Annotated in this window: 183 protein-coding genes, 1 tRNA gene, 1 other RNA gene and 1 pseudogene (2 of these 186 only partly in view); 94 read left to right on the top strand and 92 right to left on the bottom strand. The window is 69.9% G+C overall.

What is annotated here, in order from left to right; all coding sequences use genetic code 11:
• Positions 1-1,654, bottom strand: partial view of a HAMP domain-containing sensor histidine kinase gene (locus tag K8612_RS04235; RefSeq protein WP_223742338.1) — the 5' portion only. It extends 176 nt beyond the left edge of the window; 1,654 of the gene's 1,830 nt are visible here — the first part of the coding sequence; the start codon lies at positions 1,652-1,654; its stop codon lies beyond the left edge, outside the window.
• 116 nt (positions 1,655-1,770) lie between these two features.
• Between K8612_RS04235 and K8612_RS39140 the strand changes: the two genes are divergently transcribed.
• Positions 1,771-3,090 carry a YXWGXW repeat-containing protein gene (locus K8612_RS39140; protein WP_306799603.1) on the top strand — a complete coding sequence of 440 codons (1,320 nt, stop codon included), beginning with the start codon at positions 1,771-1,773 and terminating at the stop codon, positions 3,088-3,090.
• Positions 3,091-3,115: 25 nt separating this feature from the next.
• On the opposite strand, the gene K8612_RS04220 is transcribed toward K8612_RS39140, so the two are convergent.
• Positions 3,116-4,144: a lipoate--protein ligase gene (locus tag K8612_RS04220; RefSeq protein ID WP_223742340.1), complete on the bottom strand. Its 1,029-nt coding sequence runs from the start codon at positions 4,142-4,144 to the stop codon at positions 3,116-3,118.
• A gap of 160 nt (positions 4,145-4,304) precedes the next feature.
• On the opposite strand from K8612_RS04220, the gene K8612_RS04215 reads away from it, so the two are divergent.
• Positions 4,305-5,057 (top strand): pyridoxal-phosphate dependent enzyme, encoded by a 753-nt coding sequence (locus K8612_RS04215; RefSeq protein WP_223761339.1) that lies wholly within the window; start codon positions 4,305-4,307, stop codon positions 5,055-5,057.
• Between the two features lie 14 nt (positions 5,058-5,071).
• On the opposite strand, the gene K8612_RS04210 is transcribed toward K8612_RS04215, so the two are convergent.
• Entirely contained in the window at positions 5,072-5,857 is a 786-nt protein-coding gene (locus tag K8612_RS04210; protein WP_223761338.1) for a hypothetical protein, read from the bottom strand.
• Between the two features lie 215 nt (positions 5,858-6,072).
• Between K8612_RS04210 and K8612_RS04205 the strand changes: the two genes are divergently transcribed.
• Both K8612_RS04205 and K8612_RS04200 read left to right on the top strand, forming a co-directional pair.
• The gene (locus K8612_RS04205) at positions 6,073-7,002 is read left to right on the top strand and encodes a triacylglycerol lipase (protein ID WP_223742343.1); all 930 of its coding nucleotides are present in this window, start codon (positions 6,073-6,075) and stop codon (positions 7,000-7,002) included.
• Positions 7,003-7,024: 22 nt separating this feature from the next.
• Positions 7,025-8,089, top strand: a complete 1,065-nt coding sequence (locus K8612_RS04200) for a lipase secretion chaperone (RefSeq protein ID WP_223761337.1) — start codon at positions 7,025-7,027, stop codon at positions 8,087-8,089.
• Positions 8,090-8,095: 6 nt separating this feature from the next.
• On the opposite strand, the gene nadE is transcribed toward K8612_RS04200, so the two are convergent.
• The 8 genes from nadE to K8612_RS04160 all read right to left on the bottom strand — a co-directional run bounded on the left by nadE (position 8,096) and on the right by K8612_RS04160 (position 16,638).
• Positions 8,096-9,091: an NAD(+) synthase gene (gene nadE / locus K8612_RS04195; protein ID WP_223742439.1), complete on the bottom strand. Its 996-nt coding sequence runs from the start codon at positions 9,089-9,091 to the stop codon at positions 8,096-8,098.
• A gap of 2 nt (positions 9,092-9,093) precedes the next feature.
• Entirely contained in the window at positions 9,094-10,686 is a 1,593-nt protein-coding gene (locus K8612_RS04190; protein ID WP_223761336.1) for a class I adenylate-forming enzyme family protein, read from the bottom strand.
• Complete coding sequence (asnB, locus tag K8612_RS04185; protein ID WP_223761335.1) at positions 10,683-12,653, bottom strand: asparagine synthase (glutamine-hydrolyzing); 1,971 nt, start codon at positions 12,651-12,653, stop codon at positions 10,683-10,685. The genes K8612_RS04190 and asnB overlap by 4 nt, the downstream gene beginning before the upstream one ends.
• Before the next feature lie 7 nt (positions 12,654-12,660).
• Entirely contained in the window at positions 12,661-12,909 is a 249-nt protein-coding gene (locus K8612_RS04180) for an acyl carrier protein (protein ID WP_223742347.1), read from the bottom strand.
• 110 nt (positions 12,910-13,019) lie between these two features.
• Positions 13,020-13,616 carry an acyltransferase gene (locus tag K8612_RS04175; protein ID WP_223761334.1) on the bottom strand — a complete coding sequence of 199 codons (597 nt, stop codon included), beginning with the start codon at positions 13,614-13,616 and terminating at the stop codon, positions 13,020-13,022.
• Complete coding sequence (locus K8612_RS04170) at positions 13,613-14,155, bottom strand: DapH/DapD/GlmU-related protein (RefSeq protein ID WP_223742349.1); 543 nt, start codon at positions 14,153-14,155, stop codon at positions 13,613-13,615. Before K8612_RS04170 ends, K8612_RS04175 begins: the two co-directional genes overlap by 4 nt.
• A 3-nt stretch (positions 14,156-14,158) precedes the next feature.
• On the bottom strand, positions 14,159-15,013 hold the full coding sequence (locus tag K8612_RS04165) for a hypothetical protein (protein WP_223761333.1): 855 nt from the start codon (positions 15,011-15,013) through the stop codon (positions 14,159-14,161).
• Positions 15,014-15,147: 134 nt separating this feature from the next.
• Positions 15,148-16,638: a mechanosensitive ion channel family protein gene (locus K8612_RS04160; protein WP_223761332.1), complete on the bottom strand. Its 1,491-nt coding sequence runs from the start codon at positions 16,636-16,638 to the stop codon at positions 15,148-15,150.
• An 83-nt stretch (positions 16,639-16,721) separates the two neighbouring features.
• Here K8612_RS04160 and holB point away from each other — a divergent pair, with 83 nt between their 5' ends.
• From holB to K8612_RS04135, 5 genes are all read left to right on the top strand, one after another.
• Positions 16,722-17,756, top strand: a complete 1,035-nt coding sequence (gene holB / locus K8612_RS04155; protein WP_223742352.1) for a DNA polymerase III subunit delta' — start codon at positions 16,722-16,724, stop codon at positions 17,754-17,756.
• An 8-nt stretch (positions 17,757-17,764) separates the two neighbouring features.
• A complete protein-coding gene (gene holA, locus K8612_RS04150; protein ID WP_255671380.1) occupies positions 17,765-19,069 on the top strand; it encodes a DNA polymerase III subunit delta in 1,305 nt (434 codons plus the stop codon).
• 25 nt (positions 19,070-19,094) lie between these two features.
• Positions 19,095-19,544 carry a hypothetical protein gene (locus tag K8612_RS04145; protein ID WP_014398053.1) on the top strand — a complete coding sequence of 150 codons (450 nt, stop codon included), beginning with the start codon at positions 19,095-19,097 and terminating at the stop codon, positions 19,542-19,544.
• A 336-nt stretch (positions 19,545-19,880) separates the two neighbouring features.
• Positions 19,881-21,770, top strand: coding sequence for a M4 family metallopeptidase (locus tag K8612_RS04140; protein WP_223761330.1), 1,890 nt, complete (start codon positions 19,881-19,883; stop codon positions 21,768-21,770).
• A gap of 145 nt (positions 21,771-21,915) precedes the next feature.
• Positions 21,916-22,803, top strand: coding sequence for a patatin-like phospholipase family protein (locus K8612_RS04135; protein WP_223761329.1), 888 nt, complete (start codon positions 21,916-21,918; stop codon positions 22,801-22,803).
• A gap of 11 nt (positions 22,804-22,814) precedes the next feature.
• Here K8612_RS04135 and K8612_RS04130 read toward each other — a convergent pair whose 3' ends face one another.
• Positions 22,815-23,609, bottom strand: a complete 795-nt coding sequence (locus K8612_RS04130; RefSeq protein ID WP_223761328.1) for an NRDE family protein — start codon at positions 23,607-23,609, stop codon at positions 22,815-22,817.
• A 109-nt stretch (positions 23,610-23,718) separates the two neighbouring features.
• Here K8612_RS04130 and metG point away from each other — a divergent pair, with 109 nt between their 5' ends.
• The 3 genes from metG (at position 23,719) to K8612_RS04115 (ending at position 27,764) form a co-directional block, all read left to right on the top strand.
• Complete coding sequence (gene metG / locus K8612_RS04125) at positions 23,719-25,845, top strand: methionine--tRNA ligase (protein ID WP_223761327.1); 2,127 nt, start codon at positions 23,719-23,721, stop codon at positions 25,843-25,845.
• Between the two features lie 171 nt (positions 25,846-26,016).
• The gene (locus K8612_RS04120) at positions 26,017-26,991 is read left to right on the top strand and encodes a HEAT repeat domain-containing protein (protein WP_223742358.1); all 975 of its coding nucleotides are present in this window, start codon (positions 26,017-26,019) and stop codon (positions 26,989-26,991) included.
• Positions 26,988-27,764 carry a TatD family hydrolase gene (locus K8612_RS04115; RefSeq protein WP_223742359.1) on the top strand — a complete coding sequence of 259 codons (777 nt, stop codon included), beginning with the start codon at positions 26,988-26,990 and terminating at the stop codon, positions 27,762-27,764. The genes K8612_RS04120 and K8612_RS04115 overlap by 4 nt, the downstream gene beginning before the upstream one ends.
• On the opposite strand, the gene K8612_RS04110 is transcribed toward K8612_RS04115, so the two are convergent.
• The 5 genes from K8612_RS04110 to K8612_RS04090 form a co-directional block, all read right to left on the bottom strand.
• Positions 27,751-29,721, bottom strand: coding sequence for an HD domain-containing phosphohydrolase (locus K8612_RS04110; RefSeq protein ID WP_223742360.1), 1,971 nt, complete (start codon positions 29,719-29,721; stop codon positions 27,751-27,753). The genes K8612_RS04115 and K8612_RS04110 overlap by 14 nt on opposite strands.
• Positions 29,722-29,726: 5 nt before the next feature.
• A complete protein-coding gene (locus K8612_RS04105) occupies positions 29,727-31,226 on the bottom strand; it encodes an HD domain-containing protein (protein ID WP_223761326.1) in 1,500 nt (499 codons plus the stop codon).
• Between the two features lie 60 nt (positions 31,227-31,286).
• Positions 31,287-32,426 carry a methyltransferase domain-containing protein gene (locus K8612_RS04100; RefSeq protein WP_223761470.1) on the bottom strand — a complete coding sequence of 380 codons (1,140 nt, stop codon included), beginning with the start codon at positions 32,424-32,426 and terminating at the stop codon, positions 31,287-31,289.
• A gap of 127 nt (positions 32,427-32,553) precedes the next feature.
• On the bottom strand, positions 32,554-32,928 hold the full coding sequence (locus tag K8612_RS04095; protein WP_223761325.1) for a hypothetical protein: 375 nt from the start codon (positions 32,926-32,928) through the stop codon (positions 32,554-32,556).
• 48 nt (positions 32,929-32,976) lie between these two features.
• On the bottom strand, positions 32,977-34,572 hold the full coding sequence (locus tag K8612_RS04090; protein WP_223761324.1) for an NAD(P)/FAD-dependent oxidoreductase: 1,596 nt from the start codon (positions 34,570-34,572) through the stop codon (positions 32,977-32,979).
• A 333-nt stretch (positions 34,573-34,905) separates the two neighbouring features.
• Here K8612_RS04090 and K8612_RS04085 point away from each other — a divergent pair, with 333 nt between their 5' ends.
• Positions 34,906-35,115, top strand: coding sequence for a hypothetical protein (locus K8612_RS04085; RefSeq protein ID WP_223742364.1), 210 nt, complete (start codon positions 34,906-34,908; stop codon positions 35,113-35,115).
• A gap of 196 nt (positions 35,116-35,311) precedes the next feature.
• On the opposite strand, the gene K8612_RS04080 is transcribed toward K8612_RS04085, so the two are convergent.
• Positions 35,312-35,956, bottom strand: coding sequence for a diacylglycerol kinase family protein (locus tag K8612_RS04080; protein WP_223742365.1), 645 nt, complete (start codon positions 35,954-35,956; stop codon positions 35,312-35,314).
• A gap of 80 nt (positions 35,957-36,036) precedes the next feature.
• Between K8612_RS04080 and K8612_RS04075 the strand changes: the two genes are divergently transcribed.
• The 6 genes from K8612_RS04075 to K8612_RS04050 all read left to right on the top strand — a co-directional run bounded on the left by K8612_RS04075 (position 36,037) and on the right by K8612_RS04050 (position 42,723).
• Positions 36,037-38,916 (top strand): N-acetylmuramoyl-L-alanine amidase, encoded by a 2,880-nt coding sequence (locus tag K8612_RS04075; protein ID WP_223761323.1) that lies wholly within the window; start codon positions 36,037-36,039, stop codon positions 38,914-38,916.
• A 97-nt stretch (positions 38,917-39,013) separates the two neighbouring features.
• Positions 39,014-40,027 carry a type I glyceraldehyde-3-phosphate dehydrogenase gene (gene gap, locus K8612_RS04070; protein ID WP_223742367.1) on the top strand — a complete coding sequence of 338 codons (1,014 nt, stop codon included), beginning with the start codon at positions 39,014-39,016 and terminating at the stop codon, positions 40,025-40,027.
• A 51-nt stretch (positions 40,028-40,078) separates the two neighbouring features.
• Complete coding sequence (gene pgk / locus K8612_RS04065) at positions 40,079-41,272, top strand: phosphoglycerate kinase (protein ID WP_223742368.1); 1,194 nt, start codon at positions 40,079-40,081, stop codon at positions 41,270-41,272.
• Positions 41,273-41,308: 36 nt separating this feature from the next.
• A complete protein-coding gene (gene tpiA, locus K8612_RS04060; RefSeq protein ID WP_223761322.1) occupies positions 41,309-42,070 on the top strand; it encodes a triose-phosphate isomerase in 762 nt (253 codons plus the stop codon).
• Between the two features lie 84 nt (positions 42,071-42,154).
• Positions 42,155-42,556 carry a preprotein translocase subunit SecG gene (gene secG / locus K8612_RS04055; RefSeq protein ID WP_223742369.1) on the top strand — a complete coding sequence of 134 codons (402 nt, stop codon included), beginning with the start codon at positions 42,155-42,157 and terminating at the stop codon, positions 42,554-42,556.
• A gap of 85 nt (positions 42,557-42,641) precedes the next feature.
• A tRNA-Leu gene (locus K8612_RS04050) sits at positions 42,642-42,723 on the top strand.
• A 110-nt stretch (positions 42,724-42,833) separates the two neighbouring features.
• On the opposite strand, the gene K8612_RS04045 is transcribed toward K8612_RS04050, so the two are convergent.
• Entirely contained in the window at positions 42,834-43,154 is a 321-nt protein-coding gene (locus tag K8612_RS04045) for a hypothetical protein (RefSeq protein WP_223761321.1), read from the bottom strand.
• A gap of 568 nt (positions 43,155-43,722) precedes the next feature.
• Here K8612_RS04045 and K8612_RS04040 point away from each other — a divergent pair.
• The 8 genes from K8612_RS04040 to K8612_RS04005 all read left to right on the top strand — a co-directional run bounded on the left by K8612_RS04040 (position 43,723) and on the right by K8612_RS04005 (position 55,888).
• Positions 43,723-45,720 carry a class I SAM-dependent DNA methyltransferase gene (locus K8612_RS04040; RefSeq protein WP_223761320.1) on the top strand — a complete coding sequence of 666 codons (1,998 nt, stop codon included), beginning with the start codon at positions 43,723-43,725 and terminating at the stop codon, positions 45,718-45,720.
• Positions 45,721-45,761: 41 nt separating this feature from the next.
• Complete coding sequence (locus K8612_RS04035; RefSeq protein ID WP_223761319.1) at positions 45,762-46,976, top strand: restriction endonuclease subunit S; 1,215 nt, start codon at positions 45,762-45,764, stop codon at positions 46,974-46,976.
• On the top strand, positions 46,973-48,199 hold the full coding sequence (locus K8612_RS04030) for an AAA family ATPase (protein ID WP_223761318.1): 1,227 nt from the start codon (positions 46,973-46,975) through the stop codon (positions 48,197-48,199). The genes K8612_RS04035 and K8612_RS04030 overlap by 4 nt, the downstream gene beginning before the upstream one ends.
• On the top strand, positions 48,186-48,869 hold the full coding sequence (locus K8612_RS04025; protein WP_223761317.1) for an HNH endonuclease: 684 nt from the start codon (positions 48,186-48,188) through the stop codon (positions 48,867-48,869). The genes K8612_RS04030 and K8612_RS04025 overlap by 14 nt, the downstream gene beginning before the upstream one ends.
• Positions 48,866-49,906, top strand: coding sequence for a virulence RhuM family protein (locus tag K8612_RS04020; protein ID WP_223761316.1), 1,041 nt, complete (start codon positions 48,866-48,868; stop codon positions 49,904-49,906). The genes K8612_RS04025 and K8612_RS04020 overlap by 4 nt, the downstream gene beginning before the upstream one ends.
• A complete protein-coding gene (locus tag K8612_RS04015; RefSeq protein ID WP_223761315.1) occupies positions 49,903-53,457 on the top strand; it encodes a type I restriction endonuclease in 3,555 nt (1,184 codons plus the stop codon). The genes K8612_RS04020 and K8612_RS04015 overlap by 4 nt, the downstream gene beginning before the upstream one ends.
• A gap of 481 nt (positions 53,458-53,938) precedes the next feature.
• Positions 53,939-55,162 carry a Tox-REase-5 domain-containing protein gene (locus K8612_RS39135; RefSeq protein WP_306799602.1) on the top strand — a complete coding sequence of 408 codons (1,224 nt, stop codon included), beginning with the start codon at positions 53,939-53,941 and terminating at the stop codon, positions 55,160-55,162.
• Between the two features lie 12 nt (positions 55,163-55,174).
• Positions 55,175-55,888 (top strand): immunity 52 family protein, encoded by a 714-nt coding sequence (locus K8612_RS04005; protein WP_223761313.1) that lies wholly within the window; start codon positions 55,175-55,177, stop codon positions 55,886-55,888.
• A gap of 53 nt (positions 55,889-55,941) precedes the next feature.
• Here K8612_RS04005 and K8612_RS04000 read toward each other — a convergent pair whose 3' ends face one another.
• Positions 55,942-59,868 (bottom strand): Dyp-type peroxidase, encoded by a 3,927-nt coding sequence (locus tag K8612_RS04000; RefSeq protein ID WP_223761312.1) that lies wholly within the window; start codon positions 59,866-59,868, stop codon positions 55,942-55,944.
• Positions 59,869-60,275: 407 nt separating this feature from the next.
• Between K8612_RS04000 and K8612_RS03995 the strand changes: the two genes are divergently transcribed.
• Both K8612_RS03995 and K8612_RS03990 read left to right on the top strand, forming a co-directional pair.
• Positions 60,276-60,818, top strand: a complete 543-nt coding sequence (locus tag K8612_RS03995) for a DUF2378 family protein (protein ID WP_223742379.1) — start codon at positions 60,276-60,278, stop codon at positions 60,816-60,818.
• A 189-nt stretch (positions 60,819-61,007) separates the two neighbouring features.
• Complete coding sequence (locus tag K8612_RS03990; RefSeq protein WP_223761311.1) at positions 61,008-61,550, top strand: DUF2378 family protein; 543 nt, start codon at positions 61,008-61,010, stop codon at positions 61,548-61,550.
• 82 nt (positions 61,551-61,632) lie between these two features.
• Here the strand turns inward: K8612_RS03990 and K8612_RS03985 are convergent, their stop codons facing one another.
• Both K8612_RS03985 and K8612_RS03980 read right to left on the bottom strand, forming a co-directional pair.
• Positions 61,633-62,328 (bottom strand): pirin family protein, encoded by a 696-nt coding sequence (locus tag K8612_RS03985; protein WP_223761310.1) that lies wholly within the window; start codon positions 62,326-62,328, stop codon positions 61,633-61,635.
• 108 nt (positions 62,329-62,436) lie between these two features.
• Positions 62,437-63,342: a LysR family transcriptional regulator gene (locus tag K8612_RS03980; RefSeq protein ID WP_223742382.1), complete on the bottom strand. Its 906-nt coding sequence runs from the start codon at positions 63,340-63,342 to the stop codon at positions 62,437-62,439.
• 151 nt (positions 63,343-63,493) lie between these two features.
• On the opposite strand from K8612_RS03980, the gene K8612_RS03975 reads away from it, so the two are divergent.
• On the top strand, positions 63,494-64,042 hold the full coding sequence (locus K8612_RS03975; protein WP_223742383.1) for a YceI family protein: 549 nt from the start codon (positions 63,494-63,496) through the stop codon (positions 64,040-64,042).
• 14 nt (positions 64,043-64,056) lie between these two features.
• Here the strand turns inward: K8612_RS03975 and K8612_RS03970 are convergent, their stop codons facing one another.
• The 6 genes from K8612_RS03970 to K8612_RS03945 form a co-directional block, all read right to left on the bottom strand.
• Complete coding sequence (locus K8612_RS03970; protein ID WP_223761309.1) at positions 64,057-64,986, bottom strand: DUF4382 domain-containing protein; 930 nt, start codon at positions 64,984-64,986, stop codon at positions 64,057-64,059.
• Positions 64,987-65,060: 74 nt separating this feature from the next.
• Positions 65,061-65,555 (bottom strand): hypothetical protein, encoded by a 495-nt coding sequence (locus tag K8612_RS03965; protein WP_223742385.1) that lies wholly within the window; start codon positions 65,553-65,555, stop codon positions 65,061-65,063.
• Positions 65,556-65,703: 148 nt separating this feature from the next.
• Complete coding sequence (locus K8612_RS03960) at positions 65,704-66,432, bottom strand: carboxypeptidase-like regulatory domain-containing protein (RefSeq protein WP_223742386.1); 729 nt, start codon at positions 66,430-66,432, stop codon at positions 65,704-65,706.
• Positions 66,432-68,078: a caspase family protein gene (locus K8612_RS03955; RefSeq protein WP_223742387.1), complete on the bottom strand. Its 1,647-nt coding sequence runs from the start codon at positions 68,076-68,078 to the stop codon at positions 66,432-66,434. The genes K8612_RS03960 and K8612_RS03955 overlap by 1 nt, the downstream gene beginning before the upstream one ends.
• Complete coding sequence (locus K8612_RS03950; RefSeq protein WP_223742388.1) at positions 68,075-68,857, bottom strand: hypothetical protein; 783 nt, start codon at positions 68,855-68,857, stop codon at positions 68,075-68,077. The genes K8612_RS03955 and K8612_RS03950 overlap by 4 nt, the downstream gene beginning before the upstream one ends.
• Positions 68,858-68,861: 4 nt before the next feature.
• On the bottom strand, positions 68,862-69,437 hold the full coding sequence (locus K8612_RS03945) for an RNA polymerase sigma factor (RefSeq protein WP_223742389.1): 576 nt from the start codon (positions 69,435-69,437) through the stop codon (positions 68,862-68,864).
• 106 nt (positions 69,438-69,543) lie between these two features.
• Between K8612_RS03945 and K8612_RS03940 the strand changes: the two genes are divergently transcribed.
• Positions 69,544-69,807 carry a hypothetical protein gene (locus tag K8612_RS03940; protein ID WP_223742390.1) on the top strand — a complete coding sequence of 88 codons (264 nt, stop codon included), beginning with the start codon at positions 69,544-69,546 and terminating at the stop codon, positions 69,805-69,807.
• Positions 69,808-69,825: 18 nt separating this feature from the next.
• On the opposite strand, the gene K8612_RS03935 is transcribed toward K8612_RS03940, so the two are convergent.
• The 3 genes from K8612_RS03935 to K8612_RS03925 form a co-directional block, all read right to left on the bottom strand.
• Positions 69,826-70,251 (bottom strand): OsmC family protein, encoded by a 426-nt coding sequence (locus tag K8612_RS03935; RefSeq protein ID WP_223742391.1) that lies wholly within the window; start codon positions 70,249-70,251, stop codon positions 69,826-69,828.
• Between the two features lie 195 nt (positions 70,252-70,446).
• Complete coding sequence (locus K8612_RS03930; protein ID WP_223761308.1) at positions 70,447-72,234, bottom strand: sigma 54-interacting transcriptional regulator; 1,788 nt, start codon at positions 72,232-72,234, stop codon at positions 70,447-70,449.
• Positions 72,235-72,262: 28 nt separating this feature from the next.
• A complete protein-coding gene (locus tag K8612_RS03925; RefSeq protein ID WP_223761307.1) occupies positions 72,263-72,586 on the bottom strand; it encodes a hypothetical protein in 324 nt (107 codons plus the stop codon).
• Positions 72,587-72,965: 379 nt separating this feature from the next.
• Between K8612_RS03925 and K8612_RS03920 the strand changes: the two genes are divergently transcribed.
• The 7 genes from K8612_RS03920 (at position 72,966) to K8612_RS03890 (ending at position 85,075) form a co-directional block, all read left to right on the top strand.
• Complete coding sequence (locus tag K8612_RS03920) at positions 72,966-73,622, top strand: VWA domain-containing protein (RefSeq protein ID WP_223761306.1); 657 nt, start codon at positions 72,966-72,968, stop codon at positions 73,620-73,622.
• On the top strand, positions 73,622-74,317 hold the full coding sequence (locus K8612_RS03915; protein ID WP_373692076.1) for a PP2C family serine/threonine-protein phosphatase: 696 nt from the start codon (positions 73,622-73,624) through the stop codon (positions 74,315-74,317). Before K8612_RS03920 ends, K8612_RS03915 begins: the two co-directional genes overlap by 1 nt.
• Entirely contained in the window at positions 74,314-75,642 is a 1,329-nt protein-coding gene (locus K8612_RS03910) for a lipopolysaccharide kinase InaA family protein (protein WP_223761304.1), read from the top strand. Before K8612_RS03915 ends, K8612_RS03910 begins: the two co-directional genes overlap by 4 nt.
• Positions 75,639-78,953 carry a DEAD/DEAH box helicase gene (locus tag K8612_RS03905; protein ID WP_223761303.1) on the top strand — a complete coding sequence of 1,105 codons (3,315 nt, stop codon included), beginning with the start codon at positions 75,639-75,641 and terminating at the stop codon, positions 78,951-78,953. The genes K8612_RS03910 and K8612_RS03905 overlap by 4 nt, the downstream gene beginning before the upstream one ends.
• On the top strand, positions 78,937-80,421 hold the full coding sequence (locus tag K8612_RS03900; protein WP_223761302.1) for a hypothetical protein: 1,485 nt from the start codon (positions 78,937-78,939) through the stop codon (positions 80,419-80,421). Before K8612_RS03905 ends, K8612_RS03900 begins: the two co-directional genes overlap by 17 nt.
• Positions 80,422-80,435: 14 nt before the next feature.
• The gene (locus K8612_RS03895) at positions 80,436-83,054 is read left to right on the top strand and encodes a hypothetical protein (protein WP_223761301.1); all 2,619 of its coding nucleotides are present in this window, start codon (positions 80,436-80,438) and stop codon (positions 83,052-83,054) included.
• Between the two features lie 164 nt (positions 83,055-83,218).
• Positions 83,219-85,075, top strand: coding sequence for a hypothetical protein (locus tag K8612_RS03890; RefSeq protein ID WP_223761300.1), 1,857 nt, complete (start codon positions 83,219-83,221; stop codon positions 85,073-85,075).
• A 55-nt stretch (positions 85,076-85,130) separates the two neighbouring features.
• Here the strand turns inward: K8612_RS03890 and K8612_RS03885 are convergent, their stop codons facing one another.
• The 10 genes from K8612_RS03885 to K8612_RS03840 form a co-directional block, all read right to left on the bottom strand.
• Positions 85,131-85,724 (bottom strand): class I SAM-dependent methyltransferase, encoded by a 594-nt coding sequence (locus K8612_RS03885; protein WP_223761299.1) that lies wholly within the window; start codon positions 85,722-85,724, stop codon positions 85,131-85,133.
• A gap of 535 nt (positions 85,725-86,259) precedes the next feature.
• Positions 86,260-86,565 (bottom strand): hypothetical protein, encoded by a 306-nt coding sequence (locus tag K8612_RS03880; protein WP_373692075.1) that lies wholly within the window; start codon positions 86,563-86,565, stop codon positions 86,260-86,262.
• Positions 86,566-86,662: 97 nt separating this feature from the next.
• Complete coding sequence (locus tag K8612_RS03875) at positions 86,663-87,463, bottom strand: SRPBCC family protein (RefSeq protein WP_223761298.1); 801 nt, start codon at positions 87,461-87,463, stop codon at positions 86,663-86,665.
• A 131-nt stretch (positions 87,464-87,594) separates the two neighbouring features.
• Complete coding sequence (locus K8612_RS03870) at positions 87,595-88,833, bottom strand: FAD-dependent oxidoreductase (RefSeq protein WP_223761297.1); 1,239 nt, start codon at positions 88,831-88,833, stop codon at positions 87,595-87,597.
• 100 nt (positions 88,834-88,933) lie between these two features.
• Positions 88,934-89,686: a DUF5953 family protein gene (locus K8612_RS03865; protein WP_223761296.1), complete on the bottom strand. Its 753-nt coding sequence runs from the start codon at positions 89,684-89,686 to the stop codon at positions 88,934-88,936.
• Positions 89,683-90,600: a DUF6310 domain-containing protein gene (locus K8612_RS03860; protein WP_223761469.1), complete on the bottom strand. Its 918-nt coding sequence runs from the start codon at positions 90,598-90,600 to the stop codon at positions 89,683-89,685. Before K8612_RS03860 ends, K8612_RS03865 begins: the two co-directional genes overlap by 4 nt.
• Before the next feature lie 32 nt (positions 90,601-90,632).
• Positions 90,633-91,271 (bottom strand): hemolysin III family protein, encoded by a 639-nt coding sequence (locus K8612_RS03855; RefSeq protein ID WP_223761295.1) that lies wholly within the window; start codon positions 91,269-91,271, stop codon positions 90,633-90,635.
• Positions 91,272-91,380: 109 nt separating this feature from the next.
• Positions 91,381-91,539: a hypothetical protein gene (locus K8612_RS03850; protein ID WP_223742396.1), complete on the bottom strand. Its 159-nt coding sequence runs from the start codon at positions 91,537-91,539 to the stop codon at positions 91,381-91,383.
• A gap of 9 nt (positions 91,540-91,548) precedes the next feature.
• Positions 91,549-91,767: a hypothetical protein gene (locus tag K8612_RS03845; RefSeq protein WP_223761294.1), complete on the bottom strand. Its 219-nt coding sequence runs from the start codon at positions 91,765-91,767 to the stop codon at positions 91,549-91,551.
• Between the two features lie 31 nt (positions 91,768-91,798).
• Positions 91,799-93,976: a methyl-accepting chemotaxis protein gene (locus tag K8612_RS03840; RefSeq protein WP_223761293.1), complete on the bottom strand. Its 2,178-nt coding sequence runs from the start codon at positions 93,974-93,976 to the stop codon at positions 91,799-91,801.
• Positions 93,977-94,525: 549 nt separating this feature from the next.
• Here K8612_RS03840 and mprF point away from each other — a divergent pair.
• The 3 genes from mprF (at position 94,526) to K8612_RS03825 (ending at position 100,285) form a co-directional block, all read left to right on the top strand.
• Positions 94,526-97,069: a bifunctional lysylphosphatidylglycerol flippase/synthetase MprF gene (gene mprF, locus K8612_RS03835; RefSeq protein WP_223761292.1), complete on the top strand. Its 2,544-nt coding sequence runs from the start codon at positions 94,526-94,528 to the stop codon at positions 97,067-97,069.
• Positions 97,066-98,583 carry an AcvB/VirJ family lysyl-phosphatidylglycerol hydrolase gene (locus K8612_RS03830; RefSeq protein ID WP_223761291.1) on the top strand — a complete coding sequence of 506 codons (1,518 nt, stop codon included), beginning with the start codon at positions 97,066-97,068 and terminating at the stop codon, positions 98,581-98,583. Before mprF ends, K8612_RS03830 begins: the two co-directional genes overlap by 4 nt.
• Before the next feature lie 136 nt (positions 98,584-98,719).
• On the top strand, positions 98,720-100,285 hold the full coding sequence (locus tag K8612_RS03825; RefSeq protein WP_223761290.1) for a carboxylesterase/lipase family protein: 1,566 nt from the start codon (positions 98,720-98,722) through the stop codon (positions 100,283-100,285).
• Positions 100,286-100,356: 71 nt separating this feature from the next.
• On the opposite strand, the gene K8612_RS03820 is transcribed toward K8612_RS03825, so the two are convergent.
• The 14 genes from K8612_RS03820 to K8612_RS03755 all read right to left on the bottom strand — a co-directional run bounded on the left by K8612_RS03820 (position 100,357) and on the right by K8612_RS03755 (position 116,628).
• The gene (locus tag K8612_RS03820) at positions 100,357-100,749 is read right to left on the bottom strand and encodes a hypothetical protein (protein ID WP_223761289.1); all 393 of its coding nucleotides are present in this window, start codon (positions 100,747-100,749) and stop codon (positions 100,357-100,359) included.
• A 76-nt stretch (positions 100,750-100,825) separates the two neighbouring features.
• A complete protein-coding gene (locus tag K8612_RS03815; protein WP_223761288.1) occupies positions 100,826-101,851 on the bottom strand; it encodes a hypothetical protein in 1,026 nt (341 codons plus the stop codon).
• A 109-nt stretch (positions 101,852-101,960) separates the two neighbouring features.
• The gene (locus K8612_RS03810) at positions 101,961-102,314 is read right to left on the bottom strand and encodes a two-component system response regulator (protein WP_223761287.1); all 354 of its coding nucleotides are present in this window, start codon (positions 102,312-102,314) and stop codon (positions 101,961-101,963) included.
• A gap of 101 nt (positions 102,315-102,415) precedes the next feature.
• Entirely contained in the window at positions 102,416-103,639 is a 1,224-nt protein-coding gene (locus K8612_RS03805; protein WP_223742405.1) for a glutathione-independent formaldehyde dehydrogenase, read from the bottom strand.
• 135 nt (positions 103,640-103,774) lie between these two features.
• Positions 103,775-105,157 (bottom strand): MATE family efflux transporter, encoded by a 1,383-nt coding sequence (locus K8612_RS03800; RefSeq protein ID WP_223742406.1) that lies wholly within the window; start codon positions 105,155-105,157, stop codon positions 103,775-103,777.
• Between the two features lie 120 nt (positions 105,158-105,277).
• On the bottom strand, positions 105,278-105,634 hold the full coding sequence (locus K8612_RS03795; protein ID WP_223742407.1) for a response regulator transcription factor: 357 nt from the start codon (positions 105,632-105,634) through the stop codon (positions 105,278-105,280).
• Complete coding sequence (locus K8612_RS39485; protein ID WP_223761286.1) at positions 105,631-107,256, bottom strand: ATPase domain-containing protein; 1,626 nt, start codon at positions 107,254-107,256, stop codon at positions 105,631-105,633. Before K8612_RS39485 ends, K8612_RS03795 begins: the two co-directional genes overlap by 4 nt.
• Positions 107,257-107,278: 22 nt before the next feature.
• Entirely contained in the window at positions 107,279-108,403 is a 1,125-nt protein-coding gene (locus tag K8612_RS03785) for a hybrid sensor histidine kinase/response regulator (RefSeq protein ID WP_223742409.1), read from the bottom strand.
• Positions 108,404-108,648: 245 nt separating this feature from the next.
• Positions 108,649-110,541 (bottom strand): RICIN domain-containing protein, encoded by a 1,893-nt coding sequence (locus tag K8612_RS03780; RefSeq protein ID WP_223742410.1) that lies wholly within the window; start codon positions 110,539-110,541, stop codon positions 108,649-108,651.
• Positions 110,542-110,593: 52 nt separating this feature from the next.
• Positions 110,594-112,825 carry an FUSC family protein gene (locus K8612_RS03775; protein ID WP_223742411.1) on the bottom strand — a complete coding sequence of 744 codons (2,232 nt, stop codon included), beginning with the start codon at positions 112,823-112,825 and terminating at the stop codon, positions 110,594-110,596.
• A gap of 82 nt (positions 112,826-112,907) precedes the next feature.
• Positions 112,908-113,525 (bottom strand): ATP-grasp domain-containing protein, encoded by a 618-nt coding sequence (locus K8612_RS03770; protein WP_223761285.1) that lies wholly within the window; start codon positions 113,523-113,525, stop codon positions 112,908-112,910.
• Positions 113,522-113,779, bottom strand: coding sequence for a hypothetical protein (locus tag K8612_RS03765; RefSeq protein WP_223742413.1), 258 nt, complete (start codon positions 113,777-113,779; stop codon positions 113,522-113,524). The genes K8612_RS03770 and K8612_RS03765 overlap by 4 nt, the downstream gene beginning before the upstream one ends.
• 177 nt (positions 113,780-113,956) lie before the next feature.
• The gene (locus K8612_RS03760; protein WP_223761284.1) at positions 113,957-116,008 is read right to left on the bottom strand and encodes a M20/M25/M40 family metallo-hydrolase; all 2,052 of its coding nucleotides are present in this window, start codon (positions 116,006-116,008) and stop codon (positions 113,957-113,959) included.
• Positions 116,009-116,304: 296 nt separating this feature from the next.
• A complete protein-coding gene (locus tag K8612_RS03755) occupies positions 116,305-116,628 on the bottom strand; it encodes a hypothetical protein (protein ID WP_223742415.1) in 324 nt (107 codons plus the stop codon).
• 219 nt (positions 116,629-116,847) lie between these two features.
• Between K8612_RS03755 and K8612_RS03750 the strand changes: the two genes are divergently transcribed.
• Positions 116,848-117,249 (top strand): VOC family protein, encoded by a 402-nt coding sequence (locus tag K8612_RS03750; protein ID WP_223742416.1) that lies wholly within the window; start codon positions 116,848-116,850, stop codon positions 117,247-117,249.
• An 80-nt stretch (positions 117,250-117,329) separates the two neighbouring features.
• On the opposite strand, the gene K8612_RS03745 is transcribed toward K8612_RS03750, so the two are convergent.
• Both K8612_RS03745 and K8612_RS03740 read right to left on the bottom strand, forming a co-directional pair.
• Positions 117,330-120,893 (bottom strand): fibronectin type III domain-containing protein, encoded by a 3,564-nt coding sequence (locus K8612_RS03745; RefSeq protein WP_223761283.1) that lies wholly within the window; start codon positions 120,891-120,893, stop codon positions 117,330-117,332.
• Between the two features lie 220 nt (positions 120,894-121,113).
• A complete protein-coding gene (locus K8612_RS03740; RefSeq protein WP_223761468.1) occupies positions 121,114-122,559 on the bottom strand; it encodes a glycosyltransferase family 39 protein in 1,446 nt (481 codons plus the stop codon).
• 155 nt (positions 122,560-122,714) lie between these two features.
• On the opposite strand from K8612_RS03740, the gene tesB reads away from it, so the two are divergent.
• Positions 122,715-123,584 carry an acyl-CoA thioesterase II gene (tesB, locus tag K8612_RS03735; RefSeq protein ID WP_223761282.1) on the top strand — a complete coding sequence of 290 codons (870 nt, stop codon included), beginning with the start codon at positions 122,715-122,717 and terminating at the stop codon, positions 123,582-123,584.
• A gap of 7 nt (positions 123,585-123,591) precedes the next feature.
• Here tesB and K8612_RS03730 read toward each other — a convergent pair whose 3' ends face one another.
• Together K8612_RS03730 and K8612_RS03725 are read right to left on the bottom strand one after the other, a co-directional pair.
• Complete coding sequence (locus K8612_RS03730) at positions 123,592-124,158, bottom strand: hypothetical protein (protein ID WP_223742419.1); 567 nt, start codon at positions 124,156-124,158, stop codon at positions 123,592-123,594.
• Positions 124,159-124,238: 80 nt separating this feature from the next.
• Positions 124,239-125,468, bottom strand: a complete 1,230-nt coding sequence (locus K8612_RS03725) for a heparin lyase I family protein (RefSeq protein ID WP_223761281.1) — start codon at positions 125,466-125,468, stop codon at positions 124,239-124,241.
• A gap of 619 nt (positions 125,469-126,087) precedes the next feature.
• Between K8612_RS03725 and K8612_RS03720 the strand changes: the two genes are divergently transcribed.
• On the top strand, positions 126,088-127,881 hold the full coding sequence (locus tag K8612_RS03720; protein WP_223761280.1) for a sigma 54-interacting transcriptional regulator: 1,794 nt from the start codon (positions 126,088-126,090) through the stop codon (positions 127,879-127,881).
• Positions 127,882-127,911: 30 nt separating this feature from the next.
• Here the strand turns inward: K8612_RS03720 and K8612_RS03715 are convergent, their stop codons facing one another.
• Positions 127,912-129,291, bottom strand: a complete 1,380-nt coding sequence (locus K8612_RS03715; RefSeq protein WP_223761279.1) for a hypothetical protein — start codon at positions 129,289-129,291, stop codon at positions 127,912-127,914.
• 440 nt (positions 129,292-129,731) lie between these two features.
• On the opposite strand from K8612_RS03715, the gene K8612_RS03710 reads away from it, so the two are divergent.
• Positions 129,732-130,448 (top strand): class I SAM-dependent methyltransferase, encoded by a 717-nt coding sequence (locus K8612_RS03710; protein WP_223761278.1) that lies wholly within the window; start codon positions 129,732-129,734, stop codon positions 130,446-130,448.
• An 11-nt stretch (positions 130,449-130,459) separates the two neighbouring features.
• Positions 130,460-131,293: a ThiF family adenylyltransferase gene (locus K8612_RS03705; RefSeq protein ID WP_223761277.1), complete on the top strand. Its 834-nt coding sequence runs from the start codon at positions 130,460-130,462 to the stop codon at positions 131,291-131,293.
• Positions 131,294-131,370: 77 nt separating this feature from the next.
• Here the strand turns inward: K8612_RS03705 and K8612_RS03700 are convergent, their stop codons facing one another.
• Both K8612_RS03700 and K8612_RS03695 read right to left on the bottom strand, forming a co-directional pair.
• A complete protein-coding gene (locus tag K8612_RS03700) occupies positions 131,371-131,823 on the bottom strand; it encodes a DofA protein (RefSeq protein ID WP_223742424.1) in 453 nt (150 codons plus the stop codon).
• A gap of 370 nt (positions 131,824-132,193) precedes the next feature.
• Positions 132,194-134,764, bottom strand: a complete 2,571-nt coding sequence (locus K8612_RS03695) for an acylase (protein ID WP_223761276.1) — start codon at positions 134,762-134,764, stop codon at positions 132,194-132,196.
• Between the two features lie 140 nt (positions 134,765-134,904).
• On the opposite strand from K8612_RS03695, the gene K8612_RS03690 reads away from it, so the two are divergent.
• The 12 genes from K8612_RS03690 to K8612_RS03635 all read left to right on the top strand — a co-directional run bounded on the left by K8612_RS03690 (position 134,905) and on the right by K8612_RS03635 (position 153,734).
• A complete protein-coding gene (locus K8612_RS03690; protein WP_223742426.1) occupies positions 134,905-135,558 on the top strand; it encodes a phosphatidylcholine/phosphatidylserine synthase in 654 nt (217 codons plus the stop codon).
• Between the two features lie 206 nt (positions 135,559-135,764).
• The gene (locus tag K8612_RS03685; protein WP_223761275.1) at positions 135,765-138,719 is read left to right on the top strand and encodes a choice-of-anchor D domain-containing protein; all 2,955 of its coding nucleotides are present in this window, start codon (positions 135,765-135,767) and stop codon (positions 138,717-138,719) included.
• Between the two features lie 205 nt (positions 138,720-138,924).
• Positions 138,925-139,233 (top strand): hypothetical protein, encoded by a 309-nt coding sequence (locus K8612_RS03680; protein WP_223761274.1) that lies wholly within the window; start codon positions 138,925-138,927, stop codon positions 139,231-139,233.
• A 102-nt stretch (positions 139,234-139,335) separates the two neighbouring features.
• A complete protein-coding gene (locus K8612_RS03675) occupies positions 139,336-142,137 on the top strand; it encodes a protein kinase (protein ID WP_223761273.1) in 2,802 nt (933 codons plus the stop codon).
• 20 nt (positions 142,138-142,157) lie between these two features.
• Complete coding sequence (locus K8612_RS03670; RefSeq protein ID WP_223761272.1) at positions 142,158-144,308, top strand: serine/threonine-protein kinase; 2,151 nt, start codon at positions 142,158-142,160, stop codon at positions 144,306-144,308.
• 157 nt (positions 144,309-144,465) lie between these two features.
• Positions 144,466-144,990: a MerR family transcriptional regulator gene (locus K8612_RS03665; RefSeq protein ID WP_223742431.1), complete on the top strand. Its 525-nt coding sequence runs from the start codon at positions 144,466-144,468 to the stop codon at positions 144,988-144,990.
• Between the two features lie 57 nt (positions 144,991-145,047).
• Positions 145,048-145,539, top strand: coding sequence for a sigma factor-like helix-turn-helix DNA-binding protein (locus tag K8612_RS03660; protein WP_014397952.1), 492 nt, complete (start codon positions 145,048-145,050; stop codon positions 145,537-145,539).
• 107 nt (positions 145,540-145,646) lie between these two features.
• The gene (purH, locus tag K8612_RS03655; RefSeq protein WP_223761271.1) at positions 145,647-147,191 is read left to right on the top strand and encodes a bifunctional phosphoribosylaminoimidazolecarboxamide formyltransferase/IMP cyclohydrolase; all 1,545 of its coding nucleotides are present in this window, start codon (positions 145,647-145,649) and stop codon (positions 147,189-147,191) included.
• 4 nt (positions 147,192-147,195) lie between these two features.
• A complete protein-coding gene (locus K8612_RS03650; protein ID WP_223761270.1) occupies positions 147,196-150,249 on the top strand; it encodes a zinc-ribbon domain-containing protein in 3,054 nt (1,017 codons plus the stop codon).
• A gap of 1 nt (position 150,250) precedes the next feature.
• Complete coding sequence (purD, locus tag K8612_RS03645; RefSeq protein WP_223742434.1) at positions 150,251-151,510, top strand: phosphoribosylamine--glycine ligase; 1,260 nt, start codon at positions 150,251-150,253, stop codon at positions 151,508-151,510.
• Complete coding sequence (locus K8612_RS03640) at positions 151,507-152,619, top strand: LptF/LptG family permease (protein ID WP_223742435.1); 1,113 nt, start codon at positions 151,507-151,509, stop codon at positions 152,617-152,619. The genes purD and K8612_RS03640 overlap by 4 nt, the downstream gene beginning before the upstream one ends.
• A complete protein-coding gene (locus K8612_RS03635) occupies positions 152,616-153,734 on the top strand; it encodes an LptF/LptG family permease (RefSeq protein ID WP_223742436.1) in 1,119 nt (372 codons plus the stop codon). The genes K8612_RS03640 and K8612_RS03635 overlap by 4 nt, the downstream gene beginning before the upstream one ends.
• A 427-nt stretch (positions 153,735-154,161) precedes the next feature.
• On the opposite strand, the gene K8612_RS03630 is transcribed toward K8612_RS03635, so the two are convergent.
• Complete coding sequence (locus K8612_RS03630) at positions 154,162-155,337, bottom strand: acetate/propionate family kinase (protein WP_223761269.1); 1,176 nt, start codon at positions 155,335-155,337, stop codon at positions 154,162-154,164.
• Positions 155,334-157,694, bottom strand: a complete 2,361-nt coding sequence (locus tag K8612_RS03625; RefSeq protein ID WP_223761268.1) for a phosphoketolase — start codon at positions 157,692-157,694, stop codon at positions 155,334-155,336. The genes K8612_RS03630 and K8612_RS03625 overlap by 4 nt, the downstream gene beginning before the upstream one ends.
• A 230-nt stretch (positions 157,695-157,924) precedes the next feature.
• On the opposite strand from K8612_RS03625, the gene K8612_RS03620 reads away from it, so the two are divergent.
• Positions 157,925-159,394 (top strand): ELWxxDGT repeat protein, encoded by a 1,470-nt coding sequence (locus K8612_RS03620; RefSeq protein WP_223761267.1) that lies wholly within the window; start codon positions 157,925-157,927, stop codon positions 159,392-159,394.
• A gap of 66 nt (positions 159,395-159,460) precedes the next feature.
• Here the strand turns inward: K8612_RS03620 and K8612_RS03615 are convergent, their stop codons facing one another.
• Complete coding sequence (locus tag K8612_RS03615; protein ID WP_223761266.1) at positions 159,461-160,930, bottom strand: MDR family MFS transporter; 1,470 nt, start codon at positions 160,928-160,930, stop codon at positions 159,461-159,463.
• 180 nt (positions 160,931-161,110) lie between these two features.
• Here K8612_RS03615 and K8612_RS03610 point away from each other — a divergent pair, with 180 nt between their 5' ends.
• Complete coding sequence (locus K8612_RS03610) at positions 161,111-162,382, top strand: O-antigen ligase (RefSeq protein ID WP_223761265.1); 1,272 nt, start codon at positions 161,111-161,113, stop codon at positions 162,380-162,382.
• A 27-nt stretch (positions 162,383-162,409) separates the two neighbouring features.
• A complete protein-coding gene (locus tag K8612_RS03605; protein WP_223761264.1) occupies positions 162,410-163,276 on the top strand; it encodes a GNAT family N-acetyltransferase in 867 nt (288 codons plus the stop codon).
• Positions 163,277-163,473: 197 nt separating this feature from the next.
• Here K8612_RS03605 and K8612_RS03600 read toward each other — a convergent pair whose 3' ends face one another.
• Complete coding sequence (locus tag K8612_RS03600) at positions 163,474-164,382, bottom strand: LysR substrate-binding domain-containing protein (protein ID WP_223761263.1); 909 nt, start codon at positions 164,380-164,382, stop codon at positions 163,474-163,476.
• A 122-nt stretch (positions 164,383-164,504) separates the two neighbouring features.
• On the opposite strand from K8612_RS03600, the gene K8612_RS03595 reads away from it, so the two are divergent.
• Positions 164,505-165,689: an MFS transporter gene (locus K8612_RS03595; RefSeq protein WP_223745046.1), complete on the top strand. Its 1,185-nt coding sequence runs from the start codon at positions 164,505-164,507 to the stop codon at positions 165,687-165,689.
• Between the two features lie 11 nt (positions 165,690-165,700).
• Here K8612_RS03595 and K8612_RS03590 read toward each other — a convergent pair whose 3' ends face one another.
• The 3 genes from K8612_RS03590 to K8612_RS03580 all read right to left on the bottom strand — a co-directional run bounded on the left by K8612_RS03590 (position 165,701) and on the right by K8612_RS03580 (position 170,533).
• On the bottom strand, positions 165,701-167,947 hold the full coding sequence (locus K8612_RS03590; protein WP_223761262.1) for a patatin-like phospholipase family protein: 2,247 nt from the start codon (positions 167,945-167,947) through the stop codon (positions 165,701-165,703).
• A gap of 355 nt (positions 167,948-168,302) precedes the next feature.
• Positions 168,303-169,424 carry a ParA family protein gene (locus K8612_RS03585; protein ID WP_223761261.1) on the bottom strand — a complete coding sequence of 374 codons (1,122 nt, stop codon included), beginning with the start codon at positions 169,422-169,424 and terminating at the stop codon, positions 168,303-168,305.
• 59 nt (positions 169,425-169,483) lie between these two features.
• Positions 169,484-170,533 (bottom strand): glycosyltransferase family 1 protein, encoded by a 1,050-nt coding sequence (locus tag K8612_RS03580; RefSeq protein WP_223761467.1) that lies wholly within the window; start codon positions 170,531-170,533, stop codon positions 169,484-169,486.
• Between the two features lie 92 nt (positions 170,534-170,625).
• On the opposite strand from K8612_RS03580, the gene K8612_RS03575 reads away from it, so the two are divergent.
• From K8612_RS03575 to K8612_RS39480, 3 genes and pseudogenes are all read left to right on the top strand, one after another.
• Positions 170,626-171,756, top strand: coding sequence for a glycosyltransferase (locus K8612_RS03575; protein WP_223761260.1), 1,131 nt, complete (start codon positions 170,626-170,628; stop codon positions 171,754-171,756).
• A gap of 218 nt (positions 171,757-171,974) precedes the next feature.
• A complete protein-coding gene (locus tag K8612_RS03570) occupies positions 171,975-173,369 on the top strand; it encodes an undecaprenyl-phosphate glucose phosphotransferase (protein WP_223742292.1) in 1,395 nt (464 codons plus the stop codon).
• A 99-nt stretch (positions 173,370-173,468) separates the two neighbouring features.
• Positions 173,469-173,837 (top strand): annotated as a pseudogene (locus K8612_RS39480) (hypothetical protein); the annotation flags it as partial.
• 47 nt (positions 173,838-173,884) lie between these two features.
• On the opposite strand, the gene K8612_RS38740 reads toward K8612_RS39480, so the two are convergent.
• A complete protein-coding gene (locus tag K8612_RS38740) occupies positions 173,885-174,013 on the bottom strand; it encodes a hypothetical protein (RefSeq protein WP_255652086.1) in 129 nt (42 codons plus the stop codon).
• 1,558 nt (positions 174,014-175,571) lie between these two features.
• On the opposite strand from K8612_RS38740, the gene K8612_RS03560 reads away from it, so the two are divergent.
• Entirely contained in the window at positions 175,572-177,722 is a 2,151-nt protein-coding gene (locus K8612_RS03560; protein WP_223761477.1) for a hypothetical protein, read from the top strand.
• An 83-nt stretch (positions 177,723-177,805) separates the two neighbouring features.
• Here K8612_RS03560 and K8612_RS03555 read toward each other — a convergent pair whose 3' ends face one another.
• Positions 177,806-180,610 (bottom strand): vitamin B12-dependent ribonucleotide reductase, encoded by a 2,805-nt coding sequence (locus tag K8612_RS03555; protein ID WP_223761259.1) that lies wholly within the window; start codon positions 180,608-180,610, stop codon positions 177,806-177,808.
• A gap of 581 nt (positions 180,611-181,191) precedes the next feature.
• Between K8612_RS03555 and K8612_RS03550 the strand changes: the two genes are divergently transcribed.
• The gene (locus tag K8612_RS03550) at positions 181,192-181,527 is read left to right on the top strand and encodes a ferredoxin (RefSeq protein WP_120530529.1); all 336 of its coding nucleotides are present in this window, start codon (positions 181,192-181,194) and stop codon (positions 181,525-181,527) included.
• 54 nt (positions 181,528-181,581) lie between these two features.
• Here the strand turns inward: K8612_RS03550 and K8612_RS03545 are convergent, their stop codons facing one another.
• Complete coding sequence (locus K8612_RS03545; RefSeq protein WP_223742290.1) at positions 181,582-182,298, bottom strand: Bax inhibitor-1/YccA family protein; 717 nt, start codon at positions 182,296-182,298, stop codon at positions 181,582-181,584.
• 74 nt (positions 182,299-182,372) lie between these two features.
• Positions 182,373-183,830, bottom strand: coding sequence for a hypothetical protein (locus tag K8612_RS03540; RefSeq protein WP_255671369.1), 1,458 nt, complete (start codon positions 183,828-183,830; stop codon positions 182,373-182,375).
• Between the two features lie 179 nt (positions 183,831-184,009).
• Between K8612_RS03540 and K8612_RS03535 the strand changes: the two genes are divergently transcribed.
• From K8612_RS03535 to K8612_RS03510, 6 genes are all read left to right on the top strand, one after another.
• A complete protein-coding gene (locus K8612_RS03535) occupies positions 184,010-184,450 on the top strand; it encodes a hypothetical protein (protein ID WP_223761257.1) in 441 nt (146 codons plus the stop codon).
• 288 nt (positions 184,451-184,738) lie between these two features.
• On the top strand, positions 184,739-185,230 hold the full coding sequence (locus tag K8612_RS03530; protein WP_223761256.1) for a hypothetical protein: 492 nt from the start codon (positions 184,739-184,741) through the stop codon (positions 185,228-185,230).
• A 29-nt stretch (positions 185,231-185,259) separates the two neighbouring features.
• Positions 185,260-185,643, top strand: a complete 384-nt coding sequence (locus tag K8612_RS03525) for a hypothetical protein (RefSeq protein ID WP_223761255.1) — start codon at positions 185,260-185,262, stop codon at positions 185,641-185,643.
• Between the two features lie 18 nt (positions 185,644-185,661).
• Positions 185,662-186,261, top strand: coding sequence for a hypothetical protein (locus tag K8612_RS03520; RefSeq protein WP_223761254.1), 600 nt, complete (start codon positions 185,662-185,664; stop codon positions 186,259-186,261).
• A 21-nt stretch (positions 186,262-186,282) separates the two neighbouring features.
• Positions 186,283-188,025, top strand: a complete 1,743-nt coding sequence (locus tag K8612_RS03515; RefSeq protein ID WP_223761253.1) for a hypothetical protein — start codon at positions 186,283-186,285, stop codon at positions 188,023-188,025.
• A 72-nt stretch (positions 188,026-188,097) separates the two neighbouring features.
• Positions 188,098-188,646: an isochorismatase family protein gene (locus tag K8612_RS03510; protein ID WP_206792756.1), complete on the top strand. Its 549-nt coding sequence runs from the start codon at positions 188,098-188,100 to the stop codon at positions 188,644-188,646.
• Positions 188,647-188,672: 26 nt separating this feature from the next.
• On the opposite strand, the gene K8612_RS03505 is transcribed toward K8612_RS03510, so the two are convergent.
• From K8612_RS03505 to K8612_RS03480, 6 genes are all read right to left on the bottom strand, one after another.
• Positions 188,673-189,545: a metal ABC transporter permease gene (locus K8612_RS03505; RefSeq protein WP_223742284.1), complete on the bottom strand. Its 873-nt coding sequence runs from the start codon at positions 189,543-189,545 to the stop codon at positions 188,673-188,675.
• Positions 189,526-190,344: a metal ABC transporter ATP-binding protein gene (locus K8612_RS03500; protein WP_223742283.1), complete on the bottom strand. Its 819-nt coding sequence runs from the start codon at positions 190,342-190,344 to the stop codon at positions 189,526-189,528. The genes K8612_RS03505 and K8612_RS03500 overlap by 20 nt, the downstream gene beginning before the upstream one ends.
• The gene (locus tag K8612_RS03495; RefSeq protein WP_223761252.1) at positions 190,331-191,191 is read right to left on the bottom strand and encodes a hypothetical protein; all 861 of its coding nucleotides are present in this window, start codon (positions 191,189-191,191) and stop codon (positions 190,331-190,333) included. The genes K8612_RS03500 and K8612_RS03495 overlap by 14 nt, the downstream gene beginning before the upstream one ends.
• A 4-nt stretch (positions 191,192-191,195) precedes the next feature.
• A complete protein-coding gene (locus tag K8612_RS03490) occupies positions 191,196-192,119 on the bottom strand; it encodes a metal ABC transporter solute-binding protein, Zn/Mn family (protein WP_223761251.1) in 924 nt (307 codons plus the stop codon).
• 22 nt (positions 192,120-192,141) lie between these two features.
• A complete protein-coding gene (locus tag K8612_RS03485) occupies positions 192,142-193,479 on the bottom strand; it encodes a zinc-regulated TonB-dependent outer membrane receptor (protein ID WP_223761250.1) in 1,338 nt (445 codons plus the stop codon).
• Positions 193,480-193,582: 103 nt separating this feature from the next.
• Positions 193,583-194,002 (bottom strand): hypothetical protein, encoded by a 420-nt coding sequence (locus K8612_RS03480; RefSeq protein WP_223761249.1) that lies wholly within the window; start codon positions 194,000-194,002, stop codon positions 193,583-193,585.
• 327 nt (positions 194,003-194,329) lie between these two features.
• Between K8612_RS03480 and folE the strand changes: the two genes are divergently transcribed.
• The 5 genes from folE to K8612_RS03455 all read left to right on the top strand — a co-directional run bounded on the left by folE (position 194,330) and on the right by K8612_RS03455 (position 200,046).
• Positions 194,330-194,899 (top strand): GTP cyclohydrolase I, encoded by a 570-nt coding sequence (folE, locus tag K8612_RS03475; RefSeq protein WP_255652079.1) that lies wholly within the window; start codon positions 194,330-194,332, stop codon positions 194,897-194,899.
• Positions 194,896-196,323, top strand: coding sequence for an FAD-binding oxidoreductase (locus K8612_RS03470; RefSeq protein ID WP_223761247.1), 1,428 nt, complete (start codon positions 194,896-194,898; stop codon positions 196,321-196,323). The genes folE and K8612_RS03470 overlap by 4 nt, the downstream gene beginning before the upstream one ends.
• Before the next feature lie 230 nt (positions 196,324-196,553).
• Entirely contained in the window at positions 196,554-197,294 is a 741-nt protein-coding gene (locus K8612_RS03465) for an RNA polymerase sigma factor RpoD/SigA (protein ID WP_223742276.1), read from the top strand.
• Positions 197,295-197,440: 146 nt separating this feature from the next.
• Positions 197,441-198,181 carry a tetratricopeptide repeat protein gene (locus K8612_RS03460; protein WP_223761246.1) on the top strand — a complete coding sequence of 247 codons (741 nt, stop codon included), beginning with the start codon at positions 197,441-197,443 and terminating at the stop codon, positions 198,179-198,181.
• On the top strand, positions 198,178-200,046 hold the full coding sequence (locus tag K8612_RS03455; RefSeq protein ID WP_223761245.1) for an AMP-dependent synthetase/ligase: 1,869 nt from the start codon (positions 198,178-198,180) through the stop codon (positions 200,044-200,046). The genes K8612_RS03460 and K8612_RS03455 overlap by 4 nt, the downstream gene beginning before the upstream one ends.
• 131 nt (positions 200,047-200,177) lie before the next feature.
• Here K8612_RS03455 and K8612_RS03450 read toward each other — a convergent pair whose 3' ends face one another.
• Entirely contained in the window at positions 200,178-200,414 is a 237-nt protein-coding gene (locus K8612_RS03450; RefSeq protein ID WP_223742273.1) for a twin-arginine translocase TatA/TatE family subunit, read from the bottom strand.
• Between the two features lie 78 nt (positions 200,415-200,492).
• Positions 200,493-201,542 (bottom strand): sensor histidine kinase KdpD, encoded by a 1,050-nt coding sequence (locus K8612_RS03445; protein WP_223742302.1) that lies wholly within the window; start codon positions 201,540-201,542, stop codon positions 200,493-200,495.
• Between the two features lie 207 nt (positions 201,543-201,749).
• Here K8612_RS03445 and K8612_RS03440 point away from each other — a divergent pair, with 207 nt between their 5' ends.
• The 9 genes from K8612_RS03440 (at position 201,750) to K8612_RS03400 (ending at position 208,765) form a co-directional block, all read left to right on the top strand.
• The gene (locus K8612_RS03440; RefSeq protein ID WP_223742272.1) at positions 201,750-202,124 is read left to right on the top strand and encodes a response regulator; all 375 of its coding nucleotides are present in this window, start codon (positions 201,750-201,752) and stop codon (positions 202,122-202,124) included.
• Between the two features lie 96 nt (positions 202,125-202,220).
• Positions 202,221-202,550 carry an SCP2 sterol-binding domain-containing protein gene (locus tag K8612_RS03435; protein WP_223742271.1) on the top strand — a complete coding sequence of 110 codons (330 nt, stop codon included), beginning with the start codon at positions 202,221-202,223 and terminating at the stop codon, positions 202,548-202,550.
• Between the two features lie 93 nt (positions 202,551-202,643).
• Positions 202,644-203,822: a CaiB/BaiF CoA-transferase family protein gene (locus K8612_RS03430; protein ID WP_223761244.1), complete on the top strand. Its 1,179-nt coding sequence runs from the start codon at positions 202,644-202,646 to the stop codon at positions 203,820-203,822.
• 148 nt (positions 203,823-203,970) lie between these two features.
• The gene (locus K8612_RS03425) at positions 203,971-204,267 is read left to right on the top strand and encodes a hypothetical protein (protein WP_223761243.1); all 297 of its coding nucleotides are present in this window, start codon (positions 203,971-203,973) and stop codon (positions 204,265-204,267) included.
• Positions 204,264-205,223, top strand: a complete 960-nt coding sequence (locus K8612_RS03420) for a ferritin-like domain-containing protein (RefSeq protein ID WP_223742268.1) — start codon at positions 204,264-204,266, stop codon at positions 205,221-205,223. Before K8612_RS03425 ends, K8612_RS03420 begins: the two co-directional genes overlap by 4 nt.
• On the top strand, positions 205,223-205,588 hold the full coding sequence (locus K8612_RS03415; RefSeq protein WP_223742301.1) for a holo-ACP synthase: 366 nt from the start codon (positions 205,223-205,225) through the stop codon (positions 205,586-205,588). The genes K8612_RS03420 and K8612_RS03415 overlap by 1 nt, the downstream gene beginning before the upstream one ends.
• A gap of 39 nt (positions 205,589-205,627) precedes the next feature.
• Entirely contained in the window at positions 205,628-206,074 is a 447-nt protein-coding gene (locus K8612_RS03410) for an acyl-CoA thioesterase (protein ID WP_223761242.1), read from the top strand.
• Complete coding sequence (locus K8612_RS03405) at positions 206,071-206,988, top strand: alpha/beta fold hydrolase (RefSeq protein ID WP_223761241.1); 918 nt, start codon at positions 206,071-206,073, stop codon at positions 206,986-206,988. Before K8612_RS03410 ends, K8612_RS03405 begins: the two co-directional genes overlap by 4 nt.
• 25 nt (positions 206,989-207,013) lie before the next feature.
• Positions 207,014-208,765, top strand: coding sequence for an AMP-binding protein (locus K8612_RS03400; RefSeq protein ID WP_223761240.1), 1,752 nt, complete (start codon positions 207,014-207,016; stop codon positions 208,763-208,765).
• Positions 208,766-208,774: 9 nt separating this feature from the next.
• On the opposite strand, the gene K8612_RS03395 is transcribed toward K8612_RS03400, so the two are convergent.
• Genes K8612_RS03395 through K8612_RS03380 form a run of 4 tightly spaced genes read right to left on the bottom strand, consistent with a single transcriptional unit; the run spans position 208,775 to position 214,782 of the window.
• Positions 208,775-209,878, bottom strand: coding sequence for a hypothetical protein (locus K8612_RS03395; protein ID WP_223761239.1), 1,104 nt, complete (start codon positions 209,876-209,878; stop codon positions 208,775-208,777).
• Between the two features lie 52 nt (positions 209,879-209,930).
• On the bottom strand, positions 209,931-210,494 hold the full coding sequence (locus tag K8612_RS03390; protein ID WP_223742263.1) for a MarR family winged helix-turn-helix transcriptional regulator: 564 nt from the start codon (positions 210,492-210,494) through the stop codon (positions 209,931-209,933).
• On the bottom strand, positions 210,494-213,643 hold the full coding sequence (locus tag K8612_RS03385; protein WP_223761238.1) for an efflux RND transporter permease subunit: 3,150 nt from the start codon (positions 213,641-213,643) through the stop codon (positions 210,494-210,496). Before K8612_RS03385 ends, K8612_RS03390 begins: the two co-directional genes overlap by 1 nt.
• A 38-nt stretch (positions 213,644-213,681) precedes the next feature.
• Positions 213,682-214,782: an efflux RND transporter periplasmic adaptor subunit gene (locus tag K8612_RS03380; RefSeq protein WP_223742261.1), complete on the bottom strand. Its 1,101-nt coding sequence runs from the start codon at positions 214,780-214,782 to the stop codon at positions 213,682-213,684.
• A 332-nt stretch (positions 214,783-215,114) separates the two neighbouring features.
• On the opposite strand from K8612_RS03380, the gene K8612_RS03375 reads away from it, so the two are divergent.
• On the top strand, positions 215,115-216,254 hold the full coding sequence (locus K8612_RS03375; RefSeq protein ID WP_223742260.1) for an acyl-CoA dehydrogenase family protein: 1,140 nt from the start codon (positions 215,115-215,117) through the stop codon (positions 216,252-216,254).
• Here K8612_RS03375 and K8612_RS03370 read toward each other — a convergent pair whose 3' ends face one another.
• Positions 216,255-216,542: a hypothetical protein gene (locus tag K8612_RS03370; RefSeq protein WP_223761237.1), complete on the bottom strand. Its 288-nt coding sequence runs from the start codon at positions 216,540-216,542 to the stop codon at positions 216,255-216,257.
• 51 nt (positions 216,543-216,593) lie between these two features.
• The gene (locus tag K8612_RS03365) at positions 216,594-217,001 is read right to left on the bottom strand and encodes a hypothetical protein (protein WP_223742258.1); all 408 of its coding nucleotides are present in this window, start codon (positions 216,999-217,001) and stop codon (positions 216,594-216,596) included.
• A gap of 81 nt (positions 217,002-217,082) precedes the next feature.
• On the opposite strand from K8612_RS03365, the gene K8612_RS03360 reads away from it, so the two are divergent.
• Together K8612_RS03360 and K8612_RS03355 are read left to right on the top strand one after the other, a co-directional pair.
• Positions 217,083-217,724 (top strand): RlmE family RNA methyltransferase, encoded by a 642-nt coding sequence (locus K8612_RS03360; RefSeq protein ID WP_223761236.1) that lies wholly within the window; start codon positions 217,083-217,085, stop codon positions 217,722-217,724.
• Between the two features lie 51 nt (positions 217,725-217,775).
• On the top strand, positions 217,776-223,841 hold the full coding sequence (locus K8612_RS03355; RefSeq protein ID WP_223761235.1) for an MG2 domain-containing protein: 6,066 nt from the start codon (positions 217,776-217,778) through the stop codon (positions 223,839-223,841).
• Between the two features lie 48 nt (positions 223,842-223,889).
• Here the strand turns inward: K8612_RS03355 and K8612_RS03350 are convergent, their stop codons facing one another.
• On the bottom strand, positions 223,890-225,053 hold the full coding sequence (locus K8612_RS03350) for an EndoU domain-containing protein (protein WP_223761234.1): 1,164 nt from the start codon (positions 225,051-225,053) through the stop codon (positions 223,890-223,892).
• A gap of 86 nt (positions 225,054-225,139) precedes the next feature.
• Between K8612_RS03350 and K8612_RS03345 the strand changes: the two genes are divergently transcribed.
• Positions 225,140-225,964 carry an SDR family oxidoreductase gene (locus K8612_RS03345; protein ID WP_223761233.1) on the top strand — a complete coding sequence of 275 codons (825 nt, stop codon included), beginning with the start codon at positions 225,140-225,142 and terminating at the stop codon, positions 225,962-225,964.
• Positions 225,965-225,990: 26 nt separating this feature from the next.
• On the opposite strand, the gene tyrS is transcribed toward K8612_RS03345, so the two are convergent.
• The 3 genes from tyrS to ssrS form a co-directional block, all read right to left on the bottom strand.
• Positions 225,991-227,253, bottom strand: coding sequence for a tyrosine--tRNA ligase (gene tyrS, locus K8612_RS03340; protein WP_223742253.1), 1,263 nt, complete (start codon positions 227,251-227,253; stop codon positions 225,991-225,993).
• Between the two features lie 116 nt (positions 227,254-227,369).
• Positions 227,370-227,999, bottom strand: coding sequence for a 5-formyltetrahydrofolate cyclo-ligase (locus K8612_RS03335; protein ID WP_223742252.1), 630 nt, complete (start codon positions 227,997-227,999; stop codon positions 227,370-227,372).
• A gap of 19 nt (positions 228,000-228,018) precedes the next feature.
• Positions 228,019-228,211, bottom strand: a non-coding RNA gene (ssrS, locus tag K8612_RS03330) — 6S RNA.
• A gap of 159 nt (positions 228,212-228,370) precedes the next feature.
• Here ssrS and K8612_RS03325 point away from each other — a divergent pair.
• The 3 genes from K8612_RS03325 to K8612_RS03315 all read left to right on the top strand — a co-directional run bounded on the left by K8612_RS03325 (position 228,371) and on the right by K8612_RS03315 (position 230,640).
• On the top strand, positions 228,371-229,366 hold the full coding sequence (locus K8612_RS03325; RefSeq protein ID WP_223761232.1) for a hypothetical protein: 996 nt from the start codon (positions 228,371-228,373) through the stop codon (positions 229,364-229,366).
• A gap of 77 nt (positions 229,367-229,443) precedes the next feature.
• Positions 229,444-230,355, top strand: coding sequence for a serine/threonine-protein kinase (locus K8612_RS03320; RefSeq protein WP_255671364.1), 912 nt, complete (start codon positions 229,444-229,446; stop codon positions 230,353-230,355).
• A 108-nt stretch (positions 230,356-230,463) separates the two neighbouring features.
• Positions 230,464-230,640 carry a hypothetical protein gene (locus tag K8612_RS03315; RefSeq protein WP_223742249.1) on the top strand — a complete coding sequence of 59 codons (177 nt, stop codon included), beginning with the start codon at positions 230,464-230,466 and terminating at the stop codon, positions 230,638-230,640.
• 22 nt (positions 230,641-230,662) lie between these two features.
• Here the strand turns inward: K8612_RS03315 and K8612_RS03310 are convergent, their stop codons facing one another.
• Positions 230,663-230,686: the end of a cysteine desulfurase family protein gene (locus tag K8612_RS03310; protein ID WP_223761231.1), read on the bottom strand. It continues 1,122 nt past the right edge of the window; 24 of the gene's 1,146 nt are visible here — the last part of the coding sequence; the start codon falls outside the window, past its right edge — the gene reads right to left on this strand; its stop codon occupies positions 230,663-230,665.

Below are 230,686 nucleotides of genomic sequence, written 5' to 3'. Positions count from 1 at the left end.
GCTCCCATTCCTCCGGGGGAATGCCCACCCCGTTGTCGCTGAAGAGCACCGTGGCCCCGAAGCCCGGCTGCGGATAGGCGCGCACGGTGAGGACCACCGGGCTGCGCTGGTTGTAGAGGCAGGCGTTGCGGCCCAGGTTGGCGAAGAGCATCCGCACGAGCGACGCGTCCGCGTCCAGCTCCACGTCCCCCACGTCCGAGCGCAGCTCCACCGGCACGGTGACCGCGTCCATCAGGTCGTCGCGCAGGTTGCCCACCGCCTCCTCCAGCCGCATGCGCGCGGGCTTCAGCGCCCAGCGCCCCTTGTCGATGCGGTTGAAGGACAGGATGTTCTCCACCAGGAAGTGCAGCCCCTCCGCCGCGCGCACGATGCGGGTGGGGTAGTCCCCCGCCTCCGGGCTCTTGCCCAGCCGGCGCTCCAGCGTCTCGCCCAGCAGGCGGATGGACGCGAGCGGCGTGCGCAGCTCGTGGGACACGGTGGAGACGAAGTCGCTCTTGAGCTCCACGAAGCGGTACTTGCGCTGCTGGGCCACCACCGCCAGCGCCGCGATGGCCGACGCGAGCGCGCCGCACGCCGCGACGAGCAGTGTCTTCAGGCCGTACCGCGCCTCGATGTCCGCCTCCGCCGCGGCCCAGCCGGGCGTGGCCACCTCCAGCCCCGGGTGCTTCAGGGGCCGCGCCACGCCGCCGGGCCCCAGCCGCACCTGACCATCCCGGGGGATGAGGTTGCGCCCGCGCAGCTCCTGCGTCAGCTCCGACAGCAGCGCGCCCATGTCCACCGCCAGCCCGTGCACCTGCTCGGCCGCGGGCTCCACGTACCACTGCTCGGCCAGCAGGGTGGGGCCGTCCAGCGGCTCCGGCAGCACCAGCGCGCCCGCGCCGGCCTCCTGCACGCGCGCCACGAAGGCGTCGGACGGCTCCGACAGGGCGCGGCTCAGCGCCACGATGCGCGCCTGGAGGAAGTTGAAGTCCGGCTGCGTGAGCTGGGACCGGGCGCGCAGCAGGTTGCGCTGCAGGCCCGCGTCCCGCGCCATGCCGCCCAGCTCCTCCGGGAGGCCCTCGCGCACCAGCGCCCGGATGAGGGGCTGCGTGTCCTCGCCGCGTTGCAGGTACTCCACCATCAGCAGGGTGAAGGGCAGCTCCTGATCCGGCGGCAGCGGGTGCGCCGCGTGGTAGCGCAGCAGGGACTCCACCGCCGCGTCCTTGCGCGCCTCGCTGCCGGAGGCCAGGGCGGCCTGCGCCGCGCGCAGCCGGGCCAGCCGGTCCTGGTAGGGCGAGGGGGCCTGTCCGTCGTCCAGCGCGTGCGCCAGCATCGTGTAGTTGGCCTGCGCCGGCACGTCCGCGCCCTCGCGGGGCCAGTCCACGCGCGGCAGGAACTGGTGGTTGCGGAAGAGCAGGTAGTAGCCCTCGGCGGGCAGCAGCGGGTCACCCACGGCCGCGTTGAGGTTCGGCAGGTGGGTCTTCATCCTCTGCGCGAGCGCGGTGCGCAGTGACTCGGCCGCGAGCTGCTCCAGGGCGATGCGCCGCGAGCGCACCTGGGCGCGCGCGTCCTCACGCTCCTGGGTGAAGATGCGCTGGAGGCTCACCAGCCCCCATCCGAGGGCCAGCAGTCCACAACCCAGGGCGAGCAATGTGGGGAGGAGTCGGCGCAGCATTCGCGTCCCGCGGGACTGTAGCAGTGTCGACAGGTTTGCGGGCCTGGAGCCTCCAGGGTGAATAAAGTGGGGGCAGCCCGCGTCCCCTCGGGTGTCTGGAGATCGGAGACGGAGTCATGGGTTCTCGATGGTGGATGGGTTTGATTGTCGGCCTGGCGTCCCAGGGGGCGTTCGCGCAGACCTCGCCGGTCGCCGCGGATGACTGGGGCGATGATGACGGGTACGCCCAGCAGGCCAACGTGGAGGATTCCGGGCCCATCGCGCCCTCTCCGCCTCCCGACCTGCCCGCCGAGTCACCGACTCCCCGGCCCTATGCCGGCGCCATCTGGACGTCCGGGCACTGGTACTGGGACGGCGACAACTGGCAGTTCAAGTCCGGCGGCTGGGTGGAGCGCATGCCCGGCTACCAGTACATCAACGGCTACTGGGCGCAGGACGGCGACGTCTGGCGCTGGGTGTCCGGCGGCTGGGCCCCGGAGGGCTCCACCGAGGTGGAGATCCCCATCGAGGTCGCCAGCGAGGACGTGAGGGCCACCCAGGCGCCTCCGGCCCTGCGCGTGGAGACGCCGCCCCCCGCGCCGGCCGTGGGCTACACGTGGGCGCCGGGCTACTGGTACTGGGGCGCCAACGGCTACGAGTGGGTCTCCGGCACGTGGATGGAGCCGCCGCGTCCGGGCCTGGTGTTCGTGTCTCCGCACTGGGTGCGCCGCGGCCCGTCCTGGGTGTTCGTGGGTGGCGGCTGGGGCTGGAACGGCTCGGTGCGGGTCGTCGTCCCGGTCTACCGCCACGCGCACATCTCGTTCTCCTTCGGCCGTCCAAACCCGTTCCTGCGCACGTGGTACCGCTACCCGGGCGTGTCGTGGCGCTACTACGGCTACGGGTACGACCGCTACCGCCCGGGCCGCTACCACTACTCGCGTCCGGGGCCGTACCGGTACGGGCCGCGCGTGCATGACGCGTCGCCGGCCGGTCCTCGCTACGGCTCGTCGTACGGCCGGGGTGACAGCCGTCCCGGGCCCTACCGTCCGCAGGGCGGCGGCGTCCACTCGTCGAACAACGGCAACGGTGGCAACAGCGGCGGCTGGGGCGGCACGCGCAATCCGCCTCCCGGTGGGAACGGCACGCGCGGTGGCTCTCACGAGTCCAGCGGCGGCTGGGGTGGCGGCTCCAGCCCCGGTCGCCCGTCGCAGGGTGGCGGGGGACGCTCCTCGTCCGGCAACGGCGGCGGTTGGGGTGGCGGCTCCGTTCGCGTCCAGCAGACCGGCGGTGGGTCCTCCAGCAGCCACGGCGGCGGTTGGGGCGGCGGCAGCTCCGGCCGTGGCGGCGGGTCCCCCTCGCGCGGCTCCAGCGGCGGCGGTGGGTCTCACGGCTCCGGCCACGGTGGCGGCAATGGCGGCGGCTGGGGCGGTGGCCACGGCGGTGGTGGCCATCGCTGAGTGAAGCGACGGCGGAGGGGCCGGGTCAGACCTCGACCTGGCCCATCAGCCACGTCTCCAGCTCCGCCAGCTCGCGCTCCTGCGAGGGGTGGCGGGCGCGGACCTCGGAGACGGCCTGCCGCATGCCGTCGCGGCTGTGCGGCTTGCCGGTGAGCGCCGCCTGCAGGTCCTGCACGAGGTCCGGGTAGAGCGCATCCGAGAAGACCTGCGCGCGGGTGACGTGTCCGTTCTCCGCGTCGACGTGGACCTCGAAGAAGCCCCACGACAGGTACTCCACCATCTGGTGGCTGAAGCGGGGCGCGTTGCCGAAGCGCCAGTCCCACGACGCGTAGTGCTCGAAGGTGCGCTTGAGCGAAGGCTGGCCCTCCAGGAACGAGGGCTCCAGCAGCTCCGGCTCCGCGGTGGCCCCGTGGAAGTCGCAGAAGGCTCCAATCATCGCCTTCACCAGCGACTCATGGGAGGCCTCCGGCTGGAGGTCGCGGATGTTCATCACCCGCGAGCGCACGGACGCGCTGCCCTTGGACTCCAGCTTCTTCGGGTGCGGCGTGAGGTAGTTGGCCAGCCGCGATAGGTTGGCGTGGATGAGGAAGGTGCCGTGGTGGAAGGCGCGGTCCTTCGTCTCGCGGTACGCGCTGCCGCTGATCTTCCGGGGGCCGTCCTCCAGCGGAATCACCAGGTCGTTGCGCCCGGACGCCTGCGCCGTCACGCCCAGCCGCGACAGGGCGTCCAGCAGGATGCTGACGTTCGCCGTCTTGTTGTAGCCCTCCTTCGCGGACAGGAACGTGAAGCAGGTGTTGCCCAGGTCGTGGAACACCGCGCCGCCGCCGCTGGTGCGCCGCGCGAGGAAGACCTTGTCCTCCTCCATGCGCGTGAGGTTGCACTCGGACCACGGGTTCTGGTTCCGGCCGATGACGACCGTGTTGTCGTTGCGCCAGAGGAAGAGCGTCTGGGTGGAGGGGTCCAGCTCGCGGAAGATCCAGTCCTCGGTCGCGAGGTTGAACCAGGGGTTGTACGTCTCCGACAGCAGGATGCGGACGCGAGGAGCTTGAGACATGGGCGGGGAGCATAACCGCCCGCCACGTGGTTGCAGGGACTTGCGCCGTCCCCCGCAGGACATCCGCCCCGTCCCGGGGGCAATGGCCGCGGGGCACCCCCTCCGGAAGACTCAGGCGCATGTCGGGCGCGGAATGCGGTCGTGCGCCAGAGGGGCGGCCATGCGTGGAGTGTTTTCCCTGTCGCGTCCGCGTGCGGGCGGGCCGGTGGTGCTGTGGGGCGGGGCGCAGCCCTCCGGCAGCCTCAAGTACCTCACCTTCGCGCGCTACCTGGCCGCGATGCCGCCGGGCTCGCGCGGGCTGGTGGAGCTGTCCGGCGCGTCGAGCGCGCTGGCGCTGGACGTCCTGGGCCGCGAGCGGGGGCTGCCCACGGTGGCCCTGACGGACGCGGCGGGCGCGACGTACCTGCGCGCCCACGGCTTCCAGGGGCAGGTGCGCCAGGTGGACTCGATGGCGGACATGTTCCACCAGGCCCAGGCCCTGGAGCGCGAGGGCTGGAGCTGGCCCCGGCAGCTCACCAACCGGGCCATGGTGGCGTGCGTGGAGGCCTGGGCGACGGGCCTGCGCGCGCAGGTGCGCGAGCGCTTCCCCACGGTGCGGCACGTGGTGTGCGGCTTCGGCACGGGCGCGACGCTCGTGGGCCTGACGCGCGTCTTCATGGCCGGCGGCTTCACCGTCACCGGCCTGCAGCCCGCGCCCGGCAAGCCGGTGCCCGGCTGGCGCACGTGGGCGGCCCAGAACCTGGGAGCGGAGGACCTCTTCCACGAACACCAGCCGCGCATGCTCCTCTCCACGGCCGCCCCCGCGCCGGATGCCTTCAGCGCGCTCCTGGACTGGGCGCGCCGGCAGCCGCATCCCGAGCGGGTGCTCGTCATCGCGCACAACGCCCGGGAGCAGGACACCGCCCGGGCCTGAGTCGCCCGCCGTGCCTACCGGTGCACCGCCTGGAGCCGGGCCCGCACTGCGGCCACCGCGTCGCGCGGGTACGCGGGCACGTGGGACAGCTCTCGCTCGGCGAGCCGCAGGAGCGTGCGCGCGAGCCCCGGCGTGTCGCCCTCCAGGGCCCGCGCCAGCTCCCCGCCGGTCTCCGGATACACGCGCTCCACGCGCCGCAGCGGATCCAACCCGTCCAGCAGCGAAGCCTCGGGGGCGGGGACGTGGCGCGCGAGCAGCAGGCAGAACAGGCGCACCGCTTCGTGGAGCCGCGCGCACCCGCTGAGCCCTTCGCCGCGCGCGTGGCGCCCCACGCCCACCAGCACCTGCGTGAGCCACTGGCCGAACAGCCACGCGTCGTCCGGGGCCGTGCGCTGGAGCTCCACCGCCGTGTCCCGCGCGCGCGCGTCCATGCGCTCCGTCACGCCGCCCTTGTCCAGCAGCACGCGGTAGCGGTTGACGCGCGCGAACGACAGCTCCTCCAGGTCGAACACCGCGAACTCCAGCAGGTGCCCGTCGCGGTACACGACCTTGAGCCCGTGCGCCGTCTCGCGGAACGCCAGCGCCACGTCCTCCGCGCGGGGCAGCCAGCCGCGCTCCTGTCTCAATGTTTCAGCGTGTCCCGGCCACGCGATGACGAAGAAGTCGTGGTCGCTGAAGGCATCCGGCGCGTAGTCGCGCGCCGCCATCGAGCCCAGCGCCACCAGCCCCCGGGCACGACCGTCCGCGTCAATGCTGTGCGTCAATTCCGTGGTGAAGGCCTGATAGGCGGCGGTGTCCAAGTGCGTTCTTCTCTGGATGGGCCCGCATGCTGCCGTTTCGACGCGGAGCGTTGGAGTGATTGATGCGTTGCGTTGAATTGAAGGGGGCTGACCCGGAGCTGACACGCTTTCCAGTGAATTCTGAGGTTGGCTTGATTTTTATCAGTGTCTCGCCTTATGGGCTGATTCGCGGGTCAATCCCTTCGATGATCCGCCCTCCCCAATCAGGAGCCTGTATGCGAAACGCCGTCCGGACCCTCGTTCTGACTGTCGCGGTTCTTGCCCTCTGGGCGCAGCCCGCGCGCGCCGCGGATACGTACACGCAGACGAAGTACCCCATCGTGCTGGCGCACGGCATGGCGGGTTTCGATTCGCTGTTCGGGGTGCTCGACTACTTCTATGGCATCGAGTCGACGCTGAAGTCGGGCGGCGCGAGGGTCTACGTCACGCACGTTCCGCAGTTCAACACGAGCGAGGCGCGCGGCGAGGCGCTGCTGGCGCAGGTGCAGGACGTGCTCGCGCGTTCGGGCGCGGCGAAGGTGAACCTGATTGGCCACAGCCACGGCGGCCTGGACGTGCGCTACGTGGCGGCGGTGCGGCCGGACCTGGTGGCGTCCGTGACGACGGTGGGCTCGCCGCACAAGGGCGCGGACCTGGCGGACTACCTGCGCAACAACCTCAAGAACGGCTCGTTCACGGAGGGCGTGCTGGCCTACTTCGCCAACAGCCTGGGCACGGTGCTGGGCCTGCTGTCCGGCCACACGCAGCCGCAGGACGCGATTGGCGCGCTGGCGGCGCTGAGCAAGGCGGGCGGCGCCGCGTTCACCGCGAAGTTCCCCGCGGGCGTCCCCACCACGTCCTGCGGCAGCGGCGCGGCGACGGGCACCCAGGGCCAGCGCTACTACTCCTGGTCCGGCACGGACCCCTTCACCAACATCCTGGACGCGTCTGACTACGCGCTGAAGCTGTCGTCCTTCTTCTACAGCGAGTCCAACGACGGCCTCGTGGGCCGCTGCAGCTCGCACTTCGGCACGGTCATCCGCGACAACTACGACATGAACCACCTGGACGAGGTGAACCAGGTCCTGGGCCTCACCGCGTTCTTCACCGACCCGAAGTCCGTGTTCCGCACCCAGGCGAACCGCCTGAAGTCCGCGGGCCTGTAGTCCGCCGCAGGGAGCGCCCGCCATGAAGAGCCGCGCCGTCATTCTCGTGGTCGCGCTGTGCGCCCTCCTGGGTGCCGGCGTCTTCTCGTGGTGGAAGGTCCGGGCGGAGGATGCGCCCGGGCCCGCTGTCCCGCCGCCCGCGGCGCCCGTCGCGCAGGGGCTGCCGCGCGCGGCGTCTCCCGCCGTTTCCGGTGCCGCCGCGACGGCGAGCCCGGCTCCGTCGCGGGACGCGCCGCTGCCGCCGCTGCCCGGCTCGCTCCAGGACACGGAGGAGGACGGCGCGGTGGTGGTGGATGCGTCCGGGCACCTGGTGCCGAACGCGGACCTGCGCCGCTTCTTCAACTACTACCTGTCCGCCACGGGCGAGGAGCCCGCGTCGCTCATCCGCGAGCGCATCCTCACGGCCCTGCGGGCGAAGAAGCTGCCCGCCGCCGCCATGGACGAAGCGGTGCAGGTGCTGGACGACTACCTGGCCTACCTGGAGGCGGCGCGGGGGCTGGGGGCGAAGGGCTCCGCGGCCATGCCGGACGCGGCGGAGCGCCTGGAGGCCCTGCGCAAGCTGCGCCGGGAGCACCTGGGCCCGGGCGTGGCGGACGGCCTCTTCGGACACGAGGAGGCGGTGGACGCCGTCGCCGTGGAGCGGCTGAAGCTGATGAAGGACGCGTCGCTGACGAAGGAGGAGCGCGAGCAGCGCATGGCGGCCCTGGAGGAGCGGTTGCCCCCGGACGTGCGCGCCAGCCGCGAGGAGGCGGTGCGCCCGCTGCGGCAGCAGGCCGTGGAGCAAGAGCTGCTGGCGGCGGGAGCGACGGCGGAGGACCTGCACCAGCACCGGCTGTCCACCGTGGGGCCGGAGGCCACCGGGCGGCTGGAGGCGCTGGACGCGGAGCGCGCGCAGTGGAAGCAGCGGCTGGCGGACTTCCGCGCGAAGCGCGCGGCGCTGGGCCAGAGCGAACCGGACCCGGCCCGGCGTCAGGCCGCGGTGCAGCGGCTGCTGTTCGACTCGTTCACCCCGGAGGAGCGCCTCCGGGTGGAGGCCGCGGACACCATCGACGCGGCCTCCGGTTCCCCTGGCTCCGGCGGCGGGTGAGGCGCTTCAGGCGATCTTGAAGGGCTTCAGCTCGCTGACCTCTTCGAGCAGCAGCGGCTGCGCGTGGAGGTACGCGGTGGTGCGGCGCTTCTGGTCGATGTCGTCGTAGACGCGCTGGATCTGCTGCGGCGTGAGGCCCATCTCCGGCGCGACCTCTTCCGGCGCGACGCCGTGGTTCTTCGCCCAGAGGATGAGGTCCAACTGCGAGTAGTGCACGGAGAAGTAGAAGTCCTCCTGGGACTGCTCCAGGCTGAAGGTGTCCGTGGTGGGCTCGCGGTTGAGGATGCCGTCGATGACGCCCAGGTGCCGCGCGAGCTTGTAGGTCTGCGTCTTGTAGAGGCTGGCGATGGGCTTCACGTCCGCGGAGCCGTCGCCCAGCTTCACGAAGAAGCCCTGATCATACTCCAGGCGGTTGGGCGTGCCGGACGCGGCGAAGTTCAGCCGGTCCGCGTGGAAGTACTCCATCATCTTGCGCACGCGCTGCTTGAAGTTGGTGGCGGCGACAATCTGCACGTAGGCCTGGGGCGTGAGGCGGAAGCGCTGCTCCTGCCCGTCCACCTGCACCACCACGTAGAAGACGTTGAGGGCGTCCGTGTTGAGCCGGTCGCCGTGCATGACGATCTTCCACTTCATGTCCGGCTGGAACGCGGGGAACACGGAGCGCACCGCAGCGTCGCGCTGCGAGTAGCACCCGGCGGCCTCCAGCACGGGCGCGATGTCGTGCAGCGTGTACTGGATGCCCAGCTTCTCGCAGAGCTCGCGGCCCAGCTTGGAGGACAGGCCGCTGGAGTCGCGCTCCGGCAAGAGCAGGCCGAAGACGCGGTCCGGCCCCAGCGCGCGCACCGCCAGCGCCGCGACGCACGCGGAGTCGATGCCGCCGGAGACGGCGACCACCAGGCCGCGCTTGCGCAGCTTCTTGAGGACGGCCTCCTTGAGCCCGTCGGACAGCGACGCGGCCTTGGCCTCCCAGTCCAGTTCCAGCACCTGCTTGGAGAACTTCATCGTCACGGCGACCTCGGTTCAGGAGAAGAGAGTGAAGACAGCACGCGCGTGCGCAGGTCGGCCTTGAGCACCTTGCCGGTGGGCCCGCGGGGGAGCGCGTCGATGAACAGCACGTGGCGTGGCACCTTGTGGGCCGGGAGCGCCTCGCGGCAGAAGCGGCGCAGGTCGTCCTCTTGTGGGCTGGCGCCGGGCTGGAGCACCACGGCGGCGCACGCGGCCTCGCCGCCCAGGTCGTCCGGCACGCCCACCACGGCGACCTCCAGCACGGCCGGGTGGCGCGCGAGGACGTGCTCCATCTCCGCGGGACTCACCCGGTGGCCGCCGACCTTGAGGATCTCCTTCGCGCGGCCGACGAGGAAGAAGAAGCCGTCCGCGTCGCGCCACGCGAGGTCGCCGGTCCACAGCCAGCCGTCGTGGAGGATGGCGGCCGTGTCGTCAGGCGCGTTGAGATAGCCCGGCGTGACGTTGGCGCCCTTCGCCACGAGCTGGCCCACCTCGCCGTCGGGCAGGGGCGAGCCGTCGTCCGCGACCACGGCCAGCGTGACGCCGGGGATGCCCTGGCCGATGGAGCCCGCCTTGTCGGTGGCGCGCGAGGGCGGCAGGTAGGAGAGCCGCGCGGTGGCCTCCGTCTGGCCGTACATGACGAACAGCTCCGCCGGGTGGAAGGCCTCGCGCGTCCAGCGCACGGTGTCCGGGGACATGCCGCCGCCGGCCTGGGTGAGGTAGCGCAGCTTCAGGTTCGCGAGCGAGTCCGGGGCGGCCTGACGGCGCAGCAGCTCGAAGGTGAGGGGCACGCCCGCGAAGCCGGTGCAGGACTCGGTGGCCATGGCCTCCAGCACCACCCGTGGGTACATGAAGCGCGGATCCAGGAACACGGAGCCGCCCGCGAGCAGGTGCGTCTGGAGCACGCTCTTCCCGTAGCAGTAGTGCAGGGGAAGGATGAGCATGGCGCGGTCGCGGGGCGTGAGGCCCAGGTACTCCACGATGGAGCGCGTGTTCGCCGCGATGTTGGCGAACGTCTGCACGACGCCGCGGGGCGTGCCCGTGCTGCCGGACGTGTAGACGATGGAAGCGGGCGCATCCGGAGGCAGCGAGGGCAGGGCGGCCAGCGGCTCCGGGCGCACGTCCGGATCCACCGCGCCGTCCTCCTGAAGCCACGTGCACGAAGCGGGCTTCAGCAGCCCGAGCATGCGCTCCGGAGGACGGGAGCCGTGCACGACGAAGAAGTGGGTGAGCTGCGAGCGTCCCGTCCAGCGCCGCGCGTCCTGCCCGAAGATGACCGCGAGGCGGGCACCCGTCTGCGTGAGGATGCTGGCCAGGGAGTCCGCGCCCGTCTCACGGTCCAGCTCCACTGCGCAGGCACCCAGGGCCTGCACCGCGAGGCTCGCGACGGCGGCAGCGCAGCCCAGGGGCAGGGCGATGAGGACCCGAGCCCCGGGCTCCACACCTGCGGCGCGCAACTGTCCCGCGAGCGCGAGCATCCGCGCTTCCAACTGGGCGTAGGTGAGCCGCGCCCACGGCGAGTCCACCGCCGGAGCTTCCGGCGTCGCGGCCGCGTGGCCACGAACCCATGAAGGGGCGGTATCCGCGCTCACGCGGCCTCCAACCGCACGGCATCCACGTCCGCCTGGGGCACGGGCTTCGGCTTCAGGAAGTGGTGGGCCAGCAGTTGCGTGGACGCCACGGCGAACAGGGCCATGGTGTCCGCTTCGCTCTCCGCCGAGTTCGGCGCCCGCAGCTTCGCGACCAGCCGCTCCACCTTGCGCGCGTCGAACACGCCCGTCGCCGACACCGCCTCCGGGGCCAGCAGCTCGCGCGCCCAGGCGGGCGCATCCGGGCCCACCAGCGCCCCCGCGATGGGCGCGCGGTACGGGAACTTGCTGCGCTCCAGGATGGACGCCGGCACCCGGCCCTTCGCGAAGCGCTTGAGCAGGTGCTTCTCGTCCAGCCCCCGCAGCCGCAGCCGCTCCGGCACCCGCGCGGCGAACTCCATCACGCCCGTGTCCAGGAACGGGAAGCGCCCCTCCACCGCGTTGCCCAGCAGCATGCGGTCGCCCTGCGCGGACAGGAGGTAGCCCGACAGCAACGTGCGCGCCTCCAGGTACTGGGCCCGCGCCAGGGGCCGCCACTTCGCCACCGCGTCCGGCACCGTCGCGAGCACCGACGCCACCGGATCCTCGTCCGCCACCTTCGCGGCGAACTCCGGCGCGAGGAAGCGGAGGATGCGCCCGCTGTTGCCCCACCGCACCAGGTGCGAGAACCCCAGCGCGTCCGGCGTCTCCAGCCCCGTGCCGAAGAACTCGCGCAGCAGCTCCACGCTCTGCTGGCTCACCGACAGCGTCGGGTACAAACGGCGCAGGAGCAGCGGCCGGTACTTCGAGCCCGGCTGGCGCGCCCAGAACTGGCGCACCTTCGTCTCCTTGAAGAGGTCGTAGCCGAGGAACATCTCGTCCGACCCTTCACCCGTCAGCACCACCTTGATGCCCTGGTCGCGCACCCACCCGGACAGCCGCAGGAACGGCGCGGGCGCGGAGCGCATCATCGCCTGCTCCGCGTGGAAGATGACGCCCGGCACCAGCGCGCCAATGTCCCCGTCGCGCATCTCCACCACGCGGTGCTCGGTGTGCAGTTGCTCCGCCACCGTCGCCTGGTGCGTGCGCTCGTCGAACCGCGCGTGCGCGAAGCCCACGGAGAAGGTCCGCAGCGTCCCGCCCAACTGCTCCTGCGCCAGCGCGCACAGCAGGCTGGAGTCCAACCCGCCCGACAGATACGCCGCCACCGGCACGTCCGCGCGCAGCCGCAGGCGCACCGCCCGGTCCAGCACCGCGCCCAGCTCCTCCAGCAGCCGGGGCGCCTCCGCCGCGTCCGGCGTCACGCCGAAGTCCAGGTCCCAGTAGCGCTGGAGCGTCAGCGCCCCGTCGCGCCACTTCGCCACGTGCGCGGGCGGCAGCAGCGACACGCCCTCGAAGGACGTGCGCGGCGCCACCGGCGCCCAGAGCTGGAACGTCTGCTTGAGCCCCCGCGCGTCCAGCGCCGGCGTCACCAGGCCTCCGGCGAAGAGCGCCTTCGCCTCCGACGCGAACGCCAGGTGCCCTTGAGGGAGTTGCGCGTAGAACAGCGGGCAGATGCCCACGCGGTCGCGCGACATCCACAGCGTGCGGTCGCGCGGGTCCCACAGCGCGAAGGCCCACTGGCCCTCGAAGCGGCGCACGCAGTCGATGCCCCACGTGAGGAACGCCGCGAGGATGACCTCCGTGTCCGAGCGCGTGCGGAAGGCATACGCCCCCGACAACTGCTCGCGCAGCTCCACGTGGTTGAAGATCTCGCCGTTGAAGACGACGGTGAGGCCGGTGGCCTCGTCGCGCATGGGCTGGTGGCCGGAGGCCAGGTCGACGATGGACAGCCGCGCGTGCCCCAGCGCGGCGCCATCCAGGAGCAGGGCCCGCTGCGCGTCCGGCCCCCGGTGCTTGATGCTGGCGGTCATGCGGCGCAGGCGGTCGGCGTGCTGCGCCGTGCCCGAAGCGTCACCCGCCGGGAAGGTGAACCCCGCGATGCCGCACATGGGCGTCTCAGCTCGCCTTCGCCAGCGACTGCTTGCGGTCCACGAAGGCCACCACGCGCGACAGCGAGTCCAGGTTCTCCGGCACCAGCTCCTTGTCGTCCAGCTTGAGGTGGAACTCCGTCTCGATGAAGGCCACCAGCTCCATCATGCCCGTGGAGTCGATGAGGCCCTTGCGCAGGAACGAGTCGTCGTCCGCGAAGTCGTCCACGAAGAAGGTGTCGACGATGAAGGTGCGAAGCGTGTCACGCGTGCTCATGGGGTGGGTCCTGTCGTTGAGGCGAAGCGGTGGGGTGTGGAAGGGGATGCGGAAAAGAACGCGCCCGGCGCGTTTTGCTGAGCGCCGGGCGAAGCGCGTCAGGCCGCCCGTCAGGTGCCCGTGGCGTCGCGCGCCACCAGGTCCAGGCTCATGCTGCGCGCCGGGTTGCCCATGGCGAGCGAATCCGGAGGAACGTCCTGCGAAACGATGCTGCCGGCGGACACCACCGACCGCGCACCGATGCGCACGCCGGGGAGCAGGATGGCGCCGTGGGCCACCCAGACGTCGTCCTCGATGATGATGGGCGCGATGCGCTGGCCGTCCCGGTCACTCACGCGCACGTACGACGCGAACATGCACCGGTCGCCAATCTGCACCGACTCCCAGGCCTCCACGGACACGCCGTAGTTGAACTGGGTCTCCGAGCCCACCAGCAGCCGCGCGTGCTCGTAGCAGACCACCGACGTGGGCAGCATGCCGCCCAGGAACGTCAGCTTGTCGCCCAGCTCCGCGTGGCCGTCGTTGCGCGCGGCCACCGGGCCATACGCCGCCACGTCCCGGCCCATGCGGAAGCCGCGGAACAGCCAGCGCGCCCGCGCCACGGCCACCACGCGCTCGGCGCGCGGGAACACCTCCGTGCGCACCATCTGGAGGCCCGCGCGCGCCATCTGGAGCGTCTCGTCGCGGGAGGGGAGGGCGGGCTTCATCGCGTCACCTCGCGCCGCAGCACGCGGGCCGGAGAGCCGCCCACCGTCACGCCCGGGGGAATCCGGCGGGAGATGACCGTGCCGGAGGCCACGCTCGCGCCCTTCTGCAGGTGCGCGCCCGGCAGCAGGATGGAGCGGCTGCCCACCGTGACGCCCTCCTCCACCACCAGCGGCACCGACTGCGGCCGCTCGTGCCGGTTGCCCCGCACCGGGTGGTACATGTTGTCCATCAGCTTGCACCACATGCCCAGACGGCTGCGCGCGCCCAGCGTCACGCATGACTGCGCTTCGATGGAGCTGCCTCCCTCGATGGTCACGTCGTCTTCAATCACGATGCGTCCCCCCCGCTGCGCGTGCAGCTCGATGGGCGCCATCCGCGCGTCGAACACCACGCGGTCCCCCACCTGGATTTCACCCTCGCCATGAATCCAGACGCGCCCCCAGACGGTGGGGGTGGCGCCCACGGCTTCACAGCGGCGCAGCTTCAAGCGCGCCACGGTCGGCCCCAGGCCGAGCATCATCATCAACGGGACGCGCATGGCTCAGGGCCCGGCCTTCGCGGAGGCCGGGGACTCCGGCAGGGCCGCCAGGAACGTGACGAGCGCGGAGGCCACGCGCGCCTGCCCCTGCGCGTTGAGGTGCCCCCCGTCATCCGACCAGGCCGGCACCATCGCCGGATACGCGCGGCCGTTGACCTCGTACGTCTCACGGGTGCCGTCCGCCTGCGTCGACTCCAGCGCCGCCAGGTCGAACAGCGGCTCCTTGCCGCCGTAGGTCTGCCGCATCAGCGCGTTGAACGCCTCGCGCGACACGTTCTCCCCCACGCCGAACACGGGACGCCCCCGCAGCTCGTTGAACCACGCCTTCGCCCCGCGCTGCACCGTCGTCAGCGGCGCGGTGACGTGCACGAAGGTGACGCCCGGGTGGCGCGACTTCAGCCCCGCGAGCGTGGCGCGGTACTTCTCGAACAGCGACTTCGCGTCCGTGCTGGAGGTGAAGTCGATGTAGCAGAACTTCATCAGCGCCACGTCCACCTGCTTCGCGACGCCGCCGTCCAGGAGCTGCTCGAAGTGCGCGAGCTTCGTCTCCGGCCGCTCGTTCTGGCCCACGAACGCGTGCGCCAGCGTGCCCTGGGGAATCGTGGCGTTCGCGTCCTTCACCTCCACGATGGCCGGCGCCTTCGCGTCCGGCAGGCCGCGCACGCCGTCCAGGATGTTCCCGCCCACCGACTGGTGGCCGAAGAAGACCCGGCGGTGCGCCAGCCGCTCCAGGCCCGCGGCCGTCGTGTCTGGCTTCACCGGGGCCGAAGCCGCCGCGCTCTGGGGCAGGCCCATCCACAGCGCGCCGGGAAGGAGCAGCGCGCCCAATCGCGCGGGAAAGCCACGAATGTCTTGCATGTGTGAACCTTTAGACCTTTCAGGCTCCAAGCGTCAAAGGCCCTGGCGTCACGGCCGGATGCATGCCTCCCAGGCCGCCACGCTCTGCGTGAAAGCGGGTCGTGATTGCCCCGGACTCAGGTGAGGGAAAGCCGCTATTCGTGTGTGAGGCCGAAGAGCGCCCGCAGCCTTCCGAGGATGCGGCCCGCCTCGGGCGAGTGGTCCGGTCCGCCGCCCGAGGCCTGGGCCACGGCGCGCAGTTGGGTGCGGCGCTGGGCGAGGAGCGCGGAGAGCTGGCGGGCGAGGCCCGGATAGTCGGAGAACAGGCGCGCGAAGGTGGGCCGGTCCAGCTCCATCAGCACGGAGTCCTGGAGCGCCACCACCGTGGCGGCGCGGGGCTCGCCGGTGAGCAGGGACATCTCCCCGATGTACTGCCCCGGCCCCAGCCGCGTGATTTCGGACTGGAGCGTGCCGGCGCGCACGCTGACCTCGCCGGAGGCCACGACGTAGAAGGTCCCGCCCTCCTCGCCCTCCTGGATGATGCGCTCGTTGCGGCCGAAGCGGCGCACCACCACCTCGCAGCGCAGGCGCTCCAGCTCCTCCGGGCCCAGCGGCGCGAAGAGGTCCACCTGGCGCAGCAGGTCGCGCACGGTGTCGTCCGCCAGCTCGCGGCGGCGGTGCTTCGTCTCGCGGCGCAGCGTCACGGTGCGCTGCGCGTGGGGCAGCTCCAGGCCCTCGCGGCGCAGCCGGTACCACAGCCGCGTGTGCAGCTCCTCCCGCACGCCGTCCGACAGCGCGAAGTCGTTGAGGAACACGCGCACCATGTACTGCGCGTTGGAGTCCGTGAAGGCCACCGTGCGCGCGATGGGCGGCGGCTGCACCAGCACCTGGGGGATCTCCCGCGCCACGTCCAGGAGCGCCTGCTTCACCTGGTTGGGCGGCGCGTCCAGCGACACGCCCACCTGCATCTCGATGCCCACGGGCTCGCGGTGCTGGGTGAAGTTCTTCACGTGCTCCTTGCCCACCATGCTGTTGGGAAGGGTGATGACCTCGCGCCGGAAGTTGGCGATGCGGATGGAGCGCCACCCGATGTGCACCACCCGCCCGGTGTGCTCGCCGATGCGGATGAAGTCGCCCACCTCGAAGGGCCGGTCCAACTGCAGGGACAGGCCCGCGAAGAGGTTGCCCAGCGTCTCCTGGAGCGCCAGACCGATGACCACCGTCAGCACCGCGGTGGACGCGACCAGGCCCGCCAGGTCCAGGTTGAGCTGGCTCTGGAGGATGGGGACCGTGGCGAGCGCGTACAGCGTGAAGTCGATGACGTCGCGGAGGATCTTCGGCGTCGACACCGGCGAGCGCATCCTCGCCAGCTTCAGCGCGAACGCCACCGCGGCCCGGATGACGCCGTAGGCGAACGTGAGCATCCAGCCCACGTTCACGAACTTGCGCAGGCCCTCCGGCGTGGACGCCTCCGGCAGCAGGCGCGACACCAGCCGCAGCACCAGGAAGGCGAGCAGCATCCGCACCGCGCCGCGCAGGTCGTCGCGCAGGTCCGGGTCGCGGGTGGTCCGCTGGATGCCCAGAAGGAGCACCGTCAGGATGGAGCCCGCCAGCAGGGGGAGGTGGCCTTCGAGGAAGTTCAACACGCCGGACGAATCAGACCGGCGGCACGCGCACGGGTCAAGGTGGCGGTTGACGGGTGGGCCCCGAGCGGGGATACACGCCCCCCATGACGCTTGCCTCGGTGCAGGGACAGCCCCGCGCGATGGACGCGCTCCAATCCGCCCTGCGGTCCGGCTCGGTGCATCACGCCTACCTGTTCGCCGGGCCTGAAGGGGTGGGCAAGGAGCTGGCCGCGGTGGGGCTCGCCCAGGCCCTCACGTGCCCGGAGGCCCCGGAGGTGGGCTGCGGCAGGTGCGCGAGCTGCGTGCGCCTCGCCAAGGGGCTGCACCCGGACGTCACCTGGGTGATGCCGGACGACGAGCGCGTGTCGCGCGGGCTCGCGGGCCGCTCCGACTTCACCGGCACGCCCAGCCGCGAGCTGCGCGTGGAGCAGGTAAGGCAGCTCCAGGAGCGCCTGGCGCTGCGCGGCCTGGAGTCCAAGCGCAAGGTGGCCATCCTGGTCAGCGCGGAGCAGATGAACGTCCAGGCGCAGAACGCGTTCCTCAAGACGCTGGAGGAGCCGCCCGCGGAGACCACGCTCATCCTGGTGGCGAGCGCCATGGACCGCCTGCTGCCCACCATCCGCAGCCGGTGCAGCAAGGTGTACTTCGGTCCGCTGCCGGTGGACCTGGTCGCACGGCACGTGCAGCAGGAGCGCAAGCTGGACGCGGACACCGCCGCCCTGGCCGCGGTGATGTCCGGGGGCAGCCTGGGCCGCGCGCTCGCGCTGGACGTGGACGCGCTGAAGGAGCGCAAGGACGTCCTCACCGCCTTTGAGGGCCTGCGAGGCGATGACATCCCGGCCCTCCTGCGCTTCGCGGAGGCGCACGGCGGCTCGCGCGAGGACGCGGACACGGCGCTGGAGCTGCTCATCCTGTGGACGCGGGACGTGTCGCTCGCGAAGGCCGGGGCGCTGGAGGCGCTGGCGAACCGCGACCTGACGGCGCTGGCGCAAGAAGCGGCGAAGCGCACGTCGGAGGCCGCGCTGCACCGGCGGCATTCGCTGCTGGAGTCAGCGCGCACGGCCATCGGTTCGCGCAACGGCGCGCCCCGGTTGCAGTTGGAGCGGCTGCTCATCGAACTGTGCGTGGAGGGCCGGTGAGCGCGGACATGGACGAGGTGCTGGCGGAGGTGAAGGGCGGCAAGGTGTGGCCGCTGTACCTCCTGTGGGGCGAGGAGTTCCTGGTCAGGAAGGGCGCCGACGAGCTGGTGAAGACGCTGGTGCCGGACGCCGCCATGGGGCTGAACCTCGCGGTGCTGGACGCGGCCTCCCCGCGCGAGGTGGCGCAGGAGCTGGCCACGCTGCCGCTGTTCCCCGGGCGCAAGGTGGTGCTGGTGCGCGACCCGGAGTTCCTCGCGCCCAAGAAGGGCAAGGGCGACGCGCTGGCCAAGGCGCGCGACGCGTGGAAGGCGGGCAAGCGCAAGGAGGGCGCCCGGCGGCTGCTGGCGCTCGCGGGCCGCGCGGGCTGGGGCGTGGACCAGTTGGACCCCCGCGTGCCCGGCGCGCCCACGGTGGAGCAGTGGAAGGAAGAGCTCAACGTGGACCTGGCGGAGGCGGACCTCGCCTTCCTCCAGGAGGCGGCGGCCTTCTGCCGCGACGAGCGCATCAGCGCCCCGGAAGGGGACGCGTCCGCGCTCCTGGAGCTGCTCCAGAAGGGCGTGCCGCCGGGGCACGCGCTGGTGCTCGCGGCCACGGACGTGGACTCGCGCAGCCCGCTGCTCAAGTTCGCGCAGGACAAGGGCCGGCTCTTCGAGCGCAAGGTGGCCGCGCGCCACAAGGACCTGGACCTCAGTGAAATCTCCAGGGAGTTCCTCGCCCCCTTCAGGAAGAAGCTGGGGCCCGGCGCGCTGGAGGGCCTGAAGGAGCGCATCGGCGGCAACATCCGGCTGCTCCAGTCGGAGCTGGAGAAGCTGGCCGTCTACGCGGAGGGGCCCACCATCGAAGCGCAGCACGTGGCGCTGCTGGTGCACCACGCGCGCGAGGAGGAGTTCTTCGAGCTGACGGAGGCGCTGCAGAAGCGCGAGCTGCGCGACGCGCTCTCCTACGCCGAGGACGCGATGGGACAGGGCACGCACGCGCTGCAGCTCCTGGGCGCGGTGGCGTCCATCGTCCGCTCGCTGTTGGAGAACCACGCCTGGCTGGAGAAGTACGCGGGCGGCCAGCCACCGCGCACCGGCCGCGACGTGGAGGCGCGCATCCTCCCCAAGCTGGAGGCCGAGCTGAAGGCCTCCAAGCGCAAGACGCCCAACGCGTGGGCGCTCGCGTTCGGCATGCAGGCCGCTGCCCGCTACGAGCGCCGCGAGCTGCTCAACGCCCTGGTGGCGTGCGCGGACGCGGACCTGGCCCTGAAGTCCTCCGCCAGCGGGAAGCTCGTCATCGAGCGGCTGTTGTGGACGGTGTGCACCCGCGCCTGAAGGGGCCCGGGCTGAAGGAGCCGCCATGGCGGACAAGCGACGCTTCGACCTCTTCGCGGACCTGCTCGTCACGCGCTTCCCCCAGGCCCTGCGCGTCTATGACATCGCCGGCGGCATGGGGAAATTGAACGAGTCCCTCACCCAGCGCGGGCGCACCGTCACCACCTTCGACCTGCGCCACAAGCACCTGCCCGTGAAGTACGCGCAGCGGCTCTTCACGCTGGAGGAGCCCTGCGAGGCGGAGCTCGTCGTGGGCATGCACCCGGACGGCGCCACGCGGATCATCATCGAGTACGCCGCACGCCACGGGCTGGGCTTCGCCGTCGTCCCGTGCTGCTCCGACAACGGGATGCCCTACAAGCCGTGGATGCGGCACCTGGCCGACGTGGCCCGCGACGCCGGCTTCACCACGGTGGAAGAGGCCGCGCTCCCCATGGACGGACGCGCGCGGGTGCTGCTCGGCGTGTGGCGCTGACGCACACCGCGCGAATTCGCGGCGTTGCTTTGCGTAGCAAGAAAAAGCCGTCAGCCTGGGATTGTCCGAATAGAGGACGCACCCCGCGTGCGCTGTCATGGTTCAGGACAGCCGCCCGCTCGCCCCTGAATCCCGAGCAAGTCCGGGGGGTTGCGCCGGGGGTGTAACGAATGCTTCCACATTACAGAAGATTTACTGGGCGCGGATGTGCCAGCCGTTTTTCAGTGCCTTCCCGTACTCCGAAGCATTTCGCGGACTTAATGAGTTGGCCTGAAGAATGCTGAAGGGAGCGCTGCCCGGCGACCACCCCCTTTGCGCCGGGCAGGAGGCAGTACCTTGGTTCGCACCCGTTTCGTTTCAGCCCTGCTGGCGTTTCCCCTGATGGCTTGTGGTGTCGGGGACACGGACGCCAACACGCAGAATGAGCAGCAGAAGCCGGACGACGTCGCCGAAGTGCAGAACGCGCTGAGCGTCATCCCGGGCGCGCAGATTGTCGGCACCAACGCGGATGGGACGCCGCACACCATCCAGGGCCGCCTGGGCCAGGCGGACCGCCCGCTGACGGGCTTCGCGGCCGCGGACGTGCACACGGCCATCGCCGGGTCGCTGCCTTCCATCGCGTCGCTGTTCCGCCTGAACGCGAACGACCTGCAGGTCCGCCGCATCAGCGTGGACGACCAGGGCGTCTCGCACATCCGCTACGCGCAGACGATGAACGGTCTGCCGGTGGTGGGCGAGGAGCTGGTGGTGCACGTGGACCGCTCGGGCGCCATCTTCGGCGCGAACGGCTCCGCCCGCGCCGGTGGCACGGTGTCCGCGCGTCCGCTGGTCGCCGCGGAGGCGGCCCAGACGGCGGCGCTGCGCGACACGAAGGGCACGGGCCTGGCCGCGGAGGGCGCGCGCCTGGTGTACGTGAAGTCCGAGCAGGACGGCCGGCTGCGCCTGGCCTACGAGGTGAAGGTCACCGGTGAGACGGCCCAGATGCCGCTGCGCGACCGCGTCTACGTGGACGCGCTCAACGGCGCCACGCTGCTGCGCGTTCCGGAGATCCACACCGCGCTCAACCGCAAGCTCTACAGCGCGAACAACGGCACCACCACCCCGGGCACGCTCAAGCGCAGCGAGGGCCAGGCGGCCATCGGTGACTCCCATGTCGACATGAACTACGACATGCTGGGCTACACCTACGACTGCTACAAGACGAACTTCAACCGCGACTCGCTGAACAACGCGGGCCAGACGCTGATCAGCACGGTTCACTACAGCAAGAACTACGTGAACGCCTACTGGGACGGCACCCAGATGGTGTACGGCGACGGCGACGGCGTGAACTCCATCGAGCTGGGCAAGGACGCGGACGTCACCGTCCACGAGCTGACCCACGCGGTGACGGAGAACGAGTCCAACCTCACGTACTCCGGCCAGTCCGGCGGCCTCAACGAGGCCATGTCCGACACCTTCGGCGCCATCTGCGAGAGCTGGAAGTCCGGCACGTGGAGCACCGGGGCGGACATCTGGAAGGTGGGCGAGGACGTGTGGACCCCCGCCACGGCCGGTGACGCGCTCCGCTACATGGACGACCCGGCGAAGGACGGCGCGTCCATCGACTGGGCGCCGAACTACAGCGGCCAGGACGTGCACTACACCTCCGGCGTCCCGAACCTGGCGTTCGCGCTGCTCGCCAAGGGCGGCACGCACCCGCGCGGCCGCAGCTCCATCGTCGTGACGGGCATCGGCGTCCAGAAGGCGGCGCAGATCTGGTACTACGCCAACGCCAACCTCTACACGGCCAGCACCACCTACGAGCAGGCGAAGACGTGGACCATCCAGGCCGCCGCGGCCCTGGGCTACGACGCCGCCACGCAGGCTTCCGTGAAGGCGGCCTGGGAAGCGGTGGGCGTGGGCGTCCCCATCACCTGCACCGCGCTGACCAACGGCGTGGCGAAGACGGGCCTGTCCGGCGCCTCCGGCTCGCAGAACTACTACTGCATCGACCTGCCGGCCTCCAAGGCGTCCACGTACGTCATGAGCGGCGGCACGGGCGACGCGGACATGTACATCAAGTTCGGCTCCGCCCCGACGACGACCTCGTACGACTGCCGTCCGTACCTGTCCGGCAACAACGAGACGTGCAGCGCGGCGGCGAAGACCGCGTCGGGCAAGATGTACATCATGCTGCGCGGCTACTCGGCGTACAGCAGCGTGTCCCTCAAGGCCACGTACTAGTCCCTCGCGCGGGTCCGGCGTGAGTCCACGCCGGGCCTCGTGAAGGTCACCTTCCGCCTCCGGGGCTCCTGTCCCGGGGGCGGTCGTGTTTTGGGGGAGTGGCGCCACGGGGTAGGGTGGCCCGACTTCGCGAGCAGGAGGACGCATGCGGCGCTTGGGCCTGGTGTGGCTGACGGTGGTGGTGGCTTCGGGAGCCCTGTCGTGTCACCGGGACACGCGCGCCTCGCGCACCTGCGTGGTGCTGTCGGTGGGAGGCACCAAGGGGCTCGCGCACGTGGGCGCGCTGGATGCGCTGGTGGCCCGGGGCGTGCCCATCGACTGCGTGGTGGGCAACAGCATGGGCGCGGTGGTGGGCGGCCTCTACGCGTCCGCGCCCGGCGCCAACCTGCGCCAGCGCTACCACTCCTTCTTCACCGCCTATGAAGACGAGACGCGCAAGGCCGCCGCGAAGCGCGGCGCGGTGGGCGCGGCGGTGGGCCTGTTCGCGGTGCTGGTGTCGGGCGGTGCGCTGGGACCGGCGGTGGCGGCGGGCGCGCTGGGCGCGGCGGGGGGCGCGGCGACGGTGCCTCCCTTGAGCCATGAGCGCTTCACCCAGGTGCTGGATTCCTTCTACGCGGGCGCGCGCGTGGAGGAGCTCCCCGTGCCCTTCGCCACCTTCCACCAGGAGCCCTTCGCGGGCGGCATCCGGCTGGTGACCGTCACGCGCGGCCCGCTGGCGGAGGCCGTCGCCGCGAGCGCCGCCAACCCGCTCCTGTTCAAGGACGCGACGCTGGAGCGCATCGACCCGGGCGCGGACCGCGTGTCCGCGACGCCCGTCCATGACGCGTGTCAGTTGTTCCCGGGCGCGCGGCTCATCGCCATCAACGTCACCGGCGAGCCGGCCTTCTACCGCCCGGACCTGGGCTGCGACGTGCGGGAGGTCCGCGTGGACGTGGCCATGCCCCCGGTGGAGGCCTTCACCGGACGCGGGCCTGCCTTCGAAGCGACCTACGACGCGGGCCGCGACGCGGTGATGCGGGCGCGGCTGGACTGAGAACCAGCCGCTCAGGGCGCCGTGAGCAGCCCCGTCACGTCCCGCCACCCGCCCTGGCAGGGCGCGCTGTCCGTGGCCAGGTAGTGCCCCACGTGGCCGGGCCCCAGCGCGACGATGGCGGACGAGCGCGTCCCGTAGCCCTCCGTGTGGATGCACAGCGCCTGGAGCTGCTGGAGGAGGTCCGCGGGCAGGTCGTTCTCCGCGAGCGGCCCCGTCGCGGCTTCGCGGGGCGGCAGGGCATGGTCGGCCAGGGCCGCCTGGAGCCCCGTCACCAGCTCCGGCCACGGGCCCTTCGCCGCGCCCTCCGCCAGGGCATGCGCCCGCCGGACCTTGGGGAGGGCCAGGTTGTCCAGGCTGTCATTGGGGAGCACGTGCACGCCGTCCGGGACGTCCTCGTGCAGCAGGTGCTCGTGGCCCGGGCGCGCGTAGGCCACCCGCAGGGTGCTCGCGTCCCCGTAGAGCAGGTTGAAGGGCAGGAACTCCGGGGCGGGCAGGGTGCCGAGGTAGCGCTCGATGGTGTCCACCGACCCGGCCTGGAGGGCGCGCAGCACCACCTCGCCCCGGGAGCGGGGGGCCAGGCCCAGGCTCCGGGCGCCGCGCTGGTTCGTCAGGGCGACGATGACTCCCTCGTGGGTGACCCCCATCCACGTGCCGCCCCGCTCCACGTCCTGGCCGCCCACCACGCGGGGGGACTCGGAGAGGACCCTGGGCCCGTGGGCCGGACGCGCGTAGAGCTCATCCCGGTTGGCGGCGAGGACCAGCGGCCACTCGGGATGGGCGTTACGGAGGATGAGGACGGTGCACATGGCGTCCGCTCGATAACATCCCCCTTCGCGCCATGCAGCGTCCGGCCTGCATGTTGGCGATGACCTCGTTTCCCCGAGCGGCTATGGTCCGCCGCCCTCAGGAGAGTCCATGGCGGAGAGAATCCTCGTCACCAGCGCCCTTCCGTACGCGAACGGCGCCGTCCACCTCGGCCACGCCGTCGAGTACATCCAGACGGACATCTACGTCCGCTTCCTGCGCTCGTGCGGCCAGGACGTCGTCTATTTCTGCGCGGACGACACGCACGGCACGCCCATCGAAATCAACGCCGCGAAGCAGGGCATCCCGCCGGAGCAGTTCGTCGCGCGCTTCCACGACGAGCACCAGCGCGACTTCCGCGACTTCGACATCCGCTTCGACTACTTCCACTCCACCAACTCGCCGGAGAACCGCCACTACGCGGAGCTCATCTACGGGCGCTTGAAGGACGCGGGCGACATCGACCGCCGCGACATCGAGCAGACCTACTGCGAGAAGGACAAGCGCTTCCTGCCGGACCGCTTCATCCGGGGCACCTGTCCCAACTGCCGGTCCACGGATCAGTACGGCGACGCCTGCGAGAAGTGCGGCAAGACGTACAACCCCACGGACCTCATCGATCCGAAGTGCGCGCTGTGTGGCACTCCGCCGGTGCGCCGCAACTCCGTGCACCTGTTCTTCAAGCTGTCGCGGCACGCGGACTTCCTCCAGGAAGTGCTCAAGCGCCCCGGCTTCATCCACCCGGGCCTGGCCGCCCAGCTCCAGGGCTTCTTCGAGAAGGGCCTGGCGGACTGGGACATCAGCCGCGACGGGCCGTACTTCGGCTTCGCGATCCCGGGTGAGACGGACAAGTTCTTCTACGTCTGGCTGGACGCGCCCATCGGGTACATCGCCACGACGGAGAAGTGGGCCAAGGAGTCGGGCCGCGCTCCGGACGCGCTCGCGTACTGGGGCAAGGACGCGCCCACGCGCATCATCCACTTCATCGGCAAGGACATCGTCTACTTCCACGCGCTGTTCTGGCCCGCGGTGCTGAACGTCGCGGGGTTCCACATCCCCAACGAGATCAAGGTGCACGGGCACCTGACCGTGAACGGGGAGAAGATGAGCAAGAGCCGCGGCACCATGGTGGCCGCGCGCGACTACCTGGACCTGCTGGACCCCAGCTACCTGCGCTACTTCTACGCGGCCAACCTGGGCGCGGGCGTGGAGGACCTGGACCTCAACCTGAAGGACTTCCGCCTGCGGGTGAACGGCGAGCTCGTCAACAACGTGGGCAACCTGGCCAACCGCGCGCTGTCGCTCCTGGCCGGGCCGCTGGAGAAGAAGCTCGCGCCGGGCCGCGCGGAAGGGGCGGGGCGCAAGCTGGTGGAGGACGCGCTGGCGCGCGTGCCGGAGGTGCGCGAGGCGTTCGAGAAGCTGGAGTACCGCAACGCCATCCGGATCATCACGGAGATCGCCTCCACGGCGAACGCGTTCCTGCAGACGGCGGCGCCGTGGGCGCTGGTGAAGAAGGACGCGGAGGCCGCGCGCGCGGACCTGTCGGACGCGGCGGACGTGGCGTACCTGCTGGGCGCGCTCCTGGCGCCGGTGACGCCGCGCGTGTCGGAGAAGCTGTTCGCGCAGTTGGGGGCGGAGCCGCTGACGTTCCAGGCGCTCGCCACCGCGAAGTACCCGCTGCTCGACCGCACCCGTCCGCTGGGCACGCCGGAGCCGCTGCTGCCCCGGCTGGAGGAGGAGCGCGTCAACGCCATCATCAAGGTCCCCGCGGGGACGCCGGCCGCCGAGCCCGCGAAGGCAGGCGGCAAGGACAAGAAGACGGAGAAGAAGCCCGTGGAAGTGAAGACTCCCGAAGCGGCGCCCACCCCGCAGGCGTCCCCTGGCGCGGGGCCGGCGGAAGGCGCGCCCGCGGCCGACATCGAGTACGCGGACTTCGCCAAGGTGGTGCTGAAGGCGGGGCGCATCGTGGCCGCGGAGAAGGTGATGGGCGCGGACAAGCTGCTCAAGCTGGACGTGGACCTGGGCGAGGGCACGCCGCGCACCATCGTGTCCGGCATCGCGGAGGCGTACGCGCCGGAGGCGGTGGCGGGCCGGCGCGTGGTGGTGGTGGCGAACCTGAAGCCGCGCAAGCTCAAGGGCATCGAGTCGCGCGGCATGCTGCTGACGGCGGGCTCGGGCGGCAAGGACCTGTCCCTGCTGGATCCGGGCGACGTGCCGCCCGGCGCCGACGTGAAGTAGCGCGGGCGGTCGCTTCCGGTGCGGGTCGGAGCAGGGGAGGGCGTCGTCCAGAAGGCCCTCCCGCCCTGAATCCACGCGCCGCGGAGGTGGTTTCAGCTTCGGGTGGAGCGGCAGGAACTCCAAGGACGTACCGGGCATGGGAAGGCCCGGGCGCCAGAGAGGTGACGAGACGTGGCGGACTGGCGTGCCGAGCGGGACCGCGCCCTGTTGACCCTGGAGCGCGAGAAGCGGCCGGCGAGCCGGGCCGAGGCGGCGGACCTGTTGTTCCAACTGGCGTCGGAGGAGCCCGCGCACGCGGCGGAGTTCACGGACGTGCTCGTGCGGCTGCTCGCGGACGCGCAGCCGGAGGTGCGCCGCTCGGGCGTGAGCCTGGCGTCCGTCATCCTGCCGCCGGAGCAGCTCCCGGACATGCTCCTGCCGCGCTTGCGCGACGAGGACACCCGCGTGCGGCTGGAGGCCACCGGACGGCTCGCGGACCTGGCGCTGCCGCACGCGCGCGGCGCCCTGGCCGGCATGCTGGAGGACCCCACGCCCGAGGTCCGCTTCGAGGCCGCGCGAGGCATCGCCGCCCTCAAGCACCCCGCCGGCCTGGACGTACTCGTGGCCGCGCTGGACGTGGACACGCTGCGCTTCCGGGCGCTGGGCGCGCTGGCGGAGCTGGAGGACCCGCGGGCGCTGCCGGCGGTGAAGCGCCTCTTCGGCAAGTGGCTGCTGCCCGCGTTCGACAAGACGCAGGCCGCGGGCGTGCTGCTGAAGCTGGGCGACCCGGAGGGCGCGGACTGGCTGATGCAGCGCACGCGCAAGAAGTGGAGCGCGGACCGGGCGCTCGCGGTGGAGCTGTGCGGGGAGCTGAAGGTCCCGGGCGCGCTGGAGCGGTTGAAGGACATCCTCGCGGACGCGAAGGACCCGTGCCGTGGCGCCGCCGCGCGCGGGCTGGGCCGGCTGGGGGATGCGCGGGCGCTGCCCTGGCTGCTCGCGGTGCTGGAGGACCGGAGCGCGCCGGAGGATGACCGGCTGGACGCGGCGGACGGCGTGTGGCGCCTGGGCGTGGCGGAGGGCGTGGAGCGCCTGCGCGCCGCCGTGCCCACCTTCGCCTCGGAAGAGGCGCGGACGGAGCTGGAAGAGCTGTTTCAGGAGAAGCCATGAGACTGGTTGATGCGCACTGCCACCTGGAGCCGAAGGACTACGCGGACGTGGCGCCGGTGCTGGAGCGCGCCCGCGCCGCGGGGCTGGTGCACGCGGTGCTGGTGGGGCAGTTCCACGGCCCCGGTGACTGGGGCCACGCGCTGGAGGTCGCCGCCCGGCACCCGGACTTCCTGTCGCCCACGCTGGGCATCCACCCGCACGAGGCCGCCCGCGCCACCGAAGCGGACTTCGAGATGCTGGAGCGCACCTGCGCCCGCCCGGAGCTGCGCGCCGTGGGCGAGGCCGGGCTGGACTACTACTACGACCACTCGCCGCGCGAGGTTCAAGCCACCGTCTTCCGGCGCCAGTGCGCGCTCGCGAAGCGCCTGGCCAAGCCGCTGGTGGTGCACGTGCGCGACGCGCATGACGACTGCGACGCGGCCCTGGCGGCCGAGGACGTCACGAGCGGCGTCATCCACTGCTTCACCGGCGACACGGCCGCGGCCCGCAAGTACCTGGACCGGGGCTTCTTCCTGTCGCTGTCCGGCGTCGTCACCTACAAGAAGACGGAGGCCCTCCAGGACGCCGTGCGCTTCGCGCCGCTGGAGCGCCTGATGGTGGAGACGGACAGCCCCTACCTCGCGCCGGTGCCCCACCGCGGCCGCAAGAACGAGCCCGCGCACGTGCTGGAGACGGCGAAGAAGGTCGCGGAGCTGAAGGGCGTGTCGCTGGAGGAGGTGGCCCGCGTCACCACGGCGAACGCGGCCCGCCTCTTCAACCTCACGCTGGGGTGAGCGCGTTGGCCAGGGCCTCCAGGTCCTGGTCCAACTGCGGCATGTCCAGGAGCAGCGCGTCCGGGTCGTAGACGAAGTCCGCCTGCTTCAGCTTCAGCAGGGCCTGCAGCGCGGGTTCCCCCGCGTGGCCGCCGAACGCCGCGTGCACCACGCGGCCGCGCTCCAGGTGCAGCGAGCCCTCCAGCGTGTGGCTGCGCAACTGGAGCTTCCCGCTCTTCTTGCCGCCGCCCAGCGTGCGGAGCAGCTCCTTCGGGGGCAGTTCGTCGAAGCTGCCGCGCACCACCCGGCCCGGGCCGTTGTGCTGCACGCGGTCCTGGAAGAGGGTCAGCACCGTGCGCGCCACCTCCGCCTTGTCGCTGGGGGAGAGCACCGCCGTCGCGCCCGCCATGAGCAGCCGCTCGCGCGCCTGCGCATCCGGTTCGCCCACCACGGCGATGGGCAGGCCCGCGCTCTCCGGCGTGGAGCGCACGGCCTCCAGCAGGTCCATCACCTCCTGCTGGCCCAGGCGCAGGCTCACCACCAGCACGTCGCAGTCCTGCCGCGACAGGCCGTCCAGCGCGCCGTCCAGCGTGGACAGCGCGTGCGCCACCAGCTCCTGCTTGAGCACCGCCTCCAGCAGCTCGCCGCGCGTGGCCTCGTCCGGCTCCGCGATGAGCACCTGGCGGCCCTCGCTGGCCAGCCGGTGCACCAGCAGCGCGCCGCTCTGCAACTGCCCGACGATGTCCGCGACCACCGGATCGTAGAGCACGCCCGCGTGCTTCTTCAGGTGCTCCAGCGCCTGCTGCTTGGTGAAGACGCGGCCGTGCGCGTTGCCCGGGTTCTTGGTCAGCTCCAGGAAGCTGTCCACCGCCGCCAGGATGCGCGCGCCCAGGGTGATGTCCTCGCCCTTGGCGCCCTGGGGCGTGCCGGAGCCGTCCCAGGCCTCGTACAACTGCGCCAGGATGGTGTTCACCTGCGCGGGCAGGTGCACCGTCTCGAAGAGCTTCGTGGGCGCGCGGCAGCACGCCTTCGCCTGGGCCTTCCACTCCGGGTTGGCCGCGTTGCTCGCCAGCGAGAAGTGCCGCTCCGCGGGCTTGCCCAGGTCGTGCAGGTACGCCGCGATGGACAGCGCCGCCAGCTCCTTGTGCGGCATGCCCATGCGCTGGCCGACGATGCCCGCCTGCCGCGCGAGCTGCGCGGAGTGGCCCCGGTGCCGGGGCCGGTCCTGCTCCAGCAGGCCCACCATCAGGCTCAGCGTCTCCACGTAGTCCGTGTCGCTGATGAGCCCGCGCGGGCCGCCCGGCTCGCGACGCTGCGTGGAGACGCGCGCCACGTTGGTGCCGCTGCCTCCGCGCTGCAGCCGCATCCGCGCGTCCGTCTCCAGCCGCATGCTCAGGCTGGTGGCGCTGCTGCGTCCGGCGGAGCTCCCGCCGCGCCCGGGCTCCGCGCCCACGTGCGTGTTGGAGGGCGTGTCCGGACGGCGGGGGCCGTTGTTCGCGGAGGGGCCCTCCAGCAGCGTGGAGAACGCCGTGGGGTCGCCGTAGTAGTGCTTGCGGATGGCCGCGGAGATGGCGCTGCGCAGGCCGATGTACGCGTAGACCTCCGACATGCCGGTGACGAGGGCGATCTCGTCCAGCAGCGACTTGTTCTGCGGCTCGGCGGCCACCACCGAGAGCAGCTTGCGCTCCGGATCCACGGCCAGCGGGAGCACGTTCTGCGCCTCCGCCAGCCGCACCGGCAGCTTGTCCAACACCTTCGTGTCGATGCGGACCTTGGCCAGCTTGTCCGCGGTGACGAAGCGGGTCTGGAACTCGTTGGCCAGGAGCCGCAGCAGCGCGGCCTCCTGGAGCAGGCCCAGCTCCACCAGACAGTCCCCCAGCTTGTGGCCGGTGATCTTCTGGTGCTCCAGACCCTGCTCCACGGCCCCCGGCGTCACGAGGCCGGCCTCAATCAACCGCTCTCCCAGCCGCTTCGCCATGGACTTCAGCCCTCCGAGGAGCCACCACCCTCACCACCGGACTTCGGGGCCGGCGCCAGCGCGCTGAACGGCTTGAAGGTCAGCTCGCCGGGCAGGCTCTTGGGGTCGCGCGGCGGACGCTCCTCGCGGGGCGGACGGGCGGGGCGCTCCTCGCGGGGACCCCGGTCCTCGCGCGGCGGACGCTCGGCGCGAGGCTCGCGCGGAGGCCGAGGCGGACGCTCCGGACGGGCCTCCTGGGCCACGGGGGCCGCGGCGCCCTCGCCAGCCTGGGACGGCGGGCCCTTGTCGGCGCGCGCCTTGCGCTTCTCCTCGCGGTGCTTGCGCCGGCCACCCTCCACCGGAGCCCGGCCGCGGCCGGTGGGCACGAAGCCCTTCCAGAGCGAGCGCTCATACGCGCGCAGGTGGTCCGTCCAGCGCTCGTTCGGATCGCGCTGCATGGCCTCCACCCACGAGGAGATGCGCGCGTCGAGCGAGCTGAGCGTGTCGACGATCTGCGCCTCCAGCGTCACCGGCGCCTTCGCGCCGGGCGCGCCGGACGGCCCCGTCTGGGAGATCGCCAGGTGCGTCAGGTGCTGCTCCAGGAGCGGCGGGAAGCCGGGGATGCCCACGGTCTTCTCGCGGATCTTCTGCGCGGCCAGCACCGCGTGGCCCACCAGCCGGCCCTCGTCGGAGGTGTCGAAGCCCTTGTCGGACGCCCCGTCGCCGCCCTTCATCACGTCGTGCAGGAACGCGCCGGCCAGCAGCAGGTCGCGGTCTGCCATGGGGTAGTGGTCCGACACGCGCAGCGTCAGGCGCATCACCGACAGGACGTGCTCGGCCAGCCCGCCGCGCCACGCGTGATGCACGCCCTTGGCCGCAGGAGCCACCGGCAGCGCCGCGGACACCTGCGCGTCGTCCAGGAACGCCAGCAGCAACTGCTTCACGTAGGGGTCGTTGACGCGCTCGGTGATGAGCTCGCGGATCTGCCCCACCGCGCGCGGGCCACCGCCGCCCTCGTGGCGCTCGGGCTTGCCCTCGGCCTGCTTCGCTTCGCCGGACTTCGCTTCGCCAGACTTCGCTTCGCTGGCCTTGGCCTCGGACTTCGCTTCGCTGGTCTTGGCCTCGGACTTCGTCTCGGCGGGAGGGGCGGGGGGCGGCTCGAACTCCTTGGGGTCGAGCGGCTCCGGATCCAGCCGCTCCACGGCCTCCACGACGACCTGGGTGCGGCCGTGGAAGACGATGACGCTGCCCTGCACGAGGACGTAGTCACCGTTCTGGAACACGGGCTCGAGCGCGTCCACCTTGTCGAACACGCGCGCGTCCACCGTGCCGCTCTTGTCGGCCAGGGACAGCGACAGGAACACCTTGCCGCTGCGCGCGTTCACCTTCTCCTTCTTGGTGACGCGGAAGACGGTGTTGACCTGGTCCTTCTCGCGCAGGTCCGCCGCGTACACCTTGCGGACGGTCTCGACGGAAGCCTCCGGGGTGGAAGAGGTCGCGGCCTGGGACTCGTTTTCGGTAGTCATCGCGGCGCGGACACTAACACCGAGGAGGCCCGTCCAGGGCGAAACAACACGCCCCCCGCTTCAGCTCACCTCGAGCGCCACCGCCTCCAGGTACTCGGCCCCAGGGGAGCCGACCGGCGCGGGGTGGTCTGGCGGCAGTCCCATCCGTACCAGCCGGAATGCGATGCGCGCCTCCTGCTCGCAGGCCGTGGCCACGCACTCCGTGAACGAGCCCAGCGCCAGCGGTGGGTGATAACCGACCACGAGCAGCCGTCCGCCATGGCGGGTGCGCCGCAGGGCCAGCCGCACCTGTTCGATGAAGTCCTCCTCGGATGCCACCCCCAGCGTGTCGAGCAGCACCAGGTCGAAGGTGTCCTTGAGGGCCCGGAGCACGGCCAGCGGCTCGCCCTGTTCCACCGTCACCCGGCCGAGCAGCCCGTTGGCCTCCGCGTTCTCCCGCGCCAGGTCCGCCGCGTCCGCGTTGCCGTCGAACGCCAGTATCTGCTTCGCCCCGTGGCGCCCCGCGTGGACGAAGAGCCCGCCCACGTTGCAGGCCACGTCCAGGACGCGGTCCCCGTTGCCGGTGCGTCCCAGGAAGCGGCGCAGCTCGCGGTGGTCGTACGCGTACCCCGTGCCCCGGCCGTAGGTGAGGTCCACGGTGAAGCGCGCGCCCATCTCCAGCAGGCGGCACCAGCGCGGCGGCGTGCCGTACATCACGTGCGGGCGCTGCGCGGGCAGGCCCAGCGCCTTCCGGCGGAGCGTGTCGTTGCGCAGGAGCACGGAGGCCGCCCCCGTCACCTCTCCCAGCGTGCGGGTGATCTCCTCCTGCCGCGCGTCCATGGAGCGGGTGAGCGTCTGGACGACGAAGTGCTGATCATACCGGTCCACGATGAGGCCCGGCAGCCCGTCCCCGTCGTCGTTGACGATGCGGCAGAAGCGCGGGTCGTCCACCAGCCGGGCGCGGCGCTCGAAGGCGTGGCGCACGCGGCGGGGGATGAGCCCCTCCACGGACTCGTCCGGCAGGCCCAGGCGGCGCACGGCGTACGAGGCCTGGAGGTCCACGTCCGCGACGCCCAGGACCCGTCCGTCCTCGTCCTTGAGCTGCATGGGCGTGCCGGGCTCGGGCTCGCCCTCCATGGAGACGATGTCCTCGCGGCGCAGCCAGGGGGCGCCATGGCGAAGCTTGCGGGCGGCTTCTCGGGACAGGTAGGTGCTGAGCAAGGTGCGGTCCTCCTCCAGCGCGATGGCGGGCACCCCGCGGGGTGCCTTCCACCAAACATGGGCCGTGTGGGGCCTGCTGGCGGCGAGGGCCGTGCCGCTGCCCCGGAGGGCAGGGGAGGGAGCGTCGTCAGAGGACGGGCGGAGGCCGCTTGTAGGCCTTGAAGGTCACCCGGGTGAGCAAGCCGCTGACCACCAGGGCCAGCGCGATGCCCATCATCCGGATGTTCCAGTTCGTGCCGGTGAAGAGCAGCACCAGCGCGAGCAAGCCCGCCACCACCGCGCCCGCCACCGTGAGCGTCTGGGCGCGTCTGGCCGTATCCCGGGCATGGGGCTTCTTCGCCCGGGCCAGGACGGGCAGCGAGGACGCCTTGCGCCACTTCTCCGCGCCGTCCTCGCGCACCTCGTCGTCCGGGTCCACCAGGCCCTGCACGTAGGCGCGCTCGATGTCGCCCAGCGTGGGGAACATCAGCTCACCATCCGGAGTGCGCACGCGGTACGCCATGGGTTCTCCTCCCTCCCGGCCCACCCTGCCCGGAAGGGGGCGGGGACCTCAAGCCAGCTCCGTCGCAATCTGCTCAGCGGCGCGCAGTCCATCAATGGCGGAGGACACGATCCCGCCCGCGTAGCCGCAGCCCTCGCCCACGGGGTACAGGCCGCGCATGGACACGGACTGCAGGTCGTCACCCCGGGTGATGCGCACCGGCGAGGACGTCCGGCTCTCGATGCCGATGAGCTTCCCTTCGTCGCTGATGAAGCCCTTCATCTTCCGGTCGAACGTGCGCAGCGCCGCCTTGAGCGACTGCGTCAGCCGCTCCGGGAAGAGCTTGTTCAGGTCCGTGTGCGCCAGGCCCGGGCGGTAGCTGGTGTCACCCGGATCCTTCTTCACGCGGCCGGCCAGGTAGTCCGGAATCGTCTGCGCGGGCGCGAAGAAGCGGCCTCCGCCCAGCTTGTAGGCCTCGCCCTCCCAGTAGCGCTGGAACTCCAGGCCCGCGAGCGGCCCGTGGAAGCCCTCGCGCGCGAAGTCCGCGACGGACACGGACACGACGATGCCCGCGTTGGCGAACTTCGCGTTGCGCCGCGAGTTGCTCATGCCGTTGGTGCACTGCAGCCCCTCTTCCGTGGGCGTGGGCACCACGATGCCGCCGGGGCACATGCAGAACGAGTAGACGCCGCGCACCTCGCCGTCCACGTCCAGGTTCTCCGCCAGCTTGTAGTCCGCGGGCGGCAGCTTGGAGTGCTTCGCCGCGGCGCCGTACTGGATGCCGTTGATGAGCGACTGCGGGTGCTCCGCGCGGAAGCCCAGCGCGAAGGGCTTGGCCTCCACGCTCACCCGGCCGTCGGCGGCGAAGCGCTCGTACAGCTCGCGCGCGGAGTTGCCCGGCGCCAGGATGACGCGGTCGCTCTCCAGCGTGCGCCCGTCCGCCATCTTCACGCCCGCCACGCGGCCGTCGCGGTAGAGCAGGTCGTCCACGCGCTGCTCGAAGTGCACCTGGCAGCCGCCCGCGATGAGCTCGTCGCGCAGCTTCGCCACCGCGCCGGGCAGCAGGTCCGAGCCGATGTGCGGCTTGCCCTCGATGAGGATGTGATCCGGCGCGCCGTACTTCGCGAAGGCCTCAATCACCTTGCGCACCATGGGGTGGTTGATGCGCGTGGACAGCTTGCCGTCCGTGTACGCGCCCGCGCCGCCCTCGCCGAAGTTCATGTTGCTCTCGCGGTCGAGCGACCCGTCGCGCATGAGCTTCGCCACGTCCTTGCGGCGCGTCACCACCTCCTTGCCGCGCTCCAGCAGGATGCTGCGCACGCCGCGCTCCAGCAGGCCCAGCGCGCAGAACAACCCGGCGGGTCCGGTGCCGATGATGAGCGGCAGCTTCTCCGGCTCCTTCACGCGCGGCGGCAGCTCCGGCGGGGGCGGGGCCTCGCTCACGTCCGGCGGCAGCCGCGGCGCCTTGCGGCCCGGGGCCAGCTCCACCTCCAGCGTGTAGATGTAACGCGGGCTGCCCTTCTTGCGCGCATCCAGCACGGAGCGCACCACCCGCACGGAGGCGAGGTCGCTCCGGGTGACCCCCAGCTTCTCCGCGGCGCGCTGGCCGAGCAGCTCCTCCGGCTCGTCCAGCCACAGCCCGATGTTGTTCACCCGGTACGCCATTGTGTTCTGACTCCTCGGTGGGGGGCGCGTATGTGCTCCACCCCCCGGAGGGAATGCAAGCACTTGAAAACACGGGACGGCCCTTTGGGGCGACCTGGGGTGGGTGCGTACCCGGTGATGCACCCGGAACCGCGTTCCAGGCGGAGCGGACGTCCGGGTGCGTAACCCCCTTCGCACTCTCCACGTTCCGTGCCGTGCACTTCCAGGCTTCAACCCCCGAGGACTGCTGGGGAATCCGTTCGGAAGAGAACGGCTGGCACGGAGGTTGAAGACCGGATTCCCACGTAGACGCGGCGCCTGGAGACGTGGGCGCCGATTCCGGAGGCAATTCCCGTGAGCACCGACCAAAAGGGCACCCGCATCCTCGCGCGCACGTTCTTCAACCAACTGCGCGCAAGCGGTTACACGCCGCACCAGGTCATCGGCATCGCCACGGAGCTCCTGGAGCTGGTGACGACCGACCTGAAGGAAGGCGACAAGGCGGTCGCCGCCCAGTCGACGCAGGCCCCCGACGCCGGGGCGGGCTTTCAGCAGCGCGCGTAGTCGCTTAGAATCCAGCGCATCGACCCTCCGCGGGTGAGCGGGCTCCGGACTGGCTCCGGGCGCCCCACCCGCGAGGTGGCGGGAGCAGCCCCGCCGCACCGTCACCGGCGGGCCGTTCACCGGGCCCCGCGAGCGGACCGCCGGCTTCTCCCTCTGGAAACTCAAGGCAGAGGCTGTGTGACGCGCCGCGTTGTCTTCAGGCCCTGGGATGGCGCCTGCGCTCGCGGGCCGCCGCGGCGGCGATGACGAGCAGCGCGGCGGTGAGGGCGGTGAAGACGAGGCTCGCGGACGTGGGCGCCGTCAGCGCGAGCAGGCCCAGGGCCAGGAGGAACGCGAGCACGTCCACGGCGGCGGGCCTGGGCTGGGGCAGCACGAGCACCGTGGCGCAGCCGGCCAGCGGCAGCCCCAGCGCGACCTGCCGGAAGATGGCGTCGGTGCTGGTGCGCACGGTCTCCCAGTAGTTGATCAGGATGGCGGCGAAGATGACGACCGTGCCGCCCGCGAGCACGAGCACGCCCGCGGCCGCCGCGTCCTTGGTGAGCCGGGCCTTCTCGTCGAACTGCTGCACGGCCAGGTCCACCAACTGCTCCAGCGCGCTGTTCAGAATCTCCGCGAAGAAGATGAGCAGCACGCAGAAGATGAGCGTGACCTTCTCCGCGAGCCCCAGCGGGATGCCGCTGCCCACCAGCCCCACCAGGACACCGGAGATGAGGTGGATGCGCATGTTGCGCTGCCAGGCCACGGTGTGGATGAGCCCTGCCCACGCATGACCGAACGAGGCGAACAGCCCGTTGCTGCGGCGGGAGGGAAACTGGGGACGGGGAGGCGCAGGAACGGTCATCGGAAGGTGAAGGGGTGGGCAGGCTAGCACCCACGGGTCCGATTGAAGCGGGGGAGTGAACAGGTAAGGTCGGTCGCGTGATGCGAACGTCCCTTCCGTCCTGGTCGCGCTCGCTGGCGCTGACCCTGCTGTGCACCTCCGTCCTCGCCCGCGCGCAGGGCACCCCCGAAGCCTTCGAAGGCGACGACCTGGGGCTGGAGCCGCCGGGTGTTCAATACCTGCCAGCTCCGGCGCCCCGGCCGCACGAGCAGCGCCGCCTGTCGCCGGACGCGCCCGCCGTGGTGCGGCGTGAGACGCGGGCCGCGAAGTCCAACGTGAAGGCCGCGGGCGTGCCGCAGACGCGGCGGGGACAGGGCGCGCTGTCCGGCAAGGTCATCTACCTGAGCCCGGGCCACGGCTTCTACCGGGACAACGGCCTGAAGCGCTGGGCCACGCAGCGGCCCAACACCTGGGGCGTGGTGGAGGACTTCATCTCCGCGGAGGTGGTGTCGCAGGAGCTGCAGCCCCTGCTGATGGCGGCGGGCGCCACGGTGGTGTCCGTGCGTGAGACGGACCTGAACCCGCTGCTCGCCACCGTGGACAACGGCGGCACGGGCTACGTGGAGGAAGGGGACGCCGCGCGCTTCCACGCCTCCACGCAGAAGGGCTGGGCGCCTCCGCCCGTGCCCATGGGCAACGGCGTGGAGCCCTTCACGCTGGGCACCACGCGCACGCTGGACACGGCGGCCACCTCCACCGCGAAGGCGACGTGGACGCCGGACGTGCCGGCGGACGCGGCCTACAACGTCTACGTCTCCTACGGCTCCGACCCCACGCGCGCGACGGACGCGCACTACGTGGTGAAGCACGCGGGCGGGGAGAGCCACTTCCGGGTGAACCAGCAGCGCCACGGCGGGACGTGGGTGCTGCTCGGACGCTTCTACTTCAAGGCGGGCCAGCACCCGGAGTCCGGCGCGGTGGTGCTGGAGAACGACTCGGCGCAGGGCGCGGGCGCGACGCTGTCCGTGGACGCGGTGCGGCTGGGCGGCGGACGGGGCCTGCTGGGCGACGCGGCGCAGGGGCCGCTCTTGCGCCCGCGCTTCGAGGAGAGCGGGCGCTACCACGTGCAGTACAGCGGGGCGCCGTTCAGCGTGTACGCGCCGTCAGGGGCCAACGCGCTGTCCAACGAGCGCAACGCGGACGTGACGTCCCGGCCGCGCTTCGCCGCGTGGCTGCATGAAGAGGGCGAGGACGCCGTCTACGTCGCGTGGCACTCCAACGCGGGCTCGTCCGGCACGGTGCGGGGGACGGAGGCCTACGTCTACGGGCCGAACCCGGTGGACGGCACGCTCAACTTCACCGGCGTGAAGGGGGGCGACGTGCTGGGGCGCGCGCTCCTGTCCCAGCTCGAGACGGACCTGAAGCGCGAGGTGGATCCGAACTGGCGGGTGCGCGGCCTGCGCTCGGCGAACCTGGGCGAGGTGAACCCCACGCACAACCCGGAGATGCCCAGCGTGCTCCTGGAGATGGCGTACCACGACAACACGGCGGACGCGGCGAGCCTCAAGGAGGCCCGCTTCCGCCACGTGGCCGCGCGCTCCATCGTGCAGGGGCTCATCAAGTACTTCGCGACCCGCGACGGCGCGGCCGTGCACCTGCCGCCGGAGACGCCGGGAGCGGTGGTGGCGCGCAACGCGACGCCCGGCGCGGTGGAGGTGAAGTGGAGCGCGCCCCCGCAGGTCGCGTCGGAGGAGGGGCGGGACGCTCCCTCGGCCTACCGGCTCTATCAGAGCGCGGACGGCTTCGGCTGGGACGAGGGCACGGAGGTCCAGAGCACGTCGGCCACCGTCACGCTGTCGCCCGGCACGCTGCGCTACTTCCGCGTGGCGGCGGTGAACGCGGGCGGCGAGTCCTTCCCGTCCGCCACGGTGGGCGTGAGGGTGGGGGACACGGCGCCGGTGCTGCTGGTCAACGCGTACGAGCGGCTGGACGCCACGGTGGCGTGCGGCGAGGAGTTGGAGACGCCGTATGACCTGGAGGCCCCGCTGCGCGTCTACCTGGAGGCGATGAACGACGGCAGCTACCTGCGCCAGCACGGCGCGGCGTTCGCTGGGGCGGCGGTGGCCTTCGACAGCGCGACGGGCAACGCGGTGGCGGCGGGGCTGGTGTCGCCCACGGGCTACCGGCTGGTGGACTGGTCCACCGGGCGCGGCGGCGTGGGGGGCGCGGGCCTGACGCGGACGGAGCAGGACGCCCTGCGCGCGTTCGTCACCGGGGGCGGGAACCTGATGCTGTCGGGCAGCCGCACGGTGTTCACGCTTTCGCAGGGCAGCGCGGAGGACAAGGCCTTCCTCGCGGACATCCTCCGGGCTTCGTTCGGGGTGGGCTCGGCCCTCAACCGGGTGGAGGGCTTCGCGGGCGGCATCTTCGCGGACCTGCCGGCCACGCCGTTGGACGACGGGACGCTCGGGGCCTACCCGGTCGGGGTGACGGACATCCTGCTGCCCTCGAGCGGCGCCACCGGCGTGCTCCGCTACCCCAACACCGGCCTGGGCGCGGCGGTCCTGTCCGGGACGGCGCCCGCGGGCCAGGTGCTGGTGCTGGGCTTCCCGTTCGAGGGCCTTGCGTCCAATCGTGAGCGTTCGCGGCTGGTGGGCGCGTTCCTGGTGCGTTCGGGAATCGTCGCCCAGGCGCCGGCCCTGCCCGAGGCGGACGCGGTGCCCGCGGTCAGCCCCCGGCCGCTGTCGTCCTGCGTGGCGGTGCGGGAGGTGGATCCGCATCCGCCCGTGCAGCCGCCGCCACCGCCGCCGCCGCCGGAACCGACGGTGGTCCCGGCGCTCCCCAACGACTATTCCCCCAAGGGGGACAGCGGGTGCGGGTGCGGGGCGGGAGCGGGAACGGCCTCCGGGCTCTGGCTGTTGGTCGGGGTGATTGTTCAGCTCCGGCGTGCACGCGCGAAAGCGGCCCACGCGAAGCGTTGACTCGGCGGGGGCGCCTGCCTACGGTCGCCCGCCTTCTTTACGAGATTCATGACGGTGGGCCGCGAAGGCCCACTCCTTCAAGGAGACGGAAAACACCATGGCCATCAAGCTCGCCATCAACGGCTTCGGTCGTATCGGTCGCTGCATCCTGCGCGCCGCGCTCAGCCGCAAGGAAGACCTCGAGATCGTCGCCATCAACGACCTCGACAAGCCGGCGGCGCTGGCCCACCTGTTCAAGTACGACTCCGTGCACCGCACGTGGCCGGGCGAGGTCTCGCACACGGACAAGGGCATCGTGGTGAACGGCAAGGAGATCGCCGTCACCGCGGAGAAGGACCCGTCCGCGCTGCCCTGGAAGAACATGAACGTGGACGTGGTGATGGAGTGCACCGGCCGCTTCACGGCCCGTGACGCCGCCGCCAAGCACCTGGCCGCGGGCGCCAAGAAGGTCATCATCTCCGCGCCGGCCAAGGGCCCGGACCTGACCATCGCGTACGGCATCAACCACAACGAGTACGACCCGGCCAAGCACCACATCGTGTCCAACGCCTCGTGCACCACCAACTGCCTGGCGCCCATCGCCAAGGTGCTGGTGGACAACTTCGGCATCGAGAAGGGCCTGATGACGACGGTGCACAGCTACACCAACGACCAGCGCATCCTGGACCTCACCCACGACGACATGCGCCGCGCCCGCGCCGCCGCGCTGTCCATGATCCCCACCAGCACCGGCGCCGCGAAGGCCATCGGTGAGGTGCTCCCGTCGCTCAAGGGCAAGATGCACGGCCTGTCCGTCCGCGTCCCCACCCCGAACGTGTCCCTGGTGGACCTGACGGTGAACACCTCCAAGAAGGTCACCGCCGAAGAGGTCATCGCCGCGATGAAGGCCGCCGCCAACGGCCCGCTCAAGGGCGTGCTGGAGTTCAGCGACGCGCAGACGGTGTCCGTGGACTACAACGGCAACCCGCACTCGGCCATCTTCGACGCGACCAACTGCTACGTGATGGGCGACAACCTGCTCAAGGTCATGGCCTGGTACGACAACGAGTGGGGCTTCTCCAACCGCATGGTCGACACGGCGAAGTTCCTCGTGTCCAAGGGCGTGGCGTAGCGCCTCCCCGTCACATCAGGCCGACCGAGACAGGCACAAGGGACACCCAAGATGATCCGCTACATCGATGACCTGCAGTTGACCGGCAAGCGCGTCTTCATCCGCGTGGACTTCAACGTCCCGCTGGAGGGGCGCCGCGTCACCGACGACACCCGCATCCGCGAAGCGCTCCCCACCATCCGGCGCGCGCTGGAGATGGGCGGCAAGGTCATCCTGGCGTCCCACCTCGGTCGGCCCAAGGGGGCGGACCCCAAGCTGTCCACGGTGCTCGTCGCGGAGAAGCTGGCGGAGCTGCTGGGCGGCAAGCACGAGGTCATCCACGCGGACGACTGCGTGGGTGACAACGTGAAGAAGCAGGTGAACGACCTGAAGGCGGGGCAGGTGCTCCTCCTGGAGAACCTGCGCTTCCACAAGGAGGAGGAGGCGAACGACGAGGCCTTCGCGCGCGAGCTGGCGGCGCTGGCGGACGTCTACGTCAACGACGCGTTCGGCACGGCGCACCGCGCGCACGCGTCCACGGCCGGCATGGTGCCCTTCGTGAAGGAGAAGGCCGCCGGCCTCCTGATGCGCAAGGAGATCGAGTACCTGGGCGACAAGGTCCTGCGCAATCCGCAGAAGCCCTTCGTGGCCATCCTGGGCGGCTCCAAGGTGAGCGACAAGATCAAGGTCATCGAGAGCCTGCTGCCCAAGGTGGACGCGCTGCTCGTGGGCGGCGCCATGGCGTACACCTTCCTGAAGGCGCAGGGCATTGAGGTGGGCAAGAGCCGGGTGGAGGAGGGCGACAAGCTGGCGCTGGCGGCGAAGCTGCTGGACACGGCCAAGCGCCTGAAGACGCCGCTGGTGCTGCCCATCGACCACATCGTCTGCGCGGATCCGGACGGCAAGGGCCCGGTGCGGGAGACGCCTGATCAGGTGGTGCCGGCGGACATGATGGGCCTGGACATCGGCCCCAAGACGCGCGCCATGTACACGCAGCGCATCCGCGACGCGAAGACGGTGGTGTGGAACGGGCCCATGGGCCGCTTCGAGGTCGACAAGTTCGCGGAGGGCACGCGCTCGGTGGCCGCGGCGATGGCCATCAACAAGGACGCCGTCACGGTGATTGGCGGCGGCGACAGCGCGGCGGCGGTGGAGCAGATGGGCTACGCGGACAAGATGAGCCACGTGTCCACGGGCGGCGGCGCGTCGCTGGAGTTCCTGGAGGGCCAGCCGCTGCCTGGCATCAAGGCGCTGGAGACGAAGTAGGGCACCCACGCGGTACGCACCGGGGGAGACACCTCGATGGCTCGTCGGAAGATCGTCGCTGGCAACTGGAAGATGAACAAGACGGTGCCGGAAGCGCTGGCGCTGGTGCGGGAGCTTCGCGGCGCGGTGGCGGCGCTGGGCGACAAGGTGGAGGTGGCCATCGCGCCTCCGTTCGTGGCGTTGCAGCCCCTGCACGTCGCGCTGGAGGGGGCGCCCCTCCAGTTGGCGGCGCAGAACTGCCACTGGGAGTCCTCGGGCGCCTTCACGGGCGAAATCAGCGCGCCGATGCTGGCGGAGCTGGGGTGCGCCTACGTCATCGTGGGGCACTCGGAGCGCCGGCAGTTCTTCGGTGAGACGGACGCCACGGTGAACAAGCGGGCGAAGGCGGTGAAGGCCGCCGGGATGACGCCCATCGTCTGCGTGGGCGAGACGCTGGCCGAGCGCGAGTCGAACCAGACGCTCACGGTGGTGGAGCGCCAGGTGCGGGGCGCGCTGGAGGGCTTCTCCGGGGCGGACGTGGCGGCGTTCGTGCTGGCGTACGAGCCGGTGTGGGCGATTGGCACCGGCCGGACGGCGACGACGGCGCAGGCGCAGGAGGTCCACGCGGCCATCCGGGGCCTGCTGACCCGGATGTACGACGAGGGGACGGCCGAGCGGGTGCGCATCCAGTACGGCGGCAGCGTGAAGCCGGACAACGCGGCGGAATTGCTGGGTCAGCCGGACGTGGACGGGGCGCTCGTGGGGGGAGCGAGCCTCAAGGCGGCGGACTTCGTGGCCATCGTCAAGGCGGCTGGCTGAGGCCGTCCTCCCCGTTAGAAGTTGTCACCCGTTGACCACTTTGTGTAGGTTGCGCCCTCTTTTCACGGAGCGTTGGGAACACCCATGCTGACCTTCTTCACGATCGTGCACGTCCTGCTCTGCGTGTTCATGATCTTCGTCATCTTGCTGCAGCCGGGGAAGGACGCCGGCATGGGTTCCGCCCTCGGTGGCGGCGCCGCGACGAGCGCCTTCGGTGGCCGCGGCGCGGTGACCTTCTTGAGCAAGCTGACGGGCGTCTGCGCCGGCTTGTTCTTCCTGACCTCGCTGGGCCTGTCGTTCGTGGGCCTGCGCGGCTCGGTGGCCGCGGGGGGCTCCGTGGCGACGCCGCCGGCGAAGACGGCCCCGGCGACCCCGGGAGCCACGACGCCGGCGCCTGCTGCTCCGGGAGCGGTGGAGCAGGAGCGTTCCGCGACGCCGCCGGCGGAGGGCCAGCAGGCTCCCGCGCCGACGACGCCTGCGCCGTAGTCGTCAGGAAGCATCGGATTCACGCGACCGTTGAAATGGTTGTTGCGTGAATCCACGGGGTCCGGTACATGGACCCCGCCGAAACGCCCAGGTGGTGGAACTGGTAGACACACCATCTTGAGGGGGTGGCGCCGAAAGGTGTGCGGGTTCGAATCCCGCCCTGGGCACTCCGAACAAGAGCCTCCGAGTCGAAAGACTCGGGGGCTCTTGTCGTTTCAGGCTCTGGACTGTAGCTCTCGGGCCTCGTCCGAGGGCCGCGCGCTCCCTGCCAGCAGTGTCAACGGAGGCCGGAGTTCGACCTCGGCTTCGCCACCTCCGCACGGAGCGACTCTGCGGTGACCGTCGTGTAGAGGCTCACGAAGTCCCCATTCGGCCCGTGCGTGACCCAGGCGCTCTTGTCCCGGTCCGCTCCTTCCGCCAGTGCCAGTCTGATGAAGGTGCGGCGGGTGTCGTGGCCCCGTCTGCTTCGCATGCCGAGCAGCTTGAGGTCCTCCAGGAGCTGCCCGCGGACGACGGGGGCACGCCGGTGCTCTCCACGCCGGGAGGGAACGAGGATGCGTCGGTCCTCCGGGAGGCGCGTGTCCGAGATGAGAACCACCACCTCCTGCGGGCTGCCGTGGCGAGGACGTTGGGGCTGACGCGGGGGCGGGTGACACAGATCTTCGACCTATTCATGCTGGCGCCCCATCTCCAAGACCTCGTGTTGGCGCTAGAAGCCGTTGATGGCGCCGAGCTCATGGCCGAGCGCCCCCTCAATGCGGTGGCGCACGCCGGGAAAGTGAGCCGAGCAGCGGACGGTGTGGCGAGCGGACCCGAGAAGCACGACGGCCCGAGAACGCTGGGCCCCCGTACTCCCAGGTGTAACCTAGCGGCGGCTGGCAATGTCTGCCAACCGCTGCCCAGGTGGAGCCTGGTCCAAATGCCGGACGAGATTCTCACACTGCCCGGGGTCGCCCAGTTGCTGAAGGTCGCGGAGAAAACCGTCTACACGATGGCCCAAAGGGCGAGTTCCCTGCCTTCAAGATGCGCGGGCAGTGGTGGCTCAATCGCGACGACATCGACGCGTGGAACGAGCAGTAGAAGGTCGCGCTGCGGCTCGAGGACGGGCGCGATGACGGCTAGGGCTTCATCCACTTGCGCACGCATTCGCTCGACGGACGCCGAACATGACTTCTGATCACAACACCTTCGCGAACCTCATCTGGCAGATCGCCGACCTCCTGCGAGGCCCCTACCGCCCGCCGCAGTACGAGCGCGTGATGCTGCCGATGACGGTGCTACGTCGCTTCGACTGCGTGCTCGCTAAGACGAAGGCCAAGGTCGTTGCCGCGCACGAGAAGTACAAGGGCGGCAAGCTCGCGGGCGACGCGCTCGACACCACGCTGAACAAGGTCGCGGGCCAGCGCTTTCACAACCATTCGCCGCTCGACTTCGAGAAGCTCAAGGGTGACCCGGACAACATCAACAAGCACCTGGTCAGCTACATCAAGGGCTTCTCGGCGAACGTCCAGCGCATCTTCGAGTACTTCGAGTTCGAAGCCGAGATCGAGAAGATGCACGAGGCGAACATCCTCTACCTGGTGGTCTCGAAGTTCGCCGACGTCGACCTCCACCCGTCGAACGTGCCGAACGAAGAGATGGGGCGCATTTTCGAGAACCTCATCCGGCGGTTCAACGAACTCGCGAACGAGACAGCCGGTGACCACTTCACCCCCCGGGAAGTGATCACGCTGATGGTCCACCTCCTGTTCACGGACTCCGTCGGCGAGAGGTTTCTCTCCCAACCCGACGCCATCGCCCGACTGCTCGACCCGGCGTGCGGCACCGGCGGCATGCTCGCCGAGGCCAAGCGTTACATGGCCGCACACCATCGCGACGCGACGCTCTACGTCCACGGCCAGGACTACAACAAGCGCGCGTTCGCCACGGCGGCCTCCGACATGCTGATGAAGGAGGTGAACAAGGACGGTGGCGCGGATGACGTGCGCTTCGGCGACATTTTCACCGAGGACCAGTTCCAGAACGAGACCTTCGACTACTTCCTCAGCAACCCGCCCTTCGGCGTCGATTGGAAGAAACAGCAGAAGGAGATCCAGAAGGAGCACGAGAAGCGCGGCTTCGACGGCCGGTTCGGCGCGGGCCTGCCGCGCGTGAACGACGGCGCGCTGCTGTTCCTGCAGCACATGTGGAGCAAGCGCGAGGACGTGAAGCCGAAGGAGCACAAGGAGGGCTCGCGGCTCGCGATCGTCTTCTCCGGGTCGCCCATGTTCACTGGGGGCGCGGGCTCGGGCGAGAGCGAGATCCGCAGGTGGCTGCTTGAGAACGACTGGCTCGAGGCAATCGTCGCGCTGCCGGAGTCGATGTTCTACAACACCGGCATCGGCACCTACGTCTGGGTCGTCACCAACCGCAAGGAGAAGCGGCGCAAGGGCAAGGTGCAGTTGCTCGACGCGCGCGACGTGTGGACGGCGGGGGGCAGCGAGGACAGCAAACGCAGCCTCGGCGACAAGCGCCGGCACATGACGATCGCGCAGATCGACGAGATCGTGCGTGTGTACGGCAACTTCGAGGAAGGCCCGCGCTCGAAGATTTTCGACAACGCCGACTTTGGCTACACGCGCGTCACCGTCGAGCGCCCGCTGCGCCTGCGCTACCAGATGACGACCGACGACAAAGCGCGCTTCCTCGACGCCTGCCCGCACCTGCTCGACGACGTGCAGGCCATCGACAAGGCGCTCGGCCGCGAGCCGCGCCAGGACTGGCCGGCGACGTGGGACGAGATCGAGGCCCTCCTGAAGAAGCGCGGTAGCCGCTGGAAGACGGCCGAGCAGAAGCTGTTTCGCTCGGTGTTCACGCAGCGCGACGCGAAGGCCGAGCCCGTGCCGATGGGTGGTCGTGGCTCGGGCTTCGAGGCCGACGCCGACCTGCGCGACTTCGAGAACGTGCCGCTCACGGAGGACGTGGATGCGTACTTCGAGCGCGAGGTGAAGCCGCACGTGCCGGACGCTTGGCCGGACCGGAGCAAGGACAAGGTCGGCTACGAGATCAACTTCAACCGGCACTTCTACGTGTTCACGCCACCGCGCGGGCTTACCGAGATCGACGTCGAGCTCAAGGCCGCCGAGGACCAGATCGTGCGACTGCTGCGCGAGGTGACGACGTGACCTGGTTCGGTAGCGTTCCCACGCATTGGAGTACGCCGCCCGTGTACGCGAGGTACGAAGTTCAGCTCGGAAAGATGTTGGACGAGCGACAGATCACGAAGCGTTTTCTCGCGCCCTATCTGCGGAACACCGACGTCCAGTGGGATGGGATCAACGTCAATGATCTCCCCGAGATGGACTTCGATGACAGCGAGCAGGAGCTTTACGCGCTGCGTCCTGGTGACATCCTCATGTGCGAAGGTGGCGAGATCGGACGTTGCGCCATTTGGGACAGCGATCGACGGTGCTTTTACCAGAAGGCACTGCATCGTCTTCGCCCGACCACCAACAAGGACGACCCTCGGTACTTCGTTCTCGTGATGCGAGCGGCCGTTGAGGCAGGCCTCTTCTCGTCACGAGCGTCTGCCGCGACGATTCAACACCTCCCGGCTGAGAAGCTGCGAGTCGTCAGGTACCCCGCGCCACCGATTGAGGAGCAGCGCGCCATCGTCGACCGTGTGTCGAGGCAGACGGTACGGCTCGATGCGCTCGTCGCTGCCAAGCAGCGCCTGCTCGACCTGCTCGCCGAGAAGCGCAAAGCCATCATCGCTACGGCCGTCTCGCGCGGGCTCGACCCGAAGGTAAAGTTGCGCGACTCTGGCGTGCCGTGGCTGGGGGGACTCCCAGCTCATTGGGAAATCGAACGCGCGCGCTGGCTCTTTCGCGAGCGTGACGTGCGCTCGACGACCGGCGAAGAGGAGATGCTCACCGTCTCGCACCTCACAGGCGTCACGCCTCGGTCCGAGAAGGACGTCAACATGTTCGAGGCCGAGACGAACGAGGGCTACAAGCTCTGCGAGCCCGGCGACCTCGTGATCAACACGCTCTGGGCGTGGATGGGCGCGATGGGCATTGCTCCGGTGAAGGGTATCGTCAGCCCCGCCTACAACGTCTACGAGCCCGGCCCGCGCCTCGCGCCCGCCTATATAGATGCGCTCGTCCGCCTCCCGGTGTTCGCCCAGGAGGTGACCCGGTACTCGAAGGGCGTCTGGTCCTCGCGCCTTCGCCTCTACCCCGAGGGCTTCTTCGAGGTGTACCTGCCAGTGCCGCCTCAGGAGGAGCAGCGCGCCATCGTCGAGCACATCGCGCGCGAGACCGCGAAGCTCGACGCCGTTCGCGCCGCAACCGAGCGCACGATCGCGCTTCTACGGGAGCGCCGCTCCGCGCTCATTGCGGCCGCGGTGACCGGCCAGCTCGACGTGGGGGCGGCGACATGAAGGTCCGCGAGTTCACGGTCACGAACTTTCGTGGGTTCGCCGGAGAGCGGCGTTTCCAGTTGTCCGATCGCTTCACCGTGATCGCTGGAATCAATGGGCGCGGGAAGAGTTCGCTGCTCGACGGTCTGGCGCTACTGCTTGCGCGTCTCCTTCGCGCCCTTTCGCTGAGTGCCGGCAGTGGGCGGACGATCTCGGCGAACGACGTTCACGCGGGCCAGACGGAAGCCGCGCTCGCAATGCAGGTGTCGTGCGCCGGCATCCCGGTGAAGTACGACGTCGCCTTCAGTCCCAACTCGCAACGCGTGCGAGCGCACGGCCTGGCGAGCGCGGTGCGTGAGCAGATTCGAAAGAACTACGGTGACCCCACGCGCGAAGACGACCAGGCCCCGGTGGCCGTCTACTTCACCACCGATCGCGCAGGATATCGACTGCCTAGAACCCTGCCGACGGACCTGCCGACGGGCCAGCGCCTCGCCCATCACGGCGCGCTGTCCAACCGTATGGTCGACTACCGCGACTTCATGGCTCGCTACCGGCTGTGGGTCCGGCAGCAGAGCGCGGAGTTGGCTGCGTTCAACCGAGTGCTGAGCGAGTTCCTCGACGGCTTCTCTGAAGTAGCAGTCGAAGAGGATCCACTGCGGCTGACCGTGAAGAAGGCTGGTGCGCGTATCTCACTGCAGCAGCTCTCCGACGGCGAGCGTGCCTTCATCGCTTTGCTCGGCGACCTAGTGCGCCGCCTCGCGCTGGCGAACCCGGAGCTGGAAAACCCTCTTACGGGGCATGGCGTCGTTCTCATTGATGAGTTGGAGCTTCATCTCCACCCACGTTGGCAGCGAGAGGTCGTCGAGAAGCTGCGCACCAGCTTCCCGAACATCCAGTTCATCGCGACAACGCACTCGCCTTTCATCATTCAGTCGCTTCGATCGGGCGAGTTGATCACGCTCGACCCCGAGGAGTTCGGCGAATACGCGAACCGTAGCGTTGAGGACATCGCCGAGCATGTCATGGGGGTCGAAGTGCCGCAGAAGAGCGAGCGCTACCTCGAGATGATGGATGCCGCGGAGGAGTACTACCGGCTGCTGCGAGACGCGCCCGACCAAGCGCAGAAGGCGGAAGAGCGACTTGCCGAACTTGCCGTGCGTTTCAGCGACGACCCTGCTTACCAAGCGCAACTGAAGCTGGAGCGTGCAGCTCGGACGGGGGGCGACGATGCGACCGGTTGACAAGGGCACAGCCCCTGTCTCGACGTATACGAACTACGCTGAGGCCCTGCCCGATCTCGAACAGAGGCTTGGGCGCTATTGCAGCTACTGCGAGCGGTACATCGCGACGAACCTCGCTGTCGAGCACGTGCAGGCGAAGTCGCTTGTTCCCGCACTGGCGCTGATGTGGTCGAACTTCCTGCTCGCGTGCGTGAACTGCAACTCGTGCAAAGGCGACACGCCGGTCACTGTCAACGACTACCTTTGGCCCGATAGTGACAACACGCTTCGGGCGTTCGAATACCGCACGGGTGGGGTGGTCGCGCCGCACTCCGCGCTCGCGGCACCAGTTCGCGCCAAGGCTCAGGCATCCGCAGCGCTCGTCGGACTCGACCGCGTTCCCGGCGGGGCAGTTCCTCCGACGCAGAGAGACCTTCGATGGCTCAAGCGATTCGAAACCTGGCGCAAGGCGAACAACGCACACCGCAGACTCTCTCAGAACGACACGGTGGAACTGCGCGAGCAGATCGTGGACACCGCCCTTGCGACCGGGCTGTTCTCCATCTGGTGGACCGTCTTCGCGGCCGACGAAAACATGCGGTCACGACTGCGCGCGGCGTTCGTGGGCACCTGCCCCAACAGCTTCGACGCCAACGAGAACCTCCAAGCGCGACCCGGAGGGCAACTGTGACGGACCAGACCGCGCAGGAAGGAGAGCTGATCTTCTACCGCACCGCCGATGACGCCGTGCGCGTCGAGGTGCTCTACGAGTCCGAGACCTTCTGGCTCGACCAGCGACGCATGGCCGAGTTGTTCGGCGTCGACATCCGCACCGTCAGCTATCACCTGAAGGAGGTCTACGCCTCGGGGGAGCTGACCCCGGAGGCAACTCTCCGAAGAATTTGGAGAGTTCAACTCGAAGGAAATCGAGAGGTTAGGCGCGAGATCGAGTTCTACAACCTCGACGCGATCATCTCGGTCGGTTACCGGGTCAACAGCACTCAGGCCACCCAGTTCCGCATCTGGGCGACGCAGACCCTTCGCGAGTTCATCGTCAAGGGTTTCGTCCTCGACGACGAGCGACTCAAGCTGAACAAGCGCTTCGGCAAAGACTACTTCGACGAGCTGCTCGAACGGATCCGTGAGATCCGCGCCAGCGAGCGGCGCTTCTACCTGAAGATTACCGACATCTACGAGCAGTGCAGTATCGACTACGACAAGCACGCGGAGACGACGCAGACGTTTTTCAAGACCGTGCAGAACAAGCTGCACTGGGCGGTCACCGGCAAGACCGCCGCGGAGTTGATCGCCGAGCGCGCTGACGCGCAGAAGCCCTCGATGGGGCTCACCACCTGGAAGAACGCGCCCAAGGGGAAGATCCTCAAGAGCGATGTCGGCGTCGCCAAGAACTACATGATTGAGCGCGAGATCAAGGAACTTGAGCGCATCGTGTCGATGTACCTCGACTACGCCGAGAACCAGGCCGCGCGGCAAATCCCGATGAAGATGGCGCACTGGGTCGCGAAGCTCGACGCGTTCCTGCAGTTCAACGAGTACGAGGTGCTCGCGAACGCCGGCAAGGTTTCCGCGGAGGTGGCCAAGCGCCTCGCCGAGGAGCAGTACGCCAAGTTCCGCGTGTGGCAGGACCACGAGTTCGAGAGCGACTTCGAGGCTGAGGTGAAGCGCATCGATTCGAAGCGCCCCCGCAAGAGGAAGGAGGAACCGTGACAAGCACGCCCCGACACTCCGAGGCCGCGTTCGAGACGGTCATCGAGCACCACCTTCTTGGGCACGGCTACGTCACCATCTCGCGCGATGGCTTCGACCGCGAGCGCGCCATCTTCCCGTCCGTGGTCCTCGACTTCATCAAGGACACGCAGCCCAAGGAATGGGCGAAGCTCGAAGCGCTGCACGGGCTGAAGACGGGCGCGCAGATCCTCACCGACCTCTGCAAGTGGATGGACGCGAACGGCTCGCTCGCGACGCTGCGCCATGGCTTCAAGTGCTACGGGCGCACGCTCTTCGTCGCCTACTTCAAGGCGGCGCACGAGCTGAACCCGGAGCTCGAGGAGCGCTACGCCAAGAACCGCCTCGGCCTGACCCGTCAACTGCGCTTCTCGACGCGCTCGGAGAAGTCGCTCGACGTCACGCTCAGCGTGAACGGCATCCCCATCGCGACGCTCGAGCTGAAGAACGAGATGACCGGGCAGACCGTCGAGGACGCTCGACGGCAGTACAAACAGGACCGCGATCCGCGCGAGACCCTCTTCGAGTTCAAGAAGCGCACGCTCGTGCACTTTGCCGTCGACACCGACACGGTGCTCATGACGACGCGCCTCGCGGGCAATGCCACCCACTTCTTGCCCTTCAACAAGGGCGATGGCGGCGGCGCGGGCAACCCTTCCGACCCGCAAGGCCGGAGCTACCGCACCGCCTACCTCTGGGAAGAGGTGCTCGCGCGGGACAGCTTTCTGGATCTGCTGGCGCGCTTCCTCCATCTGCAGGTCGACGAGAAGCGCGACGACCAGGGCCGAAAGGTGAAGACCGAGCAGATGGTCTTCCCTCGCTACCACCAGCTCCAGGCGGTGCGCTTTCTCGTGGAGTCTGCCCGCACGGAAGGTCCGGGGCACAACTACCTCGTCGAGCACTCGGCCGGCAGCGGCAAGAGCAACACGATCGCTTGGCTCACGCACCGGCTCGCGTCGCTGCACGACGAAAGCAACCGGCGCGTCTTCGACAGCGTCATCGTAGTCACCGATCGCGTAGTTCTCGACCAGCAGCTCCAGGACAACATCTACCAGTTCGAGCACAAGCGCGGCGTCGTGCAGAAGATCGACGAGAGTTCACGCCAGCTCGCCGAGGCGCTCGAGAGCGCCGTGCCGATCATCATCACGACGCTGCAGAAGTTCCCCTTCGTTTCACGCCAACTGCTCAAGATGGCCGAGGAGCGCGGCGAGGCCGGCGAGGGGACGCTCCAGACCCGGCGCTGCGCAGTCGTCATCGACGAGGCGCACAGCTCCCAGGGCGGCGAGACCGCGACGGACCTGAAAGAGGTGCTAGGCGGCGAGGCGCTCCGCAAGGAGGCGCAGAGGCGGGCCGCCGAGGAAGGCAGCGAAGATCTTGAGGAGCTGTTCCGCAGCATGGCCAAGCGAGGCCGACAGGCGAACCTGAGCTTCTTCGCCTTCACGGCCACGCCGAAGCACAAGACGCTCGCGGTGTTCGGCCGCAGCGGCAAGCCCGCGCATCGGTACACCATGCGCCAGGCGATCGAAGAGGGATTCATCCTCGACGTGCTCAAGAGCTACACGACGTACGCGACTTACTTCCGGCTCCTGAAGTCGTGCGAGGATGATCCGAACGTCGAGCGCAAGAAGGCGGCTCGCGCGCTGGCCCGCTTCCTCAAGCTCCATCCGCACAACATCGCCCAGAAGACCGAGGTGATGGTCGAGCACTTCCACGCGGTGACGCGCCACAAGATCGGCGGGCGCGCGAAGGCGATGGTGGTGACCGGTTCACGGCTCGAAGCTGTTCGCTACAAGCAGAGCTTCGACAAGTACATCAAGGACAAGGGCTACCCGATCAAGTCGCTCGTGGCCTTCTCCGGCGCCGTGCAGGACGACAAGCTCGCCGACGTCTCGTACACCGAGGAGGCGATGAACGGCGGGCTCCGCGAGAAGGAGTTGCCCGAGCGCTTCACCTCGCCTGAGTACCAGGTGCTCCTTGTCGCGGAGAAGTACCAGACCGGCTTTGATCAGCCGCTCCTGCACACGATGTACGTCGACAAGCGGCTCGCCGGCATTCAGGCCGTGCAGACGCTCTCTCGGCTCAACCGCATCCACCCGCTCAAGGAGGACACCTTCGTCCTCGACTTCGTGAACGACCGCGACGAGATCCGCGAGGCGTTCAAGACCTACTACGAGGGTGCGGAGATCGGTGACGAGGTCGACCCGGCGCGGCTCTACGCGATCAAAGGCGAGCTTGACGAGGCGGGTATCTACCTCGACGAGGAGGTCGCGCGGTTCTGCGAGGTATACTTCAAGCCCAAGCAGAAGCAGAGCGCCCTTGACCACCAAGCGATGAACGCGGCGCTCGATCCCGCAGTCTCGCGCTTCAAGGCGCGCTCGGATGAGGGCCCCGACGAGGCAGAGCTGTGGCGCGGCAAGCTGCAATCGTTCCAGAACCTATACGGCTTCCTCAGCCAGGTAATCCCGTATCAGGACTCGGACCTCGAGCGCCTCTACGTGTTCTTGCGTCACTTCATGACAAAGCTCCCGCGTAGAGCCAGTGGAACGGGCTACCAGTTCGATGACGAGGTCAAGCTCGAGTACTACCGCCTGCAGAAGATCAGCGAGGGGTCGATCACCCTCAAGGACGGCGAGGCGCGGAAGCTCGATGGACCGGCAGAGGTGGGGAGCGGCGTGCTGCGTGAGCAGCCCGTGCCGCTCTCGCAGCTCATTGACGTCGTCAATGAACGATTCGGGACTGACTTCAATCAGGCCGATCAGCTCTTCTTCGATCAGATCGTCGAGGCCGCGATGGGCGACGGCGGCTTGCGTCGCGCGGCCGCGGTGAACCCGGGCGACAAGTTCGAGCTGCTCTTCAAGAACGTGCTCGAGCGGCTCTTCGTCGACCGCATGGACCAGAACGAGGACATCTTCGTTCGCTTCATGAACGACGTGCCCTTCCAGAAGGTGGTGACGTCCTGGATGGCGGAGGAGGCGTACCGCCGCCTTCGAGCCAGCGAGGGCTCGCTGCCGAGTGCCGCCCGGTCGAAGCTGCGGCTGGTCGATGGAGCCGCGGCGGACCGGTACGTGAAGTGTGTGCCGCTCGTGCCGCTCAAGGCGGCGGCCGGGGCGTTCAGCGGCCCGCAGCACGTCGCCGACGACGACTTCGAGTGGGTCGAGGTGGACAGCGAGCGTCGGCTGCGACCGGGTATGTTCGTCGCGCAGGTCATCGGGCGCTCGATGGAGCCTGGCATCGAGGACGGGTCGTACTGCCTCTTCGCAGCCCCGGTTACGGGTTCTCGGCAAGGTCGCACCGTCCTTGTCCAGCTTCGCGATGCCACCGACCCTGAGACGGGGCACCGCTACACGGTGAAGCGCTACGAGAGCGAAAAGGGCCGCGCCGGCGACTCGTGGCGACACACGAAGATCACGCTGAAGCCCACGAACCCAGCCTACGCGCCGATCGTGCTTGAGGTCGTCGAGGAGGACGCAGTCCAGGTGGTCGCGGAACTCATCGAGGTACTGGGCCAGACGCCGCCCCTGATCGGGAGCTGAAAGAGTTTTGCCTCCGGGAGAGTTCGCTTCGTTACGCGGCGAGATACCGTACCCCGCTCGGGGCAGCCCGGCCGGGAGACTGCCGGCGTAGGGGTGGGCAATGCGCGCTGAAGTCCTTCTGCTGGCCCTCACGGTGATAGGGACCGGTTGCGCCTCGGTTTCGCCCACACCTCGTCCAGGCGCGAGTCTGCGCTACACGGAGCGCCCATCCCCCGCGCCAGAGTGGACGCATTCGCCGCGTGAGGAGGTGCCTCCCACTCAGTCCTCGTCGCGGACCTCCCTCGCGACTTCCAGGGCGCGAGAGCGGATGGCGCGCCACCGGAACGTCAGGGAGAAAGCGGCGGGAGAGGGCTCGCGAGGAATCGCAGGGGCCGTGGGCGGCAGCCTTGCTCACCGGGACACGAGGCAAGACGCCTGGGAGAACCTCCTTGTGGGCGCAGGCCTGGATGATCAGGACGCGCGGCCCCTGGCGGTTGGGGGGATGACACCCACGCAGGCAGCGCGGCTCCTTGGGCAACTGATCCAGAAACCCGTGACCCTGGGAAACTTCCCGCCCCGCATGGCGGCGAGCTTCCTGCTGCGAGAGGTGATGGAGGGCGGCGAAGTCGCGCGACAGGAACTGCTGCGCCGGGTGGATCGCTTCTCCCAGGAGCGGGTGGCTGTCCTCCGACCGGATGGCTATCTCGCGTGGGCCCTCACTGGAAACACGCAGCAGAAGGTGGCACCGGTCGAATGGAAGGACGGCGCGTTTCGCGCGCATGGCTTCGAACTGGGGCGCTTCTACAGCGGCAAGGGCGGTGTCTTTCGACAGGTCGATGCCCAACTCCAGCCTTCGGACTGGCGGCCTCTGGCCGAGGTGTACAGCGACGCGGATGTCATTGGTCGCTCCCTGGATGGGGCACAGGATGCCTTCGTGGAGCTGTACCACGCACTGGGGCAGGCCCTCTCCCGCCCCATGGACAGCCTCATGGCGCTGAGCAACCTGCCGGCCGGCGTGGGGGCTCTCATCGCGTCGTCGCCCGCGTACTGGGAGCGCTTCCGGTACATGACGCAGGGCGAGCAGATCCGCGAGGTCTCGCGGTTGGCGACGAGTTTCATCGCGACCTGGGGCGCGGCCTCGGTCACGACGCGAACGTTGAAGGGAATGGCTGCCGGCGTGGAAGCCACGGTGCCGGTGCTCTCACTGTCAGTGCAGGGGGCGCTGGTCATCGAGCGCGTCTCGGTGCCGCTGGGGCGCGCGGTGTCAGTTTTGAGTGGAGGGCCCGGGGCGGCCATCATCCTTCAGCGGACCGGCGCGGGTTCGGGGCAGCCCTCGTCCCCGGGGGAGCAAGGCCCGGGGCGGTGGGAGACGGCCAGCGAAAGCATGAGCGAGGCATCTCGCAAGTATCAGGCCCAGGTCACCGAGGCGCCGACAGGGAAGGTCTACAAGGTCCAGGAGGTAAAGTTCGACGGCTTCAAGATGGGGGTGCTCCTTGAAACGAAGGGACCGGGCTATTCCAGGTTCCTCAAGGATGGGAGTTTCAGAACCTGGTTCCGAGGCGCTGACGGAATGCTTGAGCAAGCAAAGAGACAATTCAAGGCGGCCAAGGGTACGCCGATCCAGTGGCATTTCGCGGAGCGCGAAGTTGCTGATGCAGTCAGGGACCTGTTCAGGAACGAAGGGCTTGGCACCATCAAGGTCGTATTCACCCCGCCGGCTCCGTAGGTATCAGGCCAGATGATCGAGAAATATTACCTGGGGGCGTACTGGCCGGGTCGGGTTGAGCCAGTCGAGTCATATGTTCGACGTGCCGAAGTCTTCTTCCGCCTCCTGGCGCCCGCCGAACCTACGTTCAACCGATGGTTCGAGAAAGCCGGCTCTCGTGCTGATGCGCTCAGGCATCCACTTGTGCCGAGTGAGGAGTCGCTTCTCAAGCTCTTCAGGAAGAAGTACCGGAATGATGAGACTGGGGTTTCCTTCTCCGCCTGGAACGGAGAGCCCGATGGCGCAAGCACTGGCGTCAGGATCGCATGTGGCTCCACCTCGGAGCTCTTGGGGGATCTCTGCGTCATGGAACTCCCGACAGGAGGTGAAGCCAGGGAGCGGATCCTGACCGCTCCTGTCCTTTCACAGGCGCTTCGCGCAGCGGTTCTGGCTTGGGACCCCGAATGGGGTATCGCCACGTCCACGGCTCATCGAGACAGGGTGTCGGAGTTCGCGGTGCCGGGCACGTTCGTGGGATGGGTCACGTACCTGTCTCGCCGTTTGGGAACCGTGCCCCCGCTGCCCTCTCCGGTGCATGTCGAATTGATCGAGGACAGGGGGACGCTCATCGTCATGTGCCCCGAGCGCTTCACGGTAAGCAACCCGGCGCACATCGCGCTCGCCGAGCAGGTTCAAGACCAGTTGAACCGGGCGGGACTGTTGAAGCCGGTCCAGCCCCAAGGGTAGACGCATGAGGGCCGAGCAGCGGGTGGCTCGGCCCTCACCCCACGGTCCGCGGCTCAGCGCTCCACGTCAGGCGTGCTGAGCGGCCGGCGCTGGTGCTGTGCCTGGTGGCCCGGGAACATGGCGACGAAGAACTCCGACCAGCCGCCCATGCGCACCCGGAGCACGTCGTACTTCTCCGGGTCCTTCGACGCGTGCTCGAAGGTCTCCGGGTTGGCGCAGGTGATGGTCAGGATGTTCGAGCCCTGGCCCCGGGCGAACGCTTGCAGCACGCGCTCCAGCGAGCCCACGGGGAAGTCCTCGCGGATGTTGAAGTCCGTGGGCGCTCCGCTCGTGAAGCCCTCGGCTCCCGCTCCGGTGTAGCCGGACAGCGCTCGCACGAAGCCCTCCTCCTGATGATCCACCGGCTGATCCGCGATGCTCGGCGACGGGCTCAGGTCCGAGGCCAGCGTCTCCCCGAGCCTCCGCCCGTCCGCGGAGGCGCCGCAGGTCGCTCCGAACTCCAGGTAGTTCTCGAAGGTGCCCGCGCCGGGCTGAACCTGGAACCCGCCGAATGGCTTCTCCGGCGTCCCGAACCGCTTCGCCAGGTCCACCATCTTCTGGGCCGTGGGCTCGGCGGGCTCCGTGAAGACGCGCACCACCGTCTCCGCCACGCGCTGGATGAAGGCGTTGCCGAAACGGTCCACTTCCTCGTTGCCTCGGCCGTAGCGGGGCTGGGCCAGCGCCACCTGACGCAGGTCCCGGAAGCGCTGCGCCTTCGCCTCGATGCGCGCGGGACCCGCGAAGGTGCTGATGAAGGGCTCGTCCATCTTGTAGCCCCAGTCGCACAGCAGCGCCTCCACCAGCTCCGGCAGGGACGTCACCGCCGTGTCCTGCTCGAACACCATCTTCCGGATGGCGTACAGCGAGTTGATGACCGTGGAGAGGGCCGTGATGCACGGGGCCACCATGTTGTAGCGGGCACCCCCCCCGTACAGGTCCAACCCCTTGTCGATGCAGTCGTCCACGAACACCGACAGCAATGGCGACGGGCACACGGCGCTCATGGTTCCGAAGACGCCCACCAGGCCGTCCGCCTGCTTCGCGTACATCCAGCTCAGGTGCTGGAAGAACAGGTCCTGGAGCTGCTCGAACGACTGGATGGCCGAGGGCGGCGGCGACGTGAAGGACACGCGCTGGCCCCGGAAGTACATGGGGCCCGCCGTGCTCCAGCTCTTGCCCTGGTTGAGCGCGGCCTCCAGCGGCGACAGCGCCGTCATGCCTCCCAGCGTGAACCAGTTCTGCCCCACGATCTGCGGCTCGTAGCAGCCGTCGCAGGCGTAGTCCCGCGCCGCCTGGAGCACCACCTCGCTGCTCCACGCGCGGCCGGCCTTCTCGGCGACAGGCGTGGCCGCGGTGGGCTGCGTGCCCTGGCCCACGCCGTCGCCGCTGTGCAGCAGCCCGGGGATGATCTTCTCGTCGCTGAGCAGGATGGGGTGCGCGCCGCCGCTGAGGATCGCCAGCGCCGCCTCGTGCAGGTACTCGGGCGGGATGTCCTTGCGCACGCGCAATGACAGGCACGGCGCGTTGAGCGGCAGCCTCCGAGCCGCGCGCAGGCAGAGCAGGGTGATGCGGTTGTACGCGGGCCGGCCCTCTCCGGGCGTCTCGTCCGCGACCGTCCCTCCCACCGTCACCTGCTGGATCCACTGGTTGTTCGCGGCGCCCTGCGGGTAGTTGCCGCTCATCCCGCCCATGGCCAGGTTGCCGAAGGGCTGGTGGTCCTCCACGAACTGGCGGTTGAGCAGCACCTTCTCCCCCAGCTTCACCCAGAAGCAGTCGATGATCTCCTGCGCCTGCTCGTCGTCCAGCACGCCCGCCGCCACGTCGCGCTCGTAGAAGGGGAAGAGCATCTGATCCAACCGGCCCACCGCCGTGGGCTCGCCAATCAGGTGCAGGCCCGCGTGCAGCGTGAAGAGGAGCTGCGCGGCCTCGAGCATCGTCTGGGGCCGCTCCGTCGCCAGCCGCTGCATCCGCTCCTGGATCTTCAGCAGGTTGTCGCGCTCCGCGTGCTGCCCCAGGGACAGCTCCGCGGCCATCTTGCCCGCGAGCGCCGCGTAGGCCAGGCAGTGGTCTCGCACGCCCTCCAATGACAGCACGACGCCCCGGTAGAACTGACGTTTGCCTTCATCCTGGGTGGCGTCGTGCCGCGCCTGCACGTCCGCCATCAGCCCTCCCAGGCCCCGGTCCAGGGCGCGCTGGAAGCCCGGCACCAGGTGGCCCACGCCCGACGCGGAGCTCAGCCCCGCGAAGAAGTTGCCCAGCTCCTCGTCCTTGCGCGCGTAATCAATGACATACCGACCCTGGCCGAGCCCCAGGTTGGGCATGGCGCCGACGATGAGCTCCACGGGGTGGATGCGATAGGTGTCCGCGCCGTTGTACCAGTTGCCCTGCGCGTCCTGACGGCGGCCCCGGAAGCCATACGCGTCGCTGGCGAAGACCTGGCCCAGGCTGACCTTGATGGCCCAGCCCATCCGCTCCACCACGGAGAGCCCCATCACCTCTCGGGCCTTCGCGGGGCCGTACTGGCGCGCCACGTAGGCGCACAGGTGCTCCAGCTCCTGCTGCGACCGGTTGACGTACCAGTTGTCCTGCCAGCGGGAGAAGGCGTCCGACAGCAATTGCAGCACCCGGTTGGACGGGGGCTGGTGCGTCCGGCGCTTGTCCCCGGACATCGTCGCCATCTGGAACAGGTAGTTCTTGTGGTTGTAATGCATGTACCCGTTCGACGAGGCCACGTCGAAGTGCCGGTCCAGCCGGCTCCAGTCCACGCCGGGGAAGCGCTTCCAGTCCTGCTGCTCCGCGCTCTGGAGCTTCACCGGCTCCAGCCCCAGGTCCGCCTGGCTGGGGATGTAATAGAAGCCGCCCAGGTTGGAGCGGACCTCGGAGAGCAGCCGGTCCCGCATGAAGCCGCGCTGGTCGCCAATCTGCTGGTTCATGACCGCTTCGAGCGCGCGGACGCTCCGGGCGTAGCCCGCGAAGTAGATGCCCGCCTCGTCACGGAGGCTGGCCCCCTTGGCGCGCAGCTCGTTGTTGTGAACCGTGTTCGCCTGCCCGAAGGGCAGTCCCAGCCGGAGCACCTGCAGCGTGTTGCCCTGGGCGTCCTGCACGCGGGCGCTCTTGATGTGGCTGCGCTGGTCCTGGCTGGGGATGAGGATGTCCTCGGTGGTGCGCCCCACCAGGTCCTCTACCTGCTGGGGGCTCATGTCCAGCAGGTGCTCCCAGTTGATCTCGAAGCGCTGCGCGAGCACGAACGAGGCGCCCAGGTGCGCGGGGTCCTCGAAGCCGACCAGCGTCTGCTCCTGGATGGAGACCGGGTCGGACGGGTTGTTGAGGTTCTCCGAGAAGCGGCAGCCCAGCACCTTGCCGCCGCGCTTGTCGGGGCGCGTGGACTTGGTGGCCGCCTTCTGGTGGTCACTCGGTCCGGAGCGCACGCAGCGCGCCTGGTCCTGCAGCCGCGCGTGGATGAAGTCGAAGACCGCGTCGCAGTGGGACTCCTCGTCGGACTTGATGTGGAACCACAGGTCGCCCTGCGAGTCGACGAACGTCCCGTTCGAGCGGGAGAACACGCTGGAGCGCCAGTCCGGCGAGGACTCCTCCGGGAAGGCCAGCTTCATGCCTTCGGGCAGGTCGGTCCCGTCCTCGGCGCACCACTCCTGCCAGAGCCGGAAGCCCACTCCGACGATGGCCGTGGTGTTGGCGCTCCCGTAGCGGGTGTGGATCTCCTCGCGCACGTCCCGCATCAGCTTCTGGAGGAGCGCGCGGGTCAGCGGCTCGCCGGTGCCTTCCGGCGTGCGCCAGAACGTCGCGAACACGGCGTAGGGCGAGGGGTAGACCAGACCTCGCTGGACCAGCGACCACAGCTCATGGCTGAGCTGGTTTCCCTGGTGCGTGGACAAGGACTTCGCGGAATGGTGCTCGGATGCAAGGACTGACGGCGTGCGCATTCGACGTCTCCAAGGCTGGGCGAGAGAAGGGCTGTCTGGCCATGGCCCCCCGGGCGCGAGGGTCTATCAAATGCCGTCAATTCCTGTCATGCCCCGATAGGTCGAAAAACGATGTCAGGGAAAACCGCTAGCCCTTTCAGGCTGATGCGGTTTCCACTGACCCCGGGTGGGTCCATCACGTCCGGCCTCAATCAAAGACAAACATCCGCGCGGAGCCCACCCCGGGCGTCCGGGGGCGCTGGAGTCGCGCAATACGAGATTAATCTCCCGTGCCGGCCGTGAAACATGGGTGGGACGCCACAGACCCGGATCCTGGCCCCTGGGGGGCTTCGGATTCGTCAGGAGGATCGGTTACGATACTTTGCGACACGGCGGAATGGGACCGCCGGGCTGGGCCGGGGTGTTTCGTGGAAGAAGAGATCGTCTATCGCCACACGGTGGAGGGGGTGTTCCGCTCCATCGGGGATCGGCTCACTCCGGAGCTCCGGAAGAAGCTCAAGGACGTGGGCCTGGACCTGGACGCCCAGTCTCCGCACCACACCTCCCGGCCCATCTTCGCGGAGGCGCTTCGCGTCACCGTCGAGCACCTGTATCCCCAGCTCGACGCGGGCGAGGGCTACCGGCGCCTGGGCGTCGGCATCATCCAGGGGATGGAGCAGACCGTGCTCGGCAGGTCGCTCGTGTCCATGTGGCCCATCTTCGGGCCCGAGCGCGTCGTGGTCCGCATCCAGGAGAGCTTCTCCACCGTCAACAACTACATGCGGTCGGAGCTGCTCACCCAGGGCCCCGGGCACCACATCATCCGCGTCAACGAGTGCAACGGGAACCCGGGCTACCTGCGCGGTCTCATCGAAGCGGGCCTGGCCAAGGCCGGCGCCAGGAACCTGCGCGTCGAGCCCTTCGACTTCGACGGACACGCCTGCTCCTACCGCATCCGGTGGGGCGGCTGAGACGATAACCGGGGAGTTCCCTGGAGCCGCGTAACACCTGAATAGCTGCGCAGTTCCGGTGTCTGGGAAAGACAGACGGATTTGATTGAGGTTACGTGACGTCTGGCGGACGGTCGCGCGTTCGTGATGACATTGCCGTGAGCTGCCATCACGGCTGCGCGCAATTACATCCGACCCCCGGACGGATTCATGGCCGAGCAGGTTGTCTATCGTCACACGATTGAAGGGCTCTTTCGCTCCATTGGAGGGCGGCTCACTCCGGAGCTGAAGCGCCAGTTGAAGCAGGCCGGCCTGGACCTGGATGCGCCCATCCCCCGGAACACGCCTCGGGTCGTGTTCGCGGAGGCGCTCCGCATCACGGCTCGGGAGCTCTACCCGGACGTCGATACAGGCGAGGCCTACCGGCGCCTGGGCGCGGGGCTCATCCAGGGGGTGGAGCAGACGATGCTGGGCAAGGCGCTCGTCGCGATGTGGCCCATCTTCGGGCCGGAGCGCGTCGTCATCCGCATCCAGGAGAGCTTCGCCACCGTGAACAACTACCTCCAGACGGAGCTGGAGACCCAGGGGCTCGCGCACCATGTCCTCCGGGTGAGCGAGTGCAACGGGAACCCCGGCTACATGCGCGGCATCATCGAGGCGGGACTGGCCAGGGCCGGGGCCCGGAACCTCCGGGTGGAGCCGTTCGACTTCGACGGCCACGCCTGCTCCTACCGCATCCAGTGGGACCCGTGAGGCGGGCGGGGAGGGGGCCCCAGAAACGACAAGGCCCCCGGATCCACTCAGGGACCCGGGGGCCTTCTTCGTGCCCGGCGCATCAGGCCAGGTCGAACAGCAGGGCCTCCAGCGGCTCGGAGGCGGTGAGCACGAGGCTCGACTCGTCGGACACGGCGACTCCGTCACCGGCCTTCAGGGCCACGCCGTTGAGCGTGCCCGTGCCGCGGGCGATCTGCACCCAGGCGTGACGCCCCTTGGGCAGCGTGTACTCCGCCTTCTCTCCCGGGCTCAGCAGCGTGCTGTTGAGCAGCACGTCCTGGTGCACGGTGAGGCTGTCGTCGCGGGCGTCGGGGCTGGCCACCACGCGCCAGCGTCCCTGCCGGTCCTTCTCCGGGAAGAACTTCTGCTCATATTCAGGCTTCAGGCCCTTCTTCTCCGGGATGATCCAGATCTGCAGGAAGTGGACGTCCTCGTTGGAGCCGTTCATCTCGCTGTGCATCACGCCCGTGCCGGCCGTCATGCGCTGGACTTCACCGGCGCGCAGGAGCCCCTGGCCTCCCGTGCTGTCACGGTGCGCGATGGCGCCGCTCAGCGGGTAGGTGATGATCTCCATGTCCCGGTGCGGGTGCGTGTCGAAGCCCTCGCCGGCCTGCACGCGGTCCTCGTTGATGACGCGCAGGGCGCGGAAACCCATGTTGTCGGGGTCGAAGTAGCTCGCGAACGAGAAGGTGTGATGCGAGTCCAGCCAGCCGTGGTTGGCGTGACCGCGTGCTTCGGAGGGGCGAACGTTCATCATGGTGTGTGCTTCCTTTCGAGGCACAACATGCGCTTGCGAACGCCACCTGGCCAGACGCGAACCTCGGGACACATCGTTCCATCCGCGGAACGAAACGCCGGCACTGTCTCAGCGCTTCGCCCGCTTGAGTGCTTCGGGGTTCTGGGGCCAGTGCTCGCGCAGCACCTCCACGAAGGCCATCACCTTGGGCACATGGTGGCGCGTGGGCGGGTAGACGGCATGCACCGGCGCGCCCGTGGAGCTCCAGTCCGGCAGCACCCGCTGGAGCCTCCCGGACGCCAGGTCCTCGATGCATTGCTGGCCCGGGATGAGCGCCACCCCGGCGCCCAGTGTCGTCACCGCGCGCAGCATGTCCGGCTCGTTCACCACCAGCCGCCCGGAGACCTTCACGTCGACGGAGCGCCCGCCCGCGTGCAGCGTCCAGACGTTGCCCTGCACCGACTTGCCGAAGAAGAGGCAGTCGTGCTTCGCCAGGTCCGACGGCGTCTTCGGCGCGCCCCGCGCCTGGAGATACCCGGGTGAGGCCACCACGAGCCACTCGATGTCCCCCAGCCGCCGGGCCATCAGCGACGAGTCCGGCAGCCGGCCGGCGCGCACCGCCAGGTCGAAGCCCTCCTCCATCAGGTCCACCGCGCGGTCCGTGCACAGGAGCTCCACCTGCACGTCCGGGTACTGCTCCATGAAGCGCGCCACCAGCGGCGCGAGGAAGTGGACGGACAGGGGCGTCGTCACGCGCAGGAGGCCCTGGGGCCCCGCCTGCATGCGGGTCACCGCCAGCTCCGCCGCCTCCGCCTCCGCGACGATGCGCTCGCAGTGCGCGTAGTACGCGCGCCCCACCTCCGTCAGGTGCAGCGTGCGCGTGGTGCGCTGGAGCAACTGCGCGCCCACGCGCTCCTCCAGCTCGGAGACCTTGCGGCTCACGGTGGACTTGGGCATGCGCAGCGCCTTCGCCGCCGCCGTGAAGCTGCCCGCCTGGACCACCCGGGCGAAGACGAGGAGTTCGTTGAGGTCCATGGCCCTTCCCTCGCGCAGGCGCAGGACTGTTCCAGCCGTGGAACAGTGCATCCTGTGCGTCCCGTCTAATCCGGAACGTGGGGGGCCGCTACCTTACGCCTCGTTGAAACACACCGCCGCCAACGCGGCGCTCACGACAAGGAAGACGACCATGGCCACCACCACCTGGAACATCGACACCACGCACACGGGCATCCACTTCAGCGTCCGCCACATGGTCGTGGCGAAGGTGCGCGGCAACTTCACGAAGTTCAGCGGCACGCTCACGCTGGACGACGCGAACCTGGCTGCGTCCTCCGTGTCCGTCTCCATCGAGGCGGCGAGCATCCACACGGGCGTCGAGCAGCGCGACAACCACCTGCGCTCGCCGGACTTCTTCGACGTGGAGAAGTTCCCGGCGCTCACCTTCCAGAGCACGAAGGTGGAGCCCTCCGGCAAGCACCTGAAGGTGACGGGTCAGCTCACCATCCGCGGCATCAGCCGCGAGGTCGTCCTGGAGGCCGAGCAGTTGGGCATCGCCAAGGACCCGTGGGGCAACACCAAGGCCGCGTTCGAGGCCAAGACGTCCATCAACCGCAGCGACTTCGGCCTGACGTGGAACCAGGCCCTGGAGGCGGGCGGCGTGCTGGTGGGCGAGAAGATTGAAATCGCCCTGGAGGTCCAGGCCGCCCAGGCGCAGCCGGGCGAGAAGGCGGCCTGAACCCCGAAGTGGGACTACTCGACGTCGAAGGACGTGAGGACGAAGTTCACGTCGGACTGCGCGCCTGAGCCGACCGTCGCGGTCGCCGGGCGCGTGATGTCCGTGCTGAACGTCACGCCCTCGGGGCCGACCAGGTCCACCTGGTAGGTGCCGGGCAGCAGGTACTTGAAGTTCGCCACGTAGCGGGTCTCCGTGCTGGCGCTGAAGGCCAGCGTCTCGCGGCTGCCGTCGGCGTTGATGAGCACCGCGGAGAAGCCGGCCAACTGCGGGAAGCCCATGGGCAGGGTCACGCTCCCGGCCTCCAGCGTCACCTCCACGTTGCCGGAGAACTCCATGTCCGCGCCCTTGATGACGGGGCGCATGACCCACTGGCCGGAGCCGCCGGCCTCCTTGCCGAAGCTCTGCGCGACGTCGAAGTCCACCAGGATGACCTTCTGGTCGTCATCGCTGGTGATGGTGACGTCCGCGTCCTTGTCGAACTTCACCTTGAGGCCGGAGCTGCTGGCGCTCGGCATCTGCAGGTGGCCGTCCACCCGGGCGCCCTCGGGCAGCCCCTCGTAGTTGTCGGAGGTGGCGAAGATGCGGCTGACGCCGTCCTGGTTCACCTGGATGTAGCCGCCGGTGATGACGAAGCGCAGCTCCTTGTACGTGCCGGCCGGAACCTCCGCGTCCTTCACCAGGTCCGCGGTGTCGTTGGCCAGCGTGAGCAGGTCGGTGGTGACGGGCTCGCTCAGGAGCACCACGTCGCCCTTGCCGTCCTTGTCTCCCTCCACGCTGCCCTTCAGGTAGACCTTGGAGATGGTGACGACGGCCTTTTCAATGCCGTCGCCCGGGGCGTCCGTCAGCTTCAGGGTGACGTGGGACTTGCCGTCGCCGCAGGCCGCGAGGAACAGCAGGCCCGTGGCCATGAGCAGGGTGGAGGTCAGGTGTCGCAGGGTCTTCATGGGTCAACCTTTGTTGGAATCAGGGAAGAATGCGGGAGGAGACCCTCCCGCATCCGGACCGGCCACGGCGTTTGTCAGCCGATGACCGGCCAGCAACGGCCTTCCGTGCACGACAGCGAATCGCAGCAGCTCTCGCCCACTTCGACGGAGCACTCGTTGCCTTCGGGGATGCACTGGGGACCGGCGTCGATGCCGCCGCCCGAGCCACCGTCCGACGTGCCACCGTCCGGCTCGCTGGTGCCGCCATCCGTGGGCGGCTCACCTTCGTCGCCGCAGGGGCCCACCGTGTCGCCGTGGCGCAGGTGCGCGGGCACCGCGGGCACGCCGACCTTGATGGTGTGCGCGTTGGCGGGGTTGCCGGGCGGAATGTGGCAGAGGGTGAAGCCGCCTTGGCCTCCGGGCGACGTGCCGCCATCCGCGAGCGCCTCGCCGGGCGCACCCCCCAGGTTGTCATCGCCCGTGACGAGCGACGGATCCTCCGACTCCGTGGGGCCGCCGCAGCCAAGGGACAGCAGCGTCGCGCACAACATCATCCATTTCGCGGAAGAGCGAGCGGTCGGGATACGCATGGTCATCCTCCTGTGACACGAGGCGGTGGGGGGCCGCTTGGAGAGCGGAGTGCCTCGTTGTCAGGAAGACCCGGATGCTCCCGGAGTGGCCACAGCTTCAGACGGGCGGCGAAGTGTGAGGAGACGGACGGTCCGGATATGTGTGGCTTTACGGAAAGCTCTCTTCACAGCGGAAGCCATTGCAGGCCTGTGACGACGCGCAGTGGCTGTTTTCGAGGCATTCCACGCAGCCGCCCTCCAACGCGCAATGGCTGTCAGCGGCACAGCCCGTGCGCGCGCAGCCCTGCCCGGCGTACCCGGGTTCCGGGACGAGCTCCACGGTCAGCGCCGTCTGCTTGCCGGCTTCCACACAGCCCTGGAGGCTCGTGGCGATGAAGCCGGGCGCGGAGACGCTGACGCCATAGCAGCCCTCCGGCAGCGGCCCCAGGCGCCGGGGGGCCCTGTCGTTGAGCCCCGACGCTTCGATGGGGGTGCCGTCCACGACGGCCTTCGCCTCTGTCACCAGCAGGCGGCCCCGGGCGAGCAGCTTCACGAGGAAGCTCCCGGCGGTGCGCGGCGAGACGTCCGCGACGTCCACGGACTGGCCGCCCTGCACGGTGAGCGGCACCCGCGCGGCCTTGTCGTAGGTGGCCAGGACGAAGAGCTCCACCGGGCCCGCGGGCACGTCCTCCAGCGTGAAGCGGCCTTGCGCGTCCACGCCGCCGCGCACGCCGGGCGCGCCCAGCACGGACACCAGCGCGACGGCGGGGTCGAACTCCGTGAGCCGGCCTTGCACGGTGCCCGCGCGGAAGGGCTCGTTGTCCAGGCCTCCGCACGCGCCCAGGCCCAGGCCCAGGCCGAGCGACGACAGGGTCAGCAGCAGGGATTGGCGACGCATCAGAAGCGGTACCCCACGCCGGCGTTTCCGCCGATGAAGCCCACGGCCTGTCCCTGCCCGTCCACCACCACGTACGTCAGCATCCCCTGGCCCTGGACGGTGAGCTCCAGCCGCTCCCCCAGGCGCCACGCCAGTCCGCCGACGACACCGGGGCTGACGGTGAAGTAGCGCTGGCCTCCTGAAAAGGCCTCCACGGCGAAAGACCTGCCCAGGTACAGCGCGGCCACACGCGGGCCGGCGAATAGCGTCAGCCGCTCCCAGCGCCACAGGTACGGCACCGCCGCGCCCAGCGTGAGCGTGGTGTAGCGGAAGGGCACCTCGCTGCCGGGCGCCATCTGAAGCTTCTCGCGCCCGTGTCCCAGCCCCATGTCCAGCATCAGACCCAGGTCCTGGAGCGGCAGGTCCTCCAGCCGCAGCACCACGCCCACCTGGGGCGCGGCGGGCAGCAGCTCGCGCCGGCTCCTGCCATCCGCGAAGGACATCATCCCGCCCACGAGCGACAGCGCGCGGCGCGGGATGGCGTCCGACAGCAGGCGCTCCAGCGGCAGGCGCTCGCCCCGGGCCACGTCCACCTCGCGCCGCACGAGGACGGCGTCGCCCTTGGTGAGCTCCACGGTGCGCCGGCCCGGCCCCACCGCGGCGCCTCCGGGCAGCTCCAGGCGCGGCTCGCCGTCCACCTTGAGCAGGAAGCCGTCCAGGCGCGGGTTGTAGGAGAAGAGCTCCGGCTGGCCCGTGCGGTCGATGCGGCCGGCGAGGATGACCGGATCCGCGCCCACCTCCATGATCTCCGCGGACGGGCGCTGGCGGCCCTCCGTGAAGGCGAAGGTGCGGCGGCGCGCGTAGTCGTGCGCCTCCGTGGCGGTGACGGCGCCGTCCGCGTTGCGGTCCGCGAGCCCGCCCAGGCCCTCGATGAGGAAGTACGTGTAGATGTCGTTGCGCAGGCCCTCGTCCTCGCGCGCCGTCTCGCCCCAGTCGCTGGCGGCGAACACCATGGAGGCGCGGGACGACTCCTCCAGGGGGCGCGCGTAGAAGCCGGACTTGATGCCCGCGAGCTCCACCTCCAGCTCGCGCGGCAGCAGCGACTTGCCGCTGCCGCTGTGGCAGGTGGCCAGCACCAGCAGCCGCCGCCGGCTGGGCAGTTGTTCGAACTCCGCCTTCAGCGCGTCCATGGAGAGCGCCGTCTGCGGGATGGCGCGGTAGGACGCGTCGCGGGTGACGAGGTAGCGCGTGAGCTCGCCCCGGCCGTCGCGCGCGAGCGTGCCGTGCGCGGACAGGTACACCATCACCACGTCGTCGGGCCGGGTGGCTTCGCGCCGAAGCTGGCGCAGCGCCGCGAGGATGGCGTCGCGGGTCGTCTCCTCCGGGCGCGTGAGGACGCGCACCTGGTCGAAGTGGCCTCGCGCGGGGTCCGTCAGCGCCGCCGCCAGGTCGCTGGCGTCCTTGGCGGAGAAGCGCAGGGAGCGCCACTGCGGATCATCGAAGGAGGACACGCCCACGAGCAGCGCGAGCCGCCGGGGCGTGTACGCGCGCGACAGGTCCGCGGCGTCGAGCCGCAGCGGCACGAGCCCACCCTTGTCTCCGGCCGTGGCGGAAGGGCCCGCGCACGCGGAGAGGAGGACGAGCAGCAGGGGAAGGAGGCGCCTCACGGGGCCAGAGTTTGACCGGATTGGACCCGCACGTCGAACCTCACCACGGTTCCCGGGCGTGCATCCGGGCTTCCGTCCGCGGCGAGCGCGGCGAGTGCGTCCTGCTCCGAGGCGGGCTCACCGGGGGCGAAGGCCACCAGCGCCAGCGACAGCCGGCCTTCGTCCGACTCCAGGCTCACGCCCGCGAGCCCGTCAGGCCCCTCCAGGTCGTGGGTGCCCGCGGTCAGGGGGAAGCGGCCAAGCAGCTCCGGCGCCTGCTCCTCCCGCTGCTGGTAGAGCAACGCGACGCCGGACTCCGTGGCGTGGTAGCGCAGGAGCAGCACCTCGTCGCGGGTGACGTCCCCGCCGGAGTCCAGCCGGCGCAGCGCCCCGTCGGTGCTCCGCGCGACCACGGCCAGCTCCAGGGAGATGCGGCCCGGGCCCTTCTGGCCGTTCCACTCGCTGACGCCCCGGGGCCCCTTCACCAGCGGCACCAGCACCACCATCAGCACGGAGGCGGCGAGCGCGCCGGCCATCCAGCCCCAGTACCGTCCGGGCGGCGGGGCGAAGCGGCGGGCGCGGGGCGCGGAGCGCAGCGGGATGACCTCGGCTTCGGCCTTGCGCTCGGGCGCGAGCGCCAGGAGCAGCGCGTCCGTCCGCCCGTCGAGCGCGTCCGAGTGTGTGGCGAGGAACGTCTCACAGGCCTCGCAGGGCGAGGCCAGGTGCTCACGGAACCAGGCGACCGTGGCGGGGTCGCGCCTGGCGAGCTCGGCCATCGCGGTGGCGTCCAGGTGTCTCATGGCTTCAATCCCACCGTCCGGCGAGCACCCGCTGGAGGAGCTCGCGCTTGATGCGCCCGCGAAACCGCTCCAGCCGCATGGTGACCGTGCTCTTGCCCACGCCGAGCTGCTCGGCGATCTCCCGCGCGGAGAGCTGACCCTCGATGTAGAAGAGCTGCACGGTCTTCTTCTCCTCGCCTTCGGGCAGCTCCGCGATGAGCTGCCGCACCACCTCGATGTCCCGCTCCACCTGGAGCGTGGGCGGTAGGGCCGGCACTGTCTCCGGCGTCGGATCCGCCAGCTCCTCCTCCATCCGCTGGAGCAGGCTGCGGCGCTCCAGCCGCGTGCGCGCCCGGTTGCGCGCGATGGTCAACAACCACGGGGTGAAGGCCCCCACCGACTTCAGTTGGGCCAACCCCCGGAACGCCCGCACGTAGGACTCCTGGAGGACGTCCTCCGCCTCGTCGGGATCCAGTGTGCCGAAACCCGCGACCAGCCGGGCTACCAGAGGGCGGGTGCGACGGTACAGCTCGCTGAAGGCGGACGACTCCCCCCTCGTCGCGCGCCGAACCGCGTCCGTGACATCGTCCGTCTCACCCACCTGCGCAGAAGACCTCCTGTTGGGCGAATCGGCCACGGGCGCGGATTCTTCCACGGCTTTCGCGGTTAGAGTGAAGCCTTCTCCGTCCAGCGCGAAGGAGTGGCGCATGCGGCGCAATTGGATGATGGCGCTGGCCACGGCGGGCTGGCTGCTGGCGGCCTGTGGCCCCGCGGACGCTCCTCCGGTGGACACCCCTCCCGGGGATGACCCGCCGGGGGACGCGAAGGACCCGGCCGGGGACGACGAGCCCGGCACGGCGGAGCATGAGCTCACGCCGTGCCTGAGCCAGTGCTACGCGACCTGCGTGGGCAACACCCCGGAGGTCGTCGCGTGCCGGCAGGAGTGCCGGGACGCGTGCGCCGGCGGTTGAAGGCCGGCGCGAGGCCCGTCAGGTCGCGAGCTTCGCCTTCAGCGTGATGTTCACGCCCCCGAGCGCCTTGGAGACGGGGCAGCCCTTCTTGGTCTCCTCGGCGATCTTCTGGAACTGGGCGTCGTTGGCGCCGGGGATGGTGGCCTCGGTGGTGAGGTCGATGGTGGTGATGGCGAAGCCGTCACCCTGCTTGTCCAGGTGCACGTCCGCGTTCGTCTGGATGCGCGTGGGCTTCAGGCCCGCCTTCTCCAGCCCCACCGACAGGGCCATGGAGAAGCAGCCGGAGAGCGCCGCGCCGATGAGCTCCTCCGGGTTGCTGCCCTGCTGTCCCTCGAAGCGGGTGCCGAGCGAGAAGGGGACCTCCGCGGCGTGACCGGGCTTCATCGCGCCCTTGCCGTCCTTGAACCCGCCGTTCCACTGCGCACTGCCCTTGCTGATGCCCATGGCGTCCTGTCTCCCCATGCGCGGCGCGGCCCCATGCCGCGTCCGTTGCGTTCGCGCGGCGGAAGGGTAGGGCGCTCACCGGGGCGCGGCGGCCCTGTCGGCGGACGGGGGCCGGTGACTGCCGGGGAGTGGACGCTCTCGCGCGCGAAGGCCTGGGTTCTGGACGGTTGGGGCCTTCGGGGGCTCACAAAGGTGCTATTCAAAGTCCGCGCGGGCACGAAGCCGCCCCTGGCCGATCGATGTCGCTGCCGTGTCCCATTTTTCCATCTTCGCGTTGAAGGTCCGCGCGTTCATGCCGAGCAGCGCCGCAGCCTTTGCCCCGCTTCCCCCGACGGCATGGGCCGCGAGCAGGAGCCGCCGCTCCCATTCGTCGACCGCCGCCGGACCGGGGAGCACCGTCCCCGTGTCGCGAACCTCGCGCAAGTAGTCCTCGCAGCGCGCCACCGTCGGCAACTCGTCGACGAGCGACGTTGCAGGGCCCGCTCCGTGCTCCGCATCGATGCGCTCCTCTTTGCGAAGGCGGTCTAGCTCCGAGCGTACGAACTCGTCCTTCAACGAAAGGAAGCGCCCTTTCGCGAGCCCACCTACGAGGAGCCGTCGCGCGAGTTTCTCGAGATCCCTGAAGTTACCTGCGAGGCGCATCGTGCCAATAGCGCGCTCGACCTTGGCGTGATGGGGCTGGAACTCGGCGATGAGATCGTCGACACGCCCAGCACCAGTGCCGGTGCCGATCGCGCGCGCCGGATCGCGATGCACCAACTCCTCGCACGCGCGGCGCACGACGGATCTCCAGATGTCACCGAGATCCTCGCGGCAGTCACGCAGTTCTGGAATCTCGATGATGAGATCCGAGACGCGGTCGAGGAAGTCCGGCGTGAGCTTCTCGCGGAGGATGGTGCGCGGTTGGTTTGTCGCCGCGACGAGCCTGAATTTCGCTGGGATCGACTTATCTGCACCGATACGACGGATGCTCCCCTTGCGCTGAATCGCGACAAGCAATAGGCCCTGCGCTTGTGGGTCCATCCAGTGGATCTCGTCCAGGAACACGCAGTCGTCGGCCGCCTTCTCAAGGAGACCTGCTTCGTCCTTCATCGCCTGGCTGTGGGCCCCCTTCACGTGACCGAACAGCGCGCTCCGCAGCATGTTCGCGTCGCCTCGGAACTCAGCGCAGTTAAGATGGAAATCCCACTTCGACAGTGACTGCGCCGTCCACTCGCGAAACCCCTCACGCAGCCTGCGCGCGATCTCGGTCTTGCCGGTCCCCCGCGCGCCCATGATGAGCACAGGGAAGGGAACCCCGCAGTACTGATTCACGAGGGTGGAGACCTCGCGCAGCCTTGGAGAGCGCGCACGATCGAGACTCCAGTCGGTGGGCCTTGTGCCCGCGTCATCGACCTCGGTGGGCGTGGCCGCGAGTTCGGCGAGCAGGTTCCAGGGCACCGCTCGTACGAGGTCGTTCGACCCGCGTCGCTTGTCCCGAGGCGTGCTTTGGAACGCCCGGACATCGTCGCCTGCCAATCGCGCCTGTAGCGCGAGGAGCATCACGGTCTGGGCCGCGGGCGTACCAGGGCTGATGTTCACGACGATGTCGGCTCGCGGGTTCTCACGCCGAATTCTGGCCATCGCGCGGGCCGTGAAGAGGAAGAGCTCACGGTGGTCCGTCGGCGGCGCGTCGGTGTCCCACCACACGAACTCGACCTCCGGCGCGCCCTTCCGGCTCTCAATCGCTTTGGCCAGTTCGTCGGCGACGTCGGCCTCACGCGGATGCACGAGCCGTCCGCCCGTCTCGGGCGTCCTCGGGCGCCGCACGAGGACGTAGTGCTTCTTCACGCGGCTCGCGATGGGGGAGGCGGCGTTGAAGAGGAACTCCAGCGTAGGGCCCGGTGTCTTCTCGCCATCGGGTTCAAGATATCCGCCGTTCTTCGCGCGCTCGTAGGGGTCATTATTGACTGACACCCACGACACGCTGATTATGACCGTCATTGGATGTCAGCCTTTCGTTGCTGCATCTTCAGTTCCTCCGCGAGCGCCGACGCGAGCGCATCTGGCTCTTCCGCCGAACGAAGCGCCAAGCATTGGTCCTGCGGTAGCAGGTGATGAGGGCGCCATCGTCGCCCGCGACAATAATCCATCCTTCGGCGCGATCCGCCGCCTCGCTGTCCCGCAGGTCGAGGGGGAGGTCGCGCCGGACCAAGGTGATGTGCGTGGCCCCGGCTGCGCGCGTCTCTGTTCCCCACATCATGAGGAACTCCTCGACGTTGGAGCGGAGCGCCCGTTCGGCGGCGCGGGCCTTGTAGTGATGCGTGGAGCGACAATCGGCTTCGTAGGCGAGCATGGTGAACCTCCGCCGCCGGCTATCTCAAGGAGAGTGCCAGCCGACGAAGTCGCCGGAATCCAGCCACTTGCGGAATGAACGAGAGCCACGTCGGCTCTATACTGCCGCTATGTGAGCAAGAACATGCTGAATGCTGCCGTCGGCATGTTTCTGCTTTGTTGAGGGCAAACCACTGCTCGCTCACAGGGATGTGCGAGTGCGTTCTCCTGCAAAATCATGCACTTCTTTCATCAGGCCGTGCTTGGCACGTCCCATGCGATGGGTCCCATTGGCTACGTTGGTGTAGCCATTGACCCGCCATGATGACGAACACAAACGACATCCAGAGGATGGATAATGTGACTTGCCCCATCACCAGCACATGGGAACGGAGGGACCGATGAGCAAGCTCAAGGAATTCACCACCCAATCGCCGCGCCCGCTGCCAATTGTCGTACTCGCTGACGTGTCGGGCAGCATGGGCGTCGATGGTAAGATCCAGGCGCTCAACCTCGCCGTGCGCGAGATGATCGAGGCCTTCCAGGACGAGTCTGACCTCCGCGCCGAGATCCACGTCTCCGTCATCACGTTCGGAGGCCAGTCACGAGTTCACCTTCCACTCGGCCGCGCCCGCGACGCCGCCTGGACGGACCTCGGCGCGAACGGCGGCACTCCGATGGGCGCCGCTTTCGAACTCGCCCGCATGATGGTGGAGGACCGCAACGCGGTGCCGAGTCGTGCCTACCGGCCGACCCTCGTGCTCGTTTCCGACGGGCAGCCCACGGACGAGTGGAAGCAACCGCTCGAGTTGCTCCTCAAGAATGAGCGTGTCGGCAAGGCGTTCCGCATGGCGTTAGCGATAGGCGCGGACGCTGACCACACCGTCCTTCAGACCTTCATCGCCAATCCCGAGGAGCGTGTGTACCGCGCCGACGAGGCTCGTCAGATCCGCAAGTTCTTCCAACTCGTCACGATGAGCGTGTCTGCGCGTTCGCGTAGCGCGAATCCAAACGTCGCCCTGCCCGCGGGCGAGCCGAATGGCGGCTGGGACCTGTAGTGGTTCGCGTGGTCGGCACAAGCGTTCGTGGCCCGGCGCACATGCAGGAAGGGCTGCCTTGCCAGGATGCATGGCTGGCGGTCGCCGCGCCCCGGGCGAGCCTGGCGGTCGTCTGCGACGGGATGGGGAGCCGCCCTCGCTCAAGAGAGGGTTCCCGCGCCGCAACACTGGCGGTGCGCGACGCTTGGCGGCTCTGGCAGAGATCCCCCGTAGGCGTCGTCGAGGACATGATTCGGATTGTCGAGGCCGCCTGGCGGCTTCGTCTGGGGTGTGTCGCAGCGGACGAAGCGTCGACCACCTGCCTGTTCTACGCTGAGGATGGACATGGCCGGGCTGCCCAGGCCCAACTCGGCGACGGTCTCATGGCTCGGCTTAATGCGGACGGTGCCGTCGTGGTCCACCCGTCGCGCAATGAGGGCTTCGGGCTCACGCATGCGCTCGGGGCGCCGCACGCCCTCTCGGACTGGTCTTTCTCCTTCGTCGAGCCCCTGGCCCCACGGGAGCGGCTCGTGCTCGCCACTGACGGCGTGTCAGAGGATCTCGAACTCGGCCGCATTGGTGACCTCGCCACTTGGATCGCAGACGATCTTGGCAGCCTTCAGCACCCCGCTCGTGCGCTCGCTCGCGAGCTGCGTAACTGGCCCGTCCCGCACCATCGGGATGACAAGACCCTCCTCGTGATGTGGAAGCCATGACCCCGATCCAACAAGTCGTCGACGAGTCCGGCGCTGTGCATTCGCTCGCGAAGAAGATTGGCGCGGGCAGCCAGGGCGAGGTGTGGCTCACCAAGGGCGGTCGTCGCATCGTGAAGTTGCTCAACCCCAGTGCCGACGCAGAGGTGCTGCGTCGTCAGGTCGCCTTCGTCCGTCGGCTCGACCTCGCCGGGCTGCACGTCGCAAAGCCCATCGCAGTGCTCAAGAAGCCTTACGTCGGTTACGTCGCCGAGTTCCTCGGAGACATGCTGCCGATCAAGGCGCTGATCGAGGCCCCCGCCAAGGACCTTGTGCGCTGGCACATCGACACGGGCAGCCTGCGCCGGCGGCTGCGCCTCCTGGCTCATGCCGGAGAGGCGCTGCTCGGACTGCACGCCCGCGGTGTCGTCTACGCTGACGTGTCGCACAACAACGTGTTCGTCTCTCAGCCCATCAACGCCGTCGAGGCCTGGCTGATCGATCTCGACAATCTGACCCACGATTCAGACCCACGCCGAGCCATCTACACGCCGGGCTATGGAGCCCCCGAGGTTATCGCTGGAACCAGCGGTTGCACGTCGCTCTCCGACGCATGGGCGTTCGCCGTCCTCGTGTGGCACACGCTCACGCTGACCCACCCGTTCATCGGCGATCTCGTGAACGACGGCGACCCTGAAATCGAAGAAAAGGCCTTCGCTGCAGGCTTCCCGTGGGTTGGTCACTCCACCGACGAGAGCAATCGCTGCTCGACGGGACTTCCCGCCGAGCTTGTTCTCGCCGGGCGACTCTTGGAGCTTGCTCGGCGGACGTTCGAAGAGGGCGTGACCGATAGGAAGCGGCGAACAAGCGTCTCTGACTGGGTCGAGCGGTTGCACGTCGCCGCAGACCAGACGGTGGGGTGTTCAGGCTGCGGAGGAACCTACTTCGTCACATCGTCGGAGTGCCCTTGGTGCGAGGAGCCGCGTCCGTCGGTCACGCCGGTTCGGCTCGCTCGATGGCAGCCCGAGAAGGGCCTGGTCGAGGGCGCGGCGCGACTCTGGCAGCTTCCACTGACCAGCGAGGGCATGGTGCTCACTCGCCGGGTGACGGAGGGCCTGACGGGTGTCGCCGCGCGCGCGCCTCACGTCGAACTTACCCCAATCGAACGCGGCCTCTCCGTGCGCGCTCACGCGGGCTGTGCTGCGTGGGTCGCACCTGTCGGCAAGGCGCAGGACGAGCGCCACGAAGTTTCTGCGCGTGGGCGCATCATCCCGACGAATGGCTGGATGATCTTCTTCGAGGCGCCCGATAAGCCCCAGCGCGTCGCTGTGATCGGGAGGTCCGCATGAAGGCGGCAGAAGTCACCGGAGGTGTCCCCGCGACGTTGCGTGTGAAATCCACGACCGGGCCTCTCCAAGCGTTGCCTGCACGCGAGCAAGAGGTCTCGCTGGTGCGCTCGGGAGAGCAGACCCTCCTGCATTACGCGGATGTGGTTTGCGCCGTCGAGGGCGCGACACCGCCCGATACCACGCAGCTCCTCGACGTGGTGACAAGTGGATTCCCGATCGTCGCCTACGTCGCGCAAGCGAACGTCAACGCGCTCGTCCTGGAGACACGCCGCTTCACCGAAGAGCGTCGCGAGACGGCGCCGATGCAAATCGGGCTCGACGACAAGGTCATGGACGACGTGCGGAGCGGCCACAAGGTGGGGGGGACCGCACTCGATGTTGCTGCCTGGCTGGAGGATCGTCTGCTGCTTCCTCCCGCCCCTGGCGAACCTCCCGAGCTTCGGCGCTTCGTCTACTCAGGGGATGTCGATGCCTTCCGCATCTACGGACTCAAGGTCGCGGCCGACATTCGGCGTCGCGACAACAAGCTGCGCATCGAGCGCGTCGTGAAAGGCGGTAGAAACAACCAGCAGCGACTCAGGCTGCTCTACGCGCCGGTATCCATCGTGGACGCGACCCTCGCGGCCGAACTCCACGGAGCGGTGCGGACCACACTCTCCGAGGCAGTAGCGGGCAGTGACAGCTATCTACGCACTTGGCAGGAGTACCAGAAGATCGAGCGCGAAGGCGTCCTGCGGCGGGCTCGCACCTTCGGTTCAATTGAGTATCAGAACTCCGAGCGACGGCGGGATGGGGGGTGGCGCTTCCACCTAACGCCCAGTGAGGACCTCTCAGCGCGGCTCGCCTTGCTCGGTGACTCGGAGCGCTTCGAACTCGAGGCTGGCGACCGTGCGCCCGCGTTTGACGAAGGCTTGTCTGGTGTACCCCCGTCGACGAAGAAATCAGGGCAGATAGTGCGACGCCTCATCGCCCCTGTCACCGACGTGAACGAGTACAAGCGGTTCATCGATCTGGCTCCACCGGACGACGATGACGAGCAGCCCAGGCCCCCGAAGTCGGGGCACCTCTACCTATCGACGGACGGCGACGAAGCTCGACTCAGAAGACGCGAACGTGCCGAGGAGGCGCTGCGAACCGGCAGGTGTCCGATGCCGCAGCTCGGACTGTTGATGGAGGGGCGCCCCGCGCCCATGGCTCGACGGAACCGTATCAGCGTGGATGGGCCGAAACTCAAGCCGGTCCTTCGCGATGTGTTTGGGAAGAGCGGTCCGACCCAGCGCCAACGTGAGGCCATCGAGCACGCTCTCAACACGCCCGATGTGTGTTTGATCCAGGGGCCGCCAGGAACCGGCAAGACCAAGGTCATCACCGCCATCGAGCACTGCCTGGCCGTCCTCGCTGATGAAGGCGTTGAGCCCTCTCATCGCATCCTTGTCTGTGCCGCGCAGCATGATGCCGTGGAGAACGTCGCGCAGCGCACCGAGGTGTTCGGGCTGCCAACGATGAAGGTTGGGCGGCGGCGGCGCAGCGCCGACAGCGCCTTCGATCCGGCTCAGGCCTTCGTGGACGAGCGCGCGGAGCAACTTCGGGCTAGGACGCGAGTGCCGCCCGAAGCGGAGCGACTGTCACAAGCGCGCAACATCGTGCTCGCCTGCATGCGCACCCGCTCGCTGCCGACGGAGCAGGCGAACCGCATCCGGGACCTCGTGCATGTGCTCGACGGGCTTCTTCCACCCGATATTCGGGACAAGGCGCTCGAGCGTGCGTCGACTCTTGAACGCCCCGCTGGTCTCGGCGACCCGGAAGAGACCGAAATGCGGGTCAAGGCCGCGCGGGGTATTCGTGTGGACGAAGGCGCCTTCTCCGACGACGGCCCCGTGAAGGCGCGTGCCGCGCTCCAGCGGCTCGGGGCCGTGCTCACGTCGGACGAGCGAGCCTTTCTCGAACGTTGCGCCGCAGTGGAACTCGAGACGGTACCTCCGTGGCTCGCCGAAGGCAGGCCGTTGCGTGAAGCACTCATTGACCGGCTCACGCAGCCGCCACCCTCATTGGAGCCGCGCCTCGACGACGAGACCCAGCGGGGGCTGCTCGACATCCTCGACGCCGTCGAGCAGCGCCTCTCAACGACGCGAGCGGGCGAAGAAGCAGTGCTCGTCTCGTATCTGAACGATCTGGAGTCCGATCCCGAGGAGGTGCGAAGGGCGATCGAGCATTACACGGTGGTCCTCGCGTCAACGCTGCAGCAAGCCGCCAGCAACGAGATGCGCCGGGTCCGGGGGATTGACGAAGGCCAGACGACGTTCGAGTCGGTGATCGTCGACGAGGCCGCGCGTGCGAACCCGCTGGACCTGTTCATTCCCTTGAGCATGGCCAAACGCCGTGTTGTGCTCGTCGGAGACCACCGTCAGTTGCCGCACCTCCTAGAGCCCGACGTGGAGCGACAGCTCGCGGAGGGGGTGGAGCAGGGAACGGTCGAGAAGCAGACCCTCGACGCGGTCCAGGCCAGCCTGTTCGAGCGCATGTGGGTGCTGCTCCGGGCCCTGCAGCAGAAGGACGGGATCGACCGCACGGTGACACTGAACGCGCAGTACCGCATGCACCCTGTCCTTGGCGCCTACGTCAGTCGCGAGTTCTATGAGGTCCACGACGACGGAGTCATCGAGAGCCCGCGCGCGGCTACGGACTTTGTCCACGACTTGCCGGGCTACGTGAAGGACGGCGTTCCGCGCGTCGCCGCATGGCTTGATGTGCCCGCAGAGGGACGCACGGGACGCGAGGTGCGTGGCAATAGCAAGAGTCGCCCCATCGAAGCGCGGGCAATCGCCAAAGAGGTCCGGCGGCTCATTGAGCACGACCCGAAGTTTACCTTCGGCGTCATTGCGTTCTACAGCGCGCAGGTCGACGAAATCGGACGTGCGATGATCGAGACCGGCCTGACCGACAAGGCCACCAACGAGCGCGGATGGCGAGTAGCCGACGAGTGGGCGACCACCCTCAACTCAGAAGGGAAGACAGTCGAGCGCCTGCGCATCGGTACCGTCGACGCTTTCCAGGGCAAGGAGTTCGACGTGGTGTTCTTGTCGGTCACCCGCAGCAGCGAGCTTCCGGGGCGGACCGACGAGGAGCAGCGCAGGAAGTTCGGCCACCTGATGCTGGAGAACCGGCTCTGCGTCGCGATGAGCCGACAGCACCGGTTGCTCGTCGTGGTGGGCGACCTTGCCTTCGTACGGGCCGACGACGCGAGGAAGCCGCTGCGCGCCCTGCGCTCGTTCACCGACCTATGTGGAGGCGAGCATGGCATCGTTCGGTAGCTTCGGCCGCGTGTTCGACAAGGACACGCCGATCCTGCGACTCAATCATGGCAAGGATCCCAACGTGCGCTGGGTGCTCTGGGCTCTCTTCGCCTGGCGTGTCGTCGCGCCGGTGCCCAGAGAGCGCAAGCTCAACCTCTTCCAGCGCGCGGTCCTGGGGCTTGCGCGAGCCGGTGTCGTGCGAATCGACGAAGTGGGCGACCGCCTCCTCATCGCGCCGGACCTGGCCGGGTTGGTCGCGCTGGAACTCCAGCAAATGGCCTTGCTCGACTTTGCAGGTAAGCCCACCCAGCGTGGCCTCACGATGCTCGACGACATCGATGAGGAGCCCTCCGACGATGCACAAGTGGGACACGTCCTCTCCGACGCATTCACCGGCAAGCTGTGGCCTCGCTTCCTGACCGGCGATCTTCCGATCGCGAGCTTTGAGGCGAACGACAACGGTTGGCCGGTGCTGCTGAGCGGCAGCGCGGGCGCTCCGTGGACGGACAATACCTGCAGCATCCTCCCCACCGACCGCGACAGCGTGGTGATGACGCGTCCCTCCGCGCGAGATGTGCTTCGCGTCGCGAGGCTCCATCGACGCCAGCGACAGCGTGACTTCGAGGAAATCGATGATGCTCGCGATGTGCCGCGTCTCCAGCGAGTGTCTTTCGTCGACGACAGGCCTCAGCCCTATCTCATGGCACTGCGCGTGCGCCGCCACGACTCGGGTGATTGGATGGTCGATGATCCCTTCGGTCACGGCGAAGCCGTCGAACTCCGTGCCCGCTTGGAGGCGCGGCTGGACAGCGATCAGCGCCTTCGCGCATGGCTCGCGCCGCTCGTCGGGGCAGACCCGAACGCGCCGACGCTGAAGCATCTCCAGGCCGAAGCAGAGTGGAAGGTGGAGGAGCGACTGACCCTCGCGATCCGCCAGTACGAGCTGGCGAGAGACCGGATCATCGCGATGCAACGCGCTTTGCTCGAGGCCCAGAGCTACGACGCGCCGCTCGACAAGTGGGACGATGTCCTCGTCAAGGCGCAGCGTGCGGTCGAGCGCGCGCTGCACATCGTGTACGAGCGCTACCGCGACGCGCGCCCGCCGCTGTTCACGAAGCTGGCGCAGTCCGACCGGGAGTTCAACCGACGCCTCCTTGATGCGATGGCCGCCGACCTCCACTTCCAAAGTCCGTTGCCCAAGACCCTGTCGTCCGTGCGGAGAGGGAAGGTCCAGTCCGCCGAGCAGTACGGTAGCGGCAGTCTCCGACCGTTGGTCGTGCTCGGGCTGCTCTGCGCTGACCGGAACGGCGAGCATCCGCTGCGCCTCGCCGCTCGGACGTCACCCGATCTCCTCCATCGGCTCGATGACCTCGCGACGGCGCGGGATCGAGCTGCCCATGACGGAACTGCGACCTGGCCACAGAAAGTCCAGCAGCACGTCGACACGGCATATGCGGCCGTCGAAGCCCTTCTCCTTGCTCGCTGAATGAGACTTGCCGAATGAGTAAGAAAAAGAATCGTCAACATCAGAACCCGCCCACACCGCCGCCACCCCCCCCGAAACGGGAGCCCACGGCCGAGCAACTAACAAGGCTCGACACCGCTTCGACGCAGGCAGAGGCGCTCAACACCGACTATGGCCCGGCTCCTATCGACGGCGTGGTCGAGTCAGCAGGGCCGACCCTCGAGGAAAGCCTCAAGCGCGTCGAAGGGCTGCTTGGCAACGCGCGTGTACTCCTCGAGAAGGCGCGTTCGCAGGAAGGTGCCAACAAGGCCGAGGAGGCGCGCCTCGCCAACCTGAAGCGCGATCAGGAAGAGGCGCACCGGCAGAGGAAGAAGAACATCGACGAGGAGAGCGCTGCCGCGAAGAAGGAATCCGAGCAGAAGGCGCTCGATCTGCTCACCCGGATTGAGGCGGTCGACCAGCGGGAAGCTGCCGCACGCGCGAAAGAGGCCGAGATCGCCGAGCAGAGCGCGCGGCTGGCAGAGCGGGAGCTGAACGCGGAGCAGGGCTTCCTCACTGAAAAGGCGCGTGTCCTCAAGCCCGTCGAAGAGGAGGTCAAGCGGCTGAGAGGGGAGCGAGACAGCCTGGACATCCAGCTCGCCGCCGAGCGCGAGCGTGCCGAGGAAGAGCGGCGCGCGACGACCGCTGCGCGCGCAGCGAAATGGGCAGAGGAGAACGCCCAGCGCCGCGTTACCGAGGCCGAAGCGCGGCGCCGCCTTGATGAGGAGATTGATCGCGAAAGAGAGAAGAAGCTTGACGCGCTGCGTGTGCAGCTCGCGCTGAATCGCGAGCAGGCGGAAGCGGAGTGGCAGGCGGAACTCAAACGCCGCACCGATATCCTTGTCCAGCGTGAGGCCGACGCCGACGCGCGCGAGCGAAAGGTGACCGAGAAGCAGAAGGCCCAACGCGCCCTGGAACTCGATCTCCAGGTGTCAAAGGAACTCCACGATGAGGACCGAGCGGGCCTCGACCGCAAGGTTGAACGGTTGGTCGAGGAACGGACCGAGAAGCTGCGCCACGAGACCGAAACACTGAAGAAGCAACTGCATGACGCACGCAGCGATCGCGATGCGCACTGGAAGGCCCTTGAGGCGAGGGTAGAAACTGACCGCCGCATCGGAGACCGTTCGCTCGAAGATGTTCTCGCGGCGCTGACGTCCGCGGAGAAGGACCGCGACACGTTCGCCCAGCAGCTCCGGGAGCGTCCCGATGCTCGGGCCGCCGAGCGACTCGCCCAACTGGAGCGCGAGCGGTCCGCATGGCTGGAAGAACGCGCGGTGCTCCTTGGGGACCTGGCCAAGGCTCAAGGCGAGCTCGCGACCCGGCGATTGGCTGCGATCGAGCTTGAGTCGCTGCGCAAGCAGAAGGAGGTGCTCGAGGTCCACAAACAGCTCCTCGATGGGGAGGTCGACGAGCTCCGCGTACGCGTGGACGAACTCACGCGGAAGGAGGACCACCGCAACCCGATGACCGCGCTGACGAACCTCGACGAGAAAGAGGAACTCCAGGCGGAGGTGCGCACAACGACGCCTCTCGGCAAGGCGACGCCGACGCTCAAGGAGTTCGCCGTCGATCTGCGTCACCGCATCGCGACCGGCGTAGAAGGGCGAACGCTCTACTACTCCGATCGCGACGTGCGGGCCTTCCTCGGCGGTCTCGCCATGACCCGCATGATGTTGCTCCAAGGCATCTCGGGCACCGGCAAGACAAGCCTGCCACTCGCCTTCACGAGCGCCGTGAGTGGCGGAATCGAGGTCGTCGAGGTGCAGGCCGGCTGGCGCGACCGCCAGGATCTCGTTGGCTACTACAACGCCTTCCACCGTCACTACTACGCGACCAACTTCCTTCAGGCGCTCTACAAGGCCGGCACCCCAGCCTACCGCGATCGCCTGTTCATGATTGTTCTCGACGAGATCAACCTGTCTCGGCCGGAGCAGTTCTTCGCGGACTTCCTCTCGGCGCTTGAGCGGCCGGTGGCGGCGCGGCGGCTGACGCTCCTGACCGACCCTCTCACGAACGCCCCGCGCTTGATGATCGAGGGGCGCCACCTGCCGATCCCGCCCAACGTCTGGTTCATCGGCACGGCCAACCACGACGAGACCACCGCGGAGTTCGCCGACAAGACGTACGACCGCGCCCACATGATGGAGATGCCGCGCAAGACGGAGGTGGCGCACTTCAACGCGGAGGAGCGCGGCAAGCGCAACGCCATCTCCTACGAGAAGCTGCAGGCCACCTTCGCGGAGGCCGCTGTAGCCCAGGACGCAGCCGTGCAGAAGGCTACGCAATGGTTGCGCAAGGCGTCCTTCGCTGAGGACCTCCAGCAGCGGTTCCGCGTCGGATGGGGAAACCGTCTCGAGCACCAGCTCGCGCAATACCTGCCGGTCGTCGTCGAGTCAGGTGGCTCCGTTGGCGAGGCGATGGATCACCTCCTCGTCACCAAGGTGCTGCGAAAGCTTAAGGACCGACACGACGTGCGGGCAACAGCGCTCGAGGAATTGCGCGCCAAGCTGGAGGCGGCGTGGGACAGGCTTGATGGGAGCAGCCTGCCCGAGCGGTGCGTGAATCTCATCGATACGGAGATCGCCGCGAAGAAGGGCGAGGAGCTGGCGTGACAAGATTTGTCGCTCGCATCGACGGGACGGAACCTCCCTTCCCTCTGTCTGGCTTCTGCGACGCATGGCTGGCGGATGGACTGCGCTTTGGCGCTGAACTCGCTGGCTTCGACCCCAACGCAGTCCTTGGCCGATGGCCTGGGGATCTGGAGACGGACGCTGTCATGAGGCTCGCCGAGGTCGTCGGCGAGAACGCAAGCTGGGGCGCGTACGCGGATACACCACCGGTCGTGCAGAAGCTGGCGGAGCGCGCGCGACCGCAACCGCTCGATCTCGAAATCGCTCGACACCTTCAGCACCTGCAGCACGTCTGCCACCAGCCGCGCCTGCATCTCCGCGTGGAGGAAGAGCGCCTGCCGGTGTCCCGAGCGCGGCGCACTCCGGTTCGAGCTGTCGCTGAACTTGTATCGCACCCTGGTGATTGGGAGCACCGCACGTTGCGAAGCATTCAGCCCTCGCGTGTACTGGCTCGGCAGATCGAGGACGAGTGGAACCTGTACGAGAACCGCGTCGCGGTGCGCCTCGTTGATCATCTGCTCGCCTATCTGGCGAAGCGGCTTGAGGAGTTGCGGAAGATCAAGGAGGTCCTCGAAGCCAGCCGCGACTATGGGGAGGAGATCCGAGGAACATCGTTCAGGCGCGCGCACCGCATCTCTGAACTCTGGTCGACGACGTTGGAGTCGAAAACGGAAGAGGATCTTGCTCGCACCATGAGGCAGTTGGAGCGCGCTCAGCGAGACCTTCAGACACTCCTCGATGCTCCCCTGTATCTGCATGTTCCGCGTCGAGAAGTCGTGGCGCTCGCCCTCAAACCAACGAACATCCTCGTGAACGATCCGAACTACCGCAAGGTGGCGGCTCTCTGGCGCGCATGGGTGAAGTTCGGGCACAAGCGCCATGAGACGCACGCGCAGCGTGCGGAACGCATTCAGCGGGAGGCCGCTGCTTGGGACCGGTTCGTCCTGCACCTTGTAGTGCGCGGGTTCAAAGCGCTGGGCTGGTCCGCCTCCATGCGTGGGAACGGCTGGGAACTCAGAAGGCGCGGATGGCTGCCTGTACGAGTGCAGGCGGAGTCGCACGGACTTGTGCACCTCACCGGCGAGCGCGCTCTGCGCCTGCTGCCTCTTTGCGCTGACCTCACCACGGCCGATGCAGCGGCGACACTCGCGCAACTCGAAGCCCTTGATGACGCGCGCAATGAAGTCGTGGTGGTTCATGTCGGTCGTCCGGTAGCACTCGTCGATCCAGACCGGGCCTCGGGCTGGAGCATGGGGCAGCGAGCGGTGTTGTTCGCGTGCTCTCCGTGGGGGATCGACTCCGAAGAGCGCATGGCCCGCTTGCTTCATGGCTGGCTTGGCCGCGCCGCCGTCCCGTGCTACCCCGCGACGAAGACGGCCCGCGCGCTGCCTGAGTGGCCCGGGCGACGAGACTGGCTGCGGTATGAGGGCGACTGCCTCGTCGTCTTCCGCGCTCCCAATGACCGGGAGATGGAGGATGCCCGCGCATGGTCGGCGGCGAAGGCGAAGGACCTCGACGCCAGTGCGCAGCGCGCCAGGGCCGCCAAGCAAGCTTTCGCCACCGCGCCACGCGAGGCCATCACCTCCTTCCGAGCGTTCATCGAGGACGCCCGGCATCACTTGTCCGGGCTCGACGAGTGTCCCATCTGCGGCAGCCAGGGGCTCCTGGAGGCTCGCCCCGGCCAGCGGCCCGACGGCTCCGACGCGACGTGGTGGGCGACTTGCCCCTGCTGCAAGAGTGAGTGGGGGACGCGTCCGTGCACTGCTTGCGGATGCCGGTACCGGGCGCTCAAGGTCGGTCAACCCGGCCTGGATGTGGAAGCGGCGGCTCATACCACGCCGGCACCTGAGTGGCCGGATCGTGTGCTGGGATTCGATGTCTGGGCTCAACCCTGCGCCGAACGACCGCTGGATCAGTTCCGCTGTCCCGAGTGCGGCCGTTGTCCGAGCGCGTCGTGTGCGCGGTGTTCCTCTTGCTCAGGCGAGACACACGGGGCTCGCTGACTCTGGGCTCTCTCGGCAGCGCGAAGGCCTGGGTTCTGGACGGTTGGGGCCGCCGTCAGGGACTCACCGCGGGCCGCAGGAAGAGCAGGTAGTGGTCCGGCAGGTCGTTGTGCTCGGAGACGATGACGTAGCCCGCGGCCTGCGCGGCGGCGACGAGCGGGGGACGCATGGCCCTCAGGTGTGTCACCGCGATGCGCCCCTGCGGCGTGAGCGCGGGACGCAGCCGGGTGAGGTAGTCCACCCGGTCACCGAAGAAGTGATCCACCTCCGAGAGGAGGATCAAATCGTACGCGCCCGCTTCGAGCCCCGGCGCGTCCGGGGCCACCTTGCGCACCTCGATGTTCTTGCGTCCGAGCACCCGCGCGCGGAGCTGCCGGATGGCTTCTTCGTTGATGTCGGTGGCCACCACCTGGCCCGTGGGGCCCACCGCCTCCGCGAGCCGCTGCGTGAAGTACCCCAGGCCCGCACCGACGTCCGCGACCCGTTGCCCCGGGGAGAGCCCCAACGCGGTGATGAACCGGGCGGGCTGGCGGGAGCGGTCATACGCGGCATCCACGCCTTCGACGCCCCCCACACCATGCAGCTCCACGTGCGGCTCCGGCGCTTCGGCCTTGCTCTCGGAGCGGCAGGCGCCAGCCGTCGTGACCATGGCGAGACATAGACTCCACCGCGCCAGGAAAGGGAACGCTGTCAGCGGACGAAAGCGTGTCATCGCGGGCACCAGGGCGGGAAAGGAACAGCGAGGTCAAAGTCAAACGTCCCGGTCGCGCAGGATATCGCATGCTGCCGGACTGCGGGACGCGAGGCATTTCCGCCTCCGTCACCTGGAGCTTCCAGCATGTGAAACATTGTCCGTGGTTTGGTTTTGGCGACCTTCTCCGTGGGCCTCCTCTCCGCCTGCGGCCCGGCCTCGGAGCAGGACGCGTCGCAGCCGGCCGGTGAGGCCGCGCAGGTGGAGCAGGGCATTGGCAGGACGCCCGACTGTGCCATGGGCGAATACGTGGCGGATCAGGTCATCTGGTCGGAGACCTGCGGCGCGTGTCGCGAGGTGGGCGGCGACGGCAGTTGGCCGAATGGCTCCTACGGCCGCGGCGGCACGCTCTACCAGACGTGCTGCTGCGACAACGGCTGCGGTCAGTGGCAGGTCATCCGGCCGGCCTGCACCGGCTGCCAGGCACTGCCTCTCAGCGCTTCGCGGTCACCTTCCACAGCGTGTTGCTGGCCTCCGCCACCAGGACGTCGCCGTTGGGCAGCACGTAGGTCCAGCGCGGGTTGCGCAGGCCGTCCGCGTAGCGCGTCACCTCGAAGCCCTCCGGGGCCGTGGGGCGCTTGCCCTCCGGCCAGCCGATGACCGTGCTGTAGCGCTGCACCTTGAAGCCAGGGTCGGGCGCGGGCAGCGCGGGCGCGGTGTCGGAGGTGGAGCGGTGCGCGCAGCTCGTCAGCAGGAGCGCGGCGCCCACGCGGAAGGAGGCTCGGAGGATGAGGGGCATGTCCTCTCCTCTATGAGCCCCTTCGCGGACCCGCGATGACGGCGTGTCCCGCCCCTCGCGCGGGTGTTGAGTTGTGGGAAGGGTGGGGGACTGCTGCTCAAGAAGTGAACACGTTCCGCATGTAGCCATCCACCTTCTGTTTGAGGAACGCGTAGCCCTTCGGCGCGTCCTCCGAGGGAATCTCCCCGGTCTCCGCCAGGCTTTTGAAGCTGCGCAGCACCTTCGTCACCTGCATGGCGGGGACGCCGCGCATCCGCTTCGCCAGCGCCTCGCCCAGCACGCCTCCCGGGGGCGAGAAGGCCAGGTGCAACGTCACCTCCGTGCCCTCGTTCTCCGCCGCGGGCCGGAAGCGCGCCCACCCGCGTGTCTTCATCGGGCTGTCCTCCGTGGACTCCCAACTGTGGAACTCCGGCGGGCGTTCCTCCACGAGCCGCGAATCCCAGCTCACCTCGCGCCCCAGCGGCCCGTGGATCCGCCAGTGCCGGCCATCTCCGGCGGTGGGCGTGACCTCGGCGAAGTGCTCCATCAGGCGGCTCAGCGTGGAGGGCTCACGCCACAGGCGGTAGAGCTCCTCCACCGGACGTCCCACCGTGAGCGTGTGCTCCACCTCGATGAGCTGTGGGGGCCGCGCTTCCTCGCCTGTCAATGCGCGGCGGACCTTCCGGGCGACCTCGGAGAGCGCACGCCGCTGGGACTGCAGGCCCTGGTAGAGCAGGGCTCCGCCGGCCAGGGCCACCGCCGTGCCTCCGAGCGAGCGGCGCTTCATCCCGACGGACATCATCGTTCCCGCGACCACCACCGACGCGGTCAGCTTCCATTGGCCCGCCCGGAGCTCCTCCCGGGCCTCGGCTGCCTGGGAGCGGACTTCCCGCAGGGCCGTCGTTCGTGAACTCGCCATGGTTCCTCCTGGCCTGACGCACAGGAGGGTGCTGCGCGGGCGTCAGGCACTCCCCGCGAAGCTTTGGGCCGGGATGCGCCGGGACAACCGTGCCTGGAGCCGGAGCGGAGGAACCGGCGGTCCGGCGGTCCTCAGTGAAGGGGTGGAGCGGCCGGCGTGTGGATGTGCTCGGGACGGACGCCCAGGCCCACCAGTCGCGCGGGGATGCGGCGCAGCGCGGGGATGCGCCGCAGCATCTGGAGGGGCAGGGGCAGCCGGCCGGGGTTGAGCGCGTGCTCGAGGAGCGCGGGGGCCACCACGCGGTTCTGGATGAGCACCTGCGCTCGTTGGGTGAGGCGGGTGGGGAGCTCGCGGCGCTGCTGGACGCGGCGCAGGTCCTCGGTCGTGACGTGCCGGGCGAGCAGGGGGCCCGCGAGCAGGTTGGCGGCGGCCACGGCATCCTGTACCGCCAGGTTGATGCCCACGCCGCCCACGGGTGACATCGCGTGCGCGGCGTCGCCAATGCACAGCAGTCCGGGCTGGTACCAGGTGCGGAGCCGATCCACTCGCACGGTCAGCAGCTTCACGTCGTCCCAGCCTTGGATTTCACCCGCGCGGTCGGCGAGGAACGGCGCCTGCTTCACGAACTCGGCGCGGAAGGACTCCAGGCCGCGCGCCTGGACCGCCGCGATGCCGTCCTTGGGGATGACCCGGCCGCACTGCCACTGGTCACCCCGGTTGATGAGGAGGAAGAACTCTCCGCGGCCGAAGTGGCCCAGGGGCGGGTTGGGATCGTCCGGCCTGCGCGTCACCCGGAACCAGAGCACGTCCATGGGGGCGCCCAGATTCTGGACCTCCAGGCCGGACTGCTGACGCAGCGTGGACTTCCGGCCGTCCGCCGCCACCACCAGCGACGCGCGCACCTCCAGCGGGCCCTCGGGCGTGCGCGCACGGACCCCGACGACCTGGGCATGGTCGCGCACGAGGCCCGTTGCTTCCGTGCGGCGGAGCAACTGGAAGGACGGGTACATGGCGGCCTTGCGCGCGATGAAGTCCAGCAGGTCCCACTGCGGCATGAAGGCCAGGTAGCGCGCGTGCGTGGGGAGGTGGCGGAAGTCCCCCACGGTGATGACGTGCTCGCCAATCTGGAAGCGCAGGTCCTGGAGCTTCGAGTGGGGGAGGGCGAGCAGCTCGTCCAGCCAGCCCAGCTCGTGCATCAGCTCCAGCGTGGACGGGTGGATCGTGTCGCCCCGGAAGTCGCGGAGGAAGTCCGCGTGCTTCTCCAGCACCGTCACCTCCACGCCGGCCCGGGCGAGCAGGACCCCCAGCATCATGCCCGCCGGGCCTCCGCCCGCGATGCAGCACTGGGTGGTGAGCGTGGGGTCGGCCATGGTGGTTGCTCCTCAGTCGGAGGATCCATCCCGCCATGGGGCGCGGCACCTGGAGTCGCGGCCGATGCGGCGTGCGGTGACCGACACTCCAGCGCCCGCGTCAGGGCACTCCGCGCCCGCCGATTTCAGGGAAGCGCTCGTAGGCTTGTTTGAGCGCTTCCAGGTGGGCGGGGTCGTCCAGGTCGAGGGGCGCCTCGGTGAGTTGGACGAGCCACCCTGTCGCCGTGCGCCGGGACCGTGAGAGCAATTCGGAGTCGCGAGCAGGGGCCGGGAACCCGATGGCCCGTGCGGCGGCATCCGACCAGTAGTTCAGCCACCCGAGGTAGTAGGGGATTTCGGGCGAGCGGATGTGCTGGAAGAGCTTCAGGGCAGGCAGCCCCCGGCGTGGGGACGGCGGTCCTTCTCGGGTGGGGGCAATCTGATAGGCGATGTCCAACGCAGCGCCGTCCGGCGTTGCTTGCCCCCAGTATGCGCGTATGCCCTGGGTGACAGCCTCGAGCACGTCCGCTGCCGCTGTGACGACGGGCGCGTCCAGTGGCAGCTTCGCATGGACCTGGAACTGGGGTTGACCGCCCGCGCTCGCGCTGGCGAAGCGCCGCATCCCGGAAATGGTTACGGGGTAGCTCTCGTCGCCGTTACATAGCAACGGGAGCTTTCCGCGTGTGGCTGCCTCAGCGAGCCAGGCTTCGCGTTGCGGTACCTCAACAGGACGCCCTTCTTTGTCGATTTCCCACTCCAGGCGCAAACCGGGTAGCGCCAGCTCAAGACCTCGGACGACAGCGAGTGTCCGGCCGTCATTCTTCACGAGCGCGGGCGCGTAGACGTTCAGCTCAAGGCGTTTTCGTGTGGTCATCGTGTGCATCCCGTGACGACGATCTGGAGGCTGGAATCCAGTCGGAGCAGCGCTTCCTTGTGGGCGGCACTGCTCACCCCAACGACGAAGCGATATCCACATGCCTCCGCGATCTTCCGGTCCTCCTGGAACTCGTCCACCTGTTGGGCGACCACCCGTTCCCGCAGGTAGTCACTGTACGTATCGAATTGATACGTCTTGATTTCCCACAGCACAGGCACGCCGACTTGCAACGCATCGAAGCGCTTGCCGTTCACGAGTACGTCGTGCCCGGGATATCGGTTGGGCGGGAATTTGTCGGCGCATTCGTTGTGCGCGTGGTCCTCTCCCGCGTGCGGTACCGGAACCGGCTCACAACTGGCTCGGCGCGTCCGGTCCACGGGCACGGGCGGCACCGGGGGCCGCCTGCCCTGGCCGGCTGGCTCTGGTTGCAGCTTGGGCGCCGGCTTCGCTACATCATCTCGGACCGCGACCCTCGTTCCTCGTGAGGCCCCTGACTCCTCGGGATAGAGGTGGCGGAACTCATACGCATCCAGTGCTTCCTTGATGGCGGCGCCGACCACCACCACGCCCAGGACGATGACGGCTCCCACGGCGATTTCAGGGGCCGCCAGCACGCAGAACCCGAGTCCCAGGGTCGCGGCGGCAGTGGAGGCGACCGTGCAACTTCCCGTGGTGTCGTGGAACTCCACCCGGTCATGGTCGAGCGCCGGATAGCACCGCTCCACCAGCACGGGCCAGGGCCGGGTCGCTTCACGAACGACGCACCGCCCGCTGTCTTTCCAGGGCAGCGCCGCCGCGCGCTGGAGGTTGGCCATCCGTTGGCCGCGTGCCGCGGGCTCCTGCGCGATGGGCGCTGTCGAGGCACAGCCCGAAATGAACAGCAGGATTGCGATGCACGCGCGCGAACGCATGGCCACGGCCTCATCTCTAACGCGAGGCGCGCCTACCGCCCCACGAAGTCCAGCAGCACAGCGTAGTGCGTGGCGGCCGCGGCGACGACCATGACGTGGAACACCTCGTGGTAGCCGAACACGTGGGGGATGGGGTCCGGCCAGCGGCGCGCGTACACCACCGCGCCCACGGCGTAGAGCGCCGCCCCGAAGAAGAGCCAGCCCACGCGGCCCTGGCCCATCACCCCGGGCAGGTTCCAGAACACCGGGGCCGCCACGCAGCCCAGCGCCACGTAGAGCCCCGAGCGCAGGCCCCGCGACGCGGAGATGCCCGCGAGCGTCAACGTGGCGCCCGTCAGCGCCGCGCCCCACATCACCCAGAGCAGCCGCTGGCTCAGGCCCCCCATGGCGTCCAGCGTCGCCAGCGGCGTGAAGCTCCCCGCGATGAGGATGAAGATGGCCGCGTGGTCGAACCGGCGGATCCGCTGGTACGTCGCCGCGCTCCAGGTGGGCCAGTGATAGCCGCCGCTCACCCCGAACATCAGCACCAGGCTGCAGCCGAACACCAGGTTCGCCACGTACTGCGCGCCGTGCACCGGCAGCCGCGCCAGCCACACGCAGCCCACCAGCGCCGCCACGAACGCGATGACGTGGGACAGGCCTCGCAACCGGGGCTTCAAACTCTCTTCCATGGCGGTGCTCGTACTTCCCGCACGTCATGGTTTCGTCAGCGCCTGCTCGCCCGCGTGCCCCGGACGTCGCGTTCTCCACGCATCGCCCGCGGGGAGTGTCGCCCGGACGTCAGCGCGCGGCCCGGGACGGCACCCGGCACGCGGCGTGGCCCAGCACGACGTCCCCGTCGACGGTGCTCGTCGGCGTGGGCGTCCAGCCGGCGCGCAGCCGCGCGTCCAGCAGCTCATCCGCGGTAGGGCAGCGGTCCCACACGGAGACCGAAGTCACGCCGCCCAGTCAGGTGGTGTCGAAGACGAGGTAGCGCGTCTCCTCCCAGGGCAGCACCACGTCGTGGGTGAACTCGTCCTGGACCACCACCGCCGCCACGTCGCGCGGCGGCGTGCTCGCGAAGCCCCAGCGGACCACGTCCTGGAGCAGCGTGAGCGGCGCGAGCTGCCGCTCCAGGGCGGCTCTCCGCTCGGGGGACAGCCCGGAGTGGTCGGTCAGGGGCACCATGCCCGCAGTGTAGCCGGGCCGGCCCCGGGCTTCACGCCGCCGCGGGCTTCTGCTGGTCGTCCAGCGTGCCGGAGCGGAGCGCCTTGCTCGCGGCCCCCGACATGACCTCCGCCAGCGTCTGCACGGACTGGGTGACGGTGCGCGTCTCCTCCACGGCCTGGAGCGTGCGCTGCATCTGGCCGGACAGCTCCTGGATGGCCTGGGCAATCTGGTGCGTGCCCGAGTCCTGCTGCGCCACGGCCTGGGTGATCTGCCGCACGCTGCCCGTGGTGTCGCCGATGATGTTCGTCAGCTTCTGCAACTGCGCGCCGGAGCTGCGGACCGCGTCCAGGCTCACCTGCACGCGCGCCTCGCCCTGCTCGCTCATCTGCGCGGCCTCGCGCATGCTCATGCTCACGCCGTCGAGCACGTCGCGGATGCGCTCCGTGGCGCGGATGGACTGGTCCGCCAGCCGGCGCATCTCCTTGGCCACCACGCCAAAGCCCTTGCCGCTGTCGCCGTTGCGCACCGCCTCGATGGCGGCGTTGATGGCCAGCATGTTGGACTGATCCGCCAGCGTCTTCACGTCGTCGACGATGCTGGACACCTCGCGGGTGCGCTCGTCGAGCGCCAGGATGCGCGAGGCCATCCCCGACACCTCCGTGCGGATGGCGGCCAGGTCCGTCAGCGTGCGCTCCAGGGCGGCGCCGCCCTCGCGCCCCACCGCCTCCGCGCTCTCCGCGGACGCCGCGAGCACTCGCGCCTTGTCCGCCGTCAGGTGCGAGCCCTGGCGGATCTCCTCCACCGTCTGCTCCAGCTCACGCAGCGCGGAGGCCTGGCGGCTGATGCCCACGGTCTGCTCCTCGCTGGAGGTGTGCAACTGCTGCACGACGGCGGCGAGCTCGTCCGCGCCGCGGCCCATGCCCTCGGCCAGCAGGCGCACGTCCTTGCGGCGCGCGTCCAGTTGGTGCGTGTACTCCGCCAGCGAGCGCACCACCTCCGCGGAGCGCCGCGCCACGATGGCCACCAGCGACAGCGTGAGCGCGAAGAAGCCCCAGTGCACCTGGCTGTCGGTGGCCTCCATCACGCCCAGCATCGGCAGGGTGCTCAGCAGCAGCACGATGGTGAGGATGCCCAGGCCCGCGACGAAGATGCGCGCGTCCTTGTTGCCCTTCCAGGCCTCCACCACCGCGACCCCCACGCACACCAGCAGCCCGGGCAGCGAGTAGAGGATGAAGACGGACAGCAGCCGCCACGCGGAGCCCAGGTCCACGACCACGAGGACCGCCTGGAGGATGGCCGGCACGGTGACGACCGCCGCGCCCCGGCGGAACCAGCGCAGCTTGTCCGTGCCCACGGTATCGGAGATGAACCACGCCAGACCGGGCAGGATGGCGTACGAGCCCAGCAGGGTCAGCACGCTGCCGGTGGCCGGCTTTCCCCAGAGCGCCACGAACAGGCCGCTGGAGCCGAGCAGCAGCGCGCCCGAGCCCGCGGAGAACACCGTCAGGGCGGCGAGCATCCGCCACTGGCGGCGAAGGATCGCGGCGCACAGCGACACCACGCCAATGCCGAGCAGCAGCGTCCCCATGACGAAGGGCGCCAGCCCCATGCGCGTCATCTCCGCGAGCAGCTCCAGACGCGAGCCCACCTTCGCGTCGCGCGTGACGCCGATGGCGGGCCCATGGGCCTGGATGCGCAGGAGCACGCGATGGCCCATCGACGCGGGCGGCAGCGGCACCAGGTTCCAGCCCATGTTCTCCATGCGCTCCTGGCCGTCAGGGGCCAGCGTGCCGCTCACGTGGACGCGCTGGCCCTGGGCGTAGACCTCGAAGGCGTTGGCGACGTTGCCCAGGAAGAGGGCGGGCTCCAGCCACGGGCCCTGGGGCACGGGGATGCTCAGCCAGAGGAAGGTGTTCGTCTCCCGGCCCGGCGGCTCCTGGAGCGCGGTCATGGCCTGCCAGCCCGCCGCGTCCTCCGGCTCCGTCGCCCACGCGGGCACGCCGTCAGGCCCCAGCGGCGAGTCTCCCCAGCGGTAGCGCCACCCGTCGAGCGCGGGCCTGGCCGCCGGGCTCCCCGGGGCCTCCGCGTGGGCAGCGGGTGCGAACGCGAGGAGCATCAGCAGCACGGTCCCCACCGCCGCGAACCGCGGGGAGAGGGTCTTCCGGGGGCCGCGGAAGAGCGTGAGCTGGAGCTGGAGGTCGAGAGCGAAGACGCGGAAGCGACGCATTCGAGACACATGCTCCAGCGCGAGGGGGTCAAAAGTAAAATGGGTCCCTGATGCCTCCCCGCCGTGCCTGCGGCCTCCGCGTTTCACGCGCCGTCCACGACGCGGACGAATATGTCCAGACAGAGTCGTAAAACAAGAAATTGTTCTTGGGGGCGCCACGCTGTCGGTCCTGTCTCCGGTTCCTACCCCGAGGGTTCAGCTCCCCTCCGGGCAGGAGCCGCGAATTCCGGAGGGGGCAGGCCAGCGAGGGCCCGGCATGGCTTCTCCTGTGACAATGCGCGGAGTGAAAAACCGGGCTGACTGGACCGGGATCTCATGCGTGTTTTCAACACAAGAGCCGGCGCCCAATGACAGTCAGCCCCGGAGCGCATCCCAGCCTCCGGCGTCTCCCCGTGCGCCAGGGAGGCACGGCGCCTGGCCGGCCCTCCCGCGCGGGTGGGGCGAAGTGCCTCGGCTGGGGCATTTCGGGCGGAGGACTGCCCCCGCGTCTCCTCGGCGCGAGGCATGGCATGCCGGATGCTGAGTCTTCCCGGTCAGGGGAGAGCCGGCATGTCGAAGCTCCAGAGAGTCCTCACGACGGCGCTGCCGCTGCTGCTGCTGTGCGTGGCGGCGTATGTGCTGCACCGCGAGCTGTCGCATTTCCGCCGCGAGGACGTGGCCGCGGGGCTCGCGTCCGTGTCGTCGAGGCGCATCCTCCTGGCCCTGGCCGTGACGGTCGTGAACTACCTGGCGCTCACGCTGTACGACGTGCTGGCGCTGGGGCACGCGGGGCACCGGATTCCGTATCCGCGCGTGGGGCTCACGTCGTTCGTGGGTTACGCCTTCGGACACAACCTGGGCGCGTCGTTCCTGAGCGGCGGCTCGGTGCGCTACCGGCTGTATTCCGCGTGGGGGCTCACCGCGCTGGACGTCGCGCGCGTGTCCGCGTTCAACGCGCTCACCTTCTGGCTGGGCCTGGCCGCCGTCACCGGCGCGTCGTTGGTGGTGGAGGGCGGGGGCGGGGTGCTGTCCCTGTCCACGTCCGTGGCGCACGGCGTGGGCGCCGCGCTGGGGCTGCTGCTCGTGGGGTACTTCGTGGCGTGCGCCACCGTGCGCAAGCCGCTGCGGATCCGCGGCCTGGAGTGGACGCTGCCCACGCCCGCGCGGGCGCTGGCGCAACTGGTGGTGTCGTGCGGGGACTGGGTGCTGGCGGCGGCGGTGCTCTGGGTGCTGCTGCCGCCGGACAGCGTGTCGCTGCCGTCGCTCACGGCGCTGTTCGCGCTGGCGCAGTTGGCGGGCATCGCCAGCCAGGTGCCCGCGGGCCTGGGCGTCTTCGAGACGGTGATGCTCTCCGCGCTCACGCCCCACGTGCCCACGCCACGGGTCGTGGGCGTGCTGCTCGTGTACCGGTTCGTCTACTACCTGCTGCCCTTCACGGTGGCGGCGCTGCTGCTCGCGGGGCATGAGCTGCTCCAGCGCCGTCACCACCTCACGCGGCTGGCGAAGGTGGTGCACAGCTCGTTCGCGCCGGTGGTGCCGTGGGCCGCGTCGGCGGGGGCGTTCGTGGCGGGCACGGTGCTGCTGTTCTCCGGCGCGACGCCGGCCGTCGGCGAGCGGCTGGCGCTGCTCCGCCGGCTGGTGCCGCTGCCGCTTCTGGAGGTGTCACACCTGCTGGGCAGCCTGGTGGGCCTGTCGCTGCTCCTGCTCGCGCGCGGGCTCCAGCGGCGCCTGGACGCGGCCTATGTGCTGACGCAGGTGCTGCTGGTGGCGGGCGCGGTGTTCTCCCTGGTGAAGGGCGTGGACTACGAGGAGGCCACGCTGCTGCTCGTCCTGGCCCTGGCGCTGGCCCCGTTCCATCAGCAGTTCTACCGGCACACGTCGCTGTTCGCGGAGGCCTTCAGCCCCGGGTGGTTCCTGGCCACGGCGGCGGTGGTGGGTGCGTCGGTGTGGCTGGGCTTCTTCTCCTACCGGCACGTGGAGTACCGCAACGACCTCTGGTGGCACTTCGCCTTCTCCGGCGACGCGCCGCGCTTCCTGCGCGCCAGCGTGGGCGTGCTGGGGGCGACGGTCGTGGCGGGGCTGGCCGCGCTCCTGAGCCCGGCCGTTCCGCGCACGCACCCGCCGACGCCGGAGGAGCTGCGGCGGGTCCGTCCCCTGGTGGCGAGCGCACCGGAGTCCATGGCCTCGCTGGCGCTGGTGGGGGACAAGTCCCTGCTGCTCAACGACACGGGCACCGCGTTCCTCATGTACGGCGTGTCGGGGCGTGCGTGGGTGTCCATGGGCGATCCGGTGGGGCCGCCGGACGCGGCGACGGAGCTGGCGTGGCGCTTCCGCGAGCTGGCGGACCGGCACCACGGCTGGGCGTGCTTCTACCAGGTGGGGCCGGGCGCGCTGCCGCGCTACCTGGACATGGGCCTCACGCTGCTCAAGCTGGGCGAGGAGGCCACCGTGCCGCTCCAGCACTTCAGCCTGGAGGGGCCGGAGCGCAAGGGCCTGCGCCACGGCATGCGCCACATGGAGCGCGAGGGCTGGGCCTTCGAGGTCCAGCCGCGCGAGGCCGTGCCGGAGCTGCTGCCCCAACTGCGGGCCATCTCCGACGCGTGGCTGGCGGAGAAGCACACGCGGGAGAAGGGCTTCAGCCTGGGCTGGTTCTCCCCGCGCTACCTGGAGCAGGGGCCGGTGGCGCTGGTGCGCAAGAGCGGCGTGCTGATGGGCTTCGCCAACGTGTGGGCGCCGGACACGAAGGAGGAGCTGAGCGTGGACCTCATGCGCTACCAGCCGGGCAGCCCCCACGGGGCCATGGACTTCCTCTTCACGTCGCTGATGCTGTGGGGCCGCCAGCAGGGCTTCCAGCGCTTCAACCTGGGCATGGCGCCCTTCAGCGGCTTCGAGGCGCGCGCGCTCGCGCCCATGTGGAACCGGCTGGGCGCGCTCCTGTTCCGGCACGGCGAGCACTTCTACAACTTCCAGGGGCTGCGCCAGTACAAGGAGAAGTTCCGTCCGGACTGGGCGCCGCGCTACCTGGCCTCACCGGGCGGGCTCGCGCTGCCGGGCGTGCTCGCGGGCGTGGCCTCGCTGGTGTCGCGCGGGCTGGGCGGGGTGGTGGCGAGATGAGGAAGCGCGCCCGGTGGTTCGGCGTCGGGGCCGTGCTGGCGCTGGCGCTCGTCCTGGGGGCGCGCACGTGCGCGGCGCCCTCCGTCGCGCCGGCCCCGGTGGCGGTCTCCGAGCCCCAGCCTCCGGTGGCGCCGCGCGTGGAGACGCTGCACCCCGGAGGCCGCCTGGGCCACGTGACGGTGGTGACGCCCCCGGGGAGGCCCGGGACGGTGGTGCTCCTGCTGGCGGATGGGCCCGCGGAGCAGGGCAGGGCGCTGGAGCTGTCCCTGGCGCTGGCGTCGCACGGCGCGCTGGTGCTCGGGGTGGACGCCGGGGCCTACCTGCGGGCCCTGGAGAAGGGCACCCGGTGCGCGTATCCGGCGGGCGACCTGGAGGTCCTGAGCCAGGGCTACCAGCGGCACGCGGAGCTGCCCGAGTACCTGCACCCCGTCCTCGTGGGGGACGGCACGGGCGCGGCGCTGGCCTACGCGGCGCTGGCCCAGGCGCCGCCGGGCACGTTCCGGGGCGCGGTGAGCGTGGACTTCACGCCGGAGCTGACGACGTCCGCGGCCTTCTGCCCGGGCGCGGGGCTCGTGCGCTCGCGCGCGGACAAAGGCAGACGGGAGCGGCTCTCACCCGCGCGGGCGCTGAAGCAGCCGTGGGTGCTGCTCGGCGCGGAGAAGGATCCGGCCCATCCGGTGAAGGCGGCGCACGACTTCACCCGCGCCCTGACGACGGCCCGCGTGCTGACGGTGCCGGGGCCGGGGCTGGACCGCATGCCGGTGGACACGTGGCGGGGGGCGCTGCTGGCCGCGCATGACGCCGCCGCCGCGCCGCTCCCCTCGGAGTCGCTGCCGCCGCCGGACGCGGGCACCCCGGGGCTCTCCGGGGACACGTCGGTGGAGGGGCTGCCGCTGGTGGAGGTCCCCGCCACGCCGGAGCTCCCGGGCGACACGCTGGCGCTCTTCGTCACCGGCGATGGCGGCTGGGCCAGCCTGGACCAGTCCGTCTCCGAGTCGCTCGCGGCGCGGGGCATCCCCGTCGTGGGCTTCAACTCGCTGCGCTACTTCTGGAAGCGCCGCACGCCGGAGGAGACGTCCGCGGACGTGGCCCGCGCGCTGCGCCACTTCCTGGCCGCGTGGGGCAAGCAGCGCGTGGTGTTGCTGGGCTACTCGCGCGGCGCGGACGTGGTGCCGGCCATCGCCGCGCGCCTGCCGGAGGACCTGCGCGGGCGCGTGCGGCTGGCCGTGCTGCTCGCGCCCGGCAAGGAGGCGGAGTTCGAGGTGCACGTCACGGACATCTTCGGCGGCAAGGGCCGGCCCACGGCCGCTGTGCTCCCGGACGTGCGGGCGCTGAAGGGGACCCCGGTGCTCTGCGTCTACGGTGACGAGGAGCTGTCCGACAGCCTCTGTCCCACGCTGGCCGGCGTGCCCGGCGCCCGCGCCGTGCTGCTCAAGGGCGGACACCACTTCGACGGGGACTACGACGCCATCGCCCGGGTCGTCCTGCGGGAACTCGGTATGGCATTGCCCTGATGCTCCGGAGTCGGGGCCCGCGTCGGCTGGCGGACGGGTGATTGTCTTTGAAGGCCCATGCATTGACTTGCATGGACGGACCCTCTACTTCGCACCGGCCCGGCCCTGGCGCCGGGCCTCGTGGGGGGTTCCAAACATGGTCCAGCAGTCGGCTCCCGTCGTCAGCACCGTCGAAGGACAGCTCCAAGGCGTCGTCGAGGAAGGGGTGTATGCCTTCAAGGGCATCCCCTACGCCCAGCCTCCCGTGGGCGCGCTGCGGTGGCGTCCTCCCGCTCCGGTCATTCCCTGGAAGCACCTGCGGCAGGCGTCCACGTTCGGCAAGTCCTCGCTCCAGTCGCGTGAGGGCTGCATCGCGGGCGGCGGCGGCGACCCGTACCCGATGGGCGAGGACTGCCTCTACCTCAACGTCTGGACGCCTCGCGTGGACCCCCAGGCGAAGCTGCCCGTCATCGTGTGGATCCACGGCGGCGCGTATGTGATTGGCGCCAGCGGCCTGCCCCCGTACGACGGCGTGCCCCTGGCGTCCCGGGACGCCATCCTCGTCACGCTCAACTACCGCCTGGGCCACCTGGGCTTCCTGGCCCACCCGGCGCTCCTGAAGGAGCCGGGCGGCGGCGCGGCCAACTTCGGCCTGTTGGACCAGGTCGCAGCGCTCCAGTGGGTGAACCGCAACATCGCGAAGTTCGGCGGGGACGCGGCCAACGTCACCCTCGTCGGCCAGTCCGCGGGCGCCAAGAGCGTGCTGTCCCTCTTCTGCATGGAGGCCGCGAAGCCCCTGTTCCACCGGGGCGTGGCGATGAGCGTGTACGGCCTGGACGAGATGCCGCTGGAGAAGGCGCGGGCCAGGGGCGAGGCGCTGATCCGCGGCATGGGCGTGGCGGACGGCGACGCGACGCCGGAGCGCCTGCGCCAGTTGCCCGCGGAGTCCTTCTGGCAGCAGCCGCCGGAGCACTCGCTGGCGCCGGTGGCGGTGTGCGGCGACAAGGTGCTGCCCCAGTCCATCCTGTCCACGTTCAAGGCGCAGCAGCAGGCGCGCGTGCCGCTCATCCTGGGCAGCACCAGCGACGACGTGAGCGTGATGGAGGCCATGGGGCGCGACCCCATGGAGATCCTCCAGGCGCTCCGGGACAACAACGTGCCCATCGGGCTGCTCTACCCGGGCGTGACGCCGGACGAGGAGCTGGCGCGGCAGGTGTGCCGAGACATCGTCTTCACGCTCATCCCCCGGCAGATCGCGGACCTGCACCACAAGGTCTCCGACGCGTGGCGCTTCTACTTCGAGTACACCGCCACCGGGCTGCGCCCGGAGTTCCCCGACGGCGTCCCGCACGGCGCGGACATCCCGTACTTCCTGGACACGGTGGCCCGCTGCCCGCCCACCCAGGACGTGCTCACCGACGAGGACCGCGCGTACTCACGCCAGGTGAGCGGCTGGCTGCTCCAGTTCGCCCGCGCCGGAGCGCCCGCGCCCGCGACGGAGTGGCCCAGGCACCAGCAGGGGGAGGACCGCACCCTGCGCATGCAGCAGCCGCCGAAGGTGGAGCACAACTTCATGCAACTGCGCCTCAACGCCTTCCTGCTCGCCAGCGGCATCATCAACAGCCCGGAGAGCGGCGCGGGGAACAGGTCCGGCCCTCAGCGCAACGTCCGCCACACGGGGGCCACGCCCCAGAAGAAGAACCGGCCCGAAGGCACGCCGTAGCCCCTGGACGCAGAAGGGCCCGGACGCGAGCGTTCGCGGCCGGGCCCCTCCTGCCTTCCTGCGCGGACAGGCTAGCTGCTGAAGAGCACCAGCACGAAGGTGCTCGACTGGGGAAGCTGGAACACGGTGCCCTGGCGCAGCGAGCCCTTGAAGAAGGGCGCCGCGTCGTAGGCGGTGGCGCCCTTCAGCGCCTCCCGGGTGGCCGCCGGCAGCCACCCGCCGTCCTCCACCTTCACCGTCAGCCGCGTGGGCTTCAGCGCGGCCTGGAGCGCCTGGGCCTCCGCGACCGGGTACTCCAGCACCGCGAGGAGCTGCGTGTCCGTGGGGCCCAGCCCGCCGGGGATGCCGCGCGGAGACTGGCGCCACTGCACCGCCTGGGGGCGGCGCGGCAGCGTCACGGTCTTCTCCAGCGTCTCCAGGTCCGTTCCCGTCTTCGCCGCAGGCGCGGCCGTCTGTGTCGTCATGGTTGCACTCCCCCCTGAGGGCTTGTCGCAGGCCAGCGAAACACACCCTGTCAGCAGGGTGGTAGCCAGCGTGCGCCTAACGGCCACCGATGGGACGCGACGTCGCATTCTCGGGGCTCCCCTGGTCCCACGTCACGTGCCGCTGGAGCGTGCCGTAGTTGGTGTACTGGTGCCCCAGGCCCGTGCGCTCCAGCCGGCCGTTGGCCGCGTCCGGCGTGCCGGTGTTGATGTCCGCCTGGCCCGGGTTGAAGTTGTAGCGGTCCTCCGCGTGGAGCGTCATGTCCATCTCGAAGCGGGGCTTTCCGCCCGGCGTCTCCGGCGGATAGACCGTCACCGTCGCGCTGTTCCAGACGGAGTGGCCGCCAATCGCCTTCTGCCAGTTCTCCGTCTCCGGGTAGGGGAACTGCTCGCTGGAGCCCACGCCAATCTGCGAGCCGGTGATCTGGAACGTCACCGGCTTGCCCGCGAGCGACGGGTCCTGGGCGATCATCTGGTTGTAGGTCGCCTCCGCCGCCTGCTGCGTGTCGCGCGTGGAGTTGGTGAGCACCGCCTGGCCGGCGGGGTCCGTGCTGACGAAGCGCTCGTAGTCGAAGTGCCGGTCCGCCCCGTTGCCGTGCAGGAAGTGGTCGTACGTGTCCAGGCCGTCCGGGATGTCGTTGTGCGGCACGCCCGGGATGCCCTGGACGGCGCGCGCGGCGTTGAGCTTCAGCTCCCACTCGGCCCGCGCCGCGTAGTCACCCAGGCCCGGGCTCTCCGTGGGGATGGGGTTCGGGTCGTTGGGGTCGTTGGGGTTCTGCAGGAAGCCGTTGTCGTGGTGGATGTCCGGACGCCGGGGAGGACCCACCTGGTAGTCCGCCACCGTGGCGCCGTTCGTCTGCACCGCCGTGCCGGACGTGCCCACCGGGGTGGGCGTGGCCGCGGGCGCGGGCGTCCCCAGCGCGGGGCCTCCCCGCCGGGCGGCCGGAGCGGACTCGAACGTATCCGCGGGACGCCGCGCGACCGGCGCCGCCGGGGGCGGCGGGGTGGGGCGGACCTGCGGGGTCAGCGCCTGCTGCACTCGCGCGGCGATGGCGCCGCCAATCGACTCACCGATTCTGGACATGTCGGGTCTCCCCCTCGAACCACCGAGACGGTGGACGTTGATGGATTATCGACCCTCGCCGCCCGCAGTTGCGGCCTTTCCATGCCTACATCCACCCCCAGCGTGGGCCTCAGCGCCGGGTCCGGTAGCGGTCCACGGCGGCCAGGAGCACCTCCGTGCGCACCGGCTTGCCCAGCAGGCCCACCGTCCCCGGCGGGGCCGCCTGGAGGTCCGGGTCCGCGGTGAGCGCCAGCACCGGCAGCCGCGACGTGAGGCCCAGGGTGCGCAGCCGGGTGAGGAAGCGCTGGTCCTCCGGGTTGCGCAGCATCAGGCTCAAGAGCACCAGCGAGGGGATGTCCGGGAGCCGGGACAACACGTCCATCGCCTGCGGCGCCGTGGCCACGGACAACACCGTGTAGCCCTCCAGCACGAGCAGGGCCGCCAGCGCCTCGCGCAGGTCGTCATAGCTTTCGACCACCAGCACGGTCGAAGGTTTGTCCAGGGCAACCACCGTCAAACCATATACCGCCAGATCCCCGGGGCGTCCGCACCCCGGGGATTGGACCTGGGGACAGGGGTGGCCGCCTACGCGCGAGCCTTGGGGCTGAGCTGGGGCTTGAGGATGACCTTGGTGTAGCCGTCCTTGCGTGCGTCGAACTTCCTGTACGCGTCCGGCGCGTCGTGCAGCGGCAGGCGGTGGCTGACGATCATGCTCGGCCTGGCGCGGCCCGCGATGATGAGGTCCCTCAGGAAGTGGTTGTAGCGCTTCACCGGCGTCTGGCCGGTGCCCACGGTGATGCCCTTGTCGAACACCTGGGCCCAGGGCAGCGGGTAGATGCCCTGCCTGGCGTTCTCGTCCGGCGCGCCGGGGTCCGGGGCGATGTAGACGCCGATGACGCCGATGGAGCCCGTGGGGTTCACCAGCTCCACCAACTGCTCCAGCACCTGGGTGGGCTTCTCCCGGCCGCCGTGCGCGTCCGCGCCCCGGATGTCGCGAGACTGGTAGCCCACGGCGTCGATGCCGCACATCACGCCCAGGGCCTTCTCCTCACCGGGGCGCAGCGCGCCCATGATGAGCGGGTTGTTGCGGCGCAGGTCGACAATCTGCTTCACCGGGTCGCCCTTCGTGAAGTCGATGGGGATGGCGCCCATCTCCTTCACCTTGGCCAGGCGCTCCGGGACGCTGTCCACCACGTAGACCTCCGAGGCGCCGCGCAGGAGCGCGCAGTAGCCGGCGAGCAGGCCCACCGGCCCCGCGCCGAAGACGGCCACGGTGGCGCCCGGGCGCACGTTCGCGAGCTCGGTGCCGTGGTACGCGGTCGGGAACACGTCCGACAGGAGCAGGAAGTCGTCCTCCAGGTCGTCGCCCGGCTGTCCGGGGAGCTTCAGGCAGTTGAAGTCCGCCCAGGGCACCCGGAGCAGCTCCGCCTGCCCGCCCAGGTACGGGCCCATGCCCGCGTAGCCGTAGCCCGCGTGCGGGGCGTCCGGGTTGGCCACGAGGCACGCCTCCGTGCGGCCACGCACGCAGTCGAAGCAGGTGCCGCAGGCGATGTTGAAGGGCAGCACCACGCGGTCGCCCTTCTTGATGCTCCTGACGCCGGGGCCCACCTGCTCCACGACGCCCATGTTCTCGTGGCCGAACACCTGTCCGGCCTTGGACGCGGTGCGGCCCTCGTACATGTGCAGATCACTTCCACAGATGCCGGCGGAGGTGACGCGGATGACGCAGTCGGTGGGAGACTCCAGCTTCGGATCCTCGACCTCCTCCACCTTCACCTGGTTGTTCTCTTTGTAGACGACGGCGAGCATGGGCCTCTCCCGGGTTGGGCTGTGACGCGGCCCACCAAAAGTGGGATGCGCCGCGTCCAGCGGAAGGGGCCGGGGAGGGAGCGCGCCCGGCCGCCCCGTGCAGGCGTGCAGGGCGGGCGCGCGTCCAAGCCCTCTTCAGTGCGCCATCACCACCGGCGCCTCCGCCGGGGACACCAGCGACTGGCGCTCCCACGCGCGGCTGCGCCAGCGCAGCCACATGGCCAGGCCGCGCGTCCATTCATCCGCGGCCACCGCCAGCCACACGCCCGCGAGCCCCAGGTGCAGGTGGAACACCAGGTAGTAGCCCAGGGGCAGGCTCATACAGACCATGGAGATCATCGCCATGATGACCGGGAAGGTGGCGTCGCCCGCGGCGCGCAGCGCGTTCACCAGCACCAGGTTGAACGAGCGGCCCGTCTCCAGCAGCAGGCTCAGGACGAGCACCTGCGAGGTGAGCCGCAGGATGTCGCCGTCCTGCGTGAAGAGGCGGATGAGCGGCTCGCGCAGCAGGATGGCCGTCACGTCCACCGCCACCGTGATGCCGATGCTCCACTTGAGGCTCTTGAGCACGCGCGCGTACGCGTCCTGCGACCGCTTCGCGCCCACGAGCCGCCCCACGAGGATGGACGTGCCCATGCCGATGGCCAGGCTGCACAGGAACACGTACTGGGACATGGCGTTGGCGTACTGCCGCGACGCCAGCGCCACCGGGCCCAGGTACGTCACGTAGTACAGGAACACCGTCTGGCACGCGTGGTACGTCATCTGCTCCACTGCGGACGGCACGCCCACGCGCAGGATCTTCCGCGCGTACTCGCGCGTCAGCGCCACGAAGTGCCCGGGCCGCATCTTCACGTCCATCACCCGCCAGAGCATCCACGCGAAGACGCCCACCGCCGCCGCGCGGCTGAAGACGGTGGACATGGCCGCGCCCGCCACGCCGTGCGCCGGCATGCCGAAGTGCCCGAAGATGAGCACCCAGTTGCCCGCCACGTGCACCACGTTCATGCCCAGGGCCACGTACATGGACTGCCGCGTGAAGCCGTACGTGCGGATGAGGCTGGAGAAGACGTTGATGAGCGCCTGGAGGAACAGGAAGCCGCCCGCGATGTGCCAGTAGGTGCTCGCGTACGCCAGCGTCCGGGGCTCCAGGTTCATCCGCCCCAGGATGGCGTCCGCGGACAGCAGCAGCCCGCCGCTCACGGCCAGGCCCAGCAGGAAGTTCATCGTGATGGCCTGCGCCGCGATGCGCGCCGCCTCCGCGCTCCGCTTCGCGCCAAGGTACTGCGACACGACGATGGACGCGCCGTGGCTCACCACCTCCATCACCAGGATGCAGATGAAGACGTACTGGTTGACGACGCCCACCGCGGACACGGCGGCGTCCGACACGCCGCTGAGCATCAGCGTGTCCGCCGTGCCCATCAGCATGAAGAGGAAGATTTCGAAGAAGATGGGCCAGGTCAGGCGGAACAGGCCCGGCTCCCGGGAGGGCGTCGGCTCGACTTCAGTGGGCATGGAGGCGTCGCGTCAGGTGGACCCACTGTGCGCGCGCGATCCCTTGATTTCAACCGGAAGCACCCGCGCCGGCTGCCTGCCCGCCGCGGGTGCTTTGAGCTGAAAGCGTGAGAGCGGCACCTACGGCGCGGTCAGCCGCTCCACGGTGTCGACCAGGTCCCTGAGGGAGAAGGGCTTCTTGAGGAAGCCGGCCCACTGCTGTTCCTCCATCTTGGCCCTGGGCGGCTGGATGGCGCTCATGACGAGGATGGGGAAGCGGTGGGTGCCGTCCTTGCGGATGGCGTCGATGGTCTCGTAGCCGTTCATCACCGGCATCATCACGTCGATGATGGCCAGGTCGGGCGTCTCCTCCTTGAGCCGGGCCAGCGCCTCGCGGCCGTTGCCGCAGATGACGACGCGCAGTTGTTCCTCTTCCAGGATGGCCTGGATGGCTTCGGCGATGTCCAGCTCATCGTCCACGACGAGCACGGTCTTCATGAACGCCTCCGCCGGGACGTGCCCGCCGGAGCCTTCTTCGCGGCCGGCTTCTTCTTCGCGGGCGCCTTGGGGCCCTGCTTCTTCTTCGCGCCCAGGGGTGCCTTCACGCGGCTCGGCTGGGCGGCCGCTCCGGCGGACAGGCGCGCGTGGCCGGTGAGGATGCTCTCCGCGCTCTCGAAGGTGCCCGCGACCTCGATGCCCTGCTCGCTGATGGAGAACTCGCGGATGCCGCTGTCGTAGGCGCTCTCCCGCATCTTCATGATGGAGAGCAGCCGGTAGAGCTGCGAGCGCAGCTCCACGTAGCGCACCAGGATGACGTTCTCCACGGTGGACGCGGCCTCCGGCTGGGGCATGTCCACGCCGGGGCTGAAGAGGGGCGTCTCATCCGAGTACAGCGTGGTGACGTCCATCATCCGCAACTGGTGCGTGAGCGCGGAGAAGAAGCGGCCCAGGCGGTCCGGGTACACCGCCGCGGAGCGGAAGCCGGACACGCCGTCGATGAACAGGCGCAGCCGGTCCACCTTCCGCTCCTCGATGCGCTCCAGGAGCTTCTCCGCCAGCGAGTCCATGTTGTGCTCCAGCGGCGGCTGCCACTGGATTTCGATGAGGCCCTCGTCCACGTACTTCTGGAGGTCCCCCATGCCGGTGCCCTCCGCCTTCTCGATGAGGCGGGGGGGCGTCTCGAAGAAGCCGAAGTAGACGCCCGGCTGGCCCTCGCGCGCGCCCTGGAGGAGGAAGTGCAGGCCCAGCAGCGTCTTGCCCGTGCCGGGCGCGCCCAGCAGCAGGGTGGTGGAGCCGGACAGCAGGCCGCCCCGGAGCGCGTCGTCCAGGCGGGGGATGCCGAAGGACATGCGGATGCGGTCCTCGCGCCCCTCCGCCGCGGGGTGCGCGAACTGCACCTCCGTGCGCGGGTGGATGACCATGCCCTGGTTGCTGATCTCCACCTCGTGGCGGCCCAGCAGGGACGGTCCGCCGCGGAACTTGATGGCGATGAGCTCGCGCACCGCGCGGGGGCCGTGCAGCCACAGCGACAGCTCGAAGATGCCGTCCACCGCGGTGTTCTCCGGGTGGATCTCCCCTTCATGGTGCGGGGAGAGCAGCAGCGTGGTGCAGCCCAGGATGCTGCTGAAGGTCTGCAGGTCCTGCAGGAAGCGCTTGAAGGAGAGGTCCGAGCGGGCGAACTCCTTCGCCGCGTCCATGCCGTCGATGATGAGCAGCGTGGTGCCGTGGGCCTGGGCGTTCTTGCGCAGGAGCTCCAGCAGGCCCTTGAGCCCGTCGCGCTCCAGGTCGCGGTAGCCGCTCAGGTACTGGAGCCGGTCCGGGATGACGCTGTCGTCGTAGAACGTCATCTGCGACAGGTTCTCCAGCATGCGCCCGTGCGACTCCGACAGCAGCGTCACGTAGAGCGCCTTGCCGCCGTTCTTCACGTGCTGGAAGGCAATCTGGTTGGCCAGCACCGTCTTGCCGGAGCCCGGCGGCCCGATGATGGCGTAGGACGAGCCCAGGATGAGGCCGCCCTTGGTGATGAAGTCCAGCCGGGGCACGCCGGTGATGAGCCGCTTCGCCGGGCTCTTGCCTTCGCCGGACCTTTTGCTCCCGTCCGCGTCTTCGTTGTTCGACACGAATCCTTCTCCTCTTGCGACGTCAGTACCGCTGGGTGCGATGCAGTGGGAGCCTCAGCTCGAAACACGCGCCCTGGCCCAGGGCGCTCTTCACGGTCAACGTGCCGTCGTGCGCGGCGGCGATCTCCTGGGCCAGGTAGAGCCCCAGCCCCAGCCCGTCGAAGCGGCCGCCGGAGGGCACGCGCTCGAAGCGGCGGAAGATTCGCGCCTGGTCCTCCGGGGCAATGCCCACGCCGTGGTCCTCCACGGCGAGCACCGCGTGGTCCTCCTGCGTGGACAGGCGGACCTTCGCGGGCCGGTCCTCGCCGAACTTGATGGCGTTGGACAACAGGTGACCCACGGCCTGCTCCAGCATGCGGCGGTCGCCGAAGAGCAGGACGGGCGCGTCCGGCAGCTCCGCCGTCAGCGCCACGTTCGCGCTGCGGGCCGGGGCCTGGAAGCGCTCCACCTGCTCGCGCACCATCTGGGAGAAGTCCACGGTGTCCACCACCAGGGCCACGTCCTGCGTGGACAGGCGCGACACGTCCGCCAGGCTGTCCACCAGGCCCTGGAGCCGGGTGAGCTGGCGCACCGCGGGGGCCAGGCGCTTCCGCATCAGGTCGCCCGTGTTCGCGTCCCCCCGCACCATCTCCACCGCGCGCTCCAGGTTGAGGCGCAGCACGGTGAGGGGCGTCCTCAGCTCGTGGCCGGCGACGCGGAGGAACCGGTCTCTCGCGCGCACGGCGTCCCGGGCGCGGGCCTGCAGGCGCAGGAGCGCCTCGATGTTCGCGAGCAGCTCGTCCTCCGCCAGGGGCCGCGTCCAGTACGCGTCCGCGCCCTGGGCCAGGCCCCGCACGCGGTCCTCGCGCTTGACGGAGACGGACGACAGGTGGGCGATGAGCAGGTCGTGCGTGGCCTCGTCCGCGCGCAGGCGGCGGCACACCTCGTAGCCGTCGATGTCCGGCATGTGCACGTCCAGCAGCACCAGGTCGGGCAGCCCCTGGGCCAGCCGGAGCGCCTCGCGTCCTCCCGTGGCCTCGAGGACCTGGTAGCCACCCTGCTTCAGGGTGAGGCTCAGCAGGTACAGCGTCGCCGGGTCGTCATTGACGTTGAGGACCGTGACAGCAGTGCGACCGGTGTGGGCGTTGTTGGCGTCGGAGGAGTTCACGGGCGGTGCACCGGAAACAGTGGGGGCGCGGGCGGCGAATGGAACCACCCGCATCGAAAAAGATTGGCGCGAGTGCGCTGTGCGCCCCGCCGGGTGTTGCCCGCAGGACGGATCCGGCGCTGGAGACGTCCGCCTTTCCCCAGGCGGGCCTGCGGGAACGGGGTGGCGGACACACCGCGGGGCCGTGAAGGCGGCCATGGGCTCGCTGCTCCGGTTCGACCCCGCCGCCGCCGACGGTGCGCTGATCAGGGCACGGCTTCCAGGCGGAACTGCTGGCAGTCGTTGTTGGACCAGACCCACTGCTGGACGGTGGCCCCGTCGCCGCTGCTCCAGCAGTTGCTCACGTCCAGCACCTTGCCGCTGTGGCGGGCCTCGAAGCGGGTGTAGCCGCCGCTGGTGGCCACCGGCTTGAACTGCTGGTTCGCGCCGCCCGCCCAGGACCACTGCTGCACGCGCGCGCCGTCCGCCTGGCCCGCGTCCGCCACGTCCACCGCCTTGCCGCTGTAGCGCGACACCAGCCGCGAGTAGCCGCTGTCCGTGGCCACCAGCGACCACTGCTGGCTGGCGCCGGTGTGGCACGTCCACTGGTGCAGCCCGGCGCCGTCCGCCGTGGACGGGCCCACGATGTCCACGCACCTGCCGGTGGCCTTGTTGACCAGCCGGTACCAGGGCCCCTGCGGGCTGGACGTCCCGCCCCACTGGAAGGACGCCACCGAGCGCGGAGGCAGCGTGTACTCGAAGGCCTGGCCGTTCCAGCGGACCTTGAAGGACAGCGTGGCGCCGTCATTCGAGTTCAGCGCGATGAGTGCGCGCGAGCCGTCCGGGTTGCGGAAGGCGAGCGTCTCGATGTTGTTGTTGCCCAGCGACGTGGCGCCCACGCGCACCGCGCCCGGCCGCACCACCTTCGCCAGGTGCGCCCACGCGTAGTACTCCTCGTTGCGCGTGTACGTGCCGTTGGCGTTGTCCACGGTGAACATGCCCCGGCAGTCCGCGCAGCCGCCCACGCGCGGCCCGTGGTTCGGATCCAACGCCAGGTTCCAGTAGAAGGACGTGCGCGACCAGTGGCGCAGCGGCCCGAAGAGGTTGTTCCGCAGCGCCCACTCCAGGTTCGCCGCGGCGTTGGTGGCCCAGAAGCCGCCGGTGCACTCCGTGAAGTGCACCTCCCTGGCGGGGTACGCGTCGTGGAAGGCGGACTGGACGCTGTAGCTGCCCTCGGGGCTCTCGTAGCAGTGGTAGGCCACGCCCGCGACGGCGCCCTGCGCCTGACCGCCGTTGTAGGCCATCACCTCGTGCGGGTAGCCCGCGGGGCCGGAGCCGTCGTACCAGTTGTGGTCCCACGCCAGCAGCTTCACGCCGCTGAAGCCCGCGGCGTTGAGCGCGGGGCGCAGGTGCTGCGCCGCGAAGACGGACTGATCGTTGGACTCCATCTGCATGGTCGCGTAGCCGCCGTTGGCGTTGTGCGGCTCGTTCTGGAGGCTCAGCGCGTGGATGGGCACGCCGTTCGCCTGGTAGGCCTGCACGAAGCGCACGAAGTAGCTCGCGTAGGTGCCGTACAAATCGTTGCGCAGGTATCCGCCGCCGGTGAGCGAGTTGTTGAACTTCATCCACGCGGGCGCGCTCCACGGCACCGCGAACACCTTCACCTCCGGGTTGATGGCGCGCGCCTGCTTGAGCAGCGGCAGGATGTACGCCGTGTCGTGGCCCACGGAGAAGTCGTTCAGGTCACAGCAGGTGTCGTCGTAGGTGTAGTTGGCGCGAGCGAAGTCGGACGCGCCCATGGGCAGGCGGATGGCGCTCTGGCCCGCGCCCGCGCTCACGCTGAACAGGTCGTTCATGATGGCCGTGCGCTGCGGCGAGTTGAAGATGAGCCACGCGGACGAATCCGTGAGCGCGCCGCCGAACCCGTCCAGGGTCTGGTACGTGACGCCGTCGTTCACGTCGATGGCCGTCGCGCTGCCCGTCTCCGGGCCGAACGCCTTGTCCGCCTCCGCGTTGAGCTTCTTCGCCAGCGCGCTGCCTGACGTCGTCGTCAGCCACACCCGCACGGTCTCGTTCGCCGCGCTCGCGGCGGGCGGCAGGAGGGCGGAGGCGGCCAGCAGCAGGCCCTGCAGGGGGACACGAGACAACCAGGAGGACATGGGGGCTCCAGACACCAAGGGGGGAGCCCCGCAGTCTATCCAGATTGTTCTGTCATGACTTGGTAATCATGGATGTCTGGGCCTGGGGCGGAGCCTCGGGAAGGGCCTCCAGGCGGCGGACGGCGGCGGTGTGGAGCACGGTGATCTGGCGCGCCAGCCGCTCCAACTGGGACTGGAGCAGGGGCGCCTCGGCGGCCATCGCCGCGCCGGCCGCGTCCGGGGTGGGGACGTTCCAGCCGATGAGGACGTCGAAGGCGGGCAGGGGGCTGGGGCGGCGCCCATGGTGCACCGCGTCCGCCAGGTCCTCCATGCTCGCGTCCATGGCGCGCGCGTAGCGTGACAGGGCCTCCTGCACCGCCGGGGTGGAGGGCACGGAGCGCCGCGAGGCGAGCAGGGTGCAGACGGCGGCGAACCGGCGGGTGAACGCGAGCAGCGTCATCAGCGGCTCCACCGTCTCCGTGCGCCAGCGCGGCTCATTGAGCAGGCGCTGGAAGGACGTCTCCGCGTTGATGGTGGCCAGCCCCAGCTTGCGGCGCGCCTCCGCGAGCGCGGTCGGGTCCGGCGGCCCGCCCTGCTGCCACGCGCGGGCCAGCACGGCGAAGAACTCACGGTCCGCGCGCAGCGCGTCCGCCAACTGCGCCGGGAAGCGCTGCTCCTCCGAGCGCTGCCACAGGAAGAAGGTGCCCGCGAGCGCCAGCCCGCCGCCGATGAGCGTGTTGACGATGCGCACGGTCGCCAGCGTCCAGTCCCCGCTGCCCAGCTCCGCCAGCAGCACGAAGGTGAGCGTGGCGAAGATGGTGAACAGCCCGTAGTTGAGCGGGATGAGGCTCACGCACAGGGCCGCGGTGCAGAAGAGCAGGCCCATCATCGCGCGCGGGTCCTGGAGCCAGGACGCGACGGCGATGGCCAGCAGGCCGCCCACCACCGTCCCCAGCACCCGTTGCAGCGCCTTGAGGAAGGTGGGCCCGGTGTACGGCTGCATGATGGTGAGCACGGTGAGGGTCACCCAGTAGCCGTGGTTCGGACGGAACACGCTGGCGATGTAGACCGCCGCCGTGGTGGTGATGCCCACGCGCAGCGCGTGCCGCAGCACCTCCGAGTCCAGCGTGAGGTGCGCGCGCACGGGGTCCCCCAGGGACACGTGCGACTCCTCGGCCAGCGCGCGTGCGGGAGGCGGGGCCTGGGGGAAGGGGCCGGGCAGCCGGCACGCGGTGTCCAGCGCCACGTCCGCGCGCTCGCGCATCTCCGTGAGCAGCCGCGCGATGTCCGTCAGCCGCGCCCGCTCCAGCCGCGTGACGAGCCCGCGCGCGTCCAGGTCCCCGACCGCGTCCTTCAGCGCGCGTCCGTCCCACTCCGGCTGGGGCCTGCGGCTGCGGCCCTCCTGCTCCACCAGCCGCACCAGGTCCCGGGCCGTGTTGGCGCAGTCCAGCAGCGCCACCGCCACCGCCGCGCGCGGGTCTCCCACGGGGCCGCTCACCGGCGGGCCCAGGCTCTCCAACTGCTCGCCCAGGGCGATGAGCCCCATGAACATCGCGTCCGCGGACTCCAGCAGCACCAGCAGCCGCTCGCCCCGGCCGCGCTCACCCCGGCCCTGGCGCGTGGCCGCGAGCGTGGTGCGCGCCACCTCCAGCGTCTCGCGGATGCGCCCGTGCTGCTGTTGGATGAGCGCCTGCCACGCGTCCTCGCGCGCGCCCTGGACCGCGCGCGACAGCCCCTCCGCGTAGTCCGCCACCGCGTCGAAGCACGCCGCCACCGCCTTGCGCGCGGGCCGGTAGGGGCGGATGGGCCAGAGCACCAGCGACAGCAGCATGGCCCACGCGGAGCCGCCCAGCACCGCCACGCCGGACTCCAGCGCGTGCAGGGCGGTGGGCGCCGGCAGGCCCAGCGCGATGACGAAGGTGGTGGCGGCGATGTTGCCGGTGAGGTTCGCCGCGGCGCCGTACACGCCCGCGAAGCTCCACGCCGTCACCCACAGCAGGGTGGCGGGGATGGCCAGGGCCGGGTGCATTCCCGCCAGGCCCCCCATCACCGCGGACACCGCCGCCGCCAGCGCCGTGCCGCCCATGGCGCGGAAGCGGGCGTGGTAGGAGCCGCCCTTGTCCACGAAGGACGTGTTGAAGCCGCCCACCGCCAGCCACAGGGCGCCGGGGAGGTGCAGCGCGGTGCCCACCACGGTGGGGACGAAGAACGCGAGCGCGGCGCGCAGGCCCGACTTCACCGCGGGCCGCACGGGCGCGAAGCGGGCCACGGCCTTCGCATGGTCCAGGAGCTGACGGTGGAGCACGCCTCCCCCTTAGAGCAACGCCCCAGGCCGGGCCACCGGAATCCGGGACCGGTGCCGTGGGGGCGTCACTCGCGCGCCCGGCTCAGTGCGGGGCGGGGGCGGGCTCGCGCGTGGGCGGACGCGCCGTGGCCCGGGGCTCCACGCCCAGGCCGTGGCGCCGGGCCGCGGTGTCCACGATGCGCTGCACGAGCGCCTCGTAGCCCAGGCCGCGCTCCTTCGCCCCCATGGCCACCTCGCACTGGGTCTCCAGGTAGGGGTTGGGGTTCACCTCCAGGAGGTAGGGTTCGTTGGTGCGGGCGGACACGCGGAAGTCGATGCGCGCGTAGTCGCGCAGCTTGAGCGCGCGGAACGCCGTGACGGCCGCGCGCTCCATGCGGCCGCGCAGCTCGTCGGACAGGTCCGTGGGCAGCACCAGGTGCGGGCTGCCCGGCGTCTCCGGGCCGAACTTCACCTCGCGGTTGGCGATCTTCATCCGCTTGCGGTTCCACCGCGAGCCGAAGTCCAGCTCCACCACCGGCAGCACCTCGGGCGCCGCCGTGTCCCCCACCACGCCCACGTACAGCTCGCGGCCCTCGATGTACTCCTCCGCCAGCGCCTCGTCGTCGTACTCCTGGCGGATCTTCTTCACCCGCCGGGCCAGCCCCTCCACGTCCTTCTCCACCCCCAGGCCCATGGAGGCATCCGAGCGCGCGGGCTTCACCACGTCGTAGAGGCGGTAGGCGTAGTTGAACGCGCGGCCTGCCTCGTCTTGAAGGAGATGCCCTTCGCCTCCAGCTCCGCGTGGAGCTGCGCGATGTAGCGCTCCAGGGGCGTGCCGCCCAGCCGCAGGGACAGGTCCTTGATGCGCGCCTGGAGCAGCGCCTCGCGCCGGGGCGACAGCCGGCCCCGCTCCGCGCCCTCGGTGGGATGCTTCTCGCGCAGGACGCGGGACTCGGCCTGGGGGGAGGTCATCATCCCCTCCAAGGTGGGACCGGGACCCGGCGGAGGACAGCCCGCCCGCTGCCCCACGGCAGGCGGCCGGCCGGGCGCCCGCGCGGATGCAGGAGGCCCGCTTCACCGCCTGAAACACGAAGGGGACCCGGGCTTGCGTGCCCCGGATCCCCTCGTGTGTCAGCTCAGCTCAGGTGCCGCTCACTGGACGGTGAACACCAGGTCGTCGCGGTCGTTGTACTCGCCGGAGATGCACGCGCTGGTCGGGGTGCCGGTGCCGTAGCGGAACTGCGCGCGCACGGCCTGGTTGGTGCCGGAGGGCAGCGTGTACGTGGCGGAGAGGGTTTGCAGGTTCGCGGCCGACGGCGTGACGGAGGTGATCAGCGTCCAGGTGGGCGTCGTCGCGCTGGCGTTGGCCGTGTAGTACAGGTCCAGCCGGTCCGACGCGGGGTTGGCGTAGGCCCAGAGGGTGGCCTCCACCTTCACCTGCTTGCCCGCGGCGAAGTTGGAGCCGTCCACGGTGGACACCTTCAGGGCCTCCAGGGACTCGTCGCTCTTGTAGGTGCCGGTGCTGCCGTCCTTGCACGTGGCGCGCAGCGTGTTGGGGGTGTTCAGCTCCGGCCCGCGGGTGCCGCGGCCGTTGAAGAGCGTGCCGCTGTCGCAGGTGGCCGCCGCCGCGCTGCAACGCACGGTCATGAACGTGGCGTCGTAGGTGCCGGACGTGGACACGTTGGCCACCGTCACCGTGCGCGCCGCCGTGACGGTGTTGTTGCCCGCGCTGTCATACGCCTTCGCCGCCACCGTGTGGCTGCCGTTGGCCACCGTGCGGCTGTCCCACGCGTAGCTGTACGGCGACGCGAAGGACGTGCCCTTCACCGCGCCGTCCACCAGGAACTCCACCCGGCTGACGCCCACGTTGTCGCTGGCCGAAGCGGTGAGGCTGGTGGTGCCGTTCACCGTCGCGCCGCTCGCCGGAGCGGTGAGCGACACGGTGGGAGGCGTGGTGTCCGTGGGCATGCCCGGGATGGAGCCCTTGCCCAGCTCCGCCAGGTACGCGGCGCCGATGCGCGCGAACTTCAGCGCGTGGTTGGCGGTGCCCCCGGTGGTGCCGTCCGTGCTGTTGGCCAGCGTGTCGTTGGCCGTGTGGATGTAGGGGTTCTCCTGGTTCAGATCGTACCGCGCCTCGAACGGCATGGACGCCGGGTAGCCCTGGGCGTGCCACGACGCGTGGTCCGAGCACCCGTAGCCGCACGTGATGTTGGCGCGCGTGTAGCCCGTGTACGTGTCGATGAGGCTGCCCAGGAACGCGTTCTGCGCCGCGTTGGTGTTGTCCGTGACGAGCGAAATATCCACCGTGGAGCCGCGGTAGTTCGTCATGTCCAACTGGAGCACGCCCACCACGTTGGTGTTCGCGCTCTTGTGCGCCTGCGCGATGGCCTGCGAGCCGTAGAGGCCCACCTCCTCCGCCGCGTACGCCATGAACTTCACCGTGCGCGCCGGCTTGTAGCCCTTGGCCATGGCCACGCGGAACACCTCCGACAGCGTGGCGACACCGGAGGCGTCGTCATCCGCGCCCGGCGCCGTCGCCGTGGGGCGGCTGGAGGAGCCCACGGTGATGTTGATGGAGTCCAGGTGGCCGCCAATCACCACCACCTCGTCCGGGTAGACGGTGCCGGTGATGGTGGCGATGACGGACGGCTGCGTCCAGCCGGAGTGCGTGTACAACTGCACGCTCACGTCGCTGCGCCCGCTGGCGTAGGACTCCCACGTCGTCTTCAGCCAGTCGGCCGCCTGCGTGCCGCCCGTGGAGTTGTTGTAGTAGCGGTTCGTGTAGCTGGAGAGCTGGGTGATGGCGCTCCGGATGCTGGCCTCCTGGAGGCCGGAGAAGAGCGAGTTGACCACCGCCGCGTTGTCCAGCGTGTAGCTGACCAGCGGCTGCGCCGGCTGCGCGGGCGTGAGCTGGGCGAGCGCCTCCTCCTGCGTGTCGTGCGCCATGTAGCCCGCGCAGCGGTGATACTGGGCATGCATGACGGCGGACACGTCGCCCAACTGCGACTCGGTGAGCTTGAGCACGCTCACCCCGTTCGCCTCGCGCACCAGCGTGGGCGTGCCCACGCCGCGGAACGACGAGCGCACCGTGCCCGCCGCGTCCGAACCGATGGTGATGAAGACCTCCCGGTCACGCGGCGCTTCGGCGGAGGCGGTGGCGCAACACAGCGACACGACGACGGGGACCACTCTCTTCAAACGCATGTTCCGCTCCGATTCCAGGCGAGGGGCGCACTGACGGGGGGCACGACCAAGGACCCCCCACGCTCAAGTCCGGGCCGTCTGGCCAGACCTCGTGGGTTGGGAGCGCATCCTGTGGAATTCAAGACACTGCCGTCAAGGCGGAGAGCAGCGTGAAACAGGATGAGACAGGTTTTTCCGCCAACGATGACGCACGCGGGCCACGGCCGGACGCGCCGCGGAAGGGCTCACGCGGGTGTCACGACGGATGATTGGAAATTGGGAAACGGAGAGGGGGAGACCGCGGGGGCGGGCGGCCTTCAGGTCTGCAGGTTCATGGACAGCGAGCGGCCGGCCGCGAACCGGGGCTCCGCCTGGAGCTTCTCCAGGACGCGGTCCGTGGCGATGAGCGTCACCTGGGGCAGGAGGCCCGGCTCGCTCATCCACTTCACCGCGCCCAGCAGGTGCTGGGCCTTGATGAACTCCAGGACGGAGGTGTGGAAGGCCTTGCCCTCTTCACGCCACTCCTGGGCCAGCTCCGCCCGGCCGCGCCGCTCCTGCGCCAGGGGCGCCCGGGCGGCCTTCGGCGTACGCCGCTTCGGGGACTGCTCTTCACGGGGCAGGACGATGATTTCGATGAACATCGCGGCACCCTCCTGAAGGCAAGAACAGCGAAGTGGCGCGGACTATCGCACGAACCTGCGTCGTCCTGACGCCGCGCGCCCGCGCTTTTGTGGAAGTCGCTGCCGCTTTCACGACTTCCCGGGCGCAGCCGCCTTGACATACGTGAATTGCCGCTCTGATGGTCGCGGGAGCGCGAGGTGTTGAACGACACCCGACACGCCCATCACGGGAGGCAGACCATGGAACTGCACCACGGCCGCATGTTCGACCACGTCCACCTCCAGGTCCGGGACCTGGAGGCAAGCAAGCGCTTCTACCGCGCGGTGCTGGAGGTGATGGGCATCCCCGTTTTCAACGAGAGCGAGCGGCACCTGGCCGCGGACGAGCTCTTCCTCAGCAACGACCGCGAGCCCACCGCGCGCGTGCACCTGGCCTTCCAGGCGAAGGACCGGGAGATGGTGCACCGCTTCCACCAGGCGGCGCTGGCCGCGGGCGGCCGTGACAACGGGGCGCCGGGGGAGCGCTCCTACCACCCGGGGTACTACGCGGCCTTCGTGCTGGATCCGGACGGCAACAACATCGAGATGGTCCACCACGGGCCCGCGAAGCGCTCGGCGCCGTCCGTCGTCTACACCTGGTGACGGGGCGCGAAAAGGCACGGGGGCCCCCGGCGTGGACCGGGAGCCCCCATGTCACGGCCCTCTGGCCGCGCGCGTCTTGACTAGCGCGCCGTCAGGGCCCGGCCCCGCACCTGCTTCGCGGACGGGGCGGAGGGGCTGGCGGCCACCGGGGACACGACGTTGAAGACCAGGTCGTCGCGGTCGTTGTACGAACCGGACACGCACGCGCTGGTCGGCGTGCTGCTGAAGCGGAACTGCGCGCGCACGGCGTGGTTGCCGGTGGTGCTGCCCACGGTGACGGGGAAGGAGAACGTCTTCAGCCCCACCGCGGTGCAGGCCTGGGCCGTGGTGATGGCGGTCCACGACGGCGTGGTGGTGTTCGTCGTGTAGTACAGGTCCAACTGGTCGCTGGTCCCGTAGCACCACACCGTCACGTCCACCGTGAGCTGCTTGCCCGGGGTGATGGTGCCCTGGTCCACCGTCTTGAGCACGATGCGGTCGATGCTCTCATCCGCGTGGTAGCTGCCGCTGGAGCCGTCCGCGCAGGTGCCGCCCAGGGTGTTGGGCTGGTTGGGCTCCACGCCGCCGGACACCGTGCCGCGCCCGTTGACGAGCGTGGGGCCGGTGTCGCAGCCGCACACGGAGCCGCAGGCCGGGGTGCGCAGGGTGGCGTTGTACGTGGCCACGGTGGGCGTGCACACGTTGGTGGTGGTGAAGCTGAAGGCGGCGCTGTAGGGGCTCGCGCCGCAGCTATCGGTGGCCCGCGCGCGCCAGTAGTACGCCGTGAGGTTGGACAGGCCCGGCGTCACGTTCCACGCGCTGGAGGACAGGCCGGTGGCGCTGCGCACCACGTTGGTGAACGCGCTGTCGGTGGCCACCTGCACGTCATACGCGGAGGCGCTCGTCACGTCGGACCAGTCCAGCGCCGGCGTCAGCGCGACGCCCGTGGCGGCGTTGGCGGGGGCCGTCAGGGTGGGGGCCGCCAGGGTGACGCAGCCGCGCGTGGTGAAGCTGCGCGTCGCGCTCCAGGAGCTGGTGCCGCCGCACGAGTTGAGCGCCCGCACGCGCCAGTAGTAGGCGGTGCTCGCCGTCAGGCCCGGGGACACCGTCCAGGCGCTGGCCACGAGCGAGTTGGCGCTGCGCACCACGTTGGTGAACGCGCTGTCGGTGGCCACCTGGACCTCGTAGCCGGACACGCCCGTCACGTCCGCCCAGTCCAGCGCCGCGAGCAGCTCCACGCCGGTGGCGCCGGAGGCGGGGGTGGACAGCGTGGGGGCGCCGGGCGCGGCGCAGGTGGGCGTGGTGCAGGTGCAGGCGGACGCCTGGCCGAAGCACGCGTTGCTGCTCGCGGGCACGACGGAGTAGCAGTACTGGCGGCCGTTGGCGACCTCCGGGTCCGTGTAGCTGGTGCCCGTGACGGTGGCCACGCGCGCCTTGCCGAAGTCACAGCCCGCGAAGCCCTCCGTCTTCATCACCCAGTACTGGTTGGCGCCCGCGGAGGCCGTCCAAGACAGGCTCACCTGGCTGTCGCCCGGGGTGGCCGTGGTGGTGGGGGCCGCCGTGGGGCCGGCCGCGCAGCCGCCGTTGGTGGGCGCGGGCGTGGAGCAGGCGATGTTGTGGCGGTTGTACGCGGCGTAGATGGCCGTCATGTGCGGCGTGCCGTCCGCCAGGTTGCCGTTGTCGTCGTCCGCGGCCAGCCACTGCATGTAGCCGTTCGTCGCGCCGCAGCCGTCGGACGTGCCGGCGGTGCAGTTGCAGGCGTGCCACGTGCCGATGTTGCCGGAGCCCTGGTAGAAGAGCTTGTTGCCCAGCAGGAACGCGTCGTTGGAGTTGTAGTTGAAGGGCGCGGCCGTGAGGTCGCGCGTCACCAGGTCCCACGCGGCCTGGCGCACGGGGGACGCGGCGCAGTGCACCTGCTTGCTGCACGGGCCGGAGCCGGACGAGCACATCTTGCAGGTGAAGTTCTGCGGGGTGGCCGGGATGTTCGGCGCGCTCGCCGCCCAGTCCGCGTCACGCACGCCGGAGCAGCGCAGGTTGCACCAGGACTGGCCCGCCACCTGCGACTCCTGCTGGTTGTAGCCCGTGCCGTCCGGCGTGAGGCCGCAGCCCGTGTCCGTCGTCTGGAAGAAGCCGTAGCCCACGCAGGACGTCTGCAGGCGCAGGATGCCCGCGATGTCCGCGTAGCCCTCGCTGGAGTTGGACAGGGAGCCGTTGGCGTCGAAGTTGTCCATGCCGTGGCCCCACTCGTGGTCGAACACCGCGCCAATCTCACCGGTGTTCCGGCAGCCGCCACCGGACTTGTAGAAGTTCACGGTGCTGCCGTTCCAGAAGGCGTTGCAGGTGCTGGACAGGTTCACGTTGGACGTGAGCTGGCCCTGCAGCCAGGTGTTGGCAGGCAGCCAGCCGCGGGCCACCTCCTTGATCTTGTTCAGCTCGTAGAAGCTGGAGCGCGCCGCCGGCGTATTGCCCGCGGACGTGCCCGCGGGCACCGTGCAGTCGTGGTCGTTGTTCACGCCGCCCAGGTCCAGGCTGCCCGTGGCGGAGCTCACGTTGATGGCGCCGCAACTGTCGGCGATCTTCACGTACTTGCCGGCGAGCGTCGTGTTGAGGGTGCCGGCGCTGTAGTTGTAGACGCCCGCGCCGTCCGTGAAGTTGTTGGGCGACGCGAAGCCCGTGTTCGCCCACGGCATGGGCGTGTTGGGCTGCATGGTGCCGCACGTCTCCTTGGACGTGCACGTGCCGATGTTGGTGGACGGGTACACGCCGCCCTTCACCTGCGCGTCGAAGTAGTGGTTGTCATCCTCCACGGAGAGCACCTCGCCGGAGTTGGCGTCCACCGTCACCTTCCAGCGCTCGTGCTCACCGGGGTTGGAGAAGCCGTAGCTCCACACCAGCGCGTGGCCATAGCCCTGGCCAAAGGCCGCGCCCGTGCGCGCGTAGGGGGTCACCTCCAGCGTGGGCGGCTGCCACAGGCTGGTGGGCGACAGCGTCTGGCCCAGGAACGTGCTGCCCGCGGCGAGCGCCTGGTTCGCGCTGAAGCGGGGCTTCGTGTCGATGCCCACGTTGGCCCACGCCTCCGTGCCCAGGAGGATGAGGTTGCCGTGGCTGATGGTGGCCGCCAGCCGGCCGTGGCGCACCGGCACGCCGTTCACCACCTGCGGGATGTGCACCTGCCACAGCGTGTCCGACACCTGCGTCACGCGCGGCGAGCCCAGTTGCAGCAGGTCCACGCCAATCGCGTCCTGGTGGTCCGCGACGAACTTGAAGACGAGCTCTCCCACCACGGACTCGTCCACGCTGCCCACCGAGCGGCCCAGCCCCTGGCGCACGGACTCGAGCGTGACGCTGTTGCGGAAGCCGTCACCCGGGATGAGCGGGAAGCTGCCCTGGATGCCCGTGGGCATGCCGGACAGCGGATCCAGGTACACCTGCACGTTGCCGCCAAAGCGGGTGATGAACCCCGCCCACCGGTCCGCGCCCGCGCGCGGCATCAGCGACCGCGCCTTCTCCAGCGGCACGTTCTGGATGGGCAGGTAGAGGTCCGGCTTGAAGAAGGCCTTCTTCGCCACCGCGCCCTGCTGCTCGGGTGGGGCGGGTTGGAAGGCGTATGTCGTGGACGACACCAGGAGGGCAAGACAACACAACGCGGACCGCAGGGGGCGCATGACGTCTCCTCGGGTGATGCCGCCGGACGGGTCCGGCGGGCTCCGGGGCGGAGCGCCTCCTGCTTAGGTCATTCGCTTTTTAAAAATGAATTGCGGTTATTCCTGAGTATCTGTGAATTTATGGAAAATAAGTAAATTCATGGGTTTGCAATGTTCACTGGGGGATTCTTCACTCGCGGAGCGTTTCGGTCCGCTCGCAGTATTCCACCCGGGCCCCCGCTCAGGGTTGGGGCCAGAGCCGGACGCGGTCGTCCTGGATGAGCTTGCCGTTCACCGCGTCGGTGGTGCCGCTGGCCATGAAGCGGCGGGGCGTCTGCCGCGTGGCGACGAGCGCGGCCTCTACCCACACGAGCAGCAGCAGCGCCCCCGCGAGCGCGGGAAGCCTCCGGGCCACCGCCGCGTGGCGTTCGCCCAGCACCTTCAGCGGCAGCACCAGCAGCGGCAGGAGCGCGGGGAAGACGACGAGCAGGCCGCGCGCGTAGCCGAAGAAGGCGAGCGTGACGAGCACCCGGTGCAGCACCACCAGCGACAGCAGCCGGAAGGGCGCGTGCGCGGGCTTGAGCGACAGCAGCATCCCGGCGAGCAGCAGCGCCGCCAGCGGCCACTTGAGCCACGCGGCGTCGGGGACGAACACGTCCACCGGGGCGCGCTCGCCGGTGAGGCCTCCGGGCACGTCCGACACGCCGACGCCCAGGCTCAGGCCGTCCAGCCACAGGTCCAGCTTCGCCCCGAGCAGCCGGGCCGCGTCCGCGGGCGAGGCCACCATCCAGCGCAGCCCCTGCGCGTAGCCGTGCAGGAGCAGGCGCCGGTGCTCCGGGCGGGAGGGATCCAACTGGCCGTTGCTGCCGCCCTGGTTGATCAACGCCGGGGTGAAGCCCCCGGTGGCGCCCGCGTGGTTGGCCATGGCGAAGTTGAGCGGCCCGTACACGGTGACGGGCACCCACTCCGGCAGCGGCTCCAGGTGCGGCGCCCGCGCGTTCAGCTCGCGCATCGTGTCCAGGTTGCGCAGCGCGGAGGGCACCAGCAGGAGCAGGGACACGCCCACCGCCGCGCCCCAGCGCAGGGCCCAGGGCCTCCAGGGCCCCCGCTCGCGCGCGGTCCACGCATACGTCAGCAGGAAGGGCCACAGCCCCAGGTGCTCCGCGCGGGTGAGGGTGCCCCAGCCCATCACCGCCCCCAACCCCAGCACCGCGGGCCAGGACGGCGCCGCGCCGCCCACGCGCGACGCCAGCGCACAGGTGAAACACAGCCACAGCGCGGACAGCGTCTCGTTGCTGTACGAGGTGGACAGCACCAGCCACCCGAAGCTCGTGGCATACAGGCCCGCCGCCACCAGGCTCCACGGCGTCCCCAGCAGGCGCCGCCAGAAGCCCTGGCAGAAGGCCACCGTGGCCGCGCCCAGACAGGCGAGCGCCAGCTTGTACGGCAGCGCGCTGCCCTGGGGCTCGCCCAGCACCCGGTACAGGAGCCCCAGCAGCGCGGGGAACAGGGGCGGGTGGTAGGGCAGGGCGATGGGGCCCTCGCGGCCCCGCGCCAGGTCCAGCGCGGCGGTGTGGAAGAAGCGCGCGTCGCCCGCGAAGAAGACGGAGAAGGGCCAGTCCCGGTCCGGCGAGCCCGCCAGGTACAGCCCGCGCAGCAGCAGGCTGGCGGCGAACGTGGCCGCCATGCTCCAGGCCGCCGGGTGCCGCCGGACGGCGTCTGGCAGGGAAAGCGAGGCCACGGGCTCCTCCGGGACGGAAAGGCGCCGCACTCTACATTGGCCCGCGCGCGCGGGCCCGGGGCTGGGATATGGACGGGGTGCGTCAAAACGGGAGGACGTACATGAGCCGGGTGCTGGATGAGCTGTTGGGGCTCCTGAAGCTGGAGCCCATCGAGGAGAACCTGTTCCGTGGCGCGAGCCAGGACCTGGGCTTCCGGCAGCTCTTCGGAGGGCAGGTGCTGGGGCAGTCCCTGTCCGCCGCCAGCCAGACGGTGGCGGAGAAGCGCACCGTGCACTCGCTGCACGGCTACTTCCTGCGCCCCGGGGACGCGGGCCTGCCCGTCGTCTACACCGTGGACCGCGTGCGCGACGGCGGCAGCTTCACCACCCGCCGCGTGGTGGCCATCCAGAAGGGGCAGCCCATCTTCACGCTGATGGCGTCCTTCCAGGGGGAGGAGCCGGGCTTCACGCACCAGGCCACCATGCCGGACGTGCCGCCGCCGGAGTCGCTGCCCACGGACCTGGAGCTGCTGGGGCGCCACGCGGGCCGCATGTCGGAGCGGCACCGGGAGAAGTTCCTCTCCGCCAAGCCCATCGAGATGCGCCCCGTCACGTACGTGGACCCCTTCGAGCCCAAGGCAGAGGCGCCCGTGAAGCACGTCTGGTTCCGCGCCGACGGCGCCTTGCCCGACGAGCCCCAGGTGCACCGCTACGTGCTCGCGTACGCCAGCGACTTCAACCTGCTGGGCACCGCGCTCCAGCCGCACGCCCAGACGTTCCTCCAGCCGGGCTTCCAGATGGCCAGCCTGGACCACGCGCTGTGGTTCCACGGCGACCTGAAGGTCAACGACTGGCTGCTCTACACGATGGAGAGCCCCTGGGCCGGCAACGCCCGGGGCCTGGCGCGCGGGCACGTCTTCACCCGCGACGGGCGGCTCGTGGCCTCCGTGGCCCAGGAGGGCCTGCTGCGCCAGCGCACGGACGCGCGCTAGCGGGACGTCAGAAGCCCAGGTTCGAGGTCAGCCGGGGCGTCGGGCCCAGGTCGATGACGCCGCGGTCGTCCGGGTCCGAGCCGGTGGTGGGCTCGAAGAACATGCTCGCCACCACCAGCGACCCGAGCACCACCGCGCCGATGGTGCCCGTCAACAGCAGCGTCTTGCCCAGGCTGAACTCGCGCAGCCGGGCGTGGTCCACCTCCGACAGGGGGACGACGATGGGGGGCGCGGCGGTGCTGGAGGTGGAGCCCTCCAGCGGCACGCCCCGGAAGCGGTCCCCGTCCACGCCCACCTCGATGAAGCGCTGGAACTCCGCGTCCGCCCGGGCGGAGACCCGCGCCAGCGCCAGCGGCGTGTCGGAGGTGAAGGGGTGCGGCTGGCCCTCCACGTCCCGCAGCACGCGCTTGCGCTCCGTGGCGCGGTTGAGCATCACGTCGCCCAGCTCCCGCATCAGCGCCGCGTTGTCGTCCCGGAAGCCATCCAGCCGCGCGAGCTCCGGCTTGGGGATGGCGTAGGTCGTGGTGCAGGACGCCAGCAGGGACAAGGCGGTCAGCGCGGCGCACAGACGCAAGGGGGCACTCCTGGGGATGGGCTCGTGAAAGCCTATCCCGGAGCGTGCCCCGGCGCCTACCGGGGCACGCGGCCGGTGTCTCACTTCAGCTTGTAGTTGGCATCCAGCACGTCCGCCTGCGTCCGGCCCATCACCCAGCCGTCGTGGTAGACGACGCCCACCGGCGCGATGGTGTCGTTCCGGTACAGGCCAATCTTCAGGTAGTTGAGCTGCCCGGAGTACTGCGTCGCGATGTAGCGCTTGGGCAGCACGAGCTGGCCGTTGTAGTACAGCTCCACGAAGCCCACGGTGGCGTTGGGGGACCACTTCACGTGGAAGATGAAGTCGTGCCACGCGTTGCGCACCAGCGGCGTGCGCCAGACGATGATGCCCGGGGACCCGCCGATGTTGAGCCGCATCTCCTCGCCGTAGACGTAGAACTCCACCGGCGGCGAGCCGCAGCACCCGTCGTGGTGCCACTGGGTGAAGAGCTGCCAGGTGTTCACGCTGGGGAAGTCCGGCGCGAAGCGCGTGCTCCAGCGGTACCAGTACTCGGAGCCCGACGGCTCCTTCGTCAGCTTGAAGATTTCATTGCGGTTGCCGCTGGAGTTGATGGGGTCGTCGCCCTGCTTCACCGTGGCCTTGAGCGCGTAGCCGCCCTCGCGCACCGGCGACGGAATCACCTGCAGCCGGTCCGCGGACATCATCTGCGTGCCGTCCCACTGGCCTCGGTCGCCGGACTCGAAGTCGCCCCGCCACACGATGCCGCCCGGCGAGGTGGGCGGCGGCGTCGTCGTGGTGCCGGCGCAGGGGCGCGCCTCCGCGATGCTGGCCCAGTCATTGAGGGTGTTGCCCTGCACCGTGACGCGCACCCGGCGCGCGCTCACCGGCGTGAAGGTGTACGTCTCCGCCGCGGTGGTCGTGCCCTTGCTCTTGCCGCTGTACACCTGCGTATAGGTGTAGCCATCCGGCGACACGGAGACGGTGAAGGTGTTCACCCGCGTGTTGCCCTGGTGCCAGGCCACCGCCATCGCGCCCACGCTCCTGGTGGCGCCCAGGTCGTAGTCGATCCACTGGCCCTTGCCCAGGCTGCTCCAGCGGGTGGTGAGCTGATCATCCAGCGTGTTCGTGGCGACGCTGCCGGTGCCGTCGTCGCCGCTGGCCTTCACGCTTGTGGGCGTGAGCTGCGTGCAGCCGGTGGTGGTGAGGTCCTCACCGGCGGTCTCGAGCGACGGCTGGCGCTCTTCCGCCGGAAGGGAACCATCCGGAGCGCCACAGCCGGCGGCGCCCAGGACGAACAACGTTTCAACCAGGAGGAGGGTTTTCTTCAAGGGGTTGGCCCAGGGGGAAAGGACAGGCAGTGAAAGGCCATGCTCCAACGACAGGAGACCGGGGCACGGCTGGGGGATGTCTGGCTTTACGGCGGGGCAATCCCCTCTCGTGCTCCCGGACCTGTTCGACAGGGCCGCGTCGACGGGAGGAGAAAGACAACGTGACGGGGGTTCGGTGCTCCATCCGGCAGCGTTCGAAAGCCTGCCGTTTCCAAGGTGATAAACCGAATAGCGAAGTTTTATTTCGAACACAAGCGACGTTGAGCCCGCCTGCACGCCGGGCAGGTTCGAAACCGAAAGACAGACATCAATTTCAGACGGCCGGGTTGGAATCCTTCAACACACCGGAAGGAGCGATACGGCCCGTCGCGTGGGATGCGTACCCCCGGAGCACGGCTGTTTCGCGCCGCGGGTTGTGGTGCGGTGTGGGGGGAGCGGCCTCCGTGTTCCAGGCAGGGTGGTTTGGACCCGTGTCCACTTGTGACGTGCCGGAGAGACACCCCTTTGCCGCCGACTTGCGATGCCGGGAGAATCAGGCAGAAACCCCCGCTGAAATGTCCGTGTTTTTCCAGGAAGCCCGCCGCGCGGCGGCCATGAGGCCGGTCGAGTGACGCACCCCATGTCGCGCTCCGCGTCCGAGCAGGTGCCCCGGAGCGAGCGCAAGCCCCTGTACGTGAAGGTGGTGACGCAGCCGGCGTTGCACGGCTGCTGGTCCGTCAACATCAGCGAGACGGGCATCGGGCTCATCGCCACGCCGCGCCGGCCTTCGGAGGGCCCGCACGAGAACGAGCCGGTGGAGATGGCCTTCTCGCTGCCGGACACGGGCGCCCACGTGCGGGTGCACGGCACGGTGCGCTGGCGCCACGACACGGCGGGGGGCGGGGGCACCGTCGCGGCGCTGGGCATCAGCTTCGGCGCCTTCGACGCGGCGGACGGCGTGAAGCTGGCGCGCTACCTGGCCACGTCCCACCTGCAGGTGGTGGCCGCCTTCGCCTCGGAGGACGAGTCACGCGCGGTGCGCCAGGCCCTGGACGGCGTGGCCACGCCGCACTTCGCCGCCACGTCGGAGGACGTGCAGGCGCTGCTCACGCGCGGGGACATGGCGGTGCTGCTGGTGTGCGGCCAGGACGAGTCGCGGGCGCTCGCGCTGGTGGAGTCCCTGGCGGAGCTGCGCGCGGAGGTGGACCCCACGGGGGCGGGGCCGCCCAGCGACCTGGCCTCGCGCATCGTCTACTGCGCCCCGGCGGCCCCGGAGCGGCTGGTGGCGCTCTTCAACACCGGCCGCATCTACCGGGCGCTGGGGGCGTGGCCGGACCCGGACTCCATGCGCGAGGCGGTGCTCCAGGCGGGGCGCGAGCACGGCTTCCGCACGGAGCAGTGGCGCATGGCGCTGGAGCTGGAGCGCAACCTGCTGCGCGAGCGCGCGCTGGCCCAGACGCCGGTGGTGGGCGTGGGGCGCCACGGGGAGGACGTGGGCTTTCGCAGCCCGCCCATGCAGCGGGTGATGGAGATGGTGCGCCTGGTGGCCCCCCACCGGGTGGCGGTGCTGCTGCAGGGCGAGACGGGCACCGGCAAGGAGGTGCTGGCGCGCATCCTCCACCGGCTCTCCGGCCGGGGGGACCTGCCGCTCGTCGTCCAGGACTGCGGCGCGCTCACGGAGACGCTGCTGGAGAGCGAGCTGTTCGGCCACGTGAAGGGGGCCTTCACCGGCGCGGTGTCGGACCACCCGGGCCTCTTCGTGCTCGCCAACGGCGGCACCATCTTCCTGGACGAGATTGAAAACACCACGCCCAACCTCCAGGCGAAGCTGCTGCGCGTGCTGGAGACGGGCGACATCCGCCCGGTGGGCGGCACCCAGGTGCGCCACGTGGACGTGCGCGTGGTGGCCGCGAGCAACCGGGACCTGGGCGAGGAGGTGCGCGCCGGCCGCTTCCGCGCGGACCTCTTCTACCGGCTCAACAGCTTCACCATCGACATCCCGCCCCTGCGCGAGCGCCCGGAGGACATCCCGGAGCTGGCGCGCACCTTCGTGGAGCAGTTCAACCGCACCCTCAAGCGCTCCGCCACGGGCGTGGCCCCGGACGCGGACGAGGTGCTGCACGGCTACGGCTGGCCGGGCAACGTGCGCGAGTTGCGCAACGTGGTGGAGCGGGCGGTGCTCCTGTCCCGGCCCGGGGAGATGCTCACCCGGCGCCTGCTGCCGCCCGCGCTCCTCAACAACACGCTGCCCCGGGCGGACCCCACCGGGGACGGCTCGCTCCGGGCCCGGCTCCAGCAGGTGGAGCGCGACCTCATCCGCGAGGCCCTGGAGCGCCACGGCGGCGTCCTGCGCCGCGCCGCCGTGGCCCTGGGCATGGACCCCGTGACGCTGGGCCGCCGGGCCCGGCGCCACGGGCTGTGGAAGGCGGAGTAGCCCCCGCCCTCCATGTCCCGGGGCGCGCCGTCAGTGCGCCCGCATCCACTGGAGGATGGGCTGCCACACGCGCACGCGCGCGTCCCGGGCGAGGAACAGGTCCGCGTGGCCGAAGTCCAGCGCGCGCTCGCCCTCGGCGCGGTTGCGCACGATGTGGTGGGTGACGTCCGTGCTGCCCAGCAGGCGCGTGGAGTACTCCCCGTAGCGGCCCACGCCGCCCGCCGCGCCCACGTACAGCACCGGCACCTTCACGTCCTTCAGGTGGTCGTCATAGGGCACGTCCAGGCCGCACAACTGCTTCTCCGTCTCCACCACCTCGTTGAGGCTCTGGTAGGGCACCGCCAGTTGGAGGTAGTCGAACAGGGTGGGCTCCGCCGTGAAGGCCGTCGTGTCCGGGAGGCCGGCGGTGTCCGGCACGCTGCCCGCCAGGTGGTAGCCCGGGGTGATGGGCTGGAGCGGCGCCAGCAGCGCCCCGGTCCGCCCCGCGGCGATGACGGCGAACTTCCGGTTGGTGGGCCTGACCGGCCCCGCGAAGCCCGCCGGGGCCAGCGGGGAGGGCTCGTCGGGAGCCTGGTCCGCCAGCTCCCCGATGGTCTTCACCGGCATGCCCGGCGCGGGCCCCAAGAGGCCCCCTTCCGTGCGGCCCTCGTCGCGGGCGGCCTGGAGCGCCTCGTACCGCTGGCACGCCCACTGGCGCTGCTCGGCCGCGTCCGGCCCGTAGCGAATCACCATGTCCATGGGCACGAAGCCGTCCACCCGGCGCAGGGCGCGCGGACGCTGCGACTCCCCGTCCAGGTACGCGTACCCGATGGTCGCGCCCCGGCTCCAGCCCAGCAGGAACATCCGGTCGTCCTTGCCGCCGTTGCCGGACAGCCGCCGCACCACGTCCGCCAGCGCCAGGCCCGTGCCCACGTCCTTCACGTGCGTCTGCAGGGTCCAGCCCTCCATGAACTGGAAGTCCGTCTCCGACTCGGGCACGCCCACCCAGCGCAGGTCCAGGCCCCACACGTCCACGTCCTGGCTCGCCAGGAACGCCGCCAGGGAGCGGTTCTCCGGCATCGTCGTCACGCAACTGCTGGTGAGGAACGCGGGCATGAAGCCCCACAGGTCCCCGTGCACCATGAACACCGCCCGGCTGCTGCGCGCCGGGACCCACGGGTGCGCCTCTCGCACCACGCGGTGCACGGTGATGGCGTCGTACCTCCCCCCGCCCACCCGCACCTTCCAGGTGTAGTGCGCCAGCCCACCGCCCAGCGACTCGCGCTTCGTGGGGGAGGCCACCAGGCCCGCCGCCACCAGCGACCGCTTCCATTCTTCCGCCTGGATCGCTGCCTCGTGCGCGTCCCCCGGATTCGCGCGCAGCGCCACGAACAACACCAGCATCACCCACAGGCTCCACGTCCTACGCATACCGACCTCGACTCGCATGAGGGTCCCCCACGCAGACAAGCGCCAGGCTCTGACACCCGGCGCCTCCTGATGCAGGCCTTCCCAGAGCACCTTCCGCGCCAGGGTCCAAGTCATTGATTTCATTGGTGTTGCCCCGCAGGGCAAGCTTCACCGGTGAAGGCCGCCGGACGCCTGTCCCGGCATCCCCCGAGTGAAGAAACACAGGACGGCGAGTCCTTCAAACTTGAGACATGCGCACCACGGATGGCGCGGACGCCCGGGGACTGAACGGACGCCCCCTCCGGCCCCCCAGGGTGTGTTTGTTCATTCAATCCAACACATACATCTGAAACAGGCAAGTCCTGGATGGTTGGGGAAGACGGCGGGGCAATCGCATGGGGGTGGTGGGCCGGGAGACAACAGCGGGTCTCACCCTGACTCCCCTCGGAGGGGGAGGACCCATGCCCGAGACCGTCTTCGTCGACAACATCTGGAACGACTTCGCGCACAGCTACGATCAGATGATCCCCGAGCTGCCGTGCTACCAGCGGCAGCGCGAGAAGATCCTCCGCGACACCCGGGAGCGCTCCTACGTCATCGACGCGGGGTGTGGCACGGGGCTCGTGAGCGAGCCCCTGGTGCGCCGGGGGCAGCGCGTGGTCGGCTTCGACAACAACCAGGCCATGCTGGCGCTGGCGGTGCGCCGCCGCGCGAAGGAGCCGGAGGCGGTGCGCGCCCGCTGGACGCTGTTGCCCGGGGACGTGACGCAGTTCCCGCTGGAGGTGGAGGGGGCCGCGGACGCGGTGGTGATGAACAACGTCCTCTTCTACGTGAGGGACCCGGAGGCCGTGCTGCGCGAGGCCTGGACGCACCTGAAGCCCGGCGGCGTCCTGTGCATGACGAGCAACAAGCGGCCCCGGCCCGACCTGGAGCTGGTGCTGAAGAACTCCATCCGGGAGTGGGAGGCCCAGGGGCGGTGGACGGAGAGCCTCCAGCGCGCGGTGAACCACCACCGCACCTGCGCCCAGAAGCTCACCACGGACCCCAACGAGATGGTCACCTTCCTGGACACGGACCAGGCGGTGAAGCTCCTGGAGAAGGTGGGCTTCAGCGAGGCGCTGGTGGCCGACGGCGACGACTACTACGGCGAGAACTTCTACGTCTGCATGCGCAAGTAGGGAGGCCTTCCATGACGAACGTGAACCCCCGTTTCCAGCGCAACCTGGGCGTCCTCCACCCGCAGACCATGGACAAGCTCGCCAGCACCCACGTGCTCGTCGCCGGCGTGGGCGGCGCCGGAGGCCAGTGCGCGGTGGACCTGGCGCGCCTGGGCTTCGGCTGCCTGACGCTCGCGGACTTCGACGTCTACGAGCGCCACAACATCAACCGGCAGATCGGCTGCTTCGAGAGCACCCTGGGCCAGCACAAGGTGGACGTGGTGGAGCGCATGTGCCGGGACATCCACCCGGACCTGCGCGTGCAGAAGGTGAAGGAGGGCATCACCGACGACAACGTGGCGGACGTGCTCAAGGGCCTGGGCGGCCTGCCGCCGGTGGACTACGTGGTGGAGGTCATCGACATCGCGGGGGCCCGCGCCAAGGAGTCGCTCCACCAGACGTGCCGGCGGATGGGCATCCCCATCATGACCGGGCTGATGCTGGGCTTCGGCGCCGCGCTCCACGTCTTCCAGCCGGACGCGCCGCTCTACGAGGAACTCTTCATCCTCCCGGACGGCCGCATCGACCTGCCGAAGATCATCCCGCACCTGGGCAGCTACATGCTCCAGGAGTACATGGATGCCTGCTACCAGGGAAAGGGCCACGCGCCCACGTGCGTGATTGGCGCCACCACCGCCGCGGGGCTGATGGTGAGTGAAATCATGCGAGGGGTGATGCTGGGGGCTCGCGCGATGGTGTCCTGGCCCGAGTACCTCTACGTGGACCTCTTCGACCACCGCTACGTGCGCGGCTCCGTCGGCGCCGCCCGTCCGGCCCGTCCGGTGGGGCAGGGCGCGAGGGGCTGAAGGCCGCCCGCCGGGCAGGCTTCTCTCGCTTCCGGGGCCGGGGGCCCTCGAAAAGGGCCCCCGAATCCCCCCGGGGACTACATCACCACGCCGCGCGACCGCGCTTCGTTCACCACCTGCGAGCCGTCCACCCCCAGCCGCCGGGCGATGAAGCCCGCCGCGCCGTCCGCGTTCTTGTGCACGCGGATGAACTGATCGTCATACGTCCGCGTGACGATGAGCATCCCCGACACGATGACGCGCTGGAGGTTGTGCTGCAGCTCGTTGCCTTCGATGATGACGTGGATCTCGGAGAACAGCGACCGCGCGTCCGACAGCATGTTGGACAGGTGCCGCCGCTGCTCGCTGTTGGGGACCGCGGACTTCGCTCCCGCGATCGTCACCAGCACCAGCGGCTGCTGCTGGTGCTGCTGGTAGGCGGCCTGCATCTTCTGGAACACGGCCTGAATCTCTTCCGGCGTCGGTGGAGCGTCCCAGCGCAGGAAGAACACCTTGTCGATGACGTCTGTCTTGTAGACCGGAAGTGCCATGGCGTTCGCGACTCCTTCGTGTCGGGCCCAGCGGCCGTCCCGGTCGGTACCCGTCCGGGCTTTCTCCCTGGGCCTGGGGGACATCCTGCGCTTCAGCCGCGGTCAAGAAACTAGCCCTGGAGGCTGACATTGCCGGGACGACACATCCTCGCAATCCTGACGGCGTCACGAACTGTGTGATTGCCTCGGAGGCCCCCTGGGGTGTCCGCTAACGGATGCTGAACCCAGACGCCAGGGCCGCCCACCCTGTCTGTCTATTCCGTTCCATGTGACAAGTTTCAACGGCGACTCCCCATGAAAACAAGAAGGCCCCGGGAGCGCGGTGGCTCCCGGGGCCTTCAAGAGGCTTCAGGCCGTCAGACGGGAGCGGCTACCCGCCGGAGACGGTGGTCTCCACCAGGTTCGCGTCGCCGTTGATCTGCGCGTCCGTGAACAGGATGGGGCGCCACTGCTTCTGGGAGTACAGCACCGTCTGGTCCGCGTAGTTCGGGGACTTGGGGTCGCCGGACTGGCTGTAGGTCAGCACGGCGTTGGCGTTGGGGCCCGCGTCGGTGAACTGGAGCGCCATGATGAAGGAGCTGCCGTTGTTGATGGGGTAGCCCTCCTTGGCCAGCAGGGTGGCGCTGTTGTACGTGGCGGAGTGGGGCTGGGCGAAGTCGAACACCGTGGTGCGGGCGGCGCCGAAGGACATCACGTTGGTGACGCCCTCGCGGTGCATGCCGCCGTGCAGCGGGATGGGGCTGCCGGAGCGGGTGGTGAACTGCACCTGGCCCAGCGTCTTGTCCAGCGCGTTGCCGGAGCGGTTGATGGTGAAGACGGCCTGCGCCAGCTTCACCAGCACCGGGTCGTCACCCGTGGCGGGCGCGGGCGTCAGGGTGTTGGGCGTGGCGATGGGGTTGGCCGGGTCGAAGGGCACGTCGAACAGCGGCCCCTTGTTGACCAACTGCGCGCCGGTGTACGCGCCCAGGAACTCGCGGAAGATGAACGCGCCCTTCTGGTCCAGGTCGTAGCGGCCGTTCCAGCCGGCCAGCAGCGCGCAGGCCTGGCTGATGTCCACGGCGGTGCCGTTGTAGGTCGCCGTCGTCTTGCCCGTGCAGCGCTCCACGACGGCCGCGCGCAGCAGCTCCTCCATGGAGCTGCGGTTGCTGAACACCGCCGTCTTCAGCTCGTCGAAGCTGAACTTGCCGTCCGCGCCGGAGGCGCCGGTGGCGGAGACCTCCGTGAGGACCTTGGCGTTCATGCGCGTGCGCGGCGACTGGGGGACGCTCTCGAAGCCGTGCAGCGGGGAGAAGCCGGTGAGCGGCGCGGCCGGGTTGGCCAGCCAGTAGCTGTCGTTCGCGTTGAAGACGAAGTCCTTGCGGTCCAACTGCGGCACCTTCGCGAAGGGCACCAGGCCGGGGCTGCGCGAGCCCGGCTCCACCTGCCACTCATTGGCCGGATCGCTGCCGTTGAGCACCACGAAGCCCAGGGCCTGGAAGATGCCGTAGGTGACGTTGAGGGCGGGCGTGTTCGCCTCGGTGGCCCACTTCGTGTACGCGTCCTTCGTGAGGTTGGGCGTGGGCGTGGCGTCCGTGTACCAGGCGTTGCCGTCCTTGTCGGCGAACATGGTGTTCACCCAGGGCAGGCCCTGCTCGGTGGCGTAGACGCTCTTGAACTCGGTGAGCGTCTTGGCCTTGTTCATGCCGTGGAACTGGTCCAGGAACTTGGTGTTGTCGATGTTCGCGTCACGCAGCGTGAGCGCCGTCTGGCTGTTCCAGCCCAGCGCGCCCGGGGGGAAGCCCGCCGGGGCGGCCGAGTCCGGGAAGGCGATCATCGGGCCGTAGTGGCTGAACCACACGGTCTGCGAGTAGTTCGTCAGCGAGCCCTCCGCCAGCTTCACCAGGATGGTGAAGGTCTTGGAGGTCATCTGGCGCTCTTCGTTGCCGTACTTGTAGACGGTCGGCTTCCCCGGCACGAGCTGCAACTGGTAGATGGTCGCGCGCTGGCCGGCGGAGAACGTGTGCGTCCAGGCCAGGTTGTCATTGAAGCCGATGAGCACCGCCGGCACGCCCATGAGGCCCACGCCGTAGACGTTCATCTGGCCCGGCACGGTGAGCTGGCTCTCCCACAGGCGCAGCTCGCCCTCCCAGGGGAAGTGCGGGTTGGCCATCACCATGCCCTTGCCGTTGTCGGTGCGCTCACCGCCAAGGGCCCAGCCGTTGCTGCCGAAGTCCGCCAGCTTCAGCCGCTGCAGCTCCTGCAGCGACGGCGCCTGCGGGCGCAGCGCGGCCTGCTTCGGGTCCACCGTCTGCGCGCTCACGGCGGGCGGCGTGGCGGACGGGATGGTGAGCGCCAGCGCGTTGATGCCCGCCAGCAGCGTCAGGTCCGTGTTGTACGCCAGCAGGTCCACCGGGGTGATGGGCTTGACCCAGGCCGCGTTGGCGCACTCGGCGGGACGCGCGTCCGCGGGCACGTCCTCCAGGTACTTGTTGTAGCCGGCCGCGTAGCCGGTGACCATGTCCTGCATCTCCTGGGACAGGGTGGGGAAGGCCGCCTCCGCGCGCCCCATCAGGTCCATGGCCAGGTACGCCAGGTCGCTGCCCACGAACTTGTTGCCCGCGCCCTGGCCCAGGTAGCGCGCGCGCTCGCCGCGCACCTTGAGGATCTGGTCCGCCAGCGTACAGACGTGGTCCTGCGCGAAGGCATAGCCCTGGCCGAAGCCCAGGCTGCCGTAGTTGTCCGCGGTGATGTGCGGGATGCCGTAGGACGTGCGCTTGATCTTCGCCGTGTACTTCGGCGTGGTCGGCGTCGGAGTCGGGTCGACCGGCTCCTTTTCGTCGTCACAGCCGGTGCTGAACGCGGCGAGCGCCAGGGAAGCGATGAGGGAGAAAGAAAGACGGCGGGTCCGGACAGAACGGAACCCTCCGCGAGGAGGAAGAGTATCGGGGGTGTGCTCGGGCATGGCGGCCCGGAGACTAGGAAGGTGGAGATTCGCCGGTCAATGTTTCTGGGATTTGACTTTTCCCCGGAGATGAAACGCGCGGATGCATTGCGTCGTGGGTTTGGGAAAGCCGGAAAGACGGTGTGTGTTACACGGGGGCCATGACGTCCGAGCCCTCGTCGCCGCCCGCGGCCCGCCGCCCGCGCCGCCACTTCTCCATGATTCGCACCTTCGTGCTGGCGGACTTCGTCACGCTCGGCAACGGCTTCTCCGGCGCCGGGGCCATCCTGGCGGCCATGCAGTCGCTGGCCACGGGCAACCCCCGCTGGCTGTGGGTGGCGTTCTGCCTGATGCCGGTGGCGCTGGTGATGGACGTGGCGGACGGGCGCATCGCGCGGTGGCGCTTCCGCAAGTCGCCGCTGGGCGCGGACCTGGACTCGCTGGCGGACGTCATCTCCTTTGGCATGGCGCCCGCGGCGCTGGCGTTCGCGGTGGGGCTGCGCGGCAACCTGGACGTGGCGGCGCTGCTCTACTTCGTCGCGTGCGGCATCAGCCGCCTGGCGCGCTTCAACGTCACGTCCGCGGAGCTGTCCGACGGCACCGGCAAGGTGAAGTACTTCGAGGGCACCCCCATCCCCACCAGCCTGCTGCTGGTGATGGTGCTGGCGGCGGCCACCTGGCAGGGCCGCATTGGCGACGCGCTGTGGGGCGGGGTGTGGAACCTGGGACCGCTCCAGTTGCACCCGCTGGCGCTGCTCTACGTGGCCAGCGGCAGCGCGATGATCAGCAAGACGTTGCGGATTCCGAAATTCTGAAGTCTTCCGCCGGGGTGGGCACGGGGGTGCCATCCAGTGGACGTTCTGGAGGGCAGTTCCCCTGTTTTTCCCACGGTGAGGCGGTTGGCAGTCCCGGGGTGGGTGCCTAGCTTCGCCACCTGATCCGCGAGGACCCCACCCGGACGGTGGGGTCGCTGGCGCGGCTTCAAGGCTTTTGGGCGAGGCGGGAGGGACGGGTGGGTGCCATGACGGGGCGCTGGGGCCTGCTGGGGTTGGTGGTGGTGGGACTGCTGTCGGGCTGCGCGGACCGGGAGCGTTCATCGCTCGCGGACGGCCGGCTGACGGCGACGCCGGGCGGCGTCGACTTCGCGCGGGTGGCGGTCTTCGACGCTCGCGAATCCACGGTGACGCTGCGCAACGTGGGCCGCGCGCGCATCACGGTGGACGAGGCCTGGGTGGAGGGGCCGGAGGGCGCCTACAAGGCGGAGTTCACCCACGAGGGGCCCCACAGCCTGGTGCCGGGCAGCGAGTGCACGCTGAAGGTGCGCTTCGCGCCGCTGGCGCAGGGCGGCCTGCCCGCGGTGCTGGTGGTGCGCTCGGACACGCGCATCGAGCCGCTGATGCGCATCCCGCTCAACGGCGCCGGCGTGGACGCGTGGGCGCGGGTGACGCCGCGCGCGCTGGACTTCGGCCGCATCGAGGCGGACTCCACCAAGACGCTGGGCGTGACGCTGGACAACCCCACCGAGCTGCCGGTGATGGTGACGCCCAAGCTGGTGGGCGCGGACAAGGACGAGTTCGTCGCGGCGCCGGTGACGGTGAACCCGGGCGAGCGCGTGGAGCTGCCCCTCACCTTCAACCCCGTGCGGGTGGGCAGGAAGCAGATCGCCCTGGCCATCTCCCCCTGCCACGGGTGCGCGGACGTGCCGGTGACGGTGACGGCGGAGTCGCTGGAGCGCGCGGTGGTGGCGGAGCCGGAGGTGGTGGACTTCGGCGCGGTGCCGGTGGACCGCGACGCCATCAAGGCCTCCAGCCTGCGCAACATCAGCACGGAGCCGGTGACGGTGACGTCGCTGATGCTGGACGGCACGGACGCGTCCTTCAGCCAGAACAACACGGGCCTGCCGCTGGTGCTCCAGCCGGGCGAGGTGCGCGCCTTTGAAATCCGCTACAGCCCCGGCCACATGGGCCCGGCCACGGACCGCGCCGTCTACACCGTGGTGAGCAAGCGCCACCCCACGCTGCCCGTGCCGCTGCGCGGCTTCGGCGGCGCGTCCGAGCTGTGCGTGTCGCCGATGATGCACGACTTCGGCGAGCAGCCGCTGGGCTCCAAGGTGCGCGTGGTGGTGAACGTGAAGAACTGCGGCACGGACAACGCGGGGCCGCTGACCATCAACACGCTGGACTGGACGCCGGACGCGACGGGCGCCCAGCTCCAGTTCAACCACAAGCCGGTGACGCTGCCGTTCACCCTGCCGGCCAATGGCGAGCTGAACCTGGAGGTCTTCTACGAGCCCATGCGCGAGGGCAGCGCGTCCGGCGCGCTGGTGATGACGACGAGCGCGTTCTCCGCGGCCACCGTGCAACTGGACTTCTTCGGCAACGCGAAGGCGCACGCGCCGTGTGATTTGACCGTCACCCCGGAGCTGGTGGACTTCGGCACCCTGCCGCCGGGCCGCGGCGCGGTGCTGGGCGTGAAGCTGGAGAACAAGGGCGCGGACCTGTGCCCGGTGAAGAACATCCGCATCGCGAATGACGGCGGCGGCGTGTTCAAGATGCCGGGCGGCGAGCTCTTCGGCGGCATCATCTACCCGGGGGACTGGTTCAGCTTCCAGGTGGCCTTCCAGGCGCCCTTCACCGGCGGCAGCTTCGCGGGGGAGCTGCAGGTGGAGCAGTACAACCCGGTGACGCCGGTGCGGCAGGTGCCGCTGCTGGCGAACTCGCAGGAGACGTGCCTGGTGGCGTCGCCCTGGTACCTGGACTTCGGCCTGGGCCGCAAGGACTGCCGCCCGGCGCCGCGCGAGGTGAACTACCTCAATGCGTGCACCACGCCCGTCACCATCTCCAACGTCTTCATCGGGCCGGGCACGACGGACGCGGAGTTCGAGCTGTTGGACCACCCGGCGCCGCCCGCGTTCCAGCTCCAGCCGGGCGAGTCCTTCACGGTGGGCGTGGACTACCTGGCGCAGGTGACGGGCATGAACCTGTCGCCGCTCTACGTGGACTCCAGCGACCTGCCCATCCCGCTGATGGTGCCGCTCATCGGTGAGTCGTCGAAGAAGACGGACAAGACGGACACCTTCGTGCAGCAGGACGTGAGCAAGGTGGACGTGCTCTTCGTCGTGGACAACACGGCGTCCATGGTGGAGGAGCACCCGAAGCTCGTGTCCGCCATCCCCTCGTTCGTGGACGCCGCGCGCAACAAGGCGGTGGACGTGAACATGGCGGTGACGACGACGGGCATCTCCGCGGTCTCCGGCGCGTGCCCGGGCGGCGCGCTGGGTGGCGAGGCGGGCCGCTTCTTCCCGGCGGACAACAGCCGCCAGCGCATCCTCACGCTGGGCACGCCCGACGTGACGCAGGTGCTCCAGCAGAACGTGCAGGTGGGCCAGTGCGCCCAGGTGGAGCAGGGCTTCGAGGCGATGCGCCGCGCGCTCACGTCCCCCCTGGTGAACAACGTGGATGATCCGCGCACGGCGCTGCCCAACGACGGCAACGCGGGCTTCCTGCGCGACTCCGCGGCGCTGGTGGTGGTGTTCGTGGGCGACGAGGACGACCACTCGCCGGACGCGGTCTCCACGTACGTGCAGTGGGCGCAGCAGCGCAAGGGTGAGAACCAGCCGCAGCGGGCCACGTTCTTCGCCATCGCGCCCACCAAGACGTCCTGCGCCACGGCGGGCGGCACCGGCACCCGGTACGCGGACGCGGCGGCGCAGACGGGCGGCGAGGTGCTCAACGTCTGCGCGGCGGACTACGCGCCGCTGCTGCGCCAGGTGGCCAACAAGGCGTTCAGCGCGCAGGACCGCTTCCCGCTGAGCGAGGAGCCCGACGCGGGCACGGTGGTGGTGAGCGTCAACGGCACCCCCACCACCAGCGGCTGGACCTACGACGCCGCGTCCAACAGCGTGGTGTTCACCGCGGTGCCGCCGCCGGGCTCCAAGGTGGCCATCACCTACCGCCGCGCCTGCGCCAACGACTGAACGGTGGGCGACCCGTGGTTGTGGACCCCGTGACGGGCCGGCCATCCGGCCTCGAACGGGGGTGTCAGACCCCGGTGCTACAGCACTGCATCTGCCTGTGCGGATGACCAGAAAATTGGAGGCGCTCCCTCGGTGTGTACCCTGCGGAGCGTCTGCACGCTGTTGCCCTGGAGGCGCTGTGAGTACCTGGACCCCTGATGAGCCCTTGAAGTCCCCTCCGCGCGCGGGTGTGCCGGGGCTGCGGGTCATCCGTGGCGGGGGGCAGCGCAAGCAGGAGGCGCTCGCGGACCGCAACGCGGTGGCGCGGGTGCTGATGGAGGCGGGGGCGGACCTGCTCCTCAAGCGCATCAGCCCGGTGAGGGCGCAGGAGATCGAGCGCAAGGTGGACCGGGTGCTGGACCTGTTCGACCGGGTGGACGCGGCGCCGGTGCTGATGCCGGTGCTCAAGCGGCACCTGGACGAACTGGAGGCCCTGATGCGGGAGACCCGCGAGGTCCGGGCCGCCCGGCGCTAGGGCGCACGCCCGGTGGAGCCGGGAAAAAGCCCAGGGGGATTCGATGTTTGATTCCCCTGGCCCGGCCGCTTACGCTTGGGGTTCGCCTCCTCGCGTCCGGCCGTGTCCATCGAAACCTACGGCAGCTACCAGCTCCTGAAGCGCCTCGCCACGGGCGGCATGGCGCAGATCTACCTCGCGCGCCGGCCGGGTTCGGATGCTCCGGACAAGCTGCTGGTGTTGAAGCGGATCCTCCCGCACCTGTCGGAGAACGACGAGTTCGTCCGGATGTTCCTGGACGAGGCGCGGATCGCGGCCCGGCTCGCGCACCCCAACGTGGTGCAGATCTACGACCTGGGGGCGGAGGGGGACACCTTCTTCATCGCCATGGAGTACATCCATGGCGTGGACGCGCGCCGGCTCTGGAAGCGCGCGGAGACGGCGGGGCGTCCGCTGCCGGTGCCGCTGGTGTGCCGCATCCTCCTGGAGGCGTGCGCGGGGCTGGACTACGCGCACAAGAAGACGGACGCGGCGGGGCGCCCGCTGGGCATCGTTCACCGGGACGTGTCCCCGCAGAACATCCTGGTGACGTTCGACGGCGGCGTGAAGGTGGTGGACTTCGGCATCGCGAAGGCGGCGGATCAGGCCACCGTGACGCGCTCCGGGGTGCTCAAGGGCAAGTACTCGTACATGTCGCCGGAGCAGGCCTCCGGGCAGCGCGTGGACCGGCGCTCGGACGTGTTCGCGCTGGGCGTGGTGCTGCATGAGCTCCTGACCGGGGGGCGCCTCTTCAAGCGCCATAGCGACATGCTGACCCTGTCGGCGGTGGCGGAGTGCAACGTGCCGGTGCCTTCGCAGGTGGCGCCCCGGGTGCCGGTGGAGCTGGACGCCATCGTGCTCAAGGCGCTCGCGAAGGAGCCGGACGCGCGCTACCAGCACGCGCAGGAATTGCAGCGGGCGCTGGAAGGGTGGCTCGCGTCGCAGCCGCAGCCGTGCGGCACGCCCGCGGACCTGGCCGGGTTCATGCGGGAGCTGTACGCGGACCGGCTGACGGAGGAGGCGCGCTCCGGCGAGGTGCAGGTGACGGACGAGGAGGCGGGGGTGGCTCCGCCGTCCGCGCCGAAGCGTTCGGTGCTGCGGCCCGCGAATGCGCCCGCGCGCACGGAGAACGAGCCCACCACCACGCTGCGCCCGAACCGGCCGAGCCGTCCCAGCGGCAAGGTGGAGGCGCGCCGCGAGGACGCGGAGGCGGACGGGGCGCGCTCGGAGGTCCGGGGCCCGGACACGCGTCCGGAGGGGCGCAACGCGGAGGCGCGGGTGGAGGCCCGGAACGCGGAGGCGCGCGGGGTCGACGCCCGGCCGGAGCCCCGCTCGGAGGTCCGCAACGCCGACCCGAGGGTGGTGGAGCCCCGCCCGGAGGTCCGCGGCGCCGAGCCGCGAGTGGATGCGCGCGCCGTCGATGCGCGGCCGGAGCCCCGCTCCGAGGTCCGCAACGCCGAGCCGCGCGCCGAGGCGCCCCGGGGCATGACGGGCTCGCGGCGGGCGCTGGAGTCACCGCCCTCTCGGAGCATCCGGCCGGTGCGCCTGGAGGAGCCCTCCCTCCCGACGGTGACGCAGGACGAGGACGGTCCCACGCTCGCCATGGTGGACACGCAGCGGAAGCTGTCCGGCGGGTTCCAGGTGGAGGAGGACGGCCCCACGCTCGCGATGGTGGACACGCAGGGGAAGCTCTCCGGCGGGTTCCAGGTGGAGGAGGACGGCCCCACGCTCGCGATGGTGGACACGCAGGGGAAGCTGTCCGGCAGGTTCCAGGTGGAGGAGGACGGTCCCACGCTGGATCATCGCTCCCTGACGGCGACGCTGACCCAGGATGACGAGGACGACTCGACCCTGGACATGCGCGCCGTCTCCCGCGCCGACCTGGACGAGGGCCCCACGCAGGACCTGCGCGCCGTGCCGCGCTCCGAGATTCCCGTTCCCCGCACGGGCACTCCGGCGCCGTCCGGCGAACACCGCGGCCACCGGCTGCCCGCGCCCCACGCGACCATCGAGGAGATGACCGCGTCCACCGCGCCGCGCTCCGCGTCCCGCGCGCCCATGCCCAACGCGTGGGCGCCACCGGCCCGCACCGGCACGCTCACCGAGCAGTCCGCCGTGGAATCACCGAAGCGCCGGGGGCTCCTGTACGGCGCCATCGTGCTGGTCGCGATCCTGGTGGGCGTGGGCCTCGTGTGGAGCCTGGGCCCGGGCGCCGGCGGCGTGCACGTGTCGTCCGACCCCGCTGGCGCGCGCGTCGTGTTCGAGGACCGGGTGCTCCCGGAGCGCACGCCGCTGACGCTGCCGGCGGTGAAGCCCGGCCGCTACTGGGTCGTGCTGATCAAGGAAGGCTACCGCGAGCTGCGCACGCAGATCGTCATCCCGCCGTCCGGCCGGCTGGACGTGGGGCCGCTGAAGCTCATGCCGATGGCGTCGCCCGGAAAGCCCGGCACGGAGCCGCCCGCGCCGGCGCCTCCGGCTCCAACGACCCCGGAGCCCGGCGTGGGACCTTCCGGCGTGGCCGCTCCCCGTGAACAGGACGCCGTGGTCCCCGAAGTGAAGCAGGCCCAGGAGTCCCCTGGCGCCCAGGCTCCCGCGCCCGTGGCGAAGGCCGCCGTCACCCCGGTGGCCACGGTGTTGCCCGCGGCCGAGGTGCGTGACGCCGCGCGCGCGGTGGAGCGGGCCGCGCCGGTGAGCTTCGTGGTGACGCCCTGGGCGGAGGTGTCGTGCAACGGCCGCAAGCTGGGGGAGACCCCGTTCCAGCCGGTGGAGCTGCGGGTGGGCACCTATGACTGCAAGTTCACCAACCCCGAACTGAAGCGCACCGTCAGCCGCCGCATCGAGGTGCGTCCCATCGACCTCAACGTGGTGACGGTCAAGTTCGAGTAGGTGTGGCCTTGGACCCTTCCGTGACGCTCGAGGCAGGCACCCACGTCGGCAAGTACGTCGTGCGCCGCAAGCTCGCTGAAGGGGGCATGGCGGAGATCTTCCTGTGCACCGCGCGCGGGCCGGAGGGCTTCGAGAAGGAGGTCGTCATCAAGCGGGTGCGGTCGTTCCTCGCGAGCGACCCGGACTTCGTGCAGATGTTCATCGCGGAGGCGCGGCTGGCCTCGCGGCTCAACCACGCCAACGTGGTGCAGATCTTCGACTTCGACAAGCACGAGGACACCTACTACCTGGCGATGGAGTACGTGCGCGGCTGCTCGCTGTGGGAGCTGCGCAAGCGGAGCAAGGAGGCGATGACGCCGATGCCGCCCGTGCTGGTGGCGCACATCGGCGCGGAGGTCGCGCGCGGCCTGCACTACGCCCACCGCCTGCGGGTGAACGGCGAGCTCTTGAACCTGGTGCACCGGGACGTCACGCCGCACAACGTGCTCGTGTCCTACGACGGCGCGGTGAAGCTGACCGACTTCGGCATCGCGAAGGCGGGCAACAAGCTGACCAACCCCGGCGTGCTCAAGGGCAAGTTCGCGTACATGTCGCCCGAGCAGGCCCGGGGCGAGAGCGTGGACGTGCGCACGGACGTCTTCGCGTTGGGCGTGGTGCTGTGGGAGCTGCTCACGGGAGGGCGGCTGTTCCAGGGGGACTCGGAGATCGCCGTCCTGCGCGCGGTGCAGGAGAGCACCATCGTGCCGCCCGCGCGCCTCAACCCGGACGTGCCGCCGGACCTGGACGCCGCCATCTGCCGCGCGCTGGAGCGAGACCTGTCCAAGCGCTTCCAGACGGCGGGGGAGCTGGAGCGCGCGCTGGCGCAGTGCGTGCTGAACCACGCCCGCTCCGTGGATGACACCGACGTGGGTGCGTTCGTGCGGCCGCTGTTCCCCATCGCGGCCAGCAACCAGGCGCTGCCCGCGCTCCCGGAGCGCACGGCGCTGGAGGATGGAGCGCTGCCCGCCGCCGGAGCGCCGCCCCGCGAACCCACGGCGGTGATGCCGTCGCGCGAGCACGCCTCGGGAGCGAAGCGGAGCGTCTCGCCGGACGAGGACCGCCACGGGACGACCCTGGTGCTGTCGAGAGACGACGAGGCGCGCAGCGGCCGTCCTCCGCAGCCCACGCCGCAGATGCCGTTGCAGTCCATGGGAAGGGAAGCGCCGCTGGCCCGGCGCAGCGAGTCCCGCGAGGTCCCCGCCGCCAGGGCCGGGTCCCCGAGCGACGAGGACTCCATGGCCTGGACCGGCTCCGCCGATGAGGACACCGGTGCGCCCGCGGACCGTCCCGAGGATGGAGGCTCGCGGTCATCCGCCTCCGAGCGCCGAGCCGGTTCCTCCGGCAGGCCTGACACTGCCTCCGAGCGCCGAGCCGGTTCCTCCGGCAGGCCTGACACTGCCTCCGAGCGCCGAGCCGGTTCCGCCGGCAAGCCTGACACCGCCTCCGCGCACCGGGGCGCGTTCGCCGCCGACGAACTCTCCGGCTCCGACGACCGCGAACTCGACACGGTCTCCGCCACCGAGCCGGGTCCTCCCGTCCCTCCGGGCCGCAAGCGCGCCCTGTGGGCCGGAGCCGCCGCGCTGGGGCTCGCGGGCCTCGTGGGCGTCATCGCCGTGGCCCGCTCGAACACCGGTGCGCCGGACGCGGGGCAGGGGAGCCCTCCCGCCCAGGCCACGGCCCCGGCCGCGACCCCTCCGCCCACGACGGCCCCCGCCGCGAACCCGCCTCCCGCCACCGCCACGGTGCCTGCGGCCGAGCCCGCCCGCGCGCCTTCCTCGGACACCGTCGACGCGGAGCTGGAAGGGCAGCGGCGCGAAGCCGCCCTGGCTCAGCCCCCGGGCACCGAGCCGGCCGCCCCCGCCGCGACGCCCACGGCGGACCCCGCCACGGCGCCGCCCGCCGCGGACACGGCGAAGGCCATGGGCACGCTCCAGGTGAAGGCCACCCCCTACGCCACCGTCTTCCTGGGCTCGAAGCGGCTCGGAGACGTGCAGGGCCGCGCGACCTACAAGGTGCCGGCCGGCACGTACTCCGTCACCTTCCAGCATCCGACCAGCAAGAAGACGTTCACCGTCGTCGTCCCCGCCGACGGCACCGTGATGCAGGAGTTCCGCGCGCCTCGCGGCCGCTGAGCGGAAAGCCCCCCTCCCGTCCCTCCATCCCCTGAAGCCCCCGGCAGCCGGCGCGCAGCGTCGGCCGGACGACGTCCGTCCGCGCGCCTGCTCGTCCTCCTTGACGAATGACGCGCGAATCTGGCACCTATGGCGTCCATTCAGTAGCCTCTATTCAATGGAATCAATGGACCTGCTCGCGCCCGATGAACTCGAGCGCATCGAGCGCGAGAACGCGGGAGGTCTGCCCGCGAACGCGATCCTGGAAATCTTCCGGCCCCGGGGTGTGAGGCTCTCGGAGGCGACGTTCCGGAAGTACGTCCAGGCCGGTCTGCTCCCCCGCAGCCGCCGTGTGGGCCGCAAGGGGAAGCACCAGGGCAGCCTGGGCCTCTACCCGGTGGAAGCGGTGCGGCGCATCAACGTCATCAAGAAGATGATGGCCGAAGGACACACCCTGGAGGACATCCGTCGCTCCTTCGTGTTCCACCGCAACCACATCGACCAGCTCCAGCGGGACCTGTCGGAGGTGCTGGACGGGTTCCAGGAGGAGCTGGGAGGACGGGCCCTGGGAGGAGAACGCAGGAGGTCACTCGAAGCCCAGTTGGCAACGCTCAGGCAACGGGCGCAGGATCTGGTCCGCGATGTCGCCCGGTTGGGCAGCGCCGTCACGGCGCGTGAAGACGAAACGCTCCGGCCACAATAGGATGCCCCCCAGGGTCCTGTTGAACCGGATAGACTCCACGCATCTGGAGGACGACACATGTCGGAAGTGAAGCAGCTGCAGGAGGGCGAGGGGGGGAATGAGGAGGAGCAGCCCGCGGAACGCCGGCGCTCCAAGACGATGTCGCGCAAGGAGATGGCGCGCGACCTGCGCCGGCGCAGGCTCGCCGGTCAGTTGGACCCGGAGGAGGCGGAGACGCTCAAGCTCGTGGACGAGCAGCGGCCGCGCACCCGCGCGGACTGCATCAACGGCCCGCGCCCGTGCCTCTTCGTGTCCTGCAAGCACAACCTCTACCTGGACGTGAACCCGGAGACGGGCTCCATCAAGCTCAACTTCCCGGACAAGGAAATCACGGAGCTGGAGCACACCTGCGCCCTGGACGTGGCGGAGAAGGGCGGCATCACCCTGGAGGAGGTGGGGGAGATCATGAACCTCACCCGCGAGCGCATCCGCCAGGTGGAGACGCGCGGCCTGATGAAGCTGCGCGAGGCCACGGAGGCAGAGCCTCCCGTGTCCGCTCGCAAGCCCTGAGGGCAGGGCACTGGTCCGCTTCCGGGCCTGGGGTGACGTGTTGCGTTGACACCCCAGGGGGTGGTTGCTAGGACCCGCGCCACCCCCACCCATTGCGAGGCGCACACGTGCTGGCTCTCCTGAGCGTTTCCGACAAGCGCGGTCTGGTCCCCTTTGCCCAGGGCCTGGTGCGGCTGGGCTACCGGCTGCTCTCCACGGGCGGCACCCTGGAGGCCCTGAAGGCCGCGGGCATCCCCGCCACCCAGGTGTCCGAGCACACGCAGAGCCCCGAAATCCTCGGCGGCCGCGTGAAGACGCTCCACCCCCGCATCCACGGCGGCATCCTCGGCCGGCCCGACCTTGAGAGTGACAAGGCGGAGATGGCGGCCAACAAAATCGAGCCCATCTCGCTGGTGGTGGTGAACCTCTACCCGTTCCGCCAGACGGTGGCGTCCGGCGCGGGCGAGGACGACGTCATCGAGAACATCGACATCGGCGGGCCGGCGATGGTCCGCGCGTCCGCGAAGAACTTCAAGCACGTGGCCATCGTGGTGGACCCGGACGACTACGCGCCGGTGCTCGCGGAGATCGAGGGCCAGAAGGGCGTGGGGCTGGAGACGCGGCGCCGGCTGATGCGCAAGGCGTTCGCGCACACGGCGGCCTACGACGCGTCCATCTCCGGGTGGCTGTCCGGCGAGGCCCAGGAGCCCTTCCCGGAGGAGCTGTCGCTCGCGTTCCGCAAGGTGCAGGGGCTGCGCTACGGGGAGAACCCGCACCAGCGCGGCGCCTTCTACCAGGAGTACGCCGCGCCGAAGGAGCCGTCCGTCGCCTTCGCGAAGGTGCTCCAGGGCAAGGAACTCTCGTACAACAACATCCTGGACCTGGACGCGGCGCTGGGACTGGTCCTGGAGTTCCCGGAGAAGCCCTGCGCGGTGGTCATCAAGCACAACACCCCGTGCGGCGTGGCGGTGGATGACGTGCTGGAGAAGGCCTACCGCACCGCCCGCGCGGTGGACGAGGTGAGCGCCTTCGGCGGCATCGTCGCCTTCAACCGCGAGGTGGACGAGGCCACGGCGAGGGCCATGGCGGAGACGTTCCTGGAGGCGGTCATCGCGCCGTCGTACTCGGCGGTGGCGCTCCAGGTGCTGGCGGGGAAGAAGAACCTGCGCCTCCTGGAGGCGGGCCCCGCGCTGGCGTCCCCCACGGCGGCGCCCCGGGCCCAGGTGGACGCGCGCAGCGTGTCCGGGGGCATGTTGCTGATGGACCGGGACGCGGTGGAGCCGCCCCTGGAGTGGAAGGTGGTGTCCAAGCGCGCCCCCACGCCGGAGGAGGAGCGCGCCCTGCGCTTCGCCTGGAAGGTGTGCAAGCACGTGAAGAGCAACGCCATCGTCTTCGCGGCGCCGGCGCGGCTCCTGGCCCAGGGCGGCGGGCAGACGAACCGGGTGGACTCCGTGCGCATCGCGATGACGCGGGGTGGCGAGGCCCTCAAGGGCAGCGCCGTGGCCTCGGATGCCTTCTTCCCCTTCCGGGACGGGCTGGACGAGGCGGCCCGGGCGGGGGCGACGGCGGTCATCCAGCCGGGCGGGTCCGTCCGGGACGCGGAGGTGATCGCCGCCGCGGATGAACATGGGATGGCCATGGTGGTGACGGGAGTGCGACACTTCCGCCACTAACTTCATGCGCATCGTCTGCCAGAAATGCGCGGCGGCCTACGCGATCGACGATCGGTTGATCACGCCCAAGGGTGTCCGCGCGCAGTGTCCCCGCTGCCGTCACCTCCAGCTCGTGAAGCGGGAGGCCTCGGCCGCGTCCGCGACGGCTCCCGCTGAAGGGGCCGTGCCCGCCGCCGCCGAGCCGAAGCCGCTCGCGCGCGAGCCCCGGAGCAATCCCGCCGCCGCGGCCAGACCGCAGGAGGCCCCGGCCGCACCGAAGGCGGCTCCGAAGTCGGACCTCTTCGGGGACTTCGGCGAGATGCCGGAGCTGGGGCCGCCGGGGAGCGTGGACCCGTTCGCGGACCTGGGGCCGCCCGCGTCGCAGGTCTCCGGAGGGCTGCCCTCGGACCCGTTCGCGAACCCGGGCCCCTCCGCTGCCAGGGCCGCTCCCGCCGCAAGCCCGGGCCCGTCCGCTGCGAGGGCGGCGCCCGTTGCGAGCCCGGGCCCATCGGCTCCTCCGTCCGCTGCCAGGGCCGCGCCCGCCGCGAACTCGGGCCCATCGGCTCCTCCGGCAGCTCCCAGGCCCGCGCCCGCCGCGAAGGCCGGACCGCCGGTGCCCGACGCGCCCGCGACGCCCGCGTCCGCGGCGGATCCGCTGCTCGACTTCCTGGGCCCGCCGCCCGGAGGCCTGGAGCCGGAAGCCGCGCCCGCGTCCGGACGGGCCTCCTCGCCTCCCTCCGGAGCGGCATCGCTGGGCCGCCTGTCCCGCGCGCCCGCGCCGGTCCTCCCGAAGCCGGAGTCGCACACGAACTGCCGCTCGTGCGGCAAGGACCTGACGGACCCCTTCGACCAGGCCCTGGGCATCTGTGAGGACTGCAAGCAGCGGGAGGCCTCGTTCCCCCGGGAGTCCACGGTGCTGGTGGCGCCCGAGGTGGCGCCGCCTCCGTCCGACGGCGGCCTGGTGGAGCTGCCCGTGATGAGCGGCCTGGACTCCGCCGCGTCTGGAGACGAACCCCGGTCCGAGGGCGCCACGGCGCTGGCGACGGACTCGCGCGTGAGCTCGGTGAAGCCCGCGCGCACGTCGCACATCACGGCCGCTCCGGTCCGCAGCGCGCAGCGTGGTGGCGGCGGAAGCCGTGCGGGAGTCTTCGGCCTGCTGGCGCTGGCGGTCCTGGGGGCCGGTGGCGCGGGCTACTACTTCCTCGTGCACAAGCCGAAGCAGGAGCAGTTGGCCCGGGCCGCGCAGCCCCCCGCTCCGGCGGCCGTGCCGCAGGAGGTGCTGGCCGCGGTGGGCCGGTGGAAGCTCCAGTTCCTGGAGCTGGAGGGCACCAGCGCGGAGCACCTGGCCGCCGGCCGGAAGCAACTGGAGCTGGACCAGCGCGTCGCCTACGCGGAGGCCGAGGAGTCCTTCCAGCAGGCGCTGCTGCTCGACCCCCACAGCGCGGACGCCATCGCCGGGTACGTGCAGGCGCTGGCGCTCGGGCGCGGTCCGGGCATGGACGACAACTCCTTCCAGGAGGCGCGCGAGCTCATCCAGGCCGCGAAGGGCATGGCCGGGGAGACGCCCGCGCTGCTCGTCGCGCACGCGAACCTGCTGCTGGCGCGCTCGCGTCAGCCCGGCAACCTGGAGGAGGCGGCGCGGCTGGCGACGGAGGTGCTGTCCCAGCCGGAGGCCGCGGACGCCTACAAGGCGGAGGCGCACCTGGTGCTGGGCCGCTCCCACGTGGCCACGTCGCGCGAGCTGGCGAACCAGGAGTTCGACGCCGCGCGGAAGCTGGCGCCGAAGCTCCAGCGCGTGGACTACTACAGCGCGCTCGCGCACGAGCAGGCCGGCCAGTACGGGCTGGCGCTCAAGCAACTGCGCCAGCGGATGGAGCTGGATCCCCAGGACTGGAACAGCCTGGAGGCCGCCGCCCGCATCTACGTGGAGGTGGGGGAGACCGCCCGCGCGCGCAAGCTGTACGAGGACCGGCTGAAGGCGAAGGCGGGCGACGTGCGCGCCTCCCTGGCGCTGGCGGTGCTGCGCTACCAGGCGGAGGGCAACGCGCGCGAGGCCGTGCGCGCCCTGAAGGACCTGACGAAGAACGCGTCCCGCTACGGCCCGCGCGACGCCTCCGAAATCTGGAGCCATCTGGCCGCGGCGGAGCGCACGGCGGGCAATGACGCCGGCGCGGCGACCGCGGCGGCGGCGGCCCTGAAGGTGGTGCCGGCGATGCCGGAGGCCCACCTGCAGTGGTTCATGGTGGCGCTGGCGCAGAAGGACGCGGCCCTGGCCCGCGAGCACCTGAAGGGCTTCCAGGGCCGGCTGCAGGACGCCGCGCTGGAGAAGGTGCTGGAAGGGCGCGTGCACCTCTTGGAAGGGGACGTCGCCGGAGCCCAGGAGCGCTTCCAGCAGGCGGTGCGGCTGGACGAGCGCCGCATGGACGCGAAGCTGCTGGAGGCCGTGGCGGCGGCGAGCGCGAAGAAGCGCGACGAGGCCTTCCGCCTGTTCTACCCGGTGCTGGAGGCGCGCGAGTGGGACCCGCTGCGGCTGGCCCCCCGGCCCGCGCTGTCGCGCTTCTGGCTGCGGCCGGGCGACACGCTGGTGGGCGTGGAGAACGTGGTGAAGTCCCTGGGCGACCGTCCGGAGGACGTGCAGCCGCTGCTCTACGAGGCCCTGGTGCGCTTCCATCAGGGAGACCGGCAGAGCGCGGAGCGGCTGCTGCACTCCGTGGTGGACGTGAACGAGAACAACGGCGGCGCGCAGGCGTACCTGGCGCTCATCGCGCTGGAGGCGAAGGGCTCGCAGGCCCGGGGCCTGGCGGAGCGCGCGGTGCGGGTCGAGCGCGGGCTGCCGGTGGCGCGCCTGTCGCTGGGGCTCGCGCAGGCGTCGGCCGGGGACGTGGCGAGCGCGATGCGCACGTTGCAGTCCGCGTTGGACGTCGCGCCGAAGATGCTGTCCGCCCAGACGAAGCTGGCGGAGCTGCTGATGACGTCGAAGCCGAAGGAAGCGCGCGCGGTGCTGGAGAAGGTGGTGGGGCTGGACCCGGCCTACTTCCCGGCGAAGAAGCTGCTCTTCAAACTGGACGAGCGAGGTTGACGTGAAGGTCCTGTTGCTGGGGTCGGGCGGCCGCGAGCACGCGCTCGCGTGGAAGCTGGCCCAGAGTCCCCGTCTCTCGCGGCTCCTCGTCGGTCCGGGCAACCCGGGCACGGCGCGCTGGGGCACCAACGTGCCCTTGCAGGCGGACTCGCCGGAGGCGGTGGTGTCGCTGGCGCGCCGCGAGCGCGTGGACCTGGTGGTGGTGGGCCCGGAGGCGCCGCTCGTCGCGGGCGTCGCGGACGCGCTGGCGCAGGTGGACATCCCGTGCTTCGGCCCCGTCGCGGCGGCCGCGCGCATCGAGGGCTCCAAGGCCTTCGCCAAGGAGGTCATGGCGGAGGCGGGCGTGCCCACCGCGGCCTTCCGCGTCTTCACGGACGCGGCGGAGGCGGAGGCGTACGCCCTGGCGCAGGGCCGCATCGTGGTGAAGGCGGACGGCCTGGCCGCGGGCAAGGGCGTCATCGTCGCGCCGGACGCGACGGCCGCGCGCGACGCCGTGCGCGCCGTGGCCCAGATGGGGCAGGCCGGCCAGCGGATGGTGCTGGAGGAGCTGCTGGAGGGCGAGGAGGTCTCGCTCATGGCCCTGTGCGACGGCGAGCGCTACGTGCTGCTGCCGCTGTCGCAGGACCACAAGCGCGTGGGCGAGGGCGACACGGGCCCCAACACCGGCGGCATGGGCGCGTACTGCCCGGCGCCGTTCCTCACGCCGGAGCAGTTGGCGAAGGTGGGCGAGCAGGTCATCGCGCCCACGCTGGCGGTGCTCAAGAAGCGCGGCACGCCGCTGCGCGGGGTGCTGTACGCGGGGCTGATGCTCACGGCGTCCGGCCCGAAGGTGCTGGAGTTCAACGCGCGCTTCGGCGACCCGGAGACGCAGGTCCTGATGATGCAGGTGGACGAGGACCTGCTGCCGCTGATGGAGGCGTGCGCGAAGGGGACGCTGGAGCCCCGGACGCTGAAGCAGTTCCCGGGCGCGTCGGTGGGCGTGGTGCTGGCGGCGGAGGGCTACCCGGAGGCGCCGAAGAAGGGCGCGCGCATTGAAGGCCTGGACGCGGTGGCGTCGAACGCGCCCGTGTTCCTGGCGGGCGTGGCGAAGCAGGACGGCGCGCTGGTGACGGCGGGCGGCCGGGTGCTGACGGTGTGCGCCCGGGGCGACAGCCTGGCGACGGCGCGCGAGCGGGCCCTGGAGTCGGCGGACGCCGTGCGCTTCGAGGGCAAGCACTTCCGCCGTGATATCGGCGCGCGGGGGCTGCGGGCGCGGCCGTGAAGCTGCTGGCGCGCTACCTGCTCAAGGAGCTGCTCGTCCCCCTGGGTGTGTGGGTGGCGTTCATGTTCCTGCTGCTGTTCGTGATGCAGTTCCTGCGGGGCACGGACGTGCTCCTGGGCTCGGCGGTGACGCTGGTCGACCTGGGCCGGCTCATCGCGTACCTGGCGCCGCACTTCCTGGTGATGGCGCTGCCCATCGCGTTCCTGCTGGCCATCCTGCTGGGCCTGGGGCGGCTGGGCGAGGACCGGGAGCTCACGTCGCTGCAGGCCCTGGGCATCAGCCCCATCCAACTGCTGGCGGCGCCGCTGGGCGTGGGCATCGCGCTGAGCGCGTTCATGGTGCTGCTCACGTCCACGGTGGAGCCGTGGGGGCTCACGGGCGTGAAGGACCTGGTGGGCGAGGTCATCCAGAAGAACGTCGCGGGCGACGTGAAGTCCGGCGTCTTCTACGAGGACCTGAGCGACCTGACGCTGTACGCGCAGAAGGTGGCGCCCAAGGGCGGCGGGTGGACGAACGTGCTGCTGCACGACGACCGCGACCCCAGCTCGCCGCTGCTGGTGCTGGCGCACAAGGGCAGCGTGGGCACGTCCGAGCGGGGCGAGGCGCTGCGGATTGAGTTGAAGGAAGGCGAGGTGCACCGCGCCAACCGCTCCTCGGTGGACGCGAGCGTCGTCGCCTTCGAGAAGGCGGAGATCAACGTGGGGCTGGGCGGGTCGCTGTCTCGGCGCAACCGGTTCCGCTCGCCGAAGGAGGAGCTGACTCCGGCGGAGCTGCTGGCGGCGGCGAAGGACGCGGAGGAGCGGCGCGAGGACGCGCGGCCCTTCCTGATGGCGTTGCACAGCCGCATGGGCAACGCGGTGGCGCCGGTGGCGTTCGCGCTGCTGGGCACGCCGCTGGCGATTGGCCGCAGGCAGGCGGGCCGCGCGTGGGGCTACCTGCTGACGCTGGGCGGCTACGTCCTCTACTACCTGCTGAGCCGCGCCTTCGAGCAGATGGGGCAGAAGGGCCAACTGCCGGTGTTCGTCGCGGGGCAGTTGGCGAACGTGCTCTTCATGGCGGTGGGGGCGTTCGCGCTGTACCGCGTGACGCGTTCGGGGACGGTGCGATGAAGGGCACCCTCTTCCGGTACGTGGTGGGCGCGTACGTGCGCTACACGCTGGGCATCCTGGCGGGCGTGGTGGCGGTGTTCCTGGTGGTGGACTTCGTGGACCGCGCGAAGGCCTATGGCGGCGAGGGCTGGGTGTGGGACGTGCTCAAGCTCTACGGCTACAAGGCGCTGGTGACGGTGCAGCAGTTGGGGCCGGCGGCGCTGCTGCTGGCGGCGGGCACCACGGTGTCGGCGCTGCGCAAGAAGGGCGAGGTGACAGCGCTCCGGGCGCTCACCTTCGGGCCGGCGGCGCTGTACCTGCCGGTGGGCGTGTGCGCGCTGGTGGCGTGCGTGGGGCTGGTGGCGTTCGACGAGACGGTGGCCGCGCGGGCGGGCCGGCGCGTGGATGAAATCACCACGCAGCGCTTCAACCGGTGGGGCGACTGGCGGATGTACTACACGCCGAAGCAGTGGTTCCGGCGGGGGGATTCCATCTTCTTCCTGCGAGGCGGCAACCCGCAGGAGGGCTTCGAGAACGTCTCCATCTTCACGCTGACGCCGGAGTTCAAGCTGCGCCGCCGCGTGGACGCGGGGCGGATGCGCTCGGTGGAGGGCAACCTCTGGGAGTTGACGGACGTGGTGGAGCGCACGTTCACGGAGGACGGGCGTACGTCCGTGACGCAGTTGCCCACCGCGGAGTACGAGCTGGGCGTGGGCGCGACGACGTTTCGCATCCGGCCGGGCCGCCCGGAGCAGATGCGCCTGGGAGAGCTGGGCGAGCAGATCGTCGCGCGAGCGGAGGTGGGGCTCGCGACGAAGGCCTTCCAGCTCGCGTGGCACAACCGTTTCGCATACCCGCTGGCGGGGCTGCCCGCGGCGCTACTGGCCGTGGGCCTGGCGCTGCGGACGAACCGCAGAGGCCACCTGACGGCGGCGGTGGTGGAGGGGCTGCTCATCGCCGTGGCGATGTGGGGCCTGATGGTGGTGTCCCGCACGTTGGTGCTCACCGAGCGGCTGGCGCCCGCCGTCGCGGCCTGGCTGCCCACGACGCTGCTGACCCTGGTGGCGGCGGCCCTGTGGCTGCGCCGCGAAGGGCTGCTGCACCTGCCGCGCCGTAACGCCACGCGGCAGGCCTGAGCCTGGAGGCACCCGCGCGGGCCCGGACCGCTCAAAACCTGTCCGACAGTCGGACAGGTTCGCGCAGGCCGCCGCGCAGGTCCCCGGAGCGGCCGAGACGTCCCAGAACCTGTAGGACAGTCGGACAGGTTTCCGCGACCCGGACGTCGCGCGGGTCCCCAAGGCGGCCGAGACGTCCCAAAACCTGTCCGACAGTCGGACAGGTTCGCGCAGGCCGCCGCGCGCCGAGACGTCCCAAAACCTGTCGGACAATCGGACAGGCTTCCGCGACCCGGACGCCGCGCGGGTCCCCATGGCGGCCGAGACGTCCCAAAACCTGTCCGACAGTCGGACAGGTTTCCGCGACCCGGCTCACCGACGGAGGGGCCTGCGGGGTTCTCATTTCCCAGCAGGCTGAGCGGGGCTCAGCCCCGGAGGGGCAGGGGCTTCAACCGTGGAGGAGCCGGCGCGTGTGGCGGGCGAGCTGAACCTCCTCATCGCTTGGCAGCACGCGCACCGGACACGATGACGCATCGGTGGTGATGACCTCCCCGCTCGCTTCGTTTCGCCCCGCATCCAACTGGATGCCCAGGTAGCCCAGCCTCGCGCATACGCCCTCGCGGATCCGCGCGCTGTTCTCCCCGATGCCGCCGGTGAAGACGAGCAGGTCCAGCCCGCCGAGCACCGCCGCGTAGGCGCCCACTGTCTTCGCGATGCCGCGCGTGAAGACGTCCACCGCCAATGCCGCCGCTGCGTTGCCCGCCGCCGCGTCGCGCGTGAGGGCCTGCATATCGCTGGTTCCGTCTGACAAACCCCTGAGCCCTGCGTCGTGGTTCACCAGCGTCTCCAGCGCCTGCGCGTTCATTCCGTCCGTGCGCATCAGGAACAGCAGCACGCCCGGATCCAGGTCGCCCGTGCGCGTGCCACTGGGAATTCCGCCGGTGGGCGTGAAGCCCATAGAGGTATCCACGGAGCGCCCGCGCTCGAGCGCCACGAGGCTCGCGCCGTTGCCCAGGTGGGCCACCACGGTGCGGGTGGGCACCTCGGGCATGAGCCTCGCGACGATGGACTCATACGACAGGCCGTGGAAGCCGTACCGCTGCACACCCTGTTCGCGCACGGAACGGGGCAGGGGGAGCGTCGAGGCGACCTCGGGCATCGTGGCGTGGAAGGCCGTGTCGAAGCAGACGAACTGTGGCACGCCCGGGTAGTGCCGCTCGGTGGCCCGGATGAGCCGCAGCGCCGGAGGGATGTGCAGCGGCGCGAAGTGCGTCGCCTCCTCCAGCGCCTTCATCACCTCCGGCGTCAGGGCCTGGTGCTCGCGCAGGCGGGGGCCGCCATGCACCACGCGGTGCCCGATGGCGCGGGGCCGCTCTCCGCCCAGCTCCTCCAGGTGCCGCACGGCCTCTCGGAACGCGTCTTCCTGTGACGGGTGCCGCACGTCCACCGCGCGCACCTGCTTCCCGGTGCCGTCCTTCACCACCAGCCGGCCGTGCTCCGAGCCGATGCGGGTCGCGCTGCCCTTGAAGCGCGCCACCTCCTGGCCGCGCTGCTCGGCGTAGAGGCCGAACTTCAGCGACGACGAGCCGCTGTTGATGACCAGCACCGCGCCCGGGTCGCTCATCGCGCGGTCCACTTCCAGTCGGCCACCTCCGGCATGTCCTCGCCGTGCTCGGACACGTAGAGCTTGTGCCGCTGGCGCACCTCGGAGAAGCGCTGCTCCGCGTCGTCCAGCCGGTGCCGCGCGGCCTTCGAGTGCCGGATGGCATCCAGCGCCAGGGTGAAGCGGTCCATGTCGTTGAGCACCGTCATGTCGAACGGCGTGGTCGTGGTGCCCTCCTCCTTGAACCCGTGCACGTGGATGTTGCCGTGGTTGGCCCGGTTGTACGTGAGCTTGTGCACGAGCGTGGGGTAGCCGTGGAACGCGAACACCACGGGCTTGTCCGTGGTGAACAGGCGGTTGAAGTCCTCCTCGTTGAGGCCGTGCGGGTGGACGTGCACGGGCGCGAGCGTGAAGACATCCACCACGTTCACCACGCGCACCTTGAGCTCCGGGGCCCACTCTCGCAGCAGCGTCACCGCGGCCAGCGTCTCCAGGGTGGGCACGTCGCCCGCGCAGGCCATCACCACGTCCGGGTCGCCGTCGTCATTGCCGGCCCATTCCCACGCGCCGATGCCCGCCGCGCAGTGGCGCACGGCGCTCGCCATGTCCAGCCACACCGGCGAGAGCTGCTTCCCCGCGATGATGAGGTTCACGTAGTTCTTCGAGCGCAGGCAGTGGTCCGCCACCGACAGGAGCGTGTTCGCGTCCGGCGGCAGGTAGATGCGCACCGTGTCCGCCTTCTTGTTGGCCACGTGGTCGATGAAGCCCGGGTCCTGGTGGGAGAACCCGTTGTGGTCCTGCCGCCACACGTGCGAGCTGAGCAGGTAGTTCAGCGACGCGATGGGCTTGCGCCACGGCAACTCCTTCGCGCTCTTGATCCACTTGGCGTGCTGGTTGAACATCGAATCGATGATGTGGATGAACGCCTCGTAGCAGGAGAAGAAGCCGTGGCGTCCGGTGAGCAGGTACCCCTCCAGCCAGCCCTGGCAGAGGTGCTCGCTCAGCACCTCCATCACGCGGCCGTCGACGGAGAGGTGCTCGTCCGTGGGCTCCAGCTTCGCGTCCCAGCTCTTGCCGCTGACGGCGTAGACGTCCTGGAGCCGGTTGGACGCGTTCTCGTCCGGGGCGAACATGCGGAAGTTCTTCGTCGCCAGGTTGTGGCGCATCACGTCCCGCAGGTATCCGCCCAGCACCCGCGTGGCGCTGACCTGCCTGGCGCCCGGCGCGCCCGGGTCGATCGCGTAGTCGCGGAAGGCCGGTAGCACGAGCGGCACCAGCAACTGGCCGCCGTTCGAGTGCACGTTGACGCCCATGCGCAGCCGGCCCTTGGGCGCGATGTCCGCCAGCTCCTCGCGGAAGGTGCCGTTCGCGTCGAACAGCTCGCGGGGCCGGTAGCTGTGGAGCCACGCCTCCAGGATCTTCAGGTGCTCGGGGTTGTCGCGCACCTCGGCCAGCGGCACCTGGTGCGCGCGCCAGGTGCCCTCCACGGGCTTGCCGTCCACGAACTTCGGGCCCGTCCACCCCTTGGGGGTGCGCAGCACGAGCATGGGCCAGCGCGGACGCGTGGGGTCGTTCTTCTCGCGGGCGTGGCGCTGGATGCGGATGATTTCGGCGTAGAGGGTGTCCAGCACCTGCGCCATCCGCTGGTGCATGTCCCTGGGGTCGTCGCCCTCCAGGAAGTAGGGCGTGTAGCCGTAGCCCTTGAAGAGGGCTTCCAGCTCGTCCGCGTCGATGCGGGCGAGCACCGTGGGGTTGGCGATCTTGTACCCGTTGAGGTGCAGGATGGGCAGGACGGCGCCGTCCGAGATGGGGTTGATGAACTTGTTGGAGTGCCAGCTCGCGGCGAGCGCGCCCGTCTCCGCCTCGCCGTCGCCGACGACGCACGGGACGATGAGGTCCGGGTTGTCCAGCACCGCGCCGTACGCGTGGAGGAGCGCGTAGCCCAGCTCGCCGCCTTCGCTGATGGAGCCGGGGACCTCGGGCGCGTCATGGCTGGGCACGCCGTAGGGCCAGGAGAACTGGCGGAAGAGGCGCTTCATGCCGTCGCGGTTGCGCTCGATGTTGGGATACAGCTCCGTGTAGGAGCCTTCGAGGAACGTGTTGGCGATGATGCCGGGCGCGCCGTGGCCCGGGCCAATGAGATACATCATGTTGGCCCGGTGGTTCCGGATGATGCGGTTCAGGTGGACGTAGATGAAGTTGAGGCCGGGCGTGGTGCCGAAGTGGCCCAACAGGCGCGGCTTGATGTCCTCGCGGGTGAGGGGCCGCTCTAGCAGCGGATTGTCCTTGAGGTAGATCTGCCCGACGGACAGGTAGTTCGCCGCGCGCCAGTAGGCGTCGATCTTCCCCAGCTCCTCGTCACTCAGCGGACCCGCCATCTTTCATCTCCCGAGGTGAAGGCCATGCATCCCGGGAGGACCAGACTCCAGGCCCCGCATGTCACGCAATGACCCTGGCGCAAAAAGACAGACGCGTCGGTTTTCCGACAGCGGCGGTGGGCCCGGGTGAGCGTTGGGTTCGCCACACGGCCGAGCGCCTCCAGGACGCATTGGCGGCCACCGGTCCGCGTCCCACTGTCCCGTGCTTTTGGCTGACAAGGAGTCGGACCATGCGTTTGCGATTCGGATGGTTGCTGGCGGGGCTGGCGTTCGTGGGCTGCGGCGGAGCGCAGGAGCTGGACGGGGCCGTGACGGAGGACCGGCAGGTCCAGGCCCAGGCCTGCACGCCCGCGCTGGCGGCCACCAAGGTGAAGGACATCCTCCCCCCGGACGCGCCGCTGCCTTCACCGTTCCGGCCGATCCCGACGGGGCTGACGAACGTGCAGGGCACGCTGTTCTTCTCCGCGGATCCCTACCAGGGGCCGGCGGCCCTGTGGCGCAGTAACGGCACCCCCGCGGGCACCGTGCCGTTCGTGGAGCTCCCCTCCGACGGGCTGACCTTCCGCGAGTTCGCCTCCTTCACCGCCGTAGGCGCGCGCCTCTTCTTCACGATGAACGACCCGGTGGTCGGCAGGGAGCTGTGGGTGACGGACGGGACGGCGGCGGGCACGCGGCTGGTGAAGGACATCACGCCGGGCATCGAGAGCTCCTCCCTGTCGAACTTCAACTCCCTGGGCGGCGCGCTGAGCTTCTTCCGCACGACGGCGAGCGGGATGGAGCTGTGGCGCTCGAACGGGACGACGGCGGGGACCTTCCGGGTGGTCTCCTTCGGACCGGAGGAGTCCATGGCCTATCCCACGGTGCGGACGCATGGCGCGCTGCTGTTCTTCCTCCAGGACGCGGTCCACGGTACGCGGCTGTGGCGGACGGACGGCACCGCGGTGGGGACCCGCGTCGTCAAGCGTCTGGACGCGGGCCAGCCGCCCGTGACGTCGGCGCGGCTGAGCTACACGGGCCTGGGGCTGTTCACCTTGGAGGACACCTCCGGGACGGAGGTGTGGCGGACGGACGGCACGGCGGCGGGCACGGTTCGCCTGGACACCTTCGGCAATCCGGTGACGTTGCTGGGCTCGGTGGGGCCGTACGTCGTCGTGGCCGGGCGCACCGCGGACAACGAGCACTTGAAGCTGTCCCGCCTGTTGCTGACAGGGGACGGGAAGGCGACGGTGACGACGCTGCCCAACCCCTTCGAGGGCCAGCCCTCCATCGAGCCCTACATCCAGGATTCGCAGGAGGCGGGCGGGAAGCTCTACTTCTCCGAGGCGATCAGCTCGCCAGGGCCCGCGGCTCGACAGGTCAGCCTGTGGGTGACGAACGGCACGGCGGGAGGGACGCGGCAGCTCAGCGTGCGGCTCACCACGTCGGATGTGCGCAGCTCGCCCCTGTTCGACACGGGCGCCGGCACGCTGCTCTTCAGCTCGGGCGATGGTGACATGGGCCTGCTGCCCCAGGTCACCAACGGCACGCCCGCGGGCACGGGCCGCGTCACCACCACCAGCCCGGGAGCCAACACCCCCGAGGAGTTCACCCGCGTGGGCAACACCATCTTCTTCCGGGGGTACTCCGGCGTCCACGGGGACGCGCTGTGGTCCGTGCCCGCCAACGTGATGTGCACGCCGCTGAGCGCAAGCGCGGAGTGACAAGGCCGGTGAACGTGAGGCGTGCCGCCGGCTTCCAGGAGGGCCCCACCTCCTGGAACCCGGCGGTCAGTGGGAGGCGGTGACGTCGGACATGTTCACCGGAGTGGTGGCGCGCTTCACCTTGGGGAAGAACAGGCCCGCGGTGAACGCGGCGAGCATCGCCGAGCACATGATCCAGAAGTTGATGGACAGGCCGGTGTTCAGCGCGCCGCCAAGCGTCTCCAGGATGGCGGGAGCCAGGCCGCGCCCGTGCTCGGGGCCGAGCAGCTCCGTGGCGGCGCTGACGGGGACGTTGGGGTCCTTCATGAGCTGCGACACCAGCACGCCGCCCATCACGCCCACGCCCAGCGAGCCGCCGATGGTGCGGAAGAACATGCTGCTCGCGGTGGCCACGCCGCGCAGCTCCCAGCCCACGGTCGTCTGCACGGCGACCATCGTGGCCATGGCCGCGAAGCCCAGGCCAATGCCGAACAGGCCCATGGCGATCTGCGGTACCAGCATGGAGGCGCCCGGCTTGAGCAGCAGCGCCATGAGCACGGTCCCGATGGAGGCCAGACCCAACCCACCGACGATGAGCGGACGGAAGCCCGTGCGCACCATCACCTTGCCGCCGATGAGGCTCGCGAGCGGCCAGCCGACAATCATGGGGGTGATCATCCCGCCCGCCATGGTGGCCGAACCGCCGAGCACGCCCTGCACGTACAGGGGCACATAGGTGGTCGCGCCGAACTGGGCGGCGGAGAAGAGGGCGCCGGCCAGGTTGGAGATGGCGATGGTGGGGATCTTGAAGATGCTCATCGGGATGATGGGCTCGGCGGCGCGCAGCTCCACGAACACGAACGCGGTGAGGAGCAGCGCGGCGACGGGGAGGGCGAGCAGCGTCGCCCCGGAGCCCTGCACCCCGAACAGCAGCGCCACGACGCCCGAGGACAGCAGCGCCGCGCCCGCGTAGTCGAGCCGTGCGCGCTCCTTGCGCTGGAGCTGCTCGTGGAAGAACAGGACGAGCAGCACCATGGACGCGATGCCGATGGGGATGTTGATGAAGAAGATCCAGTGCCACGTGAGGTACTTCACGATGAGGCCGCCGGTGAGGGGGCCCGCGAGTCCGGCGATGCCCCACACGGCGCTGAACGCGCCCTGGACCTTCCCGCGCTGCTCCAGCGTGTAGATGTCCCCGATGATGGTGAGCGCGATGGGCTGCATGGCGCCGGCGCCCAGTCCCTGGAGCACGCGGAACGCGATGAGCATGTTCATGGACGTGGAGAACCCGCACGCCAGGGACGACAGCAGGAACAGGGTGGAGCCGAAGAGGATGATGGGCTTGCGGCCGTAGAGGTCGGCGAGCTTCCCGTAGATGGGGACGGTGATGGTGGAGGACAGCATGTACGCGGTGAAGACCCACGCGTAGTGCTGGATGCCGCCCAGGTCGCTGACCACCGTGGGCATGGCGGTGGAGACGACGGTCATCTCCAGCGCGGCCACGAAGAGGCACAGCGCCAGAGCCAGGGTGGTGAACGGTCGATGGGTGGTGCGCATGTCGGAAGAGGGACCCGGGAAAGGACCCTGGGTAACGCGTGCCCGTCCGGAGCGCCAACGTCAAGCGCGTGAAAAGGGATGACGGGGCCCCTCGCCGGAGATTCCGGGGCCAGTCGGTCAGGGCAGGGCAGCACGAGGTGGGTTAGGGTCCAGCGGCCTCGCGGGTTCGAGGCGCACGGCATGGGCACGGAAACGAAGACGGTCGAGTCAGGGCGCTGGAGGACGGCGGTCGCCGCGGTGTTGGGGCTCTACGCGGTGGGGCTGGTGCTGGCGGAGGCGGTGCTCCAGGCCGGAGCCATCCTGGCCACGGCGCTGGCCCTGGCGCTGGCGGCAACGAAGCGGCTGCGCTTGGAGAAGGACGTCAGGGCGTTCGTGCTGGCGAGCGTCGCCCTGAGCGTCTGGCAGCTCCTGTCCCCGGCGGTGGCGCTGCTGACGGGAGCCGCGACGAAGTGGCCCCGAGGCGCGAGGTACGGCCAGGCGCTGGACACGGTGGCGGGAGCCGCGGTCGCGTGCATCGGGACGTTGGGAGTCCCGTGGCTGATGCTGGGGAGCCTCGTCGCGGGAGGCTGGCTGTTGGCGGCGGCGCTGGGCTTCTTCCAGCACCGGGTGCCATGGCCCTGGGAGCCGCCGAAGTTCACGAAGCTGAACCTGGCGCGCCTGCACGAGAACTTCGGGACGGAGGAGAACCCGAGGTACGCGGCGGGGGGCTTCTTCTTCCACCGGCTGCGGTTCGCGCACGGGGCCATCGCGGTGCTGGGCCCGGCGCTGGCGGTGATGGGCCGCTCGAAGGTGACGCGGCGGCGGGTGCTGGCCGGAGTGATGGTGCTGGGGCTGCTGCTCTCCATCTACGGCGCGTTCGCGAGAGCGGCGCTGGGAGCGGCGCTGGGCGTGTGCGTGCTGGCGCTGCTGCTGTTGCTGCGGGGCACGGCGAGGAAGGCCGGGCTGGGCGTGGCGGTGGCGCTGGTGGCCCTGGTGCTGCTGACGCCCGCGTGGAGGGAGCGGTTCGGCAAGGCGGTGGACAACCTCTTCGGGAGCGGAGAGCGCTCGCTGGCGATGTCCGTGGGCTGGAGGCTGGTGCGGGAGCACCCCTGGGTGGGCGTGGGCTTCGGCAATCACAAATCCGCGGCCCTGGCGACGCAGGCGGAGACGGGCATCACGGACCTCTTGGCTACGGACTCCCACAACCTCTGGCTGACGACGTGGGCGGAGACAGGGCTCGTGGGACTGGTGCTGCTGGCGACGATGCACTTCCTGCTGGCGAAGGCGCTGGTGCGAAGGCACCGGGCGGGTTCGATTCCAGCCACGGGAGCGTTGTTGTCCTTCGTGGGCTTCCACGTCCTGGCCCTGGTGCACTACCTGCCGTTCCACCCCAGCGTGCACCTGTCGTTCATGTTTGTCTGGGGACTGGGGCTGTGCGCGTTCAGTACGCCGCTGCGGCATGAACCTGATTGAGCATTCAAGCTGACGGGGGGGCGTGTGATGGAATCCGTCGCGGTCACGGAGATCGGGCAGTTCGATACCGGGTTGCAGGAGCTGTTCTGTGACTACGTGCCCCAGGTGTTCCGCCGCGCGGACTTCCGTCGTTGGCGCACATGGGGTGAGTGGAACGACGCCTATCGCGCGTTCTCGCTGCTGGAGGCCGGCCGCGTGGTGGCCAATGCCTCCGTGATGCGGATGCGTCTGGTGCTGGAAGGGCGCGAGGTGACGGCCTACCAGTTCGGGGCCGTGGGCTGCCTGCCGTCGCATCGTGGGAGGGGACTGGCACGGGTGGTCATGAACGCAGCGCTGGATGCGTGCGGGGATGTACCCGTGCTGCTCTTCGCCAACCCCAAGGTGCGCCAGTTCTATCCGCGCTTCGGGTTCCAGCCCCAGATGCAGACGCTGTTCGCCGCCAGCCACGAAGCCGCGCCTGAAGGCCCACCCGCGCCCACGCTGTCACTGGAGGACGCGGCCGTGCGCGCTGGACTCGCCAGGCTTTCCAGCGAGGGACTGCCTTCCACGGAGCGCTTCGGTGCGCGGGGCTACGCGACGGTGGCGAGCTGGCCCGTGGCCAATGGCTTCGCGAGGCCCCTGCGTCAGTTGGGAACGGACGCCTGGGCGTTCGCGGGAGTCGAAGGCGAGACGCTGTACCTCGACGACGTCTTCGCCCGCGAGCCCTTCGACCTGCGAGCCTGGATCCCCCGCCTGATTGACCGGCCCATCCGGACCATCCGCTTCGGCTTCACTCCGGAGCGGTACTGGCCCGGTGCCGTGGAGGCCGGTGAGGACATGGAGGCCGACCTGTTCGTGCGGAACCTCCGGCTCTCACCCGAGGCCCACCGGTTCCCGATCATGGCCCACACGTGAATCTGTCCCCATGCCAATCCATGAGGATAGAAGTGAGACTCACTGGCAGCGCTTCTCGACCGACTTGATCCGCACAACACCGTCGACGTTCGCGTCGTTGGTCTGGTCTCCGATGGCGATGGTGCCGTTCGTCGAACTCATACGGAGACCTGGAGCTTCGCGAGGCCCCATCAGCATCCAAGCTCCACGCTGAGGCGTCAGCGCAGGGCTTCGGCCAGGTAGTCGACGAACACCCTGACGCGCGCGGGCAGGTTGGCGCCGCCGACAAAGACGGCGTGAATGTTCTCCACGTCGCCTGGATTGTATTGCTCCAGCAGCGGAACCAGGCGGCCCGAGCGGAGCTCTTCCGCGACGCTGAATGCGCCCACCCGCGTCACCCCCACGCCGGCCGCGGCCAGTTGGCCCAGGGTCTCTCCGTTATTGGCTTCGATGCAGCCCTTCACGGACAGACTGTATTCGTGCCCGTCGCGCACGAAGGGCCAGACCGCTTCGGCCCGACGAAAATTGAAGTTCAGGCAGTTATGGTGATGCAGGTCTTCTGGAACCCTCGGTGTCCCGCGCCGGGCCAGGTAGTCGGGTGATGCCACGATCACACGCGGACTCTCGCCAAGCTTGCGCGCGGTCAAACCGCTGTCCGCGAGCGGGCCGAAGCGGATGGCGACGTCCGTCTCACCCGCCGCGATGTCGACCACCCTGTCTGTCAGGTTGATGTCCACCAGGATGTGTGGGTATCGCGCCGTGAAGTCGCCCAGCAGAGGCACCACGCACAGGCGCCCATGAGACTGGGCGGCGCTCACCCTCAGCCGCCCGCGCGGCGCGCCCAGATCCGCGATGGCCTGCTCCGCGTCGTCCAGCTCCGCCAGGATGCGCCGCGCCGCGCGCAGATAGGCGTGTCCCTCGGGCGTCAGGGTCAGGGCCCGGGTCGTGCGCAGCATCAGGCGTACCCCCAGCCGTGCCTCAATGCGGTCGAGGGTCCGGCTGACCGCTGACGGGCTCAGGTCCAGCTCACGCCCGGCCGCCGAGAAGCTACCGGTCGCCACCACGGCCGAGAAGACGGCCATCTCATGCGCCCGATCCGCGCCGCCCGGCTGCACCTTTGCGTTCATCTCAAGAATCCTTGGCTTTCAAGGGCTCTAACGCGCGTGCGGCCTCCCAGCCATCTTTGCGCGCACAGAACAACGCACCCCGTCGCGCACCGTCGCCGCGGGGGAGAGAAAGGTTCCCGCGGATGAAGCCCAATGCTCCTCTTCTTGCTCTGGCGGTCGGCGCTTTCGGCATCGGCGTCACGGAGTTCGCGCCCATGGGCATGCTGCCTGTGATCGCCACGGACCTCGGCGTCTCCATTCCGGCGGCGGGCCTGTTGGTCAGCGCCTACGCCTTCGGGGTCCTGGTCGGCGCGCCGGTGATGACCTTGACGACCGGCCGGGTGCCGCGCCGGACCCTGCTGGTCGGCCTGATGGGCATCTTCACCCTGGGCAATCTGCTGTCCGCGCTCGCGCCGGAGTACTGGACCCTGATGGCGGCCCGGGTGGTGACGTCGTTCAACCACGGCGCCTTCTTCGGGGTGGGCTCCATCGTCGCGGCCAGCGTGGTCGCGCCCAACAGACGGGCCGGCGCTGTCGCGGCCATGTTCATGGGCCTGACGGTCGCCAACATCACCGGCGTTCCCCTGGCAGCATGGGCCGGGGAGAGCCTGGGCTGGCGCGCCTCCTTCTGGGGCATCGCGGGTCTGGGCGCCCTGGCGATGATCGCGCTGCGCTTGACCCTGCCTCACGGCCAGGTCGAGCGCTCGTCCGACAGCGGTGCGATGAAGGCCGAACTGGCGGTGCTCCGGCGCGGCCCTGTCCTGTCCGCCCTGGCCCTGACGGTCATCGGCTCCAGCGCCATGTTCACCGTCTTCACCTACATCGCTCCAATCCTGAAGGAGCAGACCCGGGCCTCGGCCGGTTTCGTCACCGCCATGCTGGTGACCTATGGACTGGGACTGACGCTCGGCAACTGGCTGGGGGGCCGCTTCGCCGACAGGTCGGTGGACCGGACCTTGATTGTCACCCTGGCGGGCCTCGCCATGCTGCTGGTGGTCTTCGCTGGGATCATGCCGTGGCAGGTGCCCGCCGCCGCGGTGATCTTCCTCTGGGGCGTGGCGAGCTTCGCGCTGGTGCCACCGCTGCAGATGCGGGTGATGACCGCCGCCAGCGACGCGCCGAACCTGGCTTCGGCCATGAACATCGGGGCCTTCAACCTGGGTAACGCCATGGGCGCGGCCCTCGGTGGGGCGGTGATTGGCCTCGACCTCGGCTATCCGGCCGTGGCTCTGGCCGGGGCGGCGATGGCGGGAGCAGGCCTCATCCTGGTCTTGTTGCTGGCGCGCCGCGAGGCCCGCGTGAGCGTCACGCTCCCGGCGCACTGCTGAACCGACAGTCTTTAAAGTCCCAGCTCCAATCCGATGCCCGGAGCCACGGACCAGAGCGACTTCCGGCCCTCTGTGCTCGGGTACCACTCGCCGACCAGTTGGGCACGGAGGAACTCCAGGAAGGTGATGCCCACGAGCCCCTGGACCACCGGCCGTGAGCATGCGGTCACGTAGCTGGCGCCTCCCGCCGGGCAGTTGCTCGTGCCGTAATGGTCATTCGAGCTGAACAACCATCCCGCGCGAAGGGCCAAGCGGCTCTGTGAGAGGAAGGTTTGTCCTGAGCGGGGCTGGAACTCGAGCCCTCCCGTCAGCGCCACGCCAAACGGATCGCCGCTGTTGCCAGAGGACAGGACATCCTCAAGCCCACGGAAGCCAAGCACACCCGCGAACCGGAGCCCGGAGGACAGCGGCATCTCGGAGGCTCCGACGCTCAGGCCGACCTCGCTCGCGGTGGGGCCCATCGTGATGTGCAGCGACATGCGCTGGGGCTCGTAGCTGATGCTGTCCACCGCGAGCTTGCTGGCGAACCGGACCGTGGGCTTGTCCGCGGCGGGTTGCACCGCCGCGAGCCGGTGGGCGGCAGTCCCGAGCGCATGGCGGATGCGGAGGACAGCCTGATCCCCTTGCCCCTTCGGGACGCCCAGGTCCTGGAACCCGAAGTCATACGCCCCGAGCAGTCGCATCGAATACGCCAACTCCGACTCGTCCTTGCTCTGCTTCCAGTCCGGCCATTCATTGAGCTGGAGACCCGGGACATGGGGCGGAGCCTGGCCCGCGATGGCGCGGTCACAGTGCGCATTGCGCCAGGTGCCCGGTGGCACGGTGCCGGCGGACTTGCTGCATGCGTCGTAGAGCTGGTCCAGGGACATCTGTAGCAGCGCCCGGAAATCTGCCAGCGCTTCGCCTTGGCACGCCTGCTCCGCGCTCGGCAGGGAGTCATAGACGGCGCTCAGGCAGGCGAAGGGCTGCCATCCTCCAATGCCATCCATCGCCGCAGCTTGGGGCCGCTCTGTCTTCGTCCGGCCTTCCCGGAACGCGTCATCCATCATCCGCCGGGCGTCATACATGCCCAGGTAGAAGTCGAAGACACGGAAGCTCTTTTCGAAGAAGCCCAGGAACGCGAAGAGGGGCGCACCGGCCGCGGGAAAGTGTCGGCGGGGGAGGGTGAGGCGTTTGGCGATTTCCGGCTCCTCCTCCAGCAGCATGGCCAGTTCCTTGGAACGTGCCGTGTCCACGAAGGCCGCAAGGAGCTCCGCGAGTGTCCCCGGTAGCGAGACGGGCCTGATGCCCTCCTGAGGAGTCGCGATGGGGTACTCCGTCGCGTCCGGGTCGATGAAGGCGAACGCGATACCGGGAGGCGTCGTGCGCGTGTCGGGCTGTGGAATCGGACGCCACTCCAGCTTGCCGCCCGTGGTTTCGCGAAGACCATCACGGGCGAGCCCCACGGCCAGACGCAGGGGCGTGTTGTCGAAGACGCCACCATCGATGAACAGCTCGCGCCTCGCCTCCGAAGGCAGGCAGACCCCAGGCTTCGCGGAAGCTTTTGGTGCGCAGGTTCGTAGAGGCTGGGGCGGGAACGCGATGGGGAAGGACATGGACGCGAGCAGCAATTCGCGCAGGTTCGCGAAGGGGATTTCTCCCTGCTCGTCTGTTTCGAGCAGCAACTCCAAGCGCCGGCCCTCGCGAGTGGTGTAATTGGTTGCGCGAGGAGTTCGTCCCTGCCCACGTCCCTGGATGCGAATGGCGAACTTCTCTTCAAGCCTGGGAAGGTCGAGCCGCCCGTTCGCGGCCTGAAGGGCACGAGGCGAAAGACGCGTCGTTGAAACTCCGAGCACCATGTCGCATGAGCGATCCAGGCCTCGATTCCAGGCCTGTTCAATATGGGAGGCGCGGCGTTCCAGCGCCTCCCGGGAGAAGACACCGAGCGGGGTCGTCGATGTCGGGATGAACAGGTCGTTGAACCCGATGGGAACCCAGATGTCCCAGAACAGCGATTGGGCCGGCGTGGTGGCATCCACGCCACAGGTCGCCATGACTGCCAGCAACGCGTTAAGGCTCCCCGCTGAGGCGCCCGTTACGAGCCGCAGGTCCACGGCGCGCTCTCCCTGTGACGATGTCCCCGAGTAATACAGGAACCCCGCCTCATACGTCCCCAGGGATACGCCTCCACTCACGGTGAGCGACACTGCCTTCGGGGATGCAAATTGGGACGAGTCCAGGAGCTGGGCGCTCACGTTCGAAGTGGCGAGGAACAGCATGAATGCGAGAGCGCGAGGCATTGAGGAACAGAAGGTTTTGCGTGCCGGAGATCTAAGCCTGATTTCCGCCGAGGCGATCCTGTTTAATATAAATGGCAAGATGCTTGAGTTTCGCTGTCAGTTGCTGTCTCCGCGGGGTGGGAGGATTACTCCTCCGTTCTCTCGATACATCCGCAGAACCTGGCTGATCGTTGCCTATCCAATGTTAAACAGGTGCGGAGTCTGCCTGTATGCCGAGCCCTCTTATGGAAGGCTCGGATGATGGCCTACTGCGGCTTCTTGGGAGAGTCTATTGCTTGTCCCCCATGGACGTCAGACTCCGTGACCACGCCAACCGCATCCTGGAGTAGACGGCTTATGCGCAGACGCTTATGACGTGCGCCGCCATCTCGGCGAATTTGCTGCGGAGCAAGGCGATCTGCTCCACTTGATTTGCGGCCCAACTTCTTCTGTCTTGCAGGCTTACGACCTGTTCGAATTTGTCAAGCCTGCCAATTGGGACGTTTAGCCAGAGGCTGTTTTGAATCAGGACATTTGCATCTTCGGTGTCTCCGATTCGGTAATTATCGGGAACGCTTTGTGCTATTGGATTGAATCCCTGAATGTTCTTGGTCAGTGAGCCGACAAGGTCATCTCGGATTGCGGTGGCGACACGATCATGCATGGTCCGGTCTGCTTGGACCATTTGCTTGTCGCCAGTCGGCAATCCAATGTTGATTTCTTCCTTGGTTCTCCGTCGCCGAGCGGTGTCAAAACCATTGAACACCCAGCCTGCGAAAACTGGCTTTCCTAGCGTGTCAAAGTCGTGGAAATGTGGATTGGTCGCCTTGAACCTATTCAAGCCTATTTGCCAGTCACCCACAAATGCTGGCACCATCTGTCCAATTAGTCCCACGCAATAAACGCTAAAGTTGTCCGAGGTGCACGGGACGATGTAGTAGTCTGAAGAGTAGAATGATGCTCGAACGAGAGCGCCGAACGAAGGGGGTAGGTCAACAAGGACGTAGTCGAAATCGGTCTTTGCTGCCTCGGTCGCTTTGGCCACAATTCGTCGCAAGGCTACGTATCTGGTTAGTCCTGTGCCAGTTAGCAGGTCGGCACCGACATTGAGGGAGTCTGCGTAGACGTTTAGCCAGAAGTCGCCAGCTATGAGGTGAACGTTTTTGCTTGTATGTGGTCCCTTGTGTAGGGAAATTGATTCGCCACCAGTGTTTTGCAAGAATCGCTGCAGGAATGAACGGATGGTCGTTCCGTAGGGGGCGTTTTGAGTTGGTAGTGTTTTGACGAAGGTTGTTTCGCCAAGCATTGCTATTGAGAGATTGCACTGCGGATCGAAATCAATCAGCAGGACTTTCTTCCCCTCTTGTCCAAGGGCGTCCGCAAGATTCCAGCAGATCGTGGACTTCCCGACTCCTCCCTTGTTGTTGAAGATGGAGATGATTTTCGGGGTTGGTGATTTTGATTTTGAGGTTTTCATAGTGAGGGGCTGTGTTTTTTTGGTTGATTTGGCTTGTTTCTGTGGCCATGGAGTCGGAGCTATCGAAGGGCGCGTCTAAATACTCCTAGCGTTTGTAGAGAGCAGGCCTCCCAGTTGAAACGTGCTGCGCGCTGCCTGCCTAGGTCCTTTAGTTCTTGGCGGAGATTACCATCCCTCAGAATTCGTAGAGTAGCCTCCCGCCATAAATTTGAGTCGTCAGGCGCTAGTCGTATCGCAGCACCACCTACAACTTCTGGCAACGCTGATGTGTCTGCCGCGATTACCGGGCATCCGGACGCCATGGCTTCAAGTGCAGGCAGTCCAAAGCCTTCGTACTTCGACGGCAAAAGCAGCGCCGTGGCGGCGCCGTAGAACAACGGCATCTCCGACTCGGGCAGTTGCTCCAGATCGATGACGTTCTCGTGGAGCCCCGTCTCGTGCGCCACCGCACCCTTGCCCGCGAGTAGCACCAGCGGCACCGGCAGGTCCGGCGCGAACTTGCCCAGCATCGCCAGGTTCTTGAACGGCTTCGCGTTGCCCACCACCGCGATGTACCGCTCCGGCAACTCGTGCCGCTCCCGGAACGCCTTCGCCGCACTCGCAGTAGGCGGCTCGAACCGCGAATCCACGCCGTTGTGGATCACCTGGAACCGGTACGGCGACATCTTCAGGTACTTCCCCAGCTCCTCACGGGAGAAGTCAGACACGGTAATGAGAGCAGTCGCCAGCCGCGCCCGCGGGCCCACCACGGCCTTGTAATAGATGGCCTGCACCGGCGTGTACTGGTCCGCCAGCGCCAGGTGGTTCGCGTCATGCAACGTGGCCACCAACCTTCCCGGCCAGAACAGCGGCAACGAGAACGACGTCGCGTGGAACAGGTCCGGCTTCAGCTTCGTCAGCTCATACGCCAGCAGCGGCTGCTCTGTCGGGGACAGGTAGCCGGCCCTGGAGCGGTGCAGCGGAATCCTTGGCGTCAGCTCGCCCAGGTCGTCTGGCAGGCCCTTCGCCGGCACCAGCGCGGAGAACTCCAGGTCCGGGGCCAGAGCGGGCAGCCGGCGCGCCAGCTCCAGCGCGTACCTCGCGATGCCGTGGAGCTGACCGCGCACCATTCTCAAGTCGAGCAGGACAGAAGGCACGCTCCCTGGCCTACCACACGCTGGCTCGCCCCCGCACCGCCGCGCCAGTGCTAGAAGGCCCTCCCGTGAAGGTCGCCCTCGTCCACGACTGGCTCGTCACCCACCGCGGCGGAGAACGCGTCCTCGACGCCCTCTGCGAGTTGTTCCCCTCCGCGGACCTCTACACCCTCATCCACCAGCCGGGCAGCCAGTCCCCGCGCATCGAGGACCGGCGCATCACCACGTCGTTCCTCCAGCACATCCCCGGCATCCACTCGCGTTACCGGCACTTCCTGCCGCTGTTCCCCCGCGCCATCGAAGCCCTGCGCATCACCGGCGACTACGACCTCGTCCTGTCCTCCAGCCACTGCGTCGCCAAGGGCATCCACGCGCCTGCCGGCGTGCCCCACCTGAGCTACGTCCACGCGCCCATGCGGTACATGTGGGACCTGTTCGACGAGTACTTCGGCCCCGGACGCGCCCGCCTCCCCGTGCGCGCCGCCGCCCTCGCCGTGCGCCCCTACCTCCAGCACTGGGACCGCACCTCCACCCAGCGCGTGGACCGCATCGTCGCCAACTCCCGCCACATCGCCGGGAAGATCCGCCGCTTCTGGGACCGCGACGCCTCTGTCGTCCCGCCTCCCGTGGAGCTCGAGCGCTTCACCCAGGTGCCGCTCGAAGGGGGAGGGCAGGGCGGCTACTTTCTGTGGCTCGGCGCCTTCGCCCCCTACAAGCGCCTGGACGTCGCCCTGGAGGCCTTCCGCACCCTGGACACCCCGCTGTGGGTCGTGGGCACCGGGCAGGAGGCCTCGCGCCTCACCTCCGGGCCGCTCCCGCCCCACATCCGGTTCCTCGGCAACGTGCCGGACAGCGCGCTCCCCGCCCTCTACCGCGACGCCCGCGCGCTCCTCTTCACCCCCGAGGAGGACTTCGGCATCACCCCCCTGGAGGCCCAGGCCACCGGCCGCCCCGTCATCGCCTTCGGCAAGGGCGGCGCCCTGGAGACCGTCACCTCGAAGACGGGCCTCTTCTTCCCGGAGCAGACCCCCGCGTCCCTCGCCGCCGCCGTGCGCCAGTTCGACGCCTGGGAGCCGTCCTTCCGCCCGGAGGACGCCCGCGCCCAGGCCGAGCGCTTCAGCCGCGCCCGCTTCCAGCAGGCCATCCAGGCGGAGGTCGAGGCCCTGCTGCGCCTGCCCCCGTCCTCCCCAGCGGTGTGACAGCGCTGTCCGCGCCGTCCCCAGTTTCCCGAGGCCTGCCTGCCAGGCGTGTCGGAGGGTGTCCGCTGCCCTGCGGTGCAACCCCTTGGTTTCACGGAAAAACCCGTGGTAGGACGCCGCGCCGGGGGAGGCGCCTGGGGGCTTGAGGGCTCCCGGGGCCCAGGGTGCGTGTCTTGCATCCGACGGACGGTCCTCGTCCCCCATCAGGAGTCATCGCGGTGTTCGGTCGCCTGCAGCGCTTCTACACGTCCATCAAGGTCGCCGCCGACGCGGGGATGCTCGCGGTGGCGTTCGTGCTCGCGTACTTCACCCGCTTCAGCGGCGTGTTCCCCATCACCGAGGGCATCCCGCCCCCGGCCGAGACGTTCGTCTCCCTGGTGATGGTGCTGGTCATCTTCCCGATGACGTTCCAGCGGGCGCGGCTGTACGCGACCAACCGCGCGCGCTCGCACATGGGGGAGCTGTTCGAGCTCTTCAAGGCCACCATCACCGCGACGCTCGTGCTGGTGGCGGTGACGTACTTCATCCGCGAGCGCTACTCGCGCCTCACGCTGGCCATCTTCGTCGTCTACGCCTTCACGCTCATCGCGCTGTCGCGCATGGTCATGCGCCACCTGCTCAGCGAGGTGCGCCGGCGCGGCTACAACCTCAAGTCCATCCTCGTCATCGGCGAGGAGGAGCTGGGGCTGCGCACCATCGAGACGGTGGAGAGCCACCGCGAGCTGGGCTTCCGCGTGACGGGCGTCCTGTCGCTGAAGGAGGAGAAGGTCGGCCAGTGGGTGGGCGGCGTGCGCGTGGTGGGGCACGTGGGCGAGGTGGAGGCCTACCTGGATGCCCACCCGGTGGATCAGGTCATCATCGCCGTGCCGCTGGAGGACCAGGCGCGGGTGAAGCCGCTGATGGAGCAACTGGCGCTGCGCACCGTGGACGTCAAGGTGGTGCCGGACCTGTACCAGTACATCACCCTGTACGGCGGCCTGGAGGAGTTCGGCGGCCTGCCCATCATCAGCCTCCAGGGCGACCCCATGGACGGCTGGAGCCGCGTGGCCAAGCGCGTGTTCGACGTGCTCTTCTCGCTGGTGGCCATCGCCGTGAGCGCGCCGCTGATGGTGCTCACCGCGCTGCTGGTGCGCCTCAGCAGCAAGGGCCCCATCCTCTACCGCCAGGAGCGGATGGGCATGGACGGGCGGACCTTCCACATCCTCAAGTTCCGCACCATGCGTGTGGACGCGGAGGCCCAGGGCGCCACCATGGCCAGCGCGGTGGACGCTCGCCGCACGCCGGTGGGGACGTTCCTGCGCAAGTACTCGCTGGATGAGCTGCCCCAGTTCTTCAACGTGCTCCGGGGCGACATGAGCCTCGTGGGCCCGCGCCCGGAGCGGCCCGTCTTCATCGAGGAGTTCAAGCGCCAGATTCCGCGCTACCACCTGCGCCACAAGGTGAAGGCGGGCATCACCGGCTGGGCGCAGATCAACGGCCTGCGCGGCCAGACGTCCATCCAGAAGCGCATCGAGTACGACCTGTACTACATCGAGAACTGGTCGCTCCTGATGGACCTGAAGATCCTCCTGCGCACCGCGCTGGGCGGCTTCCTGTCGAAGAACGCGTACTGAGCCGGGCGCCACCGGCCAGGCAGGCAGGACGGGTGCGCAGGTCGTATTCGTGCGCACCCTCTCATTGGCACCGCGAAGCCGTCTAGACTGCGGGCCGACATGGGCGACAAGCTGGGATTGACGCTGGTCCGCAAGGGCCTCCTGACGCAGGCGCAGCTCGACCAGGGCATGAGCGCGCAGCTCGTGCACGGAGGCCGGTTGGGCTCCCGGCTGGTGGAGCTGGGGTTCCTGGACATCGAGACGGTGGGCATGGTGCTGGGGGAGCTGTCCCGGCTGCCCGTCGCGATGGAGGCGGACTTCGACGCCGTCACCGAGGCGACGCTGAAGCTGCTCACGGCGGACCAGGCGGAGAAGCACCAGGCGTTCCCGCTCGCGGTGGAGGGCCGGCGGCTGAAGGTCGCGCTGACCAACCCGCTGGACCTGCAGACCACGGATGCGCTCGGGTTCATCACGGGGATGCGCATCGTCCCGTACGTGGTGCCGGAGCTGCGGCTGTTCCACTACCTGAACCTGCGCTACGGCATCGACCGGCCGACGCGCCCGTTGAAGCCGGCCATTCCGTTGCCCGCGCGCCGCTCGATGTCCGTGGCGGCGGTGGCGCCGGTGTCCATGGCGGCGCCGGTGGTCGTGCCGCCGCCGGCCATGCCGCCTCCGCCCGCGCCCGTGCGCGCGGAGCCGGAGGTCGCGGGGATGTTCGGCGGGCTCGCGCCGGGACAGTTCCTCAGTGATGACTCGGAGGATCAGGAGTCCGACGCGGACATCGCGGACGCGGCCATCGTCGGCGAGGAGCTCCCGGACATCGTGATGGGCGAGCCGGTGCGTGCTCCGCCGGTCATCGAGATGGCCCGGCCTGGGAGTCCACCGGTTGCGCCGCCTCGGCTGGCGCCCCAGCCTCCGGGGATGGTGTCCCGGCAGGGGGCGGCGGGCGGGCTTCCGTCCGCGGCTCCGGGGATGCCGGCCGGTGGGCCGGTGGCGATGGCCCCGGGAGTGCCTTCGGCTGGGGGCACGCCGATGGGTGTGGCGGCTGGGGCGGTTCCGCCGGGGGCCGCGCCGGTGGGAATGGCGGCTGGGGCGGTTCCGCCGGGGGCTGCGCCGATGGGAATGGCGGCTGGGGCGGTTCCGCCGGGTGCCGCACCGTTGGCTTCGGGAGGGCTTCCTCCTGGAGCCGGAATGCCTCCGCGTGCGGCGCCTCCGCCGGGAGCGCAGCCTCCCGGGATGCTCGGGCGAGCTGGTCCCGTGCCTCCGGCGGTTCGGCCTTCTGGGACGGGGATCCCCGTCGTGCAGAAGACTCCGCCTCCGGGCATGCGTCCCGCCGCTCCAGGTGCACAGGCACCGCGACCGGTGGGGCCTCCGGGCGCACCGATGCCTCCGGGCATGGTTCGGGCCGGGCCTCCACCAGGAGTTCCGGGCATGCCTCCGGGAGCGGCGCCTAGGCCCCCTCCGGGTACGTCCGCTCCGGTGATGATGACTCCAGGCGGCGCGGGGCCTGTTCCTCCGGGACAGCGGCCTCCGACCGCGCCTGGGGTTCCCGGCGTCGGAGCTCCTCCGGGTGCGCGCCCGATGGGACCTCCGGTCGCCGTGCCGCCGAACGCCATGCAGGGACGTCCTGTCGGCGCGGGTGGCCAGCCGCTTCCTCCGGGTGCGCCTCCGCGGCAAGGGCCTCCATCGGGGGCCGTGCCTGCGATTGCCGCTGGCGCACCGGGGGCCGCCATGCCGCCTCCCGGCGCTCCGGTGGCTCGTCCAGGTGCTCCGGGGCCTGCCGCCGTGCCTCCGTCGGGGACCCCGGTCGCGGTGTCCCAGGGCGCTACACCTGTGCCGCCCGGAAGCCTGTCGTCCTCAACGGCTCCAGGGATGGCTGGCCTGCCGAATGCTGCCCCCGCGAGCGCGCCGCCCGTAGTGGCGCAAGGTCTGTCTGGGACCGCGAATGCTTCTCAAGGCCCCGTGCCGTCCATCGCGCCTCAAGGTTCGTCTGGGGCCGCGAATGCCTCTCAAGGCACCGTGCCGGCCATCGCGCCTCAAGGCGTGTCTGGGGCCGCGAGTGCCACAGTCGGCCTCGCTCCGGACAACGTGCAAACGGCTGAGGCTTCCCCAGCGGATGCTGCGCTGGCAGGGATTGCCCGGGACGTGGCGGGTGCCTCAACTCCTGGCGTGGACCTGTCTTCCACCGGATCGCAGTCTCCAGCGGCTCGGCGTCCATCCGGAGTGAACCGAGCCATCGTCGTGGATGCCCCGGCAGCCAGTGACTCGGTGCCGGACCTCGGAGGCGAGTGGGGGGATGCATTCGCGGATGCCTCTTCCGCGAAGCCGGTGGCGTCGGATGTCGCGGATGCGCCGTTGAAGGCGAAGGCCGACACCACCAGTTCGTCGTTGTCCGAGCTGGTATTGGACGCCGAGCTTTTCGTCGACGCCGACGTCAGTCCGGCTGCCGAGCCGCTCGACGCCGCACCTGCCGCAGCCGCCCCCGAGAAGGCGCCAGAGCCCGCTGCGGTCCTGACCGGGGATGACCTCTCCGACGACGACATCTTCGAAGACGTGGAAGCCGTCTCCGCGGAAACGCCCGTCGCGGATGTCCTCGACGTCGACGACATGATGTCCGCGGAGCCGCACGAGGCCCCAGCCGCCGAAGCCGGGGACGTCCTCGACGTCGACGACGTGATCTCCGCGAAGCCGCATGAGGCCCCAGCCGCCGAAGCCGGGGACGTCCTCGACGTCGACGACGTGATCTCCGCGAAGCCGCATGAGGCCCCGGCCGCCGAAGCCGCGAACGTCCTCGACGTCGACAACGTGATCTCCGCGAAGCCGCACGAAGTCCCGGCCGCCGAAGCCGCGGACGTCGACGACGTGATGTCCGTGGAGCCGCACGAGGCCCCGGCTGCCGAAGCCGCGGACATTCTCGATGTGGAAGACGTGGTTTCCGCTGCGCCGCATGAGGCCCCGGCCGCCGAAGCCGCGGACATCCTCGACGTCGAGGACGTGATGTCCGCCGCGCCTCAGGGGGCCCAGCCCATTCCCCAGGCGGAAACTGTCTTGGATGCCGCGCTCGACGCAGCCTCGGTTGGCGCGCGGGAACCCGTCGCCGCCGCTGACGCGCCGAAGGATGGCGGGCTGTTGGATGCGACGGAGCTCAAGGCCGCTCTGGAAGCGCCGGTCGCCATCGAAGCCTCGAAGGCGGAGCCCGTCTCCACGGAGCCTTCACGTGATGCGGAGGCACCGGAAGCGTCTATCATTGCCGCCCCCGCCGCACAGGACGCCGAAGCAGACGCGCTCGAATTCAGCCTGGCGGGAGACTCGCCGAAGCCCTCCGCTTCCCCGGAAGCCGAGTCCTGGCAGGTCGCCGCCGCACCGAAGTCCGACGCCGTGAGCTCCGCGCCCTCCGAGGAGCACAAGGCCGAAGTCCCCCCGGAGTTCGACGTCGCCCTCGTCTCTCCCTCGGAAGCATCCCCCTCGCCCGAACCCTCGGCCCCGCAGGCGGAATCCCCCAGCTCCGAGGAGCCCGTGGCCCTGCCGAAGCCGCGCCTCGTGGTCGCGCCCCCGGCGCCCGTCCGCGACCGGACCCCCATCTCTCTCGACGACCTGCCCATCTCCACCGAGGAGCCCATGCAGCTCGCCTCCACGTGGGAGTTCGTGGGCTGGCACGGCGGTGGGGAAGGGGAGGGCGCCGTGGGCCACAGCGCGGAGACCACCTGGGCGGACCGCGTCGTGGACCTGGACGTCCCCGCCGCCGCGCCCGCGGTCTCCGAGGACGGCGTGGCCCTGGCCTCCGCGTGGGAGTTCATGCAGCAGCCGTGGCAGCCGCAGGCCGCCGCGCAGGTCGACCCCGCCCAGGCCCTGCTCGCCGCCGCCAGCGCGTCCACCGACACTCCGGTGGACGGTCCCGCCGTCACCGCCGAACAGGTCCTCTCCGCGCTCGACACCGCGGACTCGCAGGGCATGGTCGGCAAGGTGCTGCTGGCCTACAGCGCGGGCCGCTTCCGCCGGGCGTTCCTCCTGGGGGACAGCTTCGGGCTCGCGCGCGTGGGCCGTGCCTGGGGCCCGGGCAGTGACCGTCCGGAGGTCACCGCCCTCAAGGTGGACCTGGACACGCCGTCCCTCTTCACCTCCGCGCTCAACGGTCCCAGCCCCAGCGTCTTCAGCGCCCCGCAGGTCCCCCAGGACGAGGCCATCTTCTCCGCGCTCTGCGGCGAGTCCGAGTCCCACCTGCTCGTCTTCCCGCTGCACTCGCGAGGCCAGCCCGTGGCCTTCTTCGTCGCCGAGCACGGACCCGCGCCCCTGGAGGTCGCCCTGCTGGAGGAACTGGGCCGCATCGCGGACCGGGCCGTGGAGATCTGCACCCGCCTCCACCGGTTCCCCTGAAGCACGAAGGGCCCCTGAAACGCGAAGGGCTCCGGAGCCGAAAAGCCCCGGAGCCCTTTTTCACGTCACCTCACGGCCGCGCTTCAACTGCACCCCGTCGTCGTGCCGCAGTTCGTGCACTTGTAGCAGGCGCCGCTGCGCACGGTGATGGCGCCGCACTGGTGGCAGGGCGGGGCGTCCGCCTGGTTCAGGTACGTGCTGCGCGAGTTCATCGCGGACAACTGCAGCGTCCCCACCTGGGCCGGCACCGCCGCCTGCGTCATCGGCTCCGGACGGGCCTCCTCCACCGGCGTCACCTCCACGTCGTCCGCGCAGGGCTCCGTGGGCAGGAACTTCAGCGACAGCCACCGGAAGATGTAGTCCGTGATGGACTTGGCGATGGGGATGGCCGGGTTGCCCGTGAAGCCGCTCGGCTCGTAGCGGGTGTGGCAGAACTTGTCCGCCAGCACCTGGAGCGGCACGCCGTACTGGAGCGCCAGCGACACGCTGGTCGCGAAGCTGTCCATCAGGCCGCTCACCACCGAGCCCTCCTTCGCCATGACGACGAAGAGCTCGCCCGGCTTGCCGTCCTCGTACATGCCCACCGTCAGGTAGCCCTCGTGGCCGCCGATGGAGAACTTGTGCGTGATGGACTGCCGCTCGTCCGGCAGCCGGCGGCGCAGCGCCTTGGGCTCGGGAGTCACGGCGGGGGCGGGCTCCGCCACCACGCGCTTCGCCTCCGGGGCCTTGTCCTGCGACGTGTTGAGCGGCTGCGTGCGCTTGCACCCGTCGCGGTACACGGCGACGGCCTTCAGGCCGCTGCGCCACGCCTCGATGTACGCCTTCTCGATGTCCTCCACCGTGGCGTCGTTCGGCAGGTTCACCGTCTTGGAGATGGCGCCGGAGAGGAACGGCTGCGCCGCGGCCATCATCTCGATGTGGCCCATCCAGTGGATGCTGCGCTGGCCCTTGGACGGCTTGAACGCGCAGTCGAACACCGGCAGGTGCTCCGGCTTCAGGTGCGGAGCGCCCTCGATGGTGTCGTGCTTGTCCAGGTACGCGATGATGTCCTGCGCCTGCGTCTGCGGGTAGCCCAGCTTCTCCAGCGCCAGCGGCACCGTCTGGTTGACGATCTTCAGCATGCCGCCGCCCACCAGCTTCTTGTACTTGATGAGCGCGATGTCCGGCTCGATGCCCGTGGTGTCGCAGTCCATCATGAAGCCGATGGTCCCCGTGGGCGCCAGCACCGTCACCTGGCTGTTGCGGTAGCCGTGCTCCGTGCCGCGCGCCAGCGCGTCGTCCCACGCCTCCTTCTGCGCCGCGTGCAGCTCCTCGCTGACCCCCACCACCGGCAACTGGTACGCCGCCTTGCGGTGCTTGCGGATGACGCCGAGCATGGGCTCCGCGTTGTTTCCGTAGCCCGCGAACGCGCCCTGCCGCTCCGCGATGCGCGCGCTCATCGCGTACGCCTCGCCGCACATGAGCGACGTGATCGCCCCCGCCAGGTTGCGGCCGGCAGGGGAGTCGTACGGCAGGCCGGACGCCATCAGCAGCGCGCCCAGGTTCGCATAGCCCAGGCCCAGCGGACGGTAGTCGTGGCTGTTCTTCGCGATGCGCTCGGTGGGGTAGCGGCTGAAGCCGACGATGATCTCCTGCGCCAGCAGCACCACGTCCACCGCGTGCTTGAAGGCGGCCACGTCGAAGCCACCCTCCAGCGTGCGGAAGTGCATCAGGTTCAGCGACGCCAGGTTGCAGGCCGAGTCATCCAGGAACATGTACTCGGAGCAGGGGTTGGACGCGTTGATGCGCGCCGTGCCGGAGCACGTGTGCCACGCGTTCACCGTGGTGTCGTACTGGAGGCCCGGGTCACCGCACAGGTGCGCCGCCTCCGCGATCTCGCGGAACAGCTCACGGGCCTTGTAGGTCTCCATCACCTGGCCGTCGCGCACCGCGCGCGTCTGCCACGGGCCGTCGTTCACCACCGCCTTCATGAAGTCGTCGGTGACGCGCACGGAGTTGTTGGAGTTCTGGAAGAACACCGACCCGTAGGCCTCGCCGTTGAAGGACGGGTCGTAGCCCGCCTCAATCAGCGCCCAGGCCTTCTTCTCCTCGTTCGACTTGCAGCGGATGAACTCGAGGATGTCCGGGTGCTCGGCGTTGAGGATGACCATCTTCGCCGCGCGCCGCGTCTTGCCGCCGCTCTTGATGACGCCCGCGAACGCGTCGAAGCCGCGCATGAACGACACCGGGCCGGACGCCGTGCCGCCGCCCGCCAGCAGCTCCTTGCTGCCGCGGATGGAGGACAGGTTGGAGCCCGTGCCGCTGCCGTACTTGAAGAGCATCCCTTCCGTGCGCGCCAGCCCCAGGATGGACTCCATGTTGTCGTCCACGCTGTTGATGAAGCACGCCGAACACTGCGGGTGCTCCTCCACGCCCACGTTGAACCAGACGGGCGAGTTGAACGCCGCCTTCTGGCGCAGCAGCAGGTGCGTCAGCTCCGCGTGGAACGCCTCGCGGTCCACCGCCGACGCGAAGTAGTGCCCCTGCTCACCCCAGCGGGTGAGGGTGTCCACCACGCGCGCCACCAGCTTGCGCACGCTCGTCTCACGCTCGGGCGTGCCGGGCGTGCCCCGGAAGTACTTCGACGCCACGACGTTCGTCGCCAGCATCGACCAGGACTTGGGGACCTCGATGTCCTTCTGATCGAAGACGACCTTGCCGTCCTCGCCCTTGATGCTCGCGCTGCGGTACTCCCACGCCAGCTCGTCCGCCGGATCCACCCCGGGCGTCGTGAAGAAGCGCTCCACCGTCAGCCCCGTGGAGGCCGTCGCCGCCTTGCCCTTCGCACGGCCACCGCGCCGCGACTCCTTGCCTCCCACCACCGGCTTCCCACTCAGTTCCTTCTCCATGACGCCCGCCTCCAGATTCACTGAGAGTGCTGATGCAAAGTTTGCAAAATCGCCAACGCCGCGAGATCCCAGGGGATCCGATGATCACTTCCAGGCACGGGGACAGCCGCGTTGGGATGGTCCGGGACGGGCAGAAGCCAGCGGGCCCCCCGCTGGAATCCGGGCCCGGGCCTGACTGCCCACCCGCCGGGCGGGCGGATCCATATGATCGCTGGGGGGGTCCGTCAACATCCCCTGCTCCCCTATACCTAGTGTCAGGGCGCCTCTTACACACTTCATTTGGTAGGCATTCCGAGGTGCTCTGATCTGCGTCCAAGGCTGATCTAATAACCCCGGCCCCAGTGGCAACGGCTGCCGTGGCTGGCAATGTATGGCCATGGCCATGCAAAATCGGACAGGAAGGGAAGGGCGCCTGTCCAAGCGCTCGTGATCACTGACGGATGTTTGCTGTCAGTCCGTGCGCCGAGCGTAGGAGGGCCCCAGCGCCCCCGCGACAAAGGGGCCGGGTGGGGCGGGCCTGGACGGTCGCCTGCTGAACGGGGGCATCGATTTCGACGCCCGGCCGCGTTAGGAGGCGAACCATGCCGCCTCCCTTCGAACGTCACGTCTTCGTCTGCACCAACCGCCGTCCGGACGGCCACCCCAAGGGGTGCTGCGCCACCAAGGGAGGCGAGGAGGTGCGGGCCGCCTTCAAGGAGGAGCTCGACAAGCGCGGGCTCAAGCGCAGCATGCGCGCCAACGCGGCGGGCTGCGTGGACACGTGCGCCTTCGGCGTCTCCGTGGTCGTCTACCCGGAGGGCACCTGGTACGGCGGCGTGAAGGTGGAGGACGTGCCCACCATCGTGGAGGAGCACCTGGTGCAGGGCCGCCCCGTGGAGCGGCTGCTGATGCCCTTCAACAAGAAGGCGGAGCGCTGAAGGCGGTCTCCCGCCTCGCGCCCCGCCCTTGGGGAACCGCGTTGAACCCTGGGACTAGTCGCGGCGGTTGCCCAGCAGGCGCAGCAGCGACAGGAACAGGTTGATGAAGTCCAGGTAGAGGGTGAGCGCGCCCACGATGCTCACCGCGGTCGCGCTCTTGAAGCCCGTGCCCGCGTGGTAGTCGCGCAGCTTCTGCACGTCATAGGCGGTGAGGCCCGCGAACACGAGCACGCCCGCGCAGGCCGTCACGAACGACACGGCGCTGCTCTTGACGAACATGTTCACCAGGCCGGCGATGACGATGCCGATGAGCCCCATGAAGAGGAACGTGCCCCAACTGCTCAGGTCCTTCTTCGTGACGGTGCCGTAGACGGCCATCGCGCCGTAGGTCGCGGCGGTGATGAAGAACACCTGGCCGATGGAGCCGGCCGTGTAGATGAGGAAGATGACCGACATCGTCACGCCGGTGAGCGCCGCGTAGCCCGCGAACATCACCGCGGCCACCGGGCCGGACAGCCGGGGCGCCAGGATGGACAGGCCGAACACCACGCCGAGCTGCACCAGGAACAGCGCCATCCGGTTCTGCACCGCCATGCGGAGCAGCGTCTCATTGGCCAGCGTCACCATCGCCATCACGCCGGTGAGCGCCAGGCCCGCGAACATCCAGCCGTGCACGCGCGACATGAACGCGCGCTGCGACTCCTGCACCAGGACGTCGTCCACCGAGCCTGCCTGCCCGCCCTGCCAGCCACCTGAAGATTCCCACGCCATGTGTTTCTTTTCCTTTCGGGCCGGGGACCGCTTCAGTCCCAGCCCTTCTCTAACGATGACCCCTGGAGGACGCCTTAAAGGGCCTTCCAGGCCAGCAAAAGCTTCGAAGCGACTTCCGTCGTGATGAGGGGCAGCACGCCACCGCCACCCACGATGTTGACGATCTCCGACATGGACCCACGGCACACCCCGCCCCACGCGGGCTGCTTCGCGAGCCCAACAGACGCATACGCCGAGTAATCCACGAAGAAGGACGTGGGCAGCACCTGGTTCGTGCCGCAGAGCAGGTGCTCCTCCGGCTGCGTGTCCACCACCTCCTGCACCACGAAGCCGCCGCCCTGCGTGTCCGTCGCGGCGCGCTCGCACAGCGCCTCCCACGTCTTGGATTCGCCGTAGGCGCCCTTGACGCGCTCCTCGTAGGGCAGGGTGCCCACGGAGCGGCCGAGGAAGACGGCCTTGCCGCCGTAGTCCCACGCGCGCTTGAGCACGAACCTCGCGGGCTCCCGGGCCACGCGGGCCACGATGTCGTCCACCTTCGCGCCGTCCGGACCCACGCCGGGCCCGTGGCGGAAGGGGCGCGTCCACGGCACCGACTCGCGCACCGCCTCCAGCTCCTCCGGCGCGAGGCCCGCGGTCCGCGCGAGCGCCTCGTCCGTCACCGCCTGCGACAGGAGCGCGAACGTCGTCTTCACCTCCACCTGCGACGCGGGCGGGTTGAGGAACACGGCCTTCCTGCCCGGGACGACGGAGAGAAAGTCCTCCACCCAGGGGGCGGGGTTCTGCTCCAGCCGGCGCACGAAGAGGTGGCGATAGACGAGGTCGTACTTCTTTCCGTTCACCGTGAAGGCGTCTTCGCCGGACACGTCCTCCGGGTGCACGATGTCCGCGTCCGCGCCGAACTCGCGGAAGCGCTCGCACAGCCAGCGCAGCTCCGTGATCTGCGCGTCGTTCTTGCGGCACAACAGCGCCACCGTGTCCGGCATCTGGCCGTTGCGTTCGGCCGCGTAGCCGTCCAGCAGCGAGCGGTAGAGCGCCAGCGCGTTGTTGCCGTTGAGCGTGAGCAGCGCGGGGATGGCCTTCTCCGGATAGCGCAGGTGCCGCGCCACCACTTCGATGAAGGTGCGCGCCGCGATGTCCGAATAGCCCTGCATGGCCGGGATGGTGGCGTTCACCTCCAGCGCCCAGGGCCGGCCTCCGGACACGAAGTAGTCCACGCGCGTGGTGGCGAGCTTGCGGCTGGCCTCCCAGGTGGCCAGCGCCAGGCGGCGCTCCAGCGGCGACAGCGCGCCCAACAGCAGCTCCGCGTCCGGGCCGCCGAGGATGGCGCGCGTCATCTTCATCGTGGCGGAGGCCAGCTTCGCGGACAGGAGCGAGCGGCGCTTGATCTCCTCCGCGTCCAGGATGACCGGCGTGGCGGTGATGGGGATGGGCTGGGTGCTGCCATCCAGCTTCGTCACCGCGAGGCCGCGCTGGTAGGCGGTCTTCGCCAGCTCCGGTCCGAAATAGTGTGCCTGCCTGCGCAGGACATCCATGAGCTCGTGCACGCGCGGAACCTACGACCCCAGGGGCTCGTGGGTCCACAACCCGCGGGCCCGCCGCGGCGCTCCGTGTCCGCCACCTCGCCCTCCGGCCCGGGGCCAGGGCGTCCCGGCTTGCACCGGGCGGGGAGGTCGCTTAAAACAACTCAGTTGCTTTTCGAGACCGAGTGGACGTGAGCCGCCTCCGACGCCAGCCCAGCACGAGCCGCTCCCTGCCGCGCCTGTTGGCGCTGCCGTGGGTGCTCGTGTGCGTGCTGGTGTATGTGGGCAGCGTGCTCCACTTCGCGCTCGTGCAGCACACCACGTGCCTGGAGCACGGGGACGTGATGCACGTGAGCGAGGCGTCTTCCCACGACGGCCCGTTGGAGGAGGCGCTCTCCTTCGACGACGCGCGCGTGGCCCGGGCGCCGGTGTCGAAGGCCACGCCCCACGGCGGTGAGGCCCACTGCCACCACGCCTTCCTGCGCCGCGAGGCACCGCCTCCGGCCGGGTCCGCGCCCGTCATGGCCGCGGTCTCCACGCGCTCCAGTCCGGCGCTGGCGGTGTTCCGCTTCCACGCGGCGCCCGTCGCGCTGTTGAGGCTCGCGCCCAAGTCGTCGCCGCCGCGCGCCTAGTCTCCGCCGCCGTCGCCCGCCGTCCTGGCCCCCCGTGTCTTCGTGGGCCGGGGTGCGCCGTGGTCACCGGAGTCCAGGTCCAGGGTTCGCGCGTCCCCGTTCGCTGAACGGATCCGCCGCGCGCGCATGGAGCCTCCGGCCACGCGCACGGATGCGCGCTTCGTGCGGCGGTCCCTCCTTCCAGTCCCGCTCCGGTCCTTCGCGGTCGCTCCTGCTTTCGGGGCGGTGCGCGTGCGGCCCGCGCGGCTGGAGTTCCCGCAGTCCCCCCGTGTCCCTGGAGTCCCCAACATGAAGAAGAAGCTTCTGTCCGCCCTGCTGCTGTCCACCGCCCTCCTCGCCGCCGGCTGCGGGGGTAACGACGAAGAGGAGGCCCACGTCGACGAGGAGGGCTGTGAGCACCTGCAGAAGGGCCCCGCCGTCGCCGTCACCGCCGCCGTCAGCGGCACGGGCCCGGCCGTGAGCAACGACCACACGCGCTACGACATCGCCCTGGTGGACGTCGCCGGAGGCAAGGGCGGCGCGGTGTCCTTCGCCGTCTCCGAGGCCACGGACTACGTCCTCTACACGAGCGCCACGGTGCCGGTGAAGGTCACCAACGGCAGCGGCGCGACGGTGGAGTTCGAGGAGAGCGCCACCAGCTCCTCGCTCTGCACGGACATCCAGGGCCGCTACGTCGTGCCGCTCACCGTGGGCACGCACACGCTCACCTTCGGCCCCTCGACCCTGTCCTCGGTGTCGCTCGTCATCGAGGAGTCGGGCGAGCACGACCACGACCACTAGCCACCTCTTTCCCGTCTCAGGAGTTCCCCATGGGTACCTTCCAGCAGTTCCTCGACAGTCAGAAGATCTCCCCCGCGGTGTTGCTGCGCCGCTCGCGCCAGCTTGAGGCGCACACGGAGGAGGACCGCGTCCTGAAGCGCAAGCGCTCCACGCGCCGCCGCGACAAGGAGCAGCAGCAGAAGCCGTACGCGGAGCTGGGCCTGGGCAAGCCGCGCAGCGGCCGGGGTCTGAGCGAGCATCAGCTCAATGCCGCGCGCGAGGACAAGCCGCTGTCCCCGCGCGTGCGCTCCAAGCTGGTGCGCGCCGTCAACGCGCTGCTCACCAAGGCGGGCGCCACGGCCGTGGACGCGAAGGCGCTCTTCGGCGACGTGCCCGCGCGCGTGGGTCCCACCGTGAAGAAGGCCGCTTCGTAGCGGCCCCGGAGGCGCCCCATGTCCAAGGTCTCTTGTGGCAGTGCCGGTTCCCTGCTTCCCTGCGACGTGCGCCGCGACGGCGACCGTCTGTTCGACGTGGCCATGTGGTGCCTGGGCCAGGACGTGCGTTGCCCGGACGGCAACGTGCTGCTGCGGCACGGGCTGGTGCGTGAGGCGCGTCCGCCGGGCGTGGAGGGACAGAGCGCGTACCAGGGGCGGCTCCTGGACGGGGGGCGCCTCACGCTGTGGGGCTTCGGCGCGCTGTGCGAGTCCTGCGGCGCCGCCATCTTCGTGCCGCGCGACGGCTTCGTGCCCCGGTGGGTGGAGGACGCGCGCGGCCCGGCCTTCCGGGTGGAGGACGTGGGCGTCCGGCGCGACGCGGCCACCGGGCCGGAGCGCAGGGCGGCGCGGGCGGGGCTCGCGCGGCTGGCGGACTGGCTCGCGGAGTACGAGGCGTGGGTGGCCCGCGACGTGGGCCTGGCCTGGCGGCGCGAGTGCCTGGCGGCGCGGCGCAAGGCGTCCCCCATCCCGGCCGAGGAGCTGGCCACCGCCTGGAGGAGGCTGGCCGTGCGCGTGCGCGCGACCGACGCCTCCGTCAACACGCTGTCGCTCCGATGACCGGAGCGTGAGGAGGACACCATGCTGGCACGTCTGTTCCGAGCCGATGCCCCGTCGGTCCACTCCCACGTCGCGTGGGAGGACCTGCCGGACGAAGCCCTTCCCACGCCGCCGCTCCTGGACGGGCTGGGAGACGCGCACCTCCAGGTGACGACGCAGGTCCCCCTGGCGCAGGCGTACTTCGATCAGGGACTGCGCCTGCTGCACCTGGGCTGGGCGCTGGAGGCCCGGCGCGCCTTCGCGGAGGCCGCGCGGAAGGACCCGTCCCTCGCCATTGCGTGGTGGGGGCTCGCGCTCGCCCGGGGCGTGGGGCAGCGCTTCACGGCGGACCGCGCGGAGGCCATCCGCAAGGCGCTGACCCTGGCGGAGGGCACCACCGACCTGGAGCAGCGGCTGGTCGTCGCGGCCAGCCTGCTCGCGGACAAGGGGCCCGCCAATGGCAGACATGCCTTCGTGCGGGAGATGGAGTGCCTCATCGACCGCTACCCCCAGGAGCCCGAGCCGCGCCTGCTGCTCGCGGGCTTCCTGCTGGACGGGTACGAATCCGACGGGCGCCCCGGGCAGGGACAGCCCTACGCGCAGTTCCTCCTGCGCGACCTGCTGCGCACGCACCCGGCTCACGCGGGCGTGCACGTGGCCTGGGTGCAGGCGTGGCTGCCCAGCGCCCGGCCGGAGACGGCGTTGGAGAGCGCGGAGTTGCTCCCGTCGCTCGTGCCCTCGGGGAGCCCCGCGCTGCTCGCCGCCGGACGCCTGCTGCTGCGCGTGGGCAAGGCAGTGGACGCGAACCGCGTCCTGGAGGCCGCGGTGACGGCGGACGACGCGTACCTCGCGCGCGAGTCGCTGCCCCTGGACGTGGCGCCGAGCGCGGACACCGCCCTGCGCCTGCTCAGCGAAGGCTGCGTGGAGGTGGGGCAGTACCGGGGCGCGCAGGCCTGGGCGCGCAAGCTGCGGCAGCGCGTGGAGGCTTCAGGAGGCCAGCCGCAGGCGGTGCTCTTCGCCGCCACCACGCTCGTCGCCGCGCACCTGCGCTTCGGCTTCAGCCGGGCGGCCGCGGAGGTCCCCATGGAGCTGGGAGACGCCGCCACCGTCGCGGAGGCCGGGCTGCGCGACGCCGTGCGCCTGTACGCGAAGGGCGTCTGTGCCCTGGAGACGGGACGGCTGGGCGACGTGGAGCGCGCGTGCGGCGCCCTGGACGCGCTGGTCCTCACCCTGGCGGAAGCGCCGCGCTCCGAGGGCCGCGCCCTGTGTGCCCGCGACGTGGCGCGCACGGTGGAGGTCGCGGCGCAGGAACTGCGAGGCACGCTGGATGCGCGCCGCGGAGACTCCGGCCGGGCGGAGGCCGCGCTCACGCGGGCGCTGCGCCTGGAGCGCCGCCTGCGCCCCGTGGGCCCCGCGCTCTTCTGCCGGCCGCCCCGGGAGACGCTGGCCCGCATCCGCCTGCGCTCCGGCCGCGAGGAGAAGGCCCTGGAGCTGGCGCTGGAGCGGGCAGGGGAGCGGCCCGGCTGCGGCCACTGCATGCTGCTGGTCGCGGAGGCCCACGTCGCCTGCGAGTGCATGTCCGAGGCGGCGCACGACTTCGCCGTGGTGCTGGACCTGTGGCGCGACGCGGATCCGCACCTGCCGGGCCTGCAACGCGCCCGGGGCTTCGCGGCCCGGGGCCACCGGGGCCGTACCGCACTCCGCCGGGTGCCGGACGCGGCCTCGGTGGACACCGCGCCCGTCCCCCGGGGCGGTGAAGCGCCCTGGACCGTTCACGGCGCCTGAGCCCGCGCGCCGCCGCGCTTGACGCAGGCGCGGCCTTCGCGTCACTAGGGACATCCTCCAAGGAGCCGCCCCATGCCGTCGTTCCGCCTGAAGCCCGAGCAGGCCGCGCTGCTCGTCGTCGACATCCAGGAGCGCCTGTGCGCCGCGATGGACCGCGACGCCCTGGACCGCATGCTCGCGCGCACGGGCGCCGCCGTGGAGGGGGCGCGGGCCCTGGGCCTGCCCGTCATCGTCACGGAGCAGTACCCGCAGGGGCTGGGCCGCACGCACTCGCTGCTCAAGCTGCGCCTGGGGGAGTTCAAGCCGCTGGAGAAGCTGGAGTTCTCCGCCGCCACGCCGGACGTGCTCTCCGTGCTGGGGGACCGCAAGCAGGTGCTCATCACCGGCATGGAGACGCACATCTGCGTCTTCCAGACGGCGCGCGACCTGGCGGACAGCGGCCGGGAGCCGTGCCTGCTCGCGGACGCGGTGCTGTCGCGCTCGGAGGAGGACCGCCGCGTGGGCCTGGAGCTGTGCCGCGACGCGGGCGCGCGCATCCTCACCGTGGAGTCGGCCCTGTTCGACATGCTGGGCCGCGCGGGCACGCCCGAGTTCAAGAAGGTGTCCGCCGCCGTCCGCTGAAGCCAGGGACGACGGCGGCCTCCCGCTCACGCCCGGCGCTTGAAGGGCACGCGCACCAGGCGCACGAGCATCATCATCAGCACCAGCACCCCGGACAGGACGGTTTGAGAGCCGCCCACCGGGAAGTCGTAGAAGTACGCGAACAGGTATCCGCCCGCGCCCGCGATGCCGCCCAGCACGGTCGCCGTGAAGAAGGTCCACGGCAGCCGCAGGTCCAGCACCAGCGCGGCGATGGCCGACAGCGTGGAGAACGCGAAGACGGGCAGGGCGCCCAGGGCCCGCGCGCACACGCCCACCATGATGCCGATGGACACCATCAACACCGTGTCCAGCAGCTTCACCGGCAGCCCCTGCACGGTGGCGCCGATGCGGTCGAAGCTGACGAAGGCGATGCCCCGGAACCACCACAGGTGCAGCACCATCAGCACCGCGCCGGCCACCGCCACCGCCTGGAGTTGATCCGGCGTCACCAGCACCGCGGTGCCGAAGAGGATGCCCTGGATGTCGTGCGCCTCCTGCGCGATGCGGTCGCCCACCAGGATGGCCGCGCCGCCCGCGAAGGCGAACGCGCACCCCAGCAGGCTCTCCCGCGACAGCCGCAGCCGCGCGGGTTCAATCATCAGCAGCAGCGTGGCCGCGACGGACAGCACCACCGCGCCCACCAGCGGATCCACGTGCACGCCCAGGTGGATCTCCGCGAAGAAGGCCAGCGCCACGCCCAGGCCCGCGGTGTTCGTCACCGCCGCGCTGACGAACACCATGCGCCGCAGCACCACGTAGACGCTGAGGAAGCCCAGCACGCACCCGGCGATGAGCGCGCAGAGGATGGGGTCGCGGAACAGCTCCCAGCCCGCCTGGAACTGTTCCCACTTCGAGGGCTCAAGCAGGGTTGTTTCCACGGTGGGGTCCCTGGGGCGCGCTGTGGCAGTAGTCGTCGCCGTACTGGCGGCGGAAGGCGGGGTGACAGAACACGGTGCGCGCATCGCCCATGACGAAGCAGCGGTGCTCGCGGTCCACGAAGAGGATGACGTCGGCGTGCTCGGCGGCGACGGACAGGTCGTGGCTCACCACCACCACGCCCAGGCCCCGGTCATGCGCGAGCGCGCACAGCCGCAGCATCGTCTGCTTCTCCGCCACCGCGTCCATCGCGGCGGTGGGCTCATCCAGCAGCACCACGTCCGCCTCGGTGGCGATGACCCGCGCCAGCAGCGCGCGCTGCTTCTCGCCGCCGGACAGGTCGCGGAAGGGCCGCTTCGCGATGCCGCGCGCGCCCGCGGTGTCGAGCGCCGCCTCCACCTTCTGCCGGTCCGTCTTGCTGGGGAAGGGCCGCAGGAAGTTCCACCCGGACAGCCGTCCCCAACTGGTGAGCTCCCGCGTGTGCACGGGCAGCAGCGAGTCGATGGCGGACATCTGCGGCACGTACGCGCTGCGGATGTGCGGCGCGCCCAGGGTGATGCGGCCGGACACCGGGGGAATCAGCCCCAGGAGCGTCTTGAACCAGGTGCTCTTGCCGGAGCCGTTGCGGCCCACCACCGCCACGAACTGGTGGCGGCGCACCACCAGGTCCATGGGCGGCAGGATGTCCTTGCCCCCGTAGCCGATGACCAACTGCTCGCACTTGAGCAGCGGCTCGCCAGGCTCCGGCACCGCGGCGCGGTGGCCCCGGTCCAGCTCCGTCTCGTGCTCACCGTGCGCCACGGCTCACCTCCGCGGTGGGGCTCAGCGCCGCCACCTTCTCCAGGAGCGCGGCGCGCACCGCCGCGTTCTCGGGCGCGTCCAGGTCCACCACGCCGTCGGTGCCCGGCTTCGCGGCGGACCAGTCCACCGCGTCGAAGAGGGCCGGCGTCACTTCCAGCTTCAGGCCCAGCTCGACGCGCGGCGCGTTCTCCCGGTCGGACGGCACGTCCAGGTCGCCGGTGAGCACCGCCACCGGCGTGGCCTCCGCGCCCGTCACCGTCGCGGTGAAGCGGAAGGGCAGGGCGCCCGCGAAGCGCGCCGGCACGCGGCCATCCCGCACGCTGCCCGTCATCCGCAGGCCCGTGACGGCCCAGCGCCCCCGGGACAGCGTCGTCTTGCCCAGCGCGCAGGCGGGCTCGCAGGTGAGGCCGCGGGCCGCGGGCGCCAGCAGGTCCAGCTCCGCGTCCACCGGCAGGTTGGCCACGGTGACGGTGGTGCTGCCACCGCCGCCCAGCTCCGCCTGGATGTCCTCGTAGTCCACGAGCGCCCCGGAGTCGCTGTGGCAGTGCCCGTTGTGGCACAGCGAGTAGCCCGGCGGCGGAGAGGACGGGTCGAACGTCGTGCTGCCTCCGCCCCCGGAGCTGGCCAGCAGGTCGATGCTGCCCAGGCTCACCGCGCCGGTGTCCATGCGCAACTGGAAGTCGGACGCGAGCGCCTGGTAGCCGTCGCCCGCGTCGCGGCCGGACACCGGCGTGTACGCGGCCTGGACGGAGGGCTCCAGCACCGCGAAGCCCTCGCCCGCGTCGAACGCGCACCCGGACACGAGCGCGACGGGAAGCAACCACGCCTTGATGGGAAAGCGCTTCATGGCGTCATTCCCCCTTCCCGGCGAGGCCCTGCTCCAGCCGGCCCACCATCAGCTCCAGGCGCTGCACGTACGTCTGGCCGGAGCGGAAGTCGGTGCCGCCCGGCAACGTGACGAGCGCGGCGGGGATCTTCGACGCCACGAGCTTCGCGATGTTGTCCGGGTAGTAGTCCTCCTTGAGCACCAGCTTCACCTTGTTGGCCTTGCCCTGCCCCAGCACCTGCGCGACATGGGACGGGTTCGGCGGGATGCCCGGCTTTGGCTCCAGGAAGGCGATGGTCTTGAAGCCCAGCCAGTCCTGCAGGTACGCCGTCGTGCGGTGGTACGCGATGACGGGCACGCCCTTGAACCCCGCGAGCCGCTTCTCCCAGCCCGCCTGCGCCGCCTGCAGCTCCTGCGTGAACTTCGCGAGGTTGGCCTTGTAGGCCGCGGCGTTCTTCGCATCCAACTGCGACATGCGCGCTTCGATGGCCGCCGCCACCTTGAGGGCCTGCCGCGGATCATAGAGGTAGTGCGGGTTGCCGCCGGGGTGCACGTCGCCCTGGCTGCGGTCCACCTGCCCGGCGGGGACCTCCTGGAGGCTCACGAACCGCGACGCGTCCAGGTAGCCCGGGTTGCCGGACTGGATGCGGCTGTTGCGCGCGCCCAACTGGAGCGTGGGCAGCCAGCCGATCTCCAGGTCCAGTCCCGCGGCGATGAGCAGGTCCGCGCGGTTGAGCGCGAGCGCCAGGTTCGGCTTGGCGTCCACGAAGTGCGGGTCCTGCGTGGGCAGCGCGAGCGCGGTGACGTCCACCTTGTCCCCGCCCACGGCCCTGGCCAGCGCGGCCAGGTCCGGGAGGGTGGCGACGACCTTCAGGTCCGCGCGAGCGGGGACGGCGGTGAGGCTGACGACGGCGGCGCACAGGGCCGCGAACAGGCGAAGGGAACGCATGGAAGGGCTCCGGAAGAAGGGGTCAGAACGCATGGGCACCGTGGGCGCCGGTCACGACTTCAAGGGCGAGGAAGGCCGAGTAGTCCGGCGACTCGCGCCAGCCCACGCGGTCCGTGGCGGCCTGCAGGCGCAGGCGGGAGAACTCCGTGGGCCAGAACGTCACCGACGCGGTGATGCGCTGGCGGTCGGAAGTCCACTCGGGGTCGAGCGGATCATTCGCCACGCGGCCCTCCAGCGTCTTCGCGGCCGAGCCGAACTCGTAGCGCAGGCCCGTGGCCCAGCGGTTGGAGAAGCGCCACACCGTCTGCGCGTAGCCGCCCCAGTCGGACAGCACGTCGTCCGGCACCTGCCTGCGGCGGTAGAGCACCTCCGCCTGGAGCACCAGTTGCTGCGAACTCTGGGACGTGATGGGCCGGAACTTCAGGTACACGTCCGTGCCGTAGATGCTGGTGTGGTTGCGGTAGCCCGTGGCGTTGGGGCCCGTGGCGGCGGACAGGCCCCAGAGCAGCGACAGGTCGTCCGACAGGGGGAAGAACTGCTTCACCGCGCCGGTGAGCTGGAAGTCCAGCGGGGACAGCACGCGCTCGGCGGCGGCGCCGAAGAAGCTGCGCGCGGTGGCCTCGCCCGTCGCGTCGGTGGCGCTGCCAATCACCTCCACGTACCAGGGCAGCGGCGTGAGCCACGAGCCCTCCACGCCCAGGCCGCGGTTGCCCTCCGCGCCGAAGTAGCGGCTCATGATGAAGGGCTGATCCACGAAGTCCCACGCGTGCGGGTGCGTGGCGTTGATCCGCCCGAAGCGGGTGAGGAACTGGCCCGCGCGCACCTGGAGGTTGGCGGGCAGGTCCAACGTGGTGACGTACGCCTCTTCAATCTCCACGCCGAACTGGCTGAAGACGAGGTTGCTGTCGAAGCGGAAGTACGGGTCCACCACGGAGCCGATGGACAGCTCCAACTGCTGGAGGTTGAAGCCGTTCTTCGTCGGGTCGTGCGCGCCGCCCTGCAGGGGCTCCTTGTTGGAGAAGGCCGCCAGGGCCATGTCCAGGATGAAGCTCAGGTTGAGGAAGTTGGTGCCACCGGAGATGGCGTTGGGCAGCTTCAGCGGCGTCACGCCGGAGTCGTTCGTCGCGGTGGGCGACGCCGGGGACGTGTCGCCGGACGGACGCGCGCGCGTGCTCGTGTCCGTGCCCAGCGCCTTCTCAATCTCCTCCATCTCCTCCGGGCTCAGCGCCGGAGTGTCCTCAGAAGCGGGCGGGGACTCGGTTGCGGGTGGGGACTGCTGGGCCCACGTGGCGCTCGCGGACAACTGCGCGGCGAGCACGACGGCGAGGGCGCGGGGATTCCTGCGCGGAAGGGGGGACACGGATGTTTGCTCCTCGGAACCGGCCGGCCGTGGAGCACGCGCGTGCGCGCCCCACGACGAGCTGTCGACCTGATGACCTGCTTCACGGACACGACACGCGGGACTACGCGTGCGTCGGAGGCGAGGCCTTGGGCGCGGTGTCGAGGACGGCGAGCGGCGCGAAGGAGCGGGGCGGCGCGGTGGCCGGGTGGTTGCTCTCCACGCACGCCGAAGCGGCGGGGACGTCCGAGCCCGCGAGGGCCCCCACCTGCGGGGCGGCCGTGAGCAGCGGGCACGTCTCGTGGTTGAGGCCCGTCGCGTCCGCCACGGCGGGCGGGACGGAGGCGACGACGGGCGCGCGCTCGGAGAAGCGGGACAGCGCGGGGTTCGCGCGCCGCGCGTCTTCCTCAAACGTCTGGTGCTGCGGACAGAACCGGTGCGCGTGCTGCTCCACGTGCAGCGCCAGACCCAGCGGCTGGGCACCCCAGAGCGCGACGAGCAGCATCGCGGTGAGGCGGGCAAGGGTGTGGGCGCGCGAGAGCATCTGAGGGTCCCGGCTGGCTTACTGTCGGCCCCCGGGAGTGTCAAGGCAGGCAGAGCATCCATCCGTCTCCCGGTGCTCCCGGGCACGGACGGATGGAGCGGTGCGGCGATTCAACGCCGCGGGCGAGCCCCGCCACGACACGATGACCAGGGAACGTTGTTTTCATTCCGGACGTCCCTCCTGGCCGCATCGGTTAGGTTGGGTGGACCACCGCCACGCCCCATCGCGCCAGGAGTCGCGCCGCCCGTGCCTTCCTCCCGTTCCCGTCGCCGCGCCCCCGCCGCCAAGGCCCCGGCCCCTCGCGCCGTGCGCCCCGACCCCGTCGCCATGGCCCGGGCGGTCCGCGACTTCCTCACCGCCGCGGGGCTCGACCTCCAGGACGTGAACCTGGTGGACACGCCCACGCGCGTGGCCGACGTGTGGGCGAACGGCTTCCTCGACGGCTACGGCCGCACCCCGGAGGAGGCGCTCGGGAAGACCTACCCCGCGCCCTCGGACTCCTCCGGCGAGCTGGTCGTGGTGACGGACCTGCGCTTCCACTCCATGTGCCCGCACCACCTCCTGCCCTTCACCGGCCGCGCCCACGTGGCCTACGTGCCGGGTTCGCGCGTGGTGGGCTTCGGGCGCATCGGCGCGCTGGTGGACCTCTTCGCCCACCGGCTCATCCTCCAGGAGGACCTGGCCCGGCAGGTGGCGCGCTCGCTCGCCCGCGTGCTCGGCAGCCCCGCCACCGCCTGCATCCTGGAGGCGGAGCAGGCGTGCCTGCGGCTGAGGGCCGACCACCAGCGCGACGCCGTCACCCACGCGGAGGCCTATGAAGGGCGCCTGCGCCGCGACGGCCCCCTGCGCCGCGAGCTGTGGGCCCGCCTGGGCGCCCGTCCGGGGACAGGCCGATGAACCCCGCCGCCCAGACCTTCGAGCGGGTGGCGCCCGAGCGCGTGGCGAAGGTGCTGGAGGCCCTGGCGGACGTGCTCTCCCAGGGCCAGGTGAAGCGCGACGAGGCCACGCTCGACGCCTACGCGCGCGACGAGTCCGACAGCGGCGTCTACCGGCCGGACGCCGTCCTCCTGCCGGAGTCCACCGCGCAGGTGTCCGCCATCTTCAAGGCGTGCCAGGCGCACGGCGTGCCTTTCACCCCCTGCGGCGCGCGCAGCGGCAAGAGCGGCGGCTCGCTGCCCCTCAAGGGCGGCATGGCGGTGAGCCTGGAGCGCATGAACCGCATCCGCTCCATCTCCCGCGAGGACCTCACCGCGGTGGTGGAGCCCGGCGTGGTGACGGGCGACCTGATGAAGGCGGTGGAGGCGCAAGGGCTCTTCTACCCGCCGGATCCGAACTCCTGGGAGTTCTGCACGCTGGGCGGCAACGTGGCGGAGAACGCCGGCGGCCCGCGCGCCCTGAAGTACGGCGTCACGCGCGACTACGTCATCGGTCTGGAGTGGGTGATGCCGGACGGCGAGGTGCTGCGCGTGGGCCGGCGCACCATCAAGGGCGTGGCCGGCTACGACCTGGTGGGCCTCTTCGTGGGCTCCGAGGGCACGCTCGGCGTGGCCACCGAAATCACGGTGCAACTCATTCCATTGCCGCGTCAGGTGATGACCGCGCTGGTGGTGTTCCCGTCCGTGCTGGACGCGGCGAAGGGCGTCTCCGCGGTGCTCGCCGCGGGCCTGCTGCCGCGCTGCCTGGAGCTCATCGACGAGGTCGCCGTCCAGGCCATCGTGCACCGGGGCAGCTTCCAGTTCCCCCCGGGCGCGGGCGCGGCCCTCATCGCCGAGGTCGACGGCAACACCTCCGAGGGCGTGCTCGCGGAGCTCCAACTGTTGGGGGACCTCTGCGAGCGCCACGGGGCCACCCAGACCCTGGTGGCCCAGGACGACAGCCAGCGCGAGAAGCTGTGGGCGGCGCGGCGGGTGATCTCGCCAGCGCTGCGCGCGCTCAAGCCGGCGAAGATCTCCGAGGACATCGTGGTCCCCCGCTCGAAAATTCCCGAGATCATCGAGCGGCTGAAGAAGATGGGCGAGGAGCTGGGGCTCACCGTGGCCACCTACGGCCACGCGGGCGACGGCAACCTGCACGCCAACATCCTGTACGAACGTCCCAGCCAGCGCCCCCTCGTCGATGAGGCGCTGCGCCGCATGTTGATGCTCACCGTGGAGCTGGGCGGCACCATCACCGGCGAGCACGGAGTGGGGCACGCGAAGCGGGAATATCTGGCGCTGGAGCAGGCGCCCGCGCTGCTGGAGCTGCAGCGGCGCCTGAAGGCCTTTTTCGATCCATCAGGCCTGCTCAATCCCGAGAAAATCTTCCCCGCGCTCAAGCGTTGAAGACTTCGTGACCGGAAACGTAGGTGCTGTCCCACCCGTCGCGTCGCGCGCCTCCAAGGGCCCGGAAGTGCGAGCGCGTGATGGGCTTTTGACAAGGGTAAGAGGGGGAAATGCCCTTCTTGGAAGGAATGAGAAACCCTTTCCGCCGTTGCGCGTCCTAGTGACAGGTGGACGCGGTTCGTCGGGGGATTCATCGCGTCCGGCAGTTACGAACGGAAGGACGGGAAATCATGGCCAACTCGACGAAGTACGCGGCAGAGGGCCTTTCGCATTACCTGCGTCACCTGGGCGGGCACCAGCAGCTCACGCGTGAGCAGGAGTACGAGCTGGCCCGCCAGGCCCGCAAGGGTGACGAGAGCGCCCGACAGACGCTCGCCAGCTCCAACCTCGCTTTCGTGGTCGCCGTGGCGAAGAAGTTCGCCAACCGCGGGGCCCGCCTGGACGACCTCATCCAGGAAGGCAACGTCGGCCTCATGAAGGCCATCGAGCACTTCGACCCGAAGAAGAACGTGCGCTTCGCCACCTATGCCGTGTGGTGGATCCGCGCCTACATCACCCGCTACCTGAAGGACAATCGCAGCCAGGTGCGCGGCGGCGAGGCGGAGCGCGGCAGCATGGTGGACTTCTCGCTGGACGCGACCATCGACGAGGAGGGCGAGACGACCTTCCTCGACCGGCTGGAGGACGGCGGTCCCTCCCCGCAGGAGTCGTTCCTCTCCCGCGAGCAGGACACCGAAATCCAGGACGCGCTGGCCAAGGTGCGCAAGCGCATTGGCGACCTGGGCTGGGACATCCTCCAGGAGCGCCTCACGCAGGACAAGCCGCTGACGCTGGAGGAGCTGGGCCAGCGCTGGGGCGTGTCGCGCGAGCGCGTGCGCCAGGTGGAGCTGAAGACGAAGAACTTCCTGGAGCGCTACCTCATCGCCTTCAACGAGAACGAGGAGCACACCGCCACGGCCGACGCGGCCTGAAGCGGACGGGCGCAAGCAGCTTCTGTCGCATCGCTGACGGGACCTGGCGGGGTGTTCGCACCTTGCCGGTCCCGTCTTCTTTTTTGCCGCGCTGCGTCTGGCGCGTTCGGTTGATGGTAGGCGAGCGTGCATGCTAAGGCTTTTCGATGCGCTTGAAATTGCTTGCCCTTTGGGTGCTTTGGGCCGTCCCGGCACACGCCGCGGATCCCGCGCTGCTCGACCAACTCGACGCGTTGTACGCGAAGCGCAATGAGGCCGAGTCCGTCAAGGCGCTGGACACGCAGGTGTCCGAGGCGCTCAAGGCCGCGCCGGACGACTTCGACCTGGCGTGGCGCAAGGCCCGCATCCTCCAGTGGCAGGCGGACGGCGCCACGGAGAAGAAGCTGAAGATGGTCCTGGGCAAGCAGACCTGGGAGGCCGGCGACAAGGCGGCGAAGCTCCAGCCGGCGCGCGTGGAGGGGTACTACTTCGCCGCTTGTGGCATCGGCTCCTACTCGCAGGCCGTGGGCATCATGAAGGCGCTGGGCGACGGGCTGGAGGGCAAGTTCAACGAGCGCCTGGACACCGCGCTGAAGCTCGACGCCACGTACGAGTACGGCGGTCCCTGGGTCGTGAAGGGGCGTTATTTCTATGAGTTGCCCTGGCCCAAGCGGGACCTGGGCAAGTCCGCCGAGTACTACCAGAAGGCCATCGCCAAGTTTCCGCAGTCGCTGCGCGCGCACTACTACCTGGCCGAGACGTTGCTGAAGGACGGCAAGGCGAAGGAGGCGAGCGCGGCCATCGAGAAGGTCAAGCAGGGAAGCACCGCGTACAACCCCGCGGAGGGGCAGCGCGTGCAGCAGTGGGCCAAGAAGGTGGATGCCGACATCCAGGAGGAGCTCAAGTGAGGGCAGAGAGTCAGGTCACGACGGCTCCCGCGGCGGGCGGGACGCAGGAGCAGAACCTCGTCCAGTTGCTCGTTCAGCGGGCCCAGAACGCCTCCAAGGTAGGCGTGACGCACAAGAAGGACGGGCGCTGGCAGGACGTCACGTTCGCGCAGGTGCTGGAGGACGTGAAGGCGCAGGCGGCGGGCCTCATCGCCCAGGGCGTCCAGCCCGGGGACCGGGTCGCCATCTTCGCCAACACCAGCTTGCAGTGGATCATCGCGGACCTGGCCATCAGCGCGGCCCAGGCCATCACGGTGCCCATCTATGGCTCCAACACGCCGGATGAGTGCCGCTACGTCCTGAACCACTCGGAGACGAAGCTGCTGCTCGTCGACAACGACGAGAAGGACGCCAAGCAGGCGGGCCGCCTGTCGCGCGTGCGCTCCAAGCTGGGGGACATCCCCTCGCTGCAGAAGATCGTCGTCTTCGAGGGCCCGGTCTCCGGCGACAAGGAGATGTCGCTCGCGGACATGGTGGCCTCCGGCAAGGGGCAGCCCCAGGCCGCCGAGTCCGCGTTCGCCGAGCGCGTGGCGCAGGTGAAGTCGGACGACACGAACCTGCTCGTCTACACCTCCGGCACCACGGGCGACCCCAAGGGCGTCATCCTCACCCACGGCAACTGGGCCTATGAAGCGAAGGCCACCCAGGCCATGGGCATGATGAAGCCGGAGGACTCCGTCATGCTGTTCCTGCCCCTGGCGCACGTGTTCGCCCAGGTGGTGAAGGCCGCGTGGCTGTCCATGGGCTTCCGGCTGATCATCGCGGAGTCGGTGGACAAGCTGCTCGCGAACCTGGCGGAGACGCGCCCCACGGTGCTGCCGTCAGTGCCGCGCGTGTTCGAGAAGGTCTACAACAACGTCGTGGCCAACGGCTCCGCCGCGCCCGGCGTGAAGGGCAAGCTCTTCAAGTGGGCCTTCGGCCTCTTCGACGAGTACGCCGAGGCCAAGGGCCAGGGGCGCGAGTACGACACGCTGATGTTCAGCCTGGCGAAGAAGCTCGTGTTCTCCAAGGTGCGAAAGACGCTCGACGAGAAGCTGGGCGGCAACATGCGCATCTTCATCTCCGGCGGCGCGCCGCTGTCCCGGAAGATCGCCTACTTCTTCGACCTGCTGGAGCTCAAGGTCCTGGAGGGCTACGGCCTCACGGAGACGAGCGCTCCGTGCAACGCCAACCGGGTGGAGAAGATCAAGATCGGCACCGTGGGCCCGCCGGTCCCGGGCACGGAGATCAAGATCGCCGCGGACGGTGAGATCCTGGTGCGTGGCCCCTGCGTGATGAAGGGCTACTACAAGAACCCCGCCGCCACCGCGGAGGTGCTGGAGCCGGACGGCTGGTTCCACACCGGCGACATCGGCGAGGTGGACTCCGACAACTACCTGCGCATCACCGACCGCAAGAAGGACATCATCGTCACCGCGGGCGGCAAGAACGTGGCGCCGCAGAACATCGAGAACACGCTCAAGACCTTCCCGCTCATCAGCCAGGCCATGGTGTACGGCGACAAGCGCCCGTTCCTCGTGGCGCTGATCACCGTCTCCGAGGAGCCGGCGCGCAAGCTGCTGGAGGAGAAGGGCATCGCGGTGGGCACCTACGCGCAGAACTCCCAGCGGCCGGAGATCAAGGTGGCCGTCGAGGAGATCATCAAGAAGGTGAACGCGGAGATCCCCCCGTACTCCAGCATCAAGAAGATCGCGGTGATGGACGCGGACTTCACGCAGGAGACCGGTGAGCTCACGCCCACCCTCAAGGTGAAGCGCAAGGTCGCCAGCCAGAAGTACATCAAGACCATCGACGCCATGTACGAAGGCGCCAAGGTCATGGACTGACGCACCAAAGCCCGACGCCCGTCCCTGGCCGCTTGCGAGCGAGCAGGGTACGGGCGTCACGGGTGAACGTTCAGGGATGTTGTGACGTCAGGGGCGGGGCCTTCCCGGGCCCACCCGGACGGACCCGCTACTCAGGCGTGGGAGCTGGGCGACTTCGCGGCGACGTCCTTGTCCACGGTGGTGGACGCGGACAGCGTGCCGGGCTTCTTCTCGGAAGCGTCGTCCTTGTCCTCGTCGCTGGAGAAGCCGCGCTTGAAGTTGCGGAGCGCGCTGCCCAGGGACGAGCCGAGCTGCGGCAACCGCGAGCCGCCGAACAGCAGCAGCAGCGCCGCGAAAATCAGAAGAATCTCAGGAAGCTTCAATCCCATGGCTTCGCTCCTCACGAAATGCGCGGGGGAGCATACCGGTGGGAGGTGGGTCGCGCTAGCAACTCCAGCGGCCGGGGCTCATGCCTGCCAGCCCGCTGGCTGCCCGAGTTCCTCTGGCAGCGATAAGGGCAGCGTGAGGAAGAGGGTGGTGCCGCCCGCGTCCACCCGGCCACCCACCTGGCCACCATGGGCCTCCACCTCCTGCCGGGCCAGGAAGACGCGCAGCGGATCCTCCAGCTTTCGCTCGCGGAAGGCCCGCGCCTCGCACTGGAAGACAGCGTCGATGTCCTCTTCCGGAACGGCCGCGCCCTCGCGGCGCACCTCCACCCGCACCTGGGGCCCCAGGCGCTCGGCGCGCACGTGGAGCGCCTCGCCCGGCTGCGCGCGCGCCAGCAGGTGGTGCACGAAGGCCTCCACCGCGTGCTGGATGCGGCCCGCGTCCACCGTCACGTCGGGCAGCTCCGGCAGCGCGTCCAGCACCAGCCCCACGTTGGCGGCGGACGCCGCGGCGCGCGTGCGCTCCACCGCGGCATCCAGGATGGGCAGCAGCGGCTGCCGCTCCCGCTCACACGCGAGCGCGCCCAGGTCCGCGCGGCTGGAGTCGAAGAAGTCCTGGGCGAAGGAGAGCGCCCGGTCCGCGTTGCGCAGGATGGTCTCCAGCCCGCGCTGCGCCTTGGGCTCCAGCGGGATGCGCCCGTTGAGCAGCAGGGCCGCGTACGAGCGGATGTTGGCCAGCGACCCGCGCAGGTCGTGCGACGCGAGCGACAGGAAGCGCACGCGGTCCGCCACGCGCTCGCCCGGCGGTGAAGCCTGGGACACCTGGGGTGAACCCTGCTCCAGGCTCCAGGGCACCGGCAGCGCCCAGACCAGGCGCCCGCCGTCCTCCAGCGGCTCCTCGCCCACCAGCAGGATGCGCTCCTGGCGCTCCCACAGGTTGCGCTCGCCGTCCTTGCGGCGGAAGCCCGCGGCGGCCATCAGCCCGTCGATGCCCGTCGCGGCGGGCGCGGGGGGCAGGGCCTCCAGCCCCAGGTAGTCCAGGAGCAGGGGGCCGAGCAGGCGGGGTGTCCCCTGCCGCGGCAGCAGCGCGAGCCCCGGCGCGGCTTCGTTGCCTCCAGGCGTCTCCCCCATCCACGTCACGCGGGCCTCCCTGGCCGTGCCTCGAATCAACGGAAGGGTGGGCAGTGACTGTCGGTTTTGCAACGGGCTCCGGCTCCGTCCGCGGGCCCCTTGATTTCTTGCACCCGGGGGGCCAGTGATGGTGGAAGATCGACCTCCGGTAGCGGCATCGAGGAGACACCTCTGACCTCGCTCAACGCACAGCATGCTGATGCACCCGTGGTGCTCGTCGTGGACGACGATCCCGACATCCTTGAAGCGCTCTCGGAGATCCTGGAGGCCGAGGGCTTCGAGATCCGCCGTGCCCGCAACGGCAAGGAGGCCCTGGAGCGCCTGGAACCGGACCCTCCGCACCTCATCCTCCTGGACCTGATGATGCCGGTGATGGACGGCTGGGAGTTCGCCCAGCGCATGCGCCAGAAGCCGGCCTTCGCGGGCATCCCCATCATCGTCCTCAGCGCGGACCGCAACGTCGGCAGCAAGGCGAAGGACATCGGCGCCATGGGCCACCTGGCCAAGCCCTTCGAGCTCAACGACCTGCTGTCGATGGTGCGACAGTCCCTCGGCCCCTCGGCGGACACGTCGCGCGTCTGAGCACGCCCCCCGTGGCCGTGCTTGACCGGGGCCGTGGCGCGCCACTACGGTCCGCGCAGGCTTGATTCACCAATCAACGCTAAAAAGGAGCGAGTCATGGCGAGCGCGAAGGACATCATCGAGACGCAGATTCCCGAGAAGCTTCAGGCGAAGCCGGAGCTGGCGAAGGACATCAACGCCATCATCCACTTCGACGTCTCCGGTGAGGGCGGCGGCAAGTGGACGCTGGACACCACCAAGCCGGACGGCTGGGTGTCCGAGGGTCTCAACGGCGCGTCGAAGATGACGGTCACCGTCAGCAACGACGACTTCGTGAAGATCCGCGAGGGCAAGCTGAACCCGCAGATGGCCGCCATGCAGGGCAAGCTCAAGTTCAAGCCGATGGACATGGGCCTCGCCATGAAGCTGGCGAAGCTGCTGGCCTGAGCCTCTGAGTCTCGTGTCGTACCGACGGCGCGTCACCCCTGGCGGGGACGCGCCGTCTGCATGTCTCCACCTCCCCCCTGGAGCCCCGTTTTCATGCCTGAGCCGTCTGCCCCCCTCGCGGGCCTGCGGGTGCTGGACCTGTCACGCCTGCTGCCCGGCCCGTACGCGACGCTGGTGCTCGCGGACCTGGGCGCCACCGTGGACACGGTGGAGGACCCGGACGTGGGGGACGCCACCCGCCACATGCCGCCGCACCGCGACGGAGAGGGCGCGCTCTACTACGGGCTGCACCGCAACAAGCGCTCGCTCGCGCTGAACCTCAAGACGCCCGAGGGGCGTGACGCGCTCCTGCGCCTCGTGGCCCACTACGACGTGCTGGTGGAGAGCTTCCGCCCCGGCGTCATGGACAAGCTGGGCGTGGGCGAGGCGGTGCTGCGCCAGAAGAACCCGCGGCTCATCTACTGCGCCATCTCCGGCTACGGCCAGACGGGGCCGGACCGGCTCAAGGCGGGGCACGACCTCAACTACGTGGCCCGCGCGGGCCTGCTGGGCTACGGCGGCGAAGCCGGCGGCGCGCCCGCGTTCCCGGGCGTGCAGATGGCGGACATCGGCGGGGGCAGCCTCTTCGCGCTGGTGGGCATCCTGGCCGCGCTGCACGAGCGCCAGCGCACCGGCGTGGGCCGCTTCGTGGACGTGTCCATGACGGACGGCGCGCTGGCCTTCCTCCACCTGCACCTGGCCTCGCGCCTGTTCATGGGGCAGGAGGGCACGCCGCTCCAGCGAGGGAGCGAGCCGCTCAACGGCGGCTACCCCAGCTATGGCCTGTACCGCACCGCGGACGACCGCTGGCTCGCGGTGGGCGCGCTGGAGCCCAAGTTCTTCGGCGCACTCTGCGCGAAGCTGGGCCGCCCGGAGCTGCTGGATGACGCGTACTCAGGGGGCGAGGACGGCGCGCGCGTGAAGGCGGAGCTCGCCCGCATCCTCGCGAGCCAGCCCCTGGCGCACTGGCGTGAGCAGCTCTCCGGCCCGGAGTTCTGCGTGGAGCCGGTGGCGGAGGGCGACGAGGTGCTCGCGGATCCGCAGTTGCGCGCGCGCGGCCTCTTCGTGGACGCGGACGATGCGCAGCGCGGCATCCGCGTGACACACCTGCTCACGCCGCTGCGCATGGGCGACGTCGCACTGCGTCCACCGCCCACGCTGGGACAACACTCACGCGTCATCCTGGAAGACGCGGGTTTCACGGCCGAGGAAATCTCGCGCCTGCTTGCATGAACAACGCGTGAAACGAACCCAGGAGGGCGGGTTCGCACGCGGATCCAAAGTGACCCGTTGCTGATTGACAGCTCCGGGGCCACAGTTAGATCTTTCCTGTTTTCTGACTGGAAAATCGACTTTCAAGCCCTGGGAAGGAAGGTCCCCCGTGCCCGACGCGCAGGAGCTCGAGTCATACATCCGCCGGAAGTTCGCAGAAAACGTGGGTCTCACGGAGGAGGAGTTGTTCGCCGAGGATCTCTCGCTCGCGGCGCTGATCACGCGCTCCGAGCGCATGACCAACAGCGTGGACCTGATGGAGGCCTTTGCCCGCACGTCCAACGGGCTGCGCAAGGATTTTGGACTGCGGGTCCGCCTGCCGGCACTGTCCCTGGATACACCGGTGTCGCAGGTCCTGGCGGTCTTCATGGGTGAAGTCACGGACCCGGAGCGGAAGTCGGCATGAGCGTCCTGGCGCGCAGCCTCGAACACGAAGAAGCGACTGGCGTCCCCTCCAAGGCTCCTCCGGGCGAAGGCCGCCCGGCCATCCTGGCGGAGCTGTACGAAGCGCTCACCCAGCGGGGCATGTCGCTGGTGGACGTCACCTGGGAGCAGCAGCGCCTGCACGAGTCGCGGCGCTGGAGCGTGGTGGAGATGCTCTCCCACGTGGACTCCACACAGGTGGGTGAAGCCGACCGGCACCTGGTGTGGAACGCGGGGCGGGCGGAGCTGACGACGAAGCCGGGCGCGGACCGGCTGGAGCGGCTGGCGGACGGAGAGTGCCGCCGGTGGCAGGAGAAGAACCCCACCGTCGCCGCCATCATGCAGGCGTGCGGCACGTGGAGCCGCTACTGGAACGAGGAGGAGGCGCACCACGAGACGGCGTTCAACCGCCTGTCCTCGGTGCTGAAGCTGGAGCCCGTCAGCGACGCCACCTTCATCGAGTTCCGCAAGGTCTTCCCCGACGACGACATGCTGCGCACGCTCACGCTGCTGGCCATCTCCGAGGTGGTGGCGGCGGTGGACTACGGCCAGTGCTCGCAGAGGGTCCAGGACCCGGGCCTGCGCGCGCTGTTCAAGCAGGTGGCCGCGGACGAAGTGCAGCACATGAACTACTTCATCGCCTTCGCCAAGGCGCTGGTGGACAGCGGCGCCTACAAGGCCAAGGAGGCGTTCGCGGTGGCGCACCTGTTCCTGCGCGACGGCGGCGAGGTGCACGGCAGCAAGCGCGAGCGCGTGGAGAGCCGCGACACCCACGTCAACTGGTGGGATCAGTTGGAGCACCGCGAGGGCTTCTACGCGCCGGACGCGCTGCGCAAGAAGGAGCAGCTCATCTTCCACGCCCTCAAGCGCATCACCGGCATCACGGTGGCGTCGCGCGAGGAGGTGGAGGACACCTGGATGGACCTCGTCGGGTGCTGATGGGCCTGGGCCACGACCTCCAGGCCATCTCGGAGCTGGAGGCCGCGCGGGCCCTGCGGGAGCCGGACGTCTTCTTCACCGCCGCGGAGCTCGCCCACTTCGAGCGCGCGGCGGATCCGCTGCAGAGCCTGGCGGCGGGCTTCAGCGCGAAGGAGGCCCTCTTCAAGGCGCTGCCCGCGGTCGCCGGCTGGTTCTGGACGGACGCGGAGCTCGTCCACGACGCCCGGCACGCGCCGCGCTTCCGGTTTCACGGCACGCTCGCGGCGCACCTGGCGCGCGAGGCCCTGCAGGTCGCTGTCTCGCTGTCACATAGCGGAGGGTTCGTCTCGACGGTGGTCATCGTGACGCGCGCTCCGTCTCCCTGAAGTCGCTGTCCCCCCCGGCAGCCAGAAGGACATCCCCCCGTGCACTTCGAAGAGTCGTCCCTGACGCTGCGCGTGCGCCCCAACGACCTGGACACCCTGGGGCACGTGAACAACGCCACCACGCTGGAGTACCTGGAGGCCGGCCGTTGGGCCTGGCTGGAGCGGCAGGGGCTGACGCGCGGGGGGACGGTGGTGGCCGTGGTGTCGCGCGTGGAGGTGGACTACCGCCGCGAGATTCCCCCGGGCGACGTGGTGGTGCACACGGAGCTGGAGTCACCCGCGGCGGACGAGCTGGAGGAGGACGGCCTCAACTACCGCGCGCGCTTCCGGCAGCGCGTGTTCCTGGCGGCGGACGGGCCGGTGGCGGTGGAGGCGCTGGTGAGCGTGGCCTTCCTGGACGCGCGGGAGCGGTCGCTCGCGTCGCTGCAGCAGTTCCTGGCCGCCGCGCGCGCCCCGGCGGCCCCCGTGGAGGATCCGCGCCCATGAGCACGAACGCGAAGCCGGAGCTCGCGTCCCTGGAGTTCTGGGTGCCCACGTCCCAGGAGCACGCGCTGCACGTCGTGGAGGCGCGCCTGTCCGGGACACGGGACTCCGCGCCCGGCGTGCTCTTCGTGCCGGGGCTGTTCTCCGACGGCCGCTTCTTCCTGGGCGCGCAGGGTGACGGGGCCGCGCGCACGTTCGTGGACGCGGGCTGCGTGGCCTACGTCGCGTCCCTGCGCGGGCACGGCAAGAGCCGCTGGCCCGCGAAGCGCGCGTACGACTGGAGCTTCGACACGTACGTGCGCCACGACATCCCGGACCTGGTGCGGGCCGTGCGCGCGCGGCACACCGGGCCGCTGTTCCTGCTGGCCCACAGCATGGCGGGCTACGCGGCGCTGGCGGCCCTGGGGGTGGACCCCTCGCTCCAGGCCGCGGTGTCTGGCGTGTGCACGCTGTCCTCGGCGGTGAACGACTACAGCGACGGCGGGTTCAAGAAGCGCTTCCAACTGGGCTTCTCGGCCGCGCTGGCGGGGCTGCTGGGGCGCTTCCCGGCGAAGGCGCTGAAGCAGGGGCCCTGGGACGAACCGGCGGGCGTGATGCGGCAGTTCACGGACTGGGCGCCCACGGGCGCGTTCCGCAGCGCGGACGGCGCGACGAACTACTGGAGCGCGCTGCGCGACGTGACGCTGCCGGTGTTCGCGGGCGTGGGCGCGGCGGACCTGTTCCATGCGTCACCGATGCGCGTGGAGAAGCTGGTGGCCCACCTGGGCGGCACCCGCAAGGAGCTGGCCGTGCTGGGGCGCGCGCAGGGGCTGAGCTGGGACGCGGGCCACTTCGACGTGGTGCGCGGAGAGCGCGCCCGCGCGGAGGTGCTGCCCCGTGTGCTCGCGTGGATGCGCCAGGTGGCGCCCGCGCACTGAAGAACCCGGAGGGGAGGCTTTTCACATGCTCGACATCATCCAGCGGTTGGAGGCGGTGGACCCGCGGCGCGGCCTGTTTCTCTACGACGACTTCGTCGGGCCGCCGGAGTTCGTGCCCTACCGGGAGTTCGCCTCCCGGGTGGCCGGGGCGGCGGAGCACTTCCGCGCGCGCGGCGTGGCGCCGGGCACGCGCGTGGTGCTGCCCTTCGAGACCTCCTCGTCCGTCATCTTCGCCTTCCTGGCGCTGATGGAGCTGGGCGCGGTGCCCCTGTCCGTGAAGCCGTACATCCTGAGCACGCCGAAGGGGCCCTACCGGGAGTTCCTCGGGCGCATCCGCGAGCGCTACGGCGCGCAGCTCGTGCTGGACGTGCCCAGCCTGGCCGGCCTGGAGCTGCCCCTGGAGCGCCTGCCGCCGCCGCCCGCGGGCGCGAAGCGTCCGGGAGCGAAGCTGCGCGAGGTGGCGCCGGAGGAGCTGGCGTTCGTGCAGTTCTCGTCGGGGTCCACGTCGTTCCCCAAGGGCGTGCCCATCACCCACGAGAACCTGGCCGCGAACCTGCGGATGATCATCCGGCACGACGGCCGCACGGCCGAGGACCGGGTGACGAGCTGGCTGCCGCTCTACCACGACATGGGGCTCATCGGCGGGCTGCTCACCTGCATCACGGTGGGCAATGACCTGCTGCTGTCCCAGCCCGCGTCGTTCCTGATGGACCCGCTGGGCTGGCTGGAGCTCATCTCCTCCGAGAAGGTGATGGGCTCCGTCATCCCCAACTTCGCCATCGACTACGCGCTCAAGTCGCTCAAGTCGGCGGACGCGGAAGATTTGAAGCGGCTGGACCTGTCGCGCGTGCAGAGCATCTACCTGGGCAGCGAGCCCATCAACATCCCCAACCTGGAGCAGTTCCTGGAGATCCTCGCCCCGTGCGGCCTGCGGCGCGACGTGTTCATGCCCTGCTACGGCATGGCGGAGACGGTGCTGATGGTCGCGAGCGTGCCGCCGCGCCAGACGGTGCGCGTCATCACCGCGCCCAACGGCCAGCCGGCCATCTCCGTGGGCCGCCCGCTGACGGAGTTCGAGGTGCGGCTGCGCGCCGAGGACGGCCGGCCGTGCGGCGAGGGCGAGATGGGCGAAATCGAGCTGCGCGGCGGCAGCCTGGCGCCGTCGTACTTCCTGGATGACCGGCCCCTGCGCGGCGAGGACGGCTTCTACGCCACGGGCGACCTGGGCTTCCAGAAGGAGGGCGAGCTCTTCATCACCGGGCGCATCAACGACCGCATCAAGGTGAACGGCCAGAGCTTCTTCTCCGCGGACTTCGAGCAGGCCGTGGAGCGGCTGGCCTTCATCCGCCCGGGGCGCACCGCCGTCATCCAGGTGAAGGGGCGCCTCGTGGTGCTGGCGGAGGTGAACCACCCGTCCGCGCTGGAGCGCCTGGAGGCCAGCCGCAAGCAGGTCTGTCAGTCGGTGCTGGAGACGGTGGGCGTGACGCTCGCGCAGGAGGACGTCCTCTTCATCCGCTACGGCCAGCTCCAGAAGACGAGCAGCGGCAAGCTCCAGCGCCGCGCCATCACGGAGGCCTACGAGCAGGGCCGCATCCGCACCGTGACGCCCATGGAGCTGAGGGCGGACCTGCTCCAGATGCGCGCGCAGCGGCTCGTGCTGGGCTCCGTGATGGTCGCGCGGCAGCGGGGCCGGCGGTGGATGGCCTCCGGGAAGGCGGCGCTCACCGCGGGCCTCCAGCGGCTCAAGCCGGGGGGCCGGCGTCAGGACGGGCCCTGAGCCCGGGGCTCAACGGGCCTTCGTGGAGGCCCACAGGTCCCACCCGCGCGCCGCGTGGCACGCATCGCCCACCAGGTCCAGGGCGAGCTGGGGCTGCGTCCTGGCCAGCGCCTCCGTGTCGCGGAAGGCGCCCGTGGCCTCCAGCCTCAGCGTGGCGTGCTCCAGCGCGGCCTTCGCCTCCGCCACCGCCCGGGCCTGCGCGGGCGTGGGCTTCCAGCCCGTCTCGTCCCGGTAGCGCCCCAGCGCCTCCAGGAAGTGGCCGTGGAACTTCACCATCTGCACCAGCACCGGGACGCGGTACGCGGGCGCGGCGGTGAGGGCGGCCTCGTACTGCTTCGCCTCCGAGCCCTGCCGGTACACCAGCACGTCCACCTGCGCGTCCAGCCGCGCGCCCCAGGCCTTGCGCACGGCGGGGAAGCGCGCCCAGCCCGCGACGGCCTGGAAGAAGTGGAGCCCGCCACACGGGTGCGCGTAGATGCCCTGCTTGTTCTTGGGCACCTGGGGGAGGCCCGCCTTCATGCCCCGCCTCAGCTCCGCGTTCGCGGACTCCAGCGTGGCGAGCGCGGCGTCCATCACCGCGTCCATGCGCACCGTCTCACCCGCGCCGTTGACGAACGCGCCCCCGGGCTCCAGCACGTGGGACAGCGCGTCCAGCGCCCACGCTCCGTCCGGCGAAGTGGCGAGCGCGGGGCGGAAGTCGTGCTGGAGCGACGCCACCAGCTCCCGCAGCGTCACCTTTCCCCACGCGGCGGGGAACGCCTGCGAGCGCGGGTAGCCCGCGAGCAGGAACGTCTTCACCTGGAGCGCCGGGTGGGGCTCCACGGGCGTGCCGTCCGGGGTGAAGGCGTCGAAGAAGTAGCGGGCCGCGCCCCCCGCGTCCGGGGCGTCGCGGCGCAGGAACCCCGCGACGATGGCGTCCGAGGCCGGGCGGCCGTCCCGCGCGCGGAACGCCTTCCCGTCCAGGTCCATGCCGTGCGCGAGCGCCCAGGGCCTGGAGGGATCCGCCGCGTGCGCGCGGCACTGCGTATGGAGCACCGCGGGCGCGGAAGGAGGGGAGGGCGGGGGCGCGGCGCTCAGGCCGAGCCCGAGCAGGGCCACGAAGGAGGGGAGCATGGGCGCGGGCAGTGTCGCAGCCCGCGCCCGTCCACGCACCTGGGAGACGTCCTCAGCGCGGCGGGGCGCTGGCCTTCATGCGGGCGAGCATCCGCTCGATGATGCCGAACAGCGCCTCGCGGTCCTCCTCGGGAAGCAGGCCCATCAACCGGCGGATGCCCGCGTCCGTCATCAACTGGATGACCTTGTAGATTTCACAGCCCCGGTCGGTGAGCTTCGCGGTGACGGCGCGGCGGTCCTCCGCGTCCCGGCCGCGCTCCACCATGCCCATGTCCTCCAGGCGGTCCACCACGCCGGTGATGGTCTTCTTGGTGATGCCGATGCGCTGGGCCAGCACCCCGACCTGGGTGGGGCCGTCCATGCCCAGCCACCCCAGCGCGTGCACCTGGGTGGGGGTCAGCCGCATGTCGTCGCAGAGGCTCGCCAGCGGGTCCCTCAGGGAGCGGAAGTGGGCCAGCTCCCGGATGAGCCCCATGAAGCGGCGCGAGTCCGGCGTGGACTGGTCCCCCTCCTGGAGCAGGCGCTCCATCATGGCCTTCTCGTCGGCGGCTTCGTCCTTCCCCTCGGAGCGCGCGTCCGGCTCCGAGGGCGGCATGATGGAGGTGGGGCGGCGCATCAGGCCGTCTCCACCCGGGCCGCGGCCGCCGCGGCCTCCCGCTCACGGTCCTGGTTGACCGGACCGTGCGCCGTGCCGGAGCCACCCGCGAAGCCGGGGTCGCTGCCCTTGTTGCGCTTGAAGCGCGCGGCGAGCTGATCCAGCAGCGAGTACACCACCGGCACCACGCCCAGCGTGAGGAACGTGGAGGTGATGAGGCCGCCGATGATGGTGATGGCCATGGGCGCGCGCGTCTCCGCGCCGTCGCCCTTGGCGATGGCCACCGGGATCATGCCGGCGATCATCGCGATGGTCGTCATCAGGATGGGGCGCAGACGCACCGGGGCGGCCTCCAGGAGCGCCTCGTGCGCCGTGCGGCCCTTCTCACGGACCTGCAGCGTGAAGTCCACCAGGAGGATGCCGTTCTTCACCACCAGGCCCATGAGCATGATGACGCCGATGAGGGCGAACATGGACATGTACTGGCCGGTGATCAGCAGGCCGCCAATGGCCCCGATGAAGGCGAAGGGCAAGGACAGCATGATCGTGAACGGGTGGATGAGGCTTTCGAACTGCGCCGCGAGGATCATGTAGATGAGGATGATGCCCAGGAGCAGCGCCGTGCCGAACGCGGCCACCGACTTGCCCAGCTCCTTCGCGTTGCCTTCCAGCTCGCCCGTGACGCTCTTGGGCAGCTCCGTGGCGGCGTAGCCCTGCATGTAGGTGATGGCGTCGGAGAGCGCGTAGCCCTCCTTCAGGTTCGCCAGCATGGTGATCTGCCGCCGCTGCGCCTGCCGGTCGATCTGCACCGGACCCTCCGCGGGGACGATGCGGGCCAGGTTGCGCAGCTCCACCAGTTGCCCCGTGGGGGAGCGCACGGACAACTGACCGAGCGCGTCCGCGGAGGCCAGCGTCTCCGGCGGCAGGCGCAGCTTCACCTCGTACGTCTCGCCGCCCTCGCGGTAGTCCAGCACCTTGTCGCGGCCCAGGTAGGCGCGCAGCGTCTGGCCCAGGGCCGCGGCCGGCACGCCCAGCGTGGCCGCGCGGTCGCGGTCCACCTGCACGTCGTACTGCGGCTTGCCGGAGCGGTACGTCATGTCCACGTCGGTGAGGCCCGGGTTCTTGAGCATCGCCTGGCGCATCTTCTCCGCGGACTCCGTCAGCTCCTTCCAGTTGTCGCCGCGCAGGTTGAACTGCACCTGCTGCGACTTCGCGCCGCCGCCCGACACCGCGGCCACGTCCTGCACGGCCACCACGATGCCCGGGGGGGCCTTGAGGGTCTGGCGCAGGTAGGCCTTCAGCTCGCTCTGCTTGAAGGCGCGCTCGCTCACCGGCTTCAGGTTGATGAGGACCTCGCCCTTGTGGACCTCCTCCTGCACGCCGCCGCCCGCGGTGGTGAACGTGGAGGCGATGCCCGGCAGCGCCTGGACCTGCGCCGCGTAGGTGTCCAACTGCGCCTGGGTCTCCTGGATGGTGGACCCGATGGGCAGCTCCACCGTGAGCTTGATGTTGCCGTTGTCCTGCTCCGGGATGAACGTGAACTTGAGGAAGCGGGCCAGGCCGAAGGTCGCGAAGAGCACCACCACCGCGACGATCATCGTGAGCGCGCGGTGACGGAGGATGCCGCCCAGGACCTTCCGGTAGCCGTTCTCCATGCCCACCAGCACCTTCTCCACCGAGGCGGAGATGCCCGTCGGGTGGCCGTGCTCACGCAGCAGGCGCGAGGACAGCATCGGCGTGAGCGTCATGGACACCACGTAGGAGATGAGCGTGGCCACCGCCACCGTGACGCCGAACTGGTAGAAGAACTTGCCGATCATGCCGTCCATGAAGGCCACCGGGATGAACACCGCCACGATGGCCAGCGTCACCGCGAGCACCGCGAGGGCAATCTGTCCGGCGCCCTCCAGCGCGGCCTGCATGGGCGAGGCGCCCTCTTCCATGTGACGGACGATGTTCTCGATGACCACGATGGCGTCGTCGATGAGCAGACCGATGGACAGGGTCAGCGCCAGCATCGTGATCATGTTGAAGGTGAAGCCCAGCGCCGCCATCACCGCGAACGTGCCCACCACGGACACCGGCAGCGCGATGGCCGCCACGATGGTGGAGCGCAGGTTGCGCAGGAACACCAACACGATGAGGACGGCGAGCACGCCGCCCAGGATGAGGTCCTCCTGCACCGCGTGGATGGACGAACGGATGAAGCGCGAGTTGTCCGTCACCGTCTCCACCTGGACGCCCGCGGGCAGCGACTTGTTGATCTCCGCCAGCGACTCCTTCACCAGGTCCGCCACCTGCACCGTGTTGGAGCCGGACTGCTTGCGCACCACCAGCGCCACCGCGCTGCGCTCGCCGCTCTTCGCGCCCGAGCGCTGCTCCGCGGGGCCGTCCACCACCTCCGCGATGTCGCGCACGCGGATGGGCGAGCCGCCCGCGCTGGTGATGATGATGTTGCGGATGTCCTCCACGCTCTTCGCCTCGGACGTGAGGCGCACGATGCGCTCACGGCCGCTGTCCATGCTGCGGCCACCCGGGACGTCCAGGCTCTGGGCCTTGAGCGCCTGGCTGACGTCGCTGACGGCCAGGCCGAAGCCGCGCAGCCGCTGCGGGTCCACCACGAGCTGGATCTCCCGCTCACGGCCACCGACGATGTCGATGCTGCCCACGCCCTGCTGGCGCTGGAGGGCCGGCTTCACGATGTCATCCGCCACGCGCGTCAGCTCCTCCACCGGCAGGGCGCCCGCGAGCGCCAGCGTGATGATGGGGGCCGCGCCGATGTCGAACTTCTCCACGACGGGCGTCTCCACCTCGTCCGGCAGCTTGCTCAGCGTGGCCTGCACGCGGTCGCGCACGTCCTGCGCCGCGATGTCCACCTTGGTGGACAGCTTGAACTGCACGACGATCTGCGAAACGCTTTCGACGTTGATGGACTTGAGCGTGTCCACGCCGTTGAGCGTGTTGAGCGCCTCCTCCAGCGGGTCGGAGACGTTCTTCTCGATGGTCTCCGGGTCCGCGCCCGGGAGGATGGTCGTCACGGTGACGACGGGGAAGTCGACGTCGGGGAACTGGTCCACGCCGATCTTCGGATAGGCGAACAGGCCGAACACCACCACCGCCAGCATCAGCATGGCGGTGAAGATGGGCCGTGAAATGAAGGTCTTGAGCATTCAGGTACCCAGGAAAGAAGAGGGGAGGGCAGGGACCGCTACTGCGCGACGCGCACGGCGGTCCCCTCCTTGACGTCCAGCGAGGCGTCGGCGAGCACGCGCTCCTCCGCCGTCAGGCCCTGCAGCACCTTCACGTAGCCCGGCAGCACGCGCTGCACGCGCACGTCGCGCTTGCGCACGGTGCCGTCCTGCACCACCCACACGAAGCCGTCCTGGCCCTTGCTGCTCACGGCCTGCGCCGGCAGGAACAGGCCGTTGCCCGCGTCACCCGCGGCCTTGGAGAAGTCCATCTCCACCAGCGCGCCGGGGCGCAGCGGGTGGTCCGTCTTGCCCGTCACGTCCGCCAGCACCTCCACGGTGCGGCTCTGCGCGTCGATGACGGCGCCCACGTTGGCCACCTTCGCCTCGAAGCGCATGCCGCTGGGGTTCACGGTGCCCGGCGTCACGGTGCCCGGCGTCACGTTGTCGATGACGGACTCCGGCACCATCATCCGGATCTCCAGCCCGTCCGTGTCCACGATGGAGAACACCGGCGTGGAGGGCGTCATCGCCACGGAGTCACCCACGTTCTTGTTGCGCGCGGTGATGATGCCGTTGAAGGGCGCCACGATGTTGTGGTCGCGCAGGTTCTCCAGCGCCAGCCGGTAGGCCGCGCCCGCCTGGGCCGCCTGGGCCGCGGCCTGCTTCTGGCCAATCTCCACCTGCTCCAGCGCGTTGGCCGCCACGCCGCCGGACTCGGCGACCTTGCGGGTGCGCTCCAGGTTGCTGGTGGCCAACTGCAGCGCGGCCTCCGCCATGTCCTTGGCCGCCTTCGCCTGGTCCACCGCGATGGCCACGTTGGACGTGTCCAACTGCGCCAGCACGTCGCCCTTCTTCACCTTGTCGCCCACCCGGACGTTCACCTTCGCGAGCGTGCCCGTCGCCTGGGGACCCAGGACGGCCTCCTGCTTGGAGCGGACCTGCCCCGTCACGCGCGTCACGTTCTGCTCCAGCTCCGTGGCCGGGGTGATGGCCTTGACGCCCAGCGCGTTGGAGCCTTCCTGCTGCGCCGGAAGCTGCGCCTTCTCCGCGCCCGCCTTCGAGCACCCCGCCGTCGACACCGCCACGGCCACCACGGCAGCCAAGATTCGCTGATTCACGCGTCCGAACTCCTGCCGGGTCGCCGGCGGGACACCCGCCCTGGCACCTGCTCCGGCTAATTCTTTGTGGGCTAGAAATTACCGACGCTCGATTATCTGTCAAGAGGATACTCCGGAGTGCGGACTATCCACTCCCCAGTCATCCTGCGGGGTTGGCTGCTTGCCCTGCCGAGCTTCAGACTTCTTCACAACACCGGTGCCGGCGCGCTGCGTCACCAGGAAGGCGGGCGCCGGGCGGGGTGGGGACGGGGCGCGTCGCTTGTGGCTGACGCCGGGGGCCTGTTATTGACTCGCGAATCAACCCACAGCGGGACAACCCCCGAGGACTCGCGATGCTCAACCCGTTCACCGAGGACCACGAAGCGTTTCGCAGGTCGGTGCGCGCCTTCGTGGAGAAGGAGATGGCGCCCTACGGTCTGGAGTGGGACCGGGCGGGCATCTTCCCGAAGGAGCTGTTCAAGAAGTGCGGCGAGCTGGGCTTTTTGGGCATCAACCACGACCCGAAGTTCGGCGGCAGCGGCCTGGACTACTGGTACGTGACGGCGTTCGCGGAGGAGCTGTCGCGCAGCCGCAACGCGGGCGTGAACATGGCGCTGCTGGTGCAGAGCCAGATGGCCACGCCCATCATCAACGAAATCGGCACGGACGAGCAGAAGCGCGAGTTCCTGGAGCCCGCGCTCAAGGGCGAGCGCATCGCGGCGCTGGGCGTGAGCGAGCCGGGGTGCGGCTCCGACGTGGCGAGCATCAAGACGACGGCGCGCCGGGACGGCGACGACTACGTCATCAACGGCTCCAAGATGTGGATCACCAACGGCACGCGCGCGGACTTCATCACGCTGGCGGTGCGCACGGGGGAGCAGGGCTACGGCGGCATCTCGCTGGTGACGTTCCCCACGGACGTGAAGGGGTTCGGCGTCTCCAAGAAGCTGGACAAGATTGGAAACCTGTCCTCGGACACGGCCATCCTCTACTTCGAGGACTGCCGCATCCCCGCGCGCTACGTGCTGGGCGAGGAGAACGCGGGCTTCTACCACATCATGACCAACTTCCAGGGTGAGCGCCTGGTGGGCGCCATCACCACGGTGGGCGGCATGGACCGGATGCTGGAGGACGCGCTCCAGTACGGCAACGAGCGCGAGGCGTTCGGCCGGCCGCTCATCAAGTTCCAGGTGTGGCGCCACAAGTTCGTGGAGCACCTGACGGCGGTGGAGGCGGCGCGGCGGCTCAACTACTACGCGGTGGACCTCTACGACCGGAAGGAGAACCCGGTGAAGGAGATCTCCATGGCGAAGCTGTTCGCCGGAGACCTGGCCCAGCGCGTGGCCTACGACTGCCAGCAGTTCTTCGGCGGCATGGGCTACATCGAGGAGACGCCCATCGCGCGCATGTGGCGCGACGTGCGGCTCATCACCATCGGTGGCGGCACGTCCGAGGTGATGAAGGAGATCATCTCCAAGCTGTACGGCTTCTAGCTACTTCCTGCCGAAGAGGGCCTCCGTGGCGCTGAGCATCGCGTCGCGGGAGTCCTTCGGGTGCAGGCCGCCTTCGCCCAACTGGAAGAGCTCGCAGAAGTTGGCCTCGTCCTTGTCGCGGGGCACCTCCGCGAAGGGCTCCTTGCAGGCCTTGGCCACGGACTCGTCGAAGTGCCGGCAGTTGCGGCACGAGCGCAGGTCCTCCTCGCAGCCGGGACACGTGTCGCGGCGGCCCACCTGGTTGGCGATGATGTCGAGCGTGCGTCCGCAGTGCGCGCAGCCGGGCATGGCGGTCCTCCCCGTCAGACGGTGACGGAGGGCATCCTGCCAGAGTCCCGGCTAACGCTGGACGCTGGGCGCGAACGCCGGGGCGGGCAGGGAGGAGGCCTCCTGGGGCCGGCGCAGCTCGCCGGTGGCGTCCAGGAGCTGATCATCCAGCCGCTTGAGGAGGAAGAGGACGTAGGCGGACAGGGCGGACAGGACGGCGGCCATGATGCCCAGCAGCATGCCGCGCTGCCAGCGGTGGGCCTGCTCCATCACCCCACGGCGCTCCTTGAAGGTCTTCAACTGGGCGTCCACGGAGCTGCCGTCCAGCTTCTGGGCGAAGTCGGAGGCCTGGGCGCTGCCCCGGGCCATCAGCCAGCGCCCCTCCGCCTGCAGGGCCTCGGCGCGTGCGTAGCAGAACGCCGCCCCACCCGCGAAGAGCAGGGAGATGCACAAGGCCGCTGTCACGCTCCGGGTGCCCATGCCACCAACCCTCCGGCGAAGTCCGTGGGCGCGGCCAGCCGACAGGCCGCGACTGCTCCGGCTTTCCGAAGACAGTAGCGGATGCTAGGGACGGCTTCTGACATGGGCAAGCCCTACCGTCCTAAAGACCACTATTTCCAGAAAGCCAAGCAAGAGGGACTGCGAGCGCGTTCCGCGTTCAAGGTTGATGAGATCCTCAAGCGCTTCCCCGGGTCCGTGAAGAAGGGCGCGGCGGTGCTGGATCTGGGCGCGGCGCCGGGCGGGTTCCTCCAGATATTGGCGGACGCGGTGGGGATGAATGGGCGCGTCATCGGCGTGGACATCGTCGCCATCCGGCCGTTCACCCAGAAGTGGGTGACGACGGCGGTGCTGGACGTGCTCGCGGACGACTTCGACGCGAAGCTGGCCGCGATGTACGACGGTCCCTTCGACGCGGTCATCTCCGACATGGCGCCCAAGACGTCCGGCATCAAGGGCACGGACGAGGCGCGCAGCCTGCGGCTCGCGGGCAAGGCGCTGGAGGTGGCCGCCACGCGCGGCAGGCCCGGCGGCACGTTCGTGGCCAAGGTCTTCATGGGCGGCGACTTCGAGGCCTTCCGTGACGAGGTGCGCCAGCACTTCGAGGAGGTGAAGATCGTCCGTCCGGAGGCCACGCGCGGCGCCAGCATGGAGGTCTACGTGGTGGGGCTGCGGCGCCGGGCTCCGGCGCCAGCGGCGTCCTGAAACAGCGAAGGGAACGCCAGGGACGCGGGCGGCGTCTAGAGTGCCGCCCCTATGGCTTCTCCACCACGCTCGCGTCCCGCCGCCGTCGTCCTGTGTCTGCTGTCCCTCGCGCTGTCCTCCGTGTCCGTGGCCGCCCCCGCGAAGGGGCCCCCGACGTGGAAGGCCATCGACGCGCTCGTCGAGGACGACAAGGTGGAGTCCGCCGCGCAGGGGGCCGAGGCCCGGCTCGCCGCGGCGAAGGCCCAGGGTGACGCCGACGAGTGGACGCGCGCGCTGGTGCGCACGGTGCAACTGCGCACGCGGCTGCATGGCTATGAGACGGCGGTGCGCTTCCTGCGTGAACAGCCCTGGCCGGAGGGGCTGCGGCAGCAGGCCACGCTCCACCTGTTCTACGCGGCGGTGCTCGCGAACTACCAGCAGTCGTACAGCTATGAGATTGGCCAGCGCGAGCAGGTGGTGTCCTCCGGGCCGGTGGACCTGAAGGCGTGGACGAAGGATCAGCTTTCAGCGGAGATCCAGCGCACGTACGCCGCCGTCTGGGAGTCGCGGCAGAAGTTCGGCACGGAGCCCGTGAAGGGGCTGTCCGAGTACATCCAGCCCAACACGTATCCGGACGGCATCCGCTCCACGGTGCGCGACGCGGTGACGTACCTGTGGGTGGACTCGCTGGACGACACGGACCTGTGGCGCCCGGAGCAGGAGCAGGGCGTGTACCGGCTGGACCTGGGCGCGCTGCTGGAGGGCACGCCGAAGGTGGAGCTGAAGGACCCGTCCGTGCATCCGCTGCTGAAGGTGGCGGCGGTGCTGGGGGACCTGGAGGCGTGGCACCTGGCGGCGGGCCGGCGCGAGGCGGCGCTGGAGGCGCGGCTGCGGCGCTACGCGGCGATGGAGGTGTCGTTCACCGAGGCCGCGGACAAGCGGCGCATCCGTGAGCACCTGGCCGCGCACCTGAAGGGCTTCCGGGACGTGCCGTGGTGGTCCAAGGGGCAGTTCGAACTGGCGGCGCTGGAGCAGCAGGCGGGCCGCGCCATCACCGCGCATGCCCTGGCGAAGGCCGGCGCGGAGGCGTGGCCGAAGTCGGTGGGCGGCATGCAGTGCGCGGCGCTGGTGGGGAGCCTGGAGGCGCCGGAGCTGTACGCGACCGGGATGCAGGTGGACGGGCCGGGCAAGCGCTCCATCCTGGTGGGCCACCGCAACGTGGGCACGGTGTACTTCCGGGCGTACGCGCTGGACGTGGAGGCGCGGCTCGCGAAGCCCGACGAGGACCTGTCGCTGTTCCCCTCCACCGCGGAGATGCTGCGCATGGTGGCGTCGCGCAAGCCGGACGCCGCGTGGAGCACGGCGCTGCCGCCCACGCCGGACTTCCAGCGGCACCAGACGTTCGTGACCCCGCCCGCGCTCAAGCCGGGCGCGTACGTCATCGCCCTGTCCACGCGCGAGGACTTCTCGAAGAAGAACAGCCGGATCCTCTCCCTGCCGATGTCCGTGTCGCCCTGGGCGGTGACGGTGCGCAAGGCGAACCCCAACCAGGCGGAGGTCCACGTGGTGGACGGGGCCACGGGGGCGGGCGCCGCGAACGTGGAGGTGCGGCTGGTGACGTCGGACTACCGCACCCGCCGCTTCGGGGTCACCAGCCGCCGCACGGACGCGAACGGCGACCTGCTGGTCACGGGCTCGGACGCCAACCGCTACGAGGACATGCAGTTGGTGGTGGGCCGGGGCAAGGGCGTGATGGTGGTCCCGGGGTCGATGTACCTGTCCTCCGCCCATGAGCCGTCCCTGGATGACCAGACGCTCATCTACACGGACCGCGCCGTCTACCGTCCCATGCAGAAGCTGCTGTGGAAGGTGGTGGCCTACCGTCCGGAGGTGGCGTCGAAGCGCTACCGCGTCCTGCCGGACTCGCCGGTGACGGTGACGCTCGTGGACCCCAACGGCCAGGAGGTGTCCAAGCGCGAGGCCCGCACCAACACGTTCGGGTCGGTGGCGGGTGAGTTCGACATCCCCTCGGGGCGGCCGCTGGGCCAGTGGACGGTGCGCACCCGCCCCAACGGCTACGCGAACGTGCGAGTGGAGGAGTACAAGCGGCCCACCTTCGAGGTGACGCTGAAGGACGCGCCGGAGGCCCTGCGGCTCAACCGGCGCGCGACGTTCAAGGGCGAGGCCCGCTACTACTTCGGCCTGCCGGTGACGCGCGGCGCGGTGAAGTGGCGCGTGTCGCGCGAGCCGGTGCTGCCGCGCTGGTGGTTCTGGGAGCGCATCCCGGCCACCACGGACCTGGTGGCCTCCGGGACGGCCACGGTGGGGGAGGACGGCGGCTTCACCGTGGCGTTCACCCCGGAGGCGGACGAGCGGCTCGCGAAGGCGCAGGGCATGTCGTGGCGCTACCGCGTGGAGGCGGACTTGACGGACGAGGGCGGTGAGACGCGCTCCGCGACCCGCGCCTTCCGCCTGGGCTTCGTGTCGGTGGAGGGCCGCGTGGACTCCGACGTGGGCTTCGTCCGCGAGGACTTCCCGTCGGAGGTGCGGCTCGTCCGCTCGAACCTGGATGGCGCGCCGCAGGCCGGACCGGGCCGCTGGCGGCTCATCGCCCTGAAGGCTCCGGGCCGGCCGCTGATGCCGTCGGAGGTCCCGGTGGACAGGCCCAAGCCCCTGGACGCGGACGCGCAGTCGCTCAAGGAGACCTCCCCCACGCCGGGGGATTCGCTCAAGGCGCGCTGGGACACGAGCTACGACGTGGAGCAGACGCTGCAGCGCTGGGACGACGGCGCGGAGGTGGCGCAGGCGGCGGTGACGCATGGCGCGGACGGGGTGGCCACCGTGAAGCTGCCAGCGCTGCGCGCGGGGGCGTACCGCCTGCGCTACGAGACGACGGATCCGTTTGGTCAGAAGGCCACCGCGCAGCGGGACTTCGTGGTGGCGGGAGCCCGGGCTCCGGCGGGGCTGCCCGCGGTGCTGGCGGCGGAGCGCGCCTCCGTGCGCGTGGGCGAGGTGGCCCGGCTGATGGTGGCCTCCGGCTTCGAGGGCCAGCCGCTGATGCTGGACGTGTACCAGGGGCGCCAGCGCGTCGAGCACCGCCAGTTGACGGCGGGGCAGGGGCGCGCGGTGGTGGAGCTGCCGGTGACGGAGTCCCTGCGCGGCGGCTTCACGGTGGTGCTCACGATGGTGCGCGACTGGCAGTCGCTGAGCTTCCAGCAGACGGTGGCCGTGCCCTTCGACGACAAGGAGCTGAGCCTGGAGTTCGCCACGTTCCGGGACACGCTGCGGCCCGGCGCGAAGGAGACCTTCCGCGTGACGGTGAAGGGGCCCCAGGGCGCGAAGCTGGAGGCGGGGGCCGCGGAGCTGCTCGCGTACATGTACGATCAGTCGCTGAACGTCTTCGGCCCGCACACGCCGCCGCAGGTGGCGCAGTTGTATCCGCAGCAGACCGTCTACGTGGACATCCGGGCGTCCGGTGGTGTCTTCGGCGCGGACTGGCTCTCCGACGATCTGGTCCGGGACGGACCCGACGCGCCGGACCTCAGCGCCGACACGCTGAGGTTCGGGGAGGGCTACGGGCTGGGCGGTCCGGGCTACCGCAACTACTACGGCGGAGTGGGCCGCCGCATGCGCGCCACGGCCGCGAAGCCCGGAGGCATCCAGCCGGAGGCGGACGCCGCGCCGCCACCTCCTCCGCCCGCGCCCGCGCCGTCCATGGCCTCCGCGCCGAAGGAGGGCCGGGTGCTGGAGCAGAAGCGGCGTGAGATCATCCAGATCATCAAGGGGGCGCCCGGCGCACCGGAGCCGGGGGAAGGGTCGGAGGAGCCGCTGCGCTCGAACTTCGCGGAGACGGCGTTCTGGATTCCGCAACTGCTCACCGGGCCGGACGGGGCCGCGGTGCTGGAGTTCACGGTGCCGGACTCGGTGACGGCGTGGGACGTCTGGGTGCACGCGCTCACGCGGGATCTGCGCGGGGGCTCCACGCAGCGCGCCACCCGCAGCGTGAAGGAGCTGATGGTGCGCCCCTACCTGCCGCGCTTCCTGCGCGAGGGCGACCGCGCGGAGCTGGAGGTCGTGGTGAACAACGCGGGGACCCAGCCGCAGCAGGGCCAGCTCACGCTCGACATCGTGGATCCGGACACGCAGAAGAGCCTGCTCGCGGACTTCGGCGTGAAGACGGCCTCTCAGGCCTTCACGGTGGCGGCGGGGAAGGGCACGCACCTGCGCTTCCCCATCACCACGCTCGCGCGGGTGGGGCCGGTGGCCTTCCGCGTGGTCGCGAAGACGGGCGCGTTCAGCGACGGCGAGCTGCGGCCCCTGCCGGTGCTGCCCGGCCGCATGCACCTGTCGCAGTCGCGCTTCGCCATGCTGAACAACCAGGACCGCCGGACGCTGACGTTCGAGGACCTGAAGAAGTCGGACGACCCCACCCGCGTGAACGAGCAGCTCGTCGTGACGGTGGACGCGCAGCTCTTCTACTCCGTGCTCCAGGCGCTGCCGTACCTGGTGGACTACCCCTATGAGTGCACGGAGCAGACCCTCAACCGCTTCGTGTCCACGGGCATCGTCTCCAGCCTCTTCGACAAGTATCCGGCCGTGGCGAAGGTGGCGAAGGACCTGAGCCAGCGGACCACGCGCTTCGAGACCTTCGACGACGCGGACCCCAACCGGAAGATGGCGCTGGAGGAGACGCCCTGGCTCAACGAGGCGAAGGGCGGGACGGGCAACGACGAGGCGCTCCTGCGCGTGCTGGATCCGAAGGTGGCCCAGGCCCAGCGCATGTCGTCGCAGCAGAAGCTGCGCAAGGCACAGAACGCGGACGGCGGCTTCCCCTGGTGGCCGGGCGGCCCGTCGTCGCCGTACATGACGCTCTACATCCTGCACGGCCTGTCGCGCGCCATGGAGCACGGCGTGGAGGTGTCGCCCTCCATGACGGAGCCCGCGTGGGGCTACCTGGCGAAGCACTTCCGGGACGACTACGCGAACCGGCTGATGAAGAAGGACCTGGGCTGGGAGTTCCTCACGTTCCTCAACTTCGTGGCGTCCGCGTACCCGGACGCGCGCTACACGGGCGAGGCGCTCACCGCGGCCGAGCGGCAGCGGATGCTCGAGTTCTCCTTCAAGCACTGGAAGCAACACTCGCCGTACCTCAAGGGGTACCTGGCGCTCACGCTGAACCGGTCGAAGCGCACGAAGGACGCGCAGAAGGTCTGGGACAGCGTGATGGACTCCGCGAAGACGTCACAGGACCTGGGCACGTACTGGGCGCCGGAGGACCGCGGCTGGCTCTGGTACAACGACTCCACGGAGACGCACGCCTTCGCGCTGCGCACGCTGTCGGAGCTGCGCCCGAAGGACCCCCGCCGCGCGGGCCTGGTGCAGTACCTGCTGCTCGACAAGAAGGTGAACCACTGGAAGTCCACCCGCGCCACGGCGGAGGCGCTCTACGCGCTGGTGAACTACATGGAGGCGGAGGGCTCGCTGGCCGCGCGCGAGGAGCTGAAGGTGACGGTGGGCTCCAAGGCGGTGGCCCTGAGCTTCTCGCCGGACGTGTACACGGGGAAGAAGAACCAGATCGTCGTCCCCGGCCCGGAGGTGAACGCGAGCACGGCGACCACGGTGGTGGAGAAGACGACGCCGGGCTTCGCCATCGCGTCCGCCACGTGGCACTTCTCCACGGAGCAGCTTCCCAAGGAGGAGCGCGGCGACTTCTTCCAGGTGTCGCGCCGCTACTTCGTGCGCCTCCGCGAAGGCAACCAGACGCTGCTGCGCCCCCTGTCGGACGGCGCGAGGCTGCGGCCCGGCGACGAGGTGGAGGTGCAGTTGTCGCTGCGCACGAAGCACGCCGCCGAGTACGTGCACCTGAGGGACCCCCGCGCCGCGGGCCTGGAGCCGGAGAACGCGCAGTCCCGCCACAAGTGGGACCTGGGCATCGTCTGGTACGAGGAGACGCGCGACTCGGGGACGAACTTCTTCTTCGAGTCGCTGCCGGCCGGTGAGTACACCTTCAAGTACCGGCTGCGCGCGAACATGGCGGGGACGTTCCGCGTGGGCCCGGCGACGGTGCAGTCCGTGTACGCGCCGGAGTTCACCGCCTACTCCACGGGCGCGGTGCTCACCGTGGACAAGGCACAGTAGGCCCCGGCGGGGCAGGGGACCGGCGTCCTTCGTGGCGCCGGTCCGCTGCTACTCCGCGCAGGTGGCGGCTTCGTCGGTGGGGTGCAGCGTGGCGATGCCGTAGGTGCCGTTGCGCGTGCCGCACCAGATGCGCCAGTTGCCGCCGCCCACGTCCGGCGCCGAGTACACGCCGCCCTCCTTCTTCGCCCCGCCGCGCGCACAGCAGCGCGCGAACGCCCGGGTCCCGATGGCGGCGATGGAGACCGCGTCCTGCGACGTGGAGAAGCCGCCCGTGCGCTTCACGCCGCAGGACCACGGGGACAGCCCCTTGAAGCGGATGAGGTACTGCTCGCCGCGCACGGCGTCCTCGCCCCGGGCCGGGCCCTGGTAGCAGACCTTGCCTTCCGCCTCGAGCTGCGCGTAGCGGGGCAGGAAGTGCAGGCCGCCAATCGGGCCGCGCTGCCAGTCATCCCCGCAGAAGACGTGCGTGAACGCGTTGCGCGGGCCGGTGCTCACCCACAGGCTCGTGAGCCATTCGATGTTCGCCTGCCGCGAGCCGGGACGCCCCGCCGCGGACAGCGCGCGCTGCACCCGCGCGTCGTCGTAGTGCTTCGCGAAGAAGCGCTGCACGTCCCCGGCGCTCACGCTCGCGTCGGGGCGCGCGGGGCACAGGTCCAGCACCTCGCGGTCCAGCGCGGACAGCGCCGGGGCCTTGGCGAAGAGGGGCGGTTGATCACACGTGCTCGCGCAGGCCGCCGCGTCGCCCGGAGCCGCGGCGCGACTCGCCGGTGCGCGCACCGCCACGGTGACCTCTTCCGTGTCGTCCGGCTCCGCAGGGGGCGCACCCGCACCGGCTCCGCTCCCGATGGGCTTCGCCTCCGCGAGGGCCCCGCCGCCTCGCGACACCTGCTGCTGGCGCGTGTTCGCATGGTCCGCGCGCACGAGCGCGTCCGTGTCCGGCGCCTTCTGGACGGCCTCCGTGGGCGTGCCATCGCAGAGCACCCAGCCCTCGGCCCCGGGCCCCTGGAGCTTGCACCACGCGCGGTCGGGGCCGCCCTTCTTCACGAGCGGATAGGACACGCCCGGCTGCACGGAGAAGACGACCTTGGAGGACTGGGGCTGGTCCACCGCGTCCATGGCCTCTTCGGTGACGAAGACGCCGCTCCCCGCGAAGGCGACGGGGGCGGTGGAGAGGGCCAGGAAGAAGCAGGCGAGCGACCCGGAGAGGCGCATGGTGGGCCGGACTCTAACAGGGGCGCCCCAAGCCCGCTGTTCCCCGGTTGCGCCCGGCGCCGCGCCGCGAAATAAACGCGCCCGATATGAAACCGATGAATTTCCGAGGCCGCTGGGTGCTCATTACCGGCGCGTCGTCCGGCCTGGGGCTGGAGATGGCCCGCCTGCTCGCGAAGGAGCACGGCGCCCACATCATCGCCGTGGCCCGCCGCGAGGACCGGCTCGCCGCGCTGAAGGCGGAGCTGGAGTCCGCGCACGGCGTGCAGGTGCTGCCCCTCTCCGCGGACCTCACGAAGCCCGGCGACGCCGAGCGCGTCTTCGAGACCGCCACGTCCGGCCGCACCGTCGACGGCGTCATCCTCAACGCGGGCGTCACCTACTTCGGCCACGCGCTGGAGCAGCAGCCCGAGTCCTTCGACGCGCTGCTCGCCACCAACATCACCAGCGTGGTGCGCATGTCCCAGCGCTTCGGCGCGCACTTCGCGAAGCGGGGCGGGGGCGGGGCGCTGATGCTCGTCGCCAGCACCGCGGGCTTCGCGCCGCTGCCGTACCAGACGGCCTACGCCGCGTCGAAGTCGTTCGTCATCAGCTACGGGCGGGGCCTGGCCTACGAGCTGCGCAAGGCGGGCGTGTCCGTCACCGTCTTCGCGCCCGGCGGCATCGCCACGGAGATGCTGTCGGTGTCCGGCCTGGACCGGAAGTTCAAGGCGGGCGACGTGGGCATCATGTCCGCGGAGGCCTGCGCGCGCATCGCCGTGGAGGCGTTCGTGCACCGCCGCGAGCTCTGCGTGCCCGGCGTCCTCAACCGCTTCCTCGCGGCGATGATGAAGCTGCTGCCCCACGGCTTCATGATGGGGCGCTCGGCCGCGCTGTACGAAGGCGCGCTGCCGAAGGAGCCGCCCGCGCCCTGAAGCAGGCCCGGGCGGCGTCCGTCACGTCAGGACAGCTTCACCCGCGTGACCTTCAGCTTGCCCACCTGCACGGTGTACTCGCCGGCCCCCAGCTCCGCCTTGGGGTCGGTGACCTTCTCACCGTTCACCTTCACGCCGCCCTGGCCCATCATCTTGCGCGCCTCGGTGGCGGAGGCGACGAACTTCGTCTCCGGCAGCAGCTTGGTGACGAGCAGCTTCTCCGCGCCGCCAAGCGACACCTCCACGAGCGGCAGGTCCTCCGTGGACAGCTCCTTCTTGGCGAAGCGCTTCTCGAAGTCCTCCGCCGCCTTGCGGCCGGCCTCCTCACCCTGGAAGCGCGCGGCCATCTCCTGCGCGAAGGCGACCTTCGCGGCCTTGGGGTGCGCCGCGCCGGACTTCGTCTGCTCCTCCAGCTCCAGCACCTGCTTGAGCGGCATGGCGGAGAGCAGCTTGTAGTACCGCCACATCAGGTCGTCCGTGATGCTCATCAACTTGCCGAAGATGCTGTCCGCCGGCTCGTCGATGCCCACGTAGTTGTCCAGGCTCTTGGACATCTTGTTGCCGGTGATGACGCCGTCCACCAGCTTCGCGTCCAGGCCCTCCAGGATGGGGCCGGTCATGATGACCTGCGGCTCCATGCCCTCTTCCTTCATCAACTGGCGGCCGACGAGCAGGTTGAAGAGCTGATCCGTCGCGCCCAGCTCCACGTCCGCCTTCAGCGCCACGGAGTCGTAGCCCTGCAGGAGCGGGTAGAGGAACTCGTGGATGGCGATGGAGGTGTTCTCCCGGTAGCGCTTCTTGAAGTCGTCGCGCTCGAGCATGCGCTGCACGGAGTAGCGCGCGGCCAGGCGGATCATCCCCTCGGTGCCCAGCGCGTCGAGCCACTCCGAGTTGAACTTCACCACCGTCTTGTCCGGGTCCAGGACCTTGAAGACCTGCTGCTTGTACGTCTCCGAGTTGACCTTCACCTGCTCGCGCGTGAGCGGAGGCCGGGCGGCGTTCTTGCCGGACGGGTCCCCGATGAGCGCGGTGAAGTCACCGATGAGGAAGACCACCGTGTGGCCGAACTCCTGGAAGCGCCGCATGCGCGTGAGCAGCAGCGTGTGGCCCAGGTGCAGGTCGGGACGGCTGGGGTCGAAGCCCGCCTTGATGATGAGGGGCTTGCCCTTGTCATACGAGCGCTGGAGCTTCTTCTTCAGGTCCTCCGGCACGTGGAGGTCCACGGTGCCGCGAGTGACTTCTTCGAACTGCTCTTCGGGGGTTGCCTTGCGCAGTGCGTCCGGGTTCATGGCGCCGCGGACACTAGCCCAAAAAAGGCGACGGGCAGGGCGGGACTTCCGTGTCCGCCCCACCCGTGGCTGTCACCCTGACTGTCGTCCTACGGCTCGGGGGCCGTCAGGTGTCTTCAGGTGTCCAGGAAGTCGAAGCTGCGGTAGAGGCCGCGCAGCGTCTGGCTCTCCGTGACGATCTGGTCCATGTCCACGTCGTCGCTCGTGGTGGGCAGCGCCTGGACGATCTGGTCGTTGAACGCGAGCCCCACGCGGCGGCTGCGCGGGCTGGCCGCCTTCAGGGTGGCGTCGTAGTAGCCACCGCCGCGCCCCAGCCGCTTGCCGTCCGGGCTGAAGCCCAGTCCGGGCACCACGAACAGGTCGATCTGATCCACCGGAATCAGGTCCGAGGAGTTCGTGGGCTCGCGGACGCCCAGGCGCCCCGGCTCCAGTTCGCTCTCCGACTTGATGGCCCGGAAGGCCAGGATGCGCCCGTGCACGTGGGACAGCGGGTAGCAGACGATCTTCTCGTCCTGCAACGCCGCGATGAGGATGTCCCGGGTGGGCACTTCGCCCCGGATGGGGGCGTAGAGCGCCACCGTCCGCGCCTTGTCGTAATAGGGCGATGCCAGGAATCGAGACTGGACCTTGAGGCCCCGCTCGTCGATGAGGTCGTTGGTCATCGCCTTGCGGCGCGCCGTCAGTTCCTCACGAAGCGTTACCTTCTTCTCCGCCGCCGCCGCCGTATCCACCGCCGTCTCGCTCACCGCCGCCGCTCCAAAGAAAGAGTCCCCCGCCGAGCCGTGTGTCCAGCGTCCATTGAACCCTTAGAAGCCAGGTGGGGACCGAAATCATGTCACCGCAGGCTTCCCTCATCCCCCGTGAAGGGGGAGGGCTTGCACATGGCGACCGAAACGGACCCCGGAATGGACGTATCGGTTCGAATTTCTGCTGGGCATCACGCACCCCGCAGGGAACAGACCTTTTACCACTCAAATCGTGCTGCAAGTCCTTAGAATTACTGGGAAAATCCCAGGGCGTTCTGGGAAAATGATAAGGATGGAGAAGCGTGCGGTCAAGCCGTCCTCGCGCGTTTACAAGCCGCCCCGTGGACTTCTATGATGCCCGGGTCCCCGACATGTCGCTCCCGACCCCAACATTGGCTCTCGCGGCGGTAGCCTGCCTCGCCTCCGGATTCGCCTGGGCGGGTCCGCAGCTCAACAGTACCTATCAGGCAGATGCCTTCGGCCCCATCGAGTTGCGCTCGGACGGGGAGCACCTGGTCGGCACGGCGCCGGCCGGGGGGCCCTGCCAGCGCCCGGCCGCCGAGCCGATATTGACGGGGGACTTCCAGGGAAACGTCTTCCTGGGGGAGCTCACGCTCTGTCAGACGGGGGACACCTGCACCCCGTCCCGCAGCTTCCCGGTGATGCTCGTCTACAACGTGGAGGAGCGGGCGCTGGGCGGCGTGGTGAAGCTGGAGGACGACTGCGAGTCCCCGGCGCTGCCCAAGAACCGGATGCTGGTGCTCCGCGCGACGGAGCAGGGCGCGGCGCTGACGCCGGCGACGGCGCAGGCCCCCGAGCAGCGCCAGGTGCAGGCGCCCGTGCCTCCTCCGCCGTCCGGTGGGGCCGCGCAGGTGGCGGCGCAGCGCCGGCTGGAGCCCCTGGACGTGGCGGCCACCCTGAAGCTGGGGCAGTCGCTGCTGCCCAACAACCCCTTCGGGGCGTCGCAGCAGTTCCAGTTGGTGCTGTCCCAGGAGAAGGAGAAGAACAACGCCTGGGCGCTGACGGGCATGGGCGTGGCGTACCACCTGCGCAAGCAGCAGCCGGAGGCGCTCAAGTACCTGGATCAGGCGCGCAGCGTGGGCAGCGGCGCGGCGCGGGCGGAGGCCTTCTTCTGGACCGCGTGCGTGAAGCGGGCCGCGCAGGAGTCCGCGTTCGCCCAGGCCGCGCTGAAGCGGGCGCTGCAGGAAGGCTGGTCTCCTCCGGAGGGCAACGCGCTGGTGGAGCGCGAGCTCCAGCAGTTCGCCAATGAGGGAACGTTGTACGAGGCGCTGGTGAAGCAGGCCCGCGGTCGCAAGCAGCGGGTCCAGGGCCGTGATCCACAAGGAGCTGGAAGCTCCAGCCCGTGAACGCGCCGACTCCCGTGTCGAAGCCCATCCGCGTCTTCGGCAACTACGAAATCCAATCGCTCCTGGGCAAGGGCGGTATGGCCGAGGTGTACCGCGCGCGCGTGCGCTCCGGTCCCCATGAAGGCTGGACCGTGGCGCTCAAGCGGCTGTTGCCCGCGCTCACCCGCGACCCGGCGTCGGTGGACCTCTTCCGCCGCGAGGCGCAGTTGTCCCGCCAGTTGGACCACCCGAACATCGTGAAGGTGCTGGACGCCGGGATGCTGGACGACGTGTCCTTCCTGGTGATGGACCTGGTGGACGGGCGCGACCTGGGCCACATCCTGCGCCGCTGCAAGGCGCGCGGGATTCCGCTCCCCGTCGACTTCGCGGTGTACCTGGCGAAGGTGCTGCTGGAGGCGCTCGCGTACGCGCACACCGCCACCGGCCCGGACGGCAAGCCGCTGGGCATCGTCCACTGCGACGTGTCCCCGTCCAACCTGTTCATCTCCCGCGTGGGGGAGATCAAGCTGGGCGACTTCGGCGTGTCGCGCGTGCTGGTGGACGGCAAGCTCCAGGGCGGCGAGGTGCTGGGCAAGCCGTACTACCTGTCCCCGGAGTCGCTGCAGGGCGCCGTGACGCCGGAGGCGGACCTGTGGGCCGCGAGCGTGGTGCTCTACGAGCTGCTCACGCTGGGCCGGCCCTTCGTGGGCACGACGCCGGAGGAGGTCTTCGCGGGCATCCTGTCGCGCAAGTACCGGCTCCTGCGCTCGGTGCGTCCGGACATCCCGCAGGCGCTGGACGACGTGCTGGCGCGCGCGTTCGCGGAGAACCCCGAGGACCGCTTCCCGTCCGCGGAGGAGTACGCGAAGGCGCTGTCGCCGCACTTCGACGAGCGCGTGGGGACGCCGCTGGCCATCGCGGCGGTGGTGCGCGGCCTGTTCGGCACCACGGACGAGATGCCCGCGTACCGCAGCTCGCCGTCCAACGGCCCCTCCGACGACAACGGGTAGCCGGGCAGTCAGGGCCCTGGCGTGTGGGCCCCCAGCCGGTGGGGCCCGCTGCGGCGCCTGCCCCGGATGATGACCTTTCCTCCCGCGAACACGCACCGGGAGGAATTCATGGCGACCGAGCGAAAGCAGCAGCAGCAGCCCGAGCAGCAGCAGCCCACCCGCGAGACGCGGCACGGCGACGAGCGGCTTCCGCCCAAGCCCGACGAGGCCAAGGAGGGGATGCCCGGCTACGGACAGCCCGACCCGGAGGTCCGCGAGAAGAACCTGCCCGACCAGAAGTGGTGAGCGGCCCCGCGCGGCGCGGGCCTCAGCCTCCGAGCGCGCGCACCCG

Origin of the sequence: Corallococcus sp. AS-1-6 (genome assembly GCF_020037015.1) — a bacterium.
Taxonomy (GTDB): domain Bacteria; phylum Myxococcota; class Myxococcia; order Myxococcales; family Myxococcaceae; genus Corallococcus.
The sequence above is the reverse complement of the archived record's forward strand: the minus strand, read 5'-3'. Positions and strand labels throughout refer to the sequence as shown.

What these genes read in the sequence shown, in the direction of transcription:
- K8612_RS03710 (WP_223761278.1), top strand. Translation starts at nt 129,732, where the DNA reads ATGCCCGAGACCGTCTTCGTCGACAACATCTGGAACGACTTCGCGCAC.
- K8612_RS04110 (WP_223742360.1), bottom strand. Translation starts at nt 29,721, where the DNA reads ATGGCGAAGCGGCTGGGAGAGCGGTTGATTGAGGCCGGCCTCGTGACG.
- K8612_RS03905 (WP_223761303.1), top strand. Translation starts at nt 75,639, where the DNA reads ATGAAGGCGGCAGAAGTCACCGGAGGTGTCCCCGCGACGTTGCGTGTG.
- K8612_RS04220 (WP_223742340.1), bottom strand. Translation starts at nt 4,144, where the DNA reads ATGTCTCAAGCTCCTCGCGTCCGCATCCTGCTGTCGGAGACGTACAAC.
- K8612_RS03815 (WP_223761288.1), bottom strand. Translation starts at nt 101,851, where the DNA reads ATGTCCAGAATCGGTGAGTCGATTGGCGGCGCCATCGCCGCGCGAGTG.
- K8612_RS03840 (WP_223761293.1), bottom strand. Translation starts at nt 93,976, where the DNA reads ATGCGTCGCTTCCGCGTCTTCGCTCTCGACCTCCAGCTCCAGCTCACG.
- K8612_RS03870 (WP_223761297.1), bottom strand. Translation starts at nt 88,833, where the DNA reads ATGGCCGACCCCACGCTCACCACCCAGTGCTGCATCGCGGGCGGAGGC.
- K8612_RS03435 (WP_223742271.1), top strand. Translation starts at nt 202,221, where the DNA reads ATGGCGAGCGCGAAGGACATCATCGAGACGCAGATTCCCGAGAAGCTT.
- K8612_RS03515 (WP_223761253.1), top strand. Translation starts at nt 186,283, where the DNA reads ATGCTGGCACGTCTGTTCCGAGCCGATGCCCCGTCGGTCCACTCCCAC.
- K8612_RS03595 (WP_223745046.1), top strand. Translation starts at nt 164,505, where the DNA reads ATGAAGCCCAATGCTCCTCTTCTTGCTCTGGCGGTCGGCGCTTTCGGC.
- K8612_RS04205 (WP_223742343.1), top strand. Translation starts at nt 6,073, where the DNA reads ATGCGAAACGCCGTCCGGACCCTCGTTCTGACTGTCGCGGTTCTTGCC.
- K8612_RS03660 (WP_014397952.1), top strand. Translation starts at nt 145,048, where the DNA reads ATGTCGGAAGTGAAGCAGCTGCAGGAGGGCGAGGGGGGGAATGAGGAG.
- K8612_RS03960 (WP_223742386.1), bottom strand. Translation starts at nt 66,432, where the DNA reads ATGCGTCGCCAATCCCTGCTGCTGACCCTGTCGTCGCTCGGCCTGGGC.
- K8612_RS03940 (WP_223742390.1), top strand. Translation starts at nt 69,544, where the DNA reads ATGCGGCGCAATTGGATGATGGCGCTGGCCACGGCGGGCTGGCTGCTG.
- K8612_RS03605 (WP_223761264.1), top strand. Translation starts at nt 162,410, where the DNA reads ATGGAATCCGTCGCGGTCACGGAGATCGGGCAGTTCGATACCGGGTTG.
- K8612_RS03620 (WP_223761267.1), top strand. Translation starts at nt 157,925, where the DNA reads ATGCGTTTGCGATTCGGATGGTTGCTGGCGGGGCTGGCGTTCGTGGGC.
- holA (WP_255671380.1), top strand. Translation starts at nt 17,765, where the DNA reads ATGGACGAGGTGCTGGCGGAGGTGAAGGGCGGCAAGGTGTGGCCGCTG.
- K8612_RS03480 (WP_223761249.1), bottom strand. Translation starts at nt 194,002, where the DNA reads ATGCTCTCGCGCGCCCACACCCTTGCCCGCCTCACCGCGATGCTGCTC.
- K8612_RS03580 (WP_223761467.1), bottom strand. Translation starts at nt 170,533, where the DNA reads ATGGTGCGCGGTCAGCTCCACGGCATCGCGAGGTACGCGCTGGAGCTG.
- K8612_RS04105 (WP_223761326.1), bottom strand. Translation starts at nt 31,226, where the DNA reads ATGACTACCGAAAACGAGTCCCAGGCCGCGACCTCTTCCACCCCGGAG.
- K8612_RS03755 (WP_223742415.1), bottom strand. Translation starts at nt 116,628, where the DNA reads ATGTTCATCGAAATCATCGTCCTGCCCCGTGAAGAGCAGTCCCCGAAG.
- mprF (WP_223761292.1), top strand. Translation starts at nt 94,526, where the DNA reads ATGTCGAAGCTCCAGAGAGTCCTCACGACGGCGCTGCCGCTGCTGCTG.
- K8612_RS03695 (WP_223761276.1), bottom strand. Translation starts at nt 134,764, where the DNA reads ATGCCCGAGCACACCCCCGATACTCTTCCTCCTCGCGGAGGGTTCCGT.
- K8612_RS04145 (WP_014398053.1), top strand. Translation starts at nt 19,095, where the DNA reads ATGGCGGACAAGCGACGCTTCGACCTCTTCGCGGACCTGCTCGTCACG.
- K8612_RS03395 (WP_223761239.1), bottom strand. Translation starts at nt 209,878, where the DNA reads ATGCTCCCCTCCTTCGTGGCCCTGCTCGGGCTCGGCCTGAGCGCCGCG.
- K8612_RS03540 (WP_255671369.1), bottom strand. Translation starts at nt 183,830, where the DNA reads ATGGATGTCCTGCGCAGGCAGGCACACTATTTCGGACCGGAGCTGGCG.
- K8612_RS03445 (WP_223742302.1), bottom strand. Translation starts at nt 201,542, where the DNA reads ATGGGGGAGACGCCTGGAGGCAACGAAGCCGCGCCGGGGCTCGCGCTG.
- K8612_RS04175 (WP_223761334.1), bottom strand. Translation starts at nt 13,616, where the DNA reads ATGAAGCCCGCCCTCCCCTCCCGCGACGAGACGCTCCAGATGGCGCGC.
- K8612_RS03610 (WP_223761265.1), top strand. Translation starts at nt 161,111, where the DNA reads ATGGGCACGGAAACGAAGACGGTCGAGTCAGGGCGCTGGAGGACGGCG.
- K8612_RS03765 (WP_223742413.1), bottom strand. Translation starts at nt 113,779, where the DNA reads ATGATGACCTCCCCCCAGGCCGAGTCCCGCGTCCTGCGCGAGAAGCAT.
- K8612_RS03690 (WP_223742426.1), top strand. Translation starts at nt 134,905, where the DNA reads ATGACGTCCGAGCCCTCGTCGCCGCCCGCGGCCCGCCGCCCGCGCCGC.
- K8612_RS39135 (WP_306799602.1), top strand. Translation starts at nt 53,939, where the DNA reads ATGACACCCACGCAGGCAGCGCGGCTCCTTGGGCAACTGATCCAGAAA.
- K8612_RS03430 (WP_223761244.1), top strand. Translation starts at nt 202,644, where the DNA reads ATGCCTGAGCCGTCTGCCCCCCTCGCGGGCCTGCGGGTGCTGGACCTG.
- K8612_RS04115 (WP_223742359.1), top strand. Translation starts at nt 26,988, where the DNA reads ATGAGACTGGTTGATGCGCACTGCCACCTGGAGCCGAAGGACTACGCG.
- nadE (WP_223742439.1), bottom strand. Translation starts at nt 9,091, where the DNA reads ATGAAGTTCTCCAAGCAGGTGCTGGAACTGGACTGGGAGGCCAAGGCC.
- K8612_RS03950 (WP_223742388.1), bottom strand. Translation starts at nt 68,857, where the DNA reads ATGAGACACCTGGACGCCACCGCGATGGCCGAGCTCGCCAGGCGCGAC.
- K8612_RS03820 (WP_223761289.1), bottom strand. Translation starts at nt 100,749, where the DNA reads ATGACGACACAGACGGCCGCGCCTGCGGCGAAGACGGGAACGGACCTG.
- K8612_RS03375 (WP_223742260.1), top strand. Translation starts at nt 215,115, where the DNA reads ATGCTCAACCCGTTCACCGAGGACCACGAAGCGTTTCGCAGGTCGGTG.
- K8612_RS03865 (WP_223761296.1), bottom strand. Translation starts at nt 89,686, where the DNA reads ATGACCACACGAAAACGCCTTGAGCTGAACGTCTACGCGCCCGCGCTC.
- K8612_RS03650 (WP_223761270.1), top strand. Translation starts at nt 147,196, where the DNA reads ATGCGCATCGTCTGCCAGAAATGCGCGGCGGCCTACGCGATCGACGAT.
- K8612_RS04040 (WP_223761320.1), top strand. Translation starts at nt 43,723, where the DNA reads ATGACTTCTGATCACAACACCTTCGCGAACCTCATCTGGCAGATCGCC.
- K8612_RS03530 (WP_223761256.1), top strand. Translation starts at nt 184,739, where the DNA reads ATGAAGAAGAAGCTTCTGTCCGCCCTGCTGCTGTCCACCGCCCTCCTC.
- K8612_RS03625 (WP_223761268.1), bottom strand. Translation starts at nt 157,694, where the DNA reads ATGGCGGGTCCGCTGAGTGACGAGGAGCTGGGGAAGATCGACGCCTAC.
- K8612_RS03750 (WP_223742416.1), top strand. Translation starts at nt 116,848, where the DNA reads ATGGAACTGCACCACGGCCGCATGTTCGACCACGTCCACCTCCAGGTC.
- K8612_RS03900 (WP_223761302.1), top strand. Translation starts at nt 78,937, where the DNA reads ATGGCATCGTTCGGTAGCTTCGGCCGCGTGTTCGACAAGGACACGCCG.
- gap (WP_223742367.1), top strand. Translation starts at nt 39,014, where the DNA reads ATGGCCATCAAGCTCGCCATCAACGGCTTCGGTCGTATCGGTCGCTGC.
- K8612_RS04030 (WP_223761318.1), top strand. Translation starts at nt 46,973, where the DNA reads ATGAAGGTCCGCGAGTTCACGGTCACGAACTTTCGTGGGTTCGCCGGA.
- K8612_RS03615 (WP_223761266.1), bottom strand. Translation starts at nt 160,930, where the DNA reads ATGCGCACCACCCATCGACCGTTCACCACCCTGGCTCTGGCGCTGTGC.
- K8612_RS03855 (WP_223761295.1), bottom strand. Translation starts at nt 91,271, where the DNA reads ATGGAAGAGAGTTTGAAGCCCCGGTTGCGAGGCCTGTCCCACGTCATC.
- K8612_RS03630 (WP_223761269.1), bottom strand. Translation starts at nt 155,337, where the DNA reads ATGAGCGACCCGGGCGCGGTGCTGGTCATCAACAGCGGCTCGTCGTCG.
- K8612_RS03320 (WP_255671364.1), top strand. Translation starts at nt 229,444, where the DNA reads ATGGCCGAGGTGTACCGCGCGCGCGTGCGCTCCGGTCCCCATGAAGGC.
- K8612_RS39140 (WP_306799603.1), top strand. Translation starts at nt 1,771, where the DNA reads ATGGGTTCTCGATGGTGGATGGGTTTGATTGTCGGCCTGGCGTCCCAG.
- K8612_RS03935 (WP_223742391.1), bottom strand. Translation starts at nt 70,251, where the DNA reads ATGGGCATCAGCAAGGGCAGTGCGCAGTGGAACGGCGGGTTCAAGGAC.
- K8612_RS03860 (WP_223761469.1), bottom strand. Translation starts at nt 90,600, where the DNA reads ATGCGTTCGCGCGCGTGCATCGCAATCCTGCTGTTCATTTCGGGCTGT.
- K8612_RS03985 (WP_223761310.1), bottom strand. Translation starts at nt 62,328, where the DNA reads ATGATGAACGTTCGCCCCTCCGAAGCACGCGGTCACGCCAACCACGGC.
- K8612_RS03460 (WP_223761246.1), top strand. Translation starts at nt 197,441, where the DNA reads ATGCGCTTGAAATTGCTTGCCCTTTGGGTGCTTTGGGCCGTCCCGGCA.
- K8612_RS03930 (WP_223761308.1), bottom strand. Translation starts at nt 72,234, where the DNA reads ATGACGGTCATAATCAGCGTGTCGTGGGTGTCAGTCAATAATGACCCC.
- K8612_RS03545 (WP_223742290.1), bottom strand. Translation starts at nt 182,298, where the DNA reads ATGGCGTGGGAATCTTCAGGTGGCTGGCAGGGCGGGCAGGCAGGCTCG.
- K8612_RS03510 (WP_206792756.1), top strand. Translation starts at nt 188,098, where the DNA reads ATGCCGTCGTTCCGCCTGAAGCCCGAGCAGGCCGCGCTGCTCGTCGTC.
- K8612_RS03550 (WP_120530529.1), top strand. Translation starts at nt 181,192, where the DNA reads ATGCCGCCTCCCTTCGAACGTCACGTCTTCGTCTGCACCAACCGCCGT.
- K8612_RS03910 (WP_223761304.1), top strand. Translation starts at nt 74,314, where the DNA reads ATGACCCCGATCCAACAAGTCGTCGACGAGTCCGGCGCTGTGCATTCG.
- K8612_RS03715 (WP_223761279.1), bottom strand. Translation starts at nt 129,291, where the DNA reads ATGCGTAGGACGTGGAGCCTGTGGGTGATGCTGGTGTTGTTCGTGGCG.
- K8612_RS04005 (WP_223761313.1), top strand. Translation starts at nt 55,175, where the DNA reads ATGATCGAGAAATATTACCTGGGGGCGTACTGGCCGGGTCGGGTTGAG.
- K8612_RS04130 (WP_223761328.1), bottom strand. Translation starts at nt 23,609, where the DNA reads ATGTGCACCGTCCTCATCCTCCGTAACGCCCATCCCGAGTGGCCGCTG.
- K8612_RS03315 (WP_223742249.1), top strand. Translation starts at nt 230,464, where the DNA reads ATGGCGACCGAGCGAAAGCAGCAGCAGCAGCCCGAGCAGCAGCAGCCC.
- K8612_RS04095 (WP_223761325.1), bottom strand. Translation starts at nt 32,928, where the DNA reads ATGGCGTACCGCGTGCGCACTCCGGATGGTGAGCTGATGTTCCCCACG.
- K8612_RS03745 (WP_223761283.1), bottom strand. Translation starts at nt 120,893, where the DNA reads ATGCGCCCCCTGCGGTCCGCGTTGTGTTGTCTTGCCCTCCTGGTGTCG.
- K8612_RS03795 (WP_223742407.1), bottom strand. Translation starts at nt 105,634, where the DNA reads ATGAAGACCGTGCTCGTCGTGGACGATGAGCTGGACATCGCCGAAGCC.
- K8612_RS03705 (WP_223761277.1), top strand. Translation starts at nt 130,460, where the DNA reads ATGACGAACGTGAACCCCCGTTTCCAGCGCAACCTGGGCGTCCTCCAC.
- K8612_RS03880 (WP_373692075.1), bottom strand. Translation starts at nt 86,565, where the DNA reads ATGCCCCTCATCCTCCGAGCCTCCTTCCGCGTGGGCGCCGCGCTCCTG.
- K8612_RS03685 (WP_223761275.1), top strand. Translation starts at nt 135,765, where the DNA reads ATGACGGGGCGCTGGGGCCTGCTGGGGTTGGTGGTGGTGGGACTGCTG.
- tpiA (WP_223761322.1), top strand. Translation starts at nt 41,309, where the DNA reads ATGGCTCGTCGGAAGATCGTCGCTGGCAACTGGAAGATGAACAAGACG.
- K8612_RS03590 (WP_223761262.1), bottom strand. Translation starts at nt 167,947, where the DNA reads ATGCTGTTCCTCGCCACTTCGAACGTGAGCGCCCAGCTCCTGGACTCG.
- K8612_RS04180 (WP_223742347.1), bottom strand. Translation starts at nt 12,909, where the DNA reads ATGAGCACGCGTGACACGCTTCGCACCTTCATCGTCGACACCTTCTTC.
- K8612_RS03490 (WP_223761251.1), bottom strand. Translation starts at nt 192,119, where the DNA reads ATGCGTTCCCTTCGCCTGTTCGCGGCCCTGTGCGCCGCCGTCGTCAGC.
- K8612_RS03525 (WP_223761255.1), top strand. Translation starts at nt 185,260, where the DNA reads ATGGGTACCTTCCAGCAGTTCCTCGACAGTCAGAAGATCTCCCCCGCG.
- K8612_RS03720 (WP_223761280.1), top strand. Translation starts at nt 126,088, where the DNA reads ATGTCGCGCTCCGCGTCCGAGCAGGTGCCCCGGAGCGAGCGCAAGCCC.
- K8612_RS03990 (WP_223761311.1), top strand. Translation starts at nt 61,008, where the DNA reads ATGGCCGAGCAGGTTGTCTATCGTCACACGATTGAAGGGCTCTTTCGC.
- K8612_RS03325 (WP_223761232.1), top strand. Translation starts at nt 228,371, where the DNA reads ATGTCGCTCCCGACCCCAACATTGGCTCTCGCGGCGGTAGCCTGCCTC.
- K8612_RS03800 (WP_223742406.1), bottom strand. Translation starts at nt 105,157, where the DNA reads ATGCCCACTGAAGTCGAGCCGACGCCCTCCCGGGAGCCGGGCCTGTTC.
- K8612_RS03845 (WP_223761294.1), bottom strand. Translation starts at nt 91,767, where the DNA reads ATGGTGCCCCTGACCGACCACTCCGGGCTGTCCCCCGAGCGGAGAGCC.
- K8612_RS03365 (WP_223742258.1), bottom strand. Translation starts at nt 217,001, where the DNA reads ATGGGCACCCGGAGCGTGACAGCGGCCTTGTGCATCTCCCTGCTCTTC.
- K8612_RS03470 (WP_223761247.1), top strand. Translation starts at nt 194,896, where the DNA reads ATGAACCCCGCCGCCCAGACCTTCGAGCGGGTGGCGCCCGAGCGCGTG.
- K8612_RS03495 (WP_223761252.1), bottom strand. Translation starts at nt 191,191, where the DNA reads ATGAAGCGCTTTCCCATCAAGGCGTGGTTGCTTCCCGTCGCGCTCGTG.
- K8612_RS03970 (WP_223761309.1), bottom strand. Translation starts at nt 64,986, where the DNA reads ATGAAGACCCTGCGACACCTGACCTCCACCCTGCTCATGGCCACGGGC.
- K8612_RS03760 (WP_223761284.1), bottom strand. Translation starts at nt 116,008, where the DNA reads ATGCGTTTGAAGAGAGTGGTCCCCGTCGTCGTGTCGCTGTGTTGCGCC.
- K8612_RS03740 (WP_223761468.1), bottom strand. Translation starts at nt 122,559, where the DNA reads ATGGCGGCCACGTTCGCCGCCAGCCTGCTGCTGCGCGGGCTGTACCTG.
- K8612_RS03400 (WP_223761240.1), top strand. Translation starts at nt 207,014, where the DNA reads ATGCTCGACATCATCCAGCGGTTGGAGGCGGTGGACCCGCGGCGCGGC.
- K8612_RS03825 (WP_223761290.1), top strand. Translation starts at nt 98,720, where the DNA reads ATGGTCCAGCAGTCGGCTCCCGTCGTCAGCACCGTCGAAGGACAGCTC.
- K8612_RS04135 (WP_223761329.1), top strand. Translation starts at nt 21,916, where the DNA reads ATGCGGCGCTTGGGCCTGGTGTGGCTGACGGTGGTGGTGGCTTCGGGA.
- K8612_RS03345 (WP_223761233.1), top strand. Translation starts at nt 225,140, where the DNA reads ATGAAACCGATGAATTTCCGAGGCCGCTGGGTGCTCATTACCGGCGCG.
- K8612_RS03385 (WP_223761238.1), bottom strand. Translation starts at nt 213,643, where the DNA reads ATGCTCAAGACCTTCATTTCACGGCCCATCTTCACCGCCATGCTGATG.
- K8612_RS04075 (WP_223761323.1), top strand. Translation starts at nt 36,037, where the DNA reads ATGCGAACGTCCCTTCCGTCCTGGTCGCGCTCGCTGGCGCTGACCCTG.
- K8612_RS03350 (WP_223761234.1), bottom strand. Translation starts at nt 225,053, where the DNA reads ATGCGCCTCTCCGGGTCGCTCGCCTGCTTCTTCCTGGCCCTCTCCACC.
- K8612_RS04215 (WP_223761339.1), top strand. Translation starts at nt 4,305, where the DNA reads ATGCGTGGAGTGTTTTCCCTGTCGCGTCCGCGTGCGGGCGGGCCGGTG.
- K8612_RS04200 (WP_223761337.1), top strand. Translation starts at nt 7,025, where the DNA reads ATGAAGAGCCGCGCCGTCATTCTCGTGGTCGCGCTGTGCGCCCTCCTG.
- tesB (WP_223761282.1), top strand. Translation starts at nt 122,715, where the DNA reads ATGAGCCGGGTGCTGGATGAGCTGTTGGGGCTCCTGAAGCTGGAGCCC.
- metG (WP_223761327.1), top strand. Translation starts at nt 23,719, where the DNA reads ATGGCGGAGAGAATCCTCGTCACCAGCGCCCTTCCGTACGCGAACGGC.
- K8612_RS03390 (WP_223742263.1), bottom strand. Translation starts at nt 210,494, where the DNA reads ATGCGCCGCCCCACCTCCATCATGCCGCCCTCGGAGCCGGACGCGCGC.
- K8612_RS04080 (WP_223742365.1), bottom strand. Translation starts at nt 35,956, where the DNA reads ATGACCGTTCCTGCGCCTCCCCGTCCCCAGTTTCCCTCCCGCCGCAGC.
- K8612_RS03370 (WP_223761237.1), bottom strand. Translation starts at nt 216,542, where the DNA reads ATGCCCGGCTGCGCGCACTGCGGACGCACGCTCGACATCATCGCCAAC.
- K8612_RS04170 (WP_223742349.1), bottom strand. Translation starts at nt 14,155, where the DNA reads ATGCGCGTCCCGTTGATGATGATGCTCGGCCTGGGGCCGACCGTGGCG.
- K8612_RS04025 (WP_223761317.1), top strand. Translation starts at nt 48,186, where the DNA reads ATGCGACCGGTTGACAAGGGCACAGCCCCTGTCTCGACGTATACGAAC.
- K8612_RS03420 (WP_223742268.1), top strand. Translation starts at nt 204,264, where the DNA reads ATGAGCGTCCTGGCGCGCAGCCTCGAACACGAAGAAGCGACTGGCGTC.
- K8612_RS03805 (WP_223742405.1), bottom strand. Translation starts at nt 103,639, where the DNA reads ATGCTCGCCGTCGTCTACAAAGAGAACAACCAGGTGAAGGTGGAGGAG.
- K8612_RS03555 (WP_223761259.1), bottom strand. Translation starts at nt 180,610, where the DNA reads ATGGAGAAGGAACTGAGTGGGAAGCCGGTGGTGGGAGGCAAGGAGTCG.
- K8612_RS03450 (WP_223742273.1), bottom strand. Translation starts at nt 200,414, where the DNA reads ATGGGATTGAAGCTTCCTGAGATTCTTCTGATTTTCGCGGCGCTGCTG.
- K8612_RS03405 (WP_223761241.1), top strand. Translation starts at nt 206,071, where the DNA reads ATGAGCACGAACGCGAAGCCGGAGCTCGCGTCCCTGGAGTTCTGGGTG.
- folE (WP_255652079.1), top strand. Translation starts at nt 194,330, where the DNA reads ATGGCCCGGGCGGTCCGCGACTTCCTCACCGCCGCGGGGCTCGACCTC.
- secG (WP_223742369.1), top strand. Translation starts at nt 42,155, where the DNA reads ATGCTGACCTTCTTCACGATCGTGCACGTCCTGCTCTGCGTGTTCATG.
- K8612_RS04090 (WP_223761324.1), bottom strand. Translation starts at nt 34,572, where the DNA reads ATGGCGTACCGGGTGAACAACATCGGGCTGTGGCTGGACGAGCCGGAG.
- K8612_RS03885 (WP_223761299.1), bottom strand. Translation starts at nt 85,724, where the DNA reads ATGGTCACGACGGCTGGCGCCTGCCGCTCCGAGAGCAAGGCCGAAGCG.
- pgk (WP_223742368.1), top strand. Translation starts at nt 40,079, where the DNA reads ATGATCCGCTACATCGATGACCTGCAGTTGACCGGCAAGCGCGTCTTC.
- K8612_RS03830 (WP_223761291.1), top strand. Translation starts at nt 97,066, where the DNA reads ATGAGGAAGCGCGCCCGGTGGTTCGGCGTCGGGGCCGTGCTGGCGCTG.
- K8612_RS03415 (WP_223742301.1), top strand. Translation starts at nt 205,223, where the DNA reads ATGGGCCTGGGCCACGACCTCCAGGCCATCTCGGAGCTGGAGGCCGCG.
- K8612_RS38740 (WP_255652086.1), bottom strand. Translation starts at nt 174,013, where the DNA reads ATGGCCGGCGGCGGCACGACCACCGGCGCCGCCATGGACACCGGCGCC.
- K8612_RS04165 (WP_223761333.1), bottom strand. Translation starts at nt 15,013, where the DNA reads ATGCAAGACATTCGTGGCTTTCCCGCGCGATTGGGCGCGCTGCTCCTT.
- holB (WP_223742352.1), top strand. Translation starts at nt 16,722, where the DNA reads ATGACGCTTGCCTCGGTGCAGGGACAGCCCCGCGCGATGGACGCGCTC.
- K8612_RS03355 (WP_223761235.1), top strand. Translation starts at nt 217,776, where the DNA reads ATGGCTTCTCCACCACGCTCGCGTCCCGCCGCCGTCGTCCTGTGTCTG.
- K8612_RS03360 (WP_223761236.1), top strand. Translation starts at nt 217,083, where the DNA reads ATGCTAGGGACGGCTTCTGACATGGGCAAGCCCTACCGTCCTAAAGAC.
- K8612_RS03635 (WP_223742436.1), top strand. Translation starts at nt 152,616, where the DNA reads ATGAAGGGCACCCTCTTCCGGTACGTGGTGGGCGCGTACGTGCGCTAC.
- tyrS (WP_223742253.1), bottom strand. Translation starts at nt 227,253, where the DNA reads ATGAACCCGGACGCACTGCGCAAGGCAACCCCCGAAGAGCAGTTCGAA.
- K8612_RS03925 (WP_223761307.1), bottom strand. Translation starts at nt 72,586, where the DNA reads ATGCTCGCCTACGAAGCCGATTGTCGCTCCACGCATCACTACAAGGCC.
- K8612_RS03975 (WP_223742383.1), top strand. Translation starts at nt 63,494, where the DNA reads ATGGCCACCACCACCTGGAACATCGACACCACGCACACGGGCATCCAC.
- K8612_RS03895 (WP_223761301.1), top strand. Translation starts at nt 80,436, where the DNA reads ATGAGTAAGAAAAAGAATCGTCAACATCAGAACCCGCCCACACCGCCG.
- K8612_RS03665 (WP_223742431.1), top strand. Translation starts at nt 144,466, where the DNA reads ATGGAATCAATGGACCTGCTCGCGCCCGATGAACTCGAGCGCATCGAG.
- K8612_RS03520 (WP_223761254.1), top strand. Translation starts at nt 185,662, where the DNA reads ATGTCCAAGGTCTCTTGTGGCAGTGCCGGTTCCCTGCTTCCCTGCGAC.
- K8612_RS03780 (WP_223742410.1), bottom strand. Translation starts at nt 110,541, where the DNA reads ATGTCCTCCTGGTTGTCTCGTGTCCCCCTGCAGGGCCTGCTGCTGGCC.
- K8612_RS03920 (WP_223761306.1), top strand. Translation starts at nt 72,966, where the DNA reads ATGAGCAAGCTCAAGGAATTCACCACCCAATCGCCGCGCCCGCTGCCA.
- K8612_RS03875 (WP_223761298.1), bottom strand. Translation starts at nt 87,463, where the DNA reads ATGGCGAGTTCACGAACGACGGCCCTGCGGGAAGTCCGCTCCCAGGCA.
- K8612_RS03585 (WP_223761261.1), bottom strand. Translation starts at nt 169,424, where the DNA reads ATGAAAACCTCAAAATCAAAATCACCAACCCCGAAAATCATCTCCATC.
- K8612_RS03965 (WP_223742385.1), bottom strand. Translation starts at nt 65,555, where the DNA reads ATGCGTATCCCGACCGCTCGCTCTTCCGCGAAATGGATGATGTTGTGC.
- K8612_RS03600 (WP_223761263.1), bottom strand. Translation starts at nt 164,382, where the DNA reads ATGAACGCAAAGGTGCAGCCGGGCGGCGCGGATCGGGCGCATGAGATG.
- asnB (WP_223761335.1), bottom strand. Translation starts at nt 12,653, where the DNA reads ATGTGCGGCATCGCGGGGTTCACCTTCCCGGCGGGTGACGCTTCGGGC.
- K8612_RS03465 (WP_223742276.1), top strand. Translation starts at nt 196,554, where the DNA reads ATGGCCAACTCGACGAAGTACGCGGCAGAGGGCCTTTCGCATTACCTG.
- K8612_RS03890 (WP_223761300.1), top strand. Translation starts at nt 83,219, where the DNA reads ATGAGGCTCGCCGAGGTCGTCGGCGAGAACGCAAGCTGGGGCGCGTAC.
- K8612_RS03700 (WP_223742424.1), bottom strand. Translation starts at nt 131,823, where the DNA reads ATGGCACTTCCGGTCTACAAGACAGACGTCATCGACAAGGTGTTCTTC.
- K8612_RS03980 (WP_223742382.1), bottom strand. Translation starts at nt 63,342, where the DNA reads ATGGACCTCAACGAACTCCTCGTCTTCGCCCGGGTGGTCCAGGCGGGC.
- K8612_RS04000 (WP_223761312.1), bottom strand. Translation starts at nt 59,868, where the DNA reads ATGCGCACGCCGTCAGTCCTTGCATCCGAGCACCATTCCGCGAAGTCC.